The following is a 230,686-nucleotide window of genomic DNA, read 5'->3' on the forward strand; positions in this document are numbered from 1 at the left end:
GTGACGAACTCGACTACGGGAATCCGGCGCTCGCCGCCGCCGGCAGTCCACAGCAGAAGGTCGGCATCGAGTGTGCAGCACAAAGTGATCATGGCACCGGCGGGAAGGGCCAGCGCAAGATTGCCGCCGATCGTCGCCGTGTGCCAGATCTTCCACGACGAGACGAGTGACTCCGCGCACGGACGGAACAGGATCGTCGCTGTCCACTCTTCCGGAAATGTTGTGGTGCAAAGTTGTTCGATGGTACAAGTTGCGGCGACTTCGAGTCCGTCGTCGTGAACGGTGAGCGTCGGCCACTCGAGCGTGGCCAGGTCTATCAGGCGGGTGGTCGACGGCTGTGGCTCGGAGTAAAGCCACGTACCACCGGCGAGGTAGGCATCACCCGCTTCCGGCGCCGGCAGTTCATCCCTGCTGCGGGGCGAGGAGATCTCTGTGACGAAAGACAGATCCATGACGTTACCTTTCAGGCCGGGTGCGCGTCGCGCCAGTGGCGGGCGATGTCTATCCGTCTCGCCACCCACACCTGGTCGTGCGACTGCACGTGGTCGAGGAAGCGCTCGAGCGCGGCGATACGGCCCGGCCTGCCCGCAATTCGGCAATGGAGCCCGACCGAGAGCATTTTCGGGGCCCCGGCAACACCCTCCGCGTAGAGTACGTCGAATGCGTCGCGCAAGTGCGTGAAGAACTGCTCCCCGGTCGGAAAACCGGCTGGTATCACGAACTTGAGGTCGTTGGTGTCCAAGGCATACGGCACCACGAGATGGTCGATCTGCTGCGTGCTGGTTGTCTGCACTTTCACCCAGTAGGGCAGGTCGTCGGCGTACGAATCGGAGTCGTATTCGAAGCCGCCGTGTTCGACCACCAGCTCGCGGGTGCGCGGTGAGTCGCGGCCGGTGTACCAGCCGAGCGGTGCCGTGCCGGTGAGCTGCCTCAGGATCTCGACCGCCTCAGCCACGTGCTCGCGTTCGATGCTCTCCTCGGCTTCCTGGTACGACCTCCACCACAGGCCGTGGCAGGCGATCTCATGACCCAGTTCACGAAAGGCGCTGACGGCCTCGAGGTTCCTCTGCAGCGCTTTGGCCACCGCGAAAATGGTCAGGGGCAGCCCTCGGCGCTCGAAGAGCCGTAGCACCCGCCACACCCCAGCGCGGGCGCCGAATTCGAAGATCGACTCGGAGCCCATCTGGCGGTTCGGGTACGCCTGCATTCCGGGTATCTCGGACAGATATGTCTCAGATGCCGCGTCGCCGTGGAGCACGTTGCTCTCGGCGCCCTCCTCGTAGTTGAGGACGAACTGGACGGCGATCTTCGCACCGCCCGGCCACCGCGGGTCGGGCGGATGTGGCCCGTATCCAACTAAGTCACGTGGGTAGTTGGGGTTCGAGTCGAGGGTCATGATTCCTACCATGCCGCGCCGACGTGGGTGCGGCAACCCCCAGCCGCAGCGTCATGCAGCGGTCCTCGGAAGATGTCGGGCCGGACCTCGGTGACGATCTGCAGATGCGTGGGCGCTGTGGCATTCGTTCAGGGACAATCGTTCAGGCCGCCACGCCACGCAGGTACGACGTGACGGCGCGAGTCAACTGCCACACGCTGGCCTCGGTGCCGGGTTCGATACCGTCGAGGGATCGGGCGCCCACGAACCGGTCGAAGACAAGGCCTTCGAGGACGCTGACGAGGTCGGCGCCCGCTGTGTCCGGGTCGGGTACGCCGAGGGTGGCGAACAGTTCGGTGGCGCGGGCACGGGAGAACAGACAGGACGCGAGAAGGGGATGCAGTTCGGCGTCACCCGACAGTTCGACCGTGAGTGCGTGCCGCGCGACGAGGTCGTCGCGACGGTTCAGGAGCAGTCTGTCGAGGAACCGGGCGATGCCCTCGGCCGCTGTGGAGAGGGTGATTGGAGAGGCTGTCGTTTTCTCGAACTCGTGCATTTCCTCGAACTCGCGCCGCGATCGTTCGGCGAGTCGGTGCACTGCCGACTCGGTCAGCGCGCGGCGGGTGCGGAAGTAGTAGGACGTGGACCCGCCTGGTAGATCCAACTCGCGGTCGACCGCGCGGTGCGTCAGTGCGCGCATACCCTCGCACGCGATGATCCTGATCGCCGCGTCGGCTATCTGCTCACGCCGGTCTGGCACGTATCTGTCTCCTCACATCGGCTTCGTACGGTTGCCGTCTGAGACTCTACATTCGTAGGGTGTCCTCTATGGATGTAGAGTTCGTGTCGGATGACGCGCAGCAAAATGCCACGGCGGCCCTGCGCGAGACTGCCGACGCTCTTGCGCAGTGCCGGGCAGGAGTGCGAGGTGTGTACCTGTGGGGGCCCGTCGGGCGAGGTAAGACCTGGCTGATGGACCGCTTCTACGAGTCGTCGCCGGTTCCGAAGCGGAGAGTGCATTTCCACGACTTCTTCCACCGGCTCCATGCGGCCGCCCACACCCTCGGCTCCATCGACCGAGCAATCGACGCCACGCTCGGGGATATCCGACTGCTGTGTTTGGACGAGTTCCACCTGCACGATGTCGGAGACGCGATGCTGATGGCGCGGCTGTTGAAGGCCCTGTTCGCCCGCGGAATCACGCTGGTCGTCACATCGAACTATTCGCCCGGGGGACTGCTGCCCAACCCGCTGTTCCATCACCTCTTCGAGCCGTCGATCTCCATGCTGGCGCGCAACTTGTCCGTGGTGCGAGTCGCGGGCCCCACCGATTATCGCGCCTCCAATACTGAGTGGACAGGGTTTGCGCTCGGACGATTCGTCAGAGCATCCGAATCTGAACGTCCGCACGTGCGAGAGCGCGTCGTCTGACGGTCGGCAATCGCTCGGTGACCGCGTCGGCCATACGCGAGCGGACGATCTGGTTCGACTTCTCTCTCCTATGCGGTACCCCGACCGCCCCGTCCGATTATCTCGAACTGTCTGCGCGATTCCCACGGTGGGTGATCCACGGTGTGCCCCGACTGCGCGAGACCGATGCGGAGACCGTGCGACGGTTCGCGAACGTGGTCGACGTGCTGTACGACAGGGGGATTCCGCTGACCGCCGTTGCCGAAGCGCCGTGGGAGGACGTGTTGGTCGGCCTTGGAAATACCCCAGACTTCGACCGCCTGGTGAGCAGATTGTCGACTCTGCGGCGCTCAGCGTGATCGTTTTCGGGCCGAACATCCGCAGGCGCGCGGCCCCTAGCGCATCTCAGAACCGGCGGATGCTGTGGATGTTGCGGAAATCCGACAGCGGAGTCAGGCCTACCGGCGTTCCGCTTGCGTATGAGTTGAACACCTGACCGAAGCCCGCGTAGATTCCGACATGTGACGCGTCGTTGAGCAAGATGACGTCGCCGGGAGCCAGTGCCCACAGAGGAATGGGTGCACCGACGTTGGCCTGATCCCAGGTGACGCGGGGGAGGCTCACCCCTACCTGCCGGAACGCCCACTGCACCAGTGCCGAGCAGTCCCACGCGTGTGGACCCTCCCCACCCCAGAGATAGGGTTTGCCGGTCTGCGTCACGGCGACCGCTAGCGCGGCCAGTCCCGACGGGCTGGGAATGGGTGTCGGGATAACGGAGGAACCCATGGTAAGTGATCCGGTAAGGCCGCTGCCGGCACTTCCCGACACCGGTGCCGCGTTGGCGGGAAGCGCGACCAGGGCAGTCGCGCAGAATGCGAGACCGGCGGCGACGACAGCACGTTGTACGGGACGGAAATTTCTGCGCTGGGACACGGGGGTCCCCCCTTTGTTCGCAACTGCTCGTGAAGAGAAGTGGAACCGCCCCGATCATCGGTAACACGTCTCGATGAGGTCACAGAAATCGTACAAAGGGTTGCGGCATCGTGTCTGCGGATTGAGTAAATCCGTTTTAGCTGCGCAAAAGCGGATTGCGTTCCGGTAACTATGCTAGGAAGAGAATTACGTCCGCCAGTGCAGGAGCATTGTCGCGTTCGGGGACCGTGGCCGAGATCAACAGCCTGTCCTCGTTCTTCCAGATTTTGGTGTGCAGCGTTTCGCCAGGAAACACCACGCCCGCGAACCTGGCACGAAATCCGGCGACCGCGGTCGCATCCGCGTCGAGGACCGCGTCCACCACCGCCTTGCACACCATTCCGTAGGTGCACAAACCGTGCAGAATAGGTGCGGGAAACCCTGCGGCAGAGGCGAACTTCGGGTCGGAATGCAGGGGATTTCGGTCGCCGCACATCCGGTACATCAGTGCCTGCTGGGGCAGCACGGGGGTGTCGACCGAAATGTCGGCGGGTCGGTCGGGTAACTCGACTGACTGGGAAGGCCCGCGCTCGCCGCCGAAACCGCCTTCTCCACGGGCGAAGATCGACGACCGCGCCGTCCACAGGGGAGTGCCGTCGAGTTCGGTGGTGGTCGATTCCTGGACGATCACGGCGGCCTTGCCCTTGTCCCACACTTCGGCGATGCGGGTGGTGGTGCGGGCTTTGCCCTCCGGCGGAATGGGTTGGTGCACGGTCACTTCCTGGCTGCCGTGCACGACCTTGGCGAGGTCGATCTCGACGCCGGGAAACGACACACGCGGCGCTTCGGTGGCATGAAAATTGGCGGCCACGGTGGCGAAAGTGGGGAGAACCTGTGGCGTGCCGTTGGTGAGGTACCGCAATTCGTTCTCATCGAGGGGACGAGATCCGGCGCCGAGTGCCAGGTGATAGTGCTGCACGTCCGAACTCGTCCAGGAGAATTCTTGGGTTGGCAGCTCGGCGCCGAGGGCAACTTTCGGATCAATGGGCATTGGTGGTGTCTCCGGTGAGTGAGGTGGGCGAATCGGTGTCGCCCGGCTTCGCGAGGGCGTCCAGAACCGCAAGGTAGCCGAATGTCATTGCCGGACCGATCGTCGCGCCCGGCCCGGCGTAGGTGTGTCCCATGACAGGTCCGCTGGCGTTGCCCACTGCGTAGAGATTCTCGATGGTGCTCCCGTCCTGTCGGAGCACGCGCGCGTTCTTGTCGGTACGGAGTCCGCCCTTCGTGCCGAGGTCGCCAGGGACCATCTTGACGGCGAAGAAGGGCGCCTTCACGAGCGGGCCGAGGCTCGGGTTCGGCTTGTTGCGGGGATCCCCGTAGTAGTGGTCGTATCCGCTCTCACCTCGCCCGAAGTCCTCGTCCTTGCCGCCTCGGGCGAAGGTGTTGAAGCGCGAGACCGTCTCGGTGAGCGAATCGACCGGCACACCGATTTTCTCGGCCAGTTCGGCGACAGTTCCCCCCTCGACGATGATGCCGGCCTTTTGCCAGCGACGCGGGAACGGGGAGCGAGGGGTGATCCCGGCAAAGGAGTATCGGTCGCGGTATCGCTGGTCGAGGATGAGCCAACACGGAATGTTTTCGCCCGGCCCGTCGCCCTGGCCGTTCTTCCCCCCGTACATGGCGTGCGTCGCCTCCACATACGGCGCGGATTCGTTGACGAAGCGCTTGCCGGATCCGTTGATCATGATGCAGCCCGGCAGGCTCCGCTCGGAAAGCGCGAACCAGGGCCCGCCGGTGAGTGGGATGGAGGGCCCCCACCAGGCATCTTCCATCAGATCGAGAGCGGCACCGAGTTTCTCGCCCGCCCAGATGCCGTCGCCAGTGTTGGCCTTGGCGCCGACGGTCCATTCGGTGCCGATCGGTGCGCGCTGGTACTTCTTGCGAGCCTCGTCGTTGTGCTCGAATCCGCCCGAGGCGATCACCACGGCGCGGCGTGCCCGAAAGACTTGCGGTCGGCCGTCGACCTCGGCCTCGACGCCCTTGACCACTCCGTTCTCGACATAGAGTTCGGTGAGGGGGGTTTCGAGCAGAATCGGGACACCGGCGGCCTTCAGTCCGGCCTGAAGTCCCGCGACCAGTGCCTGACCAAGGACGAGCAGTCGCTTGCCGGTGAGCTTTGCGCCGAGGAAACGGAGTCCGACCCGGGCCGCCCGCAGTGGCCCGCGCGGGTGGCGGATGAGTAAATTGAGCCAGCGGTAGTCGGCCTGCATGACGGCGAGGTTGGCCGGGGCCTTCACGTAGGCGGGTTCGAGTTTGGCGAGATCCGGGCCGAGCTTTCTTCCATCGAAGGGGGCGGGCTCGACGGACCTCCCGCCGAGGCGACCGCCCGGTGCCTCCGGGTAGTAGTCGGAGTATTCGGGTACCCACTGCAGCTTCAGCGGGCTGTTCTTCAGCACGAAAGACAGCATCTCGGGGCCGCGATCGAGGTACGTATCGATTCGGTCCTTGGGGACGACATCGCCGATGATGCTGTATAGATAGGTCCGCGCGGCCTCGGCCGTGTCGTCGACGCCAGCGGCGATGAGAGCCTCGTTGTTCGGGATCCACACACCCCCACCGGAGCGGGCAGTGGAGCCGCCGAAGTGTGAGGCCTTTTCGAGGATGACGACACTGAGTCCCTTGTGCGCCGCGGTGAGGGCCGCGGTCATTCCCCCGGCGCCGCTACCGACGACCACGATGTCGTATTCGTGCTTGCTCATGTAGAACACGTTATAGAATGATGAGGCTGTCAGTCCATCGTTTCTGCCAGGAAGTATTACTGACACCAACAAACAAGAACGAAACACGTTGCAGTGAAATCCGGCGTGCGTGTGAAACCTCAGGGAAGGTCCGTAAACCATGCTCTCGTCGCAACTACGCACCGAGTTGGCGAATCGGCTCAACGCCGCGGAGCGCGGTCGCGCTCCGATCGGCCCAGTGACCACTGTCCATCCTGACATCGACGTCGTCGACGCGTACGAGATCCAGTTGATCAACATTCGCCGTCGACTGCAGAACGGCGCGAAGGTTGTCGGGCACAAGGTGGGCCTGTCCTCGCTGGCGATGCAGCAGATGATGGGCGTCGACGAACCCGACTATGGGCACCTGCTCGCAGACATGGAGGTGTTCGAGGATCAACCGGTGGATACTTCGCGGTTCTGCTATCCGCGCGTCGAGGTAGAGGTCGGCTTCGTCCTCGGCGCCGATCTCCCCGGCGTCGGCTGCACCGAGCAGGACGTCCTCGCTGCAACCGTGGCGTTCGCGCCGTCCATCGAGTTGATCGACAGTCGCATCACCGACTGGAAGATCGCGTTGCCGGACACGATCGCCGACAACGCTTCGTCCGCGGGTTTCGTACTCGGCAAGAACCGGGTGCGACCGGCAGATATCGACATCAAGGCCATCGATGCCGTCCTGACGTGCAACGGCAAGACCATCGCCGAGGGGCGCAGCGACGCCGTGCTCGGTAATCCCGTGACGGCCGTTGCCTGGCTCGCGCAGAAGGTCGAGAGTTTCGGTGTAAGACTGAAGGCTGGCGATATCGTGCTTCCCGGTTCATGCACCCGCGCTATCGACGCTCACCCGGGCGATCACTTCCGCGCCGACTTCAGTGGGCTCGGATCCGTATCCTTGCAGTTCAAGTAGGAGTTTGTTCATGACCAAGGCAAGTGTCGCGATTGTCGGTTCGGGCAACATCAGCACCGACCTGCTCTACAAGCTTCAGCGGTCGGAGTGGCTCGAGCCTCGATGGATGATCGGGATCGACCCAGCGAGTGAGGGCCTGGCCCGCGCTCGCGGGATGGGGCTGGAAACATCCGCCGAGGGCATCGACTGGCTGCTGAACCAGTCGGAGAAGCCCGATCTAGTCTTCGAAGCCACCTCAGCGTATGTGCACCGTGCGGCCGCATCGCGGTACGAGGCAGCGGGTATCCGCGCAGTCGATCTGACACCCGCCGCCGTCGGACCCGCCGTGGTCCCGCCCGCGAACCTGCGTGAACACCTCGGTGCCCCGAACGTCAACATGATCACGTGCGGCGGGCAGGCCACCATCCCGATCGTGTACGCGGTCTCGCGCGTCGTCGACGTGGCCTACGCCGAGATCGTCGCATCGGTGGCATCCCTGTCGGCCGGGCCCGGTACCCGCGCGAACATCGACGAGTTCACCAAGACCACCAGTCGCGGCATCGAAACCATCGGCGGCGCACAGCGCGGCAAGGCCATCATCATCCTCAACCCCGCCGACCCGCCGATGATTATGCGTGACACGATCTTCTGCGCGATCCCCGAGGACGCCGACCGCGCCGCGATCACCGATTCCATCCACCGCGTCGTCGCGGATATCCAGCAGTACGTTCCCGGCTATCGTCTGTTGAACGAGCCGCAGTTCGACGACCCGAGTGTCGTGTCGGGCGGGCAGGCCACGGTCACGACGTTCGTCGAGGTCGAGGGTGCCGGCGACTTCCTGCCGCCGTATGCGGGAAACCTCGACATCATGACGGCTGCGGCAACCAAAGTGGGCGAGGAGATCGCCCAGAAACTCCTGAGTGTGGAGGCATGAGCACAATGGTCCACTTCGACGCGGGCTGGGACATCCGAGTCACCGACACATCCCTGCGCGACGGTTCACACCACAAACGTCACCAGTTCACCGGTGATGAGGTCCGCGCCATCGTCGGCGCACTCGACAGCGCCGGAGTTCCGGTCATCGAGGTGACGCACGGTGACGGCCTCGGCGGTTCGTCATTCAACTACGGGTTCTCGAAGGTGCCGGAGCAGGAATTGATCTCAATCGCCGTCGACACGGCGAAGAATGCGAAGATCGCGTTCCTGATGCTGCCGGGGCTGGGGGTCAAGGACGACATCATCGCCGCGCAGGGCAACGGCGCCTCGATCTGCCGTATCGCGACGCACTGCACCGAGGCGGACGTCGCCATACAGCACTTCGGACTGGCACGCGATCGCGATCTCGAAACCGTCGGCTTCCTGATGATGGCGCACTCCATCCCGCCCGAGAAGCTTGCCCAGCAGGCCCGGATCATGGCCGACGCGGGTTGCCAGTGCGTGTACGTCGTCGACTCTGCCGGCGCACTGGTCCTCGAGCAGGTGTCCGACCGTGTCGAGGCGCTCGTTCAGGAACTCGGTTCGGATGCGCAGGTGGGCTTTCACGGGCACGAGAATCTCGGCCTCGGCGTGGCCAACTCGATCGCCGCGGTGCGGGCGGGTGCCAAGCAGATTGACGGTAGTACAAGGCGTTTCGGTGCAGGTGCCGGTAACGCGCCGGTCGAGGCGCTGGTGGGGGTGTGCGACAAGATCGGCGTCAAGACGGGCATCGACTTCTACGCGATCGCCGACGCCGCCGAGGACGTCGTGCGACCCGCGATGCCTGCCGAATGTCTGCTCGACCGCCAGGCGCTGATGATGGGCTACGCGGGCGTCTACTCGAGCTTCCTCAAGCACGCCGAACGTCAGGCGCAGCGGTACGGCGTCTCGTCCGCTGAACTCCTGGTCCGCGCGGGCAAACGCAAACTCGTCGGCGGCCAGGAGGATCAGCTCATCGACATTGCCCTGGAACTGCAGAGGGAAGCAAATGCGGCCTCGGCTGCTTCGGTCGGGGCGAGCGCTTCTTGAATCGCGGAGGGTCGGCGGGCACTCACCGGGTTGCCGTCTCCCACAGTCCGACGACGTTGTTCTCGGAGTCGGTGAAATAGGCGGCGAAACCCATGTTTCCGACCGGTGTCCTGCCGCTGACGGTCTTGCCGCCCAGCGACTCGATCTTCTCCAGCGCTGCATCGATGTTGTCGACGTCGAGAGTGACCACGGGGGAGGTCACTTCGCCGCGTTGCATCATGCCCCCGTTGATGAACCCCGGTTCGTCGGGCATCCCGCTCTCGCTGACGGGGCCGGTGGTGACCATGCTGTACTCCATGTCGGGAATCTCGGCGATGTTCCACCCGAACACATTCCGATAGAACGCGCGTGCGCGGTCACCATCGTCGAAGGGGATCTCGAAGTGCACAATTCTGCCTGACATGGCGCGCCTCCCGTTCGGCTCATGCCGCCGTATCCGACGGCACGTTCCAGCCTATGCCGCAGCTTCTGCGCCCGAAACCCACGACACGCGCGCCCGATGTGACATTTGTGCAGTCAGACTGAACGAATGTCACATCGGGCGACGCATCGGCGCGCAAAGGTGCTACCGACTACTCGGCGCCACCTCTCACCTCGATGACCCCTTCGGTCACCGCGTGATCGATGCTCTCCTGCAGCCGTGGGCATCCGTCCCGCGGTGCCGACGACTGCCCGTCGCCGACTGTGTCCCGGAACGTCGGGCAGCTTTTAGCTGGGTCGGTCGTCCATTGGATGCTCGTGTGCGCGAGGCTGTTCTTACGCACCAGAACACAGTTACCGCAAGCCCGGCACTCGACCTCGCTCATTCCGTTGTCGAGGTAGACGGCCTTGTCGACGATCGTCTGCGCATGAATGGCCTCGAGCCGAGCAGGCTGTCCGGCGAAGTCGGGCGCTTTGGCCCAGTCGGTCGAGGCTTTCACGATCAGACCTGGGCTTCCGTGCTCTCGGACTGCGCGTTCTCGGACTGCTCAGCCTCACGTTCAGCCTTCTGGCGGGCAAGGTTTTCATCCACCTCTTGCTGCCATGCCTCGTTGGCCTTGGTGGTGTCTACCTCGAACTCGAAACGCTGCGTCATCTTGTCGGTGACGTCGGCGGCGTCGACGTAGAACTGCTCGTACCAGCGTCGCAGCTGATACACCGGACCGTCTTCGTCGCAGAGCAGTGGGTTGTCGATCTTGGTCTTGTTCTTCCAGATCTCGACGTCCTGTAGGAAGCCTTCGGCGATGCCTTCGGTGAACTTCGCGGCGAGCTTGCCTGCTGACTCGTCGCTGATGCCGGTCGGCTTCTTCACCGTCACCCCGTATTGCAGGATGAACGAATTGTTTGTCACCGGGTAGTGACAATTGATGAGGACGCTTTCGACCTCGTAGCCGCCGTAGGTGTTCCACAGCGGATTGATCATGTAGGACGGTCCGTAGTACGCAGCCTCGGAACGCAGCAACGAATCCAGGCCGTACTGCGTCGCCATACCGGTGTCGGGCCTGCCCTTGGTGTTGAGGTACTGGGCGGCGATGTGGCCCTCGAAGACGTTCTTGAAGTACGTCGGAAACGCGTAGTGGATGTAGAAGAAGTGCGCCATGTCCACCACGTTGTCGATGATCTCGCGACAGTTGGAGCCCTCGATCAGCATCGAGTTCCAGGTCCAGTCGGTCCATTCGTCGCTGTATGCGCCCTCGATGCGGGGAATGGTCACTTCGTCAGGTGGGGGATTGCCCTCCGGGTCGTTCCACACGAAGAGTTGGCCGTTCCGCTCCAGAGCGATCCACGCTCGGGTTCGGGCGATCGGGGGGACGCGACGCGCGTAGGGAATGCTGGTGCACTTTCCGTTGCCGCCCCAGCGCCAATCGTGGAACGGGCAGGCCACGGAGTCGCCCTTGATCGTGCCCTGCGACAGATCGCCGCCCATGTGCCGGCAATAGGCGTCCAGAACCTTCAGTTCACCCTTGCTGTCAGCGAAAACGACGAGCTTGGTGCCGAATGCCTCGATCGAATGCGGCTTGCCGTCGGTGAACGACTTAGTCAACCCCAGGCAGTGCCAACCACGCGCGAAGCGGGTCTGGACAGTGCCCACATCGATCTCGCGTATCTGCGCCATTGTGTCGTCACATCCCTTCATCCTGTTAGTAGAACACGTTATAGAAGTTGAATGAGATGTGCCAGATATTTCGACGCTTCGTTCCAGACCCGGGCCGTCAAACAGGACATATGCCGGGATCTCGACATTAATGGGAACGTGTTCTAGTCTCAGAGATAAGTGAACCAGCGAGTGAGACAGGAGCGTCTTGTGGGTGACCATGACAGTCACGAGGTGATGCAGCGACTCGACGCACTACTGCCGACGCTGCGCGAGCGTGCGCAGGAGACCGAGGATCTGCGTCGTATCCCAGACGATTCCATCAAGGGCTTGCAGGAGACCGGATTCTTCCGATTGCTCCAACCCGAGCAGTGGGGCGGATTCCAGGAAGACCCGGCGCTGTTCTACTCGGCGGTCCGGAAGATCGCGAGCGCCTGTGGGTCCACCGGATGGGTCGCCTCGATCATCGGCGTCCACAATTGGCACCTCGCCCTGTTCTCGCAGCAGGCGCAGGAAGATGTGTGGGGTAACGACACCGACGTTCGAATCTCCTCCTCCTATGCCCCGATGGGGGCCGGTCAGGTTGTCGAGGGTGGCTACAAGGTCAACGGCGCGTGGGCCTGGTCTTCCGGTTGTGATCACGCCGGTTGGGCGGTGCTCGGCGGTCCGGTTATCAAGGACGGCCGTCCGGTGGACTTCGTCAGCTTCCTGATCCCGCGCGAGGACTACCGGATCGACGACGTCTGGAACGTGGTGGGATTGAGGGGAACCGGCAGCAACACCGTGGTGGTCGAGGACGTATTCGTCCCGACGCACCGTGTCCTCAGTTTCAAGGCGATGAGCAACCTCACCGCTCCCGGGCTCGAGCGCAACACCGCGCCTGTCTACAGAATGCCCTGGGGAACAATTCATCCCACCACCATCTCGGCCCCGATCGTAGGAATGGCCTACGGTGCCTACGACGCGCACGTCGAGCATCAAGGCAAGCGTGTCCGCGCGGCGTTCGCCGGCGAGAAGGCCAAGGACGACCCGTTCGCGAAGGTTCGCATCGCCGAAGCATCGAGCGATATCGACGCCGCGTGGCGTCAGTTGGTCGGCAACGTCGCCGACGAGTACGCACTCCTGGTGAAGGGCGAAGAGGTTCCCTTTGAATTGCGTCTGCGGGCGCGTCGTGATCAGGTGCGCGCCACCGGTAGGGCCATAACGTCCATCGACAAACTGTTCGAGAGTTCGGGAGCCACTGCGTTGGCGAACGGCACTCCGTTGCAGCGTTTCTGGCGAGACGCCCACGCGGGACGCGTTCACGCGGCCAACGATCCCGAACGCGCGTACGTTATGTACGGCACCGGCGAATTCGGATTGCCGATCACGGACACGATGGTCTAGGAGCGCAGGTGACCACTACCGAAGAAGTCATGACGTTCGAGTCCACGTCGAAGTTCGCCCAGGTCCGGCCCGACCTGAAATTGCACTATCACGAGGCCGGAGTGGGCAATGACACCACGATCGTGTTGCTGCACGGCGGCGGTCCGGGTGCTTCGTCGTGGTCGAACTTCGCCAAGAACATTCCGGTCCTTGCCGAGAAGTTCCATGTGCTGGCCGTCGATCAGCCGGGATACGGATTGTCCGACAAGCCGACCGAGCATCCGCAGTACTTCGTGCACAGCGCGTCCGCTCTGAAGGATCTGCTCGACACTCTCGATATCGGCGGGCGCGTTCACCTGCTCGGCAATTCGCTCGGTGGCGGTGCCGCGGTGCGTTTCGCGCTCGACTACCCGGACCGCGCGGGACGGCTCGTTCTCATGGGTCCGGGCGGACTGAGCGTCAATCTGTTCTCGCCGGATCCCACCGAGGGCGTGAAGAACCTCGGAAAGTTCAGCGCGCCGCCAGAGGGGCCGACGAAGGAGAAGCTCGAAGCCTTCCTGCGGGTCATGGTCTACGACCAATCGCTGATCACGCCGGAACTGGTCGAGGAGCGCTTCGCCGCGGCGAGCACTCCGGAGTCGCTCGCGGCGGCCAAAGCGATGGGAAAGTCTTTCGCTTCAGCTGATTTCGAGAAGGGGATGCTCTGGCGCGAGGCGTACAAGCTGCGTCAGCGGGTGCTGCTGATCTGGGGTCGAGAAGACCGGGTCAACCCGCTCGACGGAGCACTCGTGGCGCTGAAGATGATCCCGCGGGCGCAGTTGCACGTCTTCGGTGGCTGCGGACACTGGGCGCAGCTGGAGAAGTTCGACGAGTTCAACCGGTTGGCAACGGGCTTCCTTCTGGATCGGAGTTAGGGATGGGTATCCGTTCACTGGCGTACATGCGCATCGAGGCGACGGATATGGCCGCCTGGCGTGAGTACGGCCTGAAAGTGCTTGGCATGGTGGAGGGCAGGGGTACCAACCCGGACGCTCTGTATCTACGGATGGATGACTTTCCCGCCCGCCTCGTGATCTTTCCGGGAGAGAAGGACCGGTTGGCGGTCTCGGGCTGGGAGACGGCCAATGCCGCGGAGTTGCAAGAGGTCCGGGCCAATCTCGCGACGGCGGGTGTTGCCTTCAAGGAGGGTGGAGCCGAGCAGTTGGCGGATCGTCGGGTCGACGAACTGATCGCGTTCGAGGACCCGTCGGGCAATACGCTCGAGGCGTTTCACGGTGCCGCGCTCGAACATCGGCGCGTCGTCAGCCCGTACGGCCACAGGTTTGTCACCGGTGAACAGGGGTTGGGGCACGTCGTGCTCTCGACTACCGACGACGAGGCATCGCTGTGCTTCTACCGCGATGTGCTGGGATTCCGGCTGCGCGACTCGATGCGGTTGCCTCCACAGATGGTCGGGCGGCCCGCCGACGGCCCGCCGGCATGGTTGCGATTCTTCGGTTGCAATCCACGACACCACAGCCTCGCCTTCTTGCCGATGCCCACGCCCAGCGGCATCGTGCATCTCATGATCGAGGTCGAGAATTCCGACGACGTAGGTCTTTGCCTGGACCGCGCGCTTCGTAAGAAGGTCAAGATGTCGGCGACGCTCGGCCGCCACGTCAACGATCTGATGCTCTCGTTCTACATGAAGACGCCGGGTGGTTTCGACATTGAATTCGGTTGCGAGGGACGCCAGGTGAAGGACGAGAGCTGGATCGCGAGGGAGAGCACGGCCGTCAGCCTGTGGGGTCACGACTTCAGTGTCGGGATGCATCCGTGAGTGATGCGTCGGGAGACGGGGCGGTCACTGAAGAGTCGATCGATCCTCGACGGTTCCGGACGGTGCTGGGCCAGTTCTGCACCGGCGTCACCATCATCACTACTCTCGCCGACGGGAAGCCGGTCGGGTTCGCGTGCCAGTCGTTCGCAGCGCTGTCACTCGAACCCCCGCTGGTTCTATTTTGCCCGACGAAGACTTCGCGGTCGTGGGCGGCGATCGAGAGCAGTGGCGTGTTCTGCGTGAACGTGCTTGCGGAAGAGCAGCAGTCGACGTGCGCCCGCTTCGGCTCGCGCGAACCTGACAAGTTCGCGGGGGTCGACTGGACTGTCTCACCACTGGGGTCGCCGATCCTGACCGGCTCACTTGCCCACGTCGACTGCTCAGTCGAGAGCGTTCACGACGGCGGCGACCACTGGGTGGTGTTCGGCCGGGTCTCCTCCCTGAGTGAGATCAGGGAGGAACGGCCGCTGCTGTTCTACCGCGGGCAGTACTCCGGGATCGAACCGGACAAGACCGTGCCCGCGCCTTGGCGCGACGACCTCGAGGCGTTTCTGACGACGTCGTCGGAGAACACCTGGCTTTAGCGAGCCTCACATCGCGATGCCGATGTATTTGGTCTCGAGGAATTCGTCGATGCCGGTTGCCCCGCCTTCGCGTCCGAGTCCGGATTCCTTCACGCCGCCGAAGGGTGCCGCCGGATTCGACACGACGCCCTGGTTGAGCCCGACCATTCCGGATTCGAGTGCTTCGCTCACGCGGATACCCCGCGTGAGGCTCTCGGTGTATACGTAGGCCACGAGGCCGTAGGGCGTGTCGTTGGCCCGCTCGACCGCTTCAGCCTCGGAGTCGAACGTGCTGATCGCGGCGACCGGCCCGAAGATTTCGTTGTGCCACATCTCGGCGTCGTCGGGCACGCCGGTCAGGACCGTCGCCGGGTAGAAGTTGCCGGGGCGGTCGAGACGCTCGCCGCCCGTCGTCACCGTGGCTCCGCGTTCGATCGCGTCCGCGACGAGTCCGCCGACCTTCTCGACGGCCGCCTCGTCGATCAGCGGTCCGACCACCACTCCGTCCTCGGTGCCGCGCCCGACGGGGAGCGCGGCCATCCGCTCGGTGAGCTTGCGCGTGAACTCGTCCGCGACCGCCGTGTGCACGAGGATTCGGTTGGCGGCGGTGCAGGCCTGCCCGATGTTACGCATCTTCGCAGCCATTGCGCCGTCGACGGCGTCGTCGAGGTTTGCGTCGTCGAAGACGAGAAACGGCGCGTTGCCGCCGAGTTCCATCGACGTGCGCATGACCGTTCGGGCGCAGAGTTCGAGCAAATGCTTCCCGACTGCGGTCGAGCCGGTGAACGAGAGTTTGCGGGCACGCCCGTCGAGGATCAGCGGAGTGATCACCTCGTCGGGGCTGGAGGTGGTGACGACGTTGACAACCCCGTCGGGGAGTCCCGCCTCGGTGAGGATGTCTGCGAGAGCCAGGATCGACAGCGGTGTCTGGGCGGCCGGCTTGATCACGGACGCGCAACCGGCGGCGATCGAGGGCCCGAGCTTCCGGGTACCCATCGCCATCGGGAAGTTCCACGGGGTGACGAGCAGGCTCGGTCCGACCGGCTGGCGCGTTACGAGGAATCGTGACCCACCGCCGGGTGCCGTCATGTAGCCGCCGTCGATGCGGACGGCTTCCTCGGCGAACCACCGGAAGAATTCGGCGGCATAAGCGATTTCGCCGCGTGCCTCGGCGAGCGGCTTGCCCATTTCGAGGGTCATGACGAGCGCGAGACGGTCCACGTTGTCGAGGAGCAGCCGGTGCGCGTTGGTGAGGATGGCGCTGCGTTCGCGGGGAGGAGTTGCCGCCCATGCCGGTTGCGCCGCCACGGCCGCGTCGAGCGCTTCACGGGCCTCGCTCGCATCGGCGTCCGCGACCGTGGTGAGGATCCGGCCCGTCGATGGGTCGTGGACCGGCATGGTGCGAGCGCTCCGGCGCCACTTGCCGCCGATGAAGAGACCGGTCGGGACGGATCCGATTGCTGCTTCCTCGAGCATGGTTGTTCCCCAATCGCCGTTGCCGAAGTGACTCTGATCATGCTATACAGATTGTCAACAATCTGACAATGCACACTGCCGACGTTCGGCAGTATCTACGCGTGGGAGGGTTTCTCGTGACTCGGCTTTCTCCACTGCTCGCACAGGCCACACCCGTTACGGTCGATCATGGGGCGGGGTGCTACCTCTACGGCACCGACGGTCGGCGCTATCTCGATTTCACCGCGGGTATCGGCGTCACCAGCACCGGGCACTGCCATCCGCACGTCGTGGAGGCCGCCCGTCGGCAGGTCGGCTCGCTGATCCACGGCCAATACACGACCGTCATGCACCAGCCGATGCTCGAGCTGATCGACCGCCTGGGCTCGGTGCTGCCCGCGGACCTCGATTCGCTGTTCTTCGCGAACTCCGGCAGCGAGGCGGTCGAGGCGTCGCTGCGGCTGTCGCGGCAGGCGACGGGGCGTCCCAACGTGATCGTCTTCCACGGCGGTTTCCACGGACGCACGGTCGCGGCCGCGACGATGACCACTTCTGGAACCCGGTTCTCGGCGGGCTTCAGCCCGTTGATGGGCGGAGTCCACGTGGCGCCGTTCCCGAATGCCTACCGCTACGGCTGGTCCGAGGAGGAGGCCACCGCCTTCGCGTTGAAGGAACTCGACTACATCTTCGCGACGCTCACCGCGCCCGACGAGACGGCGGCGTTCGTCGTCGAACCCGTCCTGGGCGAGGGCGGCTACGTGCCGGGCAACACCGCGTTCTTCCAGGGACTCCGCGAGCGCGCCGACCGATATGGCATCCTGCTCGTCATCGACGAGATCCAGACCGGTTTTGGACGCACCGGCAAGTTCTTCGGGTTCCAGCACTTCCACGTCCGGCCCGACATCATCACGATCGCCAAGGGGCTGGCCAGTGGCTTCCCTCTGTCGGGCATCGCGGCGTCCGAGGAGCTGATGGCCAAGGGTTGGCCGGGTTCACAGGGCGGGACGTACGGGGGAAACGCGGTGTCCTGCGCTGCCGCGGTCGCGACACTCGAAGTGATCGAGAAGGAGGACCTCGTGGCCAACGCCGCCGTGCGCGGCACGCAACTGCTCGAGGGCACCCGCCGCAAGGCCATCGACGCGGTGGGGGATGTGCGCGGTCTCGGACTGATGGTGGGTAGCGAGTTCACCGCTGCCGACGGTACCCCGGATCGAGCGAAAGCGACTGCCGCGCAGCAACTGGCCGCGAAGAAGGGGTTGCTGCTGTTGACCTGCGGCGCCCACATGAACGTCGTGCGGATGATTCCACCGCTCATCGTGACGGCAGAACAAGTCGACGACGCCCTGACTCTCTGGTCGGAAGTTCTCGACGAGATCTGACCTTCACTCGACTGTTCACAAGGAGGAATCGTGGCTCGTTATATCACCATCACTCTGGACAAGCGAGGCGTGACCTGCCGCGCCCGACTCCTCGACGAGGATGCGCCGCTGACCTGCGACGCAGTGTGGAACGTACTCCCGCAAGGGGGCGAGGCGTACCACGCCAAATATGCGCGCAACGAGGTATACACCCTGATCCCGCGTGTCACGGAGGCGCCGCGACGCGAGAATCCCACCGTCACACCAATTCCCGGTGATGTTTGCCTATTCGACTTCGAGCCGTGGGAGATCGGCAATTCCGCCTACGGATACGAGCCCGGCTCCGAGGCACACGCCGCGCAGGGCGCCACCGACCTCGCGATCTTCTACGGCCGCAACAACCTCCTACTCAACGGTGATGTCGGCTGGGTGCCCGGCAACGTTTTCGCCGCGATCGAGGAGGGACTGCCCGAACTCGTCGCAGCCTGCAACGACCTCTGGATGCGCGGCGTCGAGGGCGAGACGCTGAGTTTCGCTCGGGCGTGACAGATGGGACCGGTCAACAGTGTGTGGGATGACCCTTGACGAGGTTCAGGCAAGCCTCCATCATCGGGAGCCATGAAGTTGGATATCCATCAAATCGACGCATTCGCCGCCGGACCCTTGCGAGGGCAACCCGGCGGCGGTCATGTCGCTGACAGCGTGGCTGGACGATTCGGTTCTTCAGCACCTGGCCGAAGAGAACAATCTGTCCGCGACGGCGTTCTACACAGCTCGCCTTCCCGCTGACGCGGCCCCTCGCGATCAGGAATATCCGGCCTATCACCTGCGGTGGTTCACCCCGGTGGTCGAGGTAGGCCGGTGCGGTCATGCCACCCTCGCTGCCGCTGCGCAGATCTTCGAGGACCTACACCCGGATGCCGACCGGATCCAGTTCTGGACCCGCAGCGGTTGGCTGAAGGTGGATCGGGGACCGGACGCGACGCTGGTGATGGACTTCCCGGCCGAGCCGCCGGTGCCGACTGCCGCCGATACCAGGGTCGTCGCAGCACTCGGCATTGCGGTGCGGGAGTGCCTGAAGGCCACCGACCTCGTGTTCGTCGCGGAGTCCGAACACGACATCGCATCGATGGCCCCCGACTTCGCTGTGATCAGTCCGCTGAAGGTGCGTGGCATTGTCGTCACCGCGGCGTCCGACGCGGACGGAGTCGACTTCGTGTCGCGATGGTTCGGTGCCGCGGCCGGCGTGCAGGAAGACCCGGTGACGGGTTCCGCGCACTCGCAGATCGCGCCCTACTGGGCTTCCGCACTGGGTCGTGGCAGCCTTGTCGGCCGGCAACTGTCGGCGCGCGGCGGAACCGTTCACTGCGACGTGCGCGGCGACCGCGTCTCCCTGTCCGGGGCATACCGGCGGTACCTCAGGGGAACCGTTGAATTCTAGGGCGTGATTCAAGAGTCGGCTACGCCGTCGAGTGCGGCATCAACCTCTTCGGATGTAGCGCGAATCGTGTGCTTCTCGGTGGACCTACCCCAGTACGTGTTCGGCGTATCGTGCCACGGCGAGGACGAGGTCGTCCGAGTGTCGTGGGCCGATGAGTTGCAGTCCGACCGGAAGTCCGGCGCTGGTGGTGCCGACGGGGATGCTGATGGCTGGTTGTTGGGTGAGGTTGAAGGGGTAGCTGAACGGGGTCCACTGCGGCCAACTGGTGAAATCGCTGTCGGGGGGGACGTCATGGCCGGCGTCGAAGGCGGGAATGGGGACGGTGGGGGTGAGCAGGATGTTGTGTGTTTGGTGGAACTTGCCCATCGTGATGCCGAGGTCTGCGGCGACGGCGCGGGCGTCGAGGTAGTCGACGGCACTGAGCTTGCCGCCGCGTTCCCAGGCTTTGCCGAGTCCAGGGTCGACTTTGTCTCGCGTGCCTTCGGGGAAGTTCTTCAGCATGGCGGCGACTCCGGACGCCCATAGTATGTTGAAGGCATCGATGGGGTCGGTGAAGCCGGGGTCGGCGGCGGCGACCGGTAGGCCGGCGGCGTCGATGGCCTGCACTGCCCGGTCGAGGATCGTCCGAACCTCCGGGTCGACCGTGGCGTAGCCCAGGGTGGGGGAGTAGGCGAGGCCGAGTCCTATGACGTCGCGGCCGATTTCACCGCGGAAGGTGGTTGTTGTGGGGGCGAGTGAGGTGGGGTCTCGGGGGTCTGGCAGGGACAGGATGTCCATGAGTAGCGCGGTGTCTTCGACGGTTCTGGCGAGGGGGCCGGCATGGCCGAGTGGCCCGAAGGGGCTTGCGGGGAAGAGGGGGATCCGACCGTGGGTGGGTTTGAAACCGACGATGCCGCAGAATGACGCGGGGATGCGTATGCTGCCGCCGCCGTCGGTGCCCACGGAGCAGGGTCCGAGACCGGCGGCGACGGCGGCGGCGCTGCCGCCGGAGGATCCGCCGGCGGTCTTGGTCGGGTCGGCCGGGTTGCGGGTGATCCCGCAGAGAGCGCTGTCGGTGACGGCCTTCCAACCGAGTTCGGGTGTGGTGGTTTTGCCCAGGAAGACCATTCCGTCTTCGCGGAGGCGTGCGGTGACGGGGCTGTCGACGGTCCAGGGTTGGGATTCGTCGATGGCTTGTGAGCCGCGGAGGGTGGGCCAGCCGTCGGTGAGGAAGATGTCTTTGATCGAGATCGGAACTCCGTCGAGTAGTCCTTTGGAGTAGCCGGTGGCCCAGCGCTCTTCGGACTTCCTGGCCTGGGCGAGTGCCTGTTCCTCGTCGACGAGGCAGTAGGAATTGATGGTGCTGTCGCGTTCGGTGATGGCATCGAGGATTGCCCGGGTGGCTTCGACGGGGGATAGTTCACCGGATGAGTAGGCCGTGACCAGTTCGACGGCGGTCATGTCGGTGGGATTCATGAAAACTCCTTCAGCCTGACAGTTCGGGGTCCTGCTATCGGCTCGGTACGTACCCGAGGTTCTTGTCTACGATGTTCTCCAGAGGGCGGCCTGCCACCCAGCGTTCGAAATTGTCGGTGAACACCCCAACGAGCACATCGCGCCATCCGGCGAAATCACCCGAATTGTGAGGTGTGATGAAGACATTCGGCATACTCCACAACGGATGGTCGGGTGCGAGGGGTTCGGCGTCGAACACGTCGAGCGCGGCGCCGGCGATGGTTCCGGACTCGAGCGCGGCGACCAGGTCGTCGGTGCGGACGAGTTCGCCGCGGCCCACGTTGATGAACCGTGCGCCCGGCTTCATCGCCGCGAATGTTGCGTCGCGGAATATGTGCCGGGTCTGTCCGGTGAGTGGTGCGACGGCGACGATATAATCGGCGCGGGCGAGTTGCTCAGGGAGATCTTCTGTGGCCGTGATCGTTCCGAAGTCGGGGTCGGCGTTGCGTGCGCGGCGACCCGATCCGCTGACCTCCATACCGACCGCCCGGAGTAGGCGGGCGGTCGCACGACCGATGGGGCCGGTGCCGACGATCAGTGCAGTGCGCCCCGCGACGCGCTCGGATTCCCGGTGCCGCCAGGTGTGGGACTGTTGCAGGCGGAGAGAACCCGGTAGATCCTTCGCGAAGGAGAGGATCTGAGCGAGGACGTACTCGGCGATGGCGCCGTCGAACACGCCACGCGAGTTCGTGATCGTGACGTCGCTGTCGCGAATTTCGGGGAACATCACGGGATCGACCCCCGCGCCCGCGATGTGAAGCCATTGCAGAGAACCTGCAGCGTGCCAGGCCCCCGGGACCGCATCGGTCTGGAAGTCGTACAGGAAGAGGACATCTGCGCCGTCGAGGGCACCGCTCAGTCCCGCCTCATCCGTGTAGCGAACCTCGGCACGGGCCGCAACCGGTGCCATGAGTTCGTCGCTCGGCGGGACGTGGGCATGAAGCACCGCGACGATCGGGTTCCGACTCACGTTGACACCGTATGAGTATCTCGTATGATTGTCAACAATCTTAGAATGCACGGGTGCGGCCGAAACGAAGGTGAGGCCTGGTGTGGAACTGAACATTCCCGAATTCGAAGGGCCTCTCGCTCAACGGGGAATCGGAATCATCGCCCCGTTCGATTTGGCGCTCGAACGAGAATTGTGGCGATGGGCCCCGCTGGAAGTAAGCCTGCATTTGGCGCGCACCCCGTACGAACCCGTGCCCGTCAGTCTCGAGATGGCAGAACTAGTCTCCGAACCACGACACATCATGACGGCAACCCGCGACGTCCTGCACGTCGAACCCGAGGTCGTGGCCTATCTGTGCACATCGGGGAGCTTTATCAAGGGCCTCGAATTCGAGCGGGCGCTGTGCGACGCGATCTGCGAGGCAGGCGCCCCGCACGCCGTGACGACGTCGGGTGCGCTGGTCGAGGCTATCGAGCACCTCGGGCTGAGCAAGCTGTCGGTGATCACACCCTACGACGCGCCGCTGACGGAACGGCTGCATTCGTTCCTCGAAGAGGCGGGCACCGAGGTCGTTCGCTCAGATCACCTTGGGCTCGGCGGCGGCATCTGGAAAGTCAACTATCGCACGATCGCCGAGCACATCATCGCCGCGGACGATCCGAATTCGGAAGCGATCTTCGTCGCCTGTACCAACCTGCCCACCTACGACCTCATCACTCCGCTTGAACGCGAACTCGGAAAACCGGTGCTCACCGCCAACCAACTCACGATCTGGGCCTGTCTGGGCCGGATGAAACTTCCCATGACGGGGCCCGGCAGGTGGCTCCATGACGTTTTCTGACATCAGCCATCACAAACGAGGAAAGAGGAGAATGCATGACCGGCACACCGACACCCACCATCGGATTCATCTACCCTGATCACGCCGCCGAGGACGACTACCCCTTCGCCGCGCAGATACTCGGAGTGGATCTGCCGGTCGTGCACATCTATGGCACCGACCTGCACGCCGTGCCCGAATTGCTCGACCTCGGGAGTCCCGAGAAGCTTGCCGGTGGGGCGGCACTCCTCGCCGGCGAGAAGCCGGACGCTGTCGTGTGGGCGTGTACGTCGGGCAGCTTCGTCTACGGCCCCGACGGTGCGAAGCAACAGTCGGAGAGCCTCGCCGAGGTGACCGGCGTGCCCACATCCAGCACCAGTTTCGCGTTCGTCAACGCCCTGCACGCGCTCGGTATCACCCGCGTGGCCGTGGCCGCGAGCTACCCGGCGGACGTTGCGAGGCTGTTTGTGGAGTTCCTAGCCGCCGCCGACATCGAAGTGCTGTCGGTGTCCAGCGCAGGCATCGAAACCGCGGCGGAGGTCGGTCTGCTCAGCCCGGAACGCGTCGTGGAACTGGCAGTGCGCAACGACCACCCGGACGCGCAGGCCCTACTCATCCCCGACACGGCCATGAGGACGATGGGGGTGGTGGGTAGTCTCGAGCAGCGCCTCGGCAAGCCCGTCCTCACGGCAAACCAGGTGACCATCTGGGAAGGTCTGCGTCTTGCGGGCCACACGGCGGTGCAACCGTCGTTAGGAACCTTGTTCGAGAGAGGCAACAGTCATGGCTCTGACTGACCTGGAACCCGCCAGTCGTCAATCGACCGCCGAATTCATCGCGGACCGCCTGAGAGCCGCCATCATGAAGGGTGCGCTCGAGCCAGGCGCCCAACTGGGCGAGGCGGAACTGGCCGCGCATTTCCAGGTCTCGCGTGGACCGCTGCGCGAAGCCATGCAGCGACTCGTGTCCGAGGGCATACTGCGCAGCATCCGTCACCGCGGGATCTTCGTGACGGAGTTGTCCCTGGACGACGTCGTCGACGTGTACCGCAGCCGATCGGTGATCGAGCGCGGGGCACTCGAGATGATCCTCGCCGACGGGCGGAGGGAAGCTACGTATGTGGCGCTCGAATCCACAGTGCTCGCGATGCGCTATGCGGCCGAACGTGGCGACGCCGCGGCTGTATCGGACGCCGACCAGCAGTTCCACCAGATTCTGGTGGAGAGTTCCTCGAGCCCACGACTGGTTCGCGCAGCAAGGACGCTGCTGATCGAGACCCGGATGTGCCTGGGTGCGTTGCAGACCACCTATGACGACATCGGTGAACAGGCGGACGAACACGCGGCCCTGCGCGAGGCGATCCGGACCAGTACGCCCGCGAAGGTGCAGCGGATGCTTGCCGAGCATCTCGACGATGCCGTCCAGCGCCTACGGGCCGATCAGAAGACTCTGTCGTCTTAGCCTAGTTAGCCCGAGTGCACCGATTCGTTGATGTGGTCGTCGAGAGTTTCGTTGTGTGGCATAGGACTGGAGGTGGACGTGGTTGAGCGTGCGACCTGACGTGTCGGGTTGTTCCACTGGGCCTTTCGCGTCGAGGCGGGTTGCGCCATGCTGTTTCCCACGGCCAGCGTGTGGGTAGGTGCAACGACAGGCGTCGGGCGGACAGTGGATCGGTGGGCTCGGGCTCAACAACCGGCCCTGCGAAACCCTCGGGTGGAAGACACCCGCCGAAGTCGTCAACGAGCAGCTACTTTTTGTTCGCCAAACCGGTGTTGCGGCGACCCCCTTGAATTCGCCCCGCACGCCGCGATCCGAATGTTCGGTGATGCCCCGTACAGCGTTGTCACAACCAGAAATTCGGCGTGCGTTCGACCGAGACCAGAGTCCGGCGGTTAGCCTCCGACGGGCTAGTGTCCGGTACCGATCGCCAGTTTCTTGAAATGGAAGAAGCTCGAAGTGAAAAACGCTGACCCGGTTGGTTCCTCTGAAGCAAGAGATGAACGTGGATCAGCACAGCACGGTGCATCGTCACCCGACGGTCAGGGGGCGCGTCGCGCGTCTCACCATCGCGGTGGTCACCGCAGCGATGGTGCCCGGTATCGCCGGGATAGGGGCGGCGGTAGCGGATACCGTCACCGACACCGTTCCGGTCGGGAGATTCCCGGAGGCGGTGGCGATCACCCCGGACGGGTCCCGTGCCTACACCCCCAACAATAACGACGATACGGTGTCGGTGATCGACACCGGCACCGACATGGTCACCGCGACCGTCCCAGTCGGAAGTTTCCCGATCGGGGTGGCAATCACCCCGGACGGGTCGCTCGGCTATGTCACCAACAGTAGCGACTCCACTGTGTCGGTGATCGATACCGGCACCAACACCGTGATCGAGACCGTCCCGATCGGGGACGGGCCGAGCGGGGATACCACGAGCGAAGGCCCGATCGGGTTGGCGATCACCCCGGACGGGTCCCGCGCCTACGTCAGCAACTTTGTCAGCGGGACGGTGTCGGTGATCGCGATCGATACCCAGCTCGATTCTCCCATTTACGGTTTGGACGGCCGGGTTCTCGACATCGTCGATGACGGAACGGTCAGTGGCACTCCTGTGCAGATGTGGGACCACACGGGCGCGGAAAACCAGCAGTGGAAGAAGATTGGGAATCAGATCGTCAACCCGCACACCCAAAAATGCTTGGACGTGGTCGAAGCGGTCAATGGCTCTGATCCTTTCCCCAATGGTGCACCGATACAGATCAGCGACTGCGGAAGTCAGACGAGCGAGCAGTGGCGGATGGCCGACGAGGTCACCGACGGCAACCCGGTCGGTGGCGCAATCATCAACATTCCGAGCGAGAAATGCCTTGATGTGACCGACAACGTATCTGCCAACGGGACCCGGCTGCAGCTCTGGGACTGCACCGGAGCGTTCAACCAGCAATTCAACTTTCCCCCTTCCACTGAGCGATAACCGATGAGCGATAAGCGATACCGCCGGCAGGACGTTTCGCGTCTACGACTCAACTGCGACTACTCATCGCCGCTGCTGATCCAACTCCCCGACAGCCAGACGGCCGACCACCTCGGTCAACAGGTCCACACCAGCGCAAACGTCTTCGTCAGTCGTGAACTCGTGCTCGTTGTGCGAGATTCCGTCGACGCTCGGCACGAACAACATCACCGTCGGAACGACATCCTTCAAGTTCACCGAATCGTGCCCGGCGACCGTCATGATCTGGCGGTATGTCAGCCCCAGGTCGTCTGCGGCGCTCATGGAAAGTTTCACACCTTCCGGCTGATAGCCGGCCACGCCCCAGGAGTGCGCGGTGGCCTTCTCGATCCGCACCCGGGCGCGGGTTTCGATCTCGGCGAAGCGCGCCATCAATCGCTTGTTGGCGAGGTCGACGACCGACTCGTTCGGCGATCGCACGTCGAGGTTCATCCGTACTTCACGGGCGATGACGACGGGGGAGTTGGGCTCGATGGTCATCTGGCTCACCGAGGTGTGCAGCGGCGCGTCCGAGAACTCCTCGGCCAACTCGCGTGCCGCGACCACCAGCAGGGAGGCCCCGAGCAGCGCATCCTGCCGATCGGGCATTGTCGTCGATCCGGTGTGTGACTGATCTCCGTGGATCACCAGTTCGTATTTTTGGGCTGCCCACGTGGAATCGACTACACCGATGGTGATTCCGTCGTTCTCGAGGTTTCGGCCCTGCTCGATGTGGATCTCGGCAAACGCCGCGGCTCTCGGTCCCGCACCCGATCCCAGACACCCGATCCCGGACAGCGCGTCTGCGACCGAGACGCCGTCGCGATCGGTGGTCGACAACGCTCGCTCGACATCGAGCTTGCCGGTGAAGACAGAACTCCCCATCATGCTCGGCTTGAACCGGCAGCCTTCCTCGTTGAACCAGTTGACCACCGCAAGATTGTATTTCGGCGCAATGTCGCCGGCACGCCACTTCTGCGCGATCCGGTGTGCGGCGTGCGCCGAGGCGAGTACGCCGTACGCACCGTCGTAGCGGCCGCCGAGCGGTTGGCTGTCCAAATGGGAACCCGTCAGCACGTACGGGGCGTCGGGATGGATCTCGAGTAGACCGAACTGGTTGCCTACCCGATCGCATTCGACACGAAATCCGCGGTCGACGAGCCACTCGGCGAGCCACGCCCGCTGGGCCGCGTCCTCGGCGGTGGCAGCCTGGCGATCGACGCCGCCGCCGGATGTCGCACCGAAGTGTGACAACTGGTGGAAGTCCGCGATCACGGACCGGTCCAGATCGCTCTTGCCGGCAGTGGTCATCGTGTGGATACCTCTCTGGAGTGGGTCGGTCACCGCGTATCCCATCGTCCGGGAGCGGAGTCGAGATAGACGCAATAGTGTTGCAATTCAAGAGAATCAGTGCTTCAGGCCCTCTTCGGCGACACTCCATCGTGGTGCGATGATGCCGCCGGCAAGGGCGATCACGCCGATGAGGACGAGGATGGTCGCTGCGGGCCAGAGGTGGTCACCGGTGACGGTGAGGATGGCGGTCGCGATCAGCGGTACGAACCCGGATGCCATACCAGCAATGTTCGACGAGATGGATACCCCGCTGTATCGGATTTTCGCGGGAAACAGGCTGGTGAGTACCGCCCCGCTGACTGCGTACGGATAGGAGACGGCGGCAACGCCCACGGTCATACCGAGGACGACGAGCACGGGTTGTGCGGTGCCGATCGCCCAGAAAACTGGGAAGGCCAGAACTATCGTTGCGATTGCGCCGCCGATCACGATGCGGCACGAGCCGAATCGTGTGCCCAATCTTCCCCCGGAGATGATGACAGGCAACTCGATCACCGCGGCAATGACGGTGGCAAGAAGAAGCATCGACGCACCCAGACCGAGAACCCGTTTGCCGTAACTGATGATAAATGTCGTGATCAGGTAGAAGCCGCCAGTTCCGATGAACATGATCGAAGCACCGACGAGAAGTTGCCGCCACGACCCGACGAATACCTGGCGGAGAGGGGCTTCCGCAACGGCGTCTTCCTTCTGCAAGGCTTCGAATTCGGGGGATTCCTCGAGTTGATTTCGAATGACGACGGCAACTCCCAGCAAGGGCAGAGCCAACAGGAAGGGAATGCGCCAACCCCAAGAATTGAACACGTCTTCGGACAACACGGCCGCTGTCACGAAGAATGCTCCCGAGGACAGAATCGTCCCCACCGGCGATCCGAGTTGCGGGATGGATGCGTACTTCGCTCGTTCTGCCGGCGAGGCGCACTCGGCTGCGATCGTGACCGCGCCACTCCACTCACCTCCGACGGCCAAACCCTGCAACACGCGCAATACGACGAGCGCGATCGGGGCTATGACACCGATCGAGTAGTAGTTGGGCAGCAGTCCGATCAGGACAGTGGAGACCCCGATGCCGACGATGGTCGTCATCAGTATTTTCTTGCGGCCGACCCGGTCCCCGAGCCAGCCGAACAGCAGTCCACCCACCGGTCGCGCAACGAATCCGACCGCCAGGGTGCTGAACGACGCCATTGTTGCCGTCAAGGCGTTGTCGGAACTGAAGTACTGCACGTTGAATACCAGCGCAGCCGCCGTGGTGAACAGAAAGAAGTCGTACCACTCCATCGCCGTTCCCACGAACGCCGCGAAAGCCACTCTCCGCGACGTGTCGCGCGGAATTGGGGCCTTTCCGCCAACCTGTACGGCGGCCGAGGTGTTCATAGAACGCCGCCCGGGAAACCCCCGGCTTTGGCCGGGGGGAGGAAAGGGCGGTCATCAGATGTTGCGTCCGACATGGCTACTCTCTTTTTGTGTCGGTGGTGTCGGCTAGGTTTCCGGTCGTGGATGCGCGGTATAGGGCAGATCGTTCAATGGGCGTTTCGTCAATGAAACCCCACCCGGAAGTGGGAGGAAATCGTAATCTGCCTCGAAGAAGGGCCTAAATGTTGTGTATGTGCATAATGCGGCGTCGACGGAACAGCCGTGTCAGCGATATACGATGCCGGCGCGTTGCCTCGATTCTAGAGTGGGAGATCTGAGCGAAACCTGAGTGACGACTCGCGCGAAAGGAACTTCTCGTGAGAAACCTCGCCAAACGGAAGCAAGAGAGTCTGCCGCGCTGGCGTGAGCTGATTTCGGGCGCCGTGCGCGAGGTCGATGACCTGGTCACGATCTTCCTCGACGAGCTCGAGTCTGTCGAGGCCTATCAATCGGGCCTTGTGACAAGGGAGGATCTCGCAGATTCTGCCCGCGAATCTATTCGACTGATACTCGAGGCGGTCACCGCCGGACCGGAGACGACTCGGCTCAGTTCGCTTTCCTTGGAATTGGGTCGGCAACGCGCCCGACAGGGAATCCCGGTTGAAGATCTGGTGGCTGCGATCCGTCTCGACTTCGGCATCCTGTGGTCGTCGCTACTCGAACGCGCAAATTCGGCGGATATGGCGGTTCTCGCATTGCACGTCGACAGCCTTTGGGCGGCGGTCGACAACCATGCTCGCGCGGTTCACCAAAGCTATCTCGAAGAGAAGGCCGCGATGGCCGCTTCCACCCGCGACGAACAGCAGACCTACCTGGCGGAACTGTTCGGCCCCGCACCCCTCGTCCCGAGCAAGGTCGAGCAGGTTGCCCGCGCTCTGAAGGTTGACTCCGACGGCATGTTCCGCGTCGTCGTCGCAGGCCCCGAGTCGTCCCAGATGGTGCACCGAATCGCGAACACTCTCGCCGCCAGGGGCGAACATATCTTTGTTCTCAATCAGTCGGGCCGCGTGGTAATTCTGTGGCCTGCGCCGCGACCGCATACCCGGGGACCCGAGACACCGTACCGGCAACTGCAGGACATCGCCGGCGGAATGGTCCCGGCAGCTCCCGGTCTCGCGGCTGTGGCTTCGGCCGCGAATACCGCACACGAGATTTTTCGGACCATCCGTCCCGATGAGCACGGACTGCGGACGCTGACAGACGCGTGGACGAGAGTCACCAAGAGCCGACTCGATGATCAGGCGGATTTTTCGGGTCACCTACTGTCCGGCCTCGCCGCGCTCACCGACGAGGAACGTGACCGGATCGCCGAGACCGTGCGGGCCTACCTCGCGACCGGAAGCGTCACCGACACTGCAGCGCAACTATTTTGTCATCGCAACACCGTGCTGAACCGGCTCGGCAGATTCGAGAAGCTGACGAGCCTGGACGTCACAGTGCCCGAGCAAGCCGCCTTGGCGCTGCTTGCGTTGGCGTGAGGTGTGCACCACGCGAGTGCGAGCGACCCCAGTGTCTACTACGAGCCCAGTGTCCATTACGGGCCCAGTCGCCATCACTCCAGGTATCGGAGGACTGCGAGGACACGCCGGTGGTGTCCATCTGAGGTCGGTAGGTCGAGCTTGGTGAAGATGTTGCCGATGTGCTTCTCCACCGCGCGCTCGGTGACATGCAGCGCCGCGGCGAGTGCACCGTTCGACAGACCCTGGGCCATCAGCCCGAGCATCTCGCGCTCGCGCGGGGTGAGTCGGTCCAAAGCCTCGGCCTTGCATCTCGATCCCATCAATTGGGTCACCACCTCCGGGTCGAGTGCCGTCCCACCGGACGCGACCCTCACGAGGGCGTCGACGAACTCGCTGACATCGGCTACCCGGTCTTTGAGCAGATATCCAACCCCCGCTGCTTTTCCGGCGAGGAGTTCTGAGGCGTAACGAGTTTCTACCCACTGCGAGAATACGAGAACGCCGATATCGGGAAACCTCCTGCGCAGCGCGACAGCCTCCACGAGCCCCTCGTCGGTGAACGTCGGAGGCATCCGGATATCGACCACCGCGACGTCCGGTCTGTGTTCGGCGACGGCGGCGCCCAGGGCGTGGGCGTCGATGGCGATCGCCGCAACCTCGTGACCACGTTCGATCAGCAGCTGTGCCAGGCCGTCCCGGAGGATTGCATTGTCCTCGGCGATCACGATCCGCATCAGAGGGCTCCGTCGACGGGGAGGAACAGGGTCGCGATAGTCGGGCCGCCGACGGGACTGTGCACGGACAGTGTTCCGTCCACGGTGGAGGCTCGCGTCTCCAGCCCGGACAGTCCGCTTCCCGCCCCCACACGCGCACCCCCGGTGCCGTTGTCGCGCACCGTAACCGACAGGGTGCCGCCGTCAGAGGTCGCCGACACCCACGCTCGGGTGGCGCCCGAGTGACGAGCGACGTTGGTAAGTAGTTCGGCCACAGTGAAGTAGGCGATGACTTCGATACCCGGAGAGGGTCGCGACTCGACGGACACTGTGAGTTCTACGGGGATCGCGCAGCGCGCAGCCAGGGTCTCGAGTGCCGGGGCGAGGCCGAGATCGAGGGCCGGGGGATGGATGCCCCGCACCAACTCTCGCAACTCGACGGGGGTGTCCTTCGCTGCAGAGTGCGCGCTGTGCACCAGATCGGACGGGTCCTGCCCGGCGGCCAGCCGCTCTTCTGCGCGGCCCAGCGTCATAGCCATCGCCACAATGCGGGCCTGGGTGCCGTCGTGCAGGTCACGCTCGACGCGTCGCAGCCGCGTCGCCGAGTTTTCGACGGCTGCAGTTCGACTGAGTTCGAGTTCTTCGACGCGCGAGTCACGTCGTGAGGGACCGAGTAGGGCGTGGATGAGGGCGCGGTCGAGTGCGGCGAGTCCTCGTATCGGCCACGGCGCGATCAACAGGAAGCCGATACCTATCGCGGACACCAGCAACATCTGCGGCCAGGTATCGAAGTAGATGTTTCCGATCTGGATGATCGAATGCCGCTCAGCCCCGGTCGAGTCGATCTTGGTGATGGCGAGCAACCGCCACAGGATCGGCGAGATCGTCAGGTACAGCGCGACTGCAGCGAACACCAGCGCGACCAGGGCCGCGGCAAATCCGACGACGCCCTTGATCAGCACGAACATGATCGCTCGCCACGCCGTGCGGTCTGTGAGTCCGGAGCGGACGAATCCGATGACCCCCGGACGCGGTGTGAACTGGGGTGGTTCGCCGACCGTGGCGCCCATCAGCGAAGTGGCCAGACTCCGGTGAACGTAGCCGAAGCCTCTGGCGCTGACGACGACCGCAGCGAGCAAGGGAAGCCCCACCAGGGTGACGGCGAGCCCTAGCCCGATCCCGAGCCCCACAGCGAGGTATATGAAGCCGGCGAGCGCCCCAACGGCGGTGACGGCGAGGTAGGCAGCCTCGCGCCACGTCTTCCGGAGGAACTCGACCAGTGGCGATATCGGAGCAGAAGTCTTGCTCATGTGTACAGGTTTTCACCTCGGACTGCACCGTTCGAGGAGGTGGACAGGTGAGTCGGGGGTGTGGTTGCCCACACCCCCGCGAACAGTCACCTACATGTTCAGATGGACTGCGCGTCCCCGAATGTCATCGGCAGGTCGGGAATCGAGGACGTGATGAGTGCCCGCTTCGGCAACCCCAGCGACCGCAATTCGTCGGCGATGGGGTGAGTTCCCAATTTCAACTCCGCGCCGCCGGGCCGCGTGCGAACCCCGGTGGGATTCATGTCCCAAGTGGTGACCCTGGTGACGCCGTCGAGATGCGAGTAGGCGGCGAGTGAGGTGTTGGTGCCCGAACCAGGCACCGAAATACCAGGTTTCACGCTGAGTTGCGCGATCAGGCGACCGTCCTGGCTGACTGACCCGCGTTTGACCGCACCACCGTGGTCCACGTCGAATTCGGCCAGGACCTTCGGGAAACCCCAGATGCCTCGGCCGGCGGCGAGGGTGAACTCGCCGTCGACCGGCAACTGATGGATCAGCGCACCCGCCCGGCCCTGCGTCAGCGACCTCAGATCCTGTGCGACCGATGTGCTGTCGGCGCGGTGATCCCGGACGAGGAACACCAACCCGAATTCGTTGTACGGGCCGAGGTCGCCGTCCACATAGTCGACGAACACGAGGACGCATATGCCGCGACCCGGTCGGAATTGCAGGATTTCGAGACCGGTGTAGTCGATCAACGACTGGGCGGCGGCGGTCGGAACCGAGTACATGGCCATGAACGCCGACGCCTGCCGAATCTCCACCGGCATGTCGACCTGTTTGCCGAGCACCTTGTGCGATGTCATGGCGTGACCACTCCTCGCAGACCGTCGGCGCCGTAGACCGGTTCGAGCATCGACCTGAAGTCGGGTCCGCGGCGCAGCATCTGGCCACCGTCGACGTTGATGATCTGGCCCGTGATCCACGTGGAGTCGGGGCCGAGGAGGAACTTCGCGAGCGCCGCGATGTCGGTGACCTCGCCGACCCTCGCGATGGGTGTGTTCGCCAGGTAGTCCTCCAGGATCGGGCCACCGTCGGTGATGAGCGCGACGAGGTCGGTGCGAGTGAGTCCGGGACGGATGCAGTTGACACGCACGTTGCTCGCGCCGAGTTCGTCGGCGGCGAGTTGCACGAGGTGATCCACCCCCGCCTTCGACGGGCCGTATGCCCCGAACCATCGGTGTGTGTTGCTGCTCGCGATCGACGATATCGCGACGATCGACCCTCCGCCCGCGGCCACCAGAGCGCGGGCCGAATGCTTGATCGTCAGCATGGTGCCGGTGATGTTGAGGTCGACCGTACGACGCCACGCTTCGACGTCCAGTTGGGTTACGGGAGCGATTGTCTCGTTGCCGCCCGCGCAGGCGACCACACCGTCGAGTTGTCCGGTACGCTCGGCCGCCTGTGCGACCGCCCGGATCATGTCGTCTTCGACGGTTACGTCGGCGACTACGGTGTCAACACTGCCGGCGGGGTTGCCTTCGCCGATTTCCCGCGCCGTCTTCGCGAGTTTCTGTTCGTTGCGACCACAGATGGTGACGTGGACGCCCTCGGCCGCCAGGACTGTGGCGACGCCTAATCCGATGCCACTCCCGCCGCCGGTGACGAGTACGGACTTCTTCGCGAGTCCATTGCTGCCGTTAACGCTAATCATGCACACCTCCGGGTGGTTGAACTCGGGTCTAGAACTCGGGTCTATTCGTACCGCTGGTCTATTCGTACCGCTGCGTCATCGTAGGAACACGTTCTATTATCGGGGCACGATTCGTGGGATTCAATGCCGAGGAGTATCTCGGTCAAGGAGTATCTCGATGGGGGACAGGCCGGAATTCGATCTGCTCGACGGACGCTTCTACTCGGGAGGATTAGGCGACACCCACCGGGCCTACGCGTGGATGCGGGCCCACGAGCCGGTGTACCGCGCAGACGGAATCGTCGGCGCCGCATCCTACGAGGCCGTACTCACCGCCGAACGCGACCCGGAACTGTTCTCGAATGCGGGCGGAATTCGGCCCGGGGTGGGCCCGCTGCCGCAGATGATCGACATGGACGACCCGCAGCACCTGCAGCATCGTCGCCTCGTCAACGCCGGTTTCACCCGCAAACAGGTGGAAGCGAAGGTCGGCCGGATTCGGGAGATCTGTGACCATCTCATCGACGCGGTGTGTGAGAAGGGCGAGGCGGATTTCGTACGCGATCTAGCGGCACCGCTGCCCATGGCGGTGATCGGCGACATGCTCGGTGTACGCCCTGAGGAACGCGACACGTTCTTGCAGTGGTCCGACGATCTGATGAACGCGCTCGGCAGTAACGTCACCGATGCGGAATTGCAGGCGCAGATGGACGCCTACGCAGCGTTCAACGAGTTCACGCTCCGCACCATCGAAGAGCGACGACAGAACCCGACAGGCGACCTCACAAGCATCCTCGTGCACAGCGAGATCGACGGGCACCGGCTCAGCGATGAGGACATCGTCGGCGAAACCCTGCTGATTCTCATCGGTGGTGACGAGACCACCAGGCACGTCTTGAGCGGCGGGATGGAACAGCTCATGCGCCACCCCGACCAGCAAGCACGCCTGATCAGCGACGCCGCTGGAATCCCGGCGGCGATTGAGGAGATGCTGCGCTGGTCGTCACCGATCAAGAACATGTGCCGCACGGTCACCCGCGACGTCGAATTCTTCGGAACCGAACTGCACGAGGGCGAGAAGATGATGCTGCTGTTCGAATCCGCGAACTTCGATGAGAAGGTATTCGAGAATCCCGAGGTCTTCGACGCGGAGCGGTCACCGAACCCACATGTCGCGTTCGGCTTCGGCACTCACTTCTGCCTCGGGAACCAACTCGCCCGGCTCGAAGCGAAGATCATGTTCGAGCAACTGCTGTCGCGGCTGCCCGGCATGATGCTCGTCGACAATGGTCCGCTACGGCGTCGTCCCGCCAACTTTGTGTCGGGACTCGAGGAGATGCCGGTCAAGCTGAGCGCTGTGCATTAGTCGGTGTGGTCGCCTACTCGGGGCCTCCGACGTTCATCTGATCCGGATGGGCGCCGACGCGGACGCCGCCATCGAGCGCCTCGATCTCGCTGAGGTCCTGTTCGCTGAGTTCGAAGTCGAACACGTCGATGTTCTCGCGGATCCGTGAGTCGTGGACCGACTTGGGGATGACGATCAGGCCGCTTTGCAGATGCCAGCGAATCATCACCTGAGCCGCGGACTTGCCGTGTCGGTCGCCGATGCGTGTGATGATCGGTTCGGTCAGAAGGGTATTCGGCTTCGAGTCCTTGCCCCAGCCCGAGTTGCTGGTGCCGCCGAGCGGACTCCACGATTCGACGACGATGCCGTGGTCGGTACCGAAGTTCCGAATGTCCCGCTGAGCGAGATGCGGATGTAGCTCCACCTGGTCGATCGCGGGCACAGTGCCTCCGTGGTCGATGAGTAACTGCAGGTGGCGGGGTTCGAAGTTGCACACACCGATCGCCTTGGCCCTCCCGGACTCGGCGATCTTCTCCAGTGCGTCCCACGTACGGAGAATGCGGTCGTCGTCCTGCATCGGCCAATGGATCAGATAGAGGTCGACGTAGTCGACGCCGAGGCGTTCGAGGCTGGTGTCGAAGCCTTTCAGCGCCCGCTCGTATCCATGGTCGGCGTTCCACAACTTCGTCGTGAGGAAAATGTCCTCACGAGCGACGGACGAGGTCGAGATGCCGCGGCCGACACCCTCTTCGTTGCCGTACGCGGCGGCAGTGTCGATGTGCCGATAGCCTGCCTCGTCGAGGGCGAACCGGACAGCGTGCTCGGTTTCGTCGTTGGCGGCCTGCCAGACTCCCAGTCCGAGCTGCGGGATGACGGTTCCGGAATTCAGCACAATGCGGGGTACTTGGTGGTTCATGCAGTCCAGGCTATCGACTGTCGGGGGTGTGCGCGGAACCGGCCGAGCCTGGCATCATGCCCAGATGACCCAAATTCGGCTGCTGGCGTCCGACCTCGACGGGACTCTCTTGCGCTCGGACCGGGTGATCTCGCCGCGTACCGCGCAGGCGATGGAGGAAGCGCGGCAGGCGGGCGTCGAGGTTGTGTGGGCGACCGCCCGAGCCCGCCACTCGGTGCACGAGTTGGCGCAGTCGTGCGGGTTTCGCGGCAAGGCGATCTGTGCGAATGGTGCTGTGGTCCTCGATCTCGCCGACGGAACCCCGGTGATCACGGCGACGACCACCATCGCGATGGCGTCGGCAGCAGTGGCGATGAACCGGGTGCGGGCGCTGATGCCGGGGGTCGTGTTCGCCAACGTCGGTCCCACTCGTTTCGTCGCAGAACCCGCCTACGCGGCGCTGTGCGAATTCGCCGACCACCATCGGCATCCGCACGAGATGACGTTGTCCGAACTGTTGCCGTCGATGGAAGAACCCCTGGTCAAGATCGTCGCAAGGCACCCGGAAGTGCCGGGTGTCGAGCTGTATCGGGCCACATTGGCAGCGGGCGTCGAGGGTATCGAAGTCACCCACTCCGGTGCGCGGTACATGGAGATGGCCGCATCGGGTGTTTCGAAAGCGAGCGCCCTCGCCGAACTTTGTGCGGTCGAGGGCATCGGCTCATTCGAGGTCGCGGTGGTGGGTGATGCGATCAACGACGTCCCGATGTTGATGTGGGCCGGAACTGCGCTGTGTCCCTCGAACGCGATTCCTGAGGTGCAGGCGCTGGCCGACCGAATGCTGCCCAGCAACGACGAAGACGGAGTCGCGAGCTACCTGGAGGAGTTGGTGGGCGTAAAGCGGGCTACAGCCCAGCAGTGATCGCCAGCCCCGGGAGATACTCCCCCGGCTGGCCGAATAACTGCGCGGCGCCGTGGGCACGCTTGAAGTACAGCTGTGCGTCGTGTTCCCACGTGATGGCGATGCCGCCGTGCAGTTGGATGGTTTCGGCCGCGACTTGCTGCAGTGCCTCCGAGCAGTACACCTTCGCGATGATGGCGTCCTCGTGCGTTCTCGACAGTGCCGCTGCGTACGACATTGACCGGGCTGTCTCGACCAGCGCGTACATGTCGGCCATGCGGTGCTTGAGCGCCTGGAACGAACCGATCGCCCGTCCGAACTGCTTGCGTGACTTCGCGTATTCCACTGTCTGTTCGAGAGCCGCGGACGCCGCGCCCACCTGTTCGGCTGACAGGGCGGTCAGCGCCACCGCACGCAGTTGGTCGACGAGGCCGGCGGGGGACGCAAGTGTGCGTGCCGGGACATCGTCGAAGCTCACCTCCGACAGCGCCCGCGTCGGGTCCATCGTCGGCACGCGCCGACGCCTCACACCGTCCGCCGCCGGATCGACCTCGAACAGTCCGTCGGCGGTGAGCACCAACAGCGCGTCCGCGATTTCGCCGCCCAGAACGTACGACGCGGTCCCAGACAGCCTGCCGCACGCCGTCGACACGCCGAAACCGCTCCAGCCTCCCGGATTCGCCCAGCACAACGCAGCCACCGAGCCCGCCGCGATGCCGGGAAGGAGGCGAGCGCAGGCATCGTCGTCGCCAGAGAGCAAGAGGGCCTGGGCGGAGAGAACGGCGCTGCCGAGCATCGGCGACGGCGCCAGCGTCCTGCCCAGCTCTTCCTGCACCACATGCACTTCCAGTAGCGACGCACCGACCCCGTCGTACTTCTCCGGGATCGCGAGCGCGGCGACGCCGATCTGTTCGCACAACGTTGTCCACAGGACTTCGTCGTAGCCGTGCTCGGTGGTCATCGCCCGGCGGACTGCGGCCGAGTCCGAACGCTTGGACAGCAGATCCCGGACTGACGACCGGAGCGCGGCCCTCTCTTCGCTCTCGAATGTCATGACGCACCCACCAGTGATTCGACTACGCGGTCACGGTGGAATGCCGGCGTGCCCCAGGCGGTCACGAGCGCTCGAACCTTCGTCAGCCACAGCGACAGATCATGTTCCTGGGTGTACCCGATTGCGCCGTGCACCTGTAGTGCCACGCGGGCGGCGCGATAGGCCGCGTCCCCGCATGCCACCTTGGCGGCCGAAATGTCGCGGGACGCGTCTACGGAACCGTCGCGGACGGACAGCGCGGCGCCGTGCAGCAGCGGCCTCGACATCTCCAGCCCGACTGCGACCTCGGCCAGTTGATGCTTGATGGCCTGGAACTGTCCGATGACCCTGCCGAACTGTTTGCGCTGCTTCGCGTAGTCAGTGGTGACCTCGAGCAGGGTCTGCCCGAGCCCCTGCAGTTGGGCCGCGGTCGCGATGGCCCCCAGGTTGAATGCGGGCAGGAAGTCGCTCTCGCCCAACGCTTCCGACGCGGTGAGCGAGAACAGTCGCCGCGACTGATCCACCGACGCCCGGGCCGAACCCGGTTCGCCCAGCCGGATGGTCGAGCCGTCCGTCAGCAGGGCGAGATCGGCGGAGTCGGCATCGACCGCAAATGGCACGTGCGGCGGCGCCGCCACGGTAGCGAGCGATCCGGATGCCAACGCCGGCAGCCGTTCGGGTGCCACCTGTGCGAGCAGGGCGGGGGTGACGGCCAGGGTCTCGGCCACCGGACCGGGAACGGCGTGACGTCCGAGTTGTTCGACCGCGACCACGAGATCGACGGCATCGGCACCGAGTCCGCCGTGTTCCTCCGGGACGAGCAGTCCGTTGACGCCGGTTTCGGCGAGGCGCTGCCACAGCTCAAGGCCCGGTCCGGTGTCGCCGGTGTTCCACGCGCGGATCACCGTCGGCATGTCGGCCTTCGTCAGCAGCGCGTCGATGCTGGACGCGAAGTCGGTGTGAGTGGCGTCGAGTGCGAACCTCACCGGTCCCCCTTCGGTAGTCCGAGCAGTCGCTCGGCGATCACGTTCTTCTGGATCTCGTTGGTGCCGGCGTAGATCGGTCCGGACAGGGAGAACAGGTAGCCGTCCATCCAGTTGCCGGCGAGTTCCGCCGAGGCCCCCAATAGGTCGAGCGCGGTCTCGTGGGTGGCGATGTCCCACTCGGACCAGAACACCTTGTTGATCGACGACTCGGCGCCCAGTTGCCCGCCTTCGGCGAGGCGGGTGACTGTGCCGAACGTACTCAACTGATATGCGCGGGCACCGATCCAGGCATCGGCGACACGGTCACGCATCGCGGTGTCGTCGGCTCGCCCGGTGGCCTCGGACAGAGCCAAAAGACGATCCACCGTGGCCAGAAACCGGCCCGGACTGCGCAGCGATAGCCCGCGTTCGTTGGACGCTGTACTCATCGCGACACGCCAACCCTCGTTCACACCGCCGATTACCCCGGACTCACCCGGGTTCGAGGGGTCGTTCGGGACGAAGACGTCCTCGAGGAAGATTTCTGCGAAACCGGGTTCGCCGTCGAGTTGATCGATTGGCCGGACAGTCACACCCTTCGAACGCAGGTCGAACATGAAGTACGTGATGCCCCTGTGTCGCTGCGCTTCCGGATCGGAGCGAAACAGACCGAAGCCCCAGTCGGCAAAACTCGCCCGGGAACTCCAGGTCTTCTGCCCGTTCAGCACCCACCCACCGTCGACACGGCGGGCGGTCGATCGCAGTGATGCGAGATCGCTGCCGGCCTCCGGTTCGGACCACGCCTGCGCCCAGATGTCGTCGGCGCGGGCCATCCGCGGCATGATGCGGGCGAGTTGCTCCGCGCAGGCATGCTCGAACAGTGTGGGCGCCAGCAGGAAGATGCCGTTCTGGCTGACGCGCCCGGGGGCACCGGAACGGTAGTACTCCTCCTCGAAGACCGTCCATTCGAGCAGTGACGAATCACGACCGCCGAGTTCGCGTGGCCAGGACACCACCGAGAAGCGGGCATCGGCGAGCGTGCGCTCCCACTCGCGGTGGGCTTCGAAACCGTCGGCCGTGTCCATCGACGGCAGTGGCTTTGCCGGAACGTTCTTGCGCAAGAATGCCCGGACTTCGTCGCGGAAGGCGAGGGTGGCATCGTCGAACTCGAGGTCCACCTACTTCGCCCCTTCGCTCGAATTGCGAGCGCTGGCGGCCATGGACTTGGCGTCCATGCCACCGAGCGGATCGGTGTCGATTTCGGCGTTGTGCGCATGCGCGAAGTGATGCAGACCGAAGACGGAATCCATGCCGCTGCGCATGCCCATCTGGTCTTCGCACTGGTTGACAGCCTTCTTGGTCAGGGCGAGTCCGAACCGCGGCATCGCCGAAATACGTTCCGCTATCGCGAGCGTCTCCTTATGAAGATCCTGGCGAGGGACGACCCGGTTGACCATGCCCACCTCGTAGGCGCGTTGGGCGGTGAAACGATCACCGGTGTAAAGGATTTCCTTCGCGAATCGTGGCCCCAACATCCACGGATGCGCGAAGTACTCGACCCCGGGAATGCCCATACGTACGACTGGATCGGAGAAGAACGCGTCATCGGACGCCACGATCAGGTCGCAGACCCACGCCAGCATCAGGCCGCCGGCGATGCAGGCGCCTTGAACCATCGCGATGGTCGGCTTCGGGATCTCGCGCCAGCGACGGCACATCCCGAGGTAGACCTCCATCTCGCGGGCGTATCGCTGGTCACCGCCCGGCTTGTCGACGTGGTCCCACCACATGACGGCCTTGTTGTCGTAGTGGACGTGATGGTCGCGTCCGGGGGTACCGATGTCGTGGCCGGCGCTGAAGTGTTTTCCGTTGCCGGCCAGCACGATCACCTTCACGCCGTCATCCTCGACGGCTCGTTCGAATGCGGCGTCGAGGGCGTAGGTCATCACCGAGTTCTGGGCATTCCGGTAGTCCGGGCGGTTGAGCGTCACGAATGCGATGCCGTCGCGCACGTCGTAGGTGACAACGTCACCCTCGTCGGGGACCGTCATGATTTCTCCTCACGCAGAATGTTTTTCATTACTTTCCCGGACGGGTTCCGGGGTAGGGAATCGACGAACCGCACCGAGTGGGGGATCTTGAAATTGGCGAGGTGTTCCCGGCAGTACGAGATCACCTCGTCCTCGGTGATGTCGGTCCGGCGCACGATGAAGGCGTGTCCCACCTCGCCCATGCGCTGGTCGGAGATCCCGATGACAGCCGATTCGGCGACGCCATCGAGTCGGGCGAGAGTGTTCTCCACCTCCGCGGGATAGACGTTGAAGCCACCCGAGATGTACATGTCCTTGAGGCGGTCGGTGATGTCGATGTAGCCGCGGTCGTCAAGGGTGCCTACGTCGCCGGTGTGCAGCCAACCGTCCGAGTCGATGGTCTTGGCTGTTGCCTCGGGGTCGTCGAGGTATCCGAGCATCACGTTCTTACCGCGGACGAGGATTTCGCCCTGATCGCCGATGCGAACCTCCATCCCCGGGACGGCACGGCCCGACGTCGTGGAGACGGTGACGGGATCGTCGTCCGTTCGGCACATCGTGACCACCGCCGCTTCGGTCTGACCGTAGGCAGTGAGGACGGCGTCGAAACTCAGTTCGGACTGCATACGTTCGACGAGCGCCACCGGAACTGCGGCCGCTCCCGTGACCGCGATGCGCAGGCTCGACAGGTCGTACCTCGGGCGGTCGGGACGATCGAGAATCGATTGGAAGATCGTCGGGGCGCCCGGCAGAACGGTGATCTGCTCCGCGTGCACGGACGCCATCACCTCGGTCACGTCGAACACGGCCATGGGGACGATGGTCGCGCCGCTGAGCAGGCAGACCAGGATCCCGGCTTTGTACCCGAAGGTGTGGAAGAACGGGTTGACGATCAGGTAGTTGTCCCGCGACACGACCTCCGCGCAGTCGGCCCACGCCGCGGCGATGCCCACGGCTTGTCGATGCGCGCTCAGGACCCCCTTGCTCTTCCCGGTGGTGCCGGATGTGAACATCACGTCGGAGATGTCATCCGGGGAGACGGCCTCCGCGCGGGCGTCTGCCTCGGCTCGGGTGTCGTCGGCGGCGAGGGAGACGAAGTCGTCGAAGTCCAGCAAGCCGTAGGTTTCGGCGTCGTCGCCGTCGACCGGTATACGGATGACGGTGGGGATGTCGAGGGTCGGCGAGGCATTGCGTAGCAACGTGTAGCGGTCGGTGCCGAGGAACTTGCCCGCGACCACAAGTGCGGACGCCTTGGTGCGCTCGAGGATGTCGAGTGCCTCGGTGGAGGTGTAGCGCGTGTTGATCGGCACCAGGATGGCGCCCGCGTAGTGGGTACCCAGTGCCGCGATCACCCAGTGATACGTGTTCGGTGACCAGACGGCGACGCGCTCACCAGGTTGCACTCCGCGCGTGCAGAGAGCTGCGGCGAAATCGCGGACACGGTCTTGCAGTTGTGTGAAAGTCAGATGGATGCCGCGGTCCGCCACGGCGGTGAGTTCGCCGAAGTCGCGGGCGGCCCGTTTCAGCGCGGATGGGGTGGTTGTCGGCTGTTCGGTCACTGAGCTCCCTACCTAGCAAGTGCTTGGTAGGTTATCTTACAGACGTGGACCAGAGCGAGAGCCCCGACAAGCGGACCACCGACGGCGACTATTCAGAGGCTGTCAGGACTTGGTTGGCGGACAATCTGACCGGCGACTTCGCCCGACTCGGGGGCAGGGGCGGGCCGGGCAGCGAACACGAGTTCTTCGAGGAACGACTTGCTTGGGACCGGCACCTCGCTGCGGCCGGGTGGACCTGCCTCGGCTGGCCGAAGGAATACGGCGGCCGTGGAGCCACGTTGGCGCAGCAGGTGCAGTTCCACCAGGAATACGCGAAATCGGGGGCACCGGCGCGAGTCAGCCACATCGGTGAGGAACTGCTCGGTCCGACGCTCATCGCGTTCGGTACCGAGGAGCAGAAGCGCCGCTTCCTTCCCGGCATCAAGACCGTGACGGAACTGTGGGCGCAGGGTTACTCCGAACCGGGCGCGGGTTCCGACCTCGCCAACGTCGCGACCACTGCGCGACTGGACGGCGACAAGTGGGTGATCAACGGGCAGAAGATATGGACGTCCCTCGCCCATGTCGCCCAGTGGGCTTTCGTGCTGTGCCGCACCGAACCGGGTTCGAAGCGGCACCGGGGCCTGAGTTTCCTGCTGGTCCCGCTCGATCAGCCGGGCGTGACCGTCCGTCCGATCCAGCAGCTCACCGGCACGTCCGAGTTCAACGAGGTGTTCTTCGACGACGCCCGCACTGATGCCGACCTGATGGTCGGGGATCCGGGTGACGGCTGGCGGGTCGCGATGGGACTGCTGACGTTCGAACGTGGCGTCTCCACCCTCGGTCAGCAAATCGGGTTCGCCAGGGAACTTCAGGGTATCGTCGATCTCGCGAAAGCCAATGGCACAGAGACTGATCCGAACATTCGTGAGAAGATCGCCCGAGCCTGGGTGGGACTGCGCGTGATGCGGGCCCACGCCATGCGCACGCTCGAAGCCGTCGAAGCGGGGACCTCCGGCTCGGAAGCGTCCGTAGCCAAACTGTTTTGGGCCAACTGGCACCGCGACCTCGGGCAGCTGGCGATGGAGGTTCAGTCGGCGTCGTCGTTGCTCGCGCCGGTGCGCCCGACATCGGACGTCACCGACCCCGAACACCTGGAACTAGGCGATTGGCAGCGGTTGTTTCTCTTTACGCGTGCCGACACGATCTACGGCGGATCCAACGAGATCCAGCGCAACATCATCTCCGAGCGCGTGCTCGGACTTCCCCGAGAGGCACGACCGTGAACAAGCCCACCCACCCCCCGGTGACAGAGCCCACCCACCCCCCCGCGACAGAGCCCACCCACCCCCCCGCGACAGAGCCCACGCCGGCGAATTCACCACTTGCTACTGCTCCCGTCGAGACCCCGGGGCACGACCTGTTGAAAGGCAAGAAGGTCGTCGTCACCGCCGCGGCCGGAACGGGTATCGGGTTCGCCTCTGCGCGCCGGGCGCTACTCGAGGGCGCCGACGTCCTGGTATCGGACTGGCACGAGCGCAGGCTCGGGGAGACGCGGGAGAAGTTGGCGGCGGAGTTCTCCGGGCAGGTGGTCGAGTCGCTGGCGTGCGATGTGTCGAGCACCGAACAGGTGAACGCCCTGATCTCCGGTGCAGCCGAGAAACTGGGCCAGATCGACGTCCTGATCAACAACGCCGGGCTAGGCGGCGAGACGCCTCTCGTCGACATGACCGACGAGGAGTGGGACCGAGTCCTCGACATCACGCTGAACGGAACATTCCGGGCCACCCGCGCGGCATTGCGCTACTTCAAAGGTGCCGCGCACAACGGTGTCCTGGTGAACAACGCGTCCGTACTCGGCTGGCGGGCACAGCATTCGCAGGCGCACTACGCGGCAGCGAAGGCCGGGGTCATGGCTCTGACCCGCTGCAGCGCGATCGAGGCCGCGGAGTACGGCGTACGGATCAATGCCGTCGCCCCGTCGATTGCCCGGCACGCGTTCCTGGCCAAGGTGACCAGTGAAGAACTCCTCGACGCACTGGCGTCCCAGGAAGCGTTCGGCCGGGCCGCCGAGGTGTGGGAGATCGCCGCGACCATCGCCATGCTCGCCAGCGACTACACCACCTACCTCACCGGCGAGGTGGTGTCGATTTCGTCGCAGCGTGCGTAGGCGATCTTGCCACCGTCAATTCGGTCCGATACCTAGCAAGCGCTTGGTTGATAGGATGAGACGATGACTCCACCCCAGGGCAACGTCGACTCGGCAGTCAAGACCGGGCGTAGGGCCGAGTTGCTCGAGATCGCGGCCGGGCTGTTCGCCGAGCGCGGCCTGCGGGCCACCACTGTGCGTGACATCGCCGACGCCGCCGGCATTCTGTCGGGCAGTCTGTATCACCACTTCGATTCCAAGGAATCGATGGTCGACGAGATCCTACGGGGCTTCCTCGACGACCTATTCGGCAAGTACCGCGAGATCGTCGCATCCGAACGCGACAACCGCGCGATGCTGGAGGCGCTCGTCACTACGTCCTACGAGGCGATCGACGCGTCGCACTCCGCCGTCGCGATCTATCAGGACGAAGTGAAGCACCTCGTCGCCAACGAGCGCTTCGCCTACCTGTCCGAACTGAAAACCGAGTTCCGCGAAATGTGGATGGGTGTGCTCGAGGCCGGGGTGAAGGACGGCAGCTTCCGGCCCGACATCGACATCGAACTTGCCTTCCGGTTCCTGCGCGACACCGCCTGGGTGTCCGTGCGCTGGTACCGGCCCGGTGGCTCGGTCACGGTCGACACTGTGGCCAAGCAATACCTCTCGATCGTCCTCGACGGGCTAGCGAGTCCGTCATAGCCCTCGACGGGCTAGCGAGTCCGTCGCAACTGAGTAGGAGTGTCACATGACCGAGGCATACATCGTCGACGCCGTTCGTACACCGATCGGCAAGAAGAACGGCGGCCTGGCCGGTGTACACCCCGCCGACCTGGGTGCTCACGTGATCAGGGCAATCGTCGAGCGGACGGGTATCGATCCGTCGGCGGTCGACGACGTCGTCTTCGGGTGTGTCGACGCGATCGGCGGGCAGGCCGGCAACATCGCGCGAACGGCGTGGCTGGCGGCCGGGTACCCCGAAGAGGTTCCGGGGGTGACCGTTGACCGGCAGTGTGGGTCGAGCCAGCAGGCCGTGCACTTCGGCGCGCAAGCGATCCTCAGCGGCACCGCCGACCTGATCGTCGCCGGTGGGGTGCAGAACATGAGCCAGATTCCGATCGGTTCGGCGATGGTAGTCGGGCGTCAGTACGGATTCGACTCCCCGTTCGGCGGATCGAAGGGTTGGGGTGAGCGCTACGGCGACCAGGAGGTATCGCAGTTCAACGGCGCCGAACTGATCGCCGAGAAGTGGGACCTCGGCCGCGAGGAACTCGAGCGTTGGGCGCTGCGGAGCCACGAACGGGCGCGGACCGCGATTGCGGAGGGGCGTTTCGACCGCGAGATCGTCCCGGTAGGTGACGTGACGACGGACGAGGGGCCACGGGAGACGAGCCTCGAGAAGATGGCGTCCCTGCAGCCGCTCACCGAGGGTGGCCGCCTCACCGCGGCAGTCGCGAGTCAGATCTCGGACGGCGCGAGCGCGATGCTGCTGGCTTCGCCGGAAGCGGTCGAGAAATACAACCTGACTCCCCGCGCCCGCATCCACCACCTCAGCGCCCGCGGCGCCGACCCGATCTTCATGCTGAGCGCACCCATCCCGGCGACACAGCATGCGTTGGAGAAGACGGGGCTGAGCATCGACGACATCGACCTGATCGAGATCAACGAGGCATTCGCGCCGGTGGTCCTCGCGTGGATCAAGGAGATCGGCGCCGACCCTGCGAAGGTCAACGTCAACGGCGGTGCGATCGCCCTGGGTCACCCGCTCGGTGCGACCGGCACGAAACTGATGGCGACGCTGCTGAACGAACTCGAACGCACCGGCGGTCGTTACGGGCTGCAGACCGTCTGCGAGGGCGGCGGAACCGCCAACGTCACCATCATCGAACGCCTCTGACAGGCTCAGGTGCGGGCTGGGGGGCGATGTCCTCGTCGTCCGTGGCGCGGCGGGTTGTGAACTGGCCACCTTCCCGGTGTGCCTGACAGGCGGCGGGGCCGACCCCTGCCAGGCACACGGGCCGGCGCTGAGTGCCAGCTCGGTTGGGCGTGGCTGCGCAACGTAGGTCGCGGGCAACCGTCACCACGGCATCCGCCCACGCGCCGGGCGGGTCGAACTGCATCCCCGGGCTCTCGGAAAAGTCCGGCTTGTCGTCGACAATCACGAAACGCCATACGAGACGATCCTCGCTTCCGAACTCACGGATCGACAAGTGCACTCCTCGGGAGGCATCCGCACTGTCCCCACGTGGCTATGGCTCGTTCCGGTTTCGATCGGAACGAGCCATAGCGCCTACTCATCTGTGTGAGGCAGCGTTCCAGATCACAACGCGATCAGCATGCGATGGGCGATGTTGTTGTCTCGCAGAGGTCTTAGTGCCAGCCGCGCTAGAACTAGTGTGTTGTCGTCGCCGGCGATGCGGTTGGCGCTGAGCTCACTGCAGGACAAGCACTGGTGGATGATCGTCCATTCACCAGTGGCCCGCACCGATATGCTCAGCGCCTCCATTCGGCCACGGCAAGAAGCTGCCCGGTCGCCAGGAATGCGACGGTCAACATGCAGGCTGGTCAGGCAGTTCGGACAGTGATTACGGTGCCTGGTGCCAGGCGCATCCAGGGACACGTCCAGTCGGCAACCGACACACCGGAAGTCGTTTGCTCGGTGCCCACCTTGGCTGTGCAGGACATCCTTGTGCCGTTGGGGCCGTCGTTTGGCTTGCACACGGACGCGTGGATTCCTATTACGTCTCGACATGAGGCCGTCTCCTTCCTGATATTTCAGAGGTCGCCGAACGATTCCAGCGGGAACGGTGGCTGTGCCAACGGCCGCACCGCGGTGCGCATCAAGATGAACTGATTGTCGTCGGCACAGACGTGGTTCGAGGTCAGTTCATCGCAACGCACACATCGATGGATAACCATCCACTCACCGGTGCGGTGCATGGCGATGGCGATGGGTGACATGCGACCGTGGCAGTCGCTGGCGCCGCCCACGACGTGGTCGACAACATGCTGGGAGTGCAGGCACGACGGACAGTGGTTTCGTCGCACGCCATCTCCCGCGACGGTGGACACGGTCAGTCCGCACCATGTGCAGGTGAACGTACCGATCTTCAGGACATTGTTTGGTGTGCTCGAATGAGATTTGTTACCGGACACCCGAGGTGCTCCTTGCTACGAGGTCTGCAATGACAGCAAGAGCAAGCCGAGTGGCCTCGACGAAATAGCCCACCCCGAAGGCCACAAAATGCGGCGATACAAGGGTTGGGCTGGATCACGGCATCGGGTGCAGCACGTCCTACACCGTCTTCAGGGAGGACAGTGTTGTATTTCTAGGTTGTATTTCTAGACTGGCTAGTTAGGCGACGCAGCGAGGCGCACTCGGCGCGAGCTGGGCGGGATTGGACACAAAGCTCATTTCTTTTGGAGCGCAACAGGCCCGGAGGAGGTTTTGGTAGCCGCGCAAAATTATCAACAGGCGCGTGGCTCGGCAATCAATTTATGACTCCGTGAGGCAACCGACTACCTTGCGCTGTGAAGCTTCCGCCATGAAGGTCAGCCAGCGCCACCTTCATTGAACGACTCTGATCACTCAGGTTCGGGCGTGGGTGGCGATATCCTCGTCGAACGCCCGCACCATCTCGGGGGCGAGGGTGGGACGCACGCCTCGACCACGTTCAGGTCCGTAAACGCTAATTCAGGGATCCTTCGGCACACGGGTCCGCGCAAAGATATAAACGCAGGAACCGAGAACTGCCGCCAGGCTAAACACGAGGACCGCCGCCAGAACCCAACCACCCGGCACGATCGTCCCGGTCGCGGTCAGACCGGAAAGAACAACGCCGGTAGCGATCACCATGATCATGGCAGCCCCGGCCGCTTCCAGGCCCGACGCGAGCACATCATTGAATGCCTCGCGCCGCTCCGCCGCAGTCCAATAAGCGTGTGCGGTCCGGCTAGGCAGATTGATCGCCGACGCAGGCACCCTCGCTATGCACCAGCGCGCACCACCGAACATCGCGAGGAACAAGGCCGCCATTCCGCACATTCCGCCCAGGAAGTAGGCCGTGCTGTCCCACCGGTGGTCACCGCCGCTGGTGTCGAATTGCCCTGGGACCCTTTCGAGACCGAGAGACAGCATCCACATCACCGCCCCACCAAACACCAAGACAGAGAGCCCGAGCGCGATACGAGTCGGCCTGCTTCGACGAATCGACATGTCTCAGACACTACGGTGCTCACCCAGACCGCAAGAATCGGCGCCACCGGGCATCCACCAACGCGGGTGAGTCTCGATGTAACGGTCTCCTCACCGCAACGGATACACCGGCCGTCCGTTACTTCTGGGAGGGAAATCTGAATGAAGCGCTCAGTACTCGTCCGAGCCGGCGCGTCACTCTCACCGAAGCGACTGGCAGTGGTAGCCGTCACTGGCGCTGCACTCGTCGGTTTGTCAGCCCCGGCGGCGGCCGCGCCCATTTCTGACCCGCTCGCTCCGATCACAGAGTTCGCTTCGCGATCCACGGTCGGCAATATCGCGGCGCCGGTGGGATTGACTGTTCAGGCCCTCGATGCCGCCCATAATGCCGGATTTCCGATCATGGAAGCAGTTGCCGTTCAAGACGTCCCGAGCGCACCGAGCACTGGACCGTCTGCCGGTGCCCGAAACTTCGTCGAGTACGGGCGCGTATACGACCGGAACCGCATCCACGTTCCAACGCGAAAATTCGTGACTGTAGGCGCACTGCCTCTCGACGTCTTCTACCAGCGGATCAACGTGCCCACCCTTGACCCGACCATTTACATCAACCCGCACGTGGGTGACGCCGGGATGACTGTCCTCGATCCCACGCCCGTGCTGTTCCGAAACACCCCTGTCGTCACAATTCCCGACGGTCCGCCGGTCGGCGCAGCACTCGTCACCGTGAGGTAGCTCGCGGTACTGAACGGCGCAGAGAGAAGCGCCCACATATCTACCGGCTGTCCGTTGCCTTTCTAGGAGGGAAATCTGAATGAAGCGCTCAATATTCGTCCGAGTCGGCGCGTTGGCTATCGGACTCCTGATGCTCAGCTCCGGCGTTGCAAGCGCCCAGGATGCCTGGCCGGTCGATCCAGGAGAGGGAAGCCCCGTCCGTCCGGTCGACAGGACGGACTACGTTCTGACGCCCGATCAACCCGAGTTCTGGAATCCGGCAATCGGTAAGACCCGCGTCATTTCCCCCTTCGGGAGAACCAAGATCGTGTGTATGGGCTACCGCGTCGACAATGCGTGCTGGCAAGCCGATCCGGCAGGGAACCCGCACAAGCTCGAGTTCCTCTTCGGCATGGGTGTCTTCGGGTCCTTCACTTCAATACCCGCACAAAACGTGTTCGTCTATGCAGGATGATCCCCGGAGTGTGCTGAGTATCGAGTATCTCTGCAAGGGTAAGGATTTCGTCGGCCGTTACGGGCTGCAGACCGGCTGCGAGGGCGGCGGAACCGCCAAGGTCACCATCATCGAACGACTCTGACGGCTCAAGTGCGGGCGTGGGTGGCGATGTCCTCGTCGAACGCCCGCACCATCTCAGGGGTGAGGGTGGGACGCACCTTGTCGATCACGTTCAGGTAGTCCTGGGTGTCCGCGTGGCAGCGTCCCCCGGAATCGACGCTACGTTCGAACGTCGCCTGCGCGACCGTCCGCGCGGCATGAGCCACATCGGCCGGGGTGTAGCCTTCGGTCGCGTCCACGAGGCCCGAAACGTCCACCTTTTCGTTGCCGAGGTAGCGCTCCCACAGTGCGTGTCGGGCCTCGGCGTCGGGAGCGCCGATCGGTAGCACATAGTCGAAGCGCCCGTGCCGCAGGAAGGCATCATCTAGTGCGCGAACGGAATTGGTCGCGCACACCAGAAGTCGCCCGGCACGTTCCCGGAAACCGACGATCGACTTCAGTAGTTCATTCACCACTCCGACGGACGGCGATCCCGGATGTCGCTGGGCCGCGACCTCCTCGACCTCGTCGATGAAGACGACGACGTGCTCGAGTTCGTCCATGGCCGTGAATGCGTGCCCGAGACCAGCAGCGAGGCCGTTCCCGTTCGATGCCAGGCGTGACGGAAAAAGTTCGACGAACGGCCAGCCCAGCCGACTGGCGATGGCACGCGCGAAGGTCGTCTTCCCTGTTCCGGGCGGCCCGAACAGCACCACTGCGCGCGGCGCGGCCACCCCGTGGTCGGCCGCCAACTCCGGCTGCGACAGTGGCAGCACGATCTTGCGTTCGATGAGCGATTTCTCCCGGGCCATTCCGGCCACCTGCCTCCACAGCCCGGCGGGTGGCACGCCGCCGCCGAGCAGAGCCAGGACCTCGACGGATTGGGGGGACACCGTCTCGACCTTCTCGTAGTACGTGACGCCGGCGCGCGCAGCGAAACCGGAGTTGGTCAGAGCCGCGGCGCCGGTCTCACCGTCGGGCAGGAGTGCGGTCACCCGTCGCACCCCTTTGGCGAGCAGTCGGTGTTCGAGTTGCGACAACAGTGCGCTGCCGAGTCCTCGTTTTCGCCAGCCGGGATCCAGCGAGATGCGCATGACCCACGCGCGGTCTTCGTCGATACGGCCGACCGCTGTCCCAACGATGCGTCCGTCCGTCACCGCCACGACGGCCGGATGGCGATTGAGCAGGCTGCCGACGACATCCGAGAGTGCGAACAGCGGTGACTGGTTCGTGGTGGTGGAACTGCTGTCCATGCGGACGACAGCCTCGAGATCCTCGGGCTCGAAATCTCGGATGTTCCAGGCGTCCATTCCGGCGCCTCCAGGCAGTGGTGGCAGAAACTTCCAGGTTACGCGCGCAGACGTCCCGTGGCATGACGGCTCGATATAGGCGGCCTTGGAGGGTTCGAGTGCTCGGCGCGATCAGTCGCCGGCCTTTCCTCCAGCATCGGCCAGGCTTCAGGGCATCACGTCCCCGCTGTTCGGGCCCAGGGTCTGGCCGAGGTACAGATTTCCGCCCGGGTCGGATGCCAGCAACACGGCGGTGGGTGCCACCTCCCGCGGTTGCCCCCATCGGCCCAGTGGAATCTCCGCCATCTTGGCAGCTTTCCATTCCGCGGTCATGCCGGCGACGAGCGGAGTCGCGACTGGCCCCGGAGCGATGGCGTTGACCAGCACATTGTGCCGTGACACCTCGAGCGCGAGCGACTTGGTGAGCGCGATCACCCCGGCCTTCGCCCCGCGTAGTGCGAGAGTGCCACCCCACCCTTGATGCCGAGTTGCGACGCGATGTTGATGATGCGGCCCTCGCCCGCCGACACCATGGCAGGCACCACGGCTCGGCACATCAGGAAGGTACCGGTCAGGTCGATGTCGATCGTGCGGCGCCACATGTCGAGTGGCATGTCGGCGAGTTCTGATTCCTCGGCGATGCCGGCCGAGTTGACCAGGACATCCACGTGTCCGAGAGCATCGACGGCTCGTGCGTACGACACGCGCACCGACTCCTCGTTCGCGACGTCGACCCGCACCGCCGCGGACGCTCCGAGTTCGTCCGCCGCCCGTTCCGCCTGCAACTGGTCGAGGTCGGCGATCACCACAGCCGCACCCTCGGCGATATACGACTCGACTATTGCGCGGCCTATACCGCTGGCTCCGCCCGTGACGAGTGCCCGTCGGCCGTCCAAAATTCCCACCGACGTTCTCCTAATCCTGCATCTTGACAGTGAGACCGCCGTCGACGACGAGTGCTTGTCCTGTGAGATAGCGCGATTCGTCACTGACGAGGAACCGGATGACGGTCGCGATCTCGGCAGCTGTCCCGACTCGTCCCCACGGAATATTCTGCCCTGCCGCTGCCAACCCTTCGGGGCCGAGCGAATTGACCGGATCAATCGACTGTGGAGTCTCGATTATTCCGGGAATTATTGCATTGGAGCGGATTCCGCGCGGGGCAAGTTCGAGCGCGAGTGCCCGGCTGAGTCCGAGCACTCCCGCCTTGGCGGCCGAATAGTGGGCGTGATCGGCCCAGCCGTAGACCCCGCCCACAATCGAGGACATCGAGATCATGGAGCCTGGTCCGTCGATCCGGGTGGAGGCGGCGCGCAGGGTTCGCATGACGCCGCTGAGATCGACCTCCAGCATCTCGGACCAGGCGTCGTCGCCCAGTTCGGCGATCGCGTTCTTCCGGAGGATACCGGCGTTCGCGACGGCGAAGTCGAGTCGGCCCCATTCGGCCAGTGCCCGTTCGGCGAAGGCTTCGACCTCGGCGGTGGACCGCACGTCGACGTCGTGGACCACGCCCCTGCCACCGGTGTCCTCGACACGTCGCAGGGTTTCCCTCGGGTCGTGAGGGTCGCCCGGGAAGGTGCCGATGACTACGTTGACGCCCACCTCGGCCAATGCGACTGCTGTCTCGCGGCCTATGCCGCTTGCCGCTCCGGTGACGATTGCCACCTTGTTCGTCAGATTCTCGTACGGGTTGTGCATGAAGGCTCCTGTGGGTTCCCCCCAACGGCTCTTGGTAGATCAACTCTGGCGGGGAAAGCGATTCTTGAAGTCATTCACCATGTGGTGGAACGTCGCCCATTCGACACCGTCGTGGGTGTTGATGTACTCGATGTGGCGTTCGAGCATCAGCAGCGACTGCGGTCGTCCCGACACGTCCGGATGGATGGTGATGGGGAATATTGCATAGTCCATCTCGCGATAGACCCAGTCGAACTGGTCACGCCACATTTCCTCGAGGTGCCGGGGACTGACGAATCCGTGGCTGTTGGGGCTGGACTTGATAAACATCTGCGGCGGCAGATCATCGAGCAGCCAGTTGGCAGGGATTTCCACCAGATCGGTCTCGTGCCCACGCTCGAGCGGTTTCATCCAGGTCGCTGCCGGTTGGCTGTAGTCGACATTCGTCCAGGAGTCGCCGACCCGCACATAGTACGGCGTGAAGTCGTTGTGCATCAGGGAGTGGTCGTACTCGACGCCGCGCTCGACGAGTAGTTCATTGGAGAATTCCCACCAGGGTGCGGTGTACCCGGTGGGCTTGGTGCCGGTGAACGATTCGATCAGTTCGATGCTCCGATCGAGGACGTCACTTTCTTGTTGACGCGTCATCGCGATCGGATTCTCGTGGCTGTACCCATGGATGCCGATCTCGTGCCCGGCCGCGACAATCTGCTCGATTTCGCGGGGGAAGGTCTCGATCGAGTGGCCGGGAACGAACCAGGAGGTTCTGATGCCGTACTTGTCGAACATCTTCACCAACCGCGGCACACCGACCTCACCGGCGAACATGCCGCGGGAGATGTCGCCGGGGGAGTCCTGCCCGCCGTAGGAGCCGAGCCATCCCGCGACGGCATCGACGTCGACTCCGAAGTTGACGAAGATCTTCTTGGCCATAGGTACCGTTCCTACGTGTCGGTCTGATTCACCGGGGTGTAGGGCACGACGGTGAGGTGGGTGTGCGTGCGGACTATGCCGGCGATTTCCGAGGGTGATGCCACGGCGAGGGCTGAGGCGAGCAGGACCCGTGCTTGTGCGGGCCTGAGTAGACCTGCCGGCAGGGCGCCGACCTCGGCGAGATCGGCGCCACCGCCATTTCCGTAGCGGGGCATGATGTCGCCGCCCGCGACGCGTGTCGCGACCACCACGGGGATACCGTTGGTGATGCACTCTCGGGCGCCGTCCACGAACGCCAAGTTCGCGTTGCCGATCCCAGTCGCCTCCAGCACGATTCCTCGGGATCCCGCGTGGACGGCAGCGTCGAGGAGGGTTCGATCAGCGCCCGGGTAGACGGCCACGATGTCCACTCTGGGAAGCTCCTTCGGAAACGGAAGTGGCTGTGGGCGAACCGGTCTGGCGAGAAGTGTCAGAACTCCGGTGTCGACCCGGCCTAAAGGTCCGGTGGCGCCGTTGTCGAACGCGTCGAGCGCGGTGGTATGTCTTTTTCGCGTGGCGGCGGCAGGGAAGAGGAGGCCGTCGAATGCGATGGTTGTGCCGAGGTCATGGGAACGCCGGTCAGCAGCGACGGCGATTGCGTCCCTCAGGTTGCGCGGACCGTCGGACGTCGGCTCGCCGGCGGTGATCTGGGCGCCGGTGAAGACCACCGGCCGTGAATCGGCATGGTGCAGATCGCTCAGATAGGCGGTTTCCTCCATCGTGTCGGTGCCGTGGGTGACGACGACACCGGACACGGCCGGATCGCAGAGGACGGCCAGGACCTCTCGGACGATGCCGAGTTGATCGGCGGGTGTGAGCAGGTAGCTTCCCGTCGTCAGAATGTCGCGGCTCTCGATCTCGATTCCACACGCGGCTACGCCGACAGAGTCGAGCAACGCAGACACGTCGTCGGACGCGACGGCATGCCCGGCCGGGTTGTTCCGGGACGCGATGGTTCCGCCCGTACCCAGTACGACGACCTTGCTCATGACCTGCCCTTTACACTGTGCAAACGTTCGAGCTCAAACGTGGTGCGTTCATTAGATTGGTGAGAACGGCGATGTGTCAAGGGCTCTCCGACTACGTGCTCACCACCGTTACGAGGGGATCGAGGAGGTTGGATTCTCGATGTCCGTCATCAATTCCCTCGACAAGTCGTGCAACCAGTCGGCCATCCAACTACAGTCGTGGGTCCACAGGCTCGGACTCGAGCGCCAGAACCGCGAATACCGGCTCGTGCACTCGCCACAGCGGGTCGCCTTCCGCGAGCCGGGTCAGCGCCTCGAGCCCGAGCGCATGCTCGCGCAACGCCATCGACCGTTTGCGGCCCAGGGATCGGTTGCGCAGCTCGTCGAGATTCTCGGTGTAGTCGGGCCCGTAGATGATCCGCAGGTACTCCTGCCCGCGCACCTTGACGCCCGGCTGAATCCTCCTGTGTGCCAGCTCCGCCGGTGTCGCACCGAGTGGCTTGACCACCATGCCCTCACCGCCGGCATCGGTCAGCCGTGACCACCAGGCGGTTGCCGCGTCCTGGGACGCATCTGAGGTGAGGTCGACGGGCAGGTGCCTGGTCTGCGCGATAAGAGGATCGTCCAGTGTCGCCAGCTTGGCGAGGTGCCACGAGTGCGGTTCGGTGACCGCGGTCGCTCGGCCCTCGCAGGCGAGGATCTGGAAAGGCGCCAGACGCAGCCCGTCCAGGCCGGTCACCGGCCAGCAGTACCGCGCGTACGCCTCGCGGAACCGACGGGCGTTGGCCGCGCGGGTTCGGGTGTGGGTCAGCAGGCCGCCGACGTCCAAACCCCTCGCAGCGGCCTGCTCGAGCGCGATGATCGCATCCGGCAGCGCCGCACCCGCCGCGGCCCCGACCGACGCGTACTGGCTGCGGATCAGCTCTCCGGCCTTCGCCGACCACGGCAGCACTTCGCAATCCAGTGCCAGCCACTGCGACCCGAGGTCGTCCAGTAGCGGCCCGCACGCCTTGCGAAGCCGGGCAACCAGTTCGCTCATCCTGGCCGGATCGTCGAAGAATGGTCTACCCGTGCGGGTGTAGACGATGCCCGAGCTGCCATCGGTGACGCCGAACCGCTTCGCCGCGGTTCCGGCGTCGCGGGCCAGCACCACGATCGCCCGAGAACCCATGTGCTTCTCCTCGCACACAACCTCGGTGACCCCACTCGCCGCGAACTCGGCAAGAGCCTGTGCTGGATGCTCCAGGTAACCATCGAGATTCGACGTTTCCGGTGGCGCCATGGTCGGCGGCAGGTACACCAGCCAGCGCGGATCGACGGCGAATCGGCTCATGATCTCGAGTGCGGCGGCGGCGTTCTCCTCACGCACCTTGATGCGCCCCTTGTTGTACCGGACGTCGACGTGCCGTGTCCCGTGCACGTCGTCGATGGACAACTGCATCGGATCCCGCTGTGTCCGATAACCTGGCGTGGCAGGGCCTGTACCGATCGGTCGCACCGATTCGAACCACACCTGCTCGGCCGGAACGGAAACAGTCTCCTTGCTGGGGTAGCGCAGGGCGGTCAGCCTGCCGCCGAAGACGACTCCGGTGTCGAGGCAGATGGTGTTGTTGATCCAGTCGGTCTCCGGCACGGGAGTGTGGCCGTAGACGACCATGGCTCGCCCGCGATACTCGCTGGCCCAGGGATAGCGCACCGGCAGTCCGTACTCGTCGGTCTCGCCGGTCGTGTCTCCGTACAGTGCGAACGAGCGCACCCGGGCCGACGCGCGGCCGTGGTAGGACTCCTTCAGCCCGGCGTGCGCGACCACCAGGTTTCCACCGTCGAGCTCATAGTGGCTGATCAGGCCGTCGATGAAGGCGTGCGCGGCCTTGCGGAAGTCGTCGGATTCAGCGGCGAGCTGATCCAGTGACTCCTCCAGCCCGTGCGACACGGTGACCTTCCGGCCGTGCAGCGCCCGGGCAAGCTTCTGTTCGTGATTGCCCGATACGCACAGCGCGGTTCCGGCCGCCACCATGCCCATCACCAGGCGCAGCACCCCGGGCGTGTCCGGTCCACGGTCGACCAGGTCGCCGACGAACACCGCGGTCCGACCCTCGGGGTGGTGGGCGCCGGTACCATCAGGCTCGAGCATCCAGCCGAGCGCGCGCAGCAGCGTTTCCAGTTCGCTCCGGCAGCCGTGAACGTCGCCGATGATGTCGAATGGACCCGTCAGCTCCCGTTTGTCGGTCCACGCCTTCTCGGTAGATACTGTCGCCGAGTCGATTTCGTCGACTCCGGTGAGCACGTGAACGCGTCGGAAGCCTTCTTTGCGAATCTTCGGCAGCGACCCTCGAAGGTCCTTGTGCTGCCGGCGAATCACGTGCGGACCGAAGTCGCGGTCCGGTCGCGTCGCGTTGCGCTCGATCGCGACGCCGTCGGGAACGTCGAGCACGATCGCGTCCACCAGGACGTCGTGCGACTTCGCCAGATCGATCAGGGCCTTGCGTGATTTACGCTGCACGTTGGTGGCGTCGACGACCGTGGGCAGGCCGCGTCGCAGCCGAGTCCCGACAATGTAGTGCAGCACGTCGAAGGCGTCCGATGTTGCGGTCTGGTCGTTTTCGTCGTCGGCGACCAGCCCGCGGCAGAAGTCGGACGAAAGTACCTGTGTGGGAGCGAAATTCTTTTCGGCAAAGGTGGACTTTCCGCTGCCCGACACTCCCACGAGTAACACCAGCGACAGTGCAGGCACCGAGATGTCAGGCACCGAGATATCAGACACCGAGATATCAGACATTGTCGCCTCCCACCCGCGCGAAGACCGCCATCTGAGTCGGTGGGCCGACCTCTGGGTCGTCCTCCCCGACCGGTCGGAAATCGACGGTGTATCCGTGGACGTCGCAGACCTTGCTTGCCCACGAACGGAATTCGGCCTGCGACCACTCGAAGCGATGGTCGCGGTGGCGCATACCGTGAAGGTCGGTGTAGCGCACGTTGTACTCGGAGTTGGGTGTCGTCACGATCACGTGCCCGGGCCGCGCGGTACCGAAGATCACCTGTTCGAGTGCGGTGAGCCGCGGCGGGTCGATGTGCTCGACGACCTCCATCAACACTGCCGCGTCGTAGCCGGCGAACCTGTGGTCGGTGTAGGTGAGCGCCGCCTGGAACAGGTGCAGTCGATCGCGTCGTCGCTCCGGCATCCGATCCAGCCGCAGCCTGCGTGCGGCGAGCGTCAGCGCTCTGGTCGACACGTCCGCGCCGCCGATCTTGGTGAAGCCGGGATTTTCCAGCAGCGCGGAAACCAGTTGGCCGGAACCGCATCCGAGGTCGATGATCGTGCGGGCGTCCAGCTTGCCGAGCGCGCCGAGAACCGCCTCGCGTCGAAGCAGGTTGAGCGGTGTCGTGACCATAGAGTCCGTCTCGAGCACCGCGTCGTTGCCGGGCTCTTCGTCGACCGGCGGTTCCAGCTCCTCCTCCACGTCGTCGCCGAGTTCGGCGAGACGCTCGAGGGCGGAGCGAGTGAGAGCTGACTGATGCCGCAGGTAGCGGCGGGTGATGAGGGCCCTCTCAGGGTGCTCCGCGAGCCAGGATTCGCCGGCCCGGATCAGCTTGTCGATCTCGTCGGAGGCAACCCAATAGTGTTTGGCGTCGTCGAGCACCGGAAGCAGTACGTACAGGTGATTCAGGGCGTCGGCGAGTCGGATGTCGCCCCGCAGGGTGAGCCGCACATAGCGGGAGTCGCCCCATTCCGGAAACGCATCGTCCAGCGGCACGGTGCGCGCCTCGACGTTCCATCCCAGTGGGGCGAAGAGTCGTTCGGCGAGTTCCGGTCCACCGCGGCACGGCAAAGCGGGCAGCGAAATTTCCAGGGGTATAGGCGTGGAGGCAAGCTCGGGCTTCATGGTGCACCGTCCGGTGCGGGCGGTGCGGAAGACGTCTGCCAACGCCACGGAAAGCAACGATGACGCGGCGTACGGCCGGTCGTTGACGTACTGGCCGAGGGTGTAGTCGGGTGCGAACCTGCCTGACGTGCGGGCGAGCCGTATCGCGTCGACATCCAGCAACAGCGCCGCCGTGCAGCGATCCTCGTTCGCCTCGGGATAGAAGACCCGCGCGACACCGCAGGATTGGGTGAACTCCTGGACCCGATCAGGGTGCTTGTGCAGCAGGTAACCGAGGTCGGTCGCCGGTCGTACAGTCGTGGAAATCGTCATGATCACGGGGCACAGTCTGCCGTAGGAAGGGTGTTCACCGCATCCACAATTCGGCATCGAGTGCTCTAAAGCTCGGGCCGATCGCGGGTGGGTGCCCTCTGCGGTAGGGAGCGGATTGAACCGTTGCGGCCCGTTTCTGTCGGTGTCCTGGTCATTCAGGACCTTCGTCTGTGAATTGCTGCGGATTTGCCAGAATCGGCATGGGCGCCACGGGTTTTGTCGATGATCCCGGGCATGAGGTTATCCCTTCCGGAGTTCAGTTATCGCAGCAGTCGCAGTCGTGATCGGCACCAGCTTCGTTGGTCGTGATTGGCCTGGGACAGCAGGTGTCGCCCTTCCATGCGTTGACGCCTTCTTTCACGGCGATCACAGCGATGCCGAGAGCGGCAATCGGATCGGCCCACGACCAGCCCAAGAGGCTGTTGAGCAGCAGACCGACCAGCAGGACCGCGGACAGATAGGTGCACAGCAGCGTCTGCTTCGAGTCGGCGACCGCCGACAGTGAACCGAGTTCGCGGCCGGCTCGGCGTTGCGCCCACGACAGCGTGGGCATGATCGCGAGGCTGACAGCCGCCAAGGTGATGCCGACGCTCGAATGCTGAGCTTCGCCGACCCCGAGCAGTGCTCGGATCGCCGCAACGGTGACGTAGAGGGCGAGGCCGAAGAACGAGAATGCGATGACCCGCAGGGCGATTCTCTCGCGGGCTTCAGGATCCTTGCCAGCGAACTGCCAAGCCACGGCCGCGGCGGAGGACACCTCGATGACCGAGTCGAGGCCGAACCCGATCAGCGTGGTCGAAGAAACCCGAGTTCCCTCGGTGAGCGCGATGCCTGCCTCGAGCACGTTGTAGCTGATCGTCGCGGCTACGAACCAGCGGATCCGCCGCGACAGCACCCTTCGCCGCCCTTCGGTAAGGACGGGTCGCGCCGAGTGCAGGCTGAGGCCGTAGATCATCAACAGCACTCGTCGGTCTCGGCAACCGGGCAGCAGGACGGGTCGACCGCCAGCACCAGGCCGATCAGGTCGTCGAGGGCCTGCCCGATACGGGGATCGGCGAGCTCGTACCGGGTGCGCCGCCCTTCCGGTGCGGAGACGACCAGTCCGCATCCACGCAGACACGCCAGATGATTCGACAGGATCTGTCGCGAGACCCCGATCTGTTCGGCCAGCTCGGACGGATATCCCGGCCCCGACCGCAGGCTCAGCAGAATCTGGGTCCTCGTCGTGTCGGACAAGGCGTAGCCGAAGCGGGCCAGTGCATCGCGATGGGTAGTCGTTTCCACACCCAAATGATACACAAACTTCTGTATTCAGAAAATTATGAACCGAATCTGTGTGCTTCCGAGGTTCGCGCGTCCGTGCGAGATGATCTACTTCGCTCTGGTCTAGCGGGGTAGTTCGCCGGTGAGATACCGCTGCAGATTGGGGGCTATCAGTTCGATGATCCGCTCGTGTGTGGCCGAGGCCAGCGGTTCGAGGGCGAGCATGTACCGCATCGAGGCCAGCCCCATCAGTTGGGTGGCCACCAGGTTTGCGCGCCACTGGGCCAGCTCCGGGTCGGTCTCGACGGACTCGGCGATCGGCTGCAACGCCCGCTTGAGCATGAACTCCCGCAGAAGCCTGGCGCTGCGGTCATGTGCGATCGAACTACGCAGCAAAGCCACTGCCGCCGATCCCGCCGGGGAATCCCACATGTCGAGTGCTGTGCGCAACATCCGCTCGGCGAGCCGGTCAGCGGGTCCGTCGAGGATTGTGTCTACGTATCGTCGCGGGTCGATCGGGGCGTCCATCATCGCCAGGAACAGTTTCTCCTTGGTGCCGAAGTAGTGGTACACCAACGCCGCATCCACGCCGGCGGATGCGGCGACCGAGCGAACGGTTGCCGCATCGTATCCGTGCTGTGCGAAGGTAAGCCTTGCGGCACTGAGGATCTGGTCTCGGGTGTCCTGTTTCCCCGGCCGCCGCCCGCTCCGCCGCCCGGCGGCCATCATGACTCGATCTTCGCGTCGCGGTCGATCAGCACCATCGTCTCCTCCAGGGTGGCGGGCACGTCCGTCACCGCCGCCTCCACACCGGCTGAGTCGAGCGCTCCGCGCACAGCGGCGGCACCGACCCCCGCCACCCGCACCACCCGTCCGGCGAGCGTCACCGGCAGCTGCGCCGTCACCAGCGCGTCGAACGCCCGTGCCCACTCGGTTGCCCGCACGGCGACCGCCCGCTGCCCGCCGATGATGTCATCGAGTGTTCCGTGTGCCACCAGGTGTCCCTGGGACATGATCACCAGCCGGGTGCACTGCTGGGCCTCCTGAAGATAGTGCGTGGTAACGAGCACTGCGCAACCGGTGTCGGCCTGGTCGTGGATGGTGTCCCACAATCGGGTACGGGCCAGTGGGTCTACACCAGAGGTCGGTTCGTCCAGGATCACCAGTTCCGGGCGGTGCGACAATGCGCAGTAAAACGCGAGTCGCCGTTGCAGACCCAACCCAATCTTCCCGACCTGACGCGTCGCGACCGCTTCGAGCGCATCCGGCAGGGCTTGCGCGGTCATCCCGAACGCCTCGGCGACGAATTCCACATTCTGCCGGACCGACAGTTCCTGATAGAGACCGAGCCCCTGCGGCATGTAGCCGAGCCTGCGGCGGGCGCCTCGCGATGGCGGCGCGCCGAACACGTCGATTGCCCCCCGATCCACCGGCTCGAGCCCGAGGATCATCCGGATCAGCGTGGTCTTACCGGCTCCGTTTGCGCCGATCAGTCCGACGATCTCCCCGGGGTGAACCTGCAGCGACATATCTCGGACCGCGGTGAACGACCCGAAACTCCGCCACACGCCACACACGTCGATCGTCACCGACTCAGCCATGTCTGGACCCCCGCTGCTCGGCGCGCGCCAACATCAGCGCGATTACCGCATCCTCCAGATCGGTCTGTCCGTCCGGATCTGGATGCCCGGACGGATTCCACACCCGGAACATGTTGCCCCGCCGCCAGGTCCGTTCCGATTGTGAGCCCGCAGGCCGCATCCGTTCGGTACCGACCGTGCCCGGGATCGAGGCGATCACCTCATCCGGGGTTCCCCACCCGAGGACCGCGCCGTCTTCGAGTACCAGCACTCGGTGCGCCCGCTCGGCCTCATCCAGGTAGGTCGTCGACAGCAGCACCGCAGTGCCCGCCGCGGCCGCCTCCGCCACCATTCGCCACAACTCCACACGGCTGACCGGATCCACGCCGGTGCTCGGTTCGTCGAGCAGAAGCACGCGCGGACGGTGCAGCATCGCGAGACAGAATCCGAGTTTTTGCCGCATCCCGCCGGACAGCTGCCCGCCGAGCCGATCGCCGACGCTGCCGAGGCCGGCCGCGCCGAGCAGGTGCTTTCTCTGATCCGCCAGCAGAGCGGAACTCATTCCGTAGGCGCTGCCGACGAATTCGATGTTCTCGTCCACGGTCAGGTCCTGCCACACCCCCGACGCGCTCTGCTGGAACCCGACCTCGTCCTTGACAGGCATCGTGACGGTGCCATCGGCGATCGGCACCCGGCCCGCCAACGCCCCGAGCAGGCTGGTCTTGCCCGCCCCGTCCCCCCCGACGACCGCGGTGACCTGTCCGCGCGGAATGTCGACGGTCACCGCATCCAGCACCGGCCGGTCGGCCAGGCGCACCGTCAACGCGGCCGCGCCCCAGACATCCTCACCCGGCACGGCGCACCACCGCCTTTCCCGCCGGTGCGATCGACCGCTTCAGCCGGAACACCGCCGCCCCGAAGATCACCACCGCCATCACGATCAACACCGTGATCGGCACCCACAAGGTGTTCATTCCGGCCCCGCGCAACATCACGCCCTGCGAGATCTTCGTGAAGTAGGTCAGAGGCAGGAGATACCCGATCCATCGGACTCCGGCAGCCATCGCGTTGAGGGGAAAGATCATGCCGGACAGCAGGACTTGCGGCAGCAACACCATCAACGCCGCCTGGATCGCCTGTCCGGTGGTCCTGGAGATCGTCGAGATGAACACCCCCAGCCCGAGCACCACGAACAGGAAGATCGCCGCCCCCAGGGCGAAGATCAGCACGTTGCCGTTGAACGGCACCGAGAAGATCCACATGCCGAGCAGGGTCACCGCCACCATGTCGATGGCAGCCAGCAGGAAGTACGGTGTGATCTTCCCGGAGATCACCTCGGCCGGCGAAAATGGCATCACCGCAAGCTGCTCCAGCGTTCCCGCCTCACGCTCCTTGACCAGGCCGATGCTGGTGATGATGGTGCCGATGAAGGTCAGGATCAGTCCGATGATCGCGGGCACCATCACCCAGGACGTCTTCAGGTCCGGGTTGTAGAGCACCTCCGAGTCGACGGCGGAGCCCATCTGCGCGACGATGATCTTGGCGGATTGGGCGGCAAAGAGATTGGATCCGTCGATGTATACCATCGGCTTCCCGGTTCCAGTGACGATCGCCAAGTCGGAGACGTCGTCGCGCAGCGCCGCTCGCGCGGTCGCGTCGGTGCCTGCGGGGTCGGCGGTGTCTACACGCAGCGCCCCCTCCGTCTGCGGGTCGGCCTGGAGCTGCTCGGCCACCGCCTGAGCGTTCGGACCGGTGATGGTCACCCCGAGCGTCGAGACCGTGAAGTTCGCGGCGAACCCGAACACGATCAGCAGCAACACCGGTAGCGCAACCAGCATGGCGAGGGTGCGGCGATCGCGCCGCAGTTCACGAAATTCCTTGACGATCATCGCGCGCATGAACACTCCCCAAAGAGGCAGGCGGACTGCATGAATTCATCAAACAATGAATTAACGGTAGGCGCTGCCCAGGGCTGCGTCAAATACTTGACGTGGACGCTACCGAATCGTGACCGACATGTCAGGGAAGTGAGTATTCGTCACGGTTTCCGACGAGGAAGACCGATTTGAAGGATGATGAGGAACTACAGCTCGGTCACTGCTATCGCCTGCGCCTCAGTGAACTAGCCCTTGACGAACTAGCCCTTGACGAACTAGCCCTCGACGAACTAGCCCTCGACGAACTAGTCCTCGACAAAGTTGCGGAGCACGTGGCCCAGAGACGGGAGAACATCGTGTTGCTGGACGGGATCAACCACATTGCGTGGATCTCCACGGACGCCGCCCGCTTGGCCCGGTTCTATGCCGAGGTATTCGACGCTGACGTGGGTCCGACGCGCACCCACGGGCAAGACGGCAATGAAACAATGACCACCATTCGCATCGGTCCGCATACCGAGCTGAACATCTTGGTGATCGAAGGGAACACCGAAGCTGAACGTCAAACACCCATGTGGGGGCGTGGTCGCATCGATCACTTTGGCCTGCAGGCGGCCTCACCCGAGGCATTCGCCACGATTCGGCAACGGCTGATCGACAAGGCGGCCAGCGACGGCAGCATCAACGACTTCGGGCAAGTCCACAGCATCTTCTTCCGCGACCCCGACGGGCTCGAAGGGGAAGTGGTGATTGCCAAGTCTGCAACGTGAGTCGCCGACTCGAATGCTCGGCGGTCAGCGGATATCGCTCCTCAGCCGGTCGAGACCGTCGAGGATGAGGTCGAGTCCGAACTCGAACTCGTCGGCGTACGCGTACCCGGGCTTCATGGCGTGGTCGACAATCATCTCGGTGAGATGCGGGAACTCGTCGGCGGGCAGCTGGCCGAGGATCGTCTCGGCGACGTCGTCGAGGTCACTCGAGCCCTCGAACGGCAGGTTGATCTCCTGCAGGACGAACCCGTACAGATAACTGTCGATCAGAGAAAACGCGTGGGCTGCGCCAGCGATGCTGAAGCCACCCCGGCGCAGGATTCCGATCACGGCGTCGTGGTGCCGAAGGGTCGCCGGTCCGGGATTCCCGCGGGAGTCCATCAGTCCGATCGCCCACGGGTGCCGTACGAGGACGGCGCGCGCCGAGATCGTCCGTTCGCGTATCGCTTTGCGCCACCCGTCATCGCTGGCGGGCAAATCGATCTCGCCGAAGACGGTGTCGATCATTCCGTCGAGGATGGCGCTCTTGTTGGCGACGTGGTGATACAGGGACATCGCCTCGACTCCGAGGTGATCGGCGAGTTTGCGCATCGAGAGCGCGGCGACCCCCGCGCGGTCGGCGAGGCCGACGGCCGCGACGAGGACAGTGTCGAGCGTCAGTGGCGTGTGGGGTCTTGCGCGGCGCGCGGATTTCTCTGCGGGCAAGGGGGGCTCCTGCTCGGGGTGGACACATTCGGGTCTTGACCCACCTTACTGCGTAAGGTTACCTTACGGTGTAAGTCAGTTCCCGGAGTGAGGAGTTCGCATGGAAACCGCTGATACGCAAAAGAACGGCAACCCGGAGGCGACGAGGAGGGTGTGCGTCGTCGGTGCCTCGGGCAAGCTCGGCCGCTACATGGTCCGACATGCGCTGGACCGGGGGTACGAGGTCGTCGGCGTCTGCCGCGAGAAGAGCGTGGGCAAACTCGCGGAGTTCGACGGCCGAATCACCGTCGTCCCTGGAGCAACCGACGATCGCGACGTCATCGCGCGAGCCGTCGCCGGCTGCGACGGTGTCCTCGCCGTGCTGGTGCCGTGGGGTATGCGCCACTACGCTTCCGGCACTGCGCAGGCCGTCCTCGACTATGCGCCCCCAGGTGCGCGGCTCGTATTCTCCTGCGGCTGGCACATCACTCGCGACGGCAAGGACGTCTACACGCGCAGGCTCAGGGCGTTCGTCGCGGTCGTGGGCCGATTGGCCAGGCTCGTCAGGGTGGTGGACTTGGACGACCAGGTGGAGGCATGCCGGCGGATCTTCGCCAGTGACACCCGGTGGACCGTTGTCCGCGGCAGCGACCTGGAAGAGGGTGAGAGCCAAGGGCTGCCGGTCTGGAGCAGACACGTCGGCGATCCTGTGCTCGCGAGCAACTTGACCCGCCGTGTGGACTTCGCGATGTTCATGGTCGAGGCTCTGGGCGACGACAGGCTCGTACAGGAGGCGCCGGCTATCGTCGGCTGCCTGACCCCGTCCGCGCTCGCCTGCGCAGAGGGGGCGGCATGAGCGCATTCATCAGCACTTCTGACCAGCGTGTCATTGGGCGCGGCCGATCACGAGAAGGTCGGTGCAACCTCTGCGTACTGTAAGACTGGACCGGAGGTAGGAATGGGACTGTGCCCGCCCTCCGTAACCGACATGCTGGGAGCCGCAATTGGACCGAGTCAGCGCCATCCTCGACGGCATCCTGAGCTACCTTACGGATGCTTCGTCTGTTCGGCCGAATACCAACCGTCCGCGACTGGATGGACAGCCTCAACCGGAGTTTTGGTATCCACGTGAACCCTGGTCGAGCATCGACAGTCTCCAATCGACCTCCCTTGGCGAATTCGGATTCATCCAAATCGATTGGTCCGAGCCGTCGGGCGCCATATGTGTCCTTGTGATAGATGCAACCAGGTTTCCGCACGATCTGTTGATTGGTGTGGACAACACGATCACCCAACTCGAGCTGTTCTTCTCGCGTAGAGAGTGGAACGCAGAACGGATAGCGACCGTTACGGACTCGACGACAGTGCTCAGTTCCGACACGTGGGTCGCTCAGCTAGGTCGTCTCGGAGGAAGGTTCCCGCAATGAGTAGGAACCGCGCGGCCGTGATCGGTGGCGGCATCATCGGTTTGGCCGTCGCCAGGGAACTCCTGCACCGGATGGGCGGGGTGCAGGTGACGGTCTTCGAGAAGGAAGCGCGGGTCGCCGCCCATCAGACCGGTCACAACAGCGGCGTCGTCCACACCGGTCTCTACTACCAACCCGGCAGCCTGAAGGCGCGACTGTGCCGCCGCGGTGTCACCTTGCTGCGACAGTATGCCCAGGACAAGGATGTCGCCTACGAGGAGTGCGGGAAGTTGGTGATCGCCCGTGACGCGTCGGAAGTTCCTCGGATGGCGGCCATCTACGACAGAGCCGTGGCCAACGGTGTGCCGAACGCGCGCGTCGTCGACGGCAGCGAAATCGCCGAGATCGAGCCGCACGCACGCGGTGTCGCCGCCGTGTATTCGCCATCGACCGCGATCATCGACTACGTTGCGGTCGCGGAGGCACTTGCTGCAGATGTCGCCGCCGCGGGCGGGCGCGTGCTGCTCGGCCGGGAGGTGCTGAGTCTGGACGGCCGATCCACGGAATCGGTGGTCACCACACGAGACGGCAGCGAGGCCTTCGACGTGGTGATCACCTGCGCCGGTCTCCAATCCGATCGGGTGGCACTGATGTCGGGAGAACCACGATCACCGCGGGTGGTGCCGTTCTTCGGCGACTACTTCCTACTCGAGCCGGAACGGTCTTCGCTCGTGAAGGGGCTGATCTACCCCGTCCCCGATCCTCGGTACCCGTTCCTCGGAGTCCATTTGACCAAGCGGGTCGACGGACGAATCATGCTCGGACCGAATGCCTTCCTCTCCCTCGGACGAGAGGCGTATGCCCGTCGCGGATGGTCGGCGTCCGACGTGGCGTCATCGGTCGGGTTTCCCGGATTCTGGCGTTTCGCGCTGCGCAACGCGTCCGCTGCCGCTCGTGAGGCTCGCACAGTCCTCAGTACCGGTGCCTTCGTGAAGGAGGCGCAGAAGTACGTTCCCGAGGTGCGGCGGATTGACGTCACGCGCGGACCCCGGGGCATCCGCGCTCAGGCGATGAACGCGGACGGAAGCCTCGAGGACGATTTCGTCATCACGGGAGCCGGAGGGGTCGTCCACGTTCGCAACGCGCCCTCGCCCGGTGCCACCTCGTCGCTCGCCATCGCTGAACACGTCGTGACGAAGGTCCTGGAACGCAGGTCCGGCTGACTTGCCTCGCCTAATGTCACGTCGGTGTTGTCAGATCGAACCGATGTGACATTGGGCGACGCGAGCGGGGGAGTCGGTGACACGCGAAGGTGAGTTCCGCGCAGGTGAGTCCAGCGGCAGGCTTGCCGTCAGGTGACGGTCAGATTCGCGGTGGGCCAGGAGTTGTTCACGTACCCGTGCGGGTTCCACAATTGAGCGGCCGATTCGGGTTGCACGGCCGCGGTGGTGTCCCAGGCCCGCGCGGTGATCGTCAGTGGCCCGGGTTTCGCGTCGACCGCCAGCGACCAGCGTCGCCAATGCCACGGACTCTGCCCGGCGTCGAGTTCCGCCTGTGCCCACGCGTGACCGCCGTCGAGGGATACGTCCACCCGGGCGATGCCACGACCATCGCCCGCCAACGCGTACCCGCGGATGGTGAGTGGCCCGGACGAGACGGTCGCACCGTCGCTCGGATCGAGGATGTCGCAGTTCAGCGCGACCGTGGAAAGGGGGATTCCGTCGCCCGGGCGCGCAGTATGGAGATCGGCATCGGCAGGAAGAATGTGGTACGCGGTGGTCTGAAAGTAATTATCGGACGGGTGATCCTGGACGTTGATTCCGGTAATCCACTTCACGCTGCGGGCACCGATATATCCCGGAACCACTACCCGGACGGGTCCGCCGTGCACCCGGGGCAAGGGCTCCGAGTTCATCTCCCACACCAGCAGAACTTCGTCCGACAGGGCTTTGGACAGCGGGATCGAACTGCCGTACTGCTGTGGAGGCGTCGCTTCGTCCGCGACGTCGGGTGCGGTGAACTCCACGTGTAGGGATCGGGCGGTGTGCACACCGCACGCCTCGAGGACGTCGGACAGTCGCACTCCCCGCCACTCGGCGGTCGATGTCGCCCCCGATTCCCAGGGCTCGCCGGGGATGTCGCGTACCGCAATGAGACCCGCCCTGCGGTTGCCCGCACACTGCAATGTTGCGACGAGGCCGTGGGTTTCGAAACGGCTTTCGAGGTCTGAGAGCGTGAAGTCCTGTCCATGGTCCACCAACCCGGTGACCGAGAGCCGCCACTGCTCGCCGGGGATGTCCGGGATCTCGCCGTGGTTGCGGCAGTAAAAGGTGTCCAAGGCGGTGACCTCGCCCTCCACCAAAGCGGAACCCGCAGGTTCAGCATTGTATGGAGAGTCTTCGTGGACTAACATGTCTTCGCGTTTTCCCCACATATGTGCACCTGCAATTCGTCTGTGTGCGTGCCGATCTCGTTTTGGTGCAGGTCTGATACTCCAATTCGACTGTAACAAAACTGCGCGCCAGGGGACCTTCAGCGGAATGACCTACCCTCGGCAGCGACGGAAGGCAGAGTGGACCTATTCCGGCGACCTCAGGAGACGTGATTCATGGCCGAGCCCATCGATGAGTACTTCACCACCACCCTTTCAGCGACCAATCGCGGCGCAGGCGGACCTACCGACCCGGACGCGCCGCTTCGCGAAGGAAGCTCGCTGACGGTGCGGCGGGCGCTCGGGTTCTTCGATTCACAGCTGGGCAGTCGGCATCTCGATCTGGCGGCGCGGTGGCTTCGATCCCGTGGGGAAGGCTTCTACACCATCGGTTCGTCCGGACACGAAGGTAACGCGGCGGTGGCCGCTGCTCTGCGTCCCACCGATCCGGCTCTGTTGCATTACCGGTCGGGCGGTTTCTTCCTCGAGCGGGCACGGCAGGTCCCCGGTAGTGATCCGTTGCGGGATGTCCTTCTCGGGGTCGTTGCGGCTGCCCACGAGCCGATGTCGGGAGGACGGCACAAGGTCTTCGGCCGCCACGATCTCAACGTAATCCCGCAGACCTCGACGATCGCCTCGCATCTTCCGCGCGCGGTCGGGGTAGCCTTCTCCATCGCCAGGGCCGCCAAATTGCACGTGACCTCGCCTTGGCCAGCGGATGCTGTCGCGGTGTGCAGTTTCGGCGACGCCTCCGCGAACCATTCCACGGCGGCCGGCGCGATCAACACGGCGATTCACGCCGCGTATCGGGGTCTGCCGGTGCCACTGCTGTTCGTCTGCGAAGACAACGGGTTGGGGATCAGCACGAAGACCCCTGCTGGGTGGATCGCGTCCGCCTTCGGAACCAGGGAAGGTCTCGAGTACTTCGCGGTGGACGGTTCCGACCTGCCGACGGCTTTCGCCACCGCCGCCGCCGCCGCGGAATGGGTCCGAATCCACCGGCGCCCGGCGTTCCTGCACCTGCGTACCGTGCGGTTGATGGGGCACGCCGGGTCCGACGTCGAATCCGCGTACCGCAGCCCGGAAGAGATCACCGCCGAATTCGACCGCGACCCGGTGCTGTGCACGGCGCGCTTGCTGATCGAGGGCGGGCACCTCACGCACGCCGAGGTGCTCGACCTCTACGAAAAGAAGCGCGCCGAAGTCCTCGAACTGGCCGAGCAGGTCGGCGCGCTCCCACAGCTGGACGGCCCCTCGGCGGTGATGTCTCCGCTGCGCGACAGTCTTGCGGAGGCCGTCGCCGCCACTCCACAGAATCGCGATCCGGACCGCCGCGCCCAGGTTTTCGGGACGGTTCTCCCGGAGGATGAGGGCCCGTTGACCGTCGCCTCGGCGATCAACCGGGCGTTGCTCGACGTGCTCGCGCTCTATCCGGAGGCGATGGTTTTCGGTGAGGACGTCGGTCGCAAGGGCGGTGTGTACGGCGTGACCCGGGGACTGATGAAGAAGGTCGGCCCGGCCCGGGTGTTCGACACGGTGCTCGACGAGCAGGCGGTCCTGGGCCTTGCCCTCGGAGCGGGAGTGTCCGGACTAATGCCGATCCCGGAAATCCAGTACCTCGCCTACCTGCACAATGCCGCCGATCAGATCCGCGGGGAGGGCGCCACCCTTCAGTTCTTCTCCGACCGGCAGTACCGGAATCCGATGGTGATTCGGGTAGCTGGATACGGGTATCAGAAGGGTTTCGGCGGGCACTTTCACAACGACAATGCGATCGGTGCGCTGCGCGACATCCCCGGCATCGTGATCGCCTCACCGGCACGCCCGGACGATGCGGCAGCCATGATGCACACCGTCGTCGCGGCCGCGCACACCGCGGGCGTGGTGTGCGTGTATCTCGAACCGATTGCGCTATACCACAACCGGGATCTGTTCGAGGAGGGTGACGAGCAGTGGCTGGCCCGCTACCCGGACCCGGCGAGGCAAGCGCACAGCGAGGTTCCGATCGGAAGGGCACGCACCTATGGCGACGGAACGGATCTGACCATCGTCACCTTCGGCAATGGTGTGCGCATGAGCTTGCGGGTAGCCCGCCGACTCGAGCGGGCGAACATCGCTGCGCGGGTGGTGGATATGCGATGGCTCGCGCCACTGCCCTTGCGTGACATCCTCCGCGAGGCGGACGCCACCGGGCGGGTACTCGTCGTCGACGAAACCCGCCGATCCGGGGGCGTGTCCGAGGGCGTGGTCACCGCACTCGTCGACGAAGGCTTCAGCGGGCGCATCGCGCGGGTCGCGAGTGAAGACAGTTTCATCCCTCTCGGTGACGCCGCGCTCGAGGTGCTGCTGTCCGAGGACACCATCGAGGCTGCCGCGATCACACTTGTTCGTCCGCCGAATGTCACAGCGGTGCAGTCCAAGTAAACCAATGTGACATTGGGCGAGCGGGACGCCGAGGCGCACGCGAACGACGGTCAACGCCGGCGTAATTGCAGCGTGAAACCCTCGGGCATCAGGGTCAGCCGTTCGGACACCTTCAATCGGTAGTCGGGGTTGCCGACGATGCGATACCGATGCAGGATCGTGCCGAGGACGAGCACCGCCTCGTGCAGAGCGAACTGGCGACCAATGCACGCGCGTTTGCCGGTGCCAAATGGTTTGTACACGTGCGCAGGACGGGCTCGGACGCGCTCGGGGAGGAAATTGTCCGGGTCGAACGCCTCGGGATCGTCGCCCCATACGGGATCGCGATGCAGGGACGGGATGAGCACGAGGACCCAGTCGCCGACGTTCATCGGATACTTGCCGACGAGAGTCGTGTCGACCTTCGCCTCGCGCCCATATGCGGGAGCGGTCGGCCACAGCCGCAACGCCTCGTCGAGCATGCGCCGCACATACCGGAGTTTGGCGATCTGCTCGAATGCCGGGGCCTCGTCACCCCAGACGGCGTCCACCTCGGCCTGCGCCTTCGCGAGGACGTCGGGGTGCCGTGACAGGTAGTACAGGGCAAACGACAATGCGCCGGAGGTTGTTTCGTGCCCCGCGACCAGAAAGGTGACCACCTGATGACGGATGTTCAGTTCGTCGATCCGGTTGGAATCATTCTCTCTGGCAGCCCTCAACATGAGTTCGAGGAGGTCCTCGGGACCGGCATCGGTACCGTCACGTCGACTGCGGATCACCTCGTCGACGACCTCCGCCAGGTACTCGATGTTGGCGACGTTGCGCCGGTCCGACCGCCGGGTAAGGACACGTCCGAGCGCCGTCGCCCTCACGAGGGCGGTGCGCTGCGAATGACCGAGAGCATTCACCATCGCCTGCACGAACGGATGCGGGCGCTCCCGCTTGAACGAGTCGAACGAGTAGCTGAACCCGGTGCGGCCGATGGTTTCCAGCGTCACCTTCGTCATGTCCGAAGACACGTCCACAGCCCCACCGTCCACGAACTGGTCCCAGTGCTCCGTCAGTTCGCCCGCGACGTCGAGCATCGTGCGGTGGTAGGAGCGCATCGCGGACTTCGTGAAGGCCGGGGCGAGGAGATTGTGCGCCTTGCCCCAGTTCGGCTCGTGGTCGTATGCGGTGAACAGGCCGTCGCCGCCGATCTCGCGCAGCGAGGCGACACCGGGGGCAAGGTGTTTGCCGAACCGGGAATCGTCGGAGAGTTCGGCGACCATGTCAGCACCGGACACGAACACGAACCGATTGCCGAGCGCCTTGCGTTCGAAGATGGGCCCGAGGGGCTTACCGACGTCCATCGAGTTCTGCAGGGGAGTGCGGATGCTGACCCCAAACAAATCGCCGAGGATGGGGACTCGCCAGCGCGAATGCGGAATGCTTGCCTCTGCCGCATTGCGCGCTGATTCGACCCTCATTGTCGACCCCGTATCGAGTTAGCCTGCATTTGCTGAATCGATGTCTGATACGCAAGGTACGCCATACCGAACCGGTGTCAAGTACCAGCAGGCCGGGCGAGTCATTCGGCTGAACGCGATGCGCCTCCGACGATCGACTCCTTCCGCGATTCCGCCAGACCCGCGTACCACGAGATGAATTCGTAGGTGAGGTGTGAGGCCGCGACGCTGGTGATCTCTGCGTGGTCGTACGACGGCGCGACCTCGACGACGTCCGCGCCGATGAGGTTGAGTTCGCGGAGGCCGCGGAGGATTTCGAGCAGTTCGCGGCTGGTCATGCCGCCAGCCTCGGGCGTCCCGGTGCCGGGCGCGTGTGCGGGGTCGAGCACATCGATGTCGATCGAGACGTACAGGGGGCGGTTCCCGACCCGGTCACGCAAAGCATCGACGATCTCGTCCACTCCACGGCGAAACACGTCGGCGGACGTGTAGATGCCGAAGCCGAACCGTCGATCGTCCTCGAGGTCTTTCTTTCCGTACAGCGGGCCTCGGGTGCCGACATGGCTGAGTGCCTCGGTGTCGACGATGCCCTCCTCGACCGCCCGGCGGAAGGGGGTGCCGTGCGTGTACTCGGCCCCGAAAATACGTGTCCCACGTGTCCAGATGCGCGTCGAAGTGCAGCAGCGCGACAGGTCCGTGCACCGCCGCCACCGAGCGCAGCAGTGGGAGTGCGATCGTGTGGTCTCCACCGATGCAGACGAGCTTGGCGCCGTCGGCCGCGAACCTGCCCGAGGCGCCTTCCAGGGTGTCGATGGCCTCGTTGATGTTGTAGGGGTTCAAGGCGACGTCACCGGCGTCCGCGACCTGCATGGCAGCGAACGGGGAGATATCGACGGCCGGGTTGTAGGGGCGCAGCAACCGACTGGCCTCACGGATGGCCGACGGACCGAACCGGGCACCCGGACGGTAGGACACACCGCTGTCGAGGCGGAACTCATCCTCGTGCTGTCTGGCGCCTTTATCGGATACCTGCCAGAGCACTACGCGGAGCACTGGGTGGACCGCGGCCGGCTCCGAGCAATTCTGCCGACGTCGTTCGGCTATCAGGCACCGTTTTCCCTGATCTACCGCCGTGGGCGGGCCCGCGAACAAATGGTCCTCACGTTCCGCGAGTACGTCCGGACCAGCATGGGAAGCTGAGCGCGCCGTCAAGCAGTGGCGCGGCGGCAGACGGAGGCGCGCTCGAGACAGTTGTCGGGGCCGACGACCCTGATGGCAGAACTGGGGCCGCACCCCGACGGGATGCGGCCCCACATTCGAGCGAGATAGGTCAGACGGCCCGGACATTCTGGGCTTGCGGGCCCTTCTGACCCTGGCCGACCTCGAACTCCACCCTCTGGTTCTCTTCGAGCGACTTATAGCCGCTGCCGGAGATCTCCGAGTAGTGGACGAATACGTCCGCGCTACCGTCGTCCGGTGCGATGAAACCGAAGCCTTTCTCGCTGTTGAACCACTTCACAACACCCTGCGCCATATCGATCTCTCCCTGAAACTGTCGGGATCTCACATCGAGACCTCGATCGGTGGAAACTCCATCCTGTCATCTCTGGGACGAGACGATGCGTTTTCCGGCGGTGAGTCGAATGAACCGTCGAGCGACGCAAGTACGTGCGGGTTGCTCGGGGGAGGGGAATCGGGGCTCGGTAGCCCTCATATTTGCGGCGTCACAGGTGTGTCTGATGTGAACAATGTGTCTCTCGATGGTTAGTGTTCGCAGTGAGAATCGCTTACCCCGCAGACGGATAGGTGACCAGTGAAGGCAATAGTCCAAGACCGATACGGAACCGCAGATCTGTCGCAGTTCATGGATATCGACAAGCCAAAGATCGGTGACCGCGACATACTCGTTCGCGTCGCTGCTGCCGGTCTGGACCCTGGCATCTGGCATCTCATGACAGGCCGCCCCTATCCGGTGCGGATGGGCTTCGGTCTCCGCAGACCCAAGACACCGGTACTCGGTGCCGACACCGCCGGCCACGTCGAGGCAGTCGGGAGAAACGTCACCCGCTTCGCGCCCGGCGACGAGGTATTCGGCGTATGCAAGGGCTCCTTTGCCGAATACGCCCGCACGACCTCGGACAAACTGGTGTCTAAGCCGCCGAATCTCACCTTCGAGCAGGCGGCCGCAGTGCCGACATCGGCCGTCACTGCACTGCGGGGATTGCGCGACACGGGGAACATCCAATCCGGGCAGCGGGTACTTATCATCGGGGCAGCGGGAGGCGTCGGGACGTTCGCGGTACAGATCGCGAAGGCGTACGGGGCGGAAGTCACCGGGGTGTGCAGCACCGCCAAGACGGACCTGGTTCGCGCCCTGGGCGCCGACGACGTCATCGACTACCTCCACCAGGACTTCGCCGACGGCAGTCGATACGACCTCGTTCTGGACACCGCCGGCCATCGCTCCCTGTCTCACCTGCGCCGCGCCATCACGCCGCGGGGCAGATTGGTGATCGTCGGGTCGGAAGTGGGTGGCCGACTGCTGGGAGGCACTGATCGGCAACTCCGCGCGATGCTGCTGTCACCGTTCGTCGGCCAGAAACTCGGAACACTCGTTGCGATGGCGAACCAGGAAGATCTCGAGACCGTGGCCGATCTCCTCGCCACGGATGCCATCACGCCCGTCATCGACCGGACCTACACCCTCGGCCGCGTCCCCGAAGCCATCCGGTATCTCCACGACGGCCACGCTCGCGGAAAAGTCGTCATCACCGTGTAGCGGGAGCGCCGGGAGCGCCGGGGGCGGCATGCGAACTCAGCGCGGCGGCGGAATCCGTTTGGTGACGATCCGATGGATCAACCGGGCGGCGGTGCGCGCCGTGCGGTTGTCGACGTCGAAGGCAGGATTGAGTTCGGCCACATCGCAGACTGCCAATTTTCCGCTCGCCGCTATTGCGTCGCAGACGAACTGGATCGTCTCCAGCGGAACACCGTACGCGGCGGGGGCGCTGACTCCCGGAGCTACGCTCGCGGGAAGGACATCGAGGTCGACGGTGAGGTAGACGAGATCAGCTTCGGAGAGGAAGTCGCTGACGAAGACCGCCACCCGATGGCGGTCGGCGACGGAGCATTCGTCGTCGAGTAGATAGTGGACGCCGAGGCTTCGGGCGGTCTCGAACAACGCCGTGGTGTTGCTTGGCTGGCTGATGCCGAGAACAGAGTACTGCAGTGTCGTGCCCGCCTCTCGTTCCCGTTCGATGATCTGCCGGAACGGCGTACCCGAACTGGGGACCGGATCGGCGCGAAGATCGAAGTGGGCGTCCAGATTCAGAATTCCGATTCGCAGGTCGGGACCCCGGGCAGAAGACTGTGCCAGCCCGAGGTATGTCCCGTAGGCGACCTCGTGACCTCCGCCGAGGACTACCGGGAATCGGCCGGCGTCGAGAGCCGCGGCGACTGCTTCGCCGAGCGCCTCCTGCCCGGCTTCGAGTCGGTCGTCGGTAACCGCGACGGTGCCGGCGTCGTAGGCTCTGACGGGCTCGGCGATTGCCATCGACGACAGTGCACCCCGCAAGGCGTCGGGTCCTGCGGCAGCGCCTCGGCGCCCCATATTCCGCGCCACACCCTCGTCGCTCGCGAATCCTATGAAAACGCAGGTACAGGAACCGGATTCGTCGCCCAGCTGTGTCACCGCCTGATGCCATCGCAGATGTTCCTGCGTAGTCCCGTCCACCCGTCCAGTCCAGGCTGGTGGTGGCTCCAGCGGTTTCTCGGTCATCGGACTGCCCTCTCTTTCTCGTGGCTGCGGTGCGTCGAGTAGGCATGTTCGCCGCCCCGCCACACGTCGCTGATCAGGGGGACGCCGGGGCGGTAGGCCAGGTGCAGGTACGACGGGGCATCGAGGGCGAGGGCGTCGGCTCTCGCCCCGGGACGCAGGACCCCGACGTCCTTGCGTTGCAGTGCGCGGGCGCCACCGGCGGTTGCCGCCCAGATGGCTTCGTCGGGGGTCATATGCATGTCCCGCACGGCGATTGCGATGCAAAACGGCAGGTTGGTGGTGTAGCTAGTGCCGGGATTGCAATCGGCCCCCAGCGCAACGGTGACGCCCGCGTCGAGCAGAGCGCGCGCGTCCGGGTACTTGTTCCTGGTGGAGAAATCTGCACCCGGCAGCAGTGTGGCGACCGTCGAACCCCCTGCCAGGGCGTCGATGTCGGCCTGCGTGGTGTAGCAGACGTGATCGACCGAGGCGGCCCCAAGTTCCACGGCCAGTTGCACTCCGGGACCCTCCCGGAGCTGGTTGCCGTGGACGCGGGGGATCAGCCCCCTGGCCATTCCGGCCGTCAGAACGGCGTGGGCCTGGTCTCGATCGAACGCACCCGTCTCACAGAAGACATCGATCCATTTAGCCTGCGGTGCACAGGCATCGATCATCTCCTCGCACACCATCCGGACGTAGTCGTCGGCACGTCCCGCGTACTCCGGCGGCGGCACGTGAGCGGCGAGCAGTGTCACCTCATCCGTCAGTGACGCCGCGATCTTGGTGCTGCGCAGTTCGTGTGCGACCGTCTGCCCGTATCCGGTCTTGCATTCGATGGTGGTACTTCCCGACCGAAGCGATTCGCCGAGGAGTCGCCTCGTATTCGCCTGCAACTGTTCGTCGGTCGCGTTCCGCGTTGCCTCGATCGTACTGCGGATGCCGCCGGCCGCATACGGCTGACCGGCCATCCGTGCCGCAAATTCCTCCGCACGTTCGCCGCCGAAAACGAGGTGTGCGTGGCTCTCGACGAAGCCTGGAAGCACCGCCCGGCCGTCGAGTTCGTACCCGAAGTCCGCGGCCGGTGCCGAGTCCGCGGTGCCGACCCAGGCCACCATGCCGCCGTCGAAGATGACGGCTGCATCGCGGATAATCCCGAGCGGACCGTCCCCGACCGTCGGGTCGTTGGTTACCAGGGTGCCGATTCCGGTCAGCACCATGGAGCGGGATGCGTTCGCGATCACTGCAATTCCTTCCAGTCGTTCGACAGTGCCGGCTATTCGGGCGGGTGGTTACGCGCGGGCGGTCATCCTTCTGACATCGGCACCCGCACGCCGAGCTCTCGTGCGACGTCGATCGCGTGGTCGTATCCGGCGTCGACGTGCCGAATGACGCCCATGCCGGGATCGTTCGTCAACACTCGTGCCAATTTCTCGGCGGCCAGGTCGGTGCCGTCCGCAACGCACACCTGACCGGCGTGGATCGAACGTCCCATCCCGACTCCGCCGCCCTGGTGGATGGATACCCAGGATGCCCCGGAGGCGGTGTTGACGAGCGCATTGAGCAGTGGCCAGTCGGCGATCGCGTCGGAGCCGTCGAGCATCGACTCGGTTTCGCGGTACGGGGAGGCGACGGAACCGGAATCGAGGTGGTCACGACCGATGACGACCGGTGCGGAGAGCTCACCGGACGCGACCATTTCGTTGAACTTCAGCCCCGCCTTGTGTCGTTCGCCGTAACCGAGCCAGCAGATGCGTGCGGGCAGACCCTGGAATGCCACCTTCTCGCCAGCCATCGTGATCCATCGACGCAGGGGCTCGTTCTCGGGAAACAACTCCAGGATCGCTTTGTCGGTGGCAGCGATATCCTTCGGGTCGCCCGAGAGCGCGGCCCAGCGGAACGGTCCCAGGCCCTCCTCGAAGAGCGGACGTATGTAGGCGGGCACGAATCCGGGGAAATCGAAGGCTCGGTGGTACCCGGCCATGCGCGCTTCGTCGCGGATCGAGTTGCCGTAGTCGAAGACCTCAGCGCCCTTGTCTTGGAACCCCACCATTGCGGCAACGTGGCGGGCCATCGATGCGCGGGAGTCCTCGGTGAACTTCTCCGGGTCCTTCTCTGCCATCGCTTTCATATCGGCGAAATCGACCTTGAGAGGGAGGTAGGCCAGCGGGTCGTGGGCCGACGTCTGGTCAGTGACGACGTCGATCGGGGCGCCCATGGCGAGCAGTTCGGGGAGGGTGTGCGCGGCGTTGCCCTCGAGTCCGATGGACAGCGGACGCTTGGCATCGCGCGCCTCGGTCGCGAGACGGAGGGCGTCGTGGACGTCGGTGGCCTTGGTGTCGAGGTACTTGTGTGCGATCCGCCGGTCGATGCGGGTGACGTCGCAGTCGATGCAGATTGCGACACCGCCGTTCATCGTCACGGCGAGAGGTTGGGCGCCGCCCATGCCGCCGAGGCCCGCGGTCAGCGTGATGGTGCCCGCGAGCGATCCACCGAAGCGCTTGCGGGCGACCGCAGCGAACGTCTCGTACGTGCCCTGCAGGATGCCCTGCGTGCCGATGTAGATCCAGGAACCGGCCGTCATCTGCCCGTACATGATGAGGCCGAGCGCGTCGAGCTTGCGGAACTCCTCCCAGTTCGCCCAGTCGCCCACCAAATTCGAATTCGCGAGGAGTACCCGCGGTGCCCACTCACTGGTGCGGAAGACGCCGACCGGCTTGCCGGACTGCACCAGCATGGTCTCGTCGGACTTCAGCGTCTTCAATGTCCGAACCATCGCGTCGAACGCGTCCCAGCTACGTGCAGCCTTGCCGTTGCCCCCATAGACAACCAGCGAGTCGGGATGCTCGGCGACCTCGGGGTCAAGGTTGTTCATCAGCATGCGCAAGGCGCCTTCTTGCTGCCAGCCTAGTGTCGTGAGTTTGGTTCCGCGGGGGGCCGATACGTGGCGGGGCCCGGAAGCCGAAGATGTCGTCGTGGTCATGTCGTGCACTCCTTGAGGGGTGGATGGGGGAAAGTCTTGGCCGGCATGAGGTTGATCTCGGGAGGCCGACCGCCTGTCATAGGCCGTTGGTTCTCTCTGCTACGAGCTGGCAGGCACTGAATCGGGTGTGCTGTCCCATGTGCTGATCTCAGTGTGCGCTGGCTCACTCAATTTATCGCCTGAGTGTATAGTCTTGTATAGACAAGTCGATGTCAAGTCTCCTCCTGGCAGGGCAGGCGATTGCGGCCGATCCGTGCGATCGGCCGCTAGACTGCAGCGGCCGATCGCACGGAAGTCCATCGGTATCGCGGAAAAAAGGGGGTCAGCGGTGCGGATCGGAGCAGTCGATGCCGAGCTTGCTGCGTTGTACCACGGGCCGCGGGCGGGGTCCGCTCCAGCGTACGAACGCGTCAAGCACCTGATCGTGTCGCAGATCAACGCCGGCCGCTGGCAGGAAGGCGATCAGCTGCCGTCGGAGAATCAACTGGTCGATGCGTTGGGTCTCTCCCGCATGACCATCAACCGAGCGCTGCGCGAACTCGCCGCCGACGGGATGGTGGTGCGGCTGATGGGTGTGGGCACGTTCGTGGCGGCCAGAAAGTCCGCCTCATCACTGTTCGAGGTCAGGAACATTGCCGACGAGATCCATCAACGTGGTCACCGCCACCGAACCGAAGTCGTCTACGTTCGTGAGGAAGACGTCGATCCTGCGAACTCTCTCATCCGGGAATCCCTCCGCGGCAAAGTGTTCCACTCGCTGATGGTGCACTTCGAGGACGAGACGCCGATCCAGGTCGAGGACAGGTTCGTCAACCCAGCCGAGGTGCCACGGTATCCAGACCAGGACTTCACTCGTCAGACGCCCAATCACTATCTGGGGGTGGAGGCTCCGCTGGCGCGGGGCGAGCACGTTGTCGAAGCGATCCTCGCGGCACCCGACGAATGTCGACTCCTCCATATCGAGCGCTCCGAGCCGTGCTTGGTGATCCGGCGTCGAACGTGGTCGTCGAGAGGGCTGGTCAGCGCGGCGCGCTTGGTGCATCCCGGCTCGCGGAGTCGTCTCGAAGGGGCGTTCGGGACTCGCTGATGTGCTGACACTGCCGCGTCCCGGTTTGGATGATGTTCAGTGAGAGGTGTCGGGGGCGTTCGTCGAGATGTCCAACCTCGGCAGATGTGTAATCTTTAGCAATGGCAAACAGTTCTGTTTCGGAGCAGGAGCAGGCGCCCGGCCGCAGATTCCTGGGGCAGCCGGTCGCGCTGGCGAACCTGTTCGGTATCGAAATGTGGGAACGGTTCTCGTTTTACGGGATGACCGCCATTCTCATCTACTACCTGTATTACCCGGTCTCCGATGGCGGTCTCGGTATTTCCCAGGCGGCGGCCACGAGTATCGTCGGTGCGTACGGCGGCACGGTGTACTTCTCGACGATCATCGGCGCCTGGGTGGCCGACCGACTGCTCGGATCCGAGCGCACTCTGTTCTACAGCGCTGTCCTTGTCATTCTCGGTCACGTGGCACTAGCTACATTGCCCGGCATAGGAGGTGTCGGTGTCGGACTGGTTCTGATCGCACTGGGCAGCGGGGCGGTCAAGGCGAACGCCACCTCCATGGTTGGCGGGCTGTACGCCGCAGGCGACGGCCGCCGCGACGCCGGGTACTCGATCTACTACATGGGGCTCAACATCGGCGTGTTGGTCGGTCCACTGCTGACCGGTCTGGTCAATGACGTAGCGGGCTTTCGCGTCGGATTTGCACTTGCCGCGCTCGGTATGGCCGTGGGACTGACCCAATACGTGCTCTACCGCAAGCGGCTTTCGGGATTGGGCGACAAGGCCGCCAACCCACTTCCGAGGTCGAATTGGCTGCGGTATAACACAATTGGCCTGGGCGTCGTGGTCATTATCGTGGCGACGTCGGTGACGCATTTGCTTACTGCCGACAACATCTCCGACGTAGTGATCGTCTTGACGGTGCTGGCGACCATCGCGTATTTTTCAGTCTTCTTGTCCAGCAAGAAGATCACTGCGATCGAACGCAGCCGGATGGTCGCGTTCATCCCGATGTTCATCGTCAGCGCAGTGTTCTGGTCGTTGTTTCAGCAGCAGTTCACTGTTCTGGCGATCTATGCAGACCAGCGCCTCAACCGCAACGTGTTCGGTTGGGAGTTCCCGGCCGCATGGGTGCGGTCCATCACCCCGGTGTTTCTCATCATCTTCGCGGGAGTGTTCGCAGCCATCTGGACCAGGCTAGGTCCACGTCAACCATCTACCCCGATCAAGTTTGCAGCCGGCACCATTGTCACCGGTCTGGCGTTCATGGCATTTCTGATGTATGTCGGTGGCGGGCCGAATAGTGCTCCGCTTCTAGGCATTGCCTTCATATGCTTGTTGCTCACCTTCGGCGAACTGCTCATCGCGCCGGTCGGACTGTCACTGGCCTCGAAACTGGCACCGACCGCGTTCCACACCCAAACAGTTGCCTTGTATTACCTTTCGATAGCCCTCGGCACCGCTGCAGCCGGCACCTTGGCGCAGTACTATGACGTCGACAACGAGGTCCCCTATTTCGCGACAGTCGGTGCCTTCTCGGTAGCGGTCGGAGTGATCACGGTACTGATCGCGCCATGGATCACCCGGATGATGCGCGGCGTGCTGTAGACCCTTACCGGTGTCCGGACAGACCAAGTCGCGAGGCATCGCCGCCCGAGTGTCGGCGCATCGAAGTGGGGGGCCGGAAGTGGGGGCCGTCGAAGTGAGGGACCACCCATGTTGAATATCGAGTTGGCCGGCGACGAAGACGCCGCCGCTATCTTGGCTCTGCGGCACGGCGCAACGGACTGGCTCGCCGAGCGTGGGATACGGCAGTGGGACCGCAGTGAGATGCCGATGTCGACAGTGCTCGAGCACGTACGACGACGCGAGTATTACGTTGTCAGTCGGGAACCGGGTGGGCCCGTGCTGGGTGCACTTCGTCTCGTGTGGTCGGATCTAGATATCTGGGGCCACCAGGAAGAATTCTCCGGTTACGTGCATGGTTTAGTCATCGACCGGTCCCAAGCCGGTACAAAACTTGGTTCGCAGTTGCTCGAATGGGCCGCCGGACGAGCCCGTAACGCCGGTGCGGCGCTACTACGTCTGGACTGCACTGAACACAACATGGCCCTGCGCGACTACTATGCGCGAGCCGGATTCGTCGAGGTCGGACGACGCGACTTCGGCACCGTTTGGTACAGCTTGATCCTACTCGAGCGCCGAATAGCGAGCGATCTCTGACGGAATTCGCAGTGCTGGAAACCAACCGTGTTCGGCACGTCGGTCGAGCACCTCGATACTTCTCGATCGTTGGCGACCGGGGCCGCATCGGCGAGGAGGGCCCTACCCGCCACCTTCGATGCGGGCGCCGACAGCGTGCAGGACGATGATGCTCGGACCCCACGGCACCACTTCGGCCACTGACTGTTCGAGGTCGGAGACTGGTGGTAGGTTTCGTGGCCCCAGCACTTCGATGACGGCGGTATTGCCTTGCCACGTGACAGATCCGACTACGGCGTCGGGAGTGTCGTCCAACCATTCTTGGGCCGAGTTGCGGATGTCGTCGGCCCACACCGAGGCCAGTGAGTTCAAGACCATGGGAATAGCGACGACGACCAACGCTGCACCCAGTACGGCGTAGATTCGGCCGCGTCGAGTGGAGGCGGTGGAGTTGGATTCGCGGGCATAGCCGGCGACCGCGAACACCACGGTCGATGTGATCACCATCGCGACCACATTGGACGCAAAGAGCACCAGGGCGCCGGCGGCCAGCGAGGGTGCGCCCGATCCGAGGCAGACTCCTATCACCGCGAGCGGGGGCACGAGAGAAATCGCGATGGCCACCCCTGGCAGTACGTCACCGACATCGCGCCGCGTGATGGCGATCGCCCCGGCCAACCCGGTGGCTATCGCAGCCGCGAGATCGTTCAAGGTCGGCGAGGTCCGGCCGGTGACTTGTGAGTTGGTCAGCACATTCGTGGGGTTGGGCAGCACCTGTGAGAAGACGAAACCCACGGCCGCGACCAGAACGAGGCCAGCCAGAACGTACAGGATGTTGCGGACCACCGGTCGGCCTCGGCCGGTGACGATGCCGAGACCGATCCCCAGAATCGGTGTCGACAACGGGGCGATGATCATCGCCCCGATCACGGTCGCAGTCGAATCTCCCACGACGCCGGCCGCAGCGATCACCCCGGAGAGTGTGAGCATGATCCAGAAACCGGACCGCTTCGCCCTCCTATCGCCTGTGTCGAGATCCAGGCGATCCTCGAGTTCTGCCAAACTCCGTCGTTGACTGTCCGGAACAAGAGCGAGGAGCATCATGGTCCTTTCGGCCGGGCCAGAGGGTCTCCCGTCACCGTAAACCCTCGTCGGATCGAATCGGCGCATTACAGACGCGACGATTGCGGTGCGCCAACGGCAGAAGACTCACCCTGCCGGGGTGATGTTCTGGTGTGAACAACTGTTCAATAATCCCCATATGGGTCCAGTTGATGTGAGGGCGTCAGGGTCCGTCATCGACGTTGCGGGACTCACCCGCCGATTCGGGTCCCGCCGGGGTGTGACCGACCTCGATTTCACAATTGGTGCAGGTGAAGTGTTCGGGTTCCTCGGGCCCAACGGTGCCGGCAAGTCGACCACGATCCGACTGCTGCTCGGCTTGTATCGGGCCGACTCCGGAACCATGACGGTGCTCGGACACGATCCCGTGCGTGAAAGTGTGCACATCCACCGGCGCGTGGGCTATCTGCCCGGCGAGGTCGCGCTCTACCCGCTGCTGACCGGGCGCAGGCATCTCGATGCTGCCGCACGGATACGCGGACTTACGGATCTGTCGTACCGGGACGAGTTGGTCGAACGGTTCGGTGCCGAACTCGATGCCCCGGTGCGCACCCTGTCCAAAGGCAATCGGCAGAAGATCGGTCTGGTGCTGGCTTTCATGCACAAACCGGAACTGCTGATCCTCGACGAGCCGACCTCGGGGCTCGACCCCCTGCTCCAGCGGGAATTCGTACGTCTGGTCCGGGAAACCGTCGCAGAGGGTCGCACGGTGTTCTTGTCCTCGCACGAACTCGACGAGGTGCAGCGACTGGCCGACCGGGTGGCGATCATCAAGGAGGGACGGCTCGTCGTCACCGACACCGTCGAGCAGCTGCGGCGCAACGCGCCCCGCACGGTCGAACTTCGCTTCGACCACGACGTCGATACCCGGGCCCTGTCACGCCTCGACGGAATTCGAGTCGTCACCGACCTGGACGGCCGAGTCACCCTCGCAGTCACCGGGCCGATTGCTCCATTGCTGCGAGTGGCCGCCGACCTCGAGCCCGTGGACATGACCGCCCACGGCGCCGACCTCGACGAGCTGTTCCTGAACTACTACCGCCAGGAACCGCACGGGGAGGCCACCGATGCTCACTGAGCTTGTCAGACTGGACCTGCGGCTGCGTCGACGATCGTTGATCGGCTATGCGCTGGGAATGGCGGTATATACGTTCGTCATCATCGCGCTCTATCCCGCCTTCAAAGACGATGCGGGACTGAACGAATTCACCGAAGGAAACTCCACGATGGCCGCCCTGTTCGGCATCAGCGGCTCGTTGACCAGCTCGTCCGGGTGGCTCAACGCCAATCTGTACGCCAACTTCCTTCCTTTGGTGATACTGCTCCTGGGCATCGGATACGGGGCGTCGTGCCTGGCTGGGCAGGACGAGGACGGCACCCTCGGGGTCATAGCCGCGATGCCGATCTCTCGGCGCCGAATCGTCGGCCAAAAATTCGGTGCCCTCTGCCTGATCGGGATCCCGGTTGCACTGTCGACCGCCGTACTGGTCACGTTGGGCCGTGGTTTCGAGTTGACGGTCGACCTCGGGCATCTGGCAGGGATCACACTTGGTGTTCTCCTGTTGGGCGTCGGCTTCGGCGCGCTTGCCATGCTGGTCGGTGCGCTGACCGGAAGCCGCGGGTTGGCATTAGGAATCTCCTCGGCTGTCGCCGCGGCCTCCTATCTGATCAGTTCGCTTGCCCCCGTGGTGGATTGGATCAGCCCGGCACGTTATGCGTCGCTATTCTATTACGCGGTCGCTGACAGCCAACTCGAGAACGGGCTGCGCGTGTCCTCGGCCGCGGTGTTGATTGCGGTTGCACTGGCGTTATTTGCTGCCACTGTTTACGCCTTCGACCGACTCGACGTGCACTGAATCACAGTTGTGGCCGAGCGTTTACCGATCCGGCGAACAGGTCTCGTCCCTGCACACGGGGAGAATTCCGGGTCGGCCTATAATTCTCACGCCTCGCAGATCGGCGACGTGAGCGGGAGTTGTTCGCGGTGTCATCGTGTGCCATAGGCACGTAATCCCACTCTCCTATGTTTGGTCCCGATCGCCAGAGATCCCCTGCGCCCACCATTCGACTGTGTCCACCGTTCGTCGTCGACGAAGTCCGGATCGGGACGGCACGGCTCGCCAGACAGAGAGGACCGCTGATGACTGCAACCGCAGAAGCCATCGTGAAGACAGACGTACCGGACTTCGAGTATCAGAGACGGGGACGGTGGCTCGACCACTGGAAGCCCGAGGATGAGCGATTCTGGGTATCCGGCGGCAAGAAGACGGCCTGGAAGAATCTGCTGCTGTCGGTGTTCTCCGAGCATCTGGGTTTCAATGTCTGGGTCATCTGGACCATCGTCGTCACCAACATGGGCAACGCCGGGTTCGCGTTCATGCAGGGCCCGCAGGCGCTGAACAACGCACTGCTGCTGACTTCGGTGCCGGTGCTGGTCGGGGCGGCGCTGCGGGTGCCCTACACCTTCGCGATCCCGAAGTTCGGGGGCCGTGCGTTCACCGCGTTCAGTGCATCCATGCTGCTGATTCCGTGTCTGGGGTTGGCGTTGTTCATCAACCGCCCCGACACCTCGATGGGTGTGTTCGTGGTGCTGGCCGCTCTGGCCGGCTTCGGAGGTGGCAACTTCTCGTCTTCGATGGCGAACATATCTTTCTTCTTCCCCGAGGGGAAGAAGGGAACCGCGCTCGGGATCAATGCCGCCGGCGGCAATCTCGGCGTCGCGGTGACTCAACTCGCGTTGCCGCTGGTGGTCGCGCTGGGTACGACGATCGTTTCGAAGTCGCCGGAAGGCTACCGACTGGGGCTGACATTGGCTGCACTGATGTGGGTGCCATTCATCGTGATTGCTGCCGCCGGCGCTCTGCTGTTCATGGACAGCATCACCAGCGCCAAACCTGATGGTCAGTCATACAAGCTTGCGATGACCAACAAGCACAACTGGGTGATGGCGTTCCTCTATGTCGGCACGTTCGGGTCGTTCATCGGCTTCTCGTTTGCCTTCCCGACCCTGATCAAGGCTAACTTCCCCGAACTCGAAGACGTCGGACTGCTCGTCGCTCTAGGCAACCTCGCGTTCCTCGGGGCTCTGGTGGGCTCGTTCACAAGACCATTCGGTGGCTGGCTTGCGGACCGAATGGGTGGCGCGAGGATTACGTTCACCGTGTTCGTCAGTCAGGCCGTAGGTATTGCGCTGATCATGGTCGCCCTCGAGATGCACAGTTTCCCGCTCTATCTGGTTGCCTTCCTGGCTCTGTTCATCCTGACCGGGATCGGCAACGGTTCGACCTACCGAATGATTCCTATGATCTTTAGCGCCCAGTCCAAGAAGCGGGCCGCAGAGATCGGGCAGGATCCAACGGAAGCCGCGGCGTCGGCGAAGCGGCAGGCAGGTGCGGCTCTCGGAGTGGTCGGTGCGGTCGGCGCCTTTGGTGGATTCCTGCTGCAACAGGCCCTGCGCCTGTCCAATATCCACTTGGGCAGTATGACGCCCGCGTTCAGCGCCTACGCAGCACTGTTTCTGGTGATGGGCGGCGTGACCTGGTGGTTCTACCTGCGTTCGGAGTTCGCAGTGCAGCGGATGCCGTCGCTGGCATACGCGAACGTGTAATAGTCGCGCGTTGGTCTTGGCCGGCGCCGACGTGCTCGGGGAGATGGTGCGCGGCCTGGACGATTCAGGTCGCGTCCCTGTCTCGGGCCTCGGAGTACACGTCGGGAATTCCGTCGTGGTCCTGGTCGAGCGTCTCCTGCTCGGCGATCAGCCGGTAGGCGCGATTGCGGATCCGCAACACGATGGCGGCGAGAATCGCGGCAATCACCGATCCGAACAGCACGCCGATCTTGACGTGGTCGTCGCGCACACCGCCCCCACCATAGGCAAGCTCCCCGATCAACAACGACACGGTGAACCCGATCCCGGCCAGCATTGCGACCCCTAGGATGTCGATCCACCGCAGCCCAGAATCGAGTGTCGCCCGAGTGAATCGGGACATCACGAAGGTGGTGCCGAAGATTCCGAAGGTTTTCCCCAGTACAAGGCCAGCGACGATGCCGAGAGTGATCGGGTCCACCAAGGCGTCCTGTAACCCGCTGACCCCGCCAATAGTGACCCCGGCGGCGAAGAACGCGAAGACGGGCACCGCAAACCCGGCGGAGAGGGGGCGGATCCGGTGTTCGAAGTGCTCAGCCAACCCCGGCCCAGCATCGGGCCCGCCCGCAGCCTTGCTCCGGATGACGGGAACAGTGAAGCCCAGGAGCACGCCCGCGACGGTGGCGTGTACGCCGGACTCATGCACGAGCGCCCACGTGGCTGCGGCAAGCGGAAGCAATATCCACCACGAACGGATCCTCAACTGCACGGCAAAGGCGAAAGCGGCCAACGGAACCAGTGCTGCCATCAGCGGCAGCACCGACAAGTCGTCGGTGTAGAAGATGGCGATAATCGTGATGGCGAGTAGATCGTCCACCACCGCCAGAGTCAGCAGGAAGATACGCAGTGTCGAGGGCAGATGGGTGCTGATGACAGCCAGGACCGCGAGGGCGAACGCGATATCGGTGGCCGTCGGAATCGCCCACCCCTGCAGGGCGCCGTCACCGGTGCGAACGTTGACCAGGACGAAGAACAGCGCAGGTAGTGCCATCCCGCCGAGTGCCGCTGCGATCGGCAGCGCCGCCCTCGCCGGATCGCGCAGATCCCCGGCCACGAACTCCCGCTTGAGTTCCAGGCCCACGACGAAGAAGAAGATCGCCAGCAGTCCGTCCGCCGCCCACGTCGACAGGGACAGATCCAGATGCAGCGCGGAGGGGCCGATCGTCAAATTCCCGAGGGTGCTGTACGCGTCTTTCCACGGGGAGTTTGCCCACACCAGAGCGGCGACGGACGCCAACAGCAAGAGTGCGCCACCGACCGTCTCCTTGCGCAGGATCTCGCCGATGCGGGAGGCTTCCGCCCACGATCCGCGAGGGAACAGGGGAGTTCGTGCAGTTGGCGAAGTGCTCACAAAGATTCTTTCTGTGCGGGAGGCATAGACGCGACCAGTTCTGCGATTCCGGTCGGTGTTCCCGGCACCGCAACATGACCGCAACGCGGGAGGCTACGGGTGTCTAACCCGTGTAGCAACCGCATCCGCCAGGTCTGCAGTGGGTGTGACGAGCAGACGGGACAGCAGTGCCGGGCGGACGTGCTGTACCAGGCAACCGGACCAGCATAACCAACCGCCCCGGCCGGTCCGGTGCGTGGTTGGGTGAGTGCCTCGCGCCGTCGTCCTCGATGCGCCCGGCGGACGGGAAGGCTGTCCACGGTGTCGTGGAAAATCCCACGTGAGGCTACAGGAAACCCAGTCATGTACGGCACCTCACCATCGATCGCGATGCGTGGAAGCAGGGTCGCCGACCGGCTGTGACAGAGTGCTCCGTGATGCGCATCACGAGGTCCCCATTTCGTCAGGCCCCCACCTTCGGGCCATAGAAATTTGCCGACCAGACTTCCCGGCGCGCATCTCCACTCTATCGCGGCCCACCCGACATCCCCGAGCCTCCAAAATCGAAGGTCTTGGTGAGCGGGTGTCGGTCGGATGTCAGGTACGCACGCTGCGTGCATCGCCGGACTCCGACCCGAGTCCTCGGTGCGGTCGCGCAGAGCTTCTTCCAATCAAATTGGACACGTTGCTGATTCGTCAAGGGTGGTCTAGGCCCGCTATAGGGAGCCGGTCCGCGCGCGCTTTCCGCTCGGGTCAGGTCAGATACCCGCCCGCGACCGGGGAGCCGCGCTATCGTCGAATCATGTGCCGAAACATCACCGAGCTGCGCGGACTCGAGCCGACGGCCACTGCGGAGGAGATCGCGGCGGCGGCGCGTCAATACGTTCGCAAGGTCAGCGGAATCCAGAAGTTATCCGATGCCAGCCGTGAGCCTTTCGAAGAGGCGGTAGCAGTTGTGACCGAGGCCACCAGGAAGCTGCTCTCCGAGCTGCCGCCGCGGAAGCAGCCGCCGCAGACGGTACCCCCGCTGCGGCGGCCGGAGGTCCGGGCGCGCATCGCGGCGAAGGCCGCGTCGTCTGGCTGAGCGCGGCGAAGGCCGCGTCGTCTGGCTGAGTGCGGCGAAGGCCGCGTCGTCAAGCTGAGTGCGGCGAAGGCTGCGTCATCAAGCTGAGCGCGGCGATGCGTTCGATAGCGTCGGCGACGACGCTCTCGATGAGTTCTTTGCAGGTGGGTAGATCGTCGAGCAGACCGACTACTTGACCGGACGCGAGAACGCCCGCGTGGGTGTTGCCGTCGACGAGTCCGGCTTTGAGAAGCATCGGAGTGTTGGCGGCCATGATGATCTGCTGCCAGGTGCGATCGCTGGACTTCTTCATGGAGAGACCGTCCCTGACGAGCGTGGACCACTTCATGCCGGTCATAGCCTTGAACCTCGACGCATTGCGAGCCGCCGCGACCAGTCCGCGCACGTTGCCCGAATGTTCGAGGCTGTCGACGAGGTCGGTGTTGAGCACCCGGTGCGGCATGCCGTCGACCTTGCGGGAGACGGTGGTGTCCTGCAGTCCGCGGGCCAGGTACTCCTGTTTCACCGAGTCGGGCACGGTCGATTCCTGGGTGAGTAGGAATCGGGTGCCCATCGCAACGCCGGCGGCGCCGTACGCCAGGGCAGCGGCGAGTCCGCGCCCGTCGTAGAAGCCGCCCGCCGCGACGACGGGAATATCGACGGCGTCGAGCACTGACGGCAGCAGCAGTGTGGTCGCCACCGGGCCAGTGTGTCCGCCCCCCTCGCCGCCCTGAACGATCACCGCGTCAGCGCCCCACGATGCGACTTTAACGGCGTGTTTCGCCGCGCCTATCGACGGAATGACCACGACTCCTGCTGCTTTGAGTTTCGCGATCAGTTCCTTCTTGGGGGCGAGCGCAAACGACGCAACGCGTACGTTCTCCCGGATCAGTAGGTCGATGCGCTGTGGGGCGTCGGCGGCGTCGGCGCGGATGTTGACGCCGAACGGTTTGTCGGTGAAGGTCTTGGTCTTCGCGATCGCCGCTTCGAGTTCCGTGTATGTCATCGTCGCCGACGCCAGGATGCCGAGTCCACCCGCGTTGGCGGTGCCGGCGACGAGTCGGGGTCCGGCGACCCAGCCCATCCCGGTTTGTACGACGGGGTGCTCGACGCCGACCAGTTCGGTCAGCGGAGTGTGGAGTGTTTTCACGGCGACACCTCCCGGTCCCGCAGGTTGCGGGGATCGAGAACCTCACGGATCAGTCGCAGTTCTTCGCCGGTGGGTTCGCGGGTAGCAGGGGCTTCGTCCAACCCGGCCACCTCGAACGAGGTGTTGTCGGCGACCTGTGCGGCGGTGACGCCGGGATGCAGGCTCAGGGCACGGAACGTGTGGTCGGGCCCGCCGAAGTCGAAGGCCCCGAGGTTGCTCACGACCCGATGGATGTGGAGGAACCGATACGCAGGGTTCTCGGGGTCGATGCGGTCGTAGCCGACACCGGAAACGATGTCGACCTTGTCGCAGAACACCCGCGACGAGTGCCTACCCACCCAATAGCTAGTGGGGTGGTTGATGGTGTTTCCGGGTGCTCCTCGGACGCCGAACATCTGACGGGTCGGCTGTTGCAAGGGACCGAACGCGGAGAGGTTCTGGTTGCCGTGGCGGTCGATCTGATTGGCGCCCATCACCACATGCCGTCGACCTGACGCGACTACGTCGAATACCTTGCGGAACGGCATCCAACCCTCGATCGGGGCCTTCGCACCCACCGCGGGGGTGTCCGCGAAGATCAACGCCTCACCGTCAGTGATCAGCAGATCGGGTTCGGTGGTCAGCCTGGCCAGCCTGGCGCCGATTAACGGCACGGTCGCCATCGGGCTGGCCATGATCTCTCCTGCCCCGGAGAAGATTTCGGCGCATGCAATCGCGCAGTACTCTGCCCGCGTCACCTCGGTGATCGTCTGGCTCATGCCTGATTCTCCTCTGCAAATTTCTTCGCGGCCGCCTGGTAGTCGTCCTCGCTGCCCGAGAGATAAGTGTCGACGAATACCTGCCACGACTGCGGATCCTTCGCGGATTCGGCGTAGTGGCGTTGGAACTTCTCGTCGCGGCCGTAGCTGTCGCCTGCGAGGGTGAAGTGCGCACCGTTCGGGGCCTCGACGACGCCGTCGACCATCATGCGGTTGAGGATGAGATTCTGCAGTGGAACGGATTTCACCAGTTCCTCTGTCTCGACTACCCGCTCGACGGAGATGAACCGCTTGTCCGCGGCCGCACAAAAGAGGTCGTCGAAGTATGGATCGACGCCGGTATAGGCGGCGTTGCCGTGCTTGTCTCCGAGATTCAGATGCACGAGTGCCGCATCGAGTTTCAGTGCCGGCATCGCGATCAGTGTCTCGGCGCGACCGGAGGTATCGGGGTAGGGGGAGGTGACGGTTCGCAATTCGTCGCCCCAGAAGTTGCGCACGTCCGAGCCGAGTCCGGCGCGGACCGGCAAGAATGGTAGCCGGGCTGCGGCGGCCTCGAGGCCGCACTTGACCATGCCCTCGTCCATTTCCCGGACCTCGATATCGCCGCTGGTGCGTGCTTTCGCGAACCATGGGTCGTAGAACGGGGCCGAGTCGAGCGAGACGAAGCCGTAGTACGCCTTCGCGACCTTGCCTGCCGAGCACAGCAGGCCCAGGTCGGGTCCGCCGTAGGCGACGACGGTGAGATCAGTGACATCCGAACGCAGCAGCGCGCGGACCAGGGCCATCGGTTTGCGGCGGGAACCCCAGCCGCCGATGCCGATGGTCATTCCGCTGCGGAGTTCGCCCACGACGTCGTCGAGCGACATTCTCTTGTCACGCTTGCCAGCCATGGAGTCAGCCTTCCCGGGCGTTCGAGTTGGAGCGGGGCTTTCCAGTTTCGACGAACTCGTCGCGGTGCTCGTCCGAGACGCCGATCAGATTCAGCTCGAAGGTGTAGCCCTGCTCCAGGCGGTAGCTGTTCTTCACGTCGACGGGATCGATCCCGTTGATGGCTTCCTTGGCGCAGCGGATCACTCGGGTGTCCTTGGCCGCAATTCGTCCAGCGATATCGCGGGCTGTGTCGTCCAATTTTTCCCGTGGGACCACGTCGTAGACCGATCCGAAATGTGCAAGCCTCTGGGCGGTGACGTTTTGGGCGGTGTAGTAGAGCGTGCGCATCATGTGTTGCGGGACGAGTCGGGCGAGGTGGGTAGCGGCGCCGAGGGCCCCGCGATCGACCTCGGGAAGTCCGAAGACGGCGTCGTCGGACGCGACGATCACGTCGGCGTTCCCGACGAGTCCGATGCCGCCGCCCACGCAGAAGCCGTTGACGGCGACCACCACGGGCACGGCGCAGTCGTAGACCGCGGCGAACGCGGCGGCGCAACCCCGGTTTGCGTCGACCAAGGCGCCGTAACCGTCTGTGGCCTGCATTTCCTTGATGTCGACGCCGGCGTTGAACCCGCGTCCCTCCGCTCGGAGGATCACCACGTGGGTGTCCGGGTTCCGGCCCGCGTCGAGCACGGTCTCGGCCAACTCGAACCAGCCTCGTGACGGGATGGCGTTCACGGGCGGGTAGTCGACGGTAACCGTGGTGATACCGGTTCCGTCGGTGGTGGAGGTAATGCCCATGGCATATTCCTAACGTCTTCTACCGAACCAAGCGATTGCTTGGTAAGTTAGCACACGTGCGGACCGGAGTGCGCTGAGCTGGGCCGGCTGGGACACGCGACGGCGGAGGTATTCGTGATTTCGGGTTTGGATGGCGCGGTCGTGCTCGTGACCGGTGGTGTTCGCGGGGTGGGTGCGGGTATCAGTCGCACCTTCCTGCGGGCGGGCGCGACGGTAGTGACCTGCGCTCGGCGGCCGGGCGAGGTACCCGTCGAGGCAGAGGGGCGTGCCGTCGAATTCCTCACGTGCGATATCCGCGATCCCGAGCAGGTGCACGGTCTCGTCGACCAGATCGTTGAGATGCACGGGCGGCTCGATGTCCTCGTCAACAATGCTGGGGGATCGCCGTTCGCTCTCGCGGCCGAAGCGAGTCCCAACTTTCACTCCAAAATCGTAGAACTGAACCTCCTTGCCCCCCTTTTGGTCTCGCAGATCGCTAATACGATTATGCAGAAACAGGATTCGGGTGGTGCGATCGTCAACATCTCCAGCGTCAGCGGTTCGCGTCCGTCGCCAGGCACCGCGGCGTACGGTGCTGCCAAGGCAGGCATCGACAGCCTCACCGGCAGCCTCGCGATCGAGTGGGCGCCGAAGGTGCGCGTGAACTCGGTAGTGGTCGGCCCGGTTCGCACCGAGTTGGCTCACCTGCACTATGGGGACGAGAACGGCATCGCGGCGGTGGGGGAGACAATCCCCTTGGGTCGTATGGCCTGCCCTGAGGACGTCGGCAACTGCACAGTGTTCCTGGCCTCGCCGTTGGCGGCGTATGTCAGTGGATCGAGCCTGACCGTCCATGGCGGCGGCGAACGCCCCGCATTTCTGGCGGCGGCAACTACCGAGGAGAGTAAATGAGTGGATTGGTCGACGGTCGCGTCGTCATCGTGACGGGCGCCGGGCGCGGTATCGGACGGGCACACGCGCTCGCGTTCGCCGCCGAGGGTGCAAAGGTCGTGGTCAACGATATCGGCGCCGGTCTCGACGGCTCGGTTACCGGGGAAAGTCCCGCAGAGCAGGTGGTTGCGGAGATCGTGGCCACCGGCGGTAAGGCCGTCGTCAACGGCGACGATGTCGCGGATTGGGCGGGTGCCGAGAACCTGATCAAGACCGCGCTTGACCATTACGGCCGTCTCGACGCGCTCGTCAACAACGCCGGGTTCCTCCGCGACCGCATGCTCGTGGGGATGAGCGAGCAGGAATGGGACGCTGTCGTGCGGGTGCACCTGAAGGGGCACTTCGCGACGTTGCGTCATGCCGCCGCGTACTGGCGCGGCGAAGCGAAGACAGGCAACATTGTCGACGCTCGCGTCATCAACACGAGTTCCGGTGCGGGACTGCAGGGGTCGATCGGGCAAGGCAATTACGCCGCAGCGAAGGCTGGTATCGCCGAGATGACAATTCAGGCCGCGGCGGAACTGAGGAACTACGGCGTCACCGTCAATGCGATCGCACCCGCGGCGCGCACCCGGATGACGGTCGGCGCGGGCGGCGCGATGGCCGAGGCGATGGCCGCACCCGAGGCGGGGTTCGACGCGATGGCGCCAGAGAACATCTCCCCCCTCGTCGTGTGGTTGGGCAGCGCCGAATCGAAGGACGTCAGCGGTCGCGTGTTCGAGGTCGAGGGCGGGAAGATCACTGTCGCCGATGGGTGGCGGCACGGCCCCAGCCAGGACAAGGGTGCGCGCTGGGATCCGAAGGAGATCGGGCCCGTCGTCGCCGATCTGCTCAGCAAGGCAGAAGCGCCGGTTCCGGTATACGGTGCGTGACCCCGTTGTGCGCGACCCTTGGTTCGCAAACCCTGGTGCGCAACCGGATGTCGTCACCGAATTGTGACCCCTTTCGCAAGAATAGTTATAGGAATAGTTATGTGAATGCATTGATATGGCAAGCATTCAGTACTTAGTGTGCAAAGTGGAAATGGCTCTAGGGCGAGGAGAATTCGTGAAGTTCGGTATCTCGCTGTTCACAAGTGACCGCGGGATCGGACCTGCCTCTGCTGCGCGGGGTGCGGAGGCACACGGATTCGACTCCTTCTATGTGCCCGAGCACACCCATATTCCGGTCAAACGTGTTGCGGTACATCCTCAGACGGGTGACGTCTCGCTGCCTGACGACCGCTACATGCGCACCCTCGACCCGTGGGTGGCGCTGGCGTCGGCAGCGGCGGTGACGGATCGGATCGAACTGGGGACTTCGGTGGCCCTGCCCGTGGAACACGACCCCATCACGCTGGCCAAGACCATCGCCTCGCTCGACTACCTCAGTGGCGGCCGTGTGATCCTCGGAGTCGGGTACGGCTGGAATCTTGACGAACTCTCCGACCACAACGTCCCGCTGGCCCGGCGGCGGACGATGCTGCGCGAGTACCTCGAGGCGATGCGGGCCTTGTGGACGGAGGACGAGGCGTCCTACGAGGGTGAGTTCGTGAGTTTCGGTCCGAGTTGGGCATGGCCCAAGCCAGTCCGTGTGCCCCCGGTCGTCGTCGGGGCCGCGGGGTCTGACAAGAACTTCAGGTGGATCGTGAAATCCGCCGACGGTTGGATGAGCACCCCGCTCGAACCGGACATCGACGGCCGTATCGAGTCACTGCAACGGATGTGGCGCGAGGCGGGACGCGAGGGCGTGCCGCGGATCCTGGTGCTCGACGGCAAACCTGACGTGGATAAACTGCGGCGGTGGAGAGATCTCGGCGTTACCGAGGTCGTCTACGGGCTCCCTGACCGCAGCGAGGAGGACGTCCTGGCCTACCTCGGACGGCTCGCCGAGAAACTCGACGGATTGCGCGAGTCCACCGCGGTGGGGTGAGCGAGTGCGGTTGGTTGGGCTGCGGACCCTCTCGAGCGTGAAGATGTTCTAGCATTACTTGCCCACTGCTCGAGGAGAGGCCGAACTCCGTGCGCATCGCACTCCTGTCGTATCGAAGTAAACCCCACTGCGGTGGTCAGGGTGTGTACGTACGTCATCTCAGCCGTGAACTGGTCGAACTCGGGCATCAGGTCGAGGTGTTCTCGGGCCAGCCGTACCCTGAGCTGGACCCCGGTGTGACGCTGACGAAGGTGCCCAGCCTCGACCTGTACCGCGAGCCTGATCCGTTCAGAACGCCGCACCTGCGCGAGTTCCGCGACGCCGTCGATGTGCTCGAGGTCGTGACGATGTGGACGGCGGGCTTCCCCGAGCCGCTCACGTTCAGCCTGCGGGCCGCACGACTGCTGGGGGAACGCGCGGACGAGTTCGACGTGGTGCACGACAACCAGTGCCTCGGCTACGGACTGTTGCAACTCCAAAAATTGGGACTGCCGGTGGTGGCAACGATCCACCACCCGATCACCCGCGACCGCGAGCTTGACCTCGCGTCGGCGAAGTGGTGGCGCAAGGCCGCGGTGCGACGTTGGTATGGCTTCCTGCGCATGCAGAAGCGGGTGGCACGAGCGGTCCCGGCCCTGTTGACGGTCTCGCAATCGTCCGCCGACGACATCAGCGCGGACTTCGACGTTTCCCGCGAGAACCTGCAAATCATCCCATTGGGAGTCGATACCGAGGTATTCCGTCCGCCGACCGTGGCCCGGGTACCGGGCCGCGTGGTCTGCGTGGCCAGCGCTGATATGCCCCTCAAGGGGGTGTCGACACTCCTCGAAGCGGTTGCGAAGGTGCAGACCGAACGCAGTGTCGAACTGGTGCTGGTCGCCAGGCTCACGCCTGGAGGACCGACCGAGAAGCTGATCGAGGAATTGGCCATCGGCGCTCTCGTCCGCACGGTGTCGGGTATAGACGACACAGAACTGGCCACACTGCTGGCCTCTGCGGACATCGCGTGCGTCCCCTCGCTGTACGAGGGCTTCTCTCTGCCCGCCGTCGAGGCGATGTCGTGCGGCACCCCGTTGGTGGCCAGCCGCGCCGGGGCAATTCCCGAGGTGGTGGGTACGGACGGGGAGGCCGGTATCCTGGTCACGCCGGGCGACTCGCAGGAACTCGCGGATGTGCTGGGTGCTTTGTTCGACGACCCGCAGCGCAGATCCGAACTGGGGGTCGGCGGCCGTCGACGAGTGCTCGAGCGTTATAGCTGGGCAGCGGTGGCGGCGAAGACAGCGCAGACGTATGTCGGCGCGATTGCGCAGTTTCGTGAAGGAGATCGATCGTGCTGACCGTGGACTTCGATCGACTGGGTGTGAAGCCCGGCGACAAAGTGATCGACATCGGAGCGGGCGCTGGACGGCATTCGTTCGAGATGTATCGACGCGGCGCAGACGTCATCGCCTTCGACCAGAACGCCGACGAGCTGGCCGACGTCGAGAAGATGTTCGTCGCGATGGCCGAAGTCGGCGAGGTTCCGGCGGGGGCTTCCGCCCGCGTCGAGGTCGGTGATGCGCTGAACTTGCCGTATACGGATGCCACGTTCGACGTCGTCCTGATCTCCGAAGTCCTTGAACACGTGCCGCGTGACGGCCGCGCCATCGCCGAGCTGGCGCGCATCCTGAAGCCGGGTGGTGTTGCTGCGGTGACGGTTCCGCGTTGGTTGCCGGAGAAGATCTGCTGGGCATTGTCGGACGCGTATCACGAGGTGGAGGGCGGACACGTCAGGATCTATCGCGCCGGTGAGTTGGCGGAGAAGTTGACCGCCGCCGGCCTGAGGGTCCGGGGCCGGGACCACGCACACGCCCTGCACTCCCCGTATTGGTGGCTCAAATGCACGGTGGGGGTCGACAACAACGACAACCCTCTCACGAAGGCCTACCACCAGGTGCTGGTGTGGGACATGATGAAAGCTCCCTGGGTCACGCGCACCGCGGAGAAGATCCTCAATCCGGTGGTCGGTAAGAGTGTGGTGTTCTACCTCGAGAAGCCGAGGAAATCGAGTGGGGTGAGGGCGCCGCAGTGACGCCGCCGCTCGTCCCGTCGGTGCCGAATGTGGTGTCGGAGGGCCAGGTCAAACAAACCGCGAGCTCCATTGCAGCAGTGCAGGAATCGTCTGGTGCGCTGCCCTGGTTTCCCGGTGGGCACACGGACCCGTGGGATCACGTCGAGTCCGCCATGGCCCTAACTGTCGCCGGTTTGATCGACGAAGCGGAAGGCGCGTATGAATGGTCGCGGCGGACGCAGCGGCCCGACGGGTCGTGGGCGATGAAGTTCCGCGGCGGTGTAGTGGAGAATCACGATTCCGACAGCAATTTCTGTGCCTACCTGGCGGTCGGGGTGTGGCACCACTACTTGATCACCGGTGATCGGGATTTCGTCGACCGAATGTGGCAATCAGTGCGGGCGGGTCTCGACTTCGTTGTCGATATGCGGACATCCGCCGGCGAGATCTACTGGGCCCGAGGAGGGAACGGTCAGGACTGTCCCGAGGCGCTCCTGACGGGGAACTCCAGCATTCATCACAGCCTGCACTGCGGACTCCTGCTGGCCCGGTTGATCGACGACCCGCAGCCCGAATGGGAATTCTCGAAATACACTCTCGGCCACGCGATCAGGCAGCATCCGGAGTCGTTTGCGATCAAGGATGAATACTCGATGGACTGGTACTATCCGATCCTCGGCGGTGCAGTCCGCGGTGAGGCTGCGTCGGATCGCATCGAGTCGCGGTGGGACGAATTCGTGGTGGAGGGTCTCGGCATCCGCTGCGTGAATCACCGACCGTGGGTGACGGGCGCCGAAACGTGCGAACTGGTGCTGGCGCTCGATGCTATGGGAGAACGCACCCGCGCGCTCGAACAGTTCGCCGCGATGCAACACCTCCGAGACCCGGACGGCTCGTACTGGACCGGCCTCGTCTACACCGACGGCAAACGGTGGCCGGTGGAGCAGACTACATGGACGGGCGGTGCGATGATCCTCGCCGCTGATGCGCTGTCCCGCACCACGCCCGGCCACGGAATCTTCCGGGACGCGGCGCTGCCCATGGGGCTACCGATCGGGTTGGACCGTTGCGGCGACCACTGTCAGGCCAGCGGTTCGCCCGTCTGACCGCTCACCCGCTCGAGAATTCGCAACGATCCGGCAACCAAGGATTCCTTGAATTGACCTGTTGCCAAAGCGCGTTCGTAGATCTCGAACGGGGGGCGCCCGCCGTCCGTGGGGTTCGGGAATACGTCGTGGATCAGCAGTGCGCCGCCGACTGTGACCCACGGTGCCCACCCCTCGAGGTCAGCAGACGCTGCCTCCGACGTGTGTCCGCCGTCGATGAACACGAAGTTGACGGGTGTGCGCCAGAACGCCGATACCGTCGACGATCTGCCCAGGATCGCGATCACGTACTCCTCGAGCCCAGAGTCGGCCATCGTGTGCCGGAACCGTCCGACGGTGTCGAGTAGACCGGTATGCGGGTCGACGAACGCCGGCTCATGGTATTCCCAGCCGGGCTGGTGTTCCTCGGAACCGTGATGGTGATCGATGGTGGCTATACGGGCCCCCCGCGCCTTCGCCGCGGCCGCGAGATAGATCGTGGAGCGGCCGCAGTAGGTGCCGATCTCGACGCCCGTACCGTCGTGGCACAGGTACCGCATTGCGGCTTCGTGTAGGGCGGTGCCCTCATCCTCGGGCATGAAGCCCGGTGTGGCGTCAGCGAGTTCGAGAAGTTCGCGCGTCAAGTGTTGGGTACTCACAGCTACGTGGTCTCCGTTCCGCGGCAGCCGTTCTGGCCGCCTTCTTGACGATTATGTAGCACTCCATCCTTCATGGGGTCGATCAGCGGCGATCAAATTGTCTGGCATCAAGCGAGCCAGGATTTATTGCCGGCTACGAAGCGGTGAGCGACTACGCATACATCTACTGCCCGGAAGATGAGGTTGAAATACTGGGCCCCTCTAACTTTCAAGTCCCCGGACGACTGGCAGTCCGCTACACCGCCGTCGTGAGCGACATTCCTCGAGACCATTCCTGCGATCCCACCCGGGCTGGATTCGACATCGTCGATGACCTGCTCGTGGTCGGGCAGGTCGACAACGCCTTGAACAGGCCAAAGCGAAGTCACGAGGGCGGGCAGGGAACCGAGCCCTTGGCGGATGCCTGACCTAGCCAGACGCACGACTCCAACATGGTCAGGCGGGAGCGCGGACGACGAGGACCGTTCCCGGGAACTCCGCCGCGAACTCTCGACGGCTGTGCTTCACGGCGGCGGTGCCGTAGCCCTTCTTGCGAGATTCGGGTTCGATCCAGATGGCGACGTCTACCTCACGCCCGGACAGTTCCCCGATAACGAGTCCCACGGCTGTGTTCTCCGCAGTGTCCTCACAGACGAACCACGCCGCGGACTCGTCGCCAACACGGCGTAATCCCTCGGTATGTTCCATCTCTATCCGATCCTCGGACCACCTGGCGCCGGCGTCGTCGACCTGCTCGGCGCAGCGGCGCCGAAACAATCCGGCGTCTGCCTCGGTTCGGGTGAACGGGCGGAGGCGGACTTGCCGACCGGTACTCGCCGGACGGTCGGCTGCCGTCCATGCCAGCGTGGAGTCGAGGTCCTCGAGTTCTGCCTGGGTGCGACGTCGTTCGACCTTGGTGAGGCGGCGGAACGTCAGGTTGAGGACGGCCTCTGCGTACGTCTCGGATGTGTCGAGCAGTCCGGCGACGGCCGCTAGAGCTTCTGCATGGTCCTCGCTGCCGACTATGGCATCGAGGACCTCATGGCGCCGTTCGAGTGCGCGCAGCAGCGCCGCGGTGAGCTCTCGGCGGTCGTGTGTTCGATCTTGAACTTCGGTACTCATGTGTGCATTTCCTCGCGCTCGGCCGTGGTGCAAGTCCGTACGCTCCATACTGCAAGATGTAATCCACCAGGGCACCCCTTACTCGGCGGTACGTACAGGTCTTATCGGGGACTGCAGATGACGACGGGAATTGTGCGGTCGGTCCAGGACTGGTAGCTGTCGAACTCGGCGTACATTTCGACCAGTCGCGGCCAAAGTCGGGCTCGTTCGTCAGGTGCCGCGACGCGTGCGGTCATCGGACGCACCCGCGACTTCACTTGGACCGTAACCTCCGAGTCCGCCCGGAGGTTGAGATACCACATCGGGTTCTTCGGCAGGCCACCCTGTGAGGCGACGAGGATGATTTGGTCGCCATCTGCGAGGAACAGCAGCGGACTGATGCGCGGCTCACCACTCTTTCGGCCGGTGGTGGTCAAGAGGCACACGGCCAACCCGCGAGGGAAGGCGCTGCCCACCCGCCATGTACTACCCAGTCGCCCGCCCGTTCGCCGATACAGCGCGACATTGAACGCCGACATCCGTTTGATGAAGGCGACGGTCCACTTCGAGTCTAGGCCGGGCGGTCGACGGGGTGCGGGAGTCGAGGAATTCACTGCCGCCGGCCTAGATTCTTTCGATGATGGTGCCGGTCGCTAGCGCTCCGCCCGCGCACATCGTGATCAGCGCCGTCGACCCGTCGGTGCGCTCGAGCTCGTGCAGCGCGGTGGTGATGAGTCGAGATCCGGTGCTGCCCACGGGGTGTCCCAGAGCGAGCGCGCCTCCGTTGACGTTGACCTTGTTCATGTCGGGACCGTGCACCGACGCCCACGACAGCAGCACCGAGGCGAACGCCTCGTTCACCTCGAACAGGTCGAGGTCGCCGATTTTCATGCCGCTGCGCTCGAGAACGCGCGCCGTGGCCTGGACAGGCCCATCGAGGTGGAACTCGGGCTCCGATCCGACGAGCGCCTGGGAAATGATCCGGGCCCGCGGTTTCAGCCCGAGCGCCCGCGCTTTGTCTTCGTCCATCAGCATGACCGCGGCCGCCCCGTCGGAGATCTGTGAGGAGGTGCCCGCGGTGTGGATGCCGCCGTCGAGAACGGGCTTCAGCTTGGCCAGCGACTCCGCGGTGGTGTCGCGCAGCCCCTGATCGCGATCGACGACCCGCGCCTCGCCGGTAAGGTTGCCGTCCTTGTCCAATACGGGCGCAGTCATCTTCAGCACCTCGCGGTCGAATCGCCCCTCTTCCCAGGCCTGCTTGGCGCGGGCCTGCGACCGCACCCCGAGAGCCTCGACGTCCGCACGGGTAATACCGCGGCGGCGGGCGATGCGCTCGGCGGCCTCGAACTGATTGGGCAGGTCGATGTCCCAGTCAGCGGGCCGACGTGGTCCGGCGTTCTCGCCCACGTTCGCGCCGAGCGGCACCTGGCTCATTGCTTCGACACCACAAGCGATTCCGATGTCGATGGCGTCGGCGGCGATCAGACCGGCGATCAAGTGGTTGGCCTGCTGGGCCGAACCGCACTGGCAGTCGATTGTAGTGGCGCCGACCTGCCAGGGCAGGCCTGCGTGCAGCCACGCGGTGCGGGTGATGTTGTTCGACTGCGCGCCGGCCTGGGTGACGCAACCGCCGATCACCTGCTCCACCGATGCGGGGTCGATCCCGGAGCGGTCGAGGATGCCGCGTTGGGCGGCGCCGAGAATCTCGGCGGCGTGCAATCCGGACAGCCACCCACGGCGCTTTCCGATCGGGGTGCGTACCGCCTCGACGATTACTGGTGTGCCCACGGCGGGCTCCTTTCCTCGTTCTCAGAAAATAGAACAGGTTCAGTCATTCGGACAGGGTCTGCACAACCTTTCCTTTGCTAGTCGCGCAGCTTGTGATTCAATACTAGTAGAACGTGTTCCACATTACTGAGTGGTATATGGCTTCAGGGCAGGAGACAGCAGTGGCGCAGCCCAATCTTCCAGAGGGTTTCGACTTCACCGATCCGGATATCTACGCAGAGCGTATTCCTCATGAGGAGTTCGCTGAGCTGCGAAAGACGGCTCCGATCTGGTGGAACCCGCAGCCGCCGGAGATCGGCGGATTTCACGACGACGGCTACTGGGTCGTGAGCAAGCTCGAGGATGTCAAGGAGGTGTCGCGGCGCAACGACGTCTTCTCGACGAGCGAGAACACCGCGATCGTGCGCTTCGCCGACGACATTCCGCGCGAGAACATCGAGATGCAGCGCCTCATCCTGATCAACAAGGACGCGCCCGAGCACACAAAGCTCCGCAAACTGGTCTCCCGTGGATTCACGCCGCGTGCGATCAACAGCTTGCGCGAAGAACTCACCGAGCGCGCCGAGAAGATCGTGAAAGAAGCGGCAGAATCGGGAGCGGGCGACTTCGTCACCCAGGTGGCGTGTGAACTTCCGTTGCAGGCGATTGCGGAACTGATGGGTGTAGCGCAGGAGGATCGCCTGAAGGTCTTCGACTGGTCGAATCAGATGACGGGCTACGACGATCCCGAATTGGACGTCGATCCGCAGGCAGCCTCGATGGAAATTCTCGGCTACGCCTATCAGTTGGCCGACGAACGTAAGAAGTGCCCGGCGAACGACATCGTGACGACGCTCATCGAGGCGGACATCGATGGAAACGAGCTTTCTCCAGAGGAGTTCGGATTCTTCTTCGTTCTGCTCGCGGTGGCGGGCAACGAGACCACGCGCAATGCCATCACGCACGGCATGGTCGCCTTCCTCGACAATCCCGAACAGTGGGAGCTGTACAAGAAGGAACGTCCCAAGACTGCGGCCGACGAGATCGTCCGGTGGGCCACTCCGGTCATGTCGTTCCAACGTACGGCCCTCGAGGACACCGAACTCGGCGGAGTGCAGATCAAAAAGGGCCAGCGGGTCGTCATGCTGTACGGCTCCGCCAATTTCGACGAAGACGCCTTCGATCACCCCGAGAAGTTCGACATCATGCGTGAGGACAATCAGCACGTCGGCTTCGGCGGAACCGGTGCGCACTACTGCATAGGTGCGAACCTTGCCCGGCTCGAGATCGACCTGATCTTCAATGCGATTGCCGATCATCTGCCCGACATCAGCAAGCTGGGTGACCCGCGACGCCTGCGTTCCGGGTGGCTAAACGGAATCAAGGAGTTTCAGGTCGATTACAAGACCGGGTCGGGTGGCTGCCCGGTCGTTCACTGACCCCCAGATTCGGCGGCGCCGGAGAGAACCCTCATCCTCTCCGGCGCCGCTGTTCTATGTCGCCGCTGTTCTATGTCGCTGACATGCAGGTACGGAGTGATGCAGGCATCGAGTTGTGAGCGCCGAACGTGATCTGACGCTCTCAACCTTGGCGTAGTGTCTTCATCGCCCGCTCGACCTCCCAGAAGGCGCGCAAGGAGATGATCTTGCCTGCCTCGTTCACTCGGTAGATGAACACGCCCTCGGCGTCGATCTGCGCTCCTGCGACCGTGGACCGGACGGTGCCGATGTTCACGTTCTCGTTTCCACACACCAGCGAATCATCGATGAGGAATTCGAGTGACTCCGTGGTCGCGATCGTCAGGTCGTAGAACCGGGAAATCGCCTCGATACCGTGGTGTCCGTTGCCTTCCGGGTCGAAACCGGAAGGGCCGACGGGATCTTCCACACACGCGTCCTCGGCGAACAGGGCCAGCCACTCCTGCTTGCGCTTGCCACTGGCCGCCTCACGGGAAGCCTGTCCTGCGATACGGGCTGGATGGTCGGCGGTCGTCATGTCCACACCTCTATCCGATGTACTTGTCGGCGAACCTGCGTAGCGATTCCTGCTTGGCCTCGAGTGGTCCCTCGAAGCCGATGCCGTCGAAGATCCAGGGGACGACGATCGTGTCGGTCACCCCCGCGTCGGCCAATTGGGCGTAGCCGTCCTTGCCGAAACGGTCGATGCAGACGGTCTGGATCTCGTAAGGTTCGCGGGCTCGGCCGTATTCTTCGCGAAGTTCTCGCAGACGCTCGATGACCTGCACGAGATCGTCATATTTGATCATCGCGGATGTCCATCCGTCGCCGACGCGGGCCGCCCGGCGCAGCGCGATGTCAGTGTGTCCGCCGACGTAGAACGGCACGGGTCGGGTCGGCGCTGGACTCATCTGCAGGCGGTCGAAGTCGAAGTACTCGCCGTGGTACTCCACCATGCCGCCGCGGAGGATCAGTTTGATGACCTCGATCATCTCGTCGACGCGGGCCCCACGATTCTTGTAGGGCACTCCGCACCACTCGAATTCCTCTGGTGCCCAGCCAATTCCGACACCGAAGCCGAATCTGTTGCCGATAAGGTTGGCCACCGACCCCACTTGGCGGGCCAGGAGCACCGGGTTACGCGAACCCAGTTTGAGTACCTGAGTGTAGAACTCGATCTTCGACGTCACCGCACCCATCGCCGCAGCCGCGATCAGTGGATCGACCCACGGAGTTTCCTCGTTCCACATGCGCGAACCGTCCGGCGTGTACGGGTAGTCGGCGCTCTGTTTCTCCATGAAGAACAGCGAGTCGGGAAGTGCAATGGATGAGAATCCGCACTCCTCGGCGGTTTTCGCGAGAGCGGGCAACTGATCGAGGGGGTTCATGGCTACGCCGACGGTGAACTTCATGGTGATACCCCCGTTACTAGTTGTTCGGTCGGTCGGAGCCGACCACCCACATCGAGAAGTACTGTGAACCGCCGCCGTAGGCGTGGCCGAGCGCTTTGCGTGCGTTCTGCACCTGGTGGTCACCGGCGCGGTGCATCACTTGCATCGCCGATTCGGCGAACCGGATCATGCCCGACGCACCGATGGGGTTGGACGACAGAACGCCGCCGGACGCGTTGACCGGAAGTCGGCCGCCGATGGCGGTCTCGCCCGCCTCGGTCAGCTTCCAGCCCGCGCCCTCCGACACGAAGCCGAGGTTCTCGAGCCACATCGGTTCGAACCAGGAGAAGGGGACATAGATTTCGGCCACGTCGATCTCGTCGAGCGGTTCCCTGATGCCCGCGGCCTTCCACAGCGCGGCTGCAGCGTCACGGCCTGCCTGCGGATTGACCTGATCTCGTTCCGAGAACGTGGTGGGCTCGGTGCGCATTGCGGTGGCGTGAATCCACGCGACCTCCCGGCCCTCGGCCGTCACCTCCGCCGCGGCCTCCTCGTTGCCGATCACCATCGCACAAGCGCCATCGGATGACGGGCAGGTCTCGTCGTAGCGGATCGGATCCCACAACATCTGCGAGGCCTGTACCGATTCGAGGGTGATGTCGGGCTGCTTCAGGTGTGCGTACGGGTTGAGGCTGCCGTTGAGTCGATCCTTCACCGCCACCATCGCACCGATGTGGTCGGGCGCGCCGGACCGCCGGATGTACGAGCGGACGTGTGGCGCGAAGTATCCACCCGCGCCGGCACCCACCGGCATGTTGAACGGGATGGGGGTGGACAGCGCCCACATAGCGTTCGACTCGGACTGTTTCTCCCACGCCACCGTCAGCACCCGCTTGTGCACGCCGGACTTGACGAGGCTCGACGCGACGACCGCCGTCGATCCGCCCACTGATCCCGCCGTGTGCACACGCAGGAGCGGCTTGCCGTTGGCGCCCAGAGCGTCGGACATCGCGAGTTCGGGCATCATCGAACCCTCGAACAGGTCGGGAGCCTTGCCGATCACTATTGCATCGATGTCGTCCCAGCCCACCCGCGCGTCCTCCATCGCGCGGTCGATCGCCTCGCGAACCAGACCCGACATGGACACGTCGTGGCGCTTCGCCACATAGTGGGTCTGACCGGTGCCGAGCACCGCGGCCAATTGCCCGTCTCGGGCCGAGCGAGAAAAGGTGTTGTCGGACATCAGTTCCGCCCCTCCAAGACTGCGACCAAATTCTGTTGCAACACAGCGCCGCTGGTAGCGTGCGCCAACGTTCGTCCGGCGTTGCCGTCCATGATGGCCTGGGCTGCGTAACCTATGCGTTCGAGACCTGCGGCGAACATCGGATTCCCGCTCAGCGGGCCACCCGACGGGTTGATCGTCGTCGCATCGGTGAGCCCGATGGCCTCGCACAGGATCAGTTCCTGATGGGTGAAGGGTCCGTGCAGTTCCGCGACGTCGAGGCCGCCGAGGTCGCCGCCGGTCGCGGCCCGCGCAGCGGAGGTCGTCGACGGTGAGACCGTGATGTCGCGGGCCCCGAAATTTGGGGAGTCGATCCGGTGCTCGATCCCGGTGATCCATGCGGGCCGCTCGCGCAACTGTCGGGCGCGGTCGCCCGACGCGAGGATGACCGCTGCCGCCCCGTCCGTGATCGGTGCACAGTCGTGCGCGCGCAGGGGGTCGGCGACGAAGGGGGTGGCGAGTAGGTCGTCGATGTCTACGCGCCCCGACAATTGTGCGTTCGGATTTGTTTCCGCTGCTGCCCTGCTGCGGACGGCTACCGCAGCCATGTCTTCGGCCGTCCACTTGCCCGAGTCGAGTCCGAGTCGGGCTTGTAGTCCGGCGATGGACACGGAGTCGAGGGCGAGTGGTGCCACCAGATAGGGGTCGAGTTGCATCGACAGGGTCTTGCGGAGGTTGCCCGCCGAGGACTTGCCGAACCCGTAAACCAGCGCGGTGTCGACCTCCCCGGTCATAATTTTGACCCAGGCCTCGTAGAAGGCCCATGCCGCATCCATCTCGACGTGCGACTCGTTGATCGGTGGCACCGCGCCTATGGAATCGATGGCGGAGATGAAGGAGAACGATCGGCCGGCCAGGTAGTCGGAGGACCCCGAGCACCAGAATCCGATGTCGGACTTCGTGATTCCGAGGTCATCGTAGAGCTTCTGGAAACAGGGGACCAGCATCTCGACCCCGTTGGTGGTGCCGGTGGTCTCGCGCACGTGCGGTGCGTGCGCGAAGCCGACGACTGCGATATCTGTCATTGTGTCGCGCCCCTACAGGTGGTGTTTGAAGGTGTCGTAGTCGGCGTCGGGCTCACCCGTCGGCCTGAAATACTCGATGTTCTCGAGGGTGTGGTCCCACTCTTCGCGGGGTCTCCACTTGGCCTCCACACGCATGCCCATCCGAACGTCGGAGGCGTCGCAGTCGAGGATCAGGTGCAGAAACGCGATGTCCGCGCCGTCGAGCAGAACGTAGGCCGCGACGTACGGGGGCTTGATCCGCTGTCCAAGGAAGGGGACGTTGACGACGCAGAACGTCGTGACGATGCCTTTGTCCGGCAATTCCACCTGTTCCTTGGTCGGGATGCCATCGGTGGGGTTGGCGCTGCGCGGCGGGATGTACACCTTCCCGTCGAGCCCGGTGCGGCCCCCGATCAGCTTTCCCTCCTTCAGCCCGCGGAGGTAGAAACTCTCCTCCGCGGAGGCCGAATGCATGTAGTCGAGGTCGATCGGCGTCGTGATCATCGTGACCGGTTCGGTGTCACCGACGGCCGGGTGCTCGCCCGTCGATTCGCCCGGTTCGAAGCACACGATGTCCTGGATGCGCCCGAAGCGTTCCTCGGCCCACTTTGCCCGCACCCTCATTCCCGTTCTCATCCTGGCAGGGGAGCCGACGTCCACCGCGTGCAGCAATGAGGTGTCTGCACCGTCCAGCATGATCAGGGCCCACGCGAAGGGGGTGGTGAGTGGCTGTCCGGCAATGGGTTCCGGCATCCACGTCCAGCTCACCACGGTCCCGGCATCGGAGACCCCGACGAAGTCGGTGAGGGGTTCGGCCGTGCGTGCGTCGAATTCGGGTGGTGGTACATAGACGCGCCCATCCGATCCTCGGGCGCCGATGACCCTGCGCTCGCGCAGCGCAGTCACGAAGGCTCCGATTGTCGGACCCACCGATCGGGTGTAGTCGAAGTGAAGTTTCAGCGGGGCGCTCAGTGGTTCATTGGAGAACGTTTCGGTCACAGCGCTCTTTCCCATCGTCACAACTTCGAGTAGAACAGGTTCTAGTGTATGTGGCAAGTGCCACTTCTGACGACCGACGATACGGAGACATTTGATGAAGCTCGGGTTGCAACTGGGATACTGGGGAGCGCAACCGCCGGCAAACGCGCCGGAGTTGATTGCCGCCGCGGAAGCAGAAGGTTTCGATGCCGTCTTCGCGGCCGAATCGTGGGGTTCCGATGCGTTCACCCCTCTCGCCTGGTGGGGTTCGAGCACTGAACAGGTGAGGCTGGGCACGTCCGTCGTCCAAATTTCTGCGCGCACACCCACCAGTACCGCCATGCACGCCCTCACCCTTGATCACCTCAGCGGAGGTCGGGCCATCCTCGGGCTCGGCGTGTCGGGGCCGCAGGTGGTCGAGGGGTGGTACGGACAGCCGTTCACGAAGCCCCTCGCCCGCACCCGCGAATACGTCTCGATCGTCCGCAAGGTCCTCGCCCGTCAAGGGCCGGTCACCAACGACGGCCCGCACTTCCCGCTGCCCTATTCCGGACCCGGTAGTACCGGTTTGGGTAAGCCTCTGAAGCCGATCACCCATCCGTTGCGCGACGACGTCCCGATCTGGCTCGGCGCCGAAGGTCCTAAGAACGTGGCCCTCACCGCCGAGATCGCCGACGGTTGGCTTGCCATCTACTACTCGCCGCGCCTCGCCCCGATGTACAACGAATGGCTCGACGAGGGTTTCGCACGCGAGGGGGCACGTCGCAGTCGGGAGGACTTCGAGGTCGCCGCCACCTGTCAGGTGATCGTCACCGAAGACCGCGCTGCCGCCATCGCCGGACTCAAGCCGATCACCGCTCTCTACGTCGGGGGGATGGGCGCCCCCGAGCTCAACTTCCATGCGCAGGTCTACACGCGCATGGGCTATGGCGACCAGGTCAAGGAAATCGGCCGACTGTTCCGTGCCAGCCGCAAGGACGAAGCCGCTGCCGTCGTTCCCGACGAGATGGTCGCCGAGACAATGATCATCGGCAACCTCGACCAAGTCCGCGCCGACGTCAAGCGCTGGGCCGATGCCGGGGTCACCATGCTCGTCGTCTCCTGCCACGACGCCGACCACATCCGGCAGCTGTCGTCGGCGGTTCTCGGCTGATCAGGTGGCGAGCAGGGAGTCGAGCCGCAGTGCTACCGGCAACTACTGCTGTGTCACGACACCTGCACGGCTCCTCAAAGTACTACCGGGGCCCTTCCAGTCCGGATGCCCTCTCGGCTCCTTTGCGGACCGGGCGGGCGCTCGCCGCTGCGGACCCTCGGCTCCGGCTGATCAGCCACCCGACGGCCGCAGCGGCCGGGAACATCACGACGCCGTACACGGCGGCGGGGACGGCGATGTCGACGCTGTGGAGGACACTGATCGAGATCGCTATCGCGAGTGTGCTGTTGTGGATGCCGATCTCCATCGAGCACGCGATGGACTGCCGCTTGTCTGTACCGAGAAGCTTCGGAATGAAATAGCCCACAGTCAGACTCGCGAGGCAGAAGAGAGTCGTGACCGCCCCGACATCGGCGAGGTAGCTCCCGACGTTCTCCCGCTCGGCGGCGATGGTGCCGACGATGACGAGCACAAGGACGACGGCCGACGCGATCCGTACGGGCCGGTCCATGCGCCTCGCGAAGTCGGCGCGGTTGGCGCGCACCAGCATGCCGATCACCACTGGGATGAGCACGATCGCGAACACCTGCAGAACCTTGGTGAATTCGAGGCCCATCGTGCCGGTGGTGGCAGGGTCGAAGTGCCCGAGTGCGAAGTTCGTGATGATCGGCAGCGTCACGACCGCAATCACCGAATTAACCGCGGTGAGAGTGATGTTCAGCGCGACGTCACCCCGGTATAGGTGACTGAAGAGATTCGCCGTGGTGCCGCCGGGTGAGGCGGCGAGCACCATCATGCCGACCGCGAGCAGGGGTGGCAGATCGAACAGCAGTACCAGGCCGAATGCGACCGCGGGCAGGATCAGCAACTGGCACGCCAGCGCGATCGTCACGACGCGGGGATGCCGTGCGACACGCGCGAAATCGGCGACCGTCAGCGACAGGCCGAGTCCGAACATGATGATCGCCAGCGCCGCCGGTAGGGCAACAGTGGCCAGGGGTGAGTTCAAGTCGATCGCCGTTCTCGTATGCAGATGTCACGCGCACACTAGCGGGACCGCAACCCCCTCGTGGTCGGTTCGCCCGAACTCGGACGCCGGCCAACGAAGTGAACTCACCTTGGTTATGCGTCACTGCATACAGCTAGCGCCCCTCAAAATTCGGCGCGCGCTTCTCGGTGAAGGCGCGGGGGCCCTCCTTGGCGTCTGCACTCTTGAAGACTTCGGTGCCGAGGGCGGCGTCAACCTGGAAGGCATCTTCTTCGTGCATGCCTTCGGTGTCGCGGATGGTTTTCAGGATGGCCTGAACCGCGAGGGGGCCGTTGGCTGCAATGAGGTCGGCGAGTTCGAGGGCCTTGTCGAGCGCCTGCCCGTCCGGGACGACGTGCCCGATAAGTCCGATCTCCTTGGCTTCGGGCGCCTTGATGTGGCGACCGGTGAGCAGGATGTCGGCCGCGACGGTGTACGGAATCTGCCGGACGAGGCGCACCGCCGATCCACCGAGGGGAAACAGTCCCCACTTCGCCTCGGAGACGCCGAATTTGGCGCTTTCGCCGGCGACGCGGATGTCGGTGCCCTGGAGGATTTCGGTGCCGCCCGCAATGGCTGGACCTTCGACTGCGGCGATGAGTGGCTTCGTGACGCGTCGGCCCTTCAGGAGTGCCTCGATCTTTGACAGGTCCCAGCCGCCGCCGGAAAAGGAGTCACCGGGGTGCTGTGACGTCATGGCTTTCAGGTCCGCGCCCGCGCAGAACGCCCCGCCTGCGCCGGTGAGGATTGCGACCCGGATGTCCGGGTCGGAGTCGACCTGCTCCCATGCGTCCCGCATGATCGTCATCATTTCGCCGGACAGCGCATTCTTCGCCTCGGGGCGGTTCATCGTGACGATCAGAACGTGTCCGCGCTTCTCGACGAGGCAGTGCGGCGACTGTGCCGAGACGTCGGACTTTTCGGTCGTTGTGGAGGACACTGAAATCTCCCGAAGGTATGTGAGCTGGATCTCGAATTGGGTCTTGCCAGAAACGGTAACACGTTCTACTTTGTTGACGTGGCCCTTAACATCGCAGACCTCGTAGAGCACACAATCGATCTTATTCCCGACCGTGTCGCGCTGTTGGCCGGCGATCGGGAGGTGACGTATGCGCAGTTGGAGGAGAGGGCCAATCGCCTCGGCCACTACCTGCGTGAACAGGGTGTCCAGCCCGGCGACAAAGTAGGTATATACTGCCGCAACACCATCGAAGCGATCGAAGCCATGGTGGCGGTCTTCAAGATCCGCGCAGTGATGGTGAACGTCAACTATCGCTACATCGAGAACGAATTGCACTACATCTTCGACAACTCGGACATGGTTGCACTCATCCACGAGCGTCGGTATTCCGACAAGGTGGCCGCTGTGCTGCCCGAGACACCGCTGCTGAAGACCACCATCGTAATCGAAGACGGTACCGAACTCGCGTACGAAGGGGTCGAGTACGAGGCCGCGCTGGCGCAGAGTTCCCCCGACCGCGATTTCGGTGAACGTAGCAACGACGACCTGTACATGCTCTACACCGGCGGCACCACCGGGAAGCCCAAGGGTGTCATGTGGCGCCAGGAAGATGTGTGGCGAGTGCTCGGCGGCGGCATCAACTTCATCACCGGCGAATACGTCGAGGACGAGTGGGAACTCGCTAAGGTCGGCGCCGAGAACCCCGTCATGGTCCGCTTTCCGATTCCGCCGATGATCCACGGTGGCAGCCAGTGGGCGGTGTTTCACAGCCTGTTCGGTGGCGGCACGTGCGTCATGCACCCGGAGTTCGGCGGCCACGACGTATGGCGGATCATCGACAAGCACAAGGTCAACCTCATCTTCATCACGGGTGATGCCATGGCGCGTCCCATGCTCGACGCACTGTTGGAGGGCAACAAGGCGACCGGCGAGCCATACGATCTGTCCTCTCTGTACGTGATGGCGAGTTCGGCGGCGCTGTTCTCGCCGAGCATCAGGGAGAAGTATCTCGAACTTCTGCCCAACCGTATGATCACCGACTCCATCGGTTCGTCCGAGACTGGCTTCGGCGGCCTTGCGGTGGTCGCGAAGGGCGAGTCGCGCGGCGGCGGACCGACGGTGAAGATCGACGCGTCCACTACGGTTCTCGACGACGTGGGCAACCCGGTCAAACCGGGTTCAGGTGAGATCGGCTTCCTCGCGCGCAGGGGGCACCTCCCGCTCGGCTACTACAAGGATGACGAGAAGACCAAGGCCACCTTCAAGGAATTCAACGGGATCCGCTACGCCATTCCCGGCGACTTCGCGCGGGTGGAGGCCGATGGCACGGTAACCATGCTCGGCCGCGGTTCGGTATCGATCAACAGCGGAGGCGAGAAGATCTTCCCCGAGGAGGTCGAGGGCGCGCTGAAATCGCATCCTGACATCTTCGACGCATTGGTCGTCGGCATCCCCGACGAGCGCTTCGGCCAACGCGTTGCGGCCGTCGTACAGACCCGTGACGGGCTGCGACCCGGCCTGCACGAAATCGCCGCGGCGGTGCGCAAGGAGCTTGCGGGATACAAGGTTCCGCGCAGTCTGTGGTTCGTCGACGAGATCAAGCGTTCGCCGGCAGGCAAACCAGACTATCGCTGGGCCAAGGAGCAGACCGAGGCCCGTCCGGCCGACGACCACAACGGCGGCGGCGAGTCCGAGAGCAGCACCATCAAGAGCAGTGAGGCCTAAATGCACACAGGGTTGAGCGAGAAGTTCGGCATCGAGTACCCGATCTTCGGGTTTACTCCGTCCGAACACGTAGCCGCGGCGATTTCCCGGGCCGGCGGCTTGGGAGTCCTCGGCTGCGTCCGTTTCAACGACCCCGAGGAGCTCGAGGCCGTTCTGACGTGGCTGGACGAGAACACCGACGGCAAACCGTATGGTGTCGACATCGTGATGCCTGCGAAGATCCCGACCGAGGGCACGTCGGTGGACCTCGACTCGCTGATCCCGGACGAGCACCGAGCGTTCGTCGACCGGACTCTGTCGGAACTCGGTGTACCGGGGCTGGATTCGGGCATCGAACACGCCGAGGGTGTACTCGGCTGGCTGCACTCGGTGGCGCGCTCACACGTGGATGTGGCGCTCAATCACCGCATCGCGCTGATCGCCAATGCTCTCGGGTCGCCGCCGAAGGATGTGGTCGACCGCGCTCACGAGAAGGGCGTGCCGGTGGCGGCGCTTGCCGGCGCGGTCGAGCATGCGCGTAGGCACGTCGAGAACGGCGTCGACATCGTCATCGCACAGGGTTACGAGGCCGGTGGGCACACCGGCGAGATCGCATCTATGGTGCTCGTTCCCGAGATCGTCGATGCCATTGGTGATTCCGCCGCAGTACTCGCAGCCGGGGGAATCGGGAGTGGGCGTCAGGTGGCCGCGGCGCTGTCGCTGGGCGCCACCGGCGTCTGGATGGGGTCGTACTGGCTCACCACGTCCGAATACAAGCTAGGCGGTGCGTCGTCCGAGGGCCCGTCCGCCGTCCAGCAGGCATTCCTCCGTGCGACGTCCTCGGACACGGTGCGGTCGCGAATCTACACGGGCAAACCTGCTCGTCTTCTCAAGACCAAGTGGACCGAGGCTTGGTCGGCGCCGGAAGCGCCGGCGCCACTGCCAATGCCGCTACAGAACCTCTTGGTCAGCGAGGCGCATCAGCGGATCACCGCCTCCGAGAACCCGGACGTCGTGGCGATGCCGGTGGGTCAGATCGTCGGCCGGATGAACGAGATCCGTCCGGTGGCTGAGGTAATGGACGAACTCGTCGCCGGCTTCGACTCGGCGGTAACTCGCCTCGACGGCTTCAAATAGCACACTCACAGGGGGGAGTAGAGGGCGCCGTCGCGAACCCAGACTGGATCGCCGCAGTTGTCCGCTTCGGCGCTCAATACACGGGTGAGAACCTTGAACGTTGCGGTCCGTGGAAGTTCGGTGCACACCCGGATCAGGCTCGGGCGTTGCTTCGGACCCAGATCGGACTGCGCATCCAGGAAGTCGGCAAAGGCAATGGGATCGAAACCGCGCGTCGGGACGATTGCCGCCATCACGCGATCGCCGACCTCGGCGTCGGGTACCGCATACACCGATACCTGGGCGAATCCGTCGTAGCGCTGCAGGATGCGTTCGATAATCGCGGAACCGATGTTCTCGCCATCGACCCGCAGCCAGCCCGAACTACGCCCGGCGAAGTAGACGAACCCGTCCGCGTCCCGGTAGGCGAGGTCGCCGCTCCAGTACATGCCGCCGCGGATCCGTTCGGCATCGGCCGCGGGATCGTTGTAGTAGCCCGCGAATGCCCCCAGACCGGTGGTGTTGACGAGTTCGCCCGTCGCCGCGTCGGCGTTGACCAATCGGCCTGAGTAATCGAATTCCGCAGGCGGACAGGGTTGCCCAGTCTCGCCGTTCAAGATCGAGATCCCGTCTGGGAGCCTTCCCAGCGCACCCGGGGGCGCTCCGGGTGTGGCCGAAATGGCGATACCGCCTTCCGTGGAGCCGAACCCGTCGATCACTGCGGTACCGAAGCGACGCGAGAATGCGGCTACGGCCGGAGCGGATCCCTCGTTGCCGTACATCAATCGGAGGGTGTTGTCGACGTCGTCGGGCAATTCGGGAGTCGCCAGCACATACGCCAGTGGCTTGCCGACGTAGTTGGCGTACGTGACGCCGTACCTGCGGACATCGATGAGAAAGTTTGATGCGGAGAACTTGCGTCGCAACGCAATCGAACTGTGCCCGGCCAGTGCCACGGACCACGCCGCCATCATCGCATTGGAATGGAACAGGGGCATCGACATGTATACGACATCGTCCGGTGACAAACCGAAGCGCTCGGCGAGCATGATCCCGGGGTCGGCGATCTTCGCATGAGTGCAGCGCACTGCTTTCGGATCGCCGCTCGTTCCCGATGTGAAGATGAGCATGAACAGGTCGTTGGGCGCCACTGTCCGGGGGGTGAATTCGGGTCGTTCGCCGGCGAGCAACGCCGCCCACGACTCCGAATCCACGTCGATGACGGGCACATCGAGGCCGAGCCCTTTAAGCAACCCGGAGCGTCCACGTTCGGTGAAAATCACCTGGCATTTCGCGATCTCGACGTCGCGGGCCAGTGCGGCCCCGCGTCTGGTGGTATTGAGCCCCACCAGCACGGTGCCGGATAGTGCGGCCGCTCCTGCGAGGAGCGAGAACTCCGGTACGTTGTCCATCAGCACGCCGAAGTGCGGAGGCTCGTTGGCGTCGAGTAGATCCTCGAGGACCGCGGCACGCCGCTCACTCGCCCGCACGTGATCGGACCACGGCAGGAAGCGGTCTTCGAAGTACAGTCCCTGAGCCTGGGCGTCGGCGACCCCCAGGATCAGATCCGTGACTGTGCGCGTGTGCGCCGCTGTCATGAGGGGACGGTGGCCAATTCGGCTCCGAGCGTCCGCAATTGCTGCGTGGCCGAACCGAGTCGGAACTCGAGAGCCTTGGCGGCCAGGAAGTACCGGTGCACAGGATGGTCTTCGTCGAGTCCGACACCGCCGTGGACGTGGATGACGGTATGGGCGACCCGGTGCCCGGCATCGGAGGCCCAGAAGTTGGCGGTGTGGACGTCACCCGCCCCGGGCAGTCCCTCGCTGAGCCGCCATGCTGCCTGCCACAGTGTGAGTCGGACACCCTTGACGTCTATGTAGCCGTCGGCGAGTCGCTGCGCCACGGCCTGGAAGCTGCCGATGGGGCGGTCGAACTGCACCCGTTCGCGAGCGTACGCCGCGGTGAGTGCCAGTGCTTGGTCAAGCACTCCGTACTGATACGCGCAGGCGCCGAGGGAGCCGCGCTCGACGAGCCAGTCGACGATCTCACCCCCCTGCTCGATGGTGCCGAGAAGTCGGTCCTCGCCGACCACGACACCGTGCAGGGCCAACTCGCCGACGCTGGCCCGGTCGACGGTGTGTTGTCGGGTGACGGTCACGCCCGCGTCGTCAGGTCGGACGAGGAAGACAGCGACGCCGTTCGGGGTGGCGGCCGGGACCAGGAACAGGTCAGCCGACGGTGCAGCGTCCACGACGATCTTGGTGCCGTCGAGTATCCATCCGTTCGGGCCGCGCTCGGCGCGCGTGACGGGTGCGCCCGGGGTGTCGCCCAGTTCTTCGTCGAGAGCGACGGTGAGGATCTTCGTGCCCTTTGCCGCCGGCATCCCCCATTCGGACCGCTGTTGCGCGGTACCGTATTTCGCGATGGCACCTGCAGCCATGACGATCGTGGAGAGGTAGGGCACCGGGGCGACCGCGCGCCCGAGTTCGATGAGGATGCTGCACTGCTCGAGTACACCGAACCCGTCCCCACCCACCGATTCCGGGAGCGCGGCGCTCAGGACGTCAGACGCCGAGAGAGCTGACCAGAGACGACGGTCGAGTCGGTCGTCCGCGGCGTCGAGTTCGCGCAGCCGCTCGTTGGTGACCAGTTCTCCGACGATCCCGCGGGTGAGCCCCGCCAGATCCTGCTGGGCCTCGGTATAGGTGAAATCCATGTTCGTGTGTCCTAACGCTTGGCGGGGGGCAGTCCGAGGGCGGTCATGCCGATGATGTCGCGTTGCACCTCGTTGGTTCCGCCGCCGAAGGTGAGGATCAGCGACGAGCGGTGCATCCGCTCGAGGCGGCCGCGCAACAGGACGCCGGGGGAGTTCTGGCGCAGTGTGGCCGAAGGCCCGAGGATCTCCATCAGAAGGCGGTACGCCTCGGTGGCGAATTCTGTGCCGTACACCTTGTTGGCGGACGCGGCCTCCCGACCAGGTGCGCCATCCCCAGTCGCTCCAGAAGCGATCTCCCAGTTCATCAACTTGAGGTATTCGGCCTTGGCATGAACGCGCGCGAGGCTGATCTGGACCCATTCCTGGTCTATGACGCGGCGCCCGTCGGGCAACTTGGTGTTTTGCGCCCACTCGCGCACCTCGCGTAGGGCGGTCAGAACCGGTCCGGCGGATGTCAGGGCGACGCGTTCGTGGTTGAGTTGGTTGGTGATCAGGGACCAGCCGCCATGCTCGGGGCCGACGAGCGCGGACGAGGGAACCCGCACGTCCTGGTAGTAGGTCGCGCTCGTGTCCGGGCCCGCCATCGTGTGGACGGGGGTATACGAGAAGCCTTCGGCGGTCGTCGGAACGATCAGAACGCTGATGCCCTTGTGTTTCCTGGCCTCGGGATCGGTGCGGCAGGCCAGCCACACGTAGTCGGCGTACGCGATCAGGCTGGTCCACATCTTCTGGCCGTTGATGACGTAGTCGTCGCCATCTTTGACGGCGGCGGTGCGGAGGGCGGCGAGGTCGGTTCCCGCTTCGGGCTCGGAGTAACCGATCGAGAAGTGCAGTTCACCCGCGGAGATCTTGGGCAGGAAGTACGACTTCTGTTCCGGGGTACCGAAGTGCATGATCGTCGGTGCTACGGAGTTGATGGTGAGGAAGGGGACGGGCGCACCGGCGATGGCCGCTTCGTCGGTGAAGATCAGCTGCTCCATCGCCGAACGTTCCTGGCCGCCATACTCCTTGGGCCATCCGAGAGTCAGCCAGCCGTCCTTACCCATCTGGGAGACGACCTCGCGATAAACGTTGCCCTCGCCGTACTCGCCGGTATTGGCGGCCAGGGCTTCTCGACGCTCCGGCGTCATCAGCTTCGCGAAATACGCACGCAGTTCTTCCCTCAGCTGCTGTTGCTGCGGCGTGTAGGTGATGTGCATCGAAATACCTCTCCGGTCGAGAGCTGAAATCAGCAAAATCTGGCACAGGTTCCAGTCACTGCAATGGCGGAGCCGGCCCCGACTGGTTCCGAGGCGAGCCAGGTGGGACTGCTCGCAGTCGTGAAACGAATCATTGCACACGACTGGAACAGGTTCTAGTGTAATTGGAGGAACGGTGTCCGCCACATGTCGGCGGCGCCGGGGCCATGAATGACTCGACACCGTGAATGACTCGACAAGGGGAAGAGGAAATTAGCTATGGAGGTCAGAGTCGATTTCGACCGCTGTGAGGCCAATGGTGTCTGCGTAGGGATCGCACCCGACATCTTCGACCTCGACGACGACGATCAGCTGCACATCACTACCGCGGTTCTGCCCGCTGACCGGGAGGATGATGTGCGCACCGCGATCGCACAGTGCCCGAGGGCCGCGCTCAGCGAGCATCCCTGACCATTGTTGCCCAGAATAAGAACACGTTCTACAGTTGCTTTGTCCTGTCGTCTCGGCGGGGTTCCCGATCGCGTCGAGTGCGCAGAACCAGGAGAGCGTGTTCATGAATGCTGTGACTGACCGCGATGTGAACCTGGACGGCAAGGTGAGCGTCGTGACCGGCGCCGGATCCGGCCTCGGAAAGTTCGAGGCGATTGAACTTGCACGCGCGGGCGCGTCCGTCGTCGTCAACGACTTGGTCGCCAGCGATGCCGTGGAGGAGACTCTCGAGGAAATCCGGAGACTGGGCGCGAAGGTCGAATTCGTGGCCGGTGACGTCGGCGAACGATCCACTGCCGACGCGATCATGGAGGCGGCACACGGCCGACTGGGCGGACTCGACATTCTGGTGAACAATGCGGGCATTACGCGGGATCGCATGCTGTTCAACATGTCCGATGAAGACTGGGACCTGGTACTCAAGGTTCACCTCCGCGGCCACTTTCTGCTGTGCCAATCCGCGGCTTCGTACTGGCGGGGCGAGTCCAAGAAGGCCGCGGCGCCGGTTTACGGGCGGATCGTCAACACGTCGTCGGAGGCGGGGTTGCTCGGACCGGAGGGCCAGGCCAATTATGGTGCGGCCAAGGCCGGTATCACGGCACTGACCTTGTCGGCAGCCCGCGGGTTGTCCCGTTACGGCGTTCGTGCCAACGCGATCTGTCCCCGTGCCCGCACATCGATGACGGAGAAGGTCTTCGGTGAGGCCCCGGCTGAGGGCGTCGATCCGCTATCGCCCGAGCACGTGGCCGCTCTGGTCGCGTACCTCGCTTCGCCCGCTGCGGATTCCGTCAACGGACAGGTCTTCGTCGTGTACGGGCCGATGGTGGCGTTGATGGCGGCGCCAGTCGTCGAGCGCCGCTTCGACGCGGTGGACGGGCAGTGGACACCCGAAGCGCTCGCGGCCGAACTCGGCAGCTATTTCGGCGATCGTGATCCGGCAACTATGTTTTCGGCTGCCGCAGCCCTGAGGGATCTGGGTTGATCTGATTCTCCTGGGTGGATTCGCGATACGAAGTCCGCATCCTCTTCGTAGGCAATGTGCTTTGACGGCCGATATTGGGGGATACTGCAGAGCGGCTCCATCGGGACGGGTCATGTGATCATGGTGAGGATGCGCAGAAGGGGCACCGTCATTCTCTAGATCGTGTTCCAGTATTCCCGCGCGTGCGCGGCCGGCGATCGTTGGTCGAGAGGCGTCCCACGAGTATTCGGATTTTCGTCGCGAAGGCTCCCCTCCAATCGCCACCGTCCGGATCGCCGCCGTCGAATGTCCGCCGCGAGGTCGGCGCTGCTCATGCAGATCGATCAATATGTTTGTGCTATAGCGTCTTCAGATTGTTGAATCGAAGTCGTTCGTTGGCAAAGCCGTGTCTGTTTTGTGGGTGTAAAGCAACCTTTCTTTGATCGAAACCGCTCTTCGCTGAGTGGCGGATATGGGAAGATTCTTGCCGATGTGACACCGCCTTTGACAGGTGAACACGTTCTCAATAATATGACCCAAGTCACGGCCCGATGGGCTGGGCTCATGCGACAGTCTGTGCCGTGCGCGATCGTGGAACGAGGAGGGGCAATGGTTGACCTCTTCGAGGTGCCGTTACGTGCGGTCGGCGGGTTCTTCGCGATGTCGGGCGAGACTTTGAAGGCAGTCTTTTCGAGGCCATTCCAGCGCCGTGAGTTCGTGGACCAGGCATGGTTCATCGCTCGGGTCTCGATGGTGCCCACGGTGCTCGTCGCCATCCCGTTCACGGTCCTGGTGAGCTTCACCATCAACATCCTGCTCCGTGAGATCGGCGCAGCAGATCTCAGTGGTGCGGGCGCCGCACTCGGAACCGTCACTCAGGTCGGTCCCATCGTCACCGTGCTCATCGTGGCGGGCGCCGGTGCGACGGCGATCTGCGCAGATCTCTCCGCTCGCACCATCCGCGAAGAGATAGACGCGATGCGCGTGCTGGGTATCAATCCGATCCAACGACTGGTCGTGCCCCGTGTTCTGGCCTCGACCGTCGTGGCGCTCCTGCTCAACGGACTGGTCTGCACCATCGGCATTTTCGGCGGTTTCGTCTTCTCCGTCTACATCCAGGACGTCAACCCGGGCGCGTTCGTCAATGGCATCACGCTGCTCACCGGATTCGGGGAGCTTGTGATCTCGGAAGTCAAAGCCGGCCTGTTCGGCATGATCGCCGGCCTCGTCGCTTCCTACCTGGGCTTGAACGTCAAGGGTGGCGCGAAGAGTGTCGGTGACGCCGTCAATCAGACCGTCGTGTTCTCGTTCATGGCACTGTTCGTGGTCAACGTTCTCGTCACCGCCGTCGGCATCAAGCTGACGGCCGGGTGATCGACATGATGGTGGAGTAGATGGTGCCAGTCGCGACCGGGCGCTTTCCCCGAACTCGCCGACGATTCGCGTCGGCATCTCGTTCGATCGACCGACTCGGTGAACAGGCACTGTTCTTCGCGAAAGCCATTGGTTCGGCCCCGCACGCCTTGATTCACTACCGGCGGGAGACGCTACGGCTGATCGCCGAGATCAGCATGGGCACGGGTGCGCTGGCCGTCATCGGTGGCACCGTCGTGATCGTCGGCTTCCTGACGCTGTTCACCGGTGCCACCATCGCCGTGCAGGGGTTCAGTTCGCTCGGCAACATCGGTGTCGAGGCGCTCACCGGCTTCTTCGCGGCATTTATCAATGTGCGCATCGCGGCCCCCGTCATCGCGGGTATCGGGCTGGCTGCCACGATCGGCGCCGGCTCCACCGCCCAACTCGGCGCGATGAGGGTTTCGGAGGAGATCGACGCGCTCGAGACGATGGCGATCCCATCGATCCCGTACCTGGTGAGCACCCGCGTGATGGCGGGCATGATCGCGATCGTCCCACTGTACGCATTGGCGGTCATTGCATCATTCGTCGCGAGCCGATTCGCTACCGTGGTGCTCTACGATCAGTCGTCCGGCGTCTATGACCACTATTTCTCGACGTTCCTGATACCAACGGACATATTGTGGTCGTTTGCTCAGGCCATCGTGATGGCGATCGCGATCATGCTCATCCACACCTACTACGGATTCAACGCCTCCGGCGGTCCCGTCGGTGTCGGAGTCGCTGTCGGCAACGCGGTGCGCTCCTCACTGATCGCCGTCGTCACCGTTACCCTGCTCATCTCGCTCGCTATCTACGGGGCGTCCGGCAACTTCAACCTCTCGGGATAGGAGTGCCGGTAGATGGCTCATTCGGGTGTGAAGAAGAAGCTCGCGGCGCTCGCGCTCGTCGTGAGTCTTCTCACGATCGTTGGAGTCTCGTTGGCGATGTTCAACGGGACCTTCACCAAGTCCGTGCCCGTCACCGTCACGTCGGATCGTTCCGGGCTGGTGATGGACCCCGACGCGAAGGTCAAGCTTCTCGGCGTCGAGGTCGGTCGCGTCGGATCAATCGAGGACGTCACGAACGGCGCAGAGTTGGAGCTAGCCATCTACCCCGACATGTTGTCGCTGATTCCCTCCAACGTATTGGTGGAAATCACCTCCACCACCGTGTTCGGTGCCAAGTACGTGAATTTCACGATGCCCGCCGCCCCGTCGTCCAGTCATCTCCAGTCCGGCTCCGTCATTGCCTCAGACAATGTCACCGTCGAGTTCAATACCGTTTTCCAGCACCTCTCCGACGTGCTGGTCCAGGTGCAGCCCGAGAAGCTCAACGCCACCCTCGGTGCCATCTCGTCGGCACTGCGGGGGCGTGGCGATGAACTCGGCGCCCTGCTCGAGCAGGGAGACGAGTACCTGGCAAAAATGAATCCGAGTCTTCCTCAACTGCAAGAGGATCTGTCGAAGGCCGCACAGGTCACCGACGTGTACGCCGACACCGCACCGGATCTGCTGCAGGTGCTCGACAACGTAACGGCGACCAGCGCCACCGTCGTCGACGAGCAGGACAACCTGGACGCAGTGCTACTCAACGTCATCGGCCTGGCGGACACCGCAAACACACTGCTCAGTGATAACGAGCAGAATTTGGAATCCGTTCTCGACCTCCTTCTCCCGACGACGGAACTGCTGAACGAATACTCGCCCGAGATCTCCTGTTTCATCGTTGGGCTGAACAACGTGATCCCCCTCGCGGAACAACTCATCGGAGGCAATCAGCCGGGTATCGCGTTGAGTGCCAGCTTCCTGTACGGGCAGGAGCCGTACACCTATCCGCAGGATCTGCCGAAGGTGAATGCAACGGGTGGTCCGAACTGCTACGGCCTTCCGAATCCCGACCCGAATGTGAATGCAAAGTTCGTAGTGGCCGATACCGGAACGGTGCCGTTCGTGCCTTCAACGGAGGTCCAGGTGAACTTGCCGAAGGTTTTCCAGTTGTTGTTCGCGGGCGTGTATCCCGGGCAAGGCGGGCAGTGACGGTGCGGGCAACTTCGGTCAAACTGCTGATCTTCGCGACGGTGATGTCGGTGATCTTCGCCGGCCTCGCGCTGGTGTTCAGTCAGTACCGGTTCAGTAGTTCCCATGGCTACCACGCCACGTTCAGCGACGTATCAGGGCTGAAGTCCGGCGACAAGGTGCGAATCGCAGGTGTTCCGGTCGGCTCCGTCGACAACGTGAGCATCGACGACGACAACCTCGCCTCGGTCGATTTCACCGTCGACACCAAGTATTCGCTGTTCGACGGGACCAAGGCGACCGTGCGGTACGAGAACCTCGTCGGCGACCGATACATGGAAATTCTTGAGGGTGTGGGTTCGGTGGAACCACTGTCCGCCGGCGCCACGATCCCCGTCGACAACACCTCTCCCGCCCTCGATCTGGATCTACTGCTCGGCGGGTTCAAACCGCTGCTGCGGGCACTCGATCCGCAACAGGTCAACGACCTGTCCGCGGCACTGGTCCAGGTGTTCCAGGGGCAGGGGGACACACTGGTCTCGTTGCTCGGCAGCACAAGTTCGTTCACGAACACTCTGGCCGACCGGGACCAGTTGATCGGCGATGTGATCACGAACCTCAATGAGGTCCTCGGCACGATCAACGATCGTGGCGACCAGTTCAGTTCGACGCTGGACTCGCTGCAGCAGTTGGTCAGCGGGCTTTCGGAGGACCGTGAGCAGATCGGCGACGCCATCCCCCGAATCGCCGGGGCCACCGGGGATCTCGCAAACCTACTCGAAGGCACACGACCCCCGCTGCAGAGCACGATCGCCGAAGCCAACCGCACCGCCACCCAACTCTTGGCAGGAGAGGACGACCTCGACTGGGTTCTGCAGAATCTTCCGGACGCCTACCGGAAGCTCATTCGAATCGGCACATACGGCAGCTTCTTCCAGATGTACGTCTGCACAGTCAAGTTCAAGTTCTCCGGACCGGACGGATCGGATCTGATCCTCAATATGCCGGGTAGTCAGACGTCGGGGAGGTGTGCACCGTAGCCATGAAGAATGAACGCGATCCCGTACAAGTGGGAATCATCGGTGTCGCCGTCGCGAGCATGATCGTGATTGCCACCCTGCAATACGATCAGCTGCAATTCCTGTCGGGTGGAACGCAGTACTCGGCAAGTTTCGAGGACGCAGGCGGACTGATGACCGGTGACACTGTGACGCTCGCCGGTGTCGACGTCGGGAAGGTCGCGGACGTCGAACTCGACGAACAGCACGTGGTCGTCACGTTCACGATCGGGGACGGCATCGCTCTCGGCGACGCCACCGAGGCGAACATCAAGACCAACACCGTCCTCGGGCGTAAGTCGCTCGCGGTCACACCTCGCGGTCGGGACGCGATGCCAGTGGGGTCGACGATTCCGTTGGAGCGCACCAACTCTCCGTACTCGCTCAACGATGCGCTGGGAGACCTCACCACGACGGCGTCAGAACTGGATACCGACGAGATCAACGATGCGCTGAATGCGATGTCCGGCGCGCTGGAGAACACGCCGCCCGAACTGCGCATGGCCCTGGACGGGATGACCCGGTTGTCCGAGAGCATCAATTCTCGGGACGAGAGTCTGAAGCAACTTCTCTCGCGTGCCGAGAACGTGACGGGAATCCTCGCCGAGCGCAGCGGGCAGATCAACTCCCTGATCGTCGACGGGAACCAGCTGTTCGGCGAACTCGACCGGCGCCGGGCGGCGATCAGTCAACTGATCGTGAACATCTCGGCGGTGTCCCGGCAGCTGACCGGACTCGTCCTGGACAACCAGGAGCAGATGAAACCGACGCTCGACAAGCTGAACTCCGTCGTCGACGTCCTGCAGAGGAACAAAGACAACGTCGCGGACGCTCTCGACGGTCTCGCGCCGTATGCGACCCAACTCGGTGAGACGGTAGGTAGCGGCCCGTTCTTCATGGCCTACGTCTACAACATTGGCATCGGCAATGTGTTCCAGGGGCTGAGCGATGCGGTGACGTGGCCGGAGCACCTTCCGAACGACCTCGAGGCCTACACGGAGACGGGTCCGTCCTTCGAGTTGAGAGAACCGCCGCGATGACGAACATGGAAATGACTCGCACCCGGAAGACATGGTCGATCCGGGTAGGCGTTGCCGCCGTCGCGGCGGCGCTGATCGTGGGCGTCGCAGTGTTCTTTGTGCCCAACCCCTTCCAGGTCACGATCGCCGCAGACTTCCCGACCACGACCGGGCTGTATTCCGGAGACGACGTGCGCGTCCTGGGCGTCAAGGTGGGCACCATCGACAGCATTGAGCCGGGCGCAGACTTCGCGCGGGTCACGATGTCTGTCAAGAAGGGCGTCGAGATTCCCGCGGACGCCGCGGCTGTCATCGTCGCGCCCAGCCTGGTGTCGGGACGGTTCATCCAGTTGACGCCGGTGTATGAGGGCGGGTCGACGATGGGCGACGGCGCGAGCATCCCGATGGAGCGAACCGCAGTGCCGGTGGAGTGGGACGAGATCAAGACCGAGTTGAACAAGCTGTCGGAGGCGCTCGGCCCGCAGGGCGCCGACCCGCAGGGCGCCCTCGGCACGTTCATCGACACCGCTGCGGACAATCTCGACGGCAACGGTGAGTCGCTGCGCAGCACCCTGCGAGAGTTGTCGGAGACCATGCGGATCTTGTCGGACGGTCGGACGGACCTCTTCTCGACCATCCGTAACCTGCAGACCTTCGTGGCGGCACTGTCGTCGAGCAACGAGCAGATCGTCCAGTTCGAGGGCCGGCTCGCGTCGGTATCGAGCATGCTCGCCGACAATTCCGATGAGCTCGGAACGGCTCTGAACGATCTCGACATTGCACTCGGCGACGTCAACCGGTTCGTGGTGGAGAATCGGGCCGGCTTGAGTGAACAGGTGGGCCGTCTCGCCGACGCCACCCAGGTGCTCGCCGACAAGAGACCAGAACTAGAGCAGGTTCTCCACGTCGCCCCAACGGCCCTGGCTAACTTCAGCAATATCTACAAGCCGGCGCAGGGGTCGCTGGTCGGTGCTATTGCGATGTCGAATTTCGGGAACCCCGTCAACTTCATGTGCGGCGCCATTCAGAGCCTGGAGGCCAACGAGTCCGACCGGAGCGCCGATCTGTGCACGCAGTATCTGTCCCCGGTGCTCAACTCGCTGACGGCGAACTACCTGCCCATTCTGACCAATCCGATCACCGGGATGAATGCTTTTCCGGACCAGATCGCGTACACCCCACCCAGCTTGGAGGCATCCATGTCGGCGCAGTCCACCCCGCCCATGACCATTGCGGGGATGCCTACGGTCGACATACCCAAGAGTCTGCAGGATCTGCTCGAGTCGGGGGGTGGGCGATGACAAAACGCCTACGCGTCCATCGCACCGGCTTCGCGGCAGCAGCGATCGCGTTGTCCCTGACGCTGAGCGGGTGCGAGTGGGAAGGACTGAACTCACTTCCACTTCCCGGTACGGAGGGTCGTGGCGACGACGCCTACACGGTCGAGATCCAGATGCCCAATGTGACGACGTTGACCCAGAACTCACCGGTGCGCGTGAATGACGTGACGGTAGGCACGGTGACGGGAATCGACGTGCAGGGCTGGCATGCGCTGGTGTCGGTCTCGATCAACGGTGATGTCCAGTTGCCGGCCAACGCGACTGCCAAGATCGGCCAGACCAGTCTCCTGGGATCGCAGCACGTCGAATTGGCTCCGCCCGTCGACACCGCGGCCGAAGGAAGGCTTGAGAACGGTGATGTCATTCCGATCGAACGGGCGGGTGCCTACCCGACGACGGAACAGACACTGTCATCGTTGTCGGTGGTGCTCAACGGGGGCGGGATCGCCCAGATCCGAGATATCACCCAGGAACTCAACGCCGCACTGGGCGGCCGGGAAGAGGCGATCCGGGACCTACTTCCGCAACTCGATCAGCTCGTCACCAGCCTCGACCAGCAGAAGGGCGACATCATCGGTGCGATGGAAGGGCTCGACCGGTTGTCGGGCACGGTCAATGCTCAGAAGGCCACCCTTGACGCTGCACTGGAAGGCATCCCGCCCGCACTGGAAGTGCTCGTCGAGCAACGCCAGAACCTGACGACCGCGCTGGTCGAGGTGGGCAAGCTCAGCGACACGGTGACCCGGCTCGTAGAGAGCAGTGGCGAGGAGTTGAAGGCGAACCTGCGCAATCTCACGCCGGTTTTGCGTGAGCTCGCCAACTCCGGGAGTGCGCTGACCGAGGTGCTGACCCTGATGCTCACGTACCCGTTCCCTATGAAGACGATGGACGATGCGATCAAGGGGGACTACGCGAACCTCATGATGATGATCGACATGACCAACGAACGCATCGACAACAACTTCCTCACAGGAACGGCGCTCGGTGGGTCACTCGGCGGCGTCGAGGGTGCCGTGGGTGCGCTTGCCGGAGTGGCCGGGGAGTCGGGCGATCCGCTGAGGGCACCCCTGTTGCCGGCGGAGGATCCGGCACCTGCATTGCCGGCGATTCCCGGACTGCCACAGATACCCGGCCTTCCGCCGCAACTGGGAGGGGTGCCGGCACCATGAGAATGACGCGGTTCGTCCGAATTCAGCTGATCCTCTTCTCGATTCTCACCGTCATCGGACTGACGGTGATGTCAATCCAATACGTGAGGGTGCCGATGTTGCTCGGCATCGGGCGTTACGAGGTGTCTGTGGAGTTGCCCTCGACGGGCGGGTTGTACCCGAATGCCAACGTCGCGTATCGCGGCACCAATGTCGGTGTGGTCGAAGAGGTCACGCTCACCGGTAATGGTGTCGACGCGAGGATGTCACTCGACAGCAACTACAAGATTCCGGCCGATGTCGATGCGACCGTCAAGAGTGTGTCGGCGATCGGAGAGCAGTACGTCGATCTGATTCCGCGGGTCGACGGCGCCGATGCCGACGGACTGCAGCTCGCGGACGGCGACGTGATCCCAGTCGATCGTGCGAGCATCCCGCAGGATGTCGGCGAGATGCTTGACCAAGCAGACGTTCTGCTTGCGAGCATTTCGGACACCCGGCTACAGACGGTGATCGATGAGGCGTTCACGGCGTTCAACGGATCAGGCCCCGATTTGCGGCGACTCATCGACTCCGCGCGACTCTTCGTAGAGGAGGCGGACGCGAACGCCGACGCCACCAAGGATCTGATCGACCAGATCGACCCCCTGCTCGATACGCAGATCGTCAGCAGCGACGCGATCCGATCCTGGACGCGGGATCTGACGACATTCACCGATCAACTGCGGGCAAGCGACCCGAATCTGCGGTCAGTGCTCGCGAAGGCTCCGGGAGCGGCGCAGGAAACCACTCAGTTGTTCCAGGACCTGCAGCCGACCCTGCCGATCCTGCTCCGGAATCTGGTGAGTGTCGCTCAGGTCGGGGTCATCTACAACAAGAGCATCGAGCAGGTTCTGGTCATCTACCCGCCGTTGACCGCGGCGCTCGTGACAGCGGCGACGGGGGGACCGGTCGAGGACGGCGCGATCGTCGACTTCGCCCTGCAACTGACCGACCCTCCGGCGTGCACGACGGGGTTCCTCCCTGCGGATCAGCGGCGCAGTGGCGACCAGACGGACCCGATCGCCACCCCGAACAACCTTTACTGCAAGGCCGCCCCGGACGACCCGTCGGTGGTGCGTGGCGCGCGGAACCTGCCGTGTATGGAGTACCCTGGCCGCCGCGCGCCGACCGTGGAGGCGTGCCATGATGGCTGGGAGGCGATGGGAAACAACCCGCCTTACGGGCCGATCATGCCACCGGATGTACCTTCATTCATTGCCATTCCGAGTTCCTACGAAGGCGCCGCAACTGCGCCGATCACGGCCGTTCCCTACGACCCGGCTACCGGTAGCTTCATTGGTTCGGATGGAAAGACATACACCCAACCGGATCTGGCGGGGCAGGGAAAGGACTCCACGTGGCAGACGATTATGACAGGTCAGCAGCTTTGAGCTTCACCACAGATGGGCGCACCGCGGACTCCGCAGACGAGGCGCCGATCGTGCCGACGTCCGCACAGAAGGGCCGAAGCAGGCGGAGGGCCGTCCGTCACGCGGGCCCGCCGGTGGGCGAGACTGAGGCCACGAAGCCGGTCGTGCTGGCAAAGACGACTGATCGGACCGCTGAACCCGCAACGGAGCGGATTGAGACGAAAGAGACCTCTTCCGCGGCAGTTGCGGCACCGCCTGCACCGCTGGGGGCGCAGGCTGCCGGTGCGTCGGCTGCCGACGCACCGTGGCCCCGCAGGCCGCTGAAGTCATCATTGGCGTGGGTAATTACCGCATTGGTGATCGTCGCGCTCCTCGCGGCAACGGTGGTTCTGCTGTTCGATCAACGTTCCGCCCAGGAGCGGGACAACCGCCGCCAAGCGTTCGTCGACACCGCCCGGCAGACCGTAATGAATCTGACCACCATTCACCCCGAGACTGCGAAGGAAGACGTCGACCGGATCGTTGCCGGGGCGTCCGGGCAGTTCCTCGAGGAGTTCCAGGGCCGCGAGGATCCCTTCGTGGAAGTCGTGAAGGCCGCCGATGTGACCACCGAGGGCGACATCATCGAGGCGGGCATCGAGGAGGAGACGAAGATCTCCGCGAATGTACTGGTGGCCGCCCGAACGATGGTGACCAGCGCGGAACAGCCGGAACCCTCAGCACGCGACTTCCGAATGCGGGTAACCGTCACCGAAGTCGAGGGCAAACTGACCGCATCGAAGGTGGAGTTCGTCCCATGAGCGAGGACAATGCTCGGATGCAGACGGAACAAGTGGCCGTCGACGACCGGACGAAGTTCGGTGGGCACAACCAGACGGTGCTGAAGATTGTTGCGGCCATCGTGGTAATCGCGCTCGCCGTGGCGGTGGGTCTTCTCTGGTACAACCACCGGCAGGACGGGTTGGCGGAACAGGCGCGAACCGAGGCGGTCGAGGCCGCGAGCAATCAAGCCGTGGCTATGCTGGCCTATGACTTCGCTGACGTCGACAGCCAGTTGGCCTCTGCGGCGGACGGACTCACGGGTTCGTTCCGTGACGAGTACACCGCGCTCGTACAGGAGACCATCGGTCCAGGCGCCAAGGAGAAGCAACTCACCGTGCAGGTGACCGTCCAGGCCGCTGCTCCTGTGGCGACCACGCCGACAGAGGCGGTGGTTCTGCTGTACCTCAACCAGATCACCACGAGTGCCGAGTCCCCTGATGCCAGAACGTCGGGCAGTCGGGTGCGGGTGTCGTTGCAGAAGGTCGACGATCGCTGGCTCGTCGATCGGCTCACTCCGGTGTAGCGGTGTCGGGTCCGATGCCGAGAGTGATCAAGCCGCTTCCTCCGTTCTAAAATAGAACAAGTTCTAGTACTCTCGGGTTGCCCTGGACGGTTGCCGACCCACGACACCGCGTCGCAGGGCCCAACCAAGTGGGAGTCGTCGATGAGGGTTGCAGTTACCGGCGCCGCGGGATTTGTGGGAAGCAATCTGCTTGATCTGTTGGTCGAGGCCGGCCACGAGGTAACCGCGATCGACCGGGCGCCCTCGCGGCGCGCACCCACCTGCGGGGTCACATGGGTGAACGCCGACGTACTCGACGTCGAATCGATGAAGCAGGCCTTGGGTGGCGCCGAGATTGTCTATCACCTGGTCGCGATGATCACGCTCGCGCAGAAGAACGACCTGGCGTGGACCGTCAACACCAGGGGAGTCCGTACGGTCGCCGAAGCCGCTCTCTCAGTGGGTGTTCGGCGAATGGTGCACTGCAGTTCCGTTCACTCCTTCGACCAGAGCAGTTGCGGCGGAACTCTCGACGAGAACTCGCCCCGCTCGGTCGACGCGTCGATCCCGGTGTACGACAGGTCGAAGTGGGCCGGCGAGATCGAACTCCGTGAGGTCGTCGACGCCGGTCTCGATGCCGTGATCTGCAACCCCACCGGCGTGTACGGCCCGATCGACTACGGCCTCTCGCGCGTGAACGCGTTGCTGCGCAACGCCGCCCGCGGGCGGGTGCCTGCCGCTGTGCAGGGCTCGTTCGACTTCGTCGATGTCCGTGATGTGGCCGCCGGCCTCATCGTCGCCGGGGAGAAGGGGCGAACTGGGGAGAACTACCTGATCTCGGGGCACATGCTCGGCATGCACGATGTTGTGCGCAAGGCGGCGCGTGTGGCGGGTCGTCGGGGTCCGTTGTACTCGTTTCCACTCAGCGTCATCGAACGCATACTTCCGATCGCCGAACCGATCGGGGCCAGGTTCGGGTCCGACGTGCTGTCGCGGTCCGCGATGTCGGCGCTGCTCGCGGCGCCGATGATCGACGGCACCAAGGCGCGGTCCGAACTCGGCTACGTCCCGCGTCCTGTGGACGAGACGATCCGCGACCTGGTCGCCTTTCTGGTGACTTCCGGTCAGTTGAGTCGCTGAGTCAGTTCTCTCCAGTGGCGTGTTCGGAGAAGTCGGATTCGGTGGCCTCAGATGGGGCGATCAGCGCGGGACCCGCAGCGCCGGTGTGAGCGAGAGCGTCGAGGAACGACTTGGCCCATCGGTCGACGTCGTGAGTGAGCACCTGCCTGCGTAGGGCACGCATACGGCGTCGGCCGTCTTCACGTGGCTGCTCGAGGGCTTGCTCCAAGGCGTCCTTCACGCTGTCGAGATCGTGGGGATTGCACAGGAACGATTGGCGCAGTTCGGCCGCTGCGCCGGTGAACTCGCTGAGCAGCAGTGCCCCACCCAGATCGCTTCGGCACGCCACGTATTCCTTGGCGACGAGGTTCATGCCGTCGCGCAGCGGTGTCACGAGCATCACGTCGGCCGCGACGAAGAAGGCGATCAGCTCGTCTCGGGGTATCGGCCGGTGTAGATAGTGCACCACCGGTCTGCCGACCTCGCTGTACTCGCCGTTGATCCGCGAGACCATACGCTCGATCCCGTCGCGCATCTGTACGTAGCTGTCGACCCGTTCACGGCTTGGCGTGGCAAGCTGCACCATCATGGTTTCGGCAGGATCGATGCGCTTCTCGTCGAGTAGCTCTTTCAGAGCCGCCAGGCGGACATCGATGCCCTTCGTATAATCGAGGCGATCGACGCCGAGCATGATGTGCTTGGGGTTGCCCAGTTCCTTGCGGATTTTTCGGGCACGGTCCCGGATCGATTTGGACCTGGACTGTTCGTCCAGCTTTCCCGAGTCGATGGAGATTGGGAACGCGCCGACACGCACCGTGCGGAAACCTACCTGCACGACGCCCAGTTTGGAGCGGACACCCACGTTGCCGCGGGATGTCTGTTGCCCAGCGAGTCGCCGGGCCAGGAAGAGGAAGTTCTGAGCGCCGCCCGGCAGGTGGAATCCGATCAGGTCAGCGCCGAGGAGGCCCTCTACGATCTCGGTTCGCCACGGCATTTGCATGAACAGTTCCACCGGTGGGAACGGAATATGCAGGAAGAAACCGATGGTGAGGTCGGGGCGCAGCATGCGCAGCATCTTCGGTACGAGCTGAAGTTGGTAGTCCTGGACCCAGACGGTGGCACCCTGGGCTGCAGCCTCCGATGTGGCTTCTGCGAAACGGCGGTTGACCTCGACGTAGGTGTTCCACCAGTCACGGTTGTACTCGGGCTTGACGATGACGTCGTGGTAGAGCGGCCATAGGGTGGCGTTGGAGAAGCCTTCGTAGTATTCGGCGATTTCGGCGGAGCTCAGTGGAACCGGGTAGAGCTCGAGTCCGTCCTCGACGACGGGATCGAGTTCGGCGTCCGCGACGCCCGCCCAGCCGACCCACGCGCCCTGGTTGCGTCGCAGGATCGGCTCGAGCGCTGTGACGAGGCCACCTGGGCTGCGTTTCCAACGTGTGGTGCCGTCCGGAAGGCGTTCGAGATCGACCGGGAGTCGATTCGCCACGACGACGAAGGTAGCTTGCCCGGAGACAGGATCAGCTCTCGAGCTCGAGGACGGTTCTGACGATTCCGAACTGGCAGCCACAGGCTTCCTTCGCTGTCGAAGTGAATAACTTTCTCAGTCGAGCTTTGTGGTGGGTCCGACTCCGAGCATGGCGAGCAGCATCCTGCACTCGTCGGCATTATCGGCGTAAGCAGCGACAACGCGCTGTGCTTGGTGGGCGGTCTCGTCGGCCAAGGGTTCGAGATCCTCGTCCACGGTGTCGTTTTCGGCCGTCGTCTTCGCAACCATCTTGATTCCTCTCGGGCTTGCTGCTGCGTCACGCGCAGAAGCGCGTATCGGCGACTCTATGAGAACCGGGCACGTCAACGCTAGTTGTCCATCGATTAGGGTTCACTCGATTAGGGTCCGCTTACTTTGCCGGTAGGCGGGAAAGTGTCGGCGTTTGGAGTTACGCGCGTGAAGACTGGCGGTACCGCAATTCTGCGTCGAGCCCTGGTGCGGAACCGTGCCCGACTCGGGATCGGCACCGTTCTGGTCTGCGCTCATCAGGTGGCAGAAACGCTGGTCCCGATCTCGATCGGGGTGATCGTCGACCGGGCTGTCGCGACCGGTGACGTCTACGCGCTCTCGGTGTGGCTGTGTGTTTTGGCGTTTCTGTTCCTCGTCCTGACCGTTTCGTGGCGCTACGGCGCGCGCTTCGTCGTCGTGGCCATGCAGAACGAAGCGCATCAGCTACGTATGGAGGTAGCGCACCGGATCCTCGACCCCCGAGGTGTGCGCACCGACCTGCGCGCCGGCGAGTTGCTCTCCGTATCCACATCCGATGCTGACCGCGCCGCGTGGATCGCGGATATTGCACCGCGTGCGGCCGCAGCCCTGACTGCGGCAATCGGATCAGCCATCGCCCTGCTGGTGATCGACGTGCCGCTCGGACTCGTCGTTCTGGTCGGTACTCCTCTCATCCTCGGACTCCTCCAACTCGCGGCGCCATTGATCACCCGCAGAGCCACCGACCAGCAGGCTGCCGTGGCGCGGGCGTCCGCCATGGCCACCGATCTGGTGAGCGGCCTGCGCCCACTGCGTGGAATCGGTGCGGAGAGATCGGCGTCTCAGCGATACCGGACAGCCAGTCGTGAGGCGCTCGGCGCGACCCTCCACACCGCGAAGAGTTCCGCAGTCTTCGCGGGGGTGTCGATGACCGTCAGCGCCCTGCTCGCTGTCGGAGTTGCAGGTGTCGCGGGGTGGTTTGCGCTGGAAGGACGCATCACCATCGGTGAACTGATCACTGTCGTCGGCCTGTCCCAGTTCTTCATCGAACCGCTCGGCGTGCTGGCAGGCTTGCCCGGATTCCTGGCCCTCGCGCGCGCGTCGGCGGATCGTCTCGCGCTGATCCTGGACGCCCGGCCGATGCTCCCCATCGGGTCCGGGCACGCACTCGACGGCAGTGAGCTGAGCCTGACCGGTGTGTCCTACCGGTCGCTGCGTGCCGTGGATCTCCAGGTTGTTCCCGGGGAGTTGCTCGGCATCGTGGCCTACCGCCCCCAGGATGCCGAGGCGCTGGCCGCGCTGTTGTCGGGGCAGATTCCGCCCGACTGCTACGACGGCGAGTTGACGGTGGGCGGAGTGCGCTTGTCGGATGCGGATCTCGCGCAGGCGCGTCGTGCGTTGCTCGTCGAGCCGCACAACGGTGACTTGTTCTCCGGAACCCTCGCCTCGAACGTGACCGCGGGCAGGCCCGACGCCATGCCGTCCGAGGTGCGGGCGGCGCTCACCGCTTCTGCCGCGATCGACGTGGTCGAAGCGCACCCGGAAGGACTCGACCGCGAGGTGGCCGATCGTGGGTCGTCATTGTCCGGCGGTCAGCGACAGCGGGTGGCCCTCGCGCGAGCGCTGGTGGCGCGGTCCCCGGTGATGGTGCTGCACGACCCGACGACGGCCGTGGATGCGGTCACCGAGCATGCGATCGCACGCGGAATTGCGGATCTGCGACATCGCGATATCGCGACCCGGCAGACCACGATCCTCATCACGAGCAGCCCTGCCCTGCTGTTCGTGACCGATCGGGTAGTCGTACTCGATGTGGGAGCGGTCGTCGCCGAGGGCGTGCACGCCCAATTGACGACGGAGAACGCGAACTACCGGAGGGTGGTCCTGCGATGAGTGAACTGCTGCCCATCGCGAACGCGCGCGACACCTGGGCCTGGCTCGCATCCGAGCTGGGCCGGTGGCGCACCCGGAGCGTATGCACCCTGTTGGTGGCCGCCACGGCAGCAGGCATGGCACTGGTGCCCGTCTACGTGTTCGGAGTTCTCGTCGACCGCGTTCAGGACGGTGCGCCGCCGTCGACAATCGGCTGGGTGGTTGCGGTGATCGCGGGCGCCGCGATCGTCGGCGGGGTCTGCGCCGGGTTCGCGACGTTCCTGATCCGCAGCATGGGCGAGGGGATTCTGGCGGATCTGCGCGAGCACAGCGTCGACCGCGCGCTACGGTTGCCGATCCAGACCGTCGAACGGGTCGGCAAAGGCGACCTGTTATCGAGGGTGGGCGACGACGTCGCGGTGATCGGCAAGGCGGTGACCGATGTGGTGCCCAACCTTGTCACAGCCGTCCTGCTGGTGGTGTTGAGCATGATCACGATGCTCGGCATCGATTGGCGGCTCGGTCTCGCAGGCATGGTGGCACTGCCGATGTATGCACTGGCGATGCGCTGGTACCTGCCGCGGTCCGCGCCGGTCTACGCCGCCGAACGCGTCGCGATGGGCGAGCGTTCGCAGGCGCTGATCAGCAGCATGCAGGGCGCCCGCACCGTGCGTGCCTACGGTCTCGAAGACAGTCATCTGGCGCAGATCAACGGCGCGTCGGAGAAAGCTCGCGACTTGTCCGTCGGTGTGTTCTCACTGTTCACCCGGTTCGTCGGGCGTGGCAACCGGGCCGAGTTCGTGGGGCTGGCCACCATCCTCGCCGCCGGTTTCGCACTGGTGAACGCTGACGTCGTCACCGTCGGGCAGACCACCGCCGCCGCACTGCTGTTCCATCGGCTGTTCAACCCGATCGGCATGCTGATGTACACGTTCGACGAGGTGCAATCGGCGGGTGCGAGCCTGGCGCGACTCGTCGGTGTCGTCGGTCTCGGCGACACGTCCGGCACCGGGACGAGCGTGGTGGACGAGGACTCGGATTCGACGCTGGAACTCGTGGGCGTCCGCCACACCTACGCCGGCGGACACGAGGTAGTGCACGGCATCAGCCTGCGCGTGAATGCTGGCGAGCGCCTTGCCCTGGTCGGCTCGACCGGGGCAGGCAAGACCACTGTCGCGGCGCTCGCAGCCGGGTCGATCTCCCCGACTTCCGGCTCGGTGAGGATCGGTAGGACCGACCTGTCGGATCTCGAACCCGGGCGTCTCCGGCGCCGGGTTGCCCTCGTCAGCCAGGAGGTCCACGTGTTCGCGGGACCGTTGATCGACGACCTCCGGCTCGCGGCCCCCGACGCCTCCGAGGAGGATGCGGTGGTGGCGTTGAAAACTGTCGGAGCGGCCAACTGGGTGAGCGCCCTCGACGAGGGCATCCGGACTGTCGTCGGAGAAGGCGGCCACGAACTGACCGCGGCCCAGGCGCAGCAGTTGGCCCTGGCCCGGCTTGTGCTCGCTAACCCTGCAGTCGCAATCCTGGACGAGGCCACCGCGGAGGCCGGCAGTGCGGGTGCGCGGGAACTCGAGGCGTCCGCCGACGCCGCGACCCGCGGCCGGACGACGTTGGTGGTCGCTCACCGATTGACACAGGCGGCTACCGCGGATCGGGTGGTGGTGCTCGAACACGGCCGGATCGTCGAGGAAGGGTCGCACGCCCAGCTCGTTGCAGCCGGTGGGCGGTACGCCGAGTTGTGGTCGGCGTGGGAGGGGAGGTAGGTCTTTCCGCGTCGTGGTTGATGTCTGGGTGCGGCGGGGAGTCGTCCCACGGTTTACGTCAGTGAAGTGCGATGGTCAGTCCGACATTCATGACGGTGACGTCGATGTCGAGTTCATCGGCCTGGTCGAGCAGGGTGGTCACGGTCAGTTGGGTCAGGTATTGATCCGGTCCGTTTGTGATGGCGATGTAGCGGGTGGTCGCCGACAAGGTCCATTGCCCGACCGTGTAGACGCCGCGGATGAATGCCGACGGGTGGCCTTGATAGCGAAAGCGATTCCACTCGTACTCGCGCCAGTCCGGAAGTCGTCGGGAGTCGGTGAATGCGCACGCCAGTAACTGCTCGGCGTCGATCGCCGGTGAGAGCTTGCCGTGTAGGAGGACGGCGTTGGGGCACCAATTTTGTGCTGTATGTGTGGGATTGACGAGGATGGTGTGGGCGTCGGGCGCTGTGTCGGGTGGGGCGGGTACCCAGTCGGGGAGCTGGGGAATGCTGACGGACACGGGGTAAGCGGTGTCGGGGTGGCATGGGGTGCAGCTCACGTGGTGTGCGTCGAGGTACTCCTTGACGGTCATGGCGTCCGATCCGGTGGAAAATTCAGGCATTGGAGGCAGCCTTCTTTGCCAGTCGTGTGGCGTTCTTGGCTAGTCGTGCGGCGCGGAATCGTTCGCGTAATGGTGGGGCGTGAGGAGTTCGCGGGCGTCGGGCCGGGAGACGATGTCGCGTTGGTTGCGCGCCGACTGCGCAGACCGTGGCGAACTCGGTTCCCGGCAGCGCCGCCTCGGAGTCGGTGAACGGGGTGCTCACATCGATACCGTTGATCGACTCGGCCACCCCGGTCACCGCTTCGGAGAATCGCCGCAGCATCTCGACATCGACGTTGAACGAACTGCCCCCTCGGATCGGTCACCCCGGCGGATAACCTAGCAGGGGGCTATGCGCAGTAACCCCCGCCGTGGGGGAAGAACTCGGGTCCGGCGAGTTCGGTGCCGTCGTCGAGGCGGACGCGCTGAATCTTCAATCCCTTGTTGCGGCCGGTGCGGGCATCGGGGCCGGCGACGATGACCATGCCGTCGCCTTCGTGGATGAAGACACGCCCGGGCGTTCCGCCATAATTTCCCTTGGACACCGCGGCGTTCAGGACCCGGATGCGCTGTCCCTTGTAGTGAGTGAATGCGTTGGGGTAGGGGTCGGACTGCGCGCGGACGAGGCGCTCGATTGCGTCGGCGGGCCACGTCCAGTCGATGAGGCTGTCTTCAGGTGCCCGCTTGTGGAAGAACGTGGCCTGCGAGCGGTCCTGCGGTGTCCAGTCCGTGCGCCCGGACGCGATGAGTTCGAGTGCGTCGAGCGTGATCGGGCCGATCATGTCGACCGTGCGGTGAAACAGATCGGTGACGGTGTCCGTCGGTCCGACGGGTGTCGACCGCTGTAAGACGATGTCGCCGGCGTCGAGTTCCTCGTCCATCAGGTGCGCGGTGAGGCCCACCTCTTCCTCGCCGTTGATGAGCGCCCAGATCAGCGGGGAGAATCCCGTGTACTTGGGCAGCAGCGAGTCGTGGATGTTGAGGGTGCCGTAGCGCGGGGAGTCGAAGACGTCCCTCGGCAGCCAGGTGCGCCAATTGTTGGCGACCAGGATGTCGGCGTCGGCCCGCTTCAGTGCCGCCTTGAAGTCTTCGTCCGGTTTGGTGGCGATGTGCACCGGCACCCCGTGTGTTGTTGCCAGGTCGGCCACGGAGTCGGCCCACATCTGCTCGTAGACGTGATCACTCCGAGGATGCGTGATCGCGAGAACTACCTCGTGTTCCGACTTGAGGAGGGCCTGCAGGGTACGGTGACCCCAGGTTTGATATCCGAGTGTGGCGACTCTCAACGCAGTCCTCCTGGACGAGATTGTCGGTCAACGCTGCACTTGAGCGGCAGTGGGGCCAGCTTAGGCTATCCAACCTTGATTGGTGAACCGCTAGTTGGAAGGAAGTAGACATGACGATCGCTACGATCAACGGAATTCCCCTGAACTACCAGGTCAAGGGGTCCGGCGATCTTGTGGTGCTCATCATGGGAACCGGTAGCCCGGGGCGCGTGTGGGATCTGCACCAAACACCGGCGTTGATCGAGGCCGGCTACCGTGTCTGCACTTTCGACAACCGCGGCATCGCACCGTCCGGGGAGAGCGTCGACGGGATCACCATCGACGATATGGTCGCCGACACCGCGGGATTGATCGAGCACCTCGGTGGCGGACCGGTTCGAGTCGTCGGCACCTCGATGGGCGCCCGCGTTGCTCAGGAACTCACGTTGACGCGCCCCGATCTGGTGCGCAAAGCGGCGTTTCTCGCTGGTCACGCTCGCATGGACTACTTTCAGAAGATGCTCAGCGAGGGTGAGCGCGCTCTGTACGACAACAGGGTCGAGTTGCCGGCAAAGTACCAGGCTGCGGTCACCGCGGTGATGAACCTGTCGCCGGCGTCGCTCTTCGACCCGCACACCGCCCGCGACTGGCTCGATCTCTTCGAGTTCAGTGGCGGCAGCATGTCGGACGGTGTGCGCGCGCAGATGGAGATGGATCGCAATTTCGATCGCCGTGAGGCGTACCGGGCGATTACCGTGCCGTGTTTGTCCATCGGATTCGCCGACGACCGGATGATTCCGCCGTACCTCTCGCGTGAGGTGGCTGAAGTCATACCGTCCGCCCGGTATTACGAGATCTCCGACGTGGGCCACTACGGCTACCTCGAACAGCCCGATGCGGTGAACAAGGTGTTGCTCGAGTTCCTCGCCGGGTGAGGCAGAGCTCCAGGTGAGGCAGGGCTCCGGGTGAGGCAGGGCTCCGGGTGACACTCGACACCGGTGCGGATGCCACGAACGGGGTTGTTGTCGGTGGGTAGCCTAACCTAAACTCCTTCGGGGCTCGTCGTGCGGCGAGTGCATCGACGGACGATCGGATCACCCATGTCTCCGGACCACGCGGCGACTGCCCACCCTCAGTCGTACTCCGCCCCGCTCGCTTCGACGCGGGCGGTGCTTCCACTGACTGCTGCGCAGACCGAGGTCTGGGTCGGGCAACAGTTGAACCCGGAGAGCCCGGTCTACAACCTGTCTCTGGCCGGCGAGGTCGCTGGTCAGATCGATGTAGACCGTCTGATCGCCGCGATTCGGAAGACCATCGAACGGGTCGAAGCCGTGCACGTGCGCTTCGAGAAGGGTGAGGGCAAGGAACTGGCTCAGGTTCCCACCGATCCCGAAGATTGGCCGCTCGAGGTAATCGACCTGCGCGGCGAGAGGATTCCCGACGCGAGTGCGCGCGCGTGGATGGACCGCGACATGCAGACCGTGGTCGACATCGGCTCAGACACGCCACTGTTCCGGCAAACCCTGCTGCGCACCGGGGACGAAACGCTGGTCTGGTACCAGCGGTACCACCACAGCATCATCGATGGCTACGCGATCACTTTGCTGGTCGCAGAAGTGGTCGAGCGATACGACAGCCCGGACCTCGAGATCGCCGCTGCGCCGCGGTCTCTCGACGCCCTCGTCGCGGCCGATCGCGACTACCGCGCGTCGCAGCGTTTCGCCGACGACCGTGACTTCTGGATCCAACAGGTGATCGATGCACCCGAACCGCCGAGGCTGCTCCCGCACGTCGGGGGCGACTCTGCCGCACCGATCTCCGCGATGGTCAGCATCGATGGCGACCACGCAGACGCGCTCTACGCCTTCGCCGCGGACGCCGGCATCAGGCGTACCCGTCTGCCACTGGCCGCTGTCGTGGCATACATCCACCGGATCACTGGCTTGCGTGACCTCACGCTGTCGCTGCCGATGACGGCACGGGTCGGACGCGACATGCGCCGCATTCCCGGAATGTGCTCGACGATTTTGCCGTTCCGCGTTCAGGTCGATCCGGACATGACGGTGGGCGAGTTGGCGACGCGGATCGATACTACCCTCGTCGCGGTTCTGCGACACGGCCGCTACCGCGGTGAGGATCTCGTCCGCGACCTACGGTCGATCGATCCGGATCGTCAGATATTCGGTCCCGGAATCAACTCCATGATGTTCGAGCATCCGCTCACGCTCGGCGGCTTCCCCACGCGGGTGCGGAGTTCAGCCACGGGCATGGTGCGCGACCTCGACTTCTCCATTCGTGGTGGGCAGGATTCCGAGCCCATCGAGATCGACCTGCGGGCGCCGTCTGGTCTCGGTACCGAACTCGAGGAGCACCGTCGCCGACTACAGCACTTCGTCGGTCAGTTCACCGCCAATCCCTCGCTGACCATCGCGTCGCTCGATCCGATGTCGGGGGCTGAGCGTAGGCAGCTGCTCGAAGAGTTCAACGACACAGCAGCCCCGCAGGAATCGGTGACCGCTTCCGACCTGTTCCAGGCTCAGGTGGCCAGGACTCCCGAAGCCGACGCCCTCGTCTCGGGAGCAGTGCGCCTCACCTACCGGGAATTGGGGGAACTTGTCGCGCAGCTCGCGCAGCACCTGCAGTCCCGGGGACTGGCGGCAGAAGAGGTTGTGGCGGTGGGTCTTCCGCGCTCAGCTGAGATGGTGATCGGACTGCTCGCCGTCATGTGTGCCGGTGGCGCGTTCGTGCCGCTCGACCCGTCCTGGCCGCGGGACCGGCGAAGGTCGGTCCTCGCGGACGCGGGGGCTTCGCTCGTTCTCACCGGCCCCGGTGGCGTGACCGATGCGGGAGAGTGGGCAGTGCCGGTCGACCTCGCGGACTGGGCGTATGCCGCAGAGTCCCGGGAATTTCCTGTTGCGGCTGTTCAGGGTTCGAGACTGGCCTACGTCATCTTCACATCGGGTTCGACGGGCCGTCCCAAGGGTGCCATGATCCGGCACGAAGCCGTCTGCGCGCGACTGCTATGGCAGCGCGACGAGATCCTGGGGTTCGGACCGGGGGACGCGTCGCTGTTCAAGGCGCCGCTCTCGTTCGACATCTCCGTCAACGAGATACTGCTGCCCCTCGTGTCGGGTGGACGGTTGGTGGTAGCCGAGCCGGGTGGCGAACGTGATCCGCAGTACCTGCTGGACCTGATCGCCGGCGAATCGGTGACCTTCGTCTACCTGGTGTCGTCGATGCTCGACGTCCTGCTCGACTTGTCGCGGGGCACGGAGCTGTTGTCGGCGCTGAAGCACGTGTGGTGCGGCGGAGAGGTTCTCACCCCGGAACTGTTCGAGAGATTCCGGTCCGAACTCGCGACCACGCTGTATCACGGCTATGGCCCGGCGGAAACGACTATCGGTGTGTCGCATGTGATCTATCGGGAGGATGCCGAGCGGATCGCCACGTCGATCGGTCGCCCGAATCCGAATACCCAGCTATATGTCCTGGACGACCGACTGAATCCGGTTCCGTTGGGCGCCGGCGGTGAACTGTATGCGGGCGGATTCCTCCTCGGGCGCGGGTATGTGAGTGCGGCCGGGCTGACGGCATCGCGTTTCGTCGCCAACCCCTTCGCAGACGACGGGTCGCGCCTGTATCGGACCGGGGACCGCGCTCGGTGGACCGCGGACGGATCACTGGACTTCCTCGGCCGCGCCGACAACCAGGTGAAGATCCGGGGCATGCGCCTGGAACTCGAGGATGTCGAGGCGGGGCTGGTCTCGCATCCCGGGGTCCGGCACGGCGCCGTCGTCGTTCGAGAGACACCCGCCGGGGCGCAGTATCTCGCGGCCTACACAGTCGCGGAGCAGGGCACCGAACTGGACGCGGCCGAACTGAGGATCTGGGCGGCGTCGAAGCTGCCCGAGTACATGGTGCCGTCGGCGTTCGTCGTCCTCGACGTGTTTCCGCTGACGCCCAACGGAAAATTGGACCGCCGGGCTCTGCCCGAGCCTGACTTGGCGGCGGCGAGCGAGAACCTGGCACCACGCACCGCCGTCGAGGAGGCGCTGTGCGTGCTGATGGCCGACGTCCTCGGAGTGGAGACGGTGGGCGTCACCGACGACTTCTTCGCGCTGGGCGGCGACAGCATCGTCGCAATTCAATTGGTGAACCATGCTCGGCAACAGGGGTTCTCGATCAGTCCGCGCGAGGTCTTCCAACTCCGGACGGCCGAGGCGCTCGCCCGGACACAGAACGGACGCACTCCCGTCGCCGTCGACCCCGATGATGTCGCGGTCGGTGAGGTCAGGAGCACCCCGATCCTGGTACGTACGGGCGAGAGGGGAGACGACGTCGCAGCATTCCACCAGTCGGTGCTCGTGCAGACTCCTGCTGCTCTCGACGAGGGGGCCGCGCGCAAGGCCTTGGCCGCGGTGCTCGAACGGCACGACGCCCTGCGGGCGAGACTCGTCCGCGGCGAGCGCTGGACTCTGTCGGTGCCGGAATGGGATCCGTCGGCAGCGCGGGACGCGCTACGCGTCGTCGACTTCGAAGGCAATGAGCAGCAACTCGATTCCGAATCCCGCGCGGCCGTCGCTCGGCTCGATCCCGACGCCGGTGTGATGGTGCAGGCGGTCCTTTTCGCCGCTCAGGAGGGTTCCGGGCGACTGTTGCTGATCGCGCATCACGCGGTGGTCGACGGGGTGTCTTGGCGGATCATCCTCCAAGACCTCGCGAGCGCGGCAGTGTCCGTCATGGCGGGTGGTATCCCCGAACTCGCGAAGGTCGAGACGTCGCTGCGACGGTGGTCAGAACTGCTGGACGAGCACGTGAGGGAGGGTGCATTCGACCACGAGTTGCCCTTCTGGACCGCAGTGGCGAACACGCCCGATCCGGACATCGGTTCGCGTGCACTGGATCCGCTCGTCGACCTCGTGGGCAACGCCGAATCCCTCACGGTGACATTGCCCCCGGAGTTCACAGAGCCGCTGCTCACTTCCGTGCCTGCGGCGTTCCACGGTCACGTGGGCGACGCGCTTCTCGCCGGTCTCGCGGTGGCGCTGCGAAAGTGGCGCACCGCATGCGGAACCGGTGGAGAGTCGGACGCGGTACTTCTCGATCTCGAAGGCCACGGACGTGAGGAAGACGCACTGCGTTGCGGCGACGGTCCTGCAGTCGACCTTTCCCGAACCGTCGGGTGGTTCACCACCGTCTACCCGGTGATGATCGACGCCGGGACCGCCCTCGCCGAACTTGACGACGCGGCGGGCATGGCTCGTGTACTGAAGACGGTCAAGGACCAACTGCGCCGGATTCCGGGGTCCGGGTTCGGCTACGGAGCGCTGCGCTACCTAGGCGCCCCGAAGCCGGAACTCGAACAGGCGCAGACACCGCAGGTGCTGTTCAACTACCTCGGCAGGGTGCCGTCGGCTGCGGAGGCCGACTGGTTACCTCGCGCGATGAGCGGTGCCGACGGCCCCCGTATGCCGATCGGTCACGCGCTGACGTTCGATGTCATCGCCGAGGACGGACCCGACGGCCCGGCACTGAGTACCACGATGACATGGGCGCCAGGCGTTCTCACGCGCACAAACGTCGAGGCGCTTGCCGAGGAGTGGACGGCGGCGCTACGGCTGCTGGCCGGCGCCGAACGCTTCGGCGGTCACACTCCGTCGGATTTTCCGCTGGTCTCACTGACGCAAACGGACGTGGACGCGCTCGCAAGCCCAGCCGATGTTCTCCCGTTGACACCATTGCAGGAAGGTATCTACTTCCAATCGGTGTTCGATGGCTCCCTCCAGTCGGTGTTCGATGGCTCCTTCCAGTCGGCGTTCGAGGACACCGGCACCGACCCATACGTGGTGCAACAGGTGATCGAACTGACCGGTCCTGTCGACGAGGCAGCGATGCACCGCGGACTGCAGGCAGTGGTCGACCGGCACGCAGCCCTTCGTGTCGGCGTGCAGGCGATGTCGGACGGCAAGGTCGTGCAGGTGGTCCGGGACGTCGTGCGGGTGCCGATGGAGGTGGTGGACCTCACCGAAACCGCGGAACCGGGGCAGCGCGTGGATCAGTTGCTGGCGGCCGACCGGGCCCGCGGTTTCGACCTCGGACGCGCCCCGCTGCTGCGTTACACGCTCGCGCGGGTCGATGCCGGGGTGGGCGACACGACGGGCGAGATGCAGCAGAAGTTCCTTCTGCTGCAGTCGATTCACCACATCGTTGCGGACGGCTGGTCAGTGCCGGTTATGCTACGCGAACTGTTGGCGCTCTACAGCGTCGAGGGAACACCACCGCCGTTGCCCGCAGCCACTCCGTACCGCAGCTACCTCGACTGGCTCGGGTCCAGGGACCGTGAGACATCACTTGCCGTGTGGCGGGGTGTGCTCGCCGATGCACCCGAGCCGGTAGAATTTCCGAATCCTTTGTCACAGAATCAATCCGGAATTCACTCGATCCGGACACAGTTGCCGCCGGAAGACACCGCCGGACTCACCGCGATGGGCCGCGCACGCGGACTGACTCTCAGCACGCTGGTCCACGGAACGTGGGGACTCGTCCTGGGTCGACTGACCGGTGCGGAGGACGTGGTGTTCGGGTCGACGGTGTCAGGTCGCGGTGGTGATCTGCCCGGTATCGAAACGATGGTGGGATTGTTCATCAACACCGTTCCCACCCGACTGCGGTATCGGCCTACCGACACGGTGGTGGAGACTCTCGCTCGGTGGCAGCACGAACAGTCGACGCTGCTCGACCACCAGTATCTCGGTCTGTCCGACTTGCGCCGGGAAGCCGGATTGCACAATCCCTTCGAGACACTGGTCGTCTTCGAGAACTATCCGCTCGGCGAGGGCGCCGTCACCGACCCCTCCGGTGCGGTGCAGGTGACGGACATCCGATTCGACGAACGCCCGCCCTACCCGATGACCTTGATAGCCGTTCCCGGCGACGCCCTCACACTCGAACTCGTGTACGACGCTGCGCGTATCGACGAGGCGACCGCGACTCGGTTCGCCGAGTCGACGGTCGCGCATCTCACCGAGCTGACCCGCGACGTGGACCAGAGCGTGTCGCGAATCGCGCTGGCCTCGCGTGAATCGATCGACGCGGCACTGCAGGACGCGCAGGTGGAGTTCCCCTGGACGACGGTGACGGCCCTGCTCGAGGAGCAGGCCGAGCGGACGCCCGAGGCGGTGGCGGTCGTGTTCGAGGACGAGGAACTCACGTACGCACAGTTGCACGCGCGGGCCAACCGTCTGGCCCGGTTGCTCGTCGAGCGCGGTGTGACACCGGAGTCTAGGGTGGCGGTGGCGCTGCCCCGTTCGCTGGACCTCATTGCCGCGCTCCTTGCGGTCGGGAAGGCAGGCGGCGCGTACGTGCCACTCGATACCGGTTACCCCGCAGACCGGTTGTCGTACATGCTCGATGACGCGGAACCCGTCTGCCTTCTCACCGACGGAACCGAAACATTTTTCGGTTCCGACGTTCCGCAGATCCGAGTTTCCGATGCCGCAGACTACTCACCCGAGCCACTGGTTGGTGTCACGGTCGCGCCGGAGCACCCCGCCTACGTGATCTACACCTCGGGATCGACGGGACACCCCAAGGGGGTCGTCGTGCCGCACGCAGGCATCGTCAACCGACTGTTATGGGAGCAGCGTTTCCGCCCGATGACGCGTTCGGACAACGTGTTGCAGAAAACTCCCTCGAGTTTCGACGTGTCGGTGCCGGAGTTCTTCGGACCGCTACTGGCCGGCGCGACACTCGTCCTGGCGAGGCCGGACGGGCACAGGGATCCGGCATACCTCGCCGACGTCATCATTGCGCGGTCGATCACGCGCGTGCGCTTCGTTCCGTCGATGCTCGAGGCGTTCCTCGCAGAACCCACAGCCGCGCAGTGCACCGGATTGCGGATCATCTCCTGCAGCGGGGAAGCGCTGCCGGTGACATCTGCCCGGCGCGTCGCTGAACTCCTGCCCGGAGTGGAAGTGGACAATCTCTACGGCCCCACCGAGGCGTCGGTGGAAGTCAGTTTCGCGGCGTCTGTCCAGGGAATCGATGCCGGCGCGCCATCCGTGCCGATCGGCGTGCCGACGTCGAATACCGGTCTGTACGTGCTCGACCTCTACCTGCAACCGGTGCCCGCGGGTGTTTCGGGCGAACTGTACCTGTCGGGGCCGCAACTGGCCCGGGGATACTTGGGTAGGCCTGCGTTCAGCGCCGAACGGTTCCTGGCGGATCCGTTCTCTCCCTCGGGGACTCGGATGTACCGCACCGGCGACGTTGCCCGTATCGGTGCAAGCGGTGCCGTCGAATATGTCGGCAGAGTCGACGATCAGGTGAAGTTGCGGGGCTTCCGTATCGAACTGGGCGAGATCGAAGCCCAGATGGCCGCGTGCCCCGGTGTGCGGCAGGCTGCTGCAACGGTGCGCACGAATCGGCCGGGCCTGCAACAGTTGGTCGGATATCTGGTCGGTGACGCCGATCCCGACGACGTCCGCAGGCGCCTGACCGACGCTCTGCCGGAGTTCATGGTGCCGGTCGCGTTCGTGACACTGGCGGCGTTCCCGGTCGGCCCGAGTGGCAAACTGGACCGCAAAGCCCTTCCTGCACCCGACTTCTCCGCTCAGGTCACCACCACTGAGGTCAGCGCAGCGGCGGTCGTCGAAAGCGGTGTGGCAGCGGTGTTGGCCGGCCACTATGCAGACGTGCTCGGGCTCGACGCGGTCGGTTGTGACGACGATTTCTTCGCGCTCGGCGGCGACAGTATTCTTGCCATCCGCCTGGTGAATCTCGCTCGCCGCGAGGGAATCACGATCACTCCGCGACAGATCTTCGAGCAGCGGACCCCGTCCGCGCTCGCCGGACTGGCCGCTGCGTCCGTCGTTTCGCCGGTCGCCCGAGTGGAGGAATCCGGCACGGGCGTGTTGTGGCCGCTACCGGTGGTGCACCGACTGTCCGAGTGGAGCGGCGGAAAGCACCGCTTCAACCAGGCGTTGCTGGTGCACAGTCCGGCCGGCACCAGCATCGAGGTGCTGACGACGGCCCTGCAGTCGGTGGTCGACCACCACGACGGCCTGCGGCAGCGGCTCACCCGGCACGCACCGGGGGTGTGGTCGCTCGAGATCACCGAAACCGCGGAATTGACTCTGCATCGTGTCGACGCCACCGGTCTCGATGACGCCGCGCTGCGCGAGAGGGTGACGGCAGAATCCGACGCGGCCACGGACCGACTCGACCCCGACCGCGGCGTCATGCTCTCTGCGGTGTGGTTCGACGCCGGCCCGGACGATCTCGGGAGACTGCTGCTCATCGCGCATCATCTCGTGATCGACGGGGTGTCGTGGCGGACACTGATCGAGGACCTGGCGATGGCATGGGTGGCCGCCGACAGCGGTCAAGTCGTGGCTCTCGACCCGGTGGTCACGTCGCTGCGCGGATTCGCCCGCATAGTCACCGCGCAGGCGCACGAACCCGCCCGGCTTGCGGAACTCGACCACTGGCTGGGCGTCACCGCACCCGGCGCCGAACTGGTGCCCGGCGCCACCGGTCACGCGGTCGTGAGCAGCGGCGCAAGGCGCACGGTGCGGGTGGACGCCGAACTCACTGCGACCCTGCTGACCACCGCCCCGGGGGTCGTCGGGGCGGACGTCACCGACGTGCTGCTGGCCGCGCTGCGTCTGGCGGTCGACCGCTGGGTTGCCGGCGGTGAACGCGGGCCGGATCTGTTGGTGGACCTCGAGCGGCACGGACGCGAGGAACTGGCCGAGGGCGTGGATCTTTCGCGCACCGTCGGCTGGCTCACCAACGTGACCCCCGTCCGGTTAGGCAGTCGAGGGGGCGCCCTCGAGACGCTGAAGGACGTCAAGGAACGATTGCGCGGCGCGCCCGACGGCGGCATCGGCTACGGGATGCTGCGGTACGTCAACGCACGCACCGCGGGAATGCTCGCGGCAAGGTCGGAGTCGCAGGTGCTGTTCAACTACCTCGGCCGCCTGCCGCACGCGGAGACCGGTGAATGGACACCCGCTGTCGAATCCGACTGTTTGTCAACCGATCCCGATGCAGATTTTGGTGGACCCTACCGACTCGTGATCAACGCGGTATGCGAGGAGACCGAGCGCGGCACCGAACTGCAGGCCGTCTTCGCCTGGTCGGAGGACGATCTGAGCGAGGACGATGCGATCGCGCTCAGCGACGGCTGGGTGACGGCGCTGCGTGAACTGGCCGTGGCCGCCGTCGTACACGAGGGACCGGCGATCCTGACCCCGTCCGACCTCCCTCTCGTGACGCTGACGCAGCGGGAGATCGATCGGATCGTGGCGGCCAGTCCGTCCGGTGTCGACACGCTGCTGCCGTTGTCACCGCTGCAGGAGGGCCTGTACTTTCAGGCCGGGTTCGACGCCGGGCCCGACATCTACACGGCACAGTTCACCCTCGATTTCGCCCATCGCCTCGACACTGAACGGCTCGGTGCCGCCCTGCGAACTCTCCAGCTACGCAATCCCACCCTGAGAGCGGGATTCGTCAGCGAGGGCCTGCGCGCACCGGTGCAGTTCGTCGGTGCCGGTCTGGACGTACCGATCGCCGAATTCGACCTGCGTGAACTCGACGAGTTCGAACGCGATGCTTATGCCGCGGAGTTGGCGGCGCAGGATCGTCAGACGCCGTTCGATCTTTCCTCGCCCCCACTGTGGCGGGCGATGGTGCTGCGACTTACGGATACTCACGATCGTCTGGTGATCAACCGCCAGTTCCTGTTGTGGGACGGATGGTCCAACGGGATCGTAGTGAGTCAGCTGTTGGCCCTCTACGAATCGGGCGGCGACGACACCGGATTCGGCCCTCCTGAGGGCACATTTGAGGACTATCTGCTCTGGCTCGCCGCCCGAGACGCAGACGCCGCGCGGGCCGCGTGGGCCGAGGCGCTCGGCGGACTCGATGAACCGACTCTGCTCGCCACGACGGCCCCGGGGGCGCCGCGGCCACCGCAACGCTGTGACGCGGTGTTGTCGGAGAAGCTGAGTGAGCGATTGCGCGCCGGCGCACGGGGTGCGGGGGTCACGTTGAACGCGGTGCTCAGCGCAGCTCTGGCAGTCGTTCTCGGGATCGAGACTGGACGTCAGGACCTCGTGTTCGGCACCACCGTCGCGGGCCGCCCGCCGGAGGTTCCAGGTCTGGACGCCGTGGCCGGAATGTTCCTCAACACCGTTCCCGTGCGGATGACGTTGCGTCCGAACGAGAGCGTCGTCGACCTGCTGCGGCGAACTCAGTCCGACCGGTTGACGCTCAGCCCCTACGACTATCTCGGGTTGGCCACCATTGCGCGGGTCACCGAGCATCGCCCGCTGTTCGACGTGCTGTATGTGCTGCAGAACTTCGTGGACGAGAAGCAGGTGTCGGCACTCAACGAGGCGCATGACATCAGCGGTGGCGACAGCATCGATCACACGCACTACCCCGTCACGGTCGTCGTGACGCCGGGTGCGAGCGTGAAGGTGAAGTTCGAATTTCACCCGGAGATGGTCGCGGACTATCGCGTCGAACGCATGCTGTCGCGGTACGTGACCATGCTCGAGCAATGGTCCACCGATCTGACAGGCGTGGTCGCTGGAATCGCCGGAGCAGCAGATCCATTGCCGTCAGAGCGGAAGCCGGTTCCCGACTCGACGATTGCCGACCTGTTCGCCGACGCCGCACGAATCCGGCCAGACGAGACGGCGCTGGTCTTCGGTGACCGCGCCGTGAGCTACGCTGAACTTGACGCCGACGTGAACCGGATGGCCCGACTCCTGCTCAGCCACGGTGCGGGCACCGAGCAGATCGTGGCCCTTGCACTGCCGCGGTCGGTGGAGATGGTGGTGGCGCTGTTTGCGGTGCTGCGTACCGGTTCGGCGTACCTGCCGCTCGAACTGGATCACCCGGCGGAACGTTTGGTCGGAATGCTCGACGATGCGTGCCCGACGGCGCTGGTGACCACGTCGGCGCTCGCGCAGACGCTGGACGCTGCCAAGGTGGACGTGCTCGCCCTCGACGAATTGGACCTCGGGACGGTCTCGGCCGCTCCGCTGGCAGATGTCGAACTCCGCAGTTTCGCGCCCGGAACCCCCGGCCGGCTTGATCATCCGGCATACGTCATCTACACGTCGGGATCGACGGGCAAACCGAAGGGGGTCGTGACCCCGTACCGCGGTCTGACCAACATGCAGTTCAACCACCGCGAGGCGATCTTCGAACCGGTGGTGAGGGCGGGGGGCGGACGACGTCTACGTATCGCGCACACCGTGTCGTTCGCGTTCGACATGTCGTGGGAGGAACTGCTGTGGCTGGTGGAAGGCCATGAGGTGCACATCTGCGACGAGAATCTCCGACGCGACGCCGAGGCCCTCGTGGCCTACTGCGACACCCACGAGATCGACGTGGTCAATGTGACGCCGACGTACGCGCAGCACCTCGTCGAGGAGGGACTGCTCGACGACGGCCCGGGGCGTCACCGACCACGTCTGGTGCTACTCGGCGGCGAGGCTGTGTCGGACTCGGTGTGGAACCGATTGCGCGACACCGACGGAACCAGTGGATACAACCTGTACGGCCCCACCGAGTACACGATCAACACTCTCGGCGCGGGTACTGCCGACAGTGCTACGTCCACGGTTGGTTCGCCGATCTGGAACACGTCCGCCTACGTGCTGGACCCTTGGCTGCGTCCGGTTCCGGACGGTGTCACCGGTGAGTTGTACATCTCCGGGGTCGGGCTCGCGCGCGGCTATCTCGACCGATTCGCGCTGACGGCAGACCGGTTCGTGGCAAATCCATTCGAACTGTCCGTACGTATGTATCGGACAGGTGATCTGGTTCGTCGCCGTTTGGACGGCAACCTCGACTTTCTCGGCCGCACTGACGACCAGGTGAAGATCCGTGGTCACCGGGTGGAACTAGGTGAGATCTCGTCCGCGCTCGAAGCGCTGGACGCCGTGCGCCAGGCCGCGGTCGTGGTCGATTCCGGCCCCGGCGGATTCACCCGTCTGGTCGGGTACGCCGTCGCCGCGAGTTCTCGTGAGCCGCGAGGCGCCGACCGATACAGGCGCGCTTTGCGCGAGTCGTTGCCGGACTACATGGTGCCGGCCGCGATCATCGAGGTGGACAGCCTGCCGATGACGGTGAACGGCAAGCTCGACGTCAAGGCTCTGCCGTCGGCCGACGGGATCCTGGGCGCCCGCGGCCGCGAGCGCACGGAACCGCGCACCGACACCGAACGCGTCCTCACCGGGCTGTTCGAGGAGATCCTCGGGGTTCCGGCGCCCGGCGTGGACGACAATTTCTTCGACCTCGGCGGTCACTCGCTGCTTGCAACGAGGCTGATCAGCCGTGCGCGCGGGGCGCTCGAGGCGGACTTGACCATGCGTGACCTGTTTGAGGCGCCCACCGTTGCGGAGTTGGCCGCCCGGATCGGCGACGACACGAACTCGACCCGACCCTCTCTGGTAGCCCGGCCGAGGCCAGAGCACCTGCCGCTCTCCGCCGCGCAACAACGACTCTGGCTGCTACAGCAGATGGATGGGGCATCTGCTGCATACAACTTCCCGATCGTCCTGCGACTGCAAGATTCGCTCGACGCAGGGGTGTTCGAGCAGGCGCTGACCGATGTGGTGACGCGGCACGAATCTCTGCGGACGATATTCGGGGAGCACGACGGCGAACCGGTGCAGCTGATCCTGGACGACGTGCGCCCCGAGGTGACCGTGCGCGACGGCACCGAAGACGAACTTTCCCGGTTGGTCGGCGAGACGGTGGGACGCCCGTTCGACCTGACCGCTGAGATCCCGATTCGGGCACGGCTGATCCGGGTCGCCGGGGAACAGGTGCTGGCAATCGTGCTGCACCACATCGCCACCGACGAGTGGTCGGATCGTCCGTTCCTACGTGACCTGATGACGGCGTACACCTCTCGGGCGCAGGGTGCGGCGCCGCTGTGGAAACCGCTCGACGTGCAGTACGGCGACTACACGTTGTGGCAACGGGATGTGCTGGGTGATCCGGACGACCCCTCCAGCGTCATGAACGGTCAACTCGACTACTGGGCGAAAAAACTCGCCGGGATCCCGGAGGAGTTGGCGCTCCCCACCGATCACACCCGCCCCGCCCGGCCGAGTTTCGCAGGCGGAGTTATCGAGACGACGCTCGATGTCGTCACCACGCGGGCCCTGCGGTCTCTTGCCCGGGCGTCGGGAACCACCATGTTTATGGTCCTGCACGCGGCGTCCGCGGCGTTGCTGCATCGGTTGGGTGGGGGTGACGATCTACCACTCGGGGCACCGGTCGCCGGTCGGAGCGAGCAGGGGCTCGACGAACTGATCGGCTTCTTCGTCAACACCGTGGTGTTGCGGACGGACGTGTCGGGCAACCCCACGTTCGACGAACTGCTGGCACGGGTCCGCGATACCGACCTGGCGGCTTTCGTGAATGCGGATGTTCCTTTCGAAACTGTTGTGGAGAAGGTGAATCCCGCTCGTACACCGGCCCGGAACCCGTTATTCCAGGTGATGGTCGGTTACCACACCCGGACATCTGATTCGGTGGTTGGGCCGGGGCAGGGGCCGGTTCCGGTGTCGATCGAGGAACGCACGGCCAAGTTCGATTTGGTATTCAACTTCACCGAGTACCTCGACGACGAGCGGGTGGAGCTGCGCCTCGAGTACGGCTCGGACCTCTTCGATCGCAGTACCGCGGCGAGGATCGCGCGACGCCAGATCGCGGTGCTCGACGCCCTGGCGTCCGATTCCGGTGTGACAATCGGCGATCTCGACGTGTTCCTCGACGACGAGCACGAGTTGGTGCTGTACGGATTCAATGACACCCGGCAATCGGTGCCGGAGGAGACGTTCTCCGGCGCGTTCACCCGCCACGTCGAGTCGGTCCCGGACGCCGTCGCTGTGATCGACTCGCACGGTCAGGTGACGTACGCAGAACTGAGCGACCGCGCCGACCGTATCGCCGCACTGTTGCATCGGCGCGGTGTATCCGTCGAAAGCGTGGTGGGATTGGCGGTCCCGCGGTCGATCGAGATGGTGGCGACGGTCCTCGGTGTGCTCAGGCTCGGGGCGGCGTACCTGCCGCTCGATCTGAACCACCCGGCAGAGCGCATCTCCTACATGCTCGCCGACTCTGCGGCGCGGGTGCTGGTGACCACGGTGGGGGAGAGCGCCCGCATCACGGAGACGAACACACTCACTCGTATTCTTGTCGACGATGCGTCGATCGTCGCCGAACTCGATGCCGCCGGTGGTGTGGAGGTGCCGCAGCCGCCGCGGGGCCTGAACCACGCCGCGTACGTCATCTATACGTCGGGTTCCACCGGTAAGCCCAAGGGCGCGGTACTCACTCACGACGGGATTCCCAGCCTCGTCGCCACCGCTGAAGAACGAATGAGATTGGTTCCGGGCTCGGTGGTCATGCAGTTCGCTTCGATCGGATTCGACGTCGCGGTCTTCGAGCTGTCGATGGCGCTGTGCACGGGTTCCCGATTGGTGATCGTGCCGGACGAGTCCCGCGTAGCGGGCCCGGAACTCACCGACTTCATGGCCGAACACGCTGTGACGCACGCGATTATTCCGCCATCGTTGCTGGCGGCGCTGCCGTCGGGATGCGATGTCCCGGCAGGGTGCACGGTACTGGTGGGCACGGAGACGGTGCCACCCGAGTTGATCGGCCGCTGGGCGGAGCGGCTGAATCTGCTGGCGGCATATGGTCTCACGGAGGCCACCGTCAATAGCACCCTGTGGCAGGCTCGACCCGGATGGAATTCGGCCGTGCCGATTGGAATTCCCGACCCCAATGAGCAGGCGTATGTGCTCGACGACCTGCTGAATCCGGTTCCACCCGGTGTGGCGGGCGAGTTGTACATCGCCGGACGCGGTCTGGCCCGTGGATATCTGGGACGGCCCGCTCTCACCGCCGGACGATTCGTATCCAACCCGTTCGGTGAAGAGGGAACCCGGATGTACCGGACCGGTGACCGGGCTCGCTGGCGGGCCGATGGCAACATCGACTTTCTCGGACGGGTCGACGACCAGGTGAAGATCCGTGGATTCCGAATCGAACTCGGTGAGATCATTGCGGCCCTCGGTAACCATCCCGGTGTGAAACAGTCGGCGGTGGTGGCAGATCGGGAGGGCGACATAGTCCGACTGATCGGCTACGTGACCGCATCCGACGGCCGCGGAGCCGAGCACGTCGACCCACAGGCTGTCCGCGAACACGCCGCGGCCCGCCTGCCCGACTACATGGTGCCCACCGTCGTCATAGTTCTCGAGGGTGATCTGCCGCTGACCCCCAACGGCAAACTCGACCGTAAAGCACTGCCTCGGCCGGACTGGTCGGCGCTGACCGGGGACGGCACCGCGCAGACCCCGGCGCAGAAGGAGATCGCAGAGGTATTCGCCGAGATCCTGCGCCTGCCGTCGGTGGGTATCAACGACGACTTCTTCGACCTTGGTGGCAACTCGATGGCGTCGATGAGGTTGGTAGGACGCCTTCGTCGACGGTTCGGTGTCGACCTCGGTATCCGGGACGTGTTCGACAGTTCCACAGTGGCCGGACTCTCCGCGATCGTCGCCGGCGCGGCCAGATCCGGCCGGCCGGTACTGGCGCCCGCAGACCCTCGGCCGGACGCGCTACCGTTGTCCGGACCGCAACGGCGGTTCTGGAAGCAGTTTCGCATGGACGGGCCCAGGGCGCAGGCCAGTCACGCCCTGTCGCTGCAGATTCGCGGCACAGTCGATCCGGAAATCCTGGCGCGGGCACTCGGCGATGTCACTTCCCGACACGAACCGCTACGCACCGTGTACGTCGAACACGGCGACACCGTAATCGCACGGGAAGCGGTTCGCCCGGTACTCGAAATGGTCGACGTCGGTGACGGCGACGTACACCGGATGGTCTTCGAGTTGGCACAGGAGCCCATGGACCTCACCGAACGAGCACCGCTGCGAGCGCATCTCGTTTCTGCTGCCGACGGCACGCAGGCACTGCTCCTGGCAATGCACTACATCGCCGTGGACGAATGGTCGGTGGTACCGCTGCTCGGTGACCTGATGGGGGCGTATGACTCCCGGTCGAACGGCAATGAACCCGACTGGGAGCCACTGCCCGTCGAGTACGCCGACTACGTCCTGTGGGCGCAGGCTTTGTCCGGCGAGCCCGGCGACCCGGACAGTCGATGGTCGCGCCAGCTCAATTACTGGCGGAAGAGATTGAACGGTATGCCGTCCCGGCTCGAACTGCCGGCACCGAGGGGGCCCGGAACCCAGACGTCGGAGATGGTTCCGGTCGAGATCGACGCGGAACTGCATAGTTCGATCGATGTGTTCGCGAGCGAGACGGGAACCAGTCTGTTCATGGTGCTGCAGGCGGCTCTCGCGACCGTGCTGACCCGCCACGGTGCCGGTACGGACATTCCGCTGGGATCGCTCGTCGCGGGTCGCTCGGAGGAAGCGCTCGACACCCTGGTCGGCTGCTTTCTCAATATCGTTCTCTTGCGAACGGATACCAGCGGCGACCCGGACCCCGTAGAACTTCTGCAGCGGATCCGCAGGTCGAACCTCGATGCGCTGGACAACCAGGACGTGGCTTTCGCGGACGTCGTGGACGCCATCGGTGACGTCTCACCGGTGCTGCGCCCACAGGTCATGCTGATACACCACGAGCAGGCGAGGCTCGGTCATCTCGACGCGCTGGGCGCCCTGATACCGGTGCCCGTGGGTGTTCCGGAATCAGATCTGACGCTCAGCTTCTATGAACCGGTCGGCGACGGACCGGTGCACGCGTACTTCTCGTTCTCATCGGAAGTGCTGGACGTCGAGACGGTCCGTTGCTGGGCATCGGAACTTTCGGCACTGATCGCGGCATGGGCTGGCGGCCCTCGATGATCAAGGGTGATCGAGATCTCAATTCCGTGGTGAACGGGCCCGGCGCAAAAGCTGAGACAGCTTGGTACTGTTCTACAAATAAGGATAGGCTTCGCTAGGTTTGAGCGGACGGTGGCTGCGTCGGGTGCGGCGCGGCGTCGAGGACGGATGACGAGCAAATGAGTGAATCGACGGACAGTGTCGGTACCGATCATCTCCCAGTGCGAGATGTCGTGGGTGTCGGGTTCGGGCCCGCGAATCTCGCGCTGGCCATTGCCATCGAGGAACATAACGCCACGTGTGCGGAGAACGAGCGAATCAACGCACAATTCTTCGAGGCGCGGGACCGGTTCGAGTGGCATCCCGGAATGCTGCTCGACGGTGCGACGATGCAGATCGCCTTCCCTAAAGACCTGGTGACGTTCCGCAATCCGCGTAGTGCATTCACTTTCTTCAACTACCTCTTCGAGCAGGGACGTCTGGTCGATTTCGTCAATCACCAAACCTTCTTCCCGACGCGCCATGAGTTCAACGACTACCTGCAGTGGGCGGCCCGGCGAGTAGAAGCCGATGTACAGTACGGCACTGCAGTGGAGGCGATCCGCGAAATCCGGGGTGAGGACGGGGTCGTCGACCGACTCGAGGTCAGGGCGGCCGACGGTGCCACGGTTACCACGCGCAACGTGGTGATGGGCCTGGGTCTTCGGGAACGGATTCCGGAGTGGGCCACTCTCTCTGCGCGCTGTTTCCACAACCATCAGTTCCTCTTTCGTGTCGGCGAGATGCCGGCCCCGGTTCATCAGCGGTTCGTCGTCCTCGGTGCGGGGCAGAGCGCCGCGGAGATCGTGCAGTACCTGCACACCAACTATCCCGAAGCTGAAGTCCACAACGTCTTCTCGCGTTACGGCTACAGCCCGGCCGACGACAGTCCCTATGCGAACCGCATCTTCGACCCGCAGGCCGTTGACGATCTGCACGGCGCGCCCGAGGGCGAGCGCCTGCGATTGCTCGATACTCACAGGAGCACTAACTATTCGGTGGTCGACATCGAACTCATCAACGAGATCTACGCGACCGAATATCAGGAACGGGTGCGCGGACATCGTCGTCTGTTCATGCGCCGTGCCTCGGAGGTCGTAGCTGCCGAGGAAACTTCGGACGGAATCGAGGTGGCCGTGCACAGCGCGCTCGACGGCCTCACCGATACGCTCACATGTGATGCGCTGATTCTGGCTACCGGGTTCACTCCCGCGCCACTCGAACCTCTTCTCGGTGACCTGGCGCCGAAGACTCACCCTCCACAGACCGTGGACCGCGACTACCGATTGGCGGTTTCATCTGACGTCACAGCGGGAATCTATATGCAGGGAGGGACGGAAAAAACGCACGGAATCACGTCGTCGCTCCTGTCGAACGTTTCCGTGCGGGCAGGAGAGATCGTTACATCTGTCATAAGACGGCGTGGGCGCGACGGCACGCTTGCTACTGTGAATGCAAAAGACACGTATGCGACAAGCGAGGCGAGATGAGCACCAATCCATTCGATGACGAAGAAGGCCGCTTCTACGTGCTGGTGAACGACGAGGACCAGCACTCTCTGTGGCCCACGTTCTCTGAGGTGCCAGCAGGCTGGCGTGTGGTTTTCGGGGAAGAAAGCCGGGCGGCATGCCTCGAGTACGTGGAGAAGAACTGGACCGATATGCGGCCGAAGAGCCTGCGTGAGGCCATGGAGGCCGACGAAAAGTCCGACGGGAGACACAGCGTCGAAAAGAACTGAGATCGACAAGAGCTGAGCTTTTCGGCGCGCCTCGGCGTCGATGTTGTTGGGACGACCGTCGGTAGACACCGGCGGTCGTTTCCGTCGGATGACGGCAGGGCCGCAATGTCTGTGTCAGACCGCCTTCTCTGCTTCGAGCGGTTTTCGTCGGCGCGCCGTGAAAACAGGACGGCGGATGTCGTCCACGCGACGCAACATGCGCGGTTTCCGCATGGTCCGGGCGATCCATTCGCCGAGCGAGACACCGGCCGCGAGTGCGCAGCCGATACCGAACGCAGCCAGCAACTCGCTGAGCCCGACCAACATTTGGTCGTTGAGCAGGGAGTACAGACCCCGGTACAGAGAGAGCCCTGGCAGTAGCGGCATGATTCCGGCTACCGCGACTACGAGAGGCGGCGTCAGCGCACGGCGGGCCATCAGGCCACCGGCGAATCCGACTACGGTTGCGGCTATTGCGGAGCCGATGACCGGGCCGACACCGAACCATTGCGTCACCATGAAGACCAGAGCGCCGACGGCGCCACCGATCCACGCGGCCGTGAGTGCACGTTTCTCGGCGTAACAGGCCAGCGCATAGAACATCGCAGCGAAGGCGCCTGACATCACCAAGACGGGCAACCGCGCGAGTTCCGTGACCTCCACGTTGACGGGCGGCAGCGTCGAGCCGAGGACGCCGGTCAGACGCAGCGAGATGGCCACGCCGGCGATGATGCCGCCGGTCATCATGACAACCTCGAAGAACCTGGCCACCGCGGTGATCGGTGCGCCGGTGATGGCGTCCTGTACGGAGCCGACCAGCGACAACCCGGACAGCAGCACCACGACGCCGGCCGCGATGATCTGCGAGGGTGTGATCTGCACACCCAGTTGATCCTGGAACGTATACAGCGTCGCGGCAGGGGTGGCTGCGACGAGACCGCCTACAACCTGTTGGAAGAAGAACGGCAGACCAACGCGGTTGAGGACGCGGTTGACCCGGTAGATCACCATCGTCGTGAGGAAGGCGACGGACGCGACCAGCACGCCACCACCCACCAACACGGAGATCGACGCAGCCATGGATGACCAGGCGAGCGTCGCGGTCCACCGGTTGTACGGGTGCGGCGCGGTCGTCACCGCGGTGAGGGACTCGTGCGCCTCCCTCGGAGTGACGGCTTCCCGGCGGATCCGTCTTGTGAGTCGGTCGACGGCCGCGAGTCGGGTGAAGTCCATCGACCGGTAGTGCACGATCCGCATGGTGCTCGCCGGGGGAAGCGTCGGCCCGCGATACGCGGACAGCACGATAGAGTTGTATGTGACATCTACATCACACTGGGCAAGGCCATAGGTAGCGGCAATGTACTGCACCTGCTCGGCGGTGTCCGTCGCGCCGGTGCCTGACGCGAGAAGCACCTCACCGATACGGACGGCGAGGTCGAGTACTTCGGTGACCACAGCGTCATCGGTGAGATCGATGGGCTGAAGCGGAGACGGTGCAGCGGAGACCACATCGACGGTGGCGCGTCTGTCGCCTGTGATTCGCTGGAATGATTCTGTGAGTTTGGCCATATTACGCGTCGGAGACAAGGTCTTTCTCTGTCAAATCGGTACTGGAGAGTGCAAGCTCGAGGGTCTCGTGGCGAAACGTGGAAATCACCTGATCATGGACGACACGAAATGCAGACGCCACAGTACTCGGTTCCGCAGGATTCGTGGTTGACGTGGCTTCCTGCTCGACCACCAGAACGCCGTCGTAGTAATACATCCGCTTCGGAATCAACGTAATACCTGCTGTCGACGCCCATTCCCGCAGCGCGGGCAGGCCCTGGCTGGCGCCTGTCGGGCCACCCATCTCGATGTCGTCGCTGGACACCGACAGCAGAGTGTCGATGTCACCGGCGTTGAGGGCGTCGTGCCAGGCGAGGACAGTGGCGATTTCCGAGGTGCTCATGGCTCCAACGCTATCCAATAATGGGCGAAGTTCCGCGAAGTTTTCGCTATGGATATGATGGGCGCGCATGTCCGCCTCCTTAGCTCAGTGGTAGAGCACTCGCCTTGTAAGCGAGCGGTCGTCAGTTCAATCCTGACAGGAGGCTCCAACGGAAAAGGCCCCCACCTGCATCGGAGCAGAGTGAGGGGCCATTTTCTTTGCTCACGAGTTGCAGACCCGCAGGCGTGGGGCAGGTGATCACGTCAGCCGGGTCGGCGAGCTGCCACACCGGGAACGTCGAGACCGGGTGGCATCGCGAGTTCGAGCTATCCATGCCTATGGCCGCGGATGGTATCGGTCCAAGCCGTGGTTGATGGAGCACATCACGAAGGTCACGCAGAACGGTAGCCGCACCCTGTGGGATGAGCGGGGATGGCGGCGGAAAGACACGCGACCGAAAGCGAAACCCGAACCGCGATACTGACAGTGAAATCTGCTGGAGTCGATTCTGCGCCACACGTGTCCCTCGGACCGTGTGGCTCAGTCGTCTCACCGGCAAGTCCTGTTCGGCGCCGCCGGTGAGACCTTCCCGTCCAGGGGCGCGCCTGGATTCCCGATGTAACCCCCCGCCTGCTTGCCGCCGACGCACCCTCAGGGAAGCGTCCGCCGCGAGCGCGACACATCGGTAACAACGCGCATCAGCTTCGGTCGGTCAACTCCACAGGTCCGAGTGTCCGATCATGCCTAGTGCGGCCTCGTGTGGCCGTGAGGGCTCCGACGGATTCTGCGTCGAGATCAGAATCTGGCTGTTAGCCTCCGATGGGCTGATGGTCGGATCCGACCACCGGTTGTGCCACTGCACGGTTGATCCGTTTTGTTCCTCTGCGACAGGAGAAAAATGTGAATCACCTCACTGGTTTTCGCGGGTACCCCACGGTCAGGGGACGCAGCCGACGTCTGGTACTCGGGTTGACAGCCACTTTTGCGATGGTCCTCGGTATGGCCGGGATGGGGGTATCGGCTGCGGCAGCGGACACCGTCATCGACACCGTCCTCGTCGGGGCCAAACCGTTCGGGGTGGCGATCACCCCCGATGGAACCCACGCCTACGTCACCAACTTCAATGACGGCACGGTGTCGGTGATCGACACCGCCACCAACACGGTCGACGACACCGTCATGGTCGGGTTCCAACCGATCGGGGTGGCGATCACCCCCGATGGAACCCACGCCTACGTCACCAACGCTGGCGACGGCACGGTGTCGGTGATCGAGACCGTCACCAACACCGAGGTCGACACCGTCCTCGTCGGGGCCAACCCGTTCGGGGTGGCGATCACCCTGGACGGGTCCCACGCCTACGTCACCAACAGTGGCGCCGGCACGGTGTCGGTGATCGGCACCGTCACCAACACCGTCATCGACACCGTCCCGGTCGGAATCAGCCTGCAAGGGGTGGCGATCACCCCGGACGGAACCCGCGCCTACGTCGCCACCGCTGGCGACGGCACGGTGTCGGTGATCGGCACCGTCACCAACACCGTCATCGACACCGTCCCGGTCGGAATCAACCCGGAAGGGGTGGCGATCACCCCAGACGGAACCCGCGTCTACGTCACCAACCAAGATGACGGTTCGGTGTCGGTGATCGGCATCGACCAGTGCACCGGATCGTTGTGCCTGGACTTCGGTTCGTTGACCGGCAGCGGCTCGGGCGCGGGCAGCGCGTTCAGCTGACACCTGCACCGTAGAGACGAATGATGCTGTAGCCGAATGACGCCGCCACCCGACTGTGAGGGTGGCGGCGTCATTCGGTTCGTTGAGATGACCCGGCGGCGGTCCGCGGTGAACTACCGGGTCGATCGTGCACGGGCCGGCCAGCCACTACAAACAATTACCGGCGGTTCGTCAAGATCGGCTTCGCTTCGAACCTGCCTGCCCGGCCGCGTTCATACCCACCAGATGACGCTGCTCGCGGTAGAACACGGCGCCATGAACGCCGAGACCGGGTGGCACCGCGAGTTCGAGCTATCGGTGGCCATGGCTGCGAATGGTATCGGCCCAAGGCGTGGGTTGATGGAGCACATCGAGAAGGTCGCAGAGAACGTTAGCCACACTTGGTGGGATGAGCGGGAGTGGCGGTCGAAAGACACGCGGCCGAAAGCGACACCAAGACCGCAGTACTGGCGGTGAACTTGCCATAGTGGGTCCTTCGCCACACGTGTCCCTCGGGCCATGTGGCTCAGTCGTCTCACCGGAAGAATCCGTTCGGCGCCGCCGGTGAGACCCCCCATCCAGGGGCGCGCCTGGATTCCCGATGCAACCCCGCCTGCTTGCCGCCGCCGCACCCTCAGGGAAGCGGCCGCCGCGAGCGCGACACATCGACACCAACGCGCATCAGCTCCGGTCGAACGACACGAGCCCCGCTACCAGAAGGCAGTGGGGCTCGTCCGATGATCGCAGGGCGGATACGGGGGTTACGAGTTCACGAGCTGGCTTGCGCGTTGAAACGTGACGCCGAGTAGCTCGCCGATGTCACGCACGGGCACCTGCTGGGCGGCGAGGTCGTGTGCAAGTCGCTTCGACTCCGCGAGTACCCGTGCTTCGAGTTCGGCGGCCTGCTCGCGCTCACGGCGGATCTCGTCGGCGCGGGCGCCGGCGTCGCTGATGGCGCCGACCGCGACGCTGACCGAGACTGCGACATCGGCGATGGGTGTTCCGGTATCGACCGCGATGAACTCACGAGCCATCAATTCGGCCTCACTGAAGCGGCGGGCTTGTGTCAATCCGTCGAGTTCGGGGATCGACACCATCCACCACTTGCCTTCTCGGGTCACGTCGACTGCGTAGATCTTCATGGTTGCGTCCTGTTCGCCGTTGTTCACTGCTGGTGTAGCACTGGGGTTGCGCCGGGGCTGTTGCCAGCCCCGGCGGTCGGTCACTGCTTGCTGGCAGCGATGGCCTTGTCGATCTTCCGGACCACTCCGGGGGAGATGGTGCGGTGTCCGTCGGGCACCGAAATCGATACGCCGTTCGGACCTGTCCAGAAGGTGTGGCTTCCGGACTTGCGCCCCGGGGTGAACCCGGCGGCGCGGAGTTGCTTCTGAATCTTCTTGGCGGGCTGCTCTGCGATCATGATATTAGTCTATTGAATAGACACTTTCTAGTCAATCAGTTAGACACTTTCTTTCGGTTCGATTGACCGAATCCGCGTGCACCGAAATTCGCTGTGCGCGTGGCGCAACTACCCGGCGGATCAACCTAGTCAGGAGGCGGCCGTGAACCCGATCGACGCGATCACCAGCATCACCGGCCACGTGCTCATCCGCATCGGCCACGCCATTGTCGGCGACACACCAGAGGCCGCGACACCTGCGCCCATTCACATCGAGGCCGGATCATGACCGAAGATCGATACAGTCAGGGTTGTGAGGTGGTATCGCCGCGCTCGTACCGATAGATGCGTGTTCTTACTCCACCAATTTCCAAGTGCCGCAGCCACTAGCGGTGAATCCACTGTCGGTTGGTGCGATTGTGACTGTCACTGACGGTGCGAGGGTGACGAAGTTGTTGTCGATGATGTTTCCGTTGGCGTCGGAGCGCTCCCAGTAGCAATCCGAGGCAGGCTCTTCTGTTTGGTAGGTGCCAGGCGACAGGTAGTGATCCCCCCACGGCGTATTCTCCAGCCCGTTGCCGATGAGCCGCTTGCCGCCTAGAAACGTCGTTGACGTTCGTGAGCATAACAGCAGAACGCAGCGTTGCCTCGGATGTGGGAAGACTTCCCTGCTCTGCCCACATTTTGCCCACATTCGACGGCCAAACGGTGCCAAGCGGTGCCAAACCGCACCGATAAGTGCCAGGTCAGCGAAGTAACACCCTCTGTACCAGGGGGTCGAAAACAGTTCAATCCTGACGGGGGGCTCTCTCTTAAACGGCCCCACCCGCGCATCGCGGGTTCACGCGGTCGTCGCAACACTCTCGATGTGGGAGGTTGCGGCGGCCGTGTCGTTTTCGTAGGGACTGTGTCCGGTTCGGTGATCGGCTGGACTCAGATGAAATCGCAGGTCAGTCGGTGGTGAGGCATTGACAACCGCTCGTACGAGGTACTCAGATGATGTGAAGGCGCTGCTTCGGCCGGCAATACATGAGGCCAATCCCGACATCGTGGCTTCGTGCCATGCCCACACGGTTCACGGGGCAGCCTGGGCTGCCATGGGGCGACTGCTACCGCCGAACACCCAAGATGCCTGTGTGTTTTTTGAGAATCACACTGTCATCGAGGAGGAAGCCGGCGCGATCGTCGTCGAAGTTGACGCGGGCAAGGCTGTCGGTTCGAAGTTCGGCAACAACAAGGCCGTCGTCCACCAGAACCACGGGCTGTTCTCGGCCGGAACGCACAGCATCGACGAGGCGGCCTGGTGGTTCATTGCCCTCGAGCACGCCTGCCGGGTGCAGCTGTTGATCGAGGCATCGGCAACGCCGCCCAAGCCGGTCGCACCGGACGCAGCGCGGCACACCCGCCACCACTTCGGCACCCCGTACATGGGCTGGCTCAACTTTCAGCCGATCTACGAGAGCCTTATCCGTCAGCAGCCCGACCTGCTGGTCTGACGGGCTACCCGACGCTGACCCCGCTACCGTCCGGTGCCCCACTCGATGGTGGCGGGACTGCGCGCCTCTTGGTTTCCGAATTCCATGCGTTTGGCGAGTTCCAATTCCGCCTCGCTTGAAGCAGTCTCTTACCTCCGGTCCTTTGTCCAGCTCCGGGTCGCCCTCGAATGTGCGGGAGTAGGCGCGTCAACTCAGCACGGCGGGCAGGGTGTCAGGTGCGTGGACGCGGGTGGACGGCCGCAAACTGATCTCCCGGTCGGGGGCGAGTCGCGTGTTCGGGTACGTGGTGAGGAACTCTTCGAGTGCGATGGTGAGCTCCATTCGCGCTAGGGAAGCTCCGATGCAGTAATGAATTCCGTGCCCGAAGCTCAAGTGCTGCTGAGCTCCGGCGTTGGTTTCGCGTGTGGCCAGAAGTATCGTGCTGCCAGAGGGGATGATCGTGTCACCGACCGCGATATCGGTGGTGGGGAAGCGGCGTATTGCATGCTTCACTCCGTCGTAGAGACGAATAATGTTCTCTCGGAGCGGGTCGCTGATTGTGCCGGTGCGGGTGAGGGATTCGGTGATCTCGGCTGCGAGATCCATGGAAGTGAGTACGGCATGCAACGTGTTGGTGAGCAGATTCGCGGCATTCTCGTACCCCGCGCCGAGGAGCAGGAACGCCAGCGACAGTAGCTCGTCATCTGTCAGCGCGTCGCGATTATCGCGTGCGGCAATCAGGTCGCTGATCAGATCGTCCTGGGGGTGGCTGCGTTTCGTGGCAATCAACTTCATCAGGTAGAGGACGATCGCGCCGGCAGCCCGCTTGACGGATTCCGGGTCAGCTGCGGCGTTGTTCACCAATGTCGTTGTCCAGCCGGAGAAGTCCTCCGTGTCTTCGGCGGGTACACCCAACAGGTCGGCAATCGCGAGACATGGAATCACGCTCGTGAATGCTGGAATCAGGTCGACGACGCCGTGCTCGTCAGCTTGGCCCGGCAATGCGGCAAGAAGTTCTTTGCACGTGGAGCGGATGTGTGGCTCGAGGGTTTCGGTTCTGCGTGCGGTGAATGCTGCGGCTACCAGTTTTCGGATACGGCCGTGTTCTGGTGGGTCCATGTTCAGCAGGTTCGCATCGAGTGCGGCGGGCAACGAAAGCCCTTGATAGCCGGTGGTGGAGTTCTTCCGGTTCAGTGACAACCGCTGATCGGCCAGGAGGTGCCGAACAGTGTTGTAGCCGGTGATCTCCCAGGCTGTGGTCGAATCGGGCAGGGTGATGTGCGCGATACGTGTGTCGGCGTCGACTGGAACAGATGTCATGGGTGTCCTACTCTGAGGGGGGTGAAATGGGTCTATGAGTTTACGAGCTGGCTCGCACGCTGAAACGTGACACCGAGGATCTCGCCGATGTCGCGTACTGGAACATTCTTGCCCCCGAGGTCCTGGGCGAGCCGCCTTTCGGCAGAGGGGCCCGCACCGAGAATCTGTTCAGTGGGTCGAACGGATCGCGAGAGCATCATCGCAGAGGGGATGTGCGAGCGAGGAGTGGCTGTCAGCAGGCGCCTGTCTCGGCGGCGCTGTAGGCCTTGATCATCTGATCCCTGCGTTCCTGTGAAGCATCCTTCCATTCCTGGGTCTCGGCAGACTCTTCGAAGAGGTCGTCGAGGGTCGCTGTGCGGTCGAATGTCTCGCCGTTCTGCTGCGCCCGATCCTCCGCACTGCTCGCGTACCGCAGCAGGCCGTTGCACAGGTCTGCCACCGTGGGAAGATCAGCTGACGAAGCTTCGCTTGCCTCGGTGGTGGCACTCGCCACGCTCTCGGTGTCGTGGGTGTCCGATTCGGAACTGCATGCCCCGAGCAGGAGAGCGGCAGGGGCCAAGAGTGTGGCGACGGTTCGTATCATGCGAAATACATATCATGCGAAACATATGCCTTCTTGCCGGCTACTGCCGGACGGTCTCGACAGCAACAGGTCAGTGCAGAACCTTCAGGCCGACGACACATCCGACGATGCCCACGATCAGCAGGATTTTCATCAGCGATGAACTTTCGCTGCCCGTCAACATCGCGTATCCAACGGTCAACGTTGCGCCGATTCCCACCCAGACTGCATAGGACGTTCCGATAGGTAGATCCCGCATCGCATATGCCAGACCTGCCATGCTGAAAATTAACGCGACACCGAAGAGGACGCTGGGTCCGAGTTTGGAGAAACCTTCAGATCGGCCGAGGGCAGTGGCCCAGACGGCCTCCAAGATTCCCGACAGTACTAACACGATCCACGCCATGACGAGCTCCCGTGCACCGTCTTGTCGCTGGCCGGGTACGGTGCGCTCGTCCGGATGTCGTATCGACGACCCAAATGCTACCCAACCGATCCGAGGGTGTCCAAAGATAGCCTCGCCGCCGCGGACAGGAGATTGTTGTGGTTCACAGGAACCTCCCAGGGAGCTGTCAGCGAGTGCGCAGCATTCTGAGTGACGATGGTGGCCGTGAATGGGAAGCCTGTCGAAGCTCGTGTCCTCATCGTGGACGACGAACCCAATATCGTCGAGCTGTTGTCGGTGAGCTTGCGATTCCAGGGTTTTGAGGTCGCCAGCGCACCGACCGGCGCAGAAGGGCTGGACACCGCTCGCAGGTTTCAGCCGGACGCCGTGATCCTCGACGTGATGATGCCGGGCATGGATGGATTCGGGCTGCTCAAGCGACTACGCGCAGACGGGGTCGACGCACCGGTGCTGTTCCTCACCGCCAAGGACGCGGTGGAGGACAAGATCAGTGGCCTCACGCTCGGTGCCGACGACTACGTGACCAAGCCCTTCAGCCTAGAAGAAGTCGTCACGCGTCTGCGGGTGATCCTGCGCCGCGCGGGCAAGCTGTCGGAGGATGAGCGGTCCTCGCGTATCAAGTTTGCCGATATCGAACTCGATGACGACACTCGCGAAGTGTGGAAGTCCGGCGACCCGGTGTCGCTGTCGCCCACCGAGTTCACACTCCTCCGGTACTTCATGGTCAACGCGGGCACCGTGCTGAGCAAGCCCCGCATCCTCGACCACGTCTGGAGCTACGACTTCGGTGGCGAGGTCGGCGTGGTCGAGTCGTACGTGTCCTACCTGCGGCGAAAGGTCGACACCGGCGAGACGCCGCTGATCCACACCCTCCGGGGCGTAGGTTACGTCATGCGCGAACCGAGATGACTGCCCCCGTCGAGCATGGTCCGCCGGCGGAGGTGCCTGCGCCGGTCGAGGGTTCGCGGTCGCGTCGTGGTATCCGGGCGCTGCCATTGCGGATCACCCTTGTCGGCGCGGTCCTGCTGGTGACCGCGCTGGGTCTACTGGCGTCGGGAGCGGCGGTGACGACAGCGCTCGATAATTCCCTCACTAGCCGCCTCGATCACCAACTACAGGATGCAGCGCAGGGGTGGGCGAAGTCATTTGCCGTGCGACCGCAGGTGGTGCGCGCCCAACCCGACTCGGACCGGCCCCCGAGCCCTTTCTACGTGCGCACAGTGCTGCCGAACGGCACCGTGGCGCGCGAGATCAACGACGAATCGGCGTCGCCTGCCCTGCCAGCCGATCTCGGGAACGTCCCGGTGACGGTGGGTTCCGTCGACAGTTCCGACGTGCGCTGGCGTGCGCTGACCACCACCGGCCCGGACGGTACACAGACCACCATTGCGATTGCGCTGACCGCGAGAGATCAAACCGTGGACAAGCTCGTTGTGCTCCAGTTGGTTGTCGGCGTGATCGTGCTGATCGTCGCAGGTGTCGTCGCGTACTTCGTGGTCCGGCTCAGCCTCCGCCCACTCGTCGAGGTGGAGGAGACCGCTGCGGCCATCGCGTCGGGCGACCTGCACCGGCGCGTCCCCGCCCGCGACGACCGCACCGAGATCGGCCGTCTGTCAGCGGCACTGAACGGGATGCTGTCCCAGATCCAGCAGGCGTTCGCTGCCACAGAGGCGTCCGGGGAATCCGCCAAGCGCTCCGAGGAGAGGATGCGCCGGTTCGTCGCTGATGCCAGTCACGAACTCCGCACACCGCTGACCACGATCCGCGGGTTCGCCGAACTGTACCGGCAGGGTGCGATGACCGACACCGAAACTCTGATGAGCCGCATCGAAGGAGAGGCGTCCCGGATGGGCCTGCTGGTCGAAGACCTGCTCATGCTCGCCCGCCTCGACGGCCAGCGACCGCTCGAGAACCGGCCCGTCGATCTGTTGTCGATCACCGCCGACGCCGTCCACGGTGCCCGTGCCGTTGCCCCCGAACGGTCCATCGAACTCGACGTCCGCTCCGGGACCGGCACCCTGGAAGTGCCGGGGGACGAGGCCCGGCTGCGGCAGGTCGTGGGTAATCTGCTCACCAACGCGATCAAACACACGCCCGCGACAGTCGACGTCGTCGTACGCCTGTGCCCTACCGAGGAATCGGTGATTTTGGAGATCGCCGACACCGGTCCCGGCCTCAGCGAGGAAGATGCGGCTCGGGTGTTCGAACGCTTCTATCGCGCCGATGCCTCGCGTACCCGTGAGAGCGGGGGCAGCGGGCTGGGGTTGTCCATCGTTGCGGCACTCGTCGCCGCGCACGACGGCACAGTCACCGTCGACACCCGTCCCGGCGAAGGGGCCACGTTCCGGGTCGAGTTGCCGCGGTCGCACTAGGTGCAATACGTGGCTGCACGATTCAGGCCGGAACGGTGTCGACGTGCCCGAGTTCGCGAAGGGTGGCCTTGATCTTGGCTGCGGCCTCGTCGAGGGACTCCGGGGACGGGTTGGGGTCGGCGTTGCTGATGTTGAAATCGCCGAGGCCGTAGGCGGGGAAGACGTGCACGTGCAAGTGGGGTACCTCGAGGCCGGCGATGAGCAGCCCCGCCCGTGGTGCATCGAAAGCAGGGCGAACGGCTCGGCCGATCGTGCGGGCGACGTCCATGACCTTGGTCCACACCTCAGCGTCGACGTCCTGCCAGTGATCTACCTCCCTGCGCGGCACGACGAGCGTGTGGCCCTGCGTGACGGGTGCGATGGTCAGGAACGCGACGACGCTGTCGTCCTCCCACACGAATCGTCCGGGCAGATCCCCGTTGATGATTGCGCTGAATACGGATGCCATGGGGCGAGAATATGCGCTCAGTACCCGAAAGTGCTTCTCCGGCGCAGTCCTGACATATACGCAGTCCTGACATGTACGTGACGCACTGACAGGAAACTGCCAGGCAGCGTCCAGGGTTCTCGGATTCCGGGAGGCGACTCTGGATTCCATGACGACGAACTCCCTCCCTCGTGCCGTGGGTGACATGAGTCGATTCGAGATTCCCGAGACCTCCGCGACGTCACCTGTGCTTGATGTAGTTGTGCCGGTCTACAACGAGGAAGCTGGACTCGAGAACTGCGTGCGCCGGCTTCGGCAGCACCTGGACCGAAGCGTTCCCTACTCGGCACGGATCACCATCGCGGACAACGCCAGCATCGACTCCACCTTGGTTGTCGCGACTCGACTGGCAGAGGAGATCGATGGGGTTCGGGTGGTTCACCTCGAACAGAAGGGTCGAGGCCGGGCTCTGCATGCGGTGTGGAGCGCCTCGGACGCCGAAGTCGTGGCGTACATGGACGTCGACCTCTCGACCGATCTCAACGCCCTCATGCCCTTGATCGCCCCACTGTTGTCCGGGCACTCCGACATCGCGATCGGATCTCGGCTCGCGCGTTCGTCACGGGTGGTGCGGGGACCGAAGCGCGAATTCATCTCGCGCAGCTACAATCTCATCCTGCGCAGCGCGCTGCACGTGCGTTTCTCGGATGCGCAGTGTGGATTCAAGGCCATGCGGGTCGATGTCGCACGACGACTGCTGCCGCTCGTCGAGGACTCCGGCTGGTTCTTCGACACCGAACTGCTCGTTCTCGCCGAGCGCGCCGACCTGCGCATCCATGAGGTCCCCGTCGACTGGGTCGACGACGCCGACAGTCGCGTCGACATCGTCACGACGGCGCTCGAGGACCTCAAGGGGGTGTGGCGGGTGGGCCGGGCACTGTCGACCGGGTCACTGCCCCTCGAATCGTTGCGTGCGAGCTTCGGTCGTGAGCCGCTGGTGCCGGGTGTGCCGCGAGGAATGGTCGGTCAGCTGGCTCGGTTCGCTGTCGTCGGACTCGCCTCGACCATTGCGTACGTGCTGCTCTACATCGGCCTGCACCCGATGATCGGCGCGCAGTGGGCCAATGCCGTCTCGTTGCTGATCACGGCGGTATTCAACACCACCGCGAACCGAGCCTTCACCTTCGGTGTCCGCGGATCCGAGGGCGCCTCACGGCATCAGATCCAGGGTCTGGTCGTTTTCGCCTACGGCCTCCTGTTGACCAGCGGTTCTCTGTTCCTGCTCCATTCAGCAGCACCCGACGCTTCCAAGCACGTGGAACTCGCTGTCCTCGTCGTCGCCAATCTCGTTGCGACCGTGAGCCGTTTCGTCGCCCTTCGCTGGGTGTTCCGGAACGCTCGATCCGAAGGAGCCTCTTCATGACCGCGACCCTGGAACAGCCCGCAACCGAGGCGCCGGAGCCGCAGGTACGTCGACACTGGGAGTACTGGGCGCTCGCCGCGCTGCTGGTGGGCACCGCCGTCGCGTATATCTGGGGTCTCGGCGCTGGCGGCTGGGCCAACCCGTTCTACTCCGCCGCCGTGCAGGCGGGCTCGGTTTCGTGGAAGGCGTTCTTCTTCGGTTCGTCCGACGCGGCCAACTCGATTACCGTCGACAAGCCGCCGATGTCGCTGTGGCTGATGGGACTGTCGGTGAGGATCTTCGGGCTGAACTCCTGGGCCATGTTGGTGCCGCAAGCGCTACTCGGCGTGGGGTCTGTTGCGCTGCTCTACGCGACCGTGAAGCGGTGGTTCGGTGCATCCGCCGGTCTCCTCGCAGGCCTGGTGTTGGCGCTGACTCCCGTTGCGGCGCTGATGTTCCGATTCAACAACCCCGATGCGCTGCTCGTGCTGCTGATGATCGCTGCCGTGTGGGCGATGATGCGGGCCGTCCAGGACGGTCGCACCCGGTGGCTCGTCCTGACCGGCGTGTTCGTCGGCTTCGGCTTCATCACCAAGCAGTTGCAGGTGATGCTCGTCGTGCCACCACTCGCCCTGACGTATCTGATCGCGGGACCGCCGAAGTTCGGCAAGCGCCTCGCGCAGTGCTTCGCGGCACTGGGCGCCATGATCGTGTCGGCGGGTTGGTGGGTACTGACCGTGGAACTGTGGCCCGCCTCTTCCCGGCCGTGGATCGGTGGGTCACAGAACAATTCGATCATCGAACTCACACTCGGGTACAACGGCTTCGGACGGCTGAACGGCAACGAGGTCGGCAGTGTCTCGCCCGGCGGCGGCGCAGGTGGGGCAGGTGGCACCGGTGGCGCCATGATGGGCGGCACGGCCGGCGGCGGAATCGGCACGAAGTGGGGAAGCGCCGGCATCACTCGCATGTTCGACCCCAACCAGGGTGGGCGAATTGCCTGGCTGATCCCGGCGGCGCTGATTCTGATGGTCGTCGGTATAGCTTTGCGCGGCAGGGCTCCGCGCGTCGATGCCCAGCGGGCGTCGTTCATCGTGTGGGGGTTGTGGTTGCTCGTCACCGGCCTGACTTTCAGCCTGATGGCGGGCATCTTCCACCCGTACTACACCGTTGCGCTCGCACCGGCAGTCGCGGCGCTCGTCGCGATCGGCTCGGTCACGGCGTGGCGGCACCGTGACACACCGTGGGTGCGTGCGGTGATGGCCGCGACCCTGCTCGTCACGGCTGTCACCGCATGGATACTGCTGAGCCGCAGCGCGGCCTTTATGCCGTGGCTGAAGTGGGCCGTGGTAGCCACAGGCGTGGTGGTGGCTGCCGCGTTGGCGCTCCCCGCGTTGGCTCGTGGCCGAATCGCGGTCGTGGCCGTGCTGTGTGCCCTGTTCGTCGGCCTCGCCGGACCCACCGCGTACACGCTGTACACGATTACCGGTACACAAACCGGCTCGATCGTCTCGGCCGGCCCCGAAGTCGACGACGCTGACGCGGGTGTCGGTGGCATGCGCGGCTTCGCGGGGATGGACGGTACGGGGATGCCGGGCGATGCAACGCAGGGCGCCGGGAGGATGTCTACCACGCCTGGTGGTGCGAGACCTGATGGCGGCGCCGGACAGCCTGGTGGTGCGAGACCTGATGGCCGTGCCCCCCAGCCCGGCGGTGGCCAGGGAACTTCGACGATCGGAGCGGCCGGAGGACTGCTGATGGGTAGTAATCCGGGCGATGAGGTCGTCGCACTGCTCGAGGCCGACTCGGACCAGTACACATGGGTCGCGGCGACCATCGGGTCCAACAGTGCATCGGGTTACCAACTGGCCACGCTGGACCCGGTCATGCCGATCGGTGGCTTCAACGGCACCGACCCGTCGCCGACGCTCGATCAGTTCCAGCAGTACGTCGCAGAGGGGCAGATCCACTACTTCATCGCCGACCCCAGTGGGCGGAGAGGTCAGGGACCAGCGGCGGAGATCTCCACGTGGGTGACGGAGCAGTTTGCCGCTACCACCGTCGACGGGATAGTTCTGTACGACCTCACCGCGCCGGTGAGTAGTTAGTGATCCCTGTCGCCCAAGTGGATGCGGGCGTGCTACGTCGGTCTCGTAGCACGCCCGAGGCCCGCGCCCTGGTATCCCCTCGCCAGGGCGTGGGCCGTAGGCTGACCTCGTGCGCGTACTCGTTGTCGGCTCCGGAGCCCGTGAACATGCCCTCCTCCTCGCTCTCTCCCGCGATCCGGGCGTCACTGCCCTGATGTGTGCGCCTGGCAACGCCGGAATCGCCAAGATCGCCGAGCAGCACCCCGTCGATATTGCGTCGGGGGAGGCCGTGGCTTCTCTCGCGAAGAAACTCGACGCGGACCTCGTCATCATCGGCCCCGAGGTACCCCTCGTCCTCGGTGTCGCGGACGCCGTGCGCTCGGCTGGTATCTCCTGTTTCGGCCCTTCCGCCGCCGCCGCCCGCATCGAGGGTTCCAAAGCCTTCGCGAAAGACGTCATGGCAGCGGCCGGTGTCCGAACCGCGCACAGTGAGGTCATCGACAATCCCGCCAAGCTGGACGAGGCCTTGGACCGTTTCGGACCCAACTGGGTGGTCAAGGACGACGGCCTGGCGGCGGGCAAGGGCGTCGTGGTCACCACCGATCGCGACACCGCCCGGGATCATGCGGCCGAGCTGCTCGAGAATGGTCATCCAGTCCTGCTCGAATCCTTCCTCGACGGACCCGAGGTGTCGTTGTTCTGCGTCGTCGACGGCGAGACAGTGGTGCCACTGCTTCCCGCTCAGGACCACAAGCGCGTCGGCGACGGCGACACAGGGCCCAACACCGGCGGGATGGGCGCCTACACACCGCTGCCATGGCTGCCCGACGAGACCGTCGCCCGCATCGTCGACGAGGTGGTGATGCCGGTCGCGGCCGAACTCGTCGCGCGCGGTTGTGCGTTCACCGGTCTGCTGTATGCCGGCCTGGCGATCGGCAAGGACGGCCCGGCCGTGGTCGAGTTCAACTGCAGATTCGGCGACCCCGAGACCCAGGCGGTGCTCGCGCTGCTGAAGAGCCCCCTCGGCCAACTACTGAACGCGGCAGCCACGGGAACGTTGGATCAGGTCGCGCCGCTCGAGTGGTACGACGGCTCCGCCGTGACCGTCGTGGTCGCCGCCGAGTACTACCCGGCCCCGCCGCGAACGGGCGACGTCATCATCGGATCGGACGGCGACGGAATTCTGCATGCGGGTACGAAAATGGTGGAGGGTCAAGTAGTTTCGGCTGGCGGGCGCGTCCTCAGCATCGTCGGGGTCGGACCCGATCTCACCGCCGCGCGCGACGACGCCTACGGCAAGATCGCTACCGTCAAGTTGCCCGGAAGCCACTACCGCAAGGACATCGGCCTCGCAGCGGTCGAGGGGCGTATCACTGTGAACTGACAGAGAACTATCTCAGCGGCCCGGATCAGTAGGAACGGCCACTCGACCAAAGATGTCTGCTTGCCGTGTCGGGTGCCGCTACCCGATCAACAACAGGAGCCGCCCTGTCCGATCGCGTCTTCCGCTTGCCCGGTGAACGGTACTTCCGTGCCACAACCTGCGAAGATTCCGTAGTGGCGTGAGAAGTCTCCCAGAAACTGGAAGTGCGGGGAAAAGCGCGTCTCAGAGAGCATGCGCGAGGTGTTGCCGCAAACGGGAAATACCTTGCCGGTTTCGATCTCGTGGTGCTTGTCGAGTAGGAAACGCTCTGGCTGCCCAGCTACGCCGCCTTGATAGACCACCGCCTGTCCGTAGTCTTCGCAGGCGCTCTCCAAGCTTTCCAGCTTGAACATCCGGTAGGTCGCCGAATGGAAGCGGATGTTTCCGATCTTCGAGGCCACCTCGGCGTTGGTGATGTCGAGCGGACGGTCGGTCACGAGCCGAGGATCGGCGAACCCTGCGCGTTTGGCCAGGGTGAGGAAATCGTTCCAGTACAAGGCACCACTCAAGCACTCTCCATACAGCACAGCGTCCTCGCGGAGCGCTTCGGGAACCCTGCGATCTGCGTATACATCCGAGAAGTAGAACTCGCCGCCTGGCTCGAGCAGTCTGAACACCCCGCGCAGCACGGCCTCCTTGTCGGCCGCGAGGTTCACGACGCAGTTGGAAACGATGACGTCGAAACTGCCGGGGTCCAGGGGTAGCGCCTCCAATTCCTCGATATAGCCTTTCAGGAAGGATGTGTTGGCGAAGCCGAAACGTTCGCTGTGCCAGTCTTGATGCGTGCGCGCCACGTCGAGCTGTTCATCGGTCATATCGACGCCCGTCACATGGCCCTCACTACCTGCAAGCTGCGCCAGGGCATAGACGTCACGCCCGGTTCCACAGCCAAGATCAAGGATGCGACGGCCGTCGAGCAAAGCCGGGGCCACCAGTCCGCAACCGTAGTAGCGGGCGAGCACTTCCGGATGAATAGCAGAGAAGACCGGCTTCAGCCAGTCGGGGACATTTTCTGCGTCACAACAGGCACTGGTCTTGAGGTCTTCAGTGCCCTGAAGCTGTCGTCCGTAGTAGTCGCTGACTGACTGCCGGAGACTATCGACGGCAATGGACTCATTCATGATGGCTGTGCTCCCGATTGTCTGGTTTCAGAACCTGGCTGCGGTTGTGCCAACTGCGGCCAACTTTCTGGGTTCCCTCGGCAAAACCGCCGCCCTCACCCTACGCTCGAAAAAACAGGGCTGCCGGGCGCGATCTCGAGGGCGCGAACCGCTGCAAAAATCTTCGATATCTCCACCACCGTCCCCTCGAAGTGGAGGGGTTGCTCCCGTTTCGGTGCACCCGGACTCATGAAGCAACTCTTCGGTGAATCCGGGGTGCGCGACGGCCTACCGCCGCCCGATGGACCGGTCTGCCAGGGCCTTGACGGCGTCGACCACGTCGGGGCCGAACATGACGGCGTCGTTGTGGCCGGCTCCGTCGAGCCTGACGAGTTCGACGGGCCCGCCCGCCGCCTCCGCTACGGCGATGCTGTGGGCGGGCGGCACCACCTCGTCGGCGGTGCCGTACACGACGGTTGTCGGCACCTCGATCCGCGACACCGCTTCCGCGACCGCGAAACGATCACGCAGGAGGAACCCGATAGGCAGCCCGAAGAACAGTTGCCGTGCGAGTGACTCGAGATCGATGAACGGCGACCGGAGCAACAGCCCGGCAGGCGGATGCTCGAGCGCGAGTCGGCTCACCACAGCTGTACCGAGGCTCTCCCCGAAGTACAGCATCCGGGCTGGTGACACCCGCTTCTGCTCGATGAGAAATCGATGTGCCGCCTGGGCGTCGAGCGCGAGTCCCGCCGAGGTCGGGCGTCCAGGGTTGCCGCCGTACCCCCGGTAATCGAACAGCAGTACCGCGAATCCCTCGGCTGCGAGTTCGCTCGCCAATGGCGCTCGGCCCGAACGGTTCCCGCCGTTTCCGTTCGCGATCAGCACGGTCGCATCACGGTCTGCGCTCGTAGGAGGCACGTACCAGGCGCCGAGTTCGAGCCCGTCGGACGTGGTCAACCGGATGTCCTCGGCGGCGGGCAGTATGTGCGACGCCGGCGGGACGGGCGACACGTCGGGGAAGTAGATCAGCCGTCGTTGGAACACCCACAGCGTCGCGACCAGTGCAAGTGACAACACGAGCAGGGCCGCCAGAACGCGCAACGACGTCGACGCGGGGAACATCACTCCAGTGTGGTCTCATGACCCGGTGGGCCTAGTATGCGGTCCGTCCTCCGTCCTCCGTCAATCGTCCTCCGTCCTCCGTCCTCCGTCCTCCGTCAATCGTGGATGAGGAGCCGGTGACATTCCAGCGTCCGAATCCCTCGGTGTATCAGCGTCTGGATGCGTCGGAAGTCCTCGGGGCGGTCGCTATCGAGGAGGTTCACGTGCCAGGCGGTTCCGTCGATCTCGTCGGCGAGGGTCTTGGCGGCCAGTGAGCGAGCGCAGGCCGCGCCGATTCCGCTGGCTCCACCCGTGACGACGGCCGAGCGCCCGATGAGGTTCTGCCCGGTCATGCTGGGACTCCCGCCTTTTCGTCGGCGAGGATCCTTGCGTCGGCGGCGTCGATCGATTCGAGCGAGATGCCCTTGGTCTCACGGGCGACGAGGACGGCGACGACCGTGACGAGCGACGCGATTGCTAGGTAGATCGCGATCGGAACGTAGGAGTTGTACTTGCTGAGCAGGCTGACCGCGACGATAGGTGCGAGTGAGCCGGCCACGATGGATGGCACCTGGCAGCTGAGGGATATGCCGGAGTACCGCATACGAGTCGGGAACATCTCGGTCATGATTGCTGGCTGGCCGGCGTACATGAAGGCGTGAAACACCAGGCCGGTGATGATCGCTCCGAGGATGACCGCGTCATGGCCACTATTCATCATCGGGAACGCGAAGAAGCCCCACGTGCCCGCGCCAACGGCGCCGGCCATGTATATCGGGAGCCGGCCGATGATGTCGGAGAGTCGTCCGACGAGGGGGATCACCACGGCGTGCACGGCGAGCGCGATCAGCATCCACCAGAGGATCTGTGCGGTATCGGTGTCCACGACCACACTGAGGTATGTGATCGAGAAGGCGACCACCAAGAAGTACAGAACGTTCTCCCCTATACGCAGACCCATCGCTGTCAGCACGCTGCGCGGGTACCGCGTGAGCACTTCGACGACGCCGAAGGATGTCGTCCCAACGTGTTCGGTTTCCTTCTGCGTCTGGATGAAGATCGGGGCGTCGGTGACCTTGGTGCGGATGTAGTAGCCGCAGAAGACGATCACGGCCGACAGCCAGAACGCCACGCGCCAGCCCCAGCTCAGGAACAGCTCTTCGGACAGTGTCGTCGTCAGGACCAGCAGGACGACGGTCGCGAGGATGTTGCCTATCGGAACTGCGGCCTGCGGCCATGACGCCCAGAAGCTGCGTGACTTGTTCGGGCTGTGCTCGGCCACCAGCAGGACCGCGCCGCCCCACTCGCCGCCGACAGCGAATCCCTGGATGAAGCGGAGGGTGACGAGCAGAGCCGGAGCCCAGTAGCCGATCTGGCCGAAGGTGGGCAGGCTGCCCATGAGGAACGTGGCGGCGCCGATGAGGACGAGGCTGACCTGAAGCAGCTTCTTGCGGCCGAACTTGTCACCGAAGTGACCGAAGACGATGCCGCCGAGCGGGCGGGCAACGAAGCCGACGGCGTAGGTGGCGAAGGCTGCGATGATCGCGTCGAATTCGTTTCCCCCGGCAGGGAAGAAGGCCTTGCTGAACACCAGTGCCGCGGCGGTCCCGTAGATGAAGAAGTCGTAGCACTCGACGACTGTGCCGGCCATGGACGCGACGACAACCTTCTTCAGCCCAGCCGACGGCGCTTCCTTTTCGTGGATTGTCTCGCCGACGCTCATTCTGTCGCTCCTCATCACATTTCTGCGTGATGCCGTGATGCCGTAACCGGGGGCACGGTTGGTGGACTGCGGACAGTATTGATTCGTACTTGTGCGCATACAATGCCGACATTCGCAGCCCACATGCGCAAATATGCAGAGGTGGCCTCGCGGGATCAACCATACGACCGTTTCGCGACGAATCGCGAGCCTGGAAAAGAGACTGGGCGGCCGTGTGCTGGCGAAAGCAACGGGTGGGTGGGAACTGACTGATCTTGGTCGGCAGGCGTTGACCGCAGCCGAGCGGGTGGAGGCCCTTGTGTATGTACTTGTCACCGACCCGGGCGGCGGTGACCGTCGCGATGCCCGAATCGGTGACGTAACCAACGTGTTCGTCCACGTCGAGGCCACCCTGTCGTACTGGCTCGTGGCGCGGCCCGAGTCCTTACGCCGGACGGAGGTCGCGGCCAGTGGGGGTGCAATCCGGGAAACGGTCGAGTCGCATCGGGATACTTTGCTCCGCAAGTGAGCGAGCCACGATAGCGTCATCGGGTGCGCCACGAATCCCAGCGGTCCAACATCCAGACCTTCCACGTGATGGATGTGTGGAAGGCGGCCATCGAGCGGCAACGCACTCACGGTGACGTGCTGACGCTAGCGGCGGGCCAGCCGTCCACCCCCGCGCCGAAGCCGGTTCTGCGGACGACGCACGAGGCGCTCGACACGCACCTGCTCGGCTACACGGAGACGTTCGGGATCGCGCCGCTGCGCGAGGCGATAGCCGAGTACCACTCCACCAAGTCGGGCATCGAGGTCGATGCCGACGACGTGGTCGTGACGACAGGTTCGTCGGGTGCGTTCACGCTGCTGTTCCTCGCCGCCTTCGACGTCGGCGACACAGTAGTAATGGCCCGCCCCGGCTACCCGGGCTATAGAAACACGCTTACCGCTTTGGGCTGCAAGGTCATCGAGATCGACTGCGGACCCGACACCCGGTTCCAGCCGACGGTTGCGATGCTCGAGGAGTTGCCCGAGCCGCCCGCCGGCCTGATCGTCGCAAGCCCCGCCAACCCGACCGGCACAGTGATCGACCCTGACGAGCTGGCCGCCCTGGCTCGTTGGTGCGACGATCACGGGACGCTGCTGGTCTCCGACGAGATCTACCACGGTATCGGCTACGGCGACCAGGTGATGACGAGCGCATGGGAGACGTCCCGCGAATCCGTCGTCGTCGGATCGGTGTCCAAGTACTTCTCGATGACGGGTTGGCGGCTGGGCTGGATGCTTGTTCCGCCGGGATTGCGCCCGGCATTGCAGCGCCTCGCGTCGAACATGACGGTGTGCCCGCCCGCCCTCTCCCAGTACGCGGCGATCGCCGCGTTCACCCCTGAGTCGAGATCCGAGCTCGACAGTCACGTTCAGCGTTACGCGGTCAACAGGGAGCTGCTGCTCTCCGGGCTGCCAGAGGTGGGCATCAGCGATCTGGCGCCGGCCGACGGTGCGTTCTACGTGTACGCGGACATCGGGCACCTGCTAGAGGGAACCCGCGGCGCGACGTCGACTCAGTGGTGCTCGCGGCTGCTGCAGGACACCGGTGTGGCGTTGGCTCCCGGCGTTGACTTCGACACGGTCCGAGGCGATCGGACGATCCGGCTGTCTTTCGCCGGCTCCACCGCGGAGGTTCGTGAATCGTTGGTCCGGCTGAGTCGTTGGATGCGGCCATAGTTTGGCGACACCGGCTCTTGCGGTGCCATCGGCGAGGTTGTTCGATGGAGATGGGCGATTGTTCAGGTGGGGAAGGCAAAGAGAACGCCTGTGTGACTAGGCGCAGAAGAAGTGCACTGTGAGTGTGATTACAGTATTACAACGACCTCGGTATAAGGCGACGACATGAGCGACAGCAGTCATCCACAGCCACCCATCCCTGGTGGAGTACGTATCGGAACCGTGGAACGGGAACAAGCCGCCGCTGCGCTCGCCGAGCATTTCACTGCCGGGCGCCTCGACCCCGACGAGTTCGACGCCCGAGTGCGCCAGGCGTATCTCGCCAAGACGGTCGCCGACCTCTCGCCCTTGTTTGCGGATCTGCCGGACGGACGGCGCTTCGGTGCAGACCCCCAACACGTGCGGCGAAATTCGGGACGGGATGCCGCAGTATTGCGGAGACTGCTGTTCGTGGTTGCCGTGCTCGCTGCTGTCCTGTGGGTCGCCGTGGTCCGCGTCCCGCCGCTCGTTTTCCTGCCCATTGTTTGGCTCGTTCTAGCTCGGCGTTATGCCGGCCGACGGTCGTGCCGAGCGGGGTGACGAGGAAAAACTCGGTGACGCGGGAAAATTCGGTGACGCGAAAAAACGCGATGCGAATCCAGGTTGCGTCCACAGATCTTACGGTCTGTGGTCCAATCTGCCCTGGTGCGACACTCTCGGCTGGGAAGATGAATGTGTGTCTACAGCGGTAACTCCGAAGGGCGAACGACGCCGTCAGGCGCTTGTCGAAGCCGCCGCCGATCTGTTACTCGAGGGCGGGTTCGACGCGGTCCGGCATCGTTCGGTGGCGTCACGGGCCGACCTACCGCTGGCATCGACCACCTACTATTTCGAGTCCCTCGACGACCTCATCGCGAAGGGAGTCGAGTGCAACGGCAACCGCGCCCTCGAGGTCATGCGGTCGCGCGTCGAGGACGTCACGCACCGTCACCGTGGGCTGGAATCCACCGTTGATCTGCTCCTCGATCTTCTCGTCGGACCGGCGTTGATGAGCGTGGACTGCCGCGAACGGCTGATCTCGCGGTACGAGCGCTTCACCGCCTGTGCGCGCCGCCCCGAGTTGCGCGAGGTGCAACGGCGGTTGGGTGTGCAACTCCACGACCTACTGACAGAGGCGTTGCGCCGCTCCGACCGGGACGTCCTGCAGGGGCAGATGCGCCGACTCGTCGCGGTTGTCGATGGTGCACTGGTGACGGCGCTCGGTGAGCACGATGCAGACCCGCGCGCGCTCACCCGCGCGATACTGCTCGACGTCGTCGACGTCGTCGCGCCCGCGGTGGACCAACCGGACCACGTTCAATCGTAGGTCCGCCGTAAGCTGAGGACTCGTGAGCCGCATCCCAAACGTCCTTGCCAATCGGTACGCCAGCCCGGAACTCACCTCGTTGTGGTCTCCTGAGCACAAGATCGTCCTCGAACGTCAACTATGGCTCGCCGTGTTGCGTGCCCAGGCCGAACTCGGGATCGATGTGCCTGACCAGGCTCTCGCCGACTACGAGCGGGTGCTGGAGAAAGTGGACCTCGAGTCAATCGCCGCCCGTGAGCGCGTGACGCGCCATGACGTGAAGGCGCGTATCGAGGAGTTCAACGCGCTCGCGGGGCACGAGCAGGTGCATAAGGGCCTCACCAGCCGCGACCTCACCGAGAACGTCGAGCAGTTGCAGATCTTGCGGTCACTCGAGCACGTGTACGCGCACGGTGTCGCGGTCGCGGCCAGGCTGTCCGAGCGGGCCGCCGAGTATGCTGGCCTCGTCATGGCGGGCCGTTCGCACAACGTCGCGGCGCAGGCCACCACCCTCGGCAAGCGCTTCGCGTCCGCGGCCGACGAACTGCTGGTCGCGCTCGCCCGACTGCGTGAGCTGATCGACCGCTACCCGCTGCGTGGCATCAAGGGCCCGATGGGCACAGCTCAGGACATGCTCGACCTTTTCGATGGTGACGAGTCCAAGCTCGAGGCTCTCGAGCAGAAGGTTGCCGAGCATCTCGGCTTCGCCCACGTACTCACGAGTGTCGGCCAGGTCTACCCGCGGTCGCTCGACCACGATGTGCTGTCCGCGCTGGTGCAGGTGGCCGCCGGGCCGTCGTCGTTCGCGCACACCATCCGACTGATGGCCGGACACGAACTGGTCACCGAGGGCTTCCAGCCCGGCCAGGTGGGTTCGTCGGCCATGCCGCACAAGATGAATACCCGCTCCTGCGAGCGCGTCAACGGACTTCAGGTGGTGTTGCGCGGATACGCCTCCATGGCTGCGGAGTTGGCGGGCGCGCAGTGGAACGAGGGTGATGTGTTCTGCTCGGTGGTCCGCCGTGTCGCGTTGCCGGACGCGTTCTTCGCGATCGACGGGCTGATCGAGACATTCCTGACGGTGCTCGCCGAATTCGGCGCGTATCCGGCGGTGATCGAGAAGGAACTCACCCGGTACCTGCCGTTCCTTGCGACCACGAAGGTGTTGATGGCTCTGGTGCGCGCCGGAGTGGGCAGGGAGACCGCCCACGAGGTCGTCAAGGAACATGCGGTCGCGGTCGCGTTGGCGATGCGCGAGCGTGGGCAGGAACCCGACCTCCTTGACCGACTGGCCGCCGACGACCGGTTGCCGCTCGACCGCCCCGCGCTCGACAACGCGCTCGCGGACAAGACTGCGTTCATCGGTGCCGCCGAGCCTCAGGTGGCCGCGATCGTGGCGCAGGTGCAGAAGCTCGTCGACGCCAACCCCGCGGCGGCTGCGTACCGACCGTCGCCGATCCTGTAGTCACCCACGAGCGCCGGAGGGCCTATCCGTGAACTGCATTTTCTGTGAGATCGCTGGGCGTCGGTCCGACGCCAGCATTGTGTACGAGGGCGACCGGGTGATGGCGTTCATGGACATCCGGCCGTGGACGTCCGGACATTTGCTCGTCGTCCCGACGCGGCATGCGACCGGGCTCGCCGACCTCGATCCCGCCGACGGTGCCGCGGTCTTCGCCGTGGGTCAGCGGATTGCGACGGCGTTGAGGAACGGGCCGATGCGGACCGAGGGCGTCAATCTTTTCCTGGCCGACGGGGTCGCCGCCGGCCAGGAAGTGTTCCACGTCCATCTTCACGTCGTGCCCCGCACGGCCGGTGACGGTTTCGGGTTGCGCGGAGTGCCGAGCTCGCCGAGTCGAATCGCGCTCGATCAGACGGCGGGCGTCATCCGTTCGTCTCTTACCTGACTGACCTGCGGGGGAAGCGGATCTCGCCGATCATCCGGTTCTCGTCGAAACGTCGTTCGGTGATGTCGTAGGTGCCATCCGACCGGACCCTCAGCAGGGTGCAGGCGCGTGTCCCGTAGTCACTGTGGCGGATGAACCGGGACGACAGTGCGCGTTCGAGTTCCGGTCCGACACCGGTGTCGGGCAGCGCCTCCCACGGTGCGGGATCGGCGTCGGTGAGCACGTCAAAGTAGGCCTCCGGGTCGGAGTCTGCGCTGCCGTCGTCGTCGGCGAGTGCCGCGGCGAGCGAGCGCGTACCACCGGTCACCTTTGGCCACGGGGTGTCGAGTTCGGCGTTGGACAATCCGTGTAACCCGGGTGCGACGCGCTGGCGACGACCGTTCGGCCGGTTCGTGACCCACCACAGTTCGTCGGGGTCGCCGACGAGAAGGTTGAAACTGCCGTAGTCGGCGTCGGCGGTGGTCACCTGCGCGGCATAGTCGGCGGGAGACGTCGGCGCGCGGAGATACTCGACGGGCAGTGCGCCGCGAGACCGGGTTCCCGCTGTGGGAGCGCTGTCACGGACGTTGGTGACCGCCGCGAATCGCAGGCCCTCGGTGATGCCCATCCACGTTCCCCCCGCGAGGAGGTCGCGGCCGGCCACGAAGCCGTCGTCCCAGCGCTGGAGCGGCTCGGTGGGACGAGCGTAGAACTCGTCGCGGTTGGCCGCGATCACGAGGGGGAGATCGGGACGGGTATGCCAGGCGAACAGAACCAGGCACATGCCGACATTCCTCTCGTTACCCTCGACTATCCGGACGTGATAACCCTTCCGAGCCTAGCCGCCTGGTATTACCTCTGATGCAGAGCTATATTGAGGTATGGCACAGAAGGAAGCTTTCGACCACGCGGAGGTGCCGCCCGCCGAGCAACTATTCGACGCAATCGGATTGCTGCGTCGGCACACGCGGCGAAGGGTGGGCCGGCCATGGCCGGAAACCCCGTTGACCGGTTCTCAAGTGGAGTTGGTGCGTTTGCTCCGCCGCCGGTCGGGAACTTCGGTCGCTGAGGCAGCGGCAGCCCTGGGTCTCGCGGCGAACACTGTCTCGACGCTGGTGCGCCAACTCATCGACGCGGGACTGGTCGAACGAGTGCGGGACGAGAGTGACCGCCGCATCGCACGACTGGCGCTGACCGGCACGGCGCGCTCGCAGGTCGAACGCTGGCGCGACCGGCGCAATGTGGAGGTCGAAGCGGCATTCGGAAGTTTGAGTCCCGAGGACCGCGTCGTAATCGAATCCGCCATTCCCGCGATCATCCGTCTGGCGGGTGCACTTCACCCGGACCAGGACGACCCCTCGCAGTCACCGTCACAGGAGGTCGACACATGAGATTTCTCCGGCCTGGTCACCACTCACGCAAGCCCGCGCGCACCGGGGCTACCTGGGACGCGCTGTCACTGTCGAACGTGACCTACAGATTCGGTGACTACACGGCGGTGAAGGATCTGAGCCTCGTGATCGAGGCAGGGGAGTGCTTCGGCCTACTCGGCCCCAACGGGGCGGGAAAGACCACCATCATCAGACTGCTCACTACCCTGCTTCCGTTGCAGGACGGCGACGCGAGCATCTTCGGATACGACGTGCGCACCCAGTCCATGGCAGTACGTCGACTGCTCGGGTATGTGCCGCAACAGTTGTCGATCGAAGGTGCTCTGACCGCACGCGAGAACGTCACCTGGTTCGCGCGACTGTACGACGTGCCCCGATCCGAGCGGCGAAGCCGGGTGAACGAAATACTCGAGATGGTGGACCTCGGCGACGTCGCCGACCGGGTGGCGTCGAGTTTCTCGGGCGGCATGGTCCGACGGCTTGAATTGGCACAGGCTTTGGTCAATCGGCCGTCGCTTCTGGTGCTCGACGAACCGACAGTAGGGCTCGATCCGGTCGCACGCGATTCGGTCTGGACCCATGTCACCGAGATGCAGAAGCAGTACAAGATGACGGTTCTACTCACCACTCACTACATGGAAGAGGCCGAAACGCTATGTGATCGGGTCGCATTGATGCATCGGGGAGAGTTGCGGGCGGTCGGATCGCCGTCTGGACTCGTCGCCGAACTCCATCCCGCGGCGACGCTCGAGGACGTATTCCGCCACTTCACCGGTGACAGCCTCGCCTCCGACGAGAAGGGAGGGCTCCGCGATGTCCGTAGCGCCCGTTCCACCGCCCACCGTTTGGGTTGAGGCGTCGATCGGGGGTGCGCGACTGGTGTCGCGTATCGTCACATTCTGTCTGGTCGAGCTGCAGAAGCTTCGCCACGACCGAACGGAATTGGTGACCCGAGCGATTCAGCCAATCCTCTGGCTTCTCATCTTCGGGGTAACCTTCAGCCGCATCCACGCGATCCCGACCGGCGACGTGCCCTATCTCGACTATCTCGCGCCGGGCATCATCGCCCAGTCCGCTCTCTTCGTCGCGATCTTCTACGGAATCCAGATCATCTGGGAACGGGACGCAGGGGTGCTGACCAAGCTTCTCGTCACACCCACGCCCCGCGCCGCCCTGGTGACGGGCAAGGCCTTTGCGGCCGGTATCCGTGCGGTAGCGCAAGCCGTTGTCGTCGTGATCGTGGCAGCCCTGCTCGGCGTCGGTATGACATGGAATCCGTTGCGCCTGCTGGCGGTGGTCGTTGTCGTGGTTCTGGGCGCCGCCTTCTTCTCGTGTCTGTCGGTTGCGATCGCGGGTGTCGTCCTCAAGCGCGACCGGCTGATGGGAATCGGTCAGGCCATCACCATGCCGCTGTTCTTTGCGTCGAATGCGCTGTACCCGGTGGACCTCATGCCGGGCTGGGTACAGGTGATCAGCCGGGTGAACCCGCTGAGCTACGAGGTGTCCGCACTGCGGGGCCTCCTGATCGGCCAACCCACCAACTATTGGCTGGATTTCGGAGTGCTCGTCGTAGCGGCCGTGCTCGGAATCGCAGTCGCGTCGGCACTGCTGGGCAGGCTGTCCCGGTAGACGTCCCGAGGGACAGTTCAGTACCCGGCGTCTCAGTACCCGGCGTCGAAGTCGAACTCGTTGATCAGCGCGTCACCCGATAGGTGGCGCTCGAGATTCTCGATGAACAGATCGACGATCTTTCCGTTCTCCGACGGTACGTTGGCGGCGCTGTGCGGGCTGAGAATGACGTTCTCAACAGTCCACAGCGGCGAATCGTCCTCGAGCGGTTCGGTGGAGGTAACGTCCAGAACCGCCCCGCCCAGCCGCGCGGACGCCAGTCCCTCTGCGAGAGCCTCCTCGTCGATGATCGACCCGCGGCCGATATTCACGACTAGTGCTCCGTAGGGTAGAGCGTCGAGTTCCCGGCGCCCGATCAGTCCGCGAGTGGCGTCGGTGAGCGCGCAGGAGATAACAAGGATGTCCGCGGTCGGCAGGTATTCGGGGATCCGTTCCGTGGTCGTCATGATGTCGAAGGGGGCACTTTCGGAGCGGGGGTTGCGTGCGACCCCGGTCGAGGTGACAGAGAAGTGACGGAGTAGTTCCGCTGTGCGCTTGCCGATCTTTCCGGCGCCCACGACAAGTGCATGGCTTCCGGCGAGCTCGGTAGTGTGCTGCTTGCGCCAGGTTCGGTTCTGCCGATCGTCGATCAAGCGGGGGAGTCCCCTTGCGAAATGCAGGATGCCGGCGAGCGCGAACTCCGCGAGTGGACCGGCGTGGACTCCAGCGGCGGTTGTCACGGTCAGCGGCGCGTAAGACAAACCGAAGCGTTCGATCAGTTGTCCGGCACCAGCGGATGTAGCTTGAATCCATTTCAGGCTCGGCGATTGCTCGAGCGTGCGCTCGGGGCGGCGCCAGTCGAAATCGAACATCACCTCCGCGGTCTGCAGCATCGAGGTCCATCGGTCGTGCTCACCTGCGGTCAGCTCACGCGGCACCCCGACGTGATCGCTGTGCCATCGAGGGCGGGGGAGTAGTTCGGGTGCATACGACACCCGCACCCGAGGGTCGCAGCGGGCAATTCTCTCGACCAGATCCTGCTCGAGATACGACGCCACGAGTACGTCGGCGGTGTGGTTCGGCACGGTTTCTCCCTCAGTACGAACGGTCGGATACCGGTGTGCTCGGGTCCTGCGCGGATGCGGATATCGGTGTGCCCGGAACCGAACCGGGCTTCGGGGCGAATTTGGGCATGGCCGCGGAGGCGAGAACGAGCATGACCGCGGCGCCCAGAGCCGCAAGGAACACCAGGTGTATGGCTCCCGCCAGGGCAGCAGGATCAGGGTTGTCGGCGCCGCCCAGTCTGGTGTTGACGAGCGCGCCGAATAGGGCAACCCCCACCGCGCTGCCGATGGACCGGGCGAACATGTTGGTGGAGGTTACGACGCCCCGTTCCGACCAGCCGACGCTCGACTGCGCGGCGATCAGGGTCGGGCTCGCCACCAGTCCCAAGCCGCAGCCGATAACGAAGCAGAAGATCGCCGCCTGCCACACTGCAGACTCGATGGACAGGGTCAAGGTGAGTGCGGCACCGGCCACGACGAACAGACTTCCCGCGGTGGCGGTGACGCGGAAGCCGAAGCGCATGTACAGGCGTCCGGCCTGCCCCGCGACAAGGGGCCAGCCGATCGTCACCGTGGCAACTGCGAATCCCGCGGCCACCGCACCGGTCCCGAGCACGCCCTGCGCGAAGGTGGGGATGTATGTGGTCAGGCCGAGGACGATTGCGCCGACGAGAAGCGAGACGAGACTGCTCGCCGCGAGAACACGCCGAGTGAACACCCACAGCGGTAGTACCGGTTCGGTAGCGCGCCGTTCTACCAGCACGAACAGGAACAGGAGGATGCCGCCCGCCGCGAAGATCCCGAGACTGGCCGGCGAACCCCACGCCCACTCGTGCCCACCTGAGAGCAGACCCAGGATGATGAGCGTGGTGCCGGCAGCCAGGATGGCGGCACCGGTGTAATCGATCGACCTTTGTACCCGTACCAGCTTCTCTTCGAAGTTGCGGATCAACATCACTGCCGCGAGCAAGCACAGCGGAATATTGATGAAGAAGATCCACCGCCATGACAGGTACTCGGAGAACAAGCCGCCGACGGTCGGGCCGATCACCGAAGCTATCGCCCAGACACTGGCCAGATAGGCCTGGGCCTTCGGGCGTTCCGTGGCCGTGTAGATGTCTCCGGCGATGGTCAGGCTCATCGGCTGGAGGGCCCCGCCGCCCAGGCCCTGCACTGCCCGGAACGCGATCAGCGCGGGCATACTCCATGCGAACCCGCACAACACGGAGCCGAGAGTGAAGAGCGCGATGCCCAGCAGCATCACCGGTTTGCGGCCGAAGATATCCGCCAATTTGCCGTATATCGGCACCGAAATGGCCTGGGTGAGCAGGTAGATCGAAAACAACCACGGGAACTGTGCGAATCCGCCGAGATCGCCGGCGATGGTGTACACCGAGGTCGAGATGATCGTCGAATCGAGCGCGACCAGCCCCATCGTGAGCATGATCGACATGAGGATCCGTCCGCGTTCCGAACGGAACCCTATGTCGACCTTGGCCGCGTTCGTCGCCATGGTCCTCCTGTCACGTTGTCATGTACTTCGCAGAACTCCCTTTCAAAGCTAACTATTTTTACGGTCTTCGGCATTTCCGGGCGCGGATTGGTACCCGTCACGCCACTGCTGTCCCGAGCGATAGGCTGGCTCACCGTGCGCCCCTCACTCGATTCATATCCCCATCTGGCCGGTGGCAAGGTCCGAGACCTCTACACGATCGACGACGAGCACCTCCTGTTGGTTGCGAGCGACCGGATCTCCGCATACGACCACATCCTCAGCACGCCCATCCCGGACAAGGGGCGGGTGCTCACGGCGATGAGCGTCCTCTTCTTCGGCATCCTCGGTGGCAACAATCACCTGGCCGGAGAGCCCGACGACAGTCGGATCCCCGAGGCCGTGCTCGGCCGCGCACTGGTGGTCCGAAAACTGAACATGATTCCGATCGAGTGTGTCGCCCGCGGATACCTCACCGGGTCCGGGTTGATCGACTACAAGGAGTCCGGCGCGGTGTGCGGTGTCGCATTGCCCGAAGGTCTCGTCGAGGCGAGTCAGCTTCCGGATCCGATCTTCACCCCTGCAGACAAGGCAGATCTGGGGGAGCACGACGAGAACATCACCTTCGACGCAGTTGTCGAGAAGGTGGGCCAGGATCTTGCCGTCAAGTTGCGTGAGGACACTCTGGACGTCTACGGACGGGCCTCCAACTTCGCCGCCGACCGCGGCATCATCCTCGCCGACACCAAGCTCGAGTTCGGTCTGGACCCAGAGGGCAATCTGGTGCTGGCCGACGAAGTCCTCACGCCCGACTCCTCTCGGTACTGGCTGGCCGACGCCTACGAGGCGGGGAGGGTGCAGTCGAGCTTCGACAAGCAGTTCGTCCGCAACTGGCTCACCAGCCCGGAATCCGGCTGGGATCGTGCCTCGAACACTCCTCCGCCGCCATTGCCGGCGGAGATCGTGGAGGCGACGCGCGCCCGGTACATCGAGGCGTACGAGCGAATTTCAAGACTGTCGTTCGAGGAATGGGTGGGCTGATACATGACTGCTGACGAATCGAAGCTCACCCCGCCCGTGGCAAAGACCGTTCCCCGCGAACGCGTCCATCACGGTCACACCTTCGTCGACGAGTACGAATGGCTGCGCGACAAGGAAGACGCCGAAGTCGTCGCGTACCTCGAGGCCGAGAATGCGTACACCGAGCAGGAGACCGCGCACCTCGAACCGATGCGGAATCGGATCTTCCAGGAGATCAAGTCCCGCACGCAGGAAACCGACATGTCGGTGCCCACCAGGATGGGCGATTGGTGGTACTTCGCCCGCACCATCGAGGGCAAGCAGTACGGCGTGCAATGCCGGGCTCCGATTGCCGGTCCCGAAGACTGGACCCCGCCACAGTTGACTCCGGGCATAGAACTCCCTGGTGAGCAGGTCCTGCTCGACGGCAACGACGAGGCAGAGGGCCACGATTTCTTCTCCATAGGCGCCTTCGCACTCAGCCACGACAGCACTTTGCTCGCGTATTCGGTGGACGTGGTCGGCGACGAGCGCTACACACTGCGCTTCAAGAACCTTGAGACCGGTGAACTCCTGGCCGACGAGATCACCGGCACCGCGCCAGGGGTCACGTGGGCTATCGACCACAATCACGTCTTCTACCTGACGGTCGACGAGTCCTGGCGCCCCGACACGGTGTGGCGGCACGAACTCGGCACCGACCGCGACCACGACGTCTCCGTGTTCCACGAACCAGACGAGCGGTTCTGGGTGTCGGTGGGGTCCACTCGGAGCGAGAAGTACCTCATGATCTGGGTGGGGTCGAAGATCACCAGCGAAGGATGGGTGCTGGAGTCGGCGAACCCCGAGGGCGAGTTCCGTATAGTACTGCCGCGACGCGAGGGAGTCGAATACTTCGTCGAGCACGCGGTGGTCGCGGGGGAAGACCGTTTCCTGATCCTGCACAACGATACGATCGAGGGCGAGAAGGCAGAGAATTTCGTGCTCGCCGAGGCGCCGGTGTGCGACCCGGAATCGCTGACGACGCTGATCGCGCACAGGTCCGACGTTCGGTTGGAGGAGGTCGACGCCTTCGCCGATCACCTTGTGCTCAGTTACCGCCGCGAAGCGCTGACCCGGCTCGCCATCTGGCCGCTCACCGCGGACGGCTATGGCGAGTTGACGGAGATCGAATTCGACGAGGAACTGTTCAGTGTCGGGCTCGGTGCCAATCCTGAATGGCAGCAGCCCACGCTACGGATGGCCTTCACGTCGTTTATCACCCCCGGTCAGGTGTACGACTACGTGCCCGCGACGGGTGAACTCGAGCTGCGCAAGTCACAGCCCGTGCTCGGCGACTTCGATGCAAACGACTACGAGCAGCAACGTGATTGGGCCACTGCCGAGGATGGGACGAGGATCCCGCTGTCCATCGTGCGGCGGAAGTCGGACGGTGCCGACGGAGTCCGGCGGAAGTCGGACGGTGCCGACAGTCCCGCACCACTGCTCCTCTACGGGTACGGCTCGTACGAGGCCAGTATGGACCCCGGCTTCTCCGTCGCGCGACTCTCGCTGCTCGACCGCGGAGTGGTCTTCGTGGTTGCGCACGTGCGTGGCGGCGGCGAGATGGGCAGGCACTGGTACGAGAACGGCAAGACGCTCACGAAGAAGAATACCTTCACTGACTTCGTCTCGTGCGCACGCCATTTGATCGAAATCGGTCGCACCACTCCGCAGCAAATGATCGCCGACGGTGGCAGCGCCGGTGGCCTGCTGATGGGTGCGGTGGCGAATCTGGCTCCCGAACTATTCGCCGGCATTCTCGCCAACGTACCGTTCGTCGACCCACTCACCTCGATCCTCGACCCGTCGCTGCCGCTGACCGTCATCGAATGGGACGAATGGGGCAACCCACTGGAGAACCCCGAGGTGTACGAGTACATGCGCTCGTACAGCCCATACGAGAACGTCGAGGCCAAGCGCTACCCCGCTATACTGGCGATCACCAGCATCAACGACACCAGGGTGCTCTACGTCGAGCCGGCCAAGTGGGTTGCCAAGTTGCGCGCCACCAAGACTGGCGACGAACCGCTGCTCCTCAAGACCGAAATGAGCGCAGGGCACGGTGGTGTCAGCGGACGCTACGAGAAGTGGAAAGAAGTAGCGTTCGAATACGCCTGGGTGCTGGACACAATCGGCTGAGTTGGAACCGTCGGAACCTCGCCAAAAGACTTGGTATCAGCAGGGTTCGATGTCAACACTTTGACATCAGCAAAGTTCGACGTCAACGCTTTGGCATCAGCAGGTTTCGACGTGCGCGTGGATTGCGTCAGCCCGAGGCAAAGCCTCGGTGGTCCCGGATCTCGGTGGTCCCGGATCTCGGTGGTCTCAGATGCAGAAACCGATGAGGTCGATCCCAGCGGCACACTGAAACAGATCGCCAACGAACCGGCCGAACCCTGGACAGGGGTCGGTGCCACAACCGCGGCCGAGGCTGCTGGAGCGGCCAGAGCGCCGAGGGGCAGGGTCATTGCGATCGCGGCGAGCGTAGTGGCTATTTTCCTAGACATTGCGAAGGTCCTTGTCAGAGTGACTGCGAGCCATCGGGACTCACTTTAATCGAGCACTGATGTGATGCAAATCACAACCCCGGCGCAGATTTACAACACTGCCTCCCGCCCGTGGGACACCGTCGGGTGGGTCGATTCCACCCTGAGGCGGGTACCGCGAGCCGCGGTCGGACTGGTACCGACCGGGTTCAACCGGTGGAAGCAACACCTCGATGACGGAGGTGTCAGATGGGTAGGCCTGCGCGGTGGATGAAGGAGTTGGCTGGGCGGTCGCCGATGAAGTCGCGGATAGTGCGTCCCCTCTGTCTACGGTCGGAGTCGGCGCTCGGTTGTCAGCGCACTGCGTATCGGATTTGCGGCCTGCCCGCACGGCCGTACTCAGTGTGCCGGGTAAGGACGCCGTCGTCGGCGAGGTGTTCCAGATACCGCCAGGCGGTGACCCGAGATACGCCGATGGCAGCGGCCAACTCGGCCGCCGTCATCGGACCCTCTGCAGCGCGGATGCACGCAGACACGTGGTCAAGTGTCTGTGGCGCAACCCCTTTCGGAGATACCGCGCGTTCGTCGGAGGTGCGCAGGGCTGATATCGCCCGGTCGATGTCATGCTGGCTCAGCGCGTTGCTTCCGGCGGGTAGGGCGTCGCGGTATTCCCGGTACCGCTCGAGTTTGTCGCGGAACGCTGCGAACGTGAACGGTTTCAGGAGATACAGCGCGATTCCACGGGTCACCGCAGTTCGGACGATCTCGAGATCGCGGGCCGAGGTCACCGCGATGATGTCAGGGCTCGGCCGCACGCCACTCAGCGCGGCGGCGACGTCGAGTCCGCCGGCATCCGGCAGTCCAAAGTCGAGCAGGACGAGGTCGATGGGATCACCTCCACCACTCGCGGACGCAGCGGCTCGCACGGCCCCGCTCCCGTCGTGGACGACGGTGTGCACCGAAAACCCCGGTACTCGTTCGACATACGCGCGATGGGCTTCGGCGATCAGTGGTTCGTCTTCGACAATCATCACGCGGATCATTATGTGGCTCCGCCGAGCGGAATCTCGACGACGACCATCGATCCCAGCGACGGCTCGGTGCGGATCGTTCCGCGGTGCCGGGCCACCACCTGGGCGACCAGAGCCAGTCCCAGCCCGCGTTGGTCGGACTTGGTGGAGTAACCGCGGGTGACGGCCTTGTCGAGTTCGTCGTCGGGAATGCCAGGTCCGCTGTCTGCGATACGTACCAGCATCACCGAGTCCTCCTCGCGTACAGTCACTTCCACCCACGCGTCCTCTTCGGGGGAATTCGTCGTACCGTGGGCGGCGTCGATCGCATTGTCCACGAGGTTACCCACAAGCGTGACGAGTTCGCGCGCGCTGAGCCGCGTTACCGGGCCGAGCGCGGTGTCGTCGGTGACGGTAAGGTCGACTCCGCGTTCGGCGGCCACACCCACCTTGCCGAGCAGGAGGGCGGCGAGCGCGGGTTCGTGCACCGCCGTCATGAGACGGTCGATCAGTACCTGCGACAATCGCAGATCCTCAGTCGCGAACGCGATCGCATCCTCGTAGCGGCCGAGTTCCACCATCGTGATGATCGTGTGCAGACGGTTCGCGGATTCGTGGGCCTGCGAGCGGAGCGACTCCGCGAAGCCACGCACGGAATCGAGTTCGCCTATGATGCTTTGCAATTCGGTACGATCACGTAGCGTCAGTACGGTCCCGACCCGTTGCCCGTTCCGCTCGACCGGTTCCCGGCTGACCAGCAGTACGCGGTCGGCGGTCAGGTGCGCCTCGTCCCCGGAGCCACCGTCCTGTGGGTGCCGCAGCGAATCCGGTAGTGCAGACAGTGAGACCTGGCCTTCTGGGAGGTCGAGCAGTCGACGTGCCTCGTCGTTGACGATCTCGGCTCCCGTGGAATCGTCGGTGTCTCTTCCGAGCACCACCAGGCCCTCTCCGATCGAGTGGAGGACGGCATCGTGGTGCTCGTACATCCGGCGCAATTCGTCGGGTGCCATGCCCAGCGTCTGACGACGCAGGCGCCGGCTCAACAAGAATGCTCCAGCCGCCGAGACCGCCAGTCCGATCACGGCGACCGCGAAGATGGTCGGCAGGCTCTCGGCGAACTGGTAGCCAATCTTCTCGCGGGTGACTCCCGCCGAGACGAGGCCGACGATCCGGCCCCCGTCGTAGACCGGAGCGACCGTTCGGACCGATGGTCCGAGCGAACCGGTGTACGTCTCGGTGAATGTCTCCCCTGCGCGTGCGCGTTCGGTGTTCCCGGAGAAAGTGCCGCCGATCATCTGCGGATTGGTGTGGGTGTATCTGACGGCTGCGGGTGTCATCACGACGATGAAATCGATGCCGGTGGCGAGGCGGATCCGCTCGGTCTCGGGCTGTAGAACCGCCGTCGGGTCGGGGGTTCGCAACGCCTCGACCGTGCCGTCCGACAGCGCGAGCGTCGTGGCGACGGCCGTCACCGCGCGCTGAGCGGATTCATCACTCTCGTGGCGCTGGTCTATGACGGCAAGTGCCGTTCCCGCTCCGATGACCAGCACCAATACGACCAGTTGCAGGAGGAAGAGCTGCCCGGCCATGCTCATCGGCCGTCTTGCCGGATGGTGGGGCACTGCAGTTCTCCTGAACGTAATGAACACAACCTTGCTCGAGCGGGGCGGTGACCTACAAGATTTCCCACGACGTGATCGCGGTCACTACCGGGCTCACCGTTCAGCTTGCCATTCGAATTGGAGGACGAACCCGTGAGTGACGAACGCTCGAGTATCGCGACAGGACTAGTGAAGAAGCGCGACCGCACACACTGGTTGTACATGGGTGTCATCCTCGCCGTGGTGGCGGGCATCTTGGTCGGATGGCTCGCGCCTGGGGTCGGCAAGTCGGTCGGCGTGCTCGGCACGATGTTCGTGGACCTGATCAAGATGATGATCAGCCCGGTCATCTTCTGCACGATCGTGCTGGGTATCGGCTCGGTGAAGGCAGCAGCCAAGGTCGGCAAGGTTGGTGGGCTGGCCCTCACCTACTTCATCGGTATGTCCACCGTTGCCCTCGGCATCGGATTGCTGGTAGGCAATCTGCTTCATGCAGGTTCCGGGCTGAAGATCAGCGCGGACGTCGCCGGAACCAGTGCGCAACTCGCGGAGCAGTCTCACGGCGCCGGCGGCACCATGGACTTCGTCTCGTCGATCATCCCGACTTCGCTGCTGTCTTCGCTGACCGCGGGCAGCGTCCTGCAGACGCTGTTCGTCGCCTTGCTCGTCGGCTTCGGAGTGCAGGCCCTGGGCAAGCAGGGAGAACCGATCCTGCGCGGTGTCGGCTACGTCCAGAAGCTCGTCTTCAAGATTCTGTCGATGATCCTGTGGCTGGCACCGATCGGAGCCTTCGGTGCCATCGCGAACGTAGTTGGCCAGACCGGTCTCGCCGCGGTTGTCCAGCTCGCAACCCTGATGCTCGGCTTCTACCTGACCTGCCTGATCTTCGTGTTCGGTGTTCTCGGATCGATCCTCCGAGTCGTTGCCGGTGTCTCCATCTTCAAGCTGGTGAGATACCTGGCACGCGAGTACCTGCTGATCTTCGCCACGTCCTCGTCCGAGTCGGCGCTGCCCCGTCTGATCGCGAAAATGGAACATATCGGTGTCGAGCGCACCACAGTCGGCATCGTCGTTCCCACCGGCTACTCGTTCAACCTCGACGGCACCGCTATCTACTTGACCATGGCGTCGCTCTTCATCGCGGACGCCATGGGCCGGCCGCTCTTCTTCACTGAACAGTTGTCGCTGCTGCTGTTCATGATCATCGCGTCAAAGGGTGCTGCCGGAGTCAGCGGTGCCGGTCTCGCCACGCTCGCCGGCGGGTTGCAGAGCCACCGCCCCGAACTACTCGACGGTGTCGGTCTCATCGTCGGTATCGACCGGTTCATGTCCGAGGCTCGCGCGGTCACGAACTTCTCCGGCAACGCTGTTGCCACCCTGCTCGTCGGTTCGTGGACCCATACCGTCGACGCCGAGCGCGTCCGTACCGTCCTCGACGGCACACTGCCGTTCGACGAGTCGATGATGGTCGACGAGGGCCACGGTGAGTCCGTCGAAGAGTTGGCTGTCGAGGACCCTGCCATCAGCGAGCAGCGCATCCTCACGAGGATCTGACACCGACCCCCCGAGGTAAACTTCTGTGCGCCCGGGCGATTCGACGTCCGGGACACAGAGTTTCCTCAGCGCACAGGGTCTTCTGAACGCACATGTTTTGTGGGCTACGTTGGTTCGCATGACGACTCCTGTTCAGAACATCAGCATCAACACCCTCGGCGGCACGCCGACCTCGCTCGGCGAGTATGACGGCCGCGCCGTCCTAGTCGTGAACGTTGCCTCGAAGTGCGGGCTCACCCCTCAGTACGGGGGCCTCGAGAAGCTGGCCACCGACTACGCCGACCGCGGACTGACCGTGGTCGGCATTCCGTGCAACCAGTTCATGGGGCAAGAGCCCGGCACCGCAGAGGAGATCGAGACCTTCTGCTCCACGAGTTACGGCGTCACGTTCCCGTTGCTCGAGAAAATCGAGGTGAATGGTGAGAATCGACATCCGCTGTATGGCGAGCTGACGAAGGCCGAGGACGGCGAGGGCGCCGCGGGCGACATTCAGTGGAACTTCGAGAAGTTTCTCGTCGCCCCCGACGGCACTGTCGTGAACCGGTTCCGCCCCCGCACCGAACCTGATGCTCCCGAGGTCGTCGCCGCGATCGAGGCGGTCCTGCCGCGGTAGGTAGTCCGACAGTCGTGCCCCCTTTCCCGTAGTGCAGTCGTGCACGCTTTCCCGTAGCGACCCTCTGGGTTGGTTCCTCGTTCACGTCTTCCTGCCAGAGTGGCGTCATGACCGGACAGCTGATCGTGTCGGTGTCGGGAATCAAGGATGAGACGCGCGACTTCACGGCCTCGTTCGCGGAGGAGATGGACTCGCGGGGCGTGCCGCTGTCGCTGCTCGTGGCCCCGCGACTGAAGGACAAGTATCGACTCGTCAACGATCCTGAGACGCAGAATTGGCTCCGCAAGCGCAGGTCTCTCGGTGACGCCGTCCTCTTGCACGGATACGACCAGGCTGCGACGAAGCGTCGTCGGGCCGAGTTTGCAACGCTGCCTGAACATGAAGCGCGACTACGTCTGCTCGCGGCGGATCGCGTGATGGAGCAGACCGGTCTGCGCACTCGACTGTTCGCCCCGCCGCGATGGCTGGCATCGCAGGGCGCGGTTGCGGCACTGCCGTCCGTGGGGTTCCGGTTACTGGCCGGGAAGACCGCTATACATGACCTCACGCGCAGAACGGACCTCACGTGCGAGACGTCCGTGCGCTCGCGCGTGCTGAGGATCGATGGGGGATTCCGCGCCGAACCGTTGTGGTGCCGGGCACTTCTCCTCGGCATCGGACGAACCGCCAAGAGCGGTGGATTGGTGCGCCTCGCCGTCACCGCCAAGCAGTTGGGTGTGTGCGGACCTCGACAGGCTTTGCTCGACGCCGTCGACCTCGCACTCGACCACAGTGCGCACCCGGTGGTGTATCGGTGGCGCCCACGGACCCCGCACGTCGGCGCCGCCTGAGTTACCGCCGTTGGGATCAGGCGACCTCGATGCTCGACTCTTCGGGCATCGTGCGGAAGTCGGTTCCATCGGCGGCCATGTCCGCGAAGCGGGCGTAGAAGATCCCGGTGGCCTCGTTCGCGATGATGGCCTGGTGAATGGGCACCGCGACGCGCGGCGCCACGGCACGCAGGTAGTCGATGGTCTCGGACATCTTCATCCACGGAGCAGCTGCGGGCAGGGCGAGGACGTCGACCTTCTGCTCGGGGACGAATAGCGAGTCGCCCGGATGCATCAGTCGAGCGGGATTATCGGCGTCGCCGAGCAGGAATGCCGTGTTGTCGATCACCGGGATGTCGGGGTGGATGACAGCGTGCGTCCCGCCGGTTCCTGTGACATGGACTCCGCCGACCTGGAATTCGTCACCGGCATGCACTCCCCGCCACCCGCCGCCGAGTTGGGTCGCGGTCTGCGGGTCCGAGTAGAGCGCTGCCCCGGGGTTCGCCTCGACGAGTGCGGGTAGTCGTTGCTGATCGGCGTGGTCAGCGTGTTGGTGGGTCACGAGGATCGCGTCCAGGCCGGTGATGCCTTCGAATCCGTGGGAGAAGCTGCCGGGGTCGATGAGAATGGTCGATCCGTTCAACTCGACGAGAACGCAACTGTGGCCGAAGTGAGTCAGTCTCATGCATTCGAGTATGCGCCCGCGCGCATGGCTCGTCCCGTTCGTCCGATGCGGACCCCAATCAGATAGCCCGGTAAACTTCCGGGTGCCCGGTGCTCCGCCCTGGGCTCGCGTACAACTACCGAGGAGAGCACGTGGCCCGTGTCGTCGTCGAAGTCATGCCCAAGGCCGAGATTCTCGACCCCCAGGGGCAGGCCATTGCCGGAGCGCTACCCCGGCTCGGCTTCGCTGGAGTTTCCGATGTCCGTCAGGGCAAGAGGTTCGAACTAGAGGTCGACGGCAGCGTCGACGACGCTCAGCTCGAGAAAATCGCCGAGGCACTGCTGGCCAACACGGTGATCGAGGACTGGACCATCAGGCGCGTCGAGGCATGAGCGCCCGCGTCGGAGTCATCACTTTTCCCGGCACCCTCGACGACGTCGACGCCGCACGCGCGGTGAACCTCGCCGGCGGCGAGGCAGTGAGCCTGTGGCACGGCGACGCCGACCTCAGAGGCGTCGACGCCGTCATCGTGCCCGGCGGTTTCTCCTACGGCGACTACCTGCGTGCCGGTGCCATCGCGCGATTCGCCCCCGTGATGGGCAAGGTCGTACAGGCAGCGCAGGGTGGCATGCCAGTCCTGGGTATCTGCAACGGGTTCCAAATTCTGTGCGAAGCGGGCCTGCTGCCAGGCGCACTCACCCGCAACCAGGGCCTGCACTTCATCTGCCGCGACGAATGGCTGAAGGTGGAGTCCACCTCCACCGCGTGGACGTCCCGCTACGAGTCGGGCGCAGAGATCCTTGTCCCGCTCAAGTCCGGTGAGGGCAACTATCAGGCATCGGAGAACGTCCTCGACCAACTCGAAGGTGATGGCCGTGTGGTGTTCCGGTACGCGGGCGAAAACCAGAACGGCTCTCAGCGAGGCATCGCCGGCATCGCCTCGGCCAACGGTCGTGTCGTCGGTCTCATGCCGCACCCCGAGCATGCCACCGAGGCCCTCACCGGACCCAGTGACGACGGACTCGGCATGTTCTACTCCGTCCTCGACAGTGTCATCTCGGCCTGAGGTCATCTCGGCCTGAGGTCGTCTCGGCCTGAGGTCGTCACCTGAGCCGGTCAGGCGGGTCGAGGTTCGGCAGAAAGATGTCGGTGGTCACCTCTACCGTGCGGGCATGGCACTCACACTAGGCATGATCACGTTCGACACCACGGATCCCAAGCCGCTCGCGGCCTGGTGGGCTAAGCACACGGCGGGGACGGTCGAGGAGGAGAACGACGGCTGGTTCTGCATCGTCGGCCTTCCGAAGTCCCCGCAGAAACTCGCTTTCCAGAAGATCGACGACCCCACCCCGGGTAAGAACCGCATCCACCTCGACCTCTTGTGTGACAACCTCGACGAGGAAATGAACCAGCTGACCTCGGACGGCGCGACTGTGGTCGGGCAGCACGAGCTGAACGGCGGTTTCCGCTGGGTCACGCTCGCCGATCCGGACGGCAATCAGTTCTGCATCTCGGGTCCGGAGGTGTAAGCAGCCGTGGGGCGGGCATGATTGGCGCCATGCCTTCCACAACGTGGGCCGACGCCCAGGGACTGTGTACCTTCGTCGATGCGTCACCGTCGCCGTTCCACGTGTGCGCGACGGTGTCGACGTCACTCACCGGCAACGGTTTCACCGAGTTGTACGAAACAGATTCGTGGCCCGGCGAACCCGGTCGCTACTTCCTGGTGCGCGGCGGATCGCTCATCGCGTGGAGTACCGAGCAGGTCAGTCGGACAGCGCCGTTCCGTATCGTCGGTGGCCATACCGACAGCCCGAACCTGCGCGTCAAGCAACATCCCGATCTGCCGTCGGCCGGGTGGCAGATGGTGGGTCTCGAACCGTACGGGGGTGCCTGGCTCAACTCGTGGCTCGACCGCGACCTGGGCATCTCGGGCCGGCTCAGTGTGCGGGTGGGTAACACGGTGGAACAGAAGCTGGTCCACATCGATGAGCCGATCCTGCGGGTGCCGCAATTGGCGATCCATCTCTCGGAGGATCGCAAGGGCGTGCACCTCGATCCGCAACGTCACCTCAACGCGGTGTGGGGCGTCGGCAACGAGCGGCGATCGTTCATCGACTTCGTGGCGACCGCGGCGGAGGTGTCCGCAGACTCGGTGCTCGGGTGGGAACTGATGACCCACGACCTCGCCCCCAGCACACTGGTTGGTGCCGAGCAGGACCTCGTCAGCGCTCCGAGGCTCGATAACCAGGGCACCTGTTATGCCGGAACCCAGGCACTGCTGGCGGTGGCCGAGAACCCGGGCACCCACGTCCCGGTACTCGCGCTGTTCGACCATGAGGAAGTGGGCAGCATGTCGGATCGCGGGGCGTTCTCGGATCTGCTGAACACGGTCCTCGAGCGGATAGTGCTCGGGCGCGGAGGCGGACGAGAAGAATTTCTACAGGCAATGGCAGGGTCGGTGTGTGCGTCCGGAGACATGGCGCACGCGACGCACCCCAACTACCCGGATCGACACGAACCGGCCCACCGGATCGCCGTCAACGGGGGGCCGGTACTCAAGGTCAACCAGAACCTGCGATACGCCACCGACGCGGCCGGAGCAGGCGCGTTCGCATTGGCCTGCGACCAGGCGGGGGTGCCCATGCAGAGGTACGTGCACCGAGCAGATCTGCCGTGCGGATCCACCATCGGTCCGATCACCGCGTCGCGGACCGGGCTGAGCACCGTCGACGTCGGCGCTGCCCAGTTGGGGATGCACTCCTCGCGGGAACTCATGGGCGCCCGTGACGTACGGGGGTATTCCGATGCACTTGCCGCCTTCCTGACCCCGGCGGGCTAGCATCGCTCGGTCGCCGTTCGCGATGTGGTCGACGCACAATCGGCACGGCGATGTTACTTGCAACTGACAACAATTGTCACATCAGCCGCTACAGTAACAATTTGCTCGTGTTTGCTGGGCCTGGCTCCCTCTTGCGTCCACGTGTCGAATCTTGAAAGGACCTTGTCTGTGCATCCCGTGAAGCGGTCTTGGCCGGCGACGTTGTCTGCGACCGCGGTCGCACTCTTACTCTCGGCGTCAGCGGTCTCGGCGGCCCCAGCTCTGGGGGGACCGTGTGGTCAGGGCGGATCGGGAAGTTCGAGCGGCAGCAGTGGGTCCAGCGGTAGCAGCGGTAGCCTCCGTGTGCTGGCTGCGGCCATGCCCTGGATCATCGGCCCGCCCGACGGCGGAGTCCCGCAACTGACCGGCAAGACCAAGGCGATCGAGATGGTCACCGGTCCGGGAAGCCCGAACGACACCATCGCACGCTTCAACGTCTCGGGCACCGACCTGGGCATCATGTGGGACAACGGCGGCGCCCTCGGCCGCGACGACGTGCTCATGGCCTTCGGCGACACCGTCGGCGACTGTGATGCCGCAGGCGATGATTGGCGCAGCAACGTGCTGTTCCGCAGCTCCGACACGGTGCTGCGCGACGGCATGAGCATCGACACTTCACCGCTGAACGGGCCGAACAACTCGAAGGAGATCATCCCCGGTTTCGGCATCCCGGGCGAGTTCACGACCATTCCCACCGCCGGCATCGCGGTGGACGGGGTTCAATACGTCCGGTTCATGTCGGTGCGTTCCTGGGACCAGCCGGGTTACTGGACCACTAACTACTCGGCCATCGCACATTCGGAGGACAACGGCGAGACCTGGACCGCCGATCCCGCGACCGTCCGCGCCAACATCGAGGGCATCGACATCCCGGGAATCCCGGCGGTTACCCCCGGTAACTCGCAGTTCCAGCAGAGCGCCTTCGTCCACGGCAGAGACGCCGACGGCAACGACGACGGTTACGTCTACGAGTTCGGTACCCCGTCCGGCCGTCAGGGCAGCGCGCTACTCGCACGGGTTCTCGGTCCGCAGATCCGCGATCTGAACGCCTACGAGTACTGGGACGGCATCGACTGGACCCCCGACTTGAAGCTCGCGGTGCCGGTGATCGAATCACCGGTCAGTGAGCTGGGCGTCCAGTGGAACGACTACCTGGGCAAGTACGTGGCGATGTACACCGACGCCTCGAACTCGCTCGTGATCCGGCAGGCTGACAGCCTCCAGGGGCAGTGGAGCGGGACGCAGACCATTCTGAGCGAGCAGCTGGTGCCCTCGCTCTACGGCGGCTTCATGCATCCGTGGGCTAGCGGCCAATACCTCGAGTTCGTGGCCACTACCTGGGACCGCTACAACGTCATCTACATGCGTACCGACCTGGACGGCCTGCAGATGGCGTCGACCGACAAGGCGAACCGGCCGGACCCCGCGACCACCGGCGAGTCGAAACTGTTGAAGGTCGAATACCCGGACGAACAGTGACCCGCCGACCCAAGTCCGACATCATCGATGGGGTTTGCGGCCAGTCGGTGTGGGAACGGGCCGCCGGATAGACTGGCGACCGGCATGCCGCCGCCAAGGCGTGCCGTTTCGACTCCCGCAGAGAAGGGACTCCACCTCCAGTGTCAGCACACCCGGTCGATACCGTCATCGCCGCAGCCGCGACTCCTGAAGTCGCACAGCCTTTCAAGGAACTCGGACTCAAGGACGACGAGTACGCCAGCATCAGGGAGATCCTCGGCCGTCGACCCACCGAAGCCGAACTCGCGATGTACTCGGTGATGTGGAGTGAGCATTGCTCCTACAAGTCGTCCAAGGTGCACCTGAAGTATTTCGGTGAGACCACGACGGACGAGATGCGCTCGTCGATGCTCGCGGGGATCGGCGAGAACGCCGGTGTCGTGGACATCGGCGACGGCTGGGCCGTCACCTTCAAGGTGGAGAGCCACAACCACCCGTCGTACGTCGAGCCCTACCAGGGTGCGGCCACCGGTGTCGGCGGCATCGTCCGCGACATCATGGCAATGGGCGCCAGGCCCATCGCCGTCATGGACCAGCTGCGCTTCGGCGCGGCGGACGCCCCCGACACCCGTCGCGTTGTCGACGGCGTGGTGCGCGGCGTCGGCGGATACGGCAATTCGCTCGGCTTGCCCAACGTCGGCGGCGAGACCGTGTTCGACGAGTCCTACGCGGGTAACCCCCTGGTCAACGCGCTGTGTGCCGGAGCGATGCGCGTCGAGGACTTGCATCTGGCGTTCGCGTCGGGTGCAGGCAACAAGATCATTCTGTTCGGTGCCCGCACCGGGCTCGACGGCATCGGCGGCGTCTCCGTCCTCGCGTCGGAAACTTTCGACGAGTCGCAGGGGCGCAAGAAGCTCCCGGCAGTCCAGGTCGGCGATCCGTTCACCGAGAAGGTGCTCATCGAGTGCTGCCTCGAGCTGTACTCGGCCAGGCTCGTGGTCGGCATCCAGGACCTCGGTGGCGCCGGCCTGTCCTGCGCCACCTCCGAGCTGGCGGCGGCGGGCGATGGCGGCATGCATATCAACCTTGAGCAGGTTCCGATGCGCGCCACCGGCATGACCGCAGCCGAGGTGCTCTCCAGCGAGTCGCAGGAGCGCATGTGCGCCGTCGTCACCCCCGAGAACGTCGACGCGTTCATGGAGGTCTGCAAGAAGTGGGATGTCCTCGCCACCGTCATCGGGGAGGTCACCGACGGCGAGCGTCTCGTCGTCGACTGGCACGGCGAGACCGTCGTCGACGTCCCGCCGCGCACCGTTGCCCACGAAGGCCCGGTGTACGAGCGCCCCGTGCAGCGGCCGGCGAGCCAGGATGCTCTGATCGCGAACACCACCGTGAGCCTGAAGCGTCCCGAATCGCCCGAGGAGCTGAAGGCGACCCTGCTGAAGATGCTCGCGTCGCCGGCGTTGTGCAGTCGCAAGTGGATCACCGAACAGTACGACCGCTATGTGCGTGGCAACACAGTTCTGGCGGAGAACGCCGACTCCGGTGTGATCCGGGTCGACGAAAAGACCGGTCGCGGAATTGCGCTCGCTACCGACGCATCCGGCCGATACACGTTCCTCGATCCGTACACCGGCGCGCAACTCGCGCTCGCCGAGGCCTTCCGCAACGTTGCCGTCACCGGGGCCACCCCCAAGGCCGTCAGCAACTGCCTCAACTTCGGTTCGCCGGAGGATCCGGGTGTCATGTGGCAGTTCCAGCAGGCCGTACGCGGACTGGCGGACGGATGCGCGACACTCGGTATCCCCGTCACCGGCGGTAACGTCAGCTTCTACAACCAGACCGGCTCGACCGCGATCCTGCCCACCCCGGTGGTGGCCGTGCTCGGAGTTATCGACGACGTGCATCGGCGCATCCCCACCGGCCTCGGACTCGAACCCGGCGAGACGCTGATCCTGCTCGGCGATACTCACGACGAGTTCGACGGGTCGATCTGGTCGCAGGTGGAGCACGGTCACCTCGGTGGCGTGCCGCCGAAGGTCGACCTCGAGCGCGAGCAGTTGCTGGCCGACATCCTGCTCGCTGCGTCGCGGGACGGTCTGGTGTCCGCCGCCCACGACCTCTCCGAGGGTGGACTCGCGCAGACCGTCGTCGAGGCAGCACTCGCCGGTGAGACAGGTTGCCGCATCTTGCTTCCCGAAGAGACCGACCCGTTCGTCACGTTGTTCTCCGAGTCGTCGGGCCGCGTGCTCGTCGCTGTTCCGCGTACAGAGGAAACTCGCTTCACCGGGATGTGCACGGCCCGCGGTCTTCCGTGGGTGCGCATCGGCGTGGTCGACGAAGGGTCGGATTCTGTCGAGGTCCAGGGGCAATTCTCGGTGACACTGGCGGAACTGCGCGAGACCTTCGAACGGACTCTACCGGCATTGTTCGGGTGATGAATGGTCGAATCGAGGGCACTGGACGGGGTTGACATCGAGTCGCGGGAGCGCCCGCGACTGGTGGATCCTGCTCGGCTCCACGGTCCTCGACTCGACCGTACCTGGCGCTTCCTGCGCTTGGACTTCACCGGAATCGCTTGTGCGACGCTGTTTTTCTGCTGGTCGCTGACACCGTCGCTGCTGCCCCGTGACTGGTTGTTCCAAGGTCCCATCGGCGGCATCAACGGGGCGATCGGGTACACGGTCGGAGCAGCCATCGGTTGGGTTGTGGGCCGGTACGTCCTGCGGCGACGATCCTGGTGGCCGCCACCGGAACCGTGGGCCACAGGGCTGAAAGTCCTCGTTGTTCTCACCTGCGTATTCGCGAGCATCGTGATGCTCGCCTACTCCGCGGCGTGGCAACGGGAACTCGCCGCGCTGATGGGCGCCGAGGGGACCACAACCACCGGCTACATTCGCACCGGCGGCCTGAGCATGCTCGTGGGGGCCGCGATCGTCTCGGTGTGGCGGCTGCTGCGTGAACTGGTGCGATGGATCGCGGGACGACTCATCCGACGCTGGCGCCTCACGATCCCGACGGCCACCACGGCGGGCATCCTCATCGTGACGGTGCTGTTCTTCCTTCTCGTCGACGGCGTCCTCAGGCGAGGCATCTACGCCGCTACCAACGAGGCATTCAGCCTGCAGAACTCGACCACCCGGAACGGCGCCGAACAGCCCGTCGACTCAGGAAAGTCGGGCAGCCCCGAGTCGTACGCACCTTGGGACACACTGGGTTTCGAGGGTCGTAACTTCGTGTCCCGGGGTCTCGACGCCGCCGAACTCAGCGCGGCGAACGGTGCACCCGCGAAGAATCCGATCCGCGTCTACGCTGGCCTGGATACGGTGGGGGACGCCGACGCGCGGATGGATATCGTCATCGATGAACTCGAGCGCACCGGCGCGTTCGAACGGGAGATTCTCGTCGTCATCCCAACCACCGGCACAGGCTGGGTCAATCCGACTGCGGCCCAGGCGATTGAGCTGGTTCACAACGGTGACACGGCGTTGGTGGCGAGCCAGTACTCGTTCCTGCCGAGCTGGATCTCGTTCCTCGCTGACCGTGACAAGGCCGAAGAGGCGGGGAAGATGCTGATCGGCCGGGTGCATGAGCGATGGTTGCAGGAGCCGGAGGCGACCCGCCCCAAGCTGATGGTCTACGGCGAGAGTCTCGGCACCCAGGCGGGGGAGGGCGCCTTCGGCACACTGGCAGATATCCGGCAGACCGTCGACGGCGTGCTGTGGGTCGGGCCTCCCAACGAGAACCGGTTGTGGGGAGACCTGGTTCGGAATAGAGATCCGGGAAGCACGGAGGTCGAACCCGTGTACGGGGGAGGTCTGGTGGTGCGGTTCGCCGACAACTCCGCAGACATGGTCGAGAACGCCGAGCAGTGGAGTTCGCCGCGCATCCTGTATGTCCAGTTCCCGTCCGACCCAGTGGTGTGGTGGTCGCCGGACCTCGCGTTCACCCGGCCGGACTGGCTGACGGAACCACCCGGCCAGGATCGTTCGCCGTCCATGAAATGGTTTCCGTTCGTGACGTTTTGGCAGGTGTCGGCCGATCTCACGAATGCCGCCGGGGTGCCGGACGGGCATGGACACAACTACGGGACAATCGTCCTCGACGGTTGGATCGCCGTCGCCCAACCAGAAGGGTGGACCGCCGTCGACACCGAACGGGTCCGGTCGACGCTCGAATCTCTCATCGGGACAGAGGGGCCGGAGAAGTGAGCAGATTCTCCTCCATTGCGGGTGCAGCGGCGACGGTGGTGTGGAACAACGCGATACTTCCGCGATCGGGTCTGGGCGCGACCGGGCGCGCCGTCGCGGGCGGGGCGTTCGGACAGGCGGCCGTGGCCTTCGCCCGAGCGTCGGGGTATGGCGTCGACGAACTCGGCCTGTCTGCGTCGAAGGTGCCGATGGGGCTGAGATACGGCGCTCTGGCTTCGGTGGTCCCGCTCGCCGGATACGCGACCGTGCTGAGCGTGCCCGCGCTGCGGAAGCGGGTTCCGCAAGGGCAGACATCCCGGGATCTCTCCGGGTGGGTGGGGTTTCGGATACCAGTGGGAACCGTGATCCATGAGGAACTGGTGTTCCGCAGTGTCCTGTCGGCGATGCTCGGACGGTATTGGCAATCCACGACGGCCCGCGTCCTGCATGCGACGACATTCGGGTTGTGGCACGTGCGCGCCGCACGGATCGCAGGCGACTCAGTCGCCGCGACAATGCTGTTCACTGCTGTATCCGGATGGCTGCTCGACTGGTTGCGCCGACGCAGCGGCAGCGTCTTAGCTCCCGCACTACTGCATCTTTCGGTCAATGTCGGAGGGGTAGTGGCAGCCGAGGTGGCACGGGCGCGCCCAGTAGATTGAGTCCATGCCGTCGCGTCGTGCCGTAGATCCTGCCGAACTCAGAGCCGCTGTCCTCGAGGTCGGTCCGTGGCTGCGCGGCGACACCGACGAAGTGCCGGCGCGTGCCCAGTTGGCCGCTGCGGTCCGACTCAGTGCGCGCACCCTCGAACAGGTGGCTCCCGGTTCTAGCGTCGAGGTGCGGGTCCCACCGTTCGTGGCGGTGCAGTGCATTGAAGGTCCGCGACATACCCGTGGCACGCCGCCAAACGTCGTCGAAACAGATCCGCGTACCTGGCTGCTGATGGTCGTCGGGCGGCTCGACTTCGACCAGGCGAGTGCAGTTGGGGCCCTGTCTGTGTCGGGAAGCCGAGCGGGCGAGATCGCGCACTGGCTGCCGCTGCTGCCGCTCTAGGCTCCGGCCTCACTCAGCCACTGTTGGCGAGTGCGGGGGAGCCCACTGGTCCCGTCGTCCGCGGGGCGCACGGCGAGAACCTGGTGGATGGTGAGACGGCCGCGCTCCTCGAACCCCAGTGCACTGGCCGCGAGATAGAGCAACCACGTGCGGGCCCGCTCCGCTCCGACGAGTTGGACCGCATCGTCCCAGGAGTCGCGCAGTCGGCCTACCCACGCCCGCAAAGTGAGCGCGTAGTGCTCGCGCAGCGCCTCGGTGTCGCGGACTTCGAGCCCTGCCCGTTCGAACGCGTCGAGCGTTCTGCTCAATGGCAGCACCTCGCCGTCGGGGAAAATGTAGTTCTCGATGAGTCCGGGCTGCGCGTCGTCGTCCCGGCGAGCACCGACCGCCGCGATGGCGTGGTTTAGCAGTCGCCCCTGCGGCTGCAGCAGGCTTTCCAATTTCGTGGCGTACAGTCCGAGCGCGGCATCGCCCACGTGCTCGGACATACCAATGCTCGAGATGGCGTCGAACCGTCCGTCGTCGACGTCCCGGTAGTCCTGTACCCGGATCTCGATCTGCTTCGCCAGACCCGCCTCAGCGGCGCGCCTGCGAGCCCAGATCGCCTGTTCTTGGCTCAGCGTGATCCCCACGACATCGACGCCGTAGTTCTTGGCAGCGTGGATCGCCATCGACCCCCACCCACACCCGACATCGAGCAGACGCATGCCGGCGCGAAGGCCGAGTTTGCGGCATACCAGGTCGAGTTTGTCGTGCTGGGCGGCGTAGAGGTTGCCGTCCGCCGTCACGTCCCAGTACCCACACGAATAGACCATGCTCGGCCCGAGGAAGAGCCGGTAGAACTCGTTGCCGACGTCGTAGTGATGGGACACCGACGCCGCGTCCCTGGCTTTGCTGTGCTTGCGCCCGCGGTGTTTGGGGACTTCTACCGCCGGTGGCCGCGGACGCCACCCGAGCCCGCCGAGCCGCACCAGCGACCAGACGGCGCTCGTGGTCGCACGGGTGTCGCGTACCGCGGCGGTCCCGACGCGGTCGACGAGGTCTGGTACCGACAGCAGCGCGAACACGTCGCCGTCGATGTCGAGGTCGCCGGAAACATACGCGCGGACCAAGCCCAGTTCGCCCGGAGACCACAGCACGTGGCGGATCGCCCGGCGGTTGCGGAACACGATGGTGACCGGTGACTCGGGCCCAGACTCCGAGCCGTCCCAGCACCGCACGTGGAGGGGAAGCGGAATGCCCAGAATCCCCTCGAACGCGTCCAGAACTCTCGCTGCGGCGGTTCGTGTCGTCTCTGCACCCATAGCTCGAAAGTAACCCGAACGCCGCCGACCGCGCTCGAAGAACGCGGGTTCGAAGGCGAGTCGCCCCTCGCGTCGGTGATGTGTTGTGCAATATCTTGTTCAGCTCTTCGACGTCGCAGCACTGCTTTACCGAGCGTCGTACCCGGCCTATCTCCGCAACCGCAACCGCCGCATCCACTGTTCTCACCTGGCCGTGGCCCAGTGATCCACCCGACAACCCCGAGACACCTCTCGCACTAGGAGCCCACTTTCGGCGCGACAAAATGCGACTCCGGTCATGAACGCCCCGCAGTGAGGGCGCGGATCCGGGAGTCTTGCTCGCCCGAACTCTGGACTCGTTCGCCACAGGTCTCGGTGCACTTCGGATCAACGAAACTGTCCAACCCGGGCGGCTGAATCTGAGCAAGACGTTCCGGTGCCGGAAACCTTGGTTTGAGTCCCGACCCAAAATCGCATGACACTTTGCCCACGTCTTCGAGTCGCGTGGGCAAGCCGCTTGGTGAAGAACGCCCGCACCGACTCCGGTAACGCCTCCACGTCGGTATCTGTCTCTCTCGAACCCACCAAGTCCGCGGATTTGGGCGTAGACGAGCCACCCCACTTACGGCATAATCATAATCACCGACACCAGAGGACACACGCTCAACGATTTCACCACTCCACGGGGCTTTATCCAGGGGCGACTGTGCTGGGCCTGCTATTTTGATTGGAAGATCTGTATGAAGATCAATCACTCGATTCGTGTGGGAATCGGCGTCATGGCGCTCGCCGTCGTCGCATCCGCATCCGCATGCGGCGGAGGTGAGCCGAGGAGCGCATTGCGGAGCGCGTCCGAGGGAACCCTCACCGTCGGCATCAAGTACGACCAGCCCGGCCTAGGGTTGCGCAACCCCGATAGGTCCTTCACCGGCTTCGACGTCGAGGTTGCCGAGTATGTCGCCGGCAAACTGGGAGTCGCGCCCGAGAACATCACGTTCAAGGAGTCCCCGTCGGCTCAGCGCGAGACGCTGATCCAGAACGGCGAGGTCGACTTCGTCGCCGCGACCTACACGATCAGCGATGCGCGCAAGGACAAGGTCGACTTCGCCGGGCCCTATTTCATCGCCGGACAGTCACTCCTGGTGCAGTCCGACAACACAGAGATCACCGGCCCCGATTCACTCAACGACGCCAAGAAGCTGTGCTCGGTCACCGGCTCCACACCTGCGCAGACGGTCAAGGACAACTACGCCCAGGACGTGCAACTGCAGGAGTTCGACACGTACTCCGCATGTGTCGAGGCACTGCGTAACGGCGCAGTCGATGCCGTGACAACCGACGACATCATCCTCGCCGGATACGCCGTGCGATACCCCGGCGAACTGAAGGTCGTCGGCCAGCCCTTCACTCAGGAGCCCTACGGAATCGGCCTCGCCAAGGGCGACGACGAGACCCGTTCCAAGATCAACGACGCCATCGACGAGATGATCAAGGACGGCTCGTGGGAGCGCGCGTTCAACGACACCGTCGGCGCATCGGGATACCCGATCCCAGCGCCGCCGACCGTCGATCGGTACTGAACAACTCACGCATCCGGGTCGGACGGTTCCCCTGATTCCTGCGATGGCTGCTAGACACGACCGACCTGGACTACCCACCCCACGTCCTCGACGCGATGGGCCCGCGCCCAGGAAGCCTCGGACCGGGCCGCCGCGGCCGATAACACCGGTGATGCTCGAGCAGGGCCGACGCCAGCGCGCACAGGCGATGCCCGCCCTCGCCGGGCCGGGCCGCCGCCCGCGCCGTCGCCGACCGGTGTGCCCGCCGGCCACGCGGTTAGGGTGTCCGACGTGTCCATACTCAATCCCGCGCTTCCCGGCCGAGTCTTCACCACCGCAGGCCCGTACCAGGTCGGCCGCGAAAAGATCCGCGAGTTCGCCCGCGCCGTGTCCGCGACGCACCCAATCCATCACGACCCGGCCGCAGCCAGGGCGGCCGGGCACCCCGACGTCGTCGCACCCCCCACATTCACCACCGTCGTGCAGGGCGGCGCGGTGCACCAACTGACCACCGACCCCGACACCGGCATCGACCCCGCCCGGCACATCCCGGTCCACACCACCGAGAAACTCGACTTCACCCGGCACATCGTCGCCGGCGACGAACTCACCACCACACTGACCGTCACCGGGCTCACCGAACGCGCCAACGCGGCGATCCTGAACACCACCAGCGAGATCCGCGACCACAACGGCCACCATGTCGTCACCATCACCTCCACGCTGCTGATCGGAGCACCCCAATGACCCAGGCACAGACCCTTACCCGCACCCCCGGCGGCCAGTTCACCAAGGGTGAGGTCGTCGCCGAGACCACCCACCACATCACCCGCGAGAGCCTCGTCCGGTACGCGGGCGCGGCCGGCGACTTCAACACCATCCACTACAACGACTCCGCCGCCGAAGACGCCGGACTGCCCGGGGTCCTCGCCCACGGAATGCTCACCGCCGCACTCGCACTACACACCGTCACCGACTGGCTCGGCGGCGACACAACCCGCATCCGCAGCTACGAGACCCGTTTCACCCGCCCCGTCGTTGTCGACCCGGTCGCCGGCGCCCACGTCGTCGTCACCGCCAAGGTCGGCAAAGTCGACACCGACACTCTCCGCATCGACCTCACGGTCACCTGCGAGGACACCACCGTGCTCGGAAAAACCCAAGCCACGATCACCTTCCCCTGACGATCGCGGTGTCGCACAACTACCGGAATTGAGACGCCCGGCCTGAGCCCCGCTGCCGTATATATCGACCGGTCACGGCTTCCTGAAAGTGGTTATGGATGAGTACTACGATTGGCCTGCCAACATGACGGGGCCCGATCGGGATCATCTAGTCCAGGAGGACGTTTCGGTAGGATTGATCACCACTTACTGCGACGGATATGACGGCTTTTGCCCGGCTGACATCAACGACTGGATCCACTTCCCGCAGCCCGAACTCTGGACGTGACTATGGGTTCTCACGCTGCGGTTGATCTCCGTGGGTGATGTAAGCGGGTCGGCGCCACTCCGTAGCGTCGACCCGCTTACATTCACGCCCGGCTCAGTCAGGGGAGTGACAATACATTCCCCCGAACGCCAGATCACGGCCGCGACCGACTGACTGCCCGAGCGGAAAGAGCACAGGAGTACACTCCAGCTGTCGCTCGGTCTCCAGGACCGAGCGAACAGCTGGGAGGAAAACGGGGGAAGCGGTGCCCGACAGCGAGGCATCCGAGAGGACAACATGGGTTTCTGGGATCAGCTCAAAGCGAAGACACACGAGTTGAATGGACAGCTCCAGACGAAGACTGCGCAGTTCAAGAACAAGGAGTTCGCCAACGGCGCCATGGCGATGTGCGCGCTCATCGCGGCCGCGGACGGTCGCATCGATGCTTCGGAACGGCAGAAGACGGCCGCCCTGATCATGTCCAACGAAGCGCTCAAAGTGTTTGCACCGGAAGAGCTTCGACAGAAGTTCGACTGGTTCTGCGACAAGCTTCAGGGCGACTACGATTTCGGCAAGGTGGAGGCCACGGCAACGATAGGCAAGCTGAAGGCGAAACCCGAGCAGGCGCGGGCCGTGATTCAGGTCGGCATCATCATCGGCGGCGCCGACGGTAACTTCGACGCCGACGAGAAGAAGGCGGTCAAGGAAGCGTGCTTTGCCGTGAGTATCAACCCGGGCGAGTTCGACCTTTGAGTCGACCGGCGCGCGCGTCGGTCATCACTCGTCCGGATCCTTTTCGGCGGCAGTAGCTCTGTTTCATGCCGCAACCTGAACGGTGACATCTAGGCTTCGGTCCGATCGCCGGAACCTGCCGGAAATCGACCACAGACCCCGATTACCGGAACCGTCGGGGCTCGACACAGCAACAAGTCCAGGAGGACCAAACATGGGCGTGAGCCTGACCAAGGGTGGAAATATCTCGTTGACCAAGGAAGCGCCCGGTTTGACCGCGGTCGCCGTCGGTCTCGGCTGGGATCTTCGCACCACGACCGGGCAGGACTTCGACCTCGACGGTTCCGCGATTGCGCTGGGCGCCGACAAGAAGGCTATGTCCGGCAAGCACTTCGTGTTCTACAACAACCTCGAGTCGCCAGAGGGCGCGATCAAGCACACCGGTGACAACCTGACCGGTGAGGGAGCCGGCGACGACGAGATCATCAACGTCGACCTCGCTGCCGTACCGGCGAACATCGAGTCCATCGTGTTCCCGGTTGCGATCTACGACGCCGACAACCGCTCGCAGTCGTTCGGCCAGGTCAGCAACGCGTTCATCCGCATCGTCAATCAGGCAGACAACTCGGAGCTCGCACGCTACGACCTGTCTGAGGACGCTTCCACCGAAACCGCGATGGTGTTCGGCGAGCTCTACCGCCACGGCTCGGACTGGAAGTTCCGCGCTGTCGGTCAGGGCTACGCATCGGGTCTGGAGGGCATCGCCCGCGACTACGGCGTCAACGCCTAGACCTTCACCTTGTACGGCGGCGCACTGATCGCACCAGACGACAAGACCGCGACGGTCATGATCGCCGGCGCGCTGGGCATGATCAGCTACATCGCCGTCAACGCTCTCGGTGAACTGTTCACCGCCACCGCCACCGCAGACGAGCCGCCCGGCCATTCCGGACCGACCCAGCTGGCCACGGCAACGGGTAAAGCAGGGTTCTTCCTGTTCCTGTACCTCGAGGTCCTGGACGCATCGTTCTCGTTCGACGGCGTGATCGGCGCCTTCGCTATCATCGCGGACCCGCTCATCATCGCTCTCGGCTTGGGCTTCATCGGTGCGATGTTCGTCCGCTCGCTCACGGTGTACCTGGTGCGCAAGGGAACCCTGACGGAATACGTCTACCTCGAACACGGCGCACACTACGCGATCGGTGCGCTCGCATTGATCCTGTTCTACTCCATCGGTACTCACGTCTCGGAAATCTTCACCGGCCTCGTCGGCGTCGTACTGATCCTCGCAGCACTGATCACCAGCATCATCCGTAGCAAGCGCAACCCGGACGCCGCCGACGACCGCGACAGCGCCGAGCAAGTGCCTGTGAACGCCTGACCAACCCGAGCTGTTGCGCCCCGCTCCCATGAGCGGGGCGCAACCCCTATCACAAGGAGAACCAATCATGGCGATCAACCTCAACAAGGTCACCCTCGACAAGTCCACACCCACCGTTTCTCTGGCCAAGTCCGGTGACGGACAAGGCACGATGCGGGTCAACCTCAACTGGACCGCGCGCGCTGCAACGCCGGACAAAGGATTCCTCGCCAAGCTCAAGGCTGCGGCGACGCCGGGCATCGATCTGGATCTGGGCGCGATGTACGAGCTGGCCGACGGCACCAAGGGGGTAGTGCAGGCACTCGGGAACTCGTTCGGTGCGCTCAACGAGCCGCCGTTCATCTACCTCGACGGGGACGACCGCAGCGGCGGCAACACTGCTGGAGAGAACCTGCACATCAACCTCGCCGACATCACCAAGTTCCGTCGGATCCTGATCTTCGCCTTCATCTACCAAGGTGTCCCGAACTGGTCGCAGGCCAACGGTGTTGTGACTCTCTTCCCCACCTCCGGCCCGCAGGTCGAGGTCGAACTCGACTCGGCGGACAACCAGGCCCTCTCCTGTGCGATCGCGATGCTGGAGAGCAATGGCCGGGAACTGACCGTCACCCGCGAGGTCCGCTACATCCGCGGCGGGCAGCAGGAGATCGATCAGGCCTACGGATTCGGCATGGAATGGACGGCGGGCAGTAAGTAGCCGACCACCGGCTGACGATCCCGCATGTTGATCCGGCATAGGTTGCTTTTACCGGACCCCCTGAGCGGAATTCGTGCGCCACTTCTTAATCCAGGGCTTCGCGGCGATGTACGTTCCGACGACGAACAAGCCGATGGAAATGGGTAGTGGAGCGGAGAGGAGGTATCCGATGCCGACTGCAACGAAACCGACGCCCACTACGAAGTGCCCGATCCACCCCATCTGGCTTGTATCTTCGTCCATATCTACGACTTTAGTTCAGCGCATGGACTTCATCTCAGGAGCGGCCGGTTTGTTCGATGGCAGCGTTCAGCAACCGATGATGGTCAGTGCTGCACCAAGTCCTGTTACCCATGTGGGGGGCTGAAGGCTGCTATGGCCAACCCGCCGGCACACGACGAACGGCTCATGACGTCCGTTGGATCAGGACCCGCCACGCCTGGTGGGCTGATGTTATTTCCGTCTGCGTCGATAAACGTCGGGTCTATGCCGACGTTGCGGATGTGGAAGGTCTCCGCGAGCCAAAATACGGGAACCCGATGGTCACCAGGTCAATATGTCGAGCAGACGCAGATCCGTCACCGATGTAAAGTCCTGGAGGTTCGTGGTCTCGGCCGCAGCCGCCCGGACAGCATCCCAGGCTACCCGCTCAAAATTGAAGAGCCGGATTTAGGAGAACGATGCCTCAAGTTTCATGGCGGGGAGAGCCTCTCAACCAAATTTTCAGGAACTCGTTGCAGTACCTCCGCCATAAAGCGCCCTGGGGGTCAGTGATCCTTGTTATTGCCGGATTGGCGCTTTGGGTCAATTCGATGTTGAGTCGATGAAAATCCCCGAACACCACGTGCGGGCGTAGAGGAAGTCCTCGGCCAGGATGCGGTTGTACCGCTCCACTTTGTCGTTGTGGCGTGGGGTGTACGGGGGTGATCCGCTGGTGTCGTGCCCCCGCGCAGAACTCGCGCGAAGTCTTTCGCCCGGTAGCAAGACCCTGGAACGGAGCTCGAGATCAACTGGGGGAACCCCTTTTAACCTGAGGATCTATGAGTTCAAGTGCATGTGATGATGGAGGTACCTGTTGAAGCGCTATATCAGTGAGACTTGGCGTGCAGTCTCGCGGCGAGGCCTCAGAGCTGTAATCGCCTACGTCATCATCGCGACGGGTGGCATCTGGGCGGCGGGCTGGGGCTTCAGCGTGGCCGCGGGCGGCTTCGTGGCAGGCATGACATGTGGGGCCGTGGCTCTGCTGCTTATCGCCCGTGCATCGGTGAACTCGGCGGGTCCTGAACGCTAGTTAGTTCCAGAACTACTGGGCATTGCAAGCAATGCCCCCGCATACGTTCCGAGTTCGAGGTCGATGCGGGCGCGAGAGCGCTCGCGAATGTGGCCGAGTTCCCCGACGAACGCGAGTGCGGTGGTGTAGTCGTCGTCGGTCAGTGGTGGCAGGTCGTGGCGGTAGGCCGGGTACTCCCGAGCGTGTCCCAGGGTGCAAGTTGGCTCGGGTTTTCCGACGTTGATTCCCAACACGGGTTGTCGACAAGCACCAGGCCTACTCGGTCAGCTACTACGGATCTTCCGATTGTGTACATGGAGAACCGCCTGGTGCAGGGCCGGTAGTAGGAGCCCGGTAGCAAGAAACACGATCATGAACGCATAGTCCGTGTTGGCCACGAACCACACCAGCAATCCGAGCACCAGCACCAGAATCACCGAGCCGATCGCGCGTGTCGTCGCGCCGACGCGGGATTGCCGAATCCAGCGCATCGACAAGAACGTGACCATGTATGCCAATGCGGCTAGCACGATTCCCCCGGCGACTGTCATGATCAGCTCCCGGTGTTCAGCTCGACGCAGTTGCCGTCAGAGTAGGTCGCTGCAACTCTCTCACGCCGGCCCGTTGCTGCGGCGAGGTTTGATGATCCGAATCTCGAAGCGAGTGCGGGGCTGGTCCCGATCATGGGCATTGGCGCGCACACAGGACTGTGGCCTGGGGATCTATCGGACGAACACCTGACTATAGGGATGTGTATTCGCGGATTTTCCCGCGGGTGTGGGGGCGGTGGTCGCCGAGTCGGATTCCGAGGGTGGGGAATTGGGTGGCGATCTGCAGGTCGGTCAAGGGTGGGGTGAGTGGGATGTCGGCGTAGCCGCGGTCGTCGTGGTCCCAGTGGCCGTCGGGGTCGACGGCTCGGACCCGGGCCACCATGCCGTCGACGATGTAGATGATCGCTTTGAGGCGGGTTCGGCGGGTTCGGCGGGCGGCGGCGACCGGCCACCATTTGCGGTCCGCGTCGAGTTGGGCGCGTTCCACCCACCTCGTGCTCACTGCGTTGTGGCTCATCATGCCGTCAATTGATCACGGCCCCCGGATACGGGAACACCCTCCGGGGCCTCGTGGGTGTTGGGTGCAGGCGATTACTCGGCGACTTCTGCACTGTCAGCGTTTGAGGGAGGCCCCGGCCTCGAAGGCATCGTCGAGGATCAATCTCTCGATTCGTTCAATGTCCCGCCAGGTCTTCGCGGCGTCGACATCAGGGGCGCCCGAGGCTGGCAGATCGAACACCTTGCCGCCGATACTCGCCCGCAGTCGCTTCTTCGGATACTTCAACTCCAGCGCGATCCGGTGTCCGTCCAGCACCCCCAGCACGTCGAGAGACAGTCGACTCCGTCCTCCCCACCGACAGCTTCTTCTCCAACCGCAACTGCGTAACGTTGTCGGCAAGCACCAGCGCGAGAGCATGCTGGAAGTCGCTTTCCGAGTGGAACAGTGGACGCTGGCGAGCAAGCTTGTCCGTCCATGACTGCACGTACACCGCAAGATCTAGCACCCGTCCTCCTGTCAGGTAACCCACAGAACCAGTACCAGAAGGCATTTCGTCGCGCCAAAAATGCACCCATGGTGCAAGAGGTGTGTCGGCATTTCGGGCTGCATCAACCGGGCCGCAGCCAGGAGAGAACAACGGCACGCAAGTTGCGGGATCGGCTGCGGGAGGTAGGCCGGGGACGGCACACGTTGGGGGAGTTCGGTTTCACGCATTCGCCAGGGTGTCGTCTGCCGCCGGCGCCGGCGGCATTTCGGTGGCGCTGGCCTTATGGGTTCGCCGCGGGCTTCTTCTTGCGCCGGCGCTTTCTGCCGGAGGTGGCCGCGGTGACGGCTGGTTCGCTCTGAGCCTTGTCCGTCAGGCCCTTCCCGATCGGGAAGGGCCTCCAAACTTCGATCGATCGTTAACTTATGGTAGGCCGAGCCGATATCGGCCAGTGCACGATAAGTAATTCATGAGTCTGGAGATGAAGCGAAGCAATGAGACGCCTATTCAAGATCGCAAGCTTGCCCTTCCGCAACGCTGGATACGCCCCGACTTACGGCTACATAGGAAGCTGACCATCATGCGACTCACCTTGACCCGATCCGCAATCCTGACCGCGGGGCTATTCCTGGCCGCAGCCCCTGCAGCCGCCCACGCCCAAGACTCCATCGGTGGCGGGAGCCTTCCCGCAGGCAGCTATGTCCAGTCGGATTCCGCTGATGCCCTCTGGGAGGCTAATCGATTCCCTCGGACCTACACCCCGGAGCAGATCACTGAGTGTAGGGAAGCTGCCGCAGGCGGCGTCTCAACCGGCCTGGGCCCGTGCCCCACGGCACCGATCACCGCTCTGGACCTCGCTGCATCACGCCTGATGTTCGGCTCCATGGAGCTGGTGTTCGGCGGCTCCTAGGGTTGATTCAGCGCACCGCCTTTCGGGTCGGCGCCACGTCCTGTGGTGTCGACCCGATCGGTCACCGCAGCGAGGCAACTGCAGACGAGGGTGCCGCCATACCGAAGAACAACGAGGACACCAGGCCGAATCCGGCTGAGCGGAATCGCAACAACCCGCCAGCGAAGAACTGATCTCGAGAACGGCTGTGCCCCCGGATTAGCTCCGGGGGCACAGCCCTGTCTGGCGTGTTCCCCGTGAATCGGTCCGGCTGGTTTTTGAGTCCTGATTGCCTGGGTGAGGGCGTGGAAGGGGCGATAGGGATCATGGCTGGCCGCAAACGGCACTCGGCGGAGGATGTGGTGCGTAAAGTTGCGGCGGGATCAGAAGATCTCTGCACAACCGCCCGTTCGCCCAGCACATCGTGCAGTCGACTTCTGAAATTGACACCGGTGGCCTCTTGTATCGATTTCCGGGTGCTCGCTGGTGTCTCGGAATCGAACCCTTCCGGGACACCCCGACCCCGCTGCGAACGGACCGGTGCGACCTCAAGCTTTCCTGTCCCAAAAAACTGTCCCACCGCCCATGTCTCGCTCCGGAGCCGTGTCGGTGGGTTCCGGGACACTGCCCGGTGTGAACGATCTCCTCGGCTACGCCAGCGTCTCCACCGCCGATCAGGACCAGGCCCGGCAGCACGACACCCTCACCGCTGCCGGCCTCGAGTGTGGACTCACACCGCCATCGGATCGAACATCAAGCAACCCGAACTCGACGCCCTCCGCCTCCGGCGACGGCTTCCCCGTCCAGCGCCTCGACCGCCCTCCCGGTCCCGCCTGATCGCGTGCGGTGCGCTCCCAACCGCGATGATCTCGATTGGCGCCCGAATGACGAGGAATGCCGTGTGCCCGCGGTTCAATCGGCACCGTGGACGAAGCGCCGGCGGATGGCACGTAGACTGACCTTGCCCCTCACACGCCCATCCCCAGGGAGCACCCCGGTGACCAGAGCCGATCTGTCGGTCCACAGTCCAAATCTCCTCTCCTCGAGCCCGTCCGACGAGGACGAGAACGAGCCCCGCGAAGAATGCGGGGTGTTCGGCGTTTGGGCGCCCGGAGAAGATGTCGCGAAACTCACCTACTACGGACTTTATGCGCTACAGCACCGCGGACAGGAGGCGGCAGGCATCGCCGTCGCCGACGGCTCGCAGGTGCTGGTCTTCAAGGACATCGGGTTGGTCAGCCAAGTGTTCGACGAGCAGACCCTGGCAGCAATGCCCGGTCACGTCGCGGTGGGCCACTGTCGTTACTCGACTACGGGTTCGTCCACGTGGGACAACGCGCAGCCGATCTTCCGTACCACCGCCGCGGGTAGTGGTATTGCTCTCGGGCACAACGGCAATTTGGTCAACACGGCAGAGCTTGCTCAACGCGCGCGTGCAGCGGGACTGATCAACGACAAGCGCCCCGGCGGCGCCACGTCCGACTCGGACATCGTCGGTGCGCTCCTTGCCCACGCCGCCGCCGACACGACCATTGAGCAGGCGGCTATGACGCTGCTGCCGACGCTGCGCGGCGCCTTTTGCTTCACGTTCATGGACGAGCACACGCTCTACGCGGCTCGTGATCCGCACGGCATCCGCCCGCTGTGCCTAGGGCGCCTGGACCGCGGCTGGGTGGTGGCGAGCGAGACAGCAGCCCTCGACATCGTGGGCGCGTCCTTCGTCCGCGACATCGAGCCCGGCGAACTCCTCGCCATCGACGCCGACGGTGTCCGCTCCTCACGTTTCGCGAACCCGGAGCCGAAGGGCTGTGTGTTCGAATACGTGTATCTCGCGCGCCCAGACAGCGTCATCGGAGGACGGTCGGTGCACTCCACCCGTGTCGAGATCGGCCGCCGTCTCGCCACCGAGCATCCCGCCGACGGCGATCTGGTCATACCGGTACCGGAGTCGGGCACCCCCGCAGCAGTCGGATACGCGCAGGGGTCGGGCATTCCCTACGGCCAGGGTCTGATGAAGAACGCCTACGTCGGCCGAACATTCATCCAGCCGTCCCAGACGATTCGCCAGCTGGGTATCCGCCTCAAGCTCAACCCGCTCAGGGAAGTCATTCGAGGCAAGCGACTTGTGGTGGTGGACGACTCCATCGTCCGCGGCAATACTCAGCGCGCGCTCATCCGGATGCTCCGGGAGGCCGGTGCGCTGGAGATCCACGTCCGGATCGCGTCGCCGCCGGTCAAGTGGCCCTGCTTCTACGGCATCGATTTCGCCTCCCCGGCGGAGCTGATTGCCAACGGCGCGACAGGCGGCTCAGAGCCCAGCAGCTTCGACGAGATGCTCGACGGTATCCGCCGCTCCATCGGTGCGGACACCCTCGGCTACATCTCCACCGACAGCATGATCGCGGCCACGGAGCAGCCGGCGTCGCGACTGTGTGCGGCCTGCTTCGACGGCACGTACCCCATCGCGGTCCCCACGGAGATCGGCAAGAACGTTCTCGAAGGAATGCTCGAAAGCGCTGCGGGAAGTCCCGCGACCCGGGAGAACGACAATGCGAGTGCCCTCAGCCGACCGTAGTCGGGTGAGAGTGTCGGGGGCTTCGCCTCCGGGGAATCGGCTCGCTGAGCCGATTCGAGGAATCGCGAAAAGGGAGCGGTCGTATTCGGTGTTCACCGCTGTCCGCTGATCGGGATTCGCACACTCAACTGGGGATTGATCTGTCGATTCCGGTACCGTAAGGACGCAATCACAGCACTCGATTGCCCGACCCGCAAGATTTTGACGAGCAACAGAAGGCTGGAGTAACAACCCCATGACCGAGGATCCGACAAGTCGCCCTGGCGCGTCCTACGCCGACGCAGGAGTGGATATCGCCGCAGGTGATCGGGCGGTGGAACTCTTCGCTCCCTTGGCCAAGAGAGCCAGTCGCCCCGAGGTTCTCGGTGGCCTCGGTGGATTCGCGGGTCTGTTCGCGCTCAAGGGTGACTACAAGGAACCGCTGCTGGCGGCCTCCACCGACGGTGTGGGCACCAAACTCGCGATCGCGCAGGCGCTCGACAAACACGACACTGTGGGCCTCGATCTGGTCGCAATGGTGGTCGACGACCTCGTTGTGTGCGGTGCCGAGCCGCTTTTCCTGCAGGACTACATCGCCGTCGGGCGTGTCGTCCCGGAGCGCGTCGCGGAACTCGTCAACGGCATCGCCGAAGGTTGCATCCAGGCTGGTTGCGCTCTGCTCGGTGGCGAGACGGCCGAGCACCCCGGCGTGATGGCCGACGGCGACTACGACCTCTCGGCGACCGGAGTCGGCGTCGTCGAGGCCGATCAGGTACTTGGACCCGACCGCGTGCGTCCGGGCGACGTCGTGATCGCCATGGGGTCGTCCGGACTGCATTCCAACGGTTACTCGCTGGCCCGCAAGGTCCTGCTCGAGATCGGCCACATGAGCCTGACGGCGCATGTCGACGAGTTCAGTCGGACGCTGGGCGAGGAGATGCTCGAGCCCACCAAGATCTACGCGAAGGACTGCCTGGCGCTCGCCGCTGAGACCGACGTGCGAACGTTCTGCCACGTCACAGGTGGTGGACTTGCCGGCAATCTTGCGCGCGTCATGCCCAAGGGCCTGGTCGCCGAACTTGATCGCGGCACCTGGAGTCCGGCTCCGATCTTCGCGATGATCGCACAGCGCGGACGGGTCGAGCGGACAGAGATGGAGCAGACCTTCAACATGGGTGTCGGCATGGTCGCCGTGGTGGCGCCCGAGGACGTCGATCGTGCGCTGGCCGTCCTGACGGCGCGACACATCGATTGCTGGACGCTGGGCAGCATCAAGAAGTCGCAGGACGTGTCGGCTGTGCGCGCCGTTCTTGCCGGCGATCACCCAAGGTTCTGACCAGCGCAGATTCTGGGGGTCTGCACCCCATACGTCGGTCCGGGGCGAGCTAGTCGCCCCGGACCGACGTCTGAAAGGGGCCTGCGCCCAAAAAGGCGGAAATGAGGGGGAGCCTTCGGCTCCCCCTCATTTCGCTGTCGTCAGCTCTCAGTGCCGCCAGTCGTCGTCGTCCTCCCGGGAGTGACCCTCCCTGTCGGCACGCTGGTCGGCGAAGACCTCGTCCCGTTGCGAGGTAGACGACCCACCCGAGAGCTCCCTTTGCAGGCTGTCAAAATCCGTGGTCGGTACGCTGTATTTTAGCTCGCGTGCAACCTTGGTCTGCTTTGCCTTAGCCCGGCCGCGGCCCATGGCTGACCCCCTCGCGCTTTCGCGGGGCGGCCTGGGGAATTTGGCGGCCCCGTTTGAGTGTGTAAGTTCCTGACCCACACTCTAGCGTGCAAAAGTCGCTCGCGCTCCCATCCCCACCCCAAAGGCGTGTCAGTTAAGTCTCATCGGGCTCGCGAGCAGCCCCGATGAAGGGCATTTTGCGTTCAAAAGACTCCTGGGATTGCGCAGACGGTGCCCACCCGGACCCCGCCGCCGAGTACTGGCTGTGATGCGAGTGCCGCCAGATCTTCCGTCCACAAGACCCCCATGCGGCGGAGAAGTGCTGTGGCAAGCGGCAACCGGGCACGCTCGTGACCGTCGTCGATCTTGAGCGCGAACGCCGAACCGTCCGGCATCGCGCCTGCGTAGACACCATCGGCGCCCGCTTTCGAAAGCAATCCGGGTACGACCGGCATCAATCGCGCGTCGTCCTTGCCGCTTCCCGACACGAGGTAGGGGTGCTCGCGGATGGCGTCGGCGACGGCGAGTTCGGGAGAGTCGGATTCCGCGGTCACGAGCCGGGCGAACGCGCGAGCCAGGTGCGTCAGCGACAGCGGGACGATCGGTAGCCCGCATCCGTCGATTCCGAGTTCGGCGTCGACGTCGCCGCTGATGGAGCCGAGCGTCTCCACGATCGCGAGTTGCAGTGGATGCGTCGGCTCGAGGTAGTTGTCCACGGGCCAGTCGTTGATCAGGCAGGTCGCGAGCATCGCGGCGTGCTTGCCCGAGCAGTTCATGTACACCGGCCGGGGAAGCTCACCCGCGGCCAGCAGCTCAGCCCGGGCGAGCTCGTTGGAGGGCAGATCGGCCGGGCAGCCGAGCTGGGCATCGTCGAGGCCGTGGCGGATGAGGAGCCGCTCGACGAGTTCGATGTGATCCGATTCACCCTCGTGGGAAGCCGTCGCGATCGCGAGTTCTTCGGAACTGGACGGCACGAAGCCGTTCCGCAACATCGTCACGGCCTGCCAGGGCTTGTTCGAAGATCGAGGGTAGATCGGTGTGTGCACCTCACCGAGGCTGAGCGCGATCTCGCCGTCCGCGCGCAGGATCACCGCGGAACCACGGTGAACGCACTCCCTGAATCCTGAACGCACGACCTCGACCAGTTCAATGCTCACTACTGCACCCGTACTTCCAGTCCGGCGATCCACCGCCGGGCCGTCTCGACGACGGTCGGTGAGAGATTCGCCTGCTGTTCGAGCAGCGCGACGAGTCGCTCTGGGTCGTGGCCGGTGAACAGATCGCGCACGGTGACACCGTGGGCGGGCACGTGGAGTCGGTGGACTGCGGCGCCCGCGGTGACCGATCCCTCCGTTACCACCCGCAAGTACGCACCCGTGTCTGCGCGCTGAGTGAAGCGTTTGACCCACCGCGGTTCGGCGGCCCACACCCCGAACGTGCCGCACGGCGTCCGGGGGCCCGTCACCTCCAGTTCGGTCGTGCCGATCCGCCACCGCTCGCCGATCACGGCGTCGGTCGTGGCGATCTGGTCGAGGCGCAGGTTCTCGCCGAACCAGCCCGGGGGAAGCTCGCGCCCGAGTTCCGATTCCCAGCGCCTCGCTTCGGCGTCCTGGTAGGCGTAGACGGCCTTGAACGGGCCGCCGTGAAATTTTGTGTCACAGACGTGGTCACCGGACAGTCCGGTGGTCGTCACACGCACAGCGCCGTCGAGGGGTCGCTTGTCGATCGCTGTGCGGGTCACCCGCCCGGTCCCGCTGCTGCGTTCGGTGTGCAGGACGCAGACGGTCAGTACCTTCCCGGGCGCCACCTTCTCGGTCGACTTCCCGGTCGACACGTTGGCGGTGTTCATCGGCCCCTCAGGCGATCGACAGCGGCACGGCCGGCCTGGATCCGATCGTCCTCGATCACCGAGTCGGGATCGATGGAAGCGGCGCAGGGTCCAGCGACCAATTCGGTGTCGACGGGGATGGAGCGTTTGACGAGGGCCAGCGCGATGGGTCCGAGGTCGTGATGGTCGATCACGGTGCCGATCCGCCCGACCGTGCGGCCGCTTACCGTCACCGGGTCCCCGGCATTCGGCCTGCCCTCGGCGCTGCCGTCGAGGTGTAGCAGAACCAGATGGCGAGGCGGTTTACCGAGATTGTGAACCCGGGACACCGTCTCCTGTCCGCGGTAGCAGCCCTTCTCGAGGTGTACCGCGCCGTGTTCGGCGGGGCCGCCGATCCAGCGCACCTCGTGCGGGATGGTCCGGTCGTCGGTATCGAGACCGATCCGGGGTCGCACCGCGGCGACCCGCAGCGCCTCGAACGCCCAGGTTCCGGCGGGGGCGGCTCCGGCCGCGGTGAGCCGAGCCCACCAGTCGGCGAGATGCTCGCGCGGAATGAGGAGATCGAACGAATGCGCGGTCGGCCACGGCATGCGTCGGACGAAGCCTCCGCCGGGTACCGAGACAACTGCGTACGGCTCCACGGGAGCGGTGACGCCGGCTCGGTCGAGTACCGACGCCGTGTCGGGTCCGATCATGCTGAGGACCGCCAGTTCGCTGCCGTTGCGGGGCTCGGCTTTGGACCAGAACACCATCTTGGTGAGGAACGTGAGCAGATCCGGTCCGCGATCTGCCTCGGTGTCGATCCACGTGAGGCCGTTCAAGTCGGTCTGTATGAAGTGGTGTTCGACGCGTCCGTTAACGTCGAGGCTGAGGTTCTCGGCGCTCGTGGCGTCGGGGAGGGCGGAGACGTGCTGGCTCGAGATGGTGTGCAGCCAGGTGAGCCGTTCGGGTCCGCCGATCGCGATGACGAACCGGTTCGACCGGTCGACGACTACAGCGGAGCGTTCGGCCTTGCGCTGTTCACCGAGGGGATCGCCGTAGTGCCAGGCGACGCCGGTGTCGGGGGAGTCCGCAGGCGCAGGGACCGCGCCCGCAACGTTGAGGAGTGGACTGGGTGAGACGGGCAGTGTGTCGACCACTCAACCAGTCTAGGGATCATGACCCGGCGGTGGCGGAGTGCAGGGTCGATAGGCTGGCCGCATGTCTGATCAAGTGTTGGTGACGTTGGACCACAAAGTGCGAGACGCCGATGTCCCGCTGCTGCACGCGGACGATCTGGCAGTGGTACGTGGCGACGGAGTTTTCGAGACGCTGCTGGTGCGCGGCGGTCGTGCACTCAAGTTGGAGCCGCATCTCACTCGGCTTGTGGCGTCGGCCCGTGCTCTCGGATTGTCCAACCCGGATCTGGACGAGTGGCGACTGGCCGCGGAGATGGCCGCGGAGGAATGGGGGGCCGAGCGGGAGGGTGCGCTGCGGCTCGTGCTCAGCCGCGGACGAGAGTCCGGTGGAGACGAGACGGCGTTCGCCACCGTCGGACCGGTGTCCGAACGGATCCTCGAGGCGCGGCGCGACGGGGTGTCGGTACTCATGCTGGCCCGGGGCTACTCGGTGGATCTGTCGGCGAGTGCGCCATGGCAACTGCTCGGCGCGAAGACGCTGTCCTATGCGACGAACATGGCGGCCTTACGGTATGCGGCCACATTCGGGGCCGAGGATGTGATCTTCGTCAGCAGTGAGGGCAATGTGTTGGAAGGGCCACGTTCGACGGTGGTCATCACCCGTGGGAAGACGCTTCTTACGCCGCCTCCCGAGCACGGCATTCTGCCCGGCACCACGCAGCAGGCCCTCTACGAAGTGGCGTCAGGTAAAGGATTCCGTTGCGAGTACGCTGCCCTGCGTCCGGCAGACCTCATTACGGCGGACGGGGTTTGGCTGATTTCGAGCGTCACTACAGCCGCCCGAGTGCGTAAGATCGACGGGCTGGTCTTGCCCGCCGCGCCTCTGGCCGACGAGATTGTCGCGTTGGTCGACCTGGCGATCGAGACGACGGGTACCGAGTCCGCCGCGGTTTGACACTGCTACTACATTTCGTAGTAGCGATGCACTGCGGGCAGAGTGGGCCCACAGTACGTTGTTTTCAGGGTTCGGGCGCAAGCCCACGTACCGGCCTTGGAGTCTGTCCCACGGGCCTAGTTTCGGAGTAGACATGGATGCCTTGGATGTCTCCCGGTGGCAGTTCGGCATAACCACCGTCTATCACTTCATCCTCGTTCCGCTGACGATCGGGCTCGCCCCGTTGATCGCCGTCATGCAGACGATGTGGGTGGTCACCAAAAAGGACCACTGGTATCGGCTCACCAAGTTCTTCGGGAAGCTCTTCCTGATCAACTTCGCTCTGGGCGTTGCCACCGGCATCGTGCAGGAGTTCCAGTTCGGCATGAACTGGAGCGAGTACTCGCGCTTCGTCGGTGACGTGTTCGGCGCTCCGCTCGCTCTCGAAGGTCTCGTCGCATTCTTTCTCGAGTCGACGTTCCTCGGGCTCTGGATCTTCGGGTGGGGACGGCTGCCCAAACTCGTCCATCTCGCCACCATCTGGCTGGTGGCGATCGGGGTGAACGCGTCCGCGTACTTCATCATCACCGCCAACTCCTTCATGCAGCACCCGGTGGGCGCGGATTTCAATCCCGAGACCGGGCGCGCGGAACTCACCAGTATCTGGGCGCTGCTCACCAACAACACTGCGCTGGCAGCCTTCCCTCACGTCTTGGCGGGGGCATTTCTCACCGCAGGTACCTTCGTGGCCGGCGTCGGCGGCTGGTGGATGGTGCGCAACATGCGCAGGTCCAAGGAAGCCACCGAACTGGCTGTGGCGCAGAAACATGAAGAAACTGCAAGGACGATGTTCCGTCCGATCACCATCTTCGCCCTCTGGGTCATGGTGGCGTCCGGTGTCGGGCTGGCCATCACCGGCGACATCCAGGCCAAGCTGATGTTCGAGCAGCAACCCATGAAGATGGCTTCGGCGGAATCGCTCTGCCACACCGAGACCGGGGCAGACTTCTCGATACTCACCGTGGGCACCCAGAATAATTGCGAGAACATCACTCAGCTCATCAAGATTCCGGGGCTGACCTCGTTTCTGGCCAACGGCGACTTCAACTCCACCATCGACGGCGTCACCGAGATCCAGGCGCAATACGAGGAGATGTACGGGCCAGGTGACTACAAGCCCAACCTGTTCGTCACCTACTGGACCTTCCGGGCGATGATCGGCTGGGCGGCCGGCGCGGCACTACTCGCCGTCGTCGGGCTGTGGATGACCCGCGGGGGGCGTGTCCCGGAAAAGAAGTGGTTCGGCTGGTTGTCCATCCTCATGATCCCGACGCCCTTCCTCGGGAACAGCGCCGGATGGGTGTTCACCGAGATGGGCCGTCAACCGTGGGTCGTGGCACCCAACCCGACCGGCGTGGACATGATCCGGCTGACGGTCGACCAGGGCGTCTCGAATCACTCCGCGTGGACTGTCTGGGTCTCTCTGATCACGTTCACGATCGTCTACGGGGCACTGGCCGTCGTGTGGTTCGGACTGATCCGCCGCTACACCGTCGAGGGCCCACTCGAACACGACGCGCATCCACCGGGCGACGACCATGACGAGCCCGAAGAACCGGGTTCGCCCAAACCACTGTCGTTCGCGTACTAGGGGAGACGGTCATGGGACTTCAACAGATTTGGTTCATTCTGATCGCGGTGTTCTTCATAGGGTACTTCCTGCTGGAGGGATTCGACTTCGGCGTCGGGATGCTGATGCCCGTGCTGGGCAGGCGCAAGGACCCGAAGGGTGACACCCGCCGGCGGGTGGTGCTCAACACCATCGGCCCCGTGTGGGACGGCAACGAAGTGTGGCTCATCACCGGCGGTGGTGCGTTGTTCGCGGCCTTCCCCGAGTGGTATGCCACCTTGTTCTCGGGCTTCTACCTACCGCTGCTGATCATCCTCGTTGCGCTCATCGTCCGAGTCTGTGCCATCGAGTACCGCGGCAAGATCGACGACGACAGGTGGCGAAGGCGCTGCGACTGGGGCATCGTGTTCGGCTCGTGGGTACCCGCCGTGCTCTGGGGTGTCGCATTCGCGAACATCGTGAGGGGCGTCGACATCGATGCCGACAAGCAGGTCACCGCGAGTTTCTTTGATCTGCTCAATCCCTACGCGCTGCTGGGCGGTCTCACGACCGCTCTCGTCTTCGCGTTGCACGGCGCGGTATTTCTGGCACTGAAGACGGCGGACGAAGTACGCGCGGATGCTGTTGCATTGGC

At 64.3% G+C, this 230,686-nt stretch carries 208 protein-coding genes, 1 tRNA gene, 10 pseudogenes and 1 riboswitch (2 of these 220 cut by a window edge); of the genes and pseudogenes, 115 read left to right on the forward strand and 104 right to left on the reverse strand.

Annotation, left to right across the window (positions count from 1 at the left end):
• From RM2_RS00545 to RM2_RS00555, 3 genes are all read right to left on the reverse strand, one after another.
• Window positions 1-452: the 5' portion of an FAD binding domain-containing protein gene (locus RM2_RS00545; RefSeq protein ID WP_072686902.1), read on the reverse strand. It extends 358 nt beyond the left edge of the window; only the first 452 of its 810 coding nucleotides appear in the window; its start codon is at window positions 450-452; the stop codon falls past the left edge of the window.
• Window positions 453-463: 11 nt separating this feature from the next.
• The gene (gene puuE / locus RM2_RS00550; protein ID WP_072686903.1) at window positions 464-1,396 is read right to left on the reverse strand and encodes an allantoinase PuuE; all 933 of its coding nucleotides are present in this window, start codon (window positions 1,394-1,396) and stop codon (window positions 464-466) included.
• A gap of 142 nt (window positions 1,397-1,538) precedes the next feature.
• Complete coding sequence (locus tag RM2_RS00555) at window positions 1,539-2,135, reverse strand: TetR/AcrR family transcriptional regulator (protein ID WP_072686904.1); 597 nt, start codon at window positions 2,133-2,135, stop codon at window positions 1,539-1,541.
• A 68-nt stretch (window positions 2,136-2,203) separates the two neighbouring features.
• Between RM2_RS00555 and zapE the strand changes: the two are divergent.
• Window positions 2,204-3,144: pseudogene (gene zapE, locus RM2_RS25805) on the forward strand (cell division protein ZapE).
• Window positions 3,145-3,190: 46 nt separating this feature from the next.
• Here the strand turns inward: zapE and RM2_RS00565 are convergent.
• From RM2_RS00565 to kstD, 3 genes are all read right to left on the reverse strand, one after another.
• A complete protein-coding gene (locus RM2_RS00565) occupies window positions 3,191-3,718 on the reverse strand; it encodes a C40 family peptidase (RefSeq protein ID WP_072686905.1) in 528 nt (175 codons plus the stop codon).
• A 169-nt stretch (window positions 3,719-3,887) separates the two neighbouring features.
• Window positions 3,888-4,748 (reverse strand): enoyl-CoA hydratase ChsH3, encoded by an 861-nt coding sequence (chsH3, locus tag RM2_RS00570; protein ID WP_072686906.1) that lies wholly within the window; start codon window positions 4,746-4,748, stop codon window positions 3,888-3,890.
• Entirely contained in the window at window positions 4,738-6,456 is a 1,719-nt protein-coding gene (gene kstD, locus RM2_RS00575; protein ID WP_084721599.1) for a 3-oxosteroid 1-dehydrogenase, read from the reverse strand. The genes chsH3 and kstD overlap by 11 nt, the downstream gene beginning before the upstream one ends.
• A 139-nt stretch (window positions 6,457-6,595) precedes the next feature.
• Here kstD and RM2_RS00580 point away from each other — a divergent pair, with 139 nt between their 5' ends.
• The 3 genes from RM2_RS00580 to dmpG are packed head-to-tail and all read left to right on the forward strand — an operon-like array spanning window position 6,596 to window position 9,364.
• Entirely contained in the window at window positions 6,596-7,381 is a 786-nt protein-coding gene (locus tag RM2_RS00580; protein ID WP_072686908.1) for a 2-keto-4-pentenoate hydratase, read from the forward strand.
• Window positions 7,382-7,391: 10 nt separating this feature from the next.
• On the forward strand, window positions 7,392-8,294 hold the full coding sequence (locus RM2_RS00585; RefSeq protein ID WP_072686909.1) for an acetaldehyde dehydrogenase (acetylating): 903 nt from the start codon (window positions 7,392-7,394) through the stop codon (window positions 8,292-8,294).
• Window positions 8,291-9,364 (forward strand): 4-hydroxy-2-oxovalerate aldolase, encoded by a 1,074-nt coding sequence (dmpG, locus tag RM2_RS00590; RefSeq protein WP_072686910.1) that lies wholly within the window; start codon window positions 8,291-8,293, stop codon window positions 9,362-9,364. The genes RM2_RS00585 and dmpG overlap by 4 nt, the downstream gene beginning before the upstream one ends.
• Window positions 9,365-9,386: 22 nt before the next feature.
• Here the strand turns inward: dmpG and RM2_RS00595 are convergent, their stop codons facing one another.
• From RM2_RS00595 to RM2_RS00605, 3 genes are all read right to left on the reverse strand, one after another.
• Window positions 9,387-9,767, reverse strand: a complete 381-nt coding sequence (locus RM2_RS00595; RefSeq protein ID WP_072686911.1) for a VOC family protein — start codon at window positions 9,765-9,767, stop codon at window positions 9,387-9,389.
• A gap of 169 nt (window positions 9,768-9,936) precedes the next feature.
• Window positions 9,937-10,284, reverse strand: coding sequence for a hypothetical protein (locus tag RM2_RS00600; RefSeq protein WP_072686912.1), 348 nt, complete (start codon window positions 10,282-10,284; stop codon window positions 9,937-9,939).
• 2 nt (window positions 10,285-10,286) lie between these two features.
• Complete coding sequence (locus RM2_RS00605) at window positions 10,287-11,459, reverse strand: 3-ketosteroid-9-alpha-monooxygenase, oxygenase component (protein WP_072686913.1); 1,173 nt, start codon at window positions 11,457-11,459, stop codon at window positions 10,287-10,289.
• A 189-nt stretch (window positions 11,460-11,648) separates the two neighbouring features.
• Here RM2_RS00605 and hsaA point away from each other — a divergent pair, with 189 nt between their 5' ends.
• The 4 genes from hsaA to hsaB are packed head-to-tail and all read left to right on the forward strand — an operon-like array spanning window position 11,649 to window position 15,206.
• Window positions 11,649-12,824, forward strand: coding sequence for a 3-hydroxy-9,10-secoandrosta-1,3,5(10)-triene-9,17-dione monooxygenase oxygenase subunit (gene hsaA, locus RM2_RS00610; RefSeq protein ID WP_072686914.1), 1,176 nt, complete (start codon window positions 11,649-11,651; stop codon window positions 12,822-12,824).
• Window positions 12,825-12,832: 8 nt separating this feature from the next.
• The gene (hsaD, locus tag RM2_RS00615) at window positions 12,833-13,717 is read left to right on the forward strand and encodes a 4,5:9,10-diseco-3-hydroxy-5,9,17-trioxoandrosta-1(10),2-diene-4-oate hydrolase (RefSeq protein ID WP_072686915.1); all 885 of its coding nucleotides are present in this window, start codon (window positions 12,833-12,835) and stop codon (window positions 13,715-13,717) included.
• Between the two features lie 2 nt (window positions 13,718-13,719).
• On the forward strand, window positions 13,720-14,622 hold the full coding sequence (gene hsaC / locus RM2_RS00620) for an iron-dependent extradiol dioxygenase HsaC (protein WP_072686916.1): 903 nt from the start codon (window positions 13,720-13,722) through the stop codon (window positions 14,620-14,622).
• Window positions 14,619-15,206, forward strand: a complete 588-nt coding sequence (gene hsaB / locus RM2_RS00625) for a 3-hydroxy-9,10-secoandrosta-1,3,5(10)-triene-9,17-dione monooxygenase reductase subunit (protein ID WP_072686917.1) — start codon at window positions 14,619-14,621, stop codon at window positions 15,204-15,206. The genes hsaC and hsaB overlap by 4 nt, the downstream gene beginning before the upstream one ends.
• Window positions 15,207-15,212: 6 nt before the next feature.
• On the opposite strand, the gene RM2_RS00630 is transcribed toward hsaB, so the two are convergent.
• Window positions 15,213-16,661 (reverse strand): NAD-dependent succinate-semialdehyde dehydrogenase, encoded by a 1,449-nt coding sequence (locus tag RM2_RS00630; RefSeq protein ID WP_072686918.1) that lies wholly within the window; start codon window positions 16,659-16,661, stop codon window positions 15,213-15,215.
• A 116-nt stretch (window positions 16,662-16,777) separates the two neighbouring features.
• Here RM2_RS00630 and RM2_RS00635 point away from each other — a divergent pair, with 116 nt between their 5' ends.
• From RM2_RS00635 to RM2_RS00645, 3 genes and pseudogenes are all read left to right on the forward strand, one after another.
• Entirely contained in the window at window positions 16,778-18,019 is a 1,242-nt protein-coding gene (locus tag RM2_RS00635) for an aspartate aminotransferase family protein (RefSeq protein ID WP_072687182.1), read from the forward strand.
• Between the two features lie 30 nt (window positions 18,020-18,049).
• Window positions 18,050-18,544, forward strand: coding sequence for a DUF3830 family protein (locus RM2_RS00640; RefSeq protein ID WP_072686919.1), 495 nt, complete (start codon window positions 18,050-18,052; stop codon window positions 18,542-18,544).
• A 72-nt stretch (window positions 18,545-18,616) separates the two neighbouring features.
• A pseudogene (locus RM2_RS00645) lies at window positions 18,617-19,439 on the forward strand (PhzF family protein).
• A gap of 84 nt (window positions 19,440-19,523) precedes the next feature.
• Here RM2_RS00645 and RM2_RS00650 read toward each other — a convergent pair.
• Complete coding sequence (locus RM2_RS00650) at window positions 19,524-20,894, reverse strand: amidase (protein WP_072686920.1); 1,371 nt, start codon at window positions 20,892-20,894, stop codon at window positions 19,524-19,526.
• 34 nt (window positions 20,895-20,928) lie between these two features.
• Window positions 20,929-21,903, reverse strand: coding sequence for a D-2-hydroxyacid dehydrogenase (locus RM2_RS00655; RefSeq protein WP_072687183.1), 975 nt, complete (start codon window positions 21,901-21,903; stop codon window positions 20,929-20,931).
• Between the two features lie 82 nt (window positions 21,904-21,985).
• Between RM2_RS00655 and RM2_RS00660 the strand changes: the two genes are divergently transcribed.
• The 4 genes from RM2_RS00660 to RM2_RS24350 all read left to right on the forward strand — a co-directional run bounded on the left by RM2_RS00660 (window position 21,986) and on the right by RM2_RS24350 (window position 25,676).
• On the forward strand, window positions 21,986-22,726 hold the full coding sequence (locus tag RM2_RS00660) for a maleate cis-trans isomerase family protein (protein WP_072686921.1): 741 nt from the start codon (window positions 21,986-21,988) through the stop codon (window positions 22,724-22,726).
• Between the two features lie 35 nt (window positions 22,727-22,761).
• The gene (locus RM2_RS00665) at window positions 22,762-23,502 is read left to right on the forward strand and encodes a maleate cis-trans isomerase family protein (protein WP_072686922.1); all 741 of its coding nucleotides are present in this window, start codon (window positions 22,762-22,764) and stop codon (window positions 23,500-23,502) included.
• Entirely contained in the window at window positions 23,489-24,166 is a 678-nt protein-coding gene (locus RM2_RS00670; protein ID WP_072686923.1) for a GntR family transcriptional regulator, read from the forward strand. Before RM2_RS00665 ends, RM2_RS00670 begins: the two co-directional genes overlap by 14 nt.
• Before the next feature lie 541 nt (window positions 24,167-24,707).
• Window positions 24,708-25,676: an RICIN domain-containing protein gene (locus RM2_RS24350; protein ID WP_245813674.1), complete on the forward strand. Its 969-nt coding sequence runs from the start codon at window positions 24,708-24,710 to the stop codon at window positions 25,674-25,676.
• 63 nt (window positions 25,677-25,739) lie between these two features.
• Here RM2_RS24350 and RM2_RS00680 read toward each other — a convergent pair whose 3' ends face one another.
• Together RM2_RS00680 and RM2_RS00685 are read right to left on the reverse strand one after the other, a co-directional pair.
• Window positions 25,740-27,005, reverse strand: a complete 1,266-nt coding sequence (locus tag RM2_RS00680) for a M20 family metallo-hydrolase (RefSeq protein ID WP_072687184.1) — start codon at window positions 27,003-27,005, stop codon at window positions 25,740-25,742.
• A gap of 96 nt (window positions 27,006-27,101) precedes the next feature.
• Window positions 27,102-28,424 carry an MFS transporter gene (locus tag RM2_RS00685; RefSeq protein ID WP_072686925.1) on the reverse strand — a complete coding sequence of 441 codons (1,323 nt, stop codon included), beginning with the start codon at window positions 28,422-28,424 and terminating at the stop codon, window positions 27,102-27,104.
• 356 nt (window positions 28,425-28,780) lie between these two features.
• Between RM2_RS00685 and RM2_RS00690 the strand changes: the two genes are divergently transcribed.
• On the forward strand, window positions 28,781-29,941 hold the full coding sequence (locus tag RM2_RS00690; RefSeq protein WP_072686926.1) for a PucR family transcriptional regulator: 1,161 nt from the start codon (window positions 28,781-28,783) through the stop codon (window positions 29,939-29,941).
• A 74-nt stretch (window positions 29,942-30,015) separates the two neighbouring features.
• Here RM2_RS00690 and RM2_RS00695 read toward each other — a convergent pair whose 3' ends face one another.
• The 4 genes from RM2_RS00695 to RM2_RS00710 form a co-directional block, all read right to left on the reverse strand.
• Window positions 30,016-30,657, reverse strand: coding sequence for a response regulator transcription factor (locus tag RM2_RS00695; protein WP_072686927.1), 642 nt, complete (start codon window positions 30,655-30,657; stop codon window positions 30,016-30,018).
• Entirely contained in the window at window positions 30,657-31,946 is a 1,290-nt protein-coding gene (locus RM2_RS00700) for a sensor histidine kinase (protein WP_072686928.1), read from the reverse strand. Before RM2_RS00700 ends, RM2_RS00695 begins: the two co-directional genes overlap by 1 nt.
• Window positions 31,947-32,044: 98 nt before the next feature.
• The gene (locus tag RM2_RS00705; protein WP_072686929.1) at window positions 32,045-32,773 is read right to left on the reverse strand and encodes an acetoacetate decarboxylase family protein; all 729 of its coding nucleotides are present in this window, start codon (window positions 32,771-32,773) and stop codon (window positions 32,045-32,047) included.
• Window positions 32,770-33,621 carry an SDR family oxidoreductase gene (locus RM2_RS00710; RefSeq protein ID WP_072686930.1) on the reverse strand — a complete coding sequence of 284 codons (852 nt, stop codon included), beginning with the start codon at window positions 33,619-33,621 and terminating at the stop codon, window positions 32,770-32,772. The genes RM2_RS00705 and RM2_RS00710 overlap by 4 nt, the downstream gene beginning before the upstream one ends.
• A 157-nt stretch (window positions 33,622-33,778) precedes the next feature.
• Here RM2_RS00710 and RM2_RS00715 point away from each other — a divergent pair, with 157 nt between their 5' ends.
• Entirely contained in the window at window positions 33,779-34,966 is a 1,188-nt protein-coding gene (locus RM2_RS00715; RefSeq protein ID WP_072686931.1) for a cytochrome P450, read from the forward strand.
• A gap of 13 nt (window positions 34,967-34,979) precedes the next feature.
• Here the strand turns inward: RM2_RS00715 and RM2_RS00720 are convergent, their stop codons facing one another.
• Window positions 34,980-35,861: an aldo/keto reductase gene (locus RM2_RS00720; RefSeq protein ID WP_072686932.1), complete on the reverse strand. Its 882-nt coding sequence runs from the start codon at window positions 35,859-35,861 to the stop codon at window positions 34,980-34,982.
• A gap of 64 nt (window positions 35,862-35,925) precedes the next feature.
• Between RM2_RS00720 and RM2_RS00725 the strand changes: the two genes are divergently transcribed.
• Window positions 35,926-36,762 (forward strand): Cof-type HAD-IIB family hydrolase, encoded by an 837-nt coding sequence (locus RM2_RS00725; protein WP_072687185.1) that lies wholly within the window; start codon window positions 35,926-35,928, stop codon window positions 36,760-36,762.
• On the opposite strand, the gene RM2_RS00730 is transcribed toward RM2_RS00725, so the two are convergent.
• From RM2_RS00730 to fadD3, 5 genes are read right to left on the reverse strand one after another with little or no spacing between them, the layout of a single operon-like run.
• Complete coding sequence (locus RM2_RS00730; protein ID WP_072686933.1) at window positions 36,746-37,795, reverse strand: acyl-CoA dehydrogenase family protein; 1,050 nt, start codon at window positions 37,793-37,795, stop codon at window positions 36,746-36,748. The genes RM2_RS00725 and RM2_RS00730 overlap by 17 nt on opposite strands.
• Window positions 37,792-38,760, reverse strand: a complete 969-nt coding sequence (locus tag RM2_RS00735; protein ID WP_072686934.1) for an acyl-CoA dehydrogenase family protein — start codon at window positions 38,758-38,760, stop codon at window positions 37,792-37,794. The genes RM2_RS00730 and RM2_RS00735 overlap by 4 nt, the downstream gene beginning before the upstream one ends.
• Entirely contained in the window at window positions 38,757-39,917 is a 1,161-nt protein-coding gene (locus RM2_RS00740) for an acyl-CoA dehydrogenase family protein (RefSeq protein WP_072686935.1), read from the reverse strand. The genes RM2_RS00735 and RM2_RS00740 overlap by 4 nt, the downstream gene beginning before the upstream one ends.
• Complete coding sequence (locus RM2_RS00745) at window positions 39,918-40,790, reverse strand: enoyl-CoA hydratase (RefSeq protein ID WP_072686936.1); 873 nt, start codon at window positions 40,788-40,790, stop codon at window positions 39,918-39,920.
• On the reverse strand, window positions 40,787-42,328 hold the full coding sequence (gene fadD3 / locus RM2_RS00750; RefSeq protein ID WP_072686937.1) for a 3-[(3aS,4S,7aS)-7a-methyl-1,5-dioxo-octahydro-1H-inden-4-yl]propanoyl:CoA ligase: 1,542 nt from the start codon (window positions 42,326-42,328) through the stop codon (window positions 40,787-40,789). Before fadD3 ends, RM2_RS00745 begins: the two co-directional genes overlap by 4 nt.
• A 44-nt stretch (window positions 42,329-42,372) precedes the next feature.
• On the opposite strand from fadD3, the gene RM2_RS00755 reads away from it, so the two are divergent.
• The 4 genes from RM2_RS00755 (at window position 42,373) to RM2_RS00770 (ending at window position 46,350) form a co-directional block, all read left to right on the forward strand.
• Window positions 42,373-43,593, forward strand: coding sequence for an acyl-CoA dehydrogenase family protein (locus tag RM2_RS00755; protein WP_072686938.1), 1,221 nt, complete (start codon window positions 42,373-42,375; stop codon window positions 43,591-43,593).
• Window positions 43,594-43,613: 20 nt separating this feature from the next.
• Window positions 43,614-44,477: an SDR family oxidoreductase gene (locus RM2_RS00760; protein ID WP_072687186.1), complete on the forward strand. Its 864-nt coding sequence runs from the start codon at window positions 43,614-43,616 to the stop codon at window positions 44,475-44,477.
• A 63-nt stretch (window positions 44,478-44,540) separates the two neighbouring features.
• Window positions 44,541-45,155 carry a TetR/AcrR family transcriptional regulator gene (locus RM2_RS00765; RefSeq protein ID WP_072686939.1) on the forward strand — a complete coding sequence of 205 codons (615 nt, stop codon included), beginning with the start codon at window positions 44,541-44,543 and terminating at the stop codon, window positions 45,153-45,155.
• Window positions 45,156-45,201: 46 nt separating this feature from the next.
• Window positions 45,202-46,350, forward strand: coding sequence for an acetyl-CoA C-acetyltransferase (locus RM2_RS00770; RefSeq protein ID WP_072686940.1), 1,149 nt, complete (start codon window positions 45,202-45,204; stop codon window positions 46,348-46,350).
• On the opposite strand, the gene RM2_RS00775 is transcribed toward RM2_RS00770, so the two are convergent.
• The 4 genes from RM2_RS00775 to RM2_RS00790 all read right to left on the reverse strand — a co-directional run bounded on the left by RM2_RS00775 (window position 46,334) and on the right by RM2_RS00790 (window position 48,669).
• Window positions 46,334-46,663 (reverse strand): hypothetical protein, encoded by a 330-nt coding sequence (locus tag RM2_RS00775; RefSeq protein ID WP_139277630.1) that lies wholly within the window; start codon window positions 46,661-46,663, stop codon window positions 46,334-46,336. The two genes, RM2_RS00770 and RM2_RS00775, sit on opposite strands and share 17 nt — an antisense overlap.
• 110 nt (window positions 46,664-46,773) lie before the next feature.
• Window positions 46,774-47,205, reverse strand: a complete 432-nt coding sequence (locus RM2_RS00780) for an RNHCP domain-containing protein (RefSeq protein ID WP_072686942.1) — start codon at window positions 47,203-47,205, stop codon at window positions 46,774-46,776.
• 23 nt (window positions 47,206-47,228) lie between these two features.
• Window positions 47,229-47,609 carry an RNHCP domain-containing protein gene (locus RM2_RS00785; protein WP_072686943.1) on the reverse strand — a complete coding sequence of 127 codons (381 nt, stop codon included), beginning with the start codon at window positions 47,607-47,609 and terminating at the stop codon, window positions 47,229-47,231.
• A 538-nt stretch (window positions 47,610-48,147) separates the two neighbouring features.
• Window positions 48,148-48,669 carry a hypothetical protein gene (locus RM2_RS00790; protein ID WP_139277631.1) on the reverse strand — a complete coding sequence of 174 codons (522 nt, stop codon included), beginning with the start codon at window positions 48,667-48,669 and terminating at the stop codon, window positions 48,148-48,150.
• A gap of 141 nt (window positions 48,670-48,810) precedes the next feature.
• Between RM2_RS00790 and RM2_RS00795 the strand changes: the two genes are divergently transcribed.
• The 3 genes and pseudogenes from RM2_RS00795 to RM2_RS24990 form a co-directional block, all read left to right on the forward strand.
• On the forward strand, window positions 48,811-49,383 hold the full coding sequence (locus RM2_RS00795) for a hypothetical protein (protein ID WP_139277632.1): 573 nt from the start codon (window positions 48,811-48,813) through the stop codon (window positions 49,381-49,383).
• A 79-nt stretch (window positions 49,384-49,462) separates the two neighbouring features.
• Window positions 49,463-49,837 carry a hypothetical protein gene (locus tag RM2_RS00800; RefSeq protein ID WP_072686946.1) on the forward strand — a complete coding sequence of 125 codons (375 nt, stop codon included), beginning with the start codon at window positions 49,463-49,465 and terminating at the stop codon, window positions 49,835-49,837.
• 52 nt (window positions 49,838-49,889) lie between these two features.
• Window positions 49,890-49,961: pseudogene (locus tag RM2_RS24990) on the forward strand (hypothetical protein); the annotation flags it as partial.
• A 4-nt stretch (window positions 49,962-49,965) separates the two neighbouring features.
• Here the strand turns inward: RM2_RS24990 and RM2_RS00805 are convergent.
• From RM2_RS00805 to RM2_RS00865, 13 genes and pseudogenes are all read right to left on the reverse strand, one after another.
• Complete coding sequence (locus tag RM2_RS00805; RefSeq protein WP_072686947.1) at window positions 49,966-51,228, reverse strand: ATP-binding protein; 1,263 nt, start codon at window positions 51,226-51,228, stop codon at window positions 49,966-49,968.
• Window positions 51,229-51,375: 147 nt separating this feature from the next.
• Window positions 51,376-52,112: pseudogene (locus RM2_RS25705) on the reverse strand (SDR family NAD(P)-dependent oxidoreductase).
• 10 nt (window positions 52,113-52,122) lie between these two features.
• Window positions 52,123-52,905 (reverse strand): SDR family NAD(P)-dependent oxidoreductase, encoded by a 783-nt coding sequence (locus RM2_RS00815; RefSeq protein ID WP_072686948.1) that lies wholly within the window; start codon window positions 52,903-52,905, stop codon window positions 52,123-52,125.
• 39 nt (window positions 52,906-52,944) lie between these two features.
• Window positions 52,945-53,817, reverse strand: coding sequence for a polysaccharide deacetylase family protein (locus RM2_RS00820; protein ID WP_072686949.1), 873 nt, complete (start codon window positions 53,815-53,817; stop codon window positions 52,945-52,947).
• A gap of 11 nt (window positions 53,818-53,828) precedes the next feature.
• The gene (locus RM2_RS00825) at window positions 53,829-54,845 is read right to left on the reverse strand and encodes an asparaginase (protein WP_072686950.1); all 1,017 of its coding nucleotides are present in this window, start codon (window positions 54,843-54,845) and stop codon (window positions 53,829-53,831) included.
• A 190-nt stretch (window positions 54,846-55,035) separates the two neighbouring features.
• Window positions 55,036-57,603, reverse strand: coding sequence for a polynucleotide kinase-phosphatase (locus RM2_RS00830; protein ID WP_072686951.1), 2,568 nt, complete (start codon window positions 57,601-57,603; stop codon window positions 55,036-55,038).
• Window positions 57,596-59,020 carry a 3' terminal RNA ribose 2'-O-methyltransferase Hen1 gene (locus RM2_RS00835; protein ID WP_245813696.1) on the reverse strand — a complete coding sequence of 475 codons (1,425 nt, stop codon included), beginning with the start codon at window positions 59,018-59,020 and terminating at the stop codon, window positions 57,596-57,598. The genes RM2_RS00830 and RM2_RS00835 overlap by 8 nt, the downstream gene beginning before the upstream one ends.
• 256 nt (window positions 59,021-59,276) lie before the next feature.
• Window positions 59,277-59,975 (reverse strand): cation efflux transmembrane domain-containing protein, encoded by a 699-nt coding sequence (locus RM2_RS00840; RefSeq protein ID WP_072687187.1) that lies wholly within the window; start codon window positions 59,973-59,975, stop codon window positions 59,277-59,279.
• The gene (locus RM2_RS00845) at window positions 59,975-60,304 is read right to left on the reverse strand and encodes an ArsR/SmtB family transcription factor (protein ID WP_072686953.1); all 330 of its coding nucleotides are present in this window, start codon (window positions 60,302-60,304) and stop codon (window positions 59,975-59,977) included. Before RM2_RS00845 ends, RM2_RS00840 begins: the two co-directional genes overlap by 1 nt.
• A 102-nt stretch (window positions 60,305-60,406) precedes the next feature.
• Window positions 60,407-61,012 carry a TetR/AcrR family transcriptional regulator gene (locus RM2_RS00850; protein WP_218017205.1) on the reverse strand — a complete coding sequence of 202 codons (606 nt, stop codon included), beginning with the start codon at window positions 61,010-61,012 and terminating at the stop codon, window positions 60,407-60,409.
• Window positions 61,009-61,872: an ABC transporter ATP-binding protein gene (locus RM2_RS00855; RefSeq protein WP_072687189.1), complete on the reverse strand. Its 864-nt coding sequence runs from the start codon at window positions 61,870-61,872 to the stop codon at window positions 61,009-61,011. Before RM2_RS00855 ends, RM2_RS00850 begins: the two co-directional genes overlap by 4 nt.
• A 4-nt stretch (window positions 61,873-61,876) precedes the next feature.
• Complete coding sequence (locus RM2_RS00860; protein ID WP_307718079.1) at window positions 61,877-62,719, reverse strand: ABC transporter ATP-binding protein; 843 nt, start codon at window positions 62,717-62,719, stop codon at window positions 61,877-61,879.
• Window positions 62,709-63,761 (reverse strand): ABC transporter permease, encoded by a 1,053-nt coding sequence (locus RM2_RS00865; protein WP_245813677.1) that lies wholly within the window; start codon window positions 63,759-63,761, stop codon window positions 62,709-62,711. The genes RM2_RS00860 and RM2_RS00865 overlap by 11 nt, the downstream gene beginning before the upstream one ends.
• Window positions 63,762-63,928: 167 nt before the next feature.
• Here RM2_RS00865 and RM2_RS00870 point away from each other — a divergent pair, with 167 nt between their 5' ends.
• Window positions 63,929-64,510 carry a VOC family protein gene (locus RM2_RS00870; protein ID WP_245813678.1) on the forward strand — a complete coding sequence of 194 codons (582 nt, stop codon included), beginning with the start codon at window positions 63,929-63,931 and terminating at the stop codon, window positions 64,508-64,510.
• 24 nt (window positions 64,511-64,534) lie between these two features.
• On the opposite strand, the gene RM2_RS00875 is transcribed toward RM2_RS00870, so the two are convergent.
• On the reverse strand, window positions 64,535-65,215 hold the full coding sequence (locus RM2_RS00875) for a TetR/AcrR family transcriptional regulator (RefSeq protein ID WP_072686955.1): 681 nt from the start codon (window positions 65,213-65,215) through the stop codon (window positions 64,535-64,537).
• Between the two features lie 100 nt (window positions 65,216-65,315).
• Between RM2_RS00875 and RM2_RS00880 the strand changes: the two genes are divergently transcribed.
• Window positions 65,316-66,050: an NAD(P)-dependent oxidoreductase gene (locus RM2_RS00880; protein ID WP_072686956.1), complete on the forward strand. Its 735-nt coding sequence runs from the start codon at window positions 65,316-65,318 to the stop codon at window positions 66,048-66,050.
• A 567-nt stretch (window positions 66,051-66,617) separates the two neighbouring features.
• Window positions 66,618-67,823, forward strand: a complete 1,206-nt coding sequence (gene lhgD / locus RM2_RS00890) for an L-2-hydroxyglutarate dehydrogenase (RefSeq protein WP_072686958.1) — start codon at window positions 66,618-66,620, stop codon at window positions 67,821-67,823.
• A 128-nt stretch (window positions 67,824-67,951) separates the two neighbouring features.
• Here the strand turns inward: lhgD and RM2_RS00895 are convergent, their stop codons facing one another.
• Entirely contained in the window at window positions 67,952-69,034 is a 1,083-nt protein-coding gene (locus tag RM2_RS00895) for a sulfite oxidase (RefSeq protein ID WP_072686959.1), read from the reverse strand.
• A 174-nt stretch (window positions 69,035-69,208) separates the two neighbouring features.
• Here RM2_RS00895 and RM2_RS00900 point away from each other — a divergent pair, with 174 nt between their 5' ends.
• On the forward strand, window positions 69,209-71,455 hold the full coding sequence (locus RM2_RS00900) for a thiamine pyrophosphate-dependent enzyme (RefSeq protein WP_072686960.1): 2,247 nt from the start codon (window positions 69,209-69,211) through the stop codon (window positions 71,453-71,455).
• A gap of 50 nt (window positions 71,456-71,505) precedes the next feature.
• Here the strand turns inward: RM2_RS00900 and RM2_RS00905 are convergent, their stop codons facing one another.
• Window positions 71,506-72,903: a cytochrome P450 gene (locus RM2_RS00905; RefSeq protein WP_072686961.1), complete on the reverse strand. Its 1,398-nt coding sequence runs from the start codon at window positions 72,901-72,903 to the stop codon at window positions 71,506-71,508.
• A gap of 101 nt (window positions 72,904-73,004) precedes the next feature.
• Window positions 73,005-73,923: pseudogene (speB, locus tag RM2_RS00910) on the reverse strand (agmatinase).
• On the opposite strand from speB, the gene RM2_RS00915 reads away from it, so the two are divergent.
• On the forward strand, window positions 73,879-74,082 hold the full coding sequence (locus tag RM2_RS00915; RefSeq protein WP_084721601.1) for a LysR substrate-binding domain-containing protein: 204 nt from the start codon (window positions 73,879-73,881) through the stop codon (window positions 74,080-74,082). The pseudogene speB and the gene RM2_RS00915 overlap by 45 nt on opposite strands.
• 130 nt (window positions 74,083-74,212) lie before the next feature.
• Here the strand turns inward: RM2_RS00915 and cspE are convergent, their stop codons facing one another.
• Entirely contained in the window at window positions 74,213-74,416 is a 204-nt protein-coding gene (gene cspE / locus RM2_RS00920) for a transcription antiterminator/RNA stability regulator CspE (protein ID WP_005244612.1), read from the reverse strand.
• Window positions 74,417-74,695: 279 nt separating this feature from the next.
• Here cspE and RM2_RS00925 point away from each other — a divergent pair, with 279 nt between their 5' ends.
• A complete protein-coding gene (locus tag RM2_RS00925; RefSeq protein WP_072686962.1) occupies window positions 74,696-75,661 on the forward strand; it encodes an NAD(P)-dependent alcohol dehydrogenase in 966 nt (321 codons plus the stop codon).
• A gap of 36 nt (window positions 75,662-75,697) precedes the next feature.
• On the opposite strand, the gene hutG is transcribed toward RM2_RS00925, so the two are convergent.
• From hutG to hutU, 3 genes are all read right to left on the reverse strand, one after another.
• Window positions 75,698-76,660, reverse strand: a complete 963-nt coding sequence (gene hutG / locus RM2_RS00930; RefSeq protein ID WP_072686963.1) for a formimidoylglutamase — start codon at window positions 76,658-76,660, stop codon at window positions 75,698-75,700.
• Complete coding sequence (hutI, locus tag RM2_RS00935; RefSeq protein ID WP_072686964.1) at window positions 76,657-77,880, reverse strand: imidazolonepropionase; 1,224 nt, start codon at window positions 77,878-77,880, stop codon at window positions 76,657-76,659. Before hutI ends, hutG begins: the two co-directional genes overlap by 4 nt.
• 62 nt (window positions 77,881-77,942) lie before the next feature.
• Window positions 77,943-79,619, reverse strand: coding sequence for a urocanate hydratase (gene hutU, locus RM2_RS00940; protein WP_072686965.1), 1,677 nt, complete (start codon window positions 79,617-79,619; stop codon window positions 77,943-77,945).
• Window positions 79,620-79,947: 328 nt separating this feature from the next.
• Between hutU and hutC the strand changes: the two genes are divergently transcribed.
• The 3 genes from hutC (at window position 79,948) to RM2_RS00955 (ending at window position 82,892) form a co-directional block, all read left to right on the forward strand.
• A complete protein-coding gene (hutC, locus tag RM2_RS00945; protein WP_245813681.1) occupies window positions 79,948-80,706 on the forward strand; it encodes a histidine utilization transcriptional repressor HutC in 759 nt (252 codons plus the stop codon).
• A 101-nt stretch (window positions 80,707-80,807) separates the two neighbouring features.
• Complete coding sequence (locus tag RM2_RS00950) at window positions 80,808-82,277, forward strand: peptide MFS transporter (RefSeq protein ID WP_072686966.1); 1,470 nt, start codon at window positions 80,808-80,810, stop codon at window positions 82,275-82,277.
• A 108-nt stretch (window positions 82,278-82,385) separates the two neighbouring features.
• Complete coding sequence (locus RM2_RS00955; RefSeq protein ID WP_072686967.1) at window positions 82,386-82,892, forward strand: GNAT family N-acetyltransferase; 507 nt, start codon at window positions 82,386-82,388, stop codon at window positions 82,890-82,892.
• 102 nt (window positions 82,893-82,994) lie between these two features.
• Here RM2_RS00955 and RM2_RS00960 read toward each other — a convergent pair whose 3' ends face one another.
• Window positions 82,995-83,972, reverse strand: coding sequence for a TIGR00341 family protein (locus RM2_RS00960; protein WP_373863271.1), 978 nt, complete (start codon window positions 83,970-83,972; stop codon window positions 82,995-82,997).
• 160 nt (window positions 83,973-84,132) lie between these two features.
• Between RM2_RS00960 and RM2_RS00965 the strand changes: the two genes are divergently transcribed.
• From RM2_RS00965 to RM2_RS00975, 3 genes are all read left to right on the forward strand, one after another.
• On the forward strand, window positions 84,133-85,071 hold the full coding sequence (locus RM2_RS00965; protein ID WP_072687193.1) for an ABC transporter ATP-binding protein: 939 nt from the start codon (window positions 84,133-84,135) through the stop codon (window positions 85,069-85,071).
• On the forward strand, window positions 85,061-85,849 hold the full coding sequence (locus RM2_RS00970) for an ABC transporter permease (RefSeq protein WP_072686969.1): 789 nt from the start codon (window positions 85,061-85,063) through the stop codon (window positions 85,847-85,849). Before RM2_RS00965 ends, RM2_RS00970 begins: the two co-directional genes overlap by 11 nt.
• Window positions 85,850-86,133: 284 nt before the next feature.
• On the forward strand, window positions 86,134-87,600 hold the full coding sequence (locus tag RM2_RS00975) for an MFS transporter (RefSeq protein ID WP_072687194.1): 1,467 nt from the start codon (window positions 86,134-86,136) through the stop codon (window positions 87,598-87,600).
• 64 nt (window positions 87,601-87,664) lie between these two features.
• Here RM2_RS00975 and nhaA read toward each other — a convergent pair whose 3' ends face one another.
• A complete protein-coding gene (gene nhaA, locus RM2_RS00980; protein WP_072686970.1) occupies window positions 87,665-88,990 on the reverse strand; it encodes a Na+/H+ antiporter NhaA in 1,326 nt (441 codons plus the stop codon).
• A gap of 781 nt (window positions 88,991-89,771) precedes the next feature.
• On the opposite strand from nhaA, the gene RM2_RS00985 reads away from it, so the two are divergent.
• A complete protein-coding gene (locus RM2_RS00985) occupies window positions 89,772-90,053 on the forward strand; it encodes a DUF2277 domain-containing protein (protein WP_072686971.1) in 282 nt (93 codons plus the stop codon).
• A 49-nt stretch (window positions 90,054-90,102) separates the two neighbouring features.
• Here RM2_RS00985 and ipdC read toward each other — a convergent pair whose 3' ends face one another.
• Genes ipdC through echA20 form a run of 4 tightly spaced genes read right to left on the reverse strand, consistent with a single transcriptional unit; the run spans window position 90,103 to window position 93,611 of the window.
• Window positions 90,103-91,182, reverse strand: coding sequence for a (3aS,4S,5R,7aS)-5-hydroxy-7a-methyl-1-oxo-octahydro-1H-indene-4-carboxyl-CoA dehydrogenase (gene ipdC, locus RM2_RS00990; protein WP_072686972.1), 1,080 nt, complete (start codon window positions 91,180-91,182; stop codon window positions 90,103-90,105).
• Window positions 91,179-91,940, reverse strand: a complete 762-nt coding sequence (gene ipdB / locus RM2_RS00995) for a cholesterol ring-cleaving hydrolase subunit IpdB (RefSeq protein ID WP_072686973.1) — start codon at window positions 91,938-91,940, stop codon at window positions 91,179-91,181. Before ipdB ends, ipdC begins: the two co-directional genes overlap by 4 nt.
• Complete coding sequence (ipdA, locus tag RM2_RS01000) at window positions 91,937-92,830, reverse strand: cholesterol ring-cleaving hydrolase subunit IpdA (protein WP_072686974.1); 894 nt, start codon at window positions 92,828-92,830, stop codon at window positions 91,937-91,939. Before ipdA ends, ipdB begins: the two co-directional genes overlap by 4 nt.
• Before the next feature lie 4 nt (window positions 92,831-92,834).
• Complete coding sequence (gene echA20 / locus RM2_RS01005) at window positions 92,835-93,611, reverse strand: (7aS)-7a-methyl-1,5-dioxo-2,3,5,6,7,7a-hexahydro-1H-indene-carboxyl-CoA hydrolase (RefSeq protein WP_072686975.1); 777 nt, start codon at window positions 93,609-93,611, stop codon at window positions 92,835-92,837.
• Between the two features lie 114 nt (window positions 93,612-93,725).
• Here echA20 and RM2_RS01010 point away from each other — a divergent pair, with 114 nt between their 5' ends.
• The 6 genes from RM2_RS01010 to RM2_RS01035 all read left to right on the forward strand — a co-directional run bounded on the left by RM2_RS01010 (window position 93,726) and on the right by RM2_RS01035 (window position 99,608).
• The gene (locus RM2_RS01010) at window positions 93,726-94,502 is read left to right on the forward strand and encodes an SDR family oxidoreductase (protein WP_072686976.1); all 777 of its coding nucleotides are present in this window, start codon (window positions 93,726-93,728) and stop codon (window positions 94,500-94,502) included.
• A complete protein-coding gene (locus RM2_RS01015) occupies window positions 94,499-95,413 on the forward strand; it encodes an SDR family oxidoreductase (protein ID WP_072686977.1) in 915 nt (304 codons plus the stop codon). Before RM2_RS01010 ends, RM2_RS01015 begins: the two co-directional genes overlap by 4 nt.
• A gap of 151 nt (window positions 95,414-95,564) precedes the next feature.
• Window positions 95,565-96,452, forward strand: coding sequence for an LLM class F420-dependent oxidoreductase (locus RM2_RS01020; RefSeq protein WP_373863267.1), 888 nt, complete (start codon window positions 95,565-95,567; stop codon window positions 96,450-96,452).
• Between the two features lie 89 nt (window positions 96,453-96,541).
• Window positions 96,542-97,789 (forward strand): glycosyltransferase family 4 protein, encoded by a 1,248-nt coding sequence (locus RM2_RS01025; protein ID WP_072686979.1) that lies wholly within the window; start codon window positions 96,542-96,544, stop codon window positions 97,787-97,789.
• A complete protein-coding gene (locus RM2_RS01030) occupies window positions 97,783-98,523 on the forward strand; it encodes a class I SAM-dependent methyltransferase (RefSeq protein ID WP_072686980.1) in 741 nt (246 codons plus the stop codon). Before RM2_RS01025 ends, RM2_RS01030 begins: the two co-directional genes overlap by 7 nt.
• Window positions 98,520-99,608: a prenyltransferase gene (locus RM2_RS01035; protein ID WP_072686981.1), complete on the forward strand. Its 1,089-nt coding sequence runs from the start codon at window positions 98,520-98,522 to the stop codon at window positions 99,606-99,608. Before RM2_RS01030 ends, RM2_RS01035 begins: the two co-directional genes overlap by 4 nt.
• Here RM2_RS01035 and RM2_RS01040 read toward each other — a convergent pair.
• Complete coding sequence (locus RM2_RS01040) at window positions 99,584-100,246, reverse strand: class I SAM-dependent methyltransferase (protein ID WP_072686982.1); 663 nt, start codon at window positions 100,244-100,246, stop codon at window positions 99,584-99,586. The genes RM2_RS01035 and RM2_RS01040 overlap by 25 nt on opposite strands.
• A gap of 248 nt (window positions 100,247-100,494) precedes the next feature.
• Between RM2_RS01040 and RM2_RS24355 the strand changes: the two genes are divergently transcribed.
• The gene (locus tag RM2_RS24355; RefSeq protein ID WP_169846660.1) at window positions 100,495-100,653 is read left to right on the forward strand and encodes a hypothetical protein; all 159 of its coding nucleotides are present in this window, start codon (window positions 100,495-100,497) and stop codon (window positions 100,651-100,653) included.
• A gap of 28 nt (window positions 100,654-100,681) precedes the next feature.
• Here the strand turns inward: RM2_RS24355 and RM2_RS01050 are convergent, their stop codons facing one another.
• From RM2_RS01050 to RM2_RS01060, 3 genes are all read right to left on the reverse strand, one after another.
• Window positions 100,682-101,347, reverse strand: coding sequence for a GNAT family N-acetyltransferase (locus tag RM2_RS01050; RefSeq protein WP_072686984.1), 666 nt, complete (start codon window positions 101,345-101,347; stop codon window positions 100,682-100,684).
• A gap of 101 nt (window positions 101,348-101,448) precedes the next feature.
• Complete coding sequence (locus RM2_RS01055; protein ID WP_169846661.1) at window positions 101,449-101,865, reverse strand: nitroreductase family deazaflavin-dependent oxidoreductase; 417 nt, start codon at window positions 101,863-101,865, stop codon at window positions 101,449-101,451.
• An 85-nt stretch (window positions 101,866-101,950) separates the two neighbouring features.
• Window positions 101,951-103,114 carry a steroid 3-ketoacyl-CoA thiolase gene (locus RM2_RS01060; RefSeq protein WP_072686986.1) on the reverse strand — a complete coding sequence of 388 codons (1,164 nt, stop codon included), beginning with the start codon at window positions 103,112-103,114 and terminating at the stop codon, window positions 101,951-101,953.
• A gap of 161 nt (window positions 103,115-103,275) precedes the next feature.
• Between RM2_RS01060 and RM2_RS01065 the strand changes: the two genes are divergently transcribed.
• Complete coding sequence (locus RM2_RS01065) at window positions 103,276-104,532, forward strand: cytochrome P450 (RefSeq protein WP_072686987.1); 1,257 nt, start codon at window positions 103,276-103,278, stop codon at window positions 104,530-104,532.
• 142 nt (window positions 104,533-104,674) lie between these two features.
• Here the strand turns inward: RM2_RS01065 and RM2_RS01070 are convergent, their stop codons facing one another.
• Genes RM2_RS01070 through RM2_RS01090 form a run of 5 tightly spaced genes read right to left on the reverse strand, consistent with a single transcriptional unit; the run spans window position 104,675 to window position 109,241 of the window.
• Window positions 104,675-105,088 carry a nuclear transport factor 2 family protein gene (locus RM2_RS01070; RefSeq protein ID WP_072687195.1) on the reverse strand — a complete coding sequence of 138 codons (414 nt, stop codon included), beginning with the start codon at window positions 105,086-105,088 and terminating at the stop codon, window positions 104,675-104,677.
• Between the two features lie 10 nt (window positions 105,089-105,098).
• Window positions 105,099-105,962, reverse strand: coding sequence for a TIGR03619 family F420-dependent LLM class oxidoreductase (locus tag RM2_RS01075; protein ID WP_072686988.1), 864 nt, complete (start codon window positions 105,960-105,962; stop codon window positions 105,099-105,101).
• A 16-nt stretch (window positions 105,963-105,978) separates the two neighbouring features.
• The gene (locus tag RM2_RS01080; protein ID WP_072686989.1) at window positions 105,979-107,184 is read right to left on the reverse strand and encodes a thiolase family protein; all 1,206 of its coding nucleotides are present in this window, start codon (window positions 107,182-107,184) and stop codon (window positions 105,979-105,981) included.
• A complete protein-coding gene (locus RM2_RS01085; RefSeq protein WP_072686990.1) occupies window positions 107,184-108,248 on the reverse strand; it encodes a thiolase family protein in 1,065 nt (354 codons plus the stop codon). Before RM2_RS01085 ends, RM2_RS01080 begins: the two co-directional genes overlap by 1 nt.
• A 12-nt stretch (window positions 108,249-108,260) precedes the next feature.
• Window positions 108,261-109,241, reverse strand: coding sequence for a Zn-ribbon domain-containing OB-fold protein (locus RM2_RS01090; RefSeq protein WP_084721578.1), 981 nt, complete (start codon window positions 109,239-109,241; stop codon window positions 108,261-108,263).
• Window positions 109,242-109,320: 79 nt separating this feature from the next.
• On the opposite strand from RM2_RS01090, the gene RM2_RS01095 reads away from it, so the two are divergent.
• A complete protein-coding gene (locus RM2_RS01095; protein WP_072686992.1) occupies window positions 109,321-110,358 on the forward strand; it encodes an LLM class F420-dependent oxidoreductase in 1,038 nt (345 codons plus the stop codon).
• Window positions 110,359-110,440: 82 nt separating this feature from the next.
• Here the strand turns inward: RM2_RS01095 and RM2_RS01100 are convergent, their stop codons facing one another.
• Together RM2_RS01100 and RM2_RS01105 are read right to left on the reverse strand one after the other, a co-directional pair.
• Window positions 110,441-111,367: a bile acid:sodium symporter family protein gene (locus tag RM2_RS01100; protein WP_072686993.1), complete on the reverse strand. Its 927-nt coding sequence runs from the start codon at window positions 111,365-111,367 to the stop codon at window positions 110,441-110,443.
• A gap of 133 nt (window positions 111,368-111,500) precedes the next feature.
• Window positions 111,501-112,325: a crotonase/enoyl-CoA hydratase family protein gene (locus RM2_RS01105; protein WP_072686994.1), complete on the reverse strand. Its 825-nt coding sequence runs from the start codon at window positions 112,323-112,325 to the stop codon at window positions 111,501-111,503.
• Window positions 112,326-112,403: 78 nt separating this feature from the next.
• Between RM2_RS01105 and RM2_RS01110 the strand changes: the two genes are divergently transcribed.
• Complete coding sequence (locus RM2_RS01110; protein WP_072687196.1) at window positions 112,404-114,071, forward strand: acyl-CoA synthetase; 1,668 nt, start codon at window positions 112,404-112,406, stop codon at window positions 114,069-114,071.
• The gene (locus RM2_RS01115) at window positions 114,072-115,187 is read left to right on the forward strand and encodes an NAD(P)H-dependent flavin oxidoreductase (RefSeq protein ID WP_072686995.1); all 1,116 of its coding nucleotides are present in this window, start codon (window positions 114,072-114,074) and stop codon (window positions 115,185-115,187) included.
• A gap of 5 nt (window positions 115,188-115,192) precedes the next feature.
• On the opposite strand, the gene RM2_RS01120 is transcribed toward RM2_RS01115, so the two are convergent.
• The 3 genes from RM2_RS01120 to RM2_RS01130 are packed head-to-tail and all read right to left on the reverse strand — an operon-like array spanning window position 115,193 to window position 119,081.
• Complete coding sequence (locus RM2_RS01120) at window positions 115,193-116,764, reverse strand: long-chain-fatty-acid--CoA ligase (RefSeq protein ID WP_072686996.1); 1,572 nt, start codon at window positions 116,762-116,764, stop codon at window positions 115,193-115,195.
• The gene (locus tag RM2_RS01125; RefSeq protein WP_072686997.1) at window positions 116,761-117,882 is read right to left on the reverse strand and encodes an acyl-CoA dehydrogenase family protein; all 1,122 of its coding nucleotides are present in this window, start codon (window positions 117,880-117,882) and stop codon (window positions 116,761-116,763) included. Before RM2_RS01125 ends, RM2_RS01120 begins: the two co-directional genes overlap by 4 nt.
• Before the next feature lie 11 nt (window positions 117,883-117,893).
• A complete protein-coding gene (locus tag RM2_RS01130; RefSeq protein WP_072686998.1) occupies window positions 117,894-119,081 on the reverse strand; it encodes an acyl-CoA dehydrogenase family protein in 1,188 nt (395 codons plus the stop codon).
• Between the two features lie 258 nt (window positions 119,082-119,339).
• Between RM2_RS01130 and RM2_RS01135 the strand changes: the two genes are divergently transcribed.
• From RM2_RS01135 to RM2_RS01195, 13 genes and pseudogenes are all read left to right on the forward strand, one after another.
• The gene (locus RM2_RS01135) at window positions 119,340-119,531 is read left to right on the forward strand and encodes a ferredoxin (RefSeq protein ID WP_072686999.1); all 192 of its coding nucleotides are present in this window, start codon (window positions 119,340-119,342) and stop codon (window positions 119,529-119,531) included.
• A gap of 103 nt (window positions 119,532-119,634) precedes the next feature.
• Window positions 119,635-120,552 (forward strand): 3-oxoacyl-ACP reductase, encoded by a 918-nt coding sequence (locus RM2_RS01140; protein ID WP_072687197.1) that lies wholly within the window; start codon window positions 119,635-119,637, stop codon window positions 120,550-120,552.
• 588 nt (window positions 120,553-121,140) lie between these two features.
• On the forward strand, window positions 121,141-121,905 hold the full coding sequence (locus RM2_RS01145; RefSeq protein ID WP_072687000.1) for an MlaE family ABC transporter permease: 765 nt from the start codon (window positions 121,141-121,143) through the stop codon (window positions 121,903-121,905).
• Window positions 121,906-121,925: 20 nt separating this feature from the next.
• The gene (locus tag RM2_RS01150; RefSeq protein WP_072687001.1) at window positions 121,926-122,777 is read left to right on the forward strand and encodes an MlaE family ABC transporter permease; all 852 of its coding nucleotides are present in this window, start codon (window positions 121,926-121,928) and stop codon (window positions 122,775-122,777) included.
• A gap of 12 nt (window positions 122,778-122,789) precedes the next feature.
• Window positions 122,790-123,965 carry an MCE family protein gene (locus RM2_RS01155; RefSeq protein ID WP_072687002.1) on the forward strand — a complete coding sequence of 392 codons (1,176 nt, stop codon included), beginning with the start codon at window positions 122,790-122,792 and terminating at the stop codon, window positions 123,963-123,965.
• Window positions 123,962-124,984, forward strand: coding sequence for an MCE family protein (locus tag RM2_RS01160; RefSeq protein WP_084721579.1), 1,023 nt, complete (start codon window positions 123,962-123,964; stop codon window positions 124,982-124,984). Before RM2_RS01155 ends, RM2_RS01160 begins: the two co-directional genes overlap by 4 nt.
• Before the next feature lie 2 nt (window positions 124,985-124,986).
• Window positions 124,987-126,042: an MCE family protein gene (locus tag RM2_RS01165; RefSeq protein ID WP_072687003.1), complete on the forward strand. Its 1,056-nt coding sequence runs from the start codon at window positions 124,987-124,989 to the stop codon at window positions 126,040-126,042.
• Complete coding sequence (locus RM2_RS01170; protein WP_072687004.1) at window positions 126,039-127,322, forward strand: MCE family protein; 1,284 nt, start codon at window positions 126,039-126,041, stop codon at window positions 127,320-127,322. Before RM2_RS01165 ends, RM2_RS01170 begins: the two co-directional genes overlap by 4 nt.
• Complete coding sequence (locus tag RM2_RS01175; RefSeq protein WP_072687005.1) at window positions 127,319-128,530, forward strand: MCE family protein; 1,212 nt, start codon at window positions 127,319-127,321, stop codon at window positions 128,528-128,530. Before RM2_RS01170 ends, RM2_RS01175 begins: the two co-directional genes overlap by 4 nt.
• On the forward strand, window positions 128,527-129,942 hold the full coding sequence (locus tag RM2_RS01180) for an MCE family protein (protein WP_072687006.1): 1,416 nt from the start codon (window positions 128,527-128,529) through the stop codon (window positions 129,940-129,942). The genes RM2_RS01175 and RM2_RS01180 overlap by 4 nt, the downstream gene beginning before the upstream one ends.
• Window positions 129,909-130,721 carry an Rv1363c family protein gene (locus RM2_RS01185; protein WP_245813683.1) on the forward strand — a complete coding sequence of 271 codons (813 nt, stop codon included), beginning with the start codon at window positions 129,909-129,911 and terminating at the stop codon, window positions 130,719-130,721. Before RM2_RS01180 ends, RM2_RS01185 begins: the two co-directional genes overlap by 34 nt.
• A gap of 17 nt (window positions 130,722-130,738) precedes the next feature.
• Complete coding sequence (locus tag RM2_RS01190; RefSeq protein WP_373863273.1) at window positions 130,739-131,266, forward strand: Rv1363c family protein; 528 nt, start codon at window positions 130,739-130,741, stop codon at window positions 131,264-131,266.
• Window positions 131,267-131,407: 141 nt separating this feature from the next.
• Window positions 131,408-132,474: pseudogene (locus RM2_RS01195) on the forward strand (NAD-dependent epimerase/dehydratase family protein).
• Here the strand turns inward: RM2_RS01195 and RM2_RS01200 are convergent.
• Both RM2_RS01200 and RM2_RS24360 read right to left on the reverse strand, forming a co-directional pair.
• A complete protein-coding gene (locus RM2_RS01200) occupies window positions 132,387-133,934 on the reverse strand; it encodes an alpha,alpha-trehalose-phosphate synthase (UDP-forming) (RefSeq protein WP_072687009.1) in 1,548 nt (515 codons plus the stop codon). The pseudogene RM2_RS01195 and the gene RM2_RS01200 sit on opposite strands and share 88 nt — an antisense overlap.
• Window positions 133,935-133,967: 33 nt before the next feature.
• Window positions 133,968-134,141: a hypothetical protein gene (locus RM2_RS24360; RefSeq protein ID WP_169846662.1), complete on the reverse strand. Its 174-nt coding sequence runs from the start codon at window positions 134,139-134,141 to the stop codon at window positions 133,968-133,970.
• A 168-nt stretch (window positions 134,142-134,309) separates the two neighbouring features.
• Here RM2_RS24360 and RM2_RS01205 point away from each other — a divergent pair, with 168 nt between their 5' ends.
• A complete protein-coding gene (locus tag RM2_RS01205) occupies window positions 134,310-136,013 on the forward strand; it encodes an ABC transporter ATP-binding protein (RefSeq protein WP_072687010.1) in 1,704 nt (567 codons plus the stop codon).
• On the forward strand, window positions 136,010-137,758 hold the full coding sequence (locus tag RM2_RS01210; RefSeq protein ID WP_072687011.1) for an ABC transporter ATP-binding protein: 1,749 nt from the start codon (window positions 136,010-136,012) through the stop codon (window positions 137,756-137,758). The genes RM2_RS01205 and RM2_RS01210 overlap by 4 nt, the downstream gene beginning before the upstream one ends.
• A gap of 58 nt (window positions 137,759-137,816) precedes the next feature.
• Here the strand turns inward: RM2_RS01210 and RM2_RS01215 are convergent, their stop codons facing one another.
• From RM2_RS01215 to RM2_RS01225, 3 genes are all read right to left on the reverse strand, one after another.
• Window positions 137,817-138,362: an LpqN/LpqT family lipoprotein gene (locus RM2_RS01215; protein ID WP_084721580.1), complete on the reverse strand. Its 546-nt coding sequence runs from the start codon at window positions 138,360-138,362 to the stop codon at window positions 137,817-137,819.
• Window positions 138,355-138,624 (reverse strand): hypothetical protein, encoded by a 270-nt coding sequence (locus RM2_RS01220; RefSeq protein ID WP_072687012.1) that lies wholly within the window; start codon window positions 138,622-138,624, stop codon window positions 138,355-138,357. Before RM2_RS01220 ends, RM2_RS01215 begins: the two co-directional genes overlap by 8 nt.
• A 67-nt stretch (window positions 138,625-138,691) precedes the next feature.
• Window positions 138,692-139,627 (reverse strand): methionyl-tRNA formyltransferase, encoded by a 936-nt coding sequence (locus tag RM2_RS01225; RefSeq protein ID WP_072687013.1) that lies wholly within the window; start codon window positions 139,625-139,627, stop codon window positions 138,692-138,694.
• Between the two features lie 110 nt (window positions 139,628-139,737).
• Here RM2_RS01225 and RM2_RS01230 point away from each other — a divergent pair, with 110 nt between their 5' ends.
• The 4 genes from RM2_RS01230 to RM2_RS01245 all read left to right on the forward strand — a co-directional run bounded on the left by RM2_RS01230 (window position 139,738) and on the right by RM2_RS01245 (window position 159,274).
• Window positions 139,738-140,541, forward strand: a complete 804-nt coding sequence (locus tag RM2_RS01230; protein ID WP_072687014.1) for an alpha/beta fold hydrolase — start codon at window positions 139,738-139,740, stop codon at window positions 140,539-140,541.
• A 165-nt stretch (window positions 140,542-140,706) separates the two neighbouring features.
• Window positions 140,707-157,518: a non-ribosomal peptide synthetase gene (locus RM2_RS01235; protein WP_072687015.1), complete on the forward strand. Its 16,812-nt coding sequence runs from the start codon at window positions 140,707-140,709 to the stop codon at window positions 157,516-157,518.
• Between the two features lie 158 nt (window positions 157,519-157,676).
• Window positions 157,677-159,026 (forward strand): lysine N(6)-hydroxylase/L-ornithine N(5)-oxygenase family protein, encoded by a 1,350-nt coding sequence (locus RM2_RS01240; protein ID WP_072687016.1) that lies wholly within the window; start codon window positions 157,677-157,679, stop codon window positions 159,024-159,026.
• Window positions 159,023-159,274, forward strand: coding sequence for an MbtH family protein (locus RM2_RS01245; protein WP_072687017.1), 252 nt, complete (start codon window positions 159,023-159,025; stop codon window positions 159,272-159,274). The genes RM2_RS01240 and RM2_RS01245 overlap by 4 nt, the downstream gene beginning before the upstream one ends.
• Window positions 159,275-159,388: 114 nt before the next feature.
• Here RM2_RS01245 and RM2_RS01250 read toward each other — a convergent pair whose 3' ends face one another.
• Window positions 159,389-160,822 (reverse strand): threonine/serine exporter family protein, encoded by a 1,434-nt coding sequence (locus tag RM2_RS01250; RefSeq protein WP_072687018.1) that lies wholly within the window; start codon window positions 160,820-160,822, stop codon window positions 159,389-159,391.
• 1 nt (window position 160,823) lies between these two features.
• Entirely contained in the window at window positions 160,824-161,204 is a 381-nt protein-coding gene (locus tag RM2_RS01255; RefSeq protein ID WP_072687019.1) for a nuclear transport factor 2 family protein, read from the reverse strand.
• Window positions 161,205-161,277: 73 nt separating this feature from the next.
• Here RM2_RS01255 and RM2_RS01260 point away from each other — a divergent pair.
• Together RM2_RS01260 and RM2_RS01265 are read left to right on the forward strand one after the other, a co-directional pair.
• Window positions 161,278-161,352 (forward strand) — tRNA-Thr (locus RM2_RS01260).
• Window positions 161,353-162,083: 731 nt separating this feature from the next.
• The gene (locus RM2_RS01265) at window positions 162,084-162,920 is read left to right on the forward strand and encodes a beta-propeller fold lactonase family protein (RefSeq protein ID WP_245813687.1); all 837 of its coding nucleotides are present in this window, start codon (window positions 162,084-162,086) and stop codon (window positions 162,918-162,920) included.
• 740 nt (window positions 162,921-163,660) lie between these two features.
• Here RM2_RS01265 and RM2_RS01275 read toward each other — a convergent pair.
• Both RM2_RS01275 and RM2_RS01280 read right to left on the reverse strand, forming a co-directional pair.
• Entirely contained in the window at window positions 163,661-164,041 is a 381-nt protein-coding gene (locus tag RM2_RS01275) for a HicB family toxin-antitoxin system (RefSeq protein WP_072687201.1), read from the reverse strand.
• Window positions 164,042-164,121: 80 nt separating this feature from the next.
• Entirely contained in the window at window positions 164,122-164,319 is a 198-nt protein-coding gene (locus RM2_RS01280; RefSeq protein WP_072687022.1) for a type II toxin-antitoxin system HicA family toxin, read from the reverse strand.
• 142 nt (window positions 164,320-164,461) lie between these two features.
• Between RM2_RS01280 and RM2_RS25570 the strand changes: the two genes are divergently transcribed.
• A complete protein-coding gene (locus RM2_RS25570) occupies window positions 164,462-164,587 on the forward strand; it encodes a hypothetical protein (RefSeq protein ID WP_281250388.1) in 126 nt (41 codons plus the stop codon).
• A gap of 66 nt (window positions 164,588-164,653) precedes the next feature.
• Here the strand turns inward: RM2_RS25570 and RM2_RS26125 are convergent, their stop codons facing one another.
• Window positions 164,654-164,992, reverse strand: coding sequence for an Rv1352/Rv1906c domain-containing protein (locus RM2_RS26125; RefSeq protein WP_507762062.1), 339 nt, complete (start codon window positions 164,990-164,992; stop codon window positions 164,654-164,656).
• A gap of 307 nt (window positions 164,993-165,299) precedes the next feature.
• Here RM2_RS26125 and RM2_RS01290 point away from each other — a divergent pair, with 307 nt between their 5' ends.
• The gene (locus RM2_RS01290; protein WP_072687024.1) at window positions 165,300-165,794 is read left to right on the forward strand and encodes a class II aldolase/adducin family protein; all 495 of its coding nucleotides are present in this window, start codon (window positions 165,300-165,302) and stop codon (window positions 165,792-165,794) included.
• A gap of 186 nt (window positions 165,795-165,980) precedes the next feature.
• On the opposite strand, the gene RM2_RS01295 is transcribed toward RM2_RS01290, so the two are convergent.
• The 3 genes from RM2_RS01295 to RM2_RS01305 form a co-directional block, all read right to left on the reverse strand.
• Complete coding sequence (locus tag RM2_RS01295) at window positions 165,981-167,093, reverse strand: cytochrome P450 (protein ID WP_072687025.1); 1,113 nt, start codon at window positions 167,091-167,093, stop codon at window positions 165,981-165,983.
• A 232-nt stretch (window positions 167,094-167,325) separates the two neighbouring features.
• Window positions 167,326-167,676 (reverse strand): hypothetical protein, encoded by a 351-nt coding sequence (locus RM2_RS01300; RefSeq protein WP_072687026.1) that lies wholly within the window; start codon window positions 167,674-167,676, stop codon window positions 167,326-167,328.
• 70 nt (window positions 167,677-167,746) lie between these two features.
• Complete coding sequence (locus RM2_RS01305) at window positions 167,747-168,061, reverse strand: DMT family transporter (protein WP_072687027.1); 315 nt, start codon at window positions 168,059-168,061, stop codon at window positions 167,747-167,749.
• Window positions 168,062-168,071: 10 nt separating this feature from the next.
• A riboswitch (guanidine-III (ykkC-III) riboswitch) is annotated at window positions 168,072-168,136 on the reverse strand.
• 120 nt (window positions 168,137-168,256) lie between these two features.
• Here RM2_RS01305 and RM2_RS01310 point away from each other — a divergent pair.
• Window positions 168,257-168,970 carry a response regulator transcription factor gene (locus RM2_RS01310; protein WP_072687028.1) on the forward strand — a complete coding sequence of 238 codons (714 nt, stop codon included), beginning with the start codon at window positions 168,257-168,259 and terminating at the stop codon, window positions 168,968-168,970.
• Window positions 168,967-170,433 carry a sensor histidine kinase gene (locus RM2_RS01315; RefSeq protein ID WP_084721582.1) on the forward strand — a complete coding sequence of 489 codons (1,467 nt, stop codon included), beginning with the start codon at window positions 168,967-168,969 and terminating at the stop codon, window positions 170,431-170,433. The genes RM2_RS01310 and RM2_RS01315 overlap by 4 nt, the downstream gene beginning before the upstream one ends.
• Window positions 170,434-170,455: 22 nt before the next feature.
• Here RM2_RS01315 and RM2_RS01320 read toward each other — a convergent pair whose 3' ends face one another.
• Window positions 170,456-170,881, reverse strand: coding sequence for an HIT family protein (locus RM2_RS01320; RefSeq protein WP_072687029.1), 426 nt, complete (start codon window positions 170,879-170,881; stop codon window positions 170,456-170,458).
• Window positions 170,882-171,029: 148 nt separating this feature from the next.
• On the opposite strand from RM2_RS01320, the gene RM2_RS01325 reads away from it, so the two are divergent.
• From RM2_RS01325 to purD, 3 genes are all read left to right on the forward strand, one after another.
• Window positions 171,030-172,283 (forward strand): bifunctional glycosyltransferase family 2/GtrA family protein, encoded by a 1,254-nt coding sequence (locus tag RM2_RS01325; protein ID WP_072687030.1) that lies wholly within the window; start codon window positions 171,030-171,032, stop codon window positions 172,281-172,283.
• On the forward strand, window positions 172,280-174,370 hold the full coding sequence (locus RM2_RS01330) for an ArnT family glycosyltransferase (RefSeq protein WP_072687031.1): 2,091 nt from the start codon (window positions 172,280-172,282) through the stop codon (window positions 174,368-174,370). The genes RM2_RS01325 and RM2_RS01330 overlap by 4 nt, the downstream gene beginning before the upstream one ends.
• A gap of 109 nt (window positions 174,371-174,479) precedes the next feature.
• Window positions 174,480-175,733, forward strand: a complete 1,254-nt coding sequence (purD, locus tag RM2_RS01335) for a phosphoribosylamine--glycine ligase (protein ID WP_072687032.1) — start codon at window positions 174,480-174,482, stop codon at window positions 175,731-175,733.
• Window positions 175,734-175,819: 86 nt separating this feature from the next.
• Here purD and RM2_RS01340 read toward each other — a convergent pair whose 3' ends face one another.
• From RM2_RS01340 to RM2_RS01355, 4 genes and pseudogenes are all read right to left on the reverse strand, one after another.
• The gene (locus RM2_RS01340) at window positions 175,820-176,893 is read right to left on the reverse strand and encodes a methyltransferase domain-containing protein (protein WP_072687033.1); all 1,074 of its coding nucleotides are present in this window, start codon (window positions 176,891-176,893) and stop codon (window positions 175,820-175,822) included.
• A 267-nt stretch (window positions 176,894-177,160) separates the two neighbouring features.
• Window positions 177,161-177,997 carry an alpha/beta hydrolase gene (locus tag RM2_RS01345; RefSeq protein ID WP_072687034.1) on the reverse strand — a complete coding sequence of 279 codons (837 nt, stop codon included), beginning with the start codon at window positions 177,995-177,997 and terminating at the stop codon, window positions 177,161-177,163.
• A 146-nt stretch (window positions 177,998-178,143) separates the two neighbouring features.
• A pseudogene (locus tag RM2_RS25710) lies at window positions 178,144-178,329 on the reverse strand (3-hydroxybutyrate dehydrogenase); the annotation flags it as partial.
• On the reverse strand, window positions 178,326-179,699 hold the full coding sequence (locus RM2_RS01355; protein WP_072687036.1) for an MFS transporter: 1,374 nt from the start codon (window positions 179,697-179,699) through the stop codon (window positions 178,326-178,328). The gene RM2_RS01355 and the pseudogene RM2_RS25710, both read right to left, overlap by 4 nt.
• Before the next feature lie 151 nt (window positions 179,700-179,850).
• Here RM2_RS01355 and RM2_RS25810 point away from each other — a divergent pair.
• The 6 genes and pseudogenes from RM2_RS25810 to RM2_RS01385 all read left to right on the forward strand — a co-directional run.
• Window positions 179,851-180,033 (forward strand): annotated as a pseudogene (locus RM2_RS25810) (LysR family transcriptional regulator); the annotation flags it as partial.
• 197 nt (window positions 180,034-180,230) lie between these two features.
• Window positions 180,231-181,403 carry a pyridoxal phosphate-dependent aminotransferase gene (locus RM2_RS01365; RefSeq protein WP_072687037.1) on the forward strand — a complete coding sequence of 391 codons (1,173 nt, stop codon included), beginning with the start codon at window positions 180,231-180,233 and terminating at the stop codon, window positions 181,401-181,403.
• Between the two features lie 165 nt (window positions 181,404-181,568).
• Window positions 181,569-181,982, forward strand: coding sequence for a DUF1707 SHOCT-like domain-containing protein (locus RM2_RS01370; protein ID WP_072687038.1), 414 nt, complete (start codon window positions 181,569-181,571; stop codon window positions 181,980-181,982).
• 136 nt (window positions 181,983-182,118) lie between these two features.
• Window positions 182,119-182,748 carry a TetR/AcrR family transcriptional regulator gene (locus tag RM2_RS01375; RefSeq protein ID WP_072687203.1) on the forward strand — a complete coding sequence of 210 codons (630 nt, stop codon included), beginning with the start codon at window positions 182,119-182,121 and terminating at the stop codon, window positions 182,746-182,748.
• A gap of 22 nt (window positions 182,749-182,770) precedes the next feature.
• A complete protein-coding gene (gene purB / locus RM2_RS01380) occupies window positions 182,771-184,192 on the forward strand; it encodes an adenylosuccinate lyase (RefSeq protein WP_072687039.1) in 1,422 nt (473 codons plus the stop codon).
• 28 nt (window positions 184,193-184,220) lie between these two features.
• The gene (locus RM2_RS01385; RefSeq protein WP_072687040.1) at window positions 184,221-184,634 is read left to right on the forward strand and encodes an HIT family protein; all 414 of its coding nucleotides are present in this window, start codon (window positions 184,221-184,223) and stop codon (window positions 184,632-184,634) included.
• Here the strand turns inward: RM2_RS01385 and RM2_RS01390 are convergent.
• Window positions 184,627-185,397, reverse strand: a complete 771-nt coding sequence (locus RM2_RS01390) for an NRDE family protein (RefSeq protein ID WP_072687041.1) — start codon at window positions 185,395-185,397, stop codon at window positions 184,627-184,629. The genes RM2_RS01385 and RM2_RS01390 overlap by 8 nt on opposite strands.
• A 97-nt stretch (window positions 185,398-185,494) precedes the next feature.
• Here RM2_RS01390 and RM2_RS01395 point away from each other — a divergent pair, with 97 nt between their 5' ends.
• From RM2_RS01395 to RM2_RS01405, 3 genes are read left to right on the forward strand one after another with little or no spacing between them, the layout of a single operon-like run.
• A complete protein-coding gene (locus RM2_RS01395; RefSeq protein WP_072687042.1) occupies window positions 185,495-186,004 on the forward strand; it encodes a MarR family winged helix-turn-helix transcriptional regulator in 510 nt (169 codons plus the stop codon).
• Complete coding sequence (locus tag RM2_RS01400; protein ID WP_072687043.1) at window positions 186,001-186,858, forward strand: ABC transporter ATP-binding protein; 858 nt, start codon at window positions 186,001-186,003, stop codon at window positions 186,856-186,858. Before RM2_RS01395 ends, RM2_RS01400 begins: the two co-directional genes overlap by 4 nt.
• The gene (locus RM2_RS01405) at window positions 186,818-187,633 is read left to right on the forward strand and encodes an ABC transporter permease (RefSeq protein ID WP_072687044.1); all 816 of its coding nucleotides are present in this window, start codon (window positions 186,818-186,820) and stop codon (window positions 187,631-187,633) included. Before RM2_RS01400 ends, RM2_RS01405 begins: the two co-directional genes overlap by 41 nt.
• Window positions 187,634-187,665: 32 nt before the next feature.
• On the opposite strand, the gene RM2_RS01410 is transcribed toward RM2_RS01405, so the two are convergent.
• On the reverse strand, window positions 187,666-188,697 hold the full coding sequence (locus tag RM2_RS01410) for a D-2-hydroxyacid dehydrogenase (RefSeq protein ID WP_072687045.1): 1,032 nt from the start codon (window positions 188,695-188,697) through the stop codon (window positions 187,666-187,668).
• 10 nt (window positions 188,698-188,707) lie between these two features.
• Window positions 188,708-190,189, reverse strand: a complete 1,482-nt coding sequence (locus tag RM2_RS01415; protein WP_072687046.1) for an MDR family MFS transporter — start codon at window positions 190,187-190,189, stop codon at window positions 188,708-188,710.
• 135 nt (window positions 190,190-190,324) lie between these two features.
• Between RM2_RS01415 and RM2_RS01420 the strand changes: the two genes are divergently transcribed.
• Both RM2_RS01420 and RM2_RS01425 read left to right on the forward strand, forming a co-directional pair.
• Window positions 190,325-191,209: a phosphoribosylaminoimidazolesuccinocarboxamide synthase gene (locus RM2_RS01420; RefSeq protein WP_072687047.1), complete on the forward strand. Its 885-nt coding sequence runs from the start codon at window positions 190,325-190,327 to the stop codon at window positions 191,207-191,209.
• A gap of 3 nt (window positions 191,210-191,212) precedes the next feature.
• Window positions 191,213-193,369 carry a S9 family peptidase gene (locus RM2_RS01425; RefSeq protein WP_072687048.1) on the forward strand — a complete coding sequence of 719 codons (2,157 nt, stop codon included), beginning with the start codon at window positions 191,213-191,215 and terminating at the stop codon, window positions 193,367-193,369.
• 700 nt (window positions 193,370-194,069) lie between these two features.
• Here the strand turns inward: RM2_RS01425 and RM2_RS01440 are convergent.
• A complete protein-coding gene (locus tag RM2_RS01440; RefSeq protein ID WP_072687050.1) occupies window positions 194,070-194,759 on the reverse strand; it encodes a response regulator in 690 nt (229 codons plus the stop codon).
• Entirely contained in the window at window positions 194,759-196,321 is a 1,563-nt protein-coding gene (locus RM2_RS01445) for a sensor histidine kinase (RefSeq protein ID WP_072687051.1), read from the reverse strand. The genes RM2_RS01440 and RM2_RS01445 overlap by 1 nt, the downstream gene beginning before the upstream one ends.
• A gap of 228 nt (window positions 196,322-196,549) precedes the next feature.
• Here RM2_RS01445 and RM2_RS01450 point away from each other — a divergent pair, with 228 nt between their 5' ends.
• The 3 genes from RM2_RS01450 (at window position 196,550) to RM2_RS01460 (ending at window position 199,324) form a co-directional block, all read left to right on the forward strand.
• Window positions 196,550-197,881 (forward strand): cation:dicarboxylate symporter family transporter, encoded by a 1,332-nt coding sequence (locus tag RM2_RS01450; protein WP_084721604.1) that lies wholly within the window; start codon window positions 196,550-196,552, stop codon window positions 197,879-197,881.
• A gap of 118 nt (window positions 197,882-197,999) precedes the next feature.
• Window positions 198,000-198,494 (forward strand): glutathione peroxidase, encoded by a 495-nt coding sequence (locus tag RM2_RS01455; protein ID WP_072687052.1) that lies wholly within the window; start codon window positions 198,000-198,002, stop codon window positions 198,492-198,494.
• Window positions 198,495-198,601: 107 nt separating this feature from the next.
• Complete coding sequence (locus RM2_RS01460) at window positions 198,602-199,324, forward strand: DUF2334 domain-containing protein (RefSeq protein ID WP_072687053.1); 723 nt, start codon at window positions 198,602-198,604, stop codon at window positions 199,322-199,324.
• Between the two features lie 16 nt (window positions 199,325-199,340).
• Here the strand turns inward: RM2_RS01460 and RM2_RS01465 are convergent, their stop codons facing one another.
• Complete coding sequence (locus RM2_RS01465; RefSeq protein ID WP_072687054.1) at window positions 199,341-199,988, reverse strand: MBL fold metallo-hydrolase; 648 nt, start codon at window positions 199,986-199,988, stop codon at window positions 199,341-199,343.
• A gap of 131 nt (window positions 199,989-200,119) precedes the next feature.
• Between RM2_RS01465 and purS the strand changes: the two genes are divergently transcribed.
• The 9 genes from purS to RM2_RS01510 all read left to right on the forward strand — a co-directional run bounded on the left by purS (window position 200,120) and on the right by RM2_RS01510 (window position 209,549).
• On the forward strand, window positions 200,120-200,359 hold the full coding sequence (purS, locus tag RM2_RS01470; protein ID WP_072687055.1) for a phosphoribosylformylglycinamidine synthase subunit PurS: 240 nt from the start codon (window positions 200,120-200,122) through the stop codon (window positions 200,357-200,359).
• Window positions 200,356-201,033 (forward strand): phosphoribosylformylglycinamidine synthase subunit PurQ, encoded by a 678-nt coding sequence (purQ, locus tag RM2_RS01475; protein ID WP_072687056.1) that lies wholly within the window; start codon window positions 200,356-200,358, stop codon window positions 201,031-201,033. Before purS ends, purQ begins: the two co-directional genes overlap by 4 nt.
• 106 nt (window positions 201,034-201,139) lie before the next feature.
• A complete protein-coding gene (locus tag RM2_RS01480) occupies window positions 201,140-201,496 on the forward strand; it encodes a VOC family protein (protein ID WP_072687057.1) in 357 nt (118 codons plus the stop codon).
• A gap of 29 nt (window positions 201,497-201,525) precedes the next feature.
• Entirely contained in the window at window positions 201,526-202,809 is a 1,284-nt protein-coding gene (locus RM2_RS01485; protein WP_084721605.1) for a M18 family aminopeptidase, read from the forward strand.
• 357 nt (window positions 202,810-203,166) lie between these two features.
• Window positions 203,167-204,327, forward strand: coding sequence for a glycoside hydrolase family 183 protein (locus RM2_RS01490; RefSeq protein WP_245813688.1), 1,161 nt, complete (start codon window positions 203,167-203,169; stop codon window positions 204,325-204,327).
• Window positions 204,328-204,467: 140 nt separating this feature from the next.
• The gene (gene purL / locus RM2_RS01495; protein WP_072687060.1) at window positions 204,468-206,744 is read left to right on the forward strand and encodes a phosphoribosylformylglycinamidine synthase subunit PurL; all 2,277 of its coding nucleotides are present in this window, start codon (window positions 204,468-204,470) and stop codon (window positions 206,742-206,744) included.
• Between the two features lie 3 nt (window positions 206,745-206,747).
• Window positions 206,748-208,517, forward strand: coding sequence for an alpha/beta hydrolase (locus tag RM2_RS01500; RefSeq protein ID WP_072687061.1), 1,770 nt, complete (start codon window positions 206,748-206,750; stop codon window positions 208,515-208,517).
• Window positions 208,514-209,158: a CPBP family intramembrane glutamic endopeptidase gene (locus RM2_RS01505; protein ID WP_072687062.1), complete on the forward strand. Its 645-nt coding sequence runs from the start codon at window positions 208,514-208,516 to the stop codon at window positions 209,156-209,158. The genes RM2_RS01500 and RM2_RS01505 overlap by 4 nt, the downstream gene beginning before the upstream one ends.
• Window positions 209,159-209,162: 4 nt before the next feature.
• Window positions 209,163-209,549: a sterol carrier family protein gene (locus RM2_RS01510; RefSeq protein WP_072687063.1), complete on the forward strand. Its 387-nt coding sequence runs from the start codon at window positions 209,163-209,165 to the stop codon at window positions 209,547-209,549.
• Here RM2_RS01510 and RM2_RS01515 read toward each other — a convergent pair.
• Window positions 209,546-210,853 carry a class I SAM-dependent methyltransferase gene (locus RM2_RS01515; protein WP_072687064.1) on the reverse strand — a complete coding sequence of 436 codons (1,308 nt, stop codon included), beginning with the start codon at window positions 210,851-210,853 and terminating at the stop codon, window positions 209,546-209,548. The two genes, RM2_RS01510 and RM2_RS01515, sit on opposite strands and share 4 nt — an antisense overlap.
• Window positions 210,854-211,572: 719 nt before the next feature.
• Between RM2_RS01515 and RM2_RS01520 the strand changes: the two genes are divergently transcribed.
• From RM2_RS01520 to RM2_RS01550, 7 genes and pseudogenes are all read left to right on the forward strand, one after another.
• Entirely contained in the window at window positions 211,573-212,412 is an 840-nt protein-coding gene (locus RM2_RS01520; RefSeq protein ID WP_072687065.1) for a glutamate ABC transporter substrate-binding protein, read from the forward strand.
• Window positions 212,413-212,682: 270 nt separating this feature from the next.
• Window positions 212,683-213,138 (forward strand): FAS1-like dehydratase domain-containing protein, encoded by a 456-nt coding sequence (locus RM2_RS01525; RefSeq protein WP_072687206.1) that lies wholly within the window; start codon window positions 212,683-212,685, stop codon window positions 213,136-213,138.
• Window positions 213,135-213,575, forward strand: a complete 441-nt coding sequence (locus tag RM2_RS01530) for a MaoC/PaaZ C-terminal domain-containing protein (RefSeq protein WP_072687066.1) — start codon at window positions 213,135-213,137, stop codon at window positions 213,573-213,575. The genes RM2_RS01525 and RM2_RS01530 overlap by 4 nt, the downstream gene beginning before the upstream one ends.
• A gap of 544 nt (window positions 213,576-214,119) precedes the next feature.
• On the forward strand, window positions 214,120-214,575 hold the full coding sequence (locus tag RM2_RS01535; RefSeq protein ID WP_072687067.1) for a tellurite resistance TerB family protein: 456 nt from the start codon (window positions 214,120-214,122) through the stop codon (window positions 214,573-214,575).
• A 193-nt stretch (window positions 214,576-214,768) separates the two neighbouring features.
• Window positions 214,769-215,344 (forward strand): TerD family protein, encoded by a 576-nt coding sequence (locus RM2_RS01540; RefSeq protein ID WP_072687068.1) that lies wholly within the window; start codon window positions 214,769-214,771, stop codon window positions 215,342-215,344.
• Between the two features lie 27 nt (window positions 215,345-215,371).
• A pseudogene (locus RM2_RS01545) lies at window positions 215,372-215,935 on the forward strand (DUF475 domain-containing protein); the annotation flags it as partial.
• Window positions 215,936-216,002: 67 nt separating this feature from the next.
• The gene (locus RM2_RS01550) at window positions 216,003-216,632 is read left to right on the forward strand and encodes a TerD family protein (RefSeq protein ID WP_072687069.1); all 630 of its coding nucleotides are present in this window, start codon (window positions 216,003-216,005) and stop codon (window positions 216,630-216,632) included.
• 48 nt (window positions 216,633-216,680) lie between these two features.
• Here the strand turns inward: RM2_RS01550 and RM2_RS23705 are convergent, their stop codons facing one another.
• Both RM2_RS23705 and RM2_RS25815 read right to left on the reverse strand, forming a co-directional pair.
• Window positions 216,681-216,875 carry a hypothetical protein gene (locus tag RM2_RS23705; protein ID WP_139277635.1) on the reverse strand — a complete coding sequence of 65 codons (195 nt, stop codon included), beginning with the start codon at window positions 216,873-216,875 and terminating at the stop codon, window positions 216,681-216,683.
• Window positions 216,876-217,472: 597 nt separating this feature from the next.
• Window positions 217,473-217,621 (reverse strand): annotated as a pseudogene (locus tag RM2_RS25815) (IS481 family transposase); the annotation flags it as partial.
• An 86-nt stretch (window positions 217,622-217,707) separates the two neighbouring features.
• Here RM2_RS25815 and RM2_RS23715 point away from each other — a divergent pair.
• Entirely contained in the window at window positions 217,708-217,923 is a 216-nt protein-coding gene (locus tag RM2_RS23715) for a hypothetical protein (RefSeq protein ID WP_139277636.1), read from the forward strand.
• On the opposite strand, the gene RM2_RS01555 is transcribed toward RM2_RS23715, so the two are convergent.
• The 4 genes from RM2_RS01555 to RM2_RS01570 all read right to left on the reverse strand — a co-directional run bounded on the left by RM2_RS01555 (window position 217,920) and on the right by RM2_RS01570 (window position 219,276).
• Window positions 217,920-218,156, reverse strand: a complete 237-nt coding sequence (locus RM2_RS01555; RefSeq protein ID WP_072687070.1) for a hypothetical protein — start codon at window positions 218,154-218,156, stop codon at window positions 217,920-217,922. The two genes, RM2_RS23715 and RM2_RS01555, sit on opposite strands and share 4 nt — an antisense overlap.
• Before the next feature lie 30 nt (window positions 218,157-218,186).
• Window positions 218,187-218,453 (reverse strand): hypothetical protein, encoded by a 267-nt coding sequence (locus RM2_RS01560; RefSeq protein WP_072687071.1) that lies wholly within the window; start codon window positions 218,451-218,453, stop codon window positions 218,187-218,189.
• A gap of 190 nt (window positions 218,454-218,643) precedes the next feature.
• Window positions 218,644-218,955: a hypothetical protein gene (locus RM2_RS01565; RefSeq protein WP_139277637.1), complete on the reverse strand. Its 312-nt coding sequence runs from the start codon at window positions 218,953-218,955 to the stop codon at window positions 218,644-218,646.
• A gap of 111 nt (window positions 218,956-219,066) precedes the next feature.
• A complete protein-coding gene (locus tag RM2_RS01570) occupies window positions 219,067-219,276 on the reverse strand; it encodes a hypothetical protein (RefSeq protein ID WP_072687073.1) in 210 nt (69 codons plus the stop codon).
• A 740-nt stretch (window positions 219,277-220,016) separates the two neighbouring features.
• On the opposite strand from RM2_RS01570, the gene RM2_RS01575 reads away from it, so the two are divergent.
• The 4 genes from RM2_RS01575 to purM all read left to right on the forward strand — a co-directional run bounded on the left by RM2_RS01575 (window position 220,017) and on the right by purM (window position 224,215).
• Complete coding sequence (locus tag RM2_RS01575; protein WP_169846663.1) at window positions 220,017-220,346, forward strand: hypothetical protein; 330 nt, start codon at window positions 220,017-220,019, stop codon at window positions 220,344-220,346.
• Window positions 220,347-220,910: 564 nt separating this feature from the next.
• Window positions 220,911-221,162 carry a hypothetical protein gene (locus RM2_RS01580; RefSeq protein WP_139277640.1) on the forward strand — a complete coding sequence of 84 codons (252 nt, stop codon included), beginning with the start codon at window positions 220,911-220,913 and terminating at the stop codon, window positions 221,160-221,162.
• A gap of 160 nt (window positions 221,163-221,322) precedes the next feature.
• Window positions 221,323-222,900 (forward strand): amidophosphoribosyltransferase, encoded by a 1,578-nt coding sequence (gene purF, locus RM2_RS01585; RefSeq protein ID WP_072687076.1) that lies wholly within the window; start codon window positions 221,323-221,325, stop codon window positions 222,898-222,900.
• A 235-nt stretch (window positions 222,901-223,135) separates the two neighbouring features.
• Entirely contained in the window at window positions 223,136-224,215 is a 1,080-nt protein-coding gene (purM, locus tag RM2_RS01590; RefSeq protein ID WP_072687077.1) for a phosphoribosylformylglycinamidine cyclo-ligase, read from the forward strand.
• A 147-nt stretch (window positions 224,216-224,362) separates the two neighbouring features.
• On the opposite strand, the gene RM2_RS01595 is transcribed toward purM, so the two are convergent.
• From RM2_RS01595 to ygfZ, 4 genes are all read right to left on the reverse strand, one after another.
• Window positions 224,363-224,563: a DUF3073 domain-containing protein gene (locus RM2_RS01595; RefSeq protein WP_072687078.1), complete on the reverse strand. Its 201-nt coding sequence runs from the start codon at window positions 224,561-224,563 to the stop codon at window positions 224,363-224,365.
• Between the two features lie 182 nt (window positions 224,564-224,745).
• Complete coding sequence (locus RM2_RS01600) at window positions 224,746-225,699, reverse strand: asparaginase (protein ID WP_072687079.1); 954 nt, start codon at window positions 225,697-225,699, stop codon at window positions 224,746-224,748.
• Entirely contained in the window at window positions 225,699-226,391 is a 693-nt protein-coding gene (locus RM2_RS01605; RefSeq protein ID WP_072687080.1) for an MOSC domain-containing protein, read from the reverse strand. Before RM2_RS01605 ends, RM2_RS01600 begins: the two co-directional genes overlap by 1 nt.
• A complete protein-coding gene (gene ygfZ, locus RM2_RS01610) occupies window positions 226,388-227,509 on the reverse strand; it encodes a CAF17-like 4Fe-4S cluster assembly/insertion protein YgfZ (RefSeq protein WP_072687081.1) in 1,122 nt (373 codons plus the stop codon). The genes RM2_RS01605 and ygfZ overlap by 4 nt, the downstream gene beginning before the upstream one ends.
• Window positions 227,510-227,570: 61 nt before the next feature.
• Here ygfZ and RM2_RS01615 point away from each other — a divergent pair, with 61 nt between their 5' ends.
• From RM2_RS01615 to cydB, 3 genes are all read left to right on the forward strand, one after another.
• On the forward strand, window positions 227,571-228,443 hold the full coding sequence (locus RM2_RS01615; protein ID WP_072687082.1) for an aminodeoxychorismate lyase: 873 nt from the start codon (window positions 227,571-227,573) through the stop codon (window positions 228,441-228,443).
• A 133-nt stretch (window positions 228,444-228,576) separates the two neighbouring features.
• Complete coding sequence (locus tag RM2_RS01620; protein WP_072687083.1) at window positions 228,577-230,073, forward strand: cytochrome ubiquinol oxidase subunit I; 1,497 nt, start codon at window positions 228,577-228,579, stop codon at window positions 230,071-230,073.
• 11 nt (window positions 230,074-230,084) lie between these two features.
• Window positions 230,085-230,686 carry the 5' portion of a cytochrome d ubiquinol oxidase subunit II gene (gene cydB, locus RM2_RS01625; RefSeq protein ID WP_072687084.1) on the forward strand. 436 nt of this gene lie beyond the right edge of the window, so 602 of the gene's 1,038 nt are visible here — the first part of the coding sequence; it begins with the start codon at window positions 230,085-230,087; its stop codon lies beyond the right edge, outside the window.

The organism is Rhodococcus marinonascens NBRC 14363, from assembly GCF_001894885.1.
In the GTDB taxonomy this organism is placed as follows: Bacteria; Actinomycetota; Actinomycetes; order Mycobacteriales; family Mycobacteriaceae; genus Rhodococcus_F; species Rhodococcus_F marinonascens.

Bases quoted from the DNA above. Each gene is read 5' to 3' on its own strand.
- RM2_RS01490 (WP_245813688.1), top strand. From the start codon at position 203,167: ATGCCCTGGATCATCGGCCCGCCCGACGGCGGAGTCCCGCAACTGACC.
- RM2_RS01230 (WP_072687014.1), top strand. From the start codon at position 139,738: ATGACGATCGCTACGATCAACGGAATTCCCCTGAACTACCAGGTCAAG.
- RM2_RS01140 (WP_072687197.1), top strand. From the start codon at position 119,635: ATGAATGCTGTGACTGACCGCGATGTGAACCTGGACGGCAAGGTGAGC.
- RM2_RS01175 (WP_072687005.1), top strand. From the start codon at position 127,319: ATGACAAAACGCCTACGCGTCCATCGCACCGGCTTCGCGGCAGCAGCG.
- RM2_RS01080 (WP_072686989.1), bottom strand. From the start codon at position 107,184: ATGTCCGACAACACCTTTTCTCGCTCGGCCCGAGACGGGCAATTGGCC.
- RM2_RS01320 (WP_072687029.1), bottom strand. From the start codon at position 170,881: ATGGCATCCGTATTCAGCGCAATCATCAACGGGGATCTGCCCGGACGA.
- RM2_RS01150 (WP_072687001.1), top strand. From the start codon at position 121,926: ATGGTGCCAGTCGCGACCGGGCGCTTTCCCCGAACTCGCCGACGATTC.
- RM2_RS00965 (WP_072687193.1), top strand. From the start codon at position 84,133: ATGGGTCCAGTTGATGTGAGGGCGTCAGGGTCCGTCATCGACGTTGCG.
- RM2_RS01615 (WP_072687082.1), top strand. From the start codon at position 227,571: ATGTCTGATCAAGTGTTGGTGACGTTGGACCACAAAGTGCGAGACGCC.
- RM2_RS00955 (WP_072686967.1), top strand. From the start codon at position 82,386: ATGTTGAATATCGAGTTGGCCGGCGACGAAGACGCCGCCGCTATCTTG.
- RM2_RS01325 (WP_072687030.1), top strand. From the start codon at position 171,030: ATGACGACGAACTCCCTCCCTCGTGCCGTGGGTGACATGAGTCGATTC.
- ipdB (WP_072686973.1), bottom strand. From the start codon at position 91,940: ATGAGCCAGACGATCACCGAGGTGACGCGGGCAGAGTACTGCGCGATT.
- RM2_RS00815 (WP_072686948.1), bottom strand. From the start codon at position 52,905: ATGCACAACCCGTACGAGAATCTGACGAACAAGGTGGCAATCGTCACC.
- RM2_RS00745 (WP_072686936.1), bottom strand. From the start codon at position 40,790: ATGACGGTCCCCGACGAGGGTGACGTTGTCACCTACGACGTGCGCGAC.
- RM2_RS00985 (WP_072686971.1), top strand. From the start codon at position 89,772: ATGTGCCGAAACATCACCGAGCTGCGCGGACTCGAGCCGACGGCCACT.
- RM2_RS00650 (WP_072686920.1), bottom strand. From the start codon at position 20,894: ATGAATCCCACCGACATGACCGCCGTCGAACTGGTCACGGCCTACTCA.
- RM2_RS00895 (WP_072686959.1), bottom strand. From the start codon at position 69,034: ATGTGGGGAAAACGCGAAGACATGTTAGTCCACGAAGACTCTCCATAC.
- RM2_RS01085 (WP_072686990.1), bottom strand. From the start codon at position 108,248: ATGACAGATATCGCAGTCGTCGGCTTCGCGCACGCACCGCACGTGCGC.
- RM2_RS01155 (WP_072687002.1), top strand. From the start codon at position 122,790: ATGGCTCATTCGGGTGTGAAGAAGAAGCTCGCGGCGCTCGCGCTCGTC.
- RM2_RS00790 (WP_139277631.1), bottom strand. From the start codon at position 48,669: ATGTCGATTCGTCGAAGCAGGCCGACTCGTATCGCGCTCGGGCTCTCT.
- kstD (WP_084721599.1), bottom strand. From the start codon at position 6,456: ATGAGCAAGCACGAATACGACATCGTGGTCGTCGGTAGCGGCGCCGGG.
- RM2_RS00770 (WP_072686940.1), top strand. From the start codon at position 45,202: ATGACCGAGGCATACATCGTCGACGCCGTTCGTACACCGATCGGCAAG.
- ipdA (WP_072686974.1), bottom strand. From the start codon at position 92,830: ATGGCTGGCAAGCGTGACAAGAGAATGTCGCTCGACGACGTCGTGGGC.
- RM2_RS01340 (WP_072687033.1), bottom strand. From the start codon at position 176,893: ATGAATGAGTCCATTGCCGTCGATAGTCTCCGGCAGTCAGTCAGCGAC.
- RM2_RS01145 (WP_072687000.1), top strand. From the start codon at position 121,141: ATGGTTGACCTCTTCGAGGTGCCGTTACGTGCGGTCGGCGGGTTCTTC.
- RM2_RS00725 (WP_072687185.1), top strand. From the start codon at position 35,926: ATGACCCAAATTCGGCTGCTGGCGTCCGACCTCGACGGGACTCTCTTG.
- RM2_RS00825 (WP_072686950.1), bottom strand. From the start codon at position 54,845: ATGAGCAAGGTCGTCGTACTGGGTACGGGCGGAACCATCGCGTCCCGG.
- RM2_RS01390 (WP_072687041.1), bottom strand. From the start codon at position 185,397: ATGTGCCTGGTTCTGTTCGCCTGGCATACCCGTCCCGATCTCCCCCTC.
- RM2_RS01165 (WP_072687003.1), top strand. From the start codon at position 124,987: ATGAAGAATGAACGCGATCCCGTACAAGTGGGAATCATCGGTGTCGCC.
- RM2_RS01055 (WP_169846661.1), bottom strand. From the start codon at position 101,865: ATGTCGGCGTTCAATGTCGCGCTGTATCGGCGAACGGGCGGGCGACTG.
- RM2_RS00665 (WP_072686922.1), top strand. From the start codon at position 22,762: ATGACCGGCACACCGACACCCACCATCGGATTCATCTACCCTGATCAC.
- RM2_RS00840 (WP_072687187.1), bottom strand. From the start codon at position 59,975: ATGATCTACGGCCTCAGCCTGCACTCGGCGCGACCCGTCCTTACCGAA.
- RM2_RS01020 (WP_373863267.1), top strand. From the start codon at position 95,565: ATGGCTCTAGGGCGAGGAGAATTCGTGAAGTTCGGTATCTCGCTGTTC.
- RM2_RS01620 (WP_072687083.1), top strand. From the start codon at position 228,577: ATGGATGCCTTGGATGTCTCCCGGTGGCAGTTCGGCATAACCACCGTC.
- RM2_RS01595 (WP_072687078.1), bottom strand. From the start codon at position 224,563: ATGGGCCGCGGCCGGGCTAAGGCAAAGCAGACCAAGGTTGCACGCGAG.
- RM2_RS00865 (WP_245813677.1), bottom strand. From the start codon at position 63,761: ATGCGCGCGATGATCGTCAAGGAATTTCGTGAACTGCGGCGCGATCGC.
- RM2_RS00595 (WP_072686911.1), bottom strand. From the start codon at position 9,767: ATGTCAGGCAGAATTGTGCACTTCGAGATCCCCTTCGACGATGGTGAC.
- RM2_RS01075 (WP_072686988.1), bottom strand. From the start codon at position 105,962: ATGAAGTTCACCGTCGGCGTAGCCATGAACCCCCTCGATCAGTTGCCC.
- RM2_RS00695 (WP_072686927.1), bottom strand. From the start codon at position 30,657: ATGCGGATCGTGATCGCCGAGGACAATGCAATCCTCCGGGACGGCCTG.
- RM2_RS01550 (WP_072687069.1), top strand. From the start codon at position 216,003: ATGGCGATCAACCTCAACAAGGTCACCCTCGACAAGTCCACACCCACC.
- RM2_RS01355 (WP_072687036.1), bottom strand. From the start codon at position 179,699: ATGAGCGTCGGCGAGACAATCCACGAAAAGGAAGCGCCGTCGGCTGGG.
- RM2_RS01255 (WP_072687019.1), bottom strand. From the start codon at position 161,204: ATGAGCACCTCGGAAATCGCCACTGTCCTCGCCTGGCACGACGCCCTC.
- RM2_RS00905 (WP_072686961.1), bottom strand. From the start codon at position 72,903: ATGAGGGTCGAATCAGCGCGCAATGCGGCAGAGGCAAGCATTCCGCAT.
- hutG (WP_072686963.1), bottom strand. From the start codon at position 76,660: ATGACCGAGAAACCGCTGGAGCCACCACCAGCCTGGACTGGACGGGTG.
- RM2_RS01330 (WP_072687031.1), top strand. From the start codon at position 172,280: ATGACCGCGACCCTGGAACAGCCCGCAACCGAGGCGCCGGAGCCGCAG.
- RM2_RS01480 (WP_072687057.1), top strand. From the start codon at position 201,140: ATGGCACTCACACTAGGCATGATCACGTTCGACACCACGGATCCCAAG.
- RM2_RS01415 (WP_072687046.1), bottom strand. From the start codon at position 190,189: ATGGCGACGAACGCGGCCAAGGTCGACATAGGGTTCCGTTCGGAACGC.
- RM2_RS01295 (WP_072687025.1), bottom strand. From the start codon at position 167,093: ATGACATCTGTTCCAGTCGACGCCGACACACGTATCGCGCACATCACC.
- RM2_RS00795 (WP_139277632.1), top strand. From the start codon at position 48,811: ATGAAGCGCTCAGTACTCGTCCGAGCCGGCGCGTCACTCTCACCGAAG.
- RM2_RS01520 (WP_072687065.1), top strand. From the start codon at position 211,573: ATGAAGATCAATCACTCGATTCGTGTGGGAATCGGCGTCATGGCGCTC.
- RM2_RS01400 (WP_072687043.1), top strand. From the start codon at position 186,001: ATGAGATTTCTCCGGCCTGGTCACCACTCACGCAAGCCCGCGCGCACC.
- RM2_RS01135 (WP_072686999.1), top strand. From the start codon at position 119,340: ATGGAGGTCAGAGTCGATTTCGACCGCTGTGAGGCCAATGGTGTCTGC.
- RM2_RS00585 (WP_072686909.1), top strand. From the start codon at position 7,392: ATGACCAAGGCAAGTGTCGCGATTGTCGGTTCGGGCAACATCAGCACC.
- RM2_RS01015 (WP_072686977.1), top strand. From the start codon at position 94,499: ATGAGTGGATTGGTCGACGGTCGCGTCGTCATCGTGACGGGCGCCGGG.
- RM2_RS01510 (WP_072687063.1), top strand. From the start codon at position 209,163: ATGCCGTCGCGTCGTGCCGTAGATCCTGCCGAACTCAGAGCCGCTGTC.
- RM2_RS01240 (WP_072687016.1), top strand. From the start codon at position 157,677: ATGAGTGAATCGACGGACAGTGTCGGTACCGATCATCTCCCAGTGCGA.
- RM2_RS00880 (WP_072686956.1), top strand. From the start codon at position 65,316: ATGGAAACCGCTGATACGCAAAAGAACGGCAACCCGGAGGCGACGAGG.
- RM2_RS01440 (WP_072687050.1), bottom strand. From the start codon at position 194,759: ATGATCCGCGTGATGATTGTCGAAGACGAACCACTGATCGCCGAAGCC.
- RM2_RS01315 (WP_084721582.1), top strand. From the start codon at position 168,967: ATGACTGCCCCCGTCGAGCATGGTCCGCCGGCGGAGGTGCCTGCGCCG.
- RM2_RS01530 (WP_072687066.1), top strand. From the start codon at position 213,135: ATGACCCAGGCACAGACCCTTACCCGCACCCCCGGCGGCCAGTTCACC.
- RM2_RS01425 (WP_072687048.1), top strand. From the start codon at position 191,213: ATGACTGCTGACGAATCGAAGCTCACCCCGCCCGTGGCAAAGACCGTT.
- RM2_RS00835 (WP_245813696.1), bottom strand. From the start codon at position 59,020: ATGACGATTTCCACGACTGTACGACCGGCGACCGACCTCGGTTACCTG.
- RM2_RS01455 (WP_072687052.1), top strand. From the start codon at position 198,000: ATGACGACTCCTGTTCAGAACATCAGCATCAACACCCTCGGCGGCACG.
- RM2_RS01310 (WP_072687028.1), top strand. From the start codon at position 168,257: ATGGTGGCCGTGAATGGGAAGCCTGTCGAAGCTCGTGTCCTCATCGTG.
- RM2_RS00780 (WP_072686942.1), bottom strand. From the start codon at position 47,205: ATGTCGAGACGTAATAGGAATCCACGCGTCCGTGTGCAAGCCAAACGA.
- puuE (WP_072686903.1), bottom strand. From the start codon at position 1,396: ATGACCCTCGACTCGAACCCCAACTACCCACGTGACTTAGTTGGATAC.
- RM2_RS01300 (WP_072687026.1), bottom strand. From the start codon at position 167,676: ATGATACGAACCGTCGCCACACTCTTGGCCCCTGCCGCTCTCCTGCTC.
- RM2_RS00605 (WP_072686913.1), bottom strand. From the start codon at position 11,459: ATGGCGCAGATACGCGAGATCGATGTGGGCACTGTCCAGACCCGCTTC.
- dmpG (WP_072686910.1), top strand. From the start codon at position 8,291: ATGAGCACAATGGTCCACTTCGACGCGGGCTGGGACATCCGAGTCACC.
- RM2_RS01345 (WP_072687034.1), bottom strand. From the start codon at position 177,997: ATGTTCCCCGCGTCGACGTCGTTGCGCGTTCTGGCGGCCCTGCTCGTG.
- RM2_RS01180 (WP_072687006.1), top strand. From the start codon at position 128,527: ATGAGAATGACGCGGTTCGTCCGAATTCAGCTGATCCTCTTCTCGATT.
- RM2_RS00970 (WP_072686969.1), top strand. From the start codon at position 85,061: ATGCTCACTGAGCTTGTCAGACTGGACCTGCGGCTGCGTCGACGATCG.
- RM2_RS00960 (WP_373863271.1), bottom strand. From the start codon at position 83,972: ATGCTCCTCGCTCTTGTTCCGGACAGTCAACGACGGAGTTTGGCAGAA.
- RM2_RS00730 (WP_072686933.1), bottom strand. From the start codon at position 37,795: ATGACATTCGAGAGCGAAGAGAGGGCCGCGCTCCGGTCGTCAGTCCGG.
- RM2_RS00670 (WP_072686923.1), top strand. From the start codon at position 23,489: ATGGCTCTGACTGACCTGGAACCCGCCAGTCGTCAATCGACCGCCGAA.
- RM2_RS01095 (WP_072686992.1), top strand. From the start codon at position 109,321: ATGAAGCTCGGGTTGCAACTGGGATACTGGGGAGCGCAACCGCCGGCA.
- RM2_RS00580 (WP_072686908.1), top strand. From the start codon at position 6,596: ATGCTCTCGTCGCAACTACGCACCGAGTTGGCGAATCGGCTCAACGCC.
- RM2_RS01535 (WP_072687067.1), top strand. From the start codon at position 214,120: ATGGGTTTCTGGGATCAGCTCAAAGCGAAGACACACGAGTTGAATGGA.
- RM2_RS00765 (WP_072686939.1), top strand. From the start codon at position 44,541: ATGACTCCACCCCAGGGCAACGTCGACTCGGCAGTCAAGACCGGGCGT.
- RM2_RS01450 (WP_084721604.1), top strand. From the start codon at position 196,550: ATGGGTGTCATCCTCGCCGTGGTGGCGGGCATCTTGGTCGGATGGCTC.
- RM2_RS00680 (WP_072687184.1), bottom strand. From the start codon at position 27,005: ATGACCACTGCCGGCAAGAGCGATCTGGACCGGTCCGTGATCGCGGAC.
- RM2_RS00710 (WP_072686930.1), bottom strand. From the start codon at position 33,621: ATGATTAGCGTTAACGGCAGCAATGGACTCGCGAAGAAGTCCGTACTC.
- lhgD (WP_072686958.1), top strand. From the start codon at position 66,618: ATGAGTAGGAACCGCGCGGCCGTGATCGGTGGCGGCATCATCGGTTTG.
- RM2_RS26125 (WP_507762062.1), bottom strand. From the start codon at position 164,992: ATGTGGGCAAAATGTGGGCAGAGCAGGGAAGTCTTCCCACATCCGAGG.
- RM2_RS00975 (WP_072687194.1), top strand. From the start codon at position 86,134: ATGACTGCAACCGCAGAAGCCATCGTGAAGACAGACGTACCGGACTTC.
- RM2_RS00685 (WP_072686925.1), bottom strand. From the start codon at position 28,424: ATGAACACCTCGGCCGCCGTACAGGTTGGCGGAAAGGCCCCAATTCCG.
- RM2_RS01130 (WP_072686998.1), bottom strand. From the start codon at position 119,081: ATGCACATCACCTACACGCCGCAGCAACAGCAGCTGAGGGAAGAACTG.
- RM2_RS00900 (WP_072686960.1), top strand. From the start codon at position 69,209: ATGGCCGAGCCCATCGATGAGTACTTCACCACCACCCTTTCAGCGACC.
- RM2_RS01125 (WP_072686997.1), bottom strand. From the start codon at position 117,882: ATGGATTTCACCTATACCGAGGCCCAGCAGGATCTGGCGGGGCTCACC.
- RM2_RS00830 (WP_072686951.1), bottom strand. From the start codon at position 57,603: ATGTCTGATATCTCGGTGTCTGATATCTCGGTGCCTGACATCTCGGTG.
- RM2_RS01445 (WP_072687051.1), bottom strand. From the start codon at position 196,321: ATGAGCATGGCCGGGCAGCTCTTCCTCCTGCAACTGGTCGTATTGGTG.
- RM2_RS01215 (WP_084721580.1), bottom strand. From the start codon at position 138,362: ATGCCTGAATTTTCCACCGGATCGGACGCCATGACCGTCAAGGAGTAC.
- RM2_RS01280 (WP_072687022.1), bottom strand. From the start codon at position 164,319: ATGATCGCAGAGCAGCCCGCCAAGAAGATTCAGAAGCAACTCCGCGCC.
- RM2_RS01235 (WP_072687015.1), top strand. From the start codon at position 140,707: ATGTCTCCGGACCACGCGGCGACTGCCCACCCTCAGTCGTACTCCGCC.
- RM2_RS01485 (WP_084721605.1), top strand. From the start codon at position 201,526: ATGCCTTCCACAACGTGGGCCGACGCCCAGGGACTGTGTACCTTCGTC.
- RM2_RS00705 (WP_072686929.1), bottom strand. From the start codon at position 32,773: ATGACATCGCACAAGGTGCTCGGCAAACAGGTCGACATGCCGGTGGAG.
- RM2_RS01500 (WP_072687061.1), top strand. From the start codon at position 206,748: ATGGTCGAATCGAGGGCACTGGACGGGGTTGACATCGAGTCGCGGGAG.
- RM2_RS01575 (WP_169846663.1), top strand. From the start codon at position 220,017: ATGCGACTCACCTTGACCCGATCCGCAATCCTGACCGCGGGGCTATTC.
- RM2_RS01250 (WP_072687018.1), bottom strand. From the start codon at position 160,822: ATGGCCAAACTCACAGAATCATTCCAGCGAATCACAGGCGACAGACGC.
- RM2_RS01465 (WP_072687054.1), bottom strand. From the start codon at position 199,988: ATGAGACTGACTCACTTCGGCCACAGTTGCGTTCTCGTCGAGTTGAAC.
- RM2_RS01460 (WP_072687053.1), top strand. From the start codon at position 198,602: ATGACCGGACAGCTGATCGTGTCGGTGTCGGGAATCAAGGATGAGACG.
- RM2_RS01580 (WP_139277640.1), top strand. From the start codon at position 220,911: ATGTCTCGCTCCGGAGCCGTGTCGGTGGGTTCCGGGACACTGCCCGGT.
- RM2_RS23705 (WP_139277635.1), bottom strand. From the start codon at position 216,875: ATGGACGAAGATACAAGCCAGATGGGGTGGATCGGGCACTTCGTAGTG.
- RM2_RS01540 (WP_072687068.1), top strand. From the start codon at position 214,769: ATGGGCGTGAGCCTGACCAAGGGTGGAAATATCTCGTTGACCAAGGAA.
- RM2_RS01395 (WP_072687042.1), top strand. From the start codon at position 185,495: ATGGCACAGAAGGAAGCTTTCGACCACGCGGAGGTGCCGCCCGCCGAG.
- RM2_RS01070 (WP_072687195.1), bottom strand. From the start codon at position 105,088: ATGACGACCGCCGACCATCCAGCCCGTATCGCAGGACAGGCTTCCCGT.
- RM2_RS01515 (WP_072687064.1), bottom strand. From the start codon at position 210,853: ATGGGTGCAGAGACGACACGAACCGCCGCAGCGAGAGTTCTGGACGCG.
- RM2_RS01210 (WP_072687011.1), top strand. From the start codon at position 136,010: ATGAGTGAACTGCTGCCCATCGCGAACGCGCGCGACACCTGGGCCTGG.
- RM2_RS01405 (WP_072687044.1), top strand. From the start codon at position 186,818: ATGTCCGTAGCGCCCGTTCCACCGCCCACCGTTTGGGTTGAGGCGTCG.
- hutU (WP_072686965.1), bottom strand. From the start codon at position 79,619: ATGACCACGACGACATCTTCGGCTTCCGGGCCCCGCCACGTATCGGCC.
- purQ (WP_072687056.1), top strand. From the start codon at position 200,356: ATGAGCGCCCGCGTCGGAGTCATCACTTTTCCCGGCACCCTCGACGAC.
- RM2_RS00820 (WP_072686949.1), bottom strand. From the start codon at position 53,817: ATGGCCAAGAAGATCTTCGTCAACTTCGGAGTCGACGTCGATGCCGTC.
- chsH3 (WP_072686906.1), bottom strand. From the start codon at position 4,748: ATGCCCATTGATCCGAAAGTTGCCCTCGGCGCCGAGCTGCCAACCCAA.
- RM2_RS01220 (WP_072687012.1), bottom strand. From the start codon at position 138,624: ATGCTGCGGCGATTCTCCGAAGCGGTGACCGGGGTGGCCGAGTCGATC.
- RM2_RS01605 (WP_072687080.1), bottom strand. From the start codon at position 226,391: ATGAACACCGCCAACGTGTCGACCGGGAAGTCGACCGAGAAGGTGGCG.
- RM2_RS01275 (WP_072687201.1), bottom strand. From the start codon at position 164,041: ATGAAGATCTACGCAGTCGACGTGACCCGAGAAGGCAAGTGGTGGATG.
- cspE (WP_005244612.1), bottom strand. From the start codon at position 74,416: ATGGCGCAGGGTGTTGTGAAGTGGTTCAACAGCGAGAAAGGCTTCGGT.
- RM2_RS00720 (WP_072686932.1), bottom strand. From the start codon at position 35,861: ATGAACCACCAAGTACCCCGCATTGTGCTGAATTCCGGAACCGTCATC.
- RM2_RS00805 (WP_072686947.1), bottom strand. From the start codon at position 51,228: ATGGACGCCTGGAACATCCGAGATTTCGAGCCCGAGGATCTCGAGGCT.
- RM2_RS24360 (WP_169846662.1), bottom strand. From the start codon at position 134,141: ATGGTTGCGAAGACGACGGCCGAAAACGACACCGTGGACGAGGATCTC.
- RM2_RS00850 (WP_218017205.1), bottom strand. From the start codon at position 61,012: ATGATGGCCGCCGGGCGGCGGAGCGGGCGGCGGCCGGGGAAACAGGAC.
- RM2_RS01305 (WP_072687027.1), bottom strand. From the start codon at position 168,061: ATGGCGTGGATCGTGTTAGTACTGTCGGGAATCTTGGAGGCCGTCTGG.
- echA20 (WP_072686975.1), bottom strand. From the start codon at position 93,611: ATGGGCATTACCTCCACCACCGACGGAACCGGTATCACCACGGTTACC.
- RM2_RS01560 (WP_072687071.1), bottom strand. From the start codon at position 218,453: ATGACAGTCGCCGGGGGAATCGTGCTAGCCGCATTGGCATACATGGTC.
- RM2_RS00800 (WP_072686946.1), top strand. From the start codon at position 49,463: ATGAAGCGCTCAATATTCGTCCGAGTCGGCGCGTTGGCTATCGGACTC.
- RM2_RS01370 (WP_072687038.1), top strand. From the start codon at position 181,569: ATGAGCGACAGCAGTCATCCACAGCCACCCATCCCTGGTGGAGTACGT.
- RM2_RS00700 (WP_072686928.1), bottom strand. From the start codon at position 31,946: ATGAGCAAGACTTCTGCTCCGATATCGCCACTGGTCGAGTTCCTCCGG.
- RM2_RS01115 (WP_072686995.1), top strand. From the start codon at position 114,072: ATGCACACAGGGTTGAGCGAGAAGTTCGGCATCGAGTACCCGATCTTC.
- RM2_RS00630 (WP_072686918.1), bottom strand. From the start codon at position 16,661: ATGCTCGAGGAAGCAGCAATCGGATCCGTCCCGACCGGTCTCTTCATC.
- purM (WP_072687077.1), top strand. From the start codon at position 223,136: ATGACCGAGGATCCGACAAGTCGCCCTGGCGCGTCCTACGCCGACGCA.
- RM2_RS01190 (WP_373863273.1), top strand. From the start codon at position 130,739: ATGCAGACGGAACAAGTGGCCGTCGACGACCGGACGAAGTTCGGTGGG.
- RM2_RS01120 (WP_072686996.1), bottom strand. From the start codon at position 116,764: ATGACAGCGGCGCACACGCGCACAGTCACGGATCTGATCCTGGGGGTC.
- RM2_RS01245 (WP_072687017.1), top strand. From the start codon at position 159,023: ATGAGCACCAATCCATTCGATGACGAAGAAGGCCGCTTCTACGTGCTG.
- RM2_RS01050 (WP_072686984.1), bottom strand. From the start codon at position 101,347: ATGAGTACCGAAGTTCAAGATCGAACACACGACCGCCGAGAGCTCACC.
- RM2_RS01170 (WP_072687004.1), top strand. From the start codon at position 126,039: ATGACGAACATGGAAATGACTCGCACCCGGAAGACATGGTCGATCCGG.
- RM2_RS00950 (WP_072686966.1), top strand. From the start codon at position 80,808: ATGGCAAACAGTTCTGTTTCGGAGCAGGAGCAGGCGCCCGGCCGCAGA.
- hsaC (WP_072686916.1), top strand. From the start codon at position 13,720: ATGGGTATCCGTTCACTGGCGTACATGCGCATCGAGGCGACGGATATG.
- RM2_RS01090 (WP_084721578.1), bottom strand. From the start codon at position 109,241: ATGGGAAAGAGCGCTGTGACCGAAACGTTCTCCAATGAACCACTGAGC.
- RM2_RS00715 (WP_072686931.1), top strand. From the start codon at position 33,779: ATGGGGGACAGGCCGGAATTCGATCTGCTCGACGGACGCTTCTACTCG.